The 227,193-nt window shown below is 71.7% G+C and carries 217 protein-coding genes and 4 pseudogenes (2 of these 221 cut by a window edge); 95 read left to right on the top strand and 126 right to left on the bottom strand.

The window, feature by feature from the left end; translation table 11 throughout:
* Positions 1–712 carry the 5' portion of a YafY family protein gene (locus O7631_RS16600; protein WP_278145034.1) on the bottom strand. It extends 287 nt beyond the left edge of the window, so only the first 712 of its 999 coding nucleotides appear in the window; the start codon lies at positions 710–712; the stop codon falls past the left edge of the window.
* Between the two features lie 79 nt (positions 713–791).
* Between O7631_RS16600 and O7631_RS16595 the strand changes: the two genes are divergently transcribed.
* Positions 792–1,520 (top strand): alpha/beta hydrolase, encoded by a 729-nt coding sequence (locus tag O7631_RS16595; protein ID WP_278145033.1) that lies wholly within the window; start codon positions 792–794, stop codon positions 1,518–1,520.
* A gap of 137 nt (positions 1,521–1,657) precedes the next feature.
* Here the strand turns inward: O7631_RS16595 and O7631_RS16590 are convergent, their stop codons facing one another.
* From O7631_RS16590 to O7631_RS16525, 14 genes are all read right to left on the bottom strand, one after another.
* Positions 1,658–2,161 (bottom strand): shikimate kinase, encoded by a 504-nt coding sequence (locus tag O7631_RS16590; RefSeq protein WP_278145032.1) that lies wholly within the window; start codon positions 2,159–2,161, stop codon positions 1,658–1,660.
* Complete coding sequence (gene aroC / locus O7631_RS16585) at positions 2,161–3,339, bottom strand: chorismate synthase (RefSeq protein WP_278145031.1); 1,179 nt, start codon at positions 3,337–3,339, stop codon at positions 2,161–2,163. Before aroC ends, O7631_RS16590 begins: the two co-directional genes overlap by 1 nt.
* Positions 3,340–3,437: 98 nt before the next feature.
* Entirely contained in the window at positions 3,438–4,361 is a 924-nt protein-coding gene (locus O7631_RS16580; RefSeq protein WP_278145030.1) for a glycosyltransferase family 2 protein, read from the bottom strand.
* The gene (locus tag O7631_RS16575; protein WP_278145029.1) at positions 4,358–5,035 is read right to left on the bottom strand and encodes a glycosyltransferase; all 678 of its coding nucleotides are present in this window, start codon (positions 5,033–5,035) and stop codon (positions 4,358–4,360) included. The genes O7631_RS16580 and O7631_RS16575 overlap by 4 nt, the downstream gene beginning before the upstream one ends.
* Entirely contained in the window at positions 5,032–5,511 is a 480-nt protein-coding gene (locus O7631_RS16570) for a UDP-N-acetylglucosamine--LPS N-acetylglucosamine transferase (RefSeq protein ID WP_088990327.1), read from the bottom strand. The genes O7631_RS16575 and O7631_RS16570 overlap by 4 nt, the downstream gene beginning before the upstream one ends.
* A gap of 214 nt (positions 5,512–5,725) precedes the next feature.
* Positions 5,726–6,988 carry a hypothetical protein gene (locus O7631_RS16565; protein ID WP_278145028.1) on the bottom strand — a complete coding sequence of 421 codons (1,263 nt, stop codon included), beginning with the start codon at positions 6,986–6,988 and terminating at the stop codon, positions 5,726–5,728.
* Entirely contained in the window at positions 6,985–7,887 is a 903-nt protein-coding gene (locus O7631_RS16560; RefSeq protein ID WP_278147959.1) for a sulfotransferase domain-containing protein, read from the bottom strand. Before O7631_RS16560 ends, O7631_RS16565 begins: the two co-directional genes overlap by 4 nt.
* Before the next feature lie 8 nt (positions 7,888–7,895).
* Positions 7,896–9,488, bottom strand: a complete 1,593-nt coding sequence (locus O7631_RS16555; RefSeq protein WP_278145026.1) for a polysaccharide biosynthesis C-terminal domain-containing protein — start codon at positions 9,486–9,488, stop codon at positions 7,896–7,898.
* Positions 9,485–10,777 (bottom strand): O-antigen ligase family protein, encoded by a 1,293-nt coding sequence (locus O7631_RS16550; protein ID WP_278147958.1) that lies wholly within the window; start codon positions 10,775–10,777, stop codon positions 9,485–9,487. Before O7631_RS16550 ends, O7631_RS16555 begins: the two co-directional genes overlap by 4 nt.
* 68 nt (positions 10,778–10,845) lie before the next feature.
* The gene (locus O7631_RS16545; protein ID WP_278145025.1) at positions 10,846–12,444 is read right to left on the bottom strand and encodes a lipopolysaccharide biosynthesis protein; all 1,599 of its coding nucleotides are present in this window, start codon (positions 12,442–12,444) and stop codon (positions 10,846–10,848) included.
* On the bottom strand, positions 12,437–13,003 hold the full coding sequence (locus O7631_RS16540) for a DapH/DapD/GlmU-related protein (RefSeq protein ID WP_269679889.1): 567 nt from the start codon (positions 13,001–13,003) through the stop codon (positions 12,437–12,439). The genes O7631_RS16545 and O7631_RS16540 overlap by 8 nt, the downstream gene beginning before the upstream one ends.
* Positions 13,004–13,084: 81 nt before the next feature.
* Positions 13,085–15,022, bottom strand: coding sequence for a hypothetical protein (locus O7631_RS16535; protein ID WP_278147957.1), 1,938 nt, complete (start codon positions 15,020–15,022; stop codon positions 13,085–13,087).
* A gap of 222 nt (positions 15,023–15,244) precedes the next feature.
* Positions 15,245–16,948 (bottom strand): glycoside hydrolase, encoded by a 1,704-nt coding sequence (locus tag O7631_RS16530; protein WP_278145023.1) that lies wholly within the window; start codon positions 16,946–16,948, stop codon positions 15,245–15,247.
* A gap of 97 nt (positions 16,949–17,045) precedes the next feature.
* Complete coding sequence (locus tag O7631_RS16525) at positions 17,046–17,885, bottom strand: shikimate dehydrogenase (protein ID WP_278147956.1); 840 nt, start codon at positions 17,883–17,885, stop codon at positions 17,046–17,048.
* 410 nt (positions 17,886–18,295) lie between these two features.
* On the opposite strand from O7631_RS16525, the gene O7631_RS16520 reads away from it, so the two are divergent.
* Positions 18,296–18,433: a hypothetical protein gene (locus O7631_RS16520; RefSeq protein ID WP_278145022.1), complete on the top strand. Its 138-nt coding sequence runs from the start codon at positions 18,296–18,298 to the stop codon at positions 18,431–18,433.
* A 110-nt stretch (positions 18,434–18,543) separates the two neighbouring features.
* Here the strand turns inward: O7631_RS16520 and mltG are convergent, their stop codons facing one another.
* The 8 genes from mltG to O7631_RS16480 form a co-directional block, all read right to left on the bottom strand.
* Positions 18,544–19,737, bottom strand: coding sequence for an endolytic transglycosylase MltG (gene mltG / locus O7631_RS16515; RefSeq protein ID WP_278145021.1), 1,194 nt, complete (start codon positions 19,735–19,737; stop codon positions 18,544–18,546).
* On the bottom strand, positions 19,737–20,195 hold the full coding sequence (gene ruvX, locus O7631_RS16510) for a Holliday junction resolvase RuvX (protein ID WP_278145020.1): 459 nt from the start codon (positions 20,193–20,195) through the stop codon (positions 19,737–19,739). The genes mltG and ruvX overlap by 1 nt, the downstream gene beginning before the upstream one ends.
* A gap of 72 nt (positions 20,196–20,267) precedes the next feature.
* A complete protein-coding gene (gene alaS, locus O7631_RS16505; RefSeq protein ID WP_278145019.1) occupies positions 20,268–22,946 on the bottom strand; it encodes an alanine--tRNA ligase in 2,679 nt (892 codons plus the stop codon).
* Positions 22,943–23,248 carry a hypothetical protein gene (locus tag O7631_RS16500; protein ID WP_278145018.1) on the bottom strand — a complete coding sequence of 102 codons (306 nt, stop codon included), beginning with the start codon at positions 23,246–23,248 and terminating at the stop codon, positions 22,943–22,945. Before O7631_RS16500 ends, alaS begins: the two co-directional genes overlap by 4 nt.
* Before the next feature lie 30 nt (positions 23,249–23,278).
* Positions 23,279–23,743, bottom strand: coding sequence for a DUF948 domain-containing protein (locus tag O7631_RS16495; protein ID WP_088990339.1), 465 nt, complete (start codon positions 23,741–23,743; stop codon positions 23,279–23,281).
* A 150-nt stretch (positions 23,744–23,893) separates the two neighbouring features.
* Positions 23,894–24,496, bottom strand: coding sequence for a hypothetical protein (locus O7631_RS16490; protein ID WP_278147955.1), 603 nt, complete (start codon positions 24,494–24,496; stop codon positions 23,894–23,896).
* A 2,531-nt stretch (positions 24,497–27,027) separates the two neighbouring features.
* Complete coding sequence (locus O7631_RS16485; RefSeq protein ID WP_278145017.1) at positions 27,028–28,566, bottom strand: replication-associated recombination protein A; 1,539 nt, start codon at positions 28,564–28,566, stop codon at positions 27,028–27,030.
* Positions 28,567–28,640: 74 nt separating this feature from the next.
* On the bottom strand, positions 28,641–28,853 hold the full coding sequence (locus tag O7631_RS16480) for a hypothetical protein (RefSeq protein ID WP_030488373.1): 213 nt from the start codon (positions 28,851–28,853) through the stop codon (positions 28,641–28,643).
* A 129-nt stretch (positions 28,854–28,982) separates the two neighbouring features.
* On the opposite strand from O7631_RS16480, the gene O7631_RS16475 reads away from it, so the two are divergent.
* The gene (locus O7631_RS16475; RefSeq protein WP_278145016.1) at positions 28,983–29,723 is read left to right on the top strand and encodes a GNAT family N-acetyltransferase; all 741 of its coding nucleotides are present in this window, start codon (positions 28,983–28,985) and stop codon (positions 29,721–29,723) included.
* Between the two features lie 18 nt (positions 29,724–29,741).
* On the opposite strand, the gene O7631_RS16470 is transcribed toward O7631_RS16475, so the two are convergent.
* The 4 genes from O7631_RS16470 to aspS all read right to left on the bottom strand — a co-directional run bounded on the left by O7631_RS16470 (position 29,742) and on the right by aspS (position 34,596).
* Entirely contained in the window at positions 29,742–31,025 is a 1,284-nt protein-coding gene (locus tag O7631_RS16470; RefSeq protein ID WP_278145015.1) for an MFS transporter, read from the bottom strand.
* A 175-nt stretch (positions 31,026–31,200) separates the two neighbouring features.
* Positions 31,201–31,809, bottom strand: coding sequence for a helix-turn-helix domain-containing protein (locus O7631_RS16465; RefSeq protein ID WP_278145014.1), 609 nt, complete (start codon positions 31,807–31,809; stop codon positions 31,201–31,203).
* Positions 31,810–31,876: 67 nt separating this feature from the next.
* Complete coding sequence (locus tag O7631_RS16460) at positions 31,877–32,689, bottom strand: sugar nucleotide-binding protein (protein WP_278145013.1); 813 nt, start codon at positions 32,687–32,689, stop codon at positions 31,877–31,879.
* A 101-nt stretch (positions 32,690–32,790) separates the two neighbouring features.
* Positions 32,791–34,596 carry an aspartate--tRNA ligase gene (gene aspS / locus O7631_RS16455; RefSeq protein WP_278145012.1) on the bottom strand — a complete coding sequence of 602 codons (1,806 nt, stop codon included), beginning with the start codon at positions 34,594–34,596 and terminating at the stop codon, positions 32,791–32,793.
* Between the two features lie 155 nt (positions 34,597–34,751).
* Between aspS and O7631_RS16450 the strand changes: the two genes are divergently transcribed.
* Positions 34,752–35,480, top strand: a complete 729-nt coding sequence (locus tag O7631_RS16450) for a DUF998 domain-containing protein (protein ID WP_278145011.1) — start codon at positions 34,752–34,754, stop codon at positions 35,478–35,480.
* A 107-nt stretch (positions 35,481–35,587) separates the two neighbouring features.
* Entirely contained in the window at positions 35,588–36,319 is a 732-nt protein-coding gene (locus O7631_RS16445; RefSeq protein ID WP_278145010.1) for a DUF998 domain-containing protein, read from the top strand.
* Here the strand turns inward: O7631_RS16445 and O7631_RS16440 are convergent.
* Together O7631_RS16440 and O7631_RS16435 are read right to left on the bottom strand one after the other, a co-directional pair.
* Entirely contained in the window at positions 36,298–37,344 is a 1,047-nt protein-coding gene (locus tag O7631_RS16440; protein WP_278145009.1) for a S1 family peptidase, read from the bottom strand. The two genes, O7631_RS16445 and O7631_RS16440, sit on opposite strands and share 22 nt — an antisense overlap.
* 281 nt (positions 37,345–37,625) lie before the next feature.
* The gene (locus tag O7631_RS16435; RefSeq protein WP_278145008.1) at positions 37,626–38,102 is read right to left on the bottom strand and encodes a helix-turn-helix domain-containing protein; all 477 of its coding nucleotides are present in this window, start codon (positions 38,100–38,102) and stop codon (positions 37,626–37,628) included.
* A 54-nt stretch (positions 38,103–38,156) separates the two neighbouring features.
* On the opposite strand from O7631_RS16435, the gene O7631_RS16430 reads away from it, so the two are divergent.
* On the top strand, positions 38,157–38,663 hold the full coding sequence (locus tag O7631_RS16430; RefSeq protein WP_278145007.1) for a PaaI family thioesterase: 507 nt from the start codon (positions 38,157–38,159) through the stop codon (positions 38,661–38,663).
* Positions 38,664–38,810: 147 nt separating this feature from the next.
* Here O7631_RS16430 and O7631_RS16425 read toward each other — a convergent pair whose 3' ends face one another.
* From O7631_RS16425 to O7631_RS16415, 3 genes are all read right to left on the bottom strand, one after another.
* A complete protein-coding gene (locus O7631_RS16425) occupies positions 38,811–39,752 on the bottom strand; it encodes an acyl-ACP desaturase (protein ID WP_278145006.1) in 942 nt (313 codons plus the stop codon).
* 71 nt (positions 39,753–39,823) lie between these two features.
* Positions 39,824–41,152 (bottom strand): histidine--tRNA ligase, encoded by a 1,329-nt coding sequence (hisS, locus tag O7631_RS16420; protein WP_278145005.1) that lies wholly within the window; start codon positions 41,150–41,152, stop codon positions 39,824–39,826.
* A 71-nt stretch (positions 41,153–41,223) separates the two neighbouring features.
* Positions 41,224–41,943 (bottom strand): MBL fold metallo-hydrolase, encoded by a 720-nt coding sequence (locus tag O7631_RS16415; RefSeq protein WP_278145004.1) that lies wholly within the window; start codon positions 41,941–41,943, stop codon positions 41,224–41,226.
* 270 nt (positions 41,944–42,213) lie between these two features.
* On the opposite strand from O7631_RS16415, the gene O7631_RS16410 reads away from it, so the two are divergent.
* The gene (locus O7631_RS16410) at positions 42,214–43,092 is read left to right on the top strand and encodes a peptidylprolyl isomerase (protein ID WP_278145003.1); all 879 of its coding nucleotides are present in this window, start codon (positions 42,214–42,216) and stop codon (positions 43,090–43,092) included.
* Between the two features lie 59 nt (positions 43,093–43,151).
* A complete protein-coding gene (locus O7631_RS16405) occupies positions 43,152–43,991 on the top strand; it encodes a peptidylprolyl isomerase (RefSeq protein WP_278145002.1) in 840 nt (279 codons plus the stop codon).
* 60 nt (positions 43,992–44,051) lie between these two features.
* Here O7631_RS16405 and O7631_RS16400 read toward each other — a convergent pair whose 3' ends face one another.
* The 8 genes from O7631_RS16400 to ruvC all read right to left on the bottom strand — a co-directional run bounded on the left by O7631_RS16400 (position 44,052) and on the right by ruvC (position 53,475).
* Positions 44,052–46,574 carry a bifunctional (p)ppGpp synthetase/guanosine-3',5'-bis(diphosphate) 3'-pyrophosphohydrolase gene (locus O7631_RS16400; protein WP_278145001.1) on the bottom strand — a complete coding sequence of 841 codons (2,523 nt, stop codon included), beginning with the start codon at positions 46,572–46,574 and terminating at the stop codon, positions 44,052–44,054.
* A 199-nt stretch (positions 46,575–46,773) separates the two neighbouring features.
* On the bottom strand, positions 46,774–47,340 hold the full coding sequence (locus tag O7631_RS16395; RefSeq protein WP_278145000.1) for an adenine phosphoribosyltransferase: 567 nt from the start codon (positions 47,338–47,340) through the stop codon (positions 46,774–46,776).
* A gap of 91 nt (positions 47,341–47,431) precedes the next feature.
* On the bottom strand, positions 47,432–48,625 hold the full coding sequence (gene secF, locus O7631_RS16390) for a protein translocase subunit SecF (RefSeq protein WP_278144999.1): 1,194 nt from the start codon (positions 48,623–48,625) through the stop codon (positions 47,432–47,434).
* 1 nt (position 48,626) lies between these two features.
* Entirely contained in the window at positions 48,627–50,534 is a 1,908-nt protein-coding gene (gene secD, locus O7631_RS16385; RefSeq protein ID WP_278144998.1) for a protein translocase subunit SecD, read from the bottom strand.
* Positions 50,535–50,805: 271 nt separating this feature from the next.
* Positions 50,806–51,162 carry a preprotein translocase subunit YajC gene (gene yajC / locus O7631_RS16380; RefSeq protein WP_269679915.1) on the bottom strand — a complete coding sequence of 119 codons (357 nt, stop codon included), beginning with the start codon at positions 51,160–51,162 and terminating at the stop codon, positions 50,806–50,808.
* Between the two features lie 122 nt (positions 51,163–51,284).
* Positions 51,285–52,352, bottom strand: coding sequence for a Holliday junction branch migration DNA helicase RuvB (gene ruvB / locus O7631_RS16375; RefSeq protein WP_269679916.1), 1,068 nt, complete (start codon positions 52,350–52,352; stop codon positions 51,285–51,287).
* Positions 52,349–52,951 (bottom strand): Holliday junction branch migration protein RuvA, encoded by a 603-nt coding sequence (gene ruvA / locus O7631_RS16370; RefSeq protein WP_278144997.1) that lies wholly within the window; start codon positions 52,949–52,951, stop codon positions 52,349–52,351. Before ruvA ends, ruvB begins: the two co-directional genes overlap by 4 nt.
* On the bottom strand, positions 52,948–53,475 hold the full coding sequence (ruvC, locus tag O7631_RS16365; protein ID WP_278144996.1) for a crossover junction endodeoxyribonuclease RuvC: 528 nt from the start codon (positions 53,473–53,475) through the stop codon (positions 52,948–52,950). Before ruvC ends, ruvA begins: the two co-directional genes overlap by 4 nt.
* Before the next feature lie 820 nt (positions 53,476–54,295).
* Between ruvC and O7631_RS16360 the strand changes: the two genes are divergently transcribed.
* Both O7631_RS16360 and O7631_RS16355 read left to right on the top strand, forming a co-directional pair.
* Positions 54,296–55,078 (top strand): 3-hydroxybutyrate dehydrogenase, encoded by a 783-nt coding sequence (locus tag O7631_RS16360; protein ID WP_278144995.1) that lies wholly within the window; start codon positions 54,296–54,298, stop codon positions 55,076–55,078.
* 14 nt (positions 55,079–55,092) lie between these two features.
* Complete coding sequence (locus O7631_RS16355; RefSeq protein ID WP_278144994.1) at positions 55,093–57,012, top strand: helix-turn-helix domain-containing protein; 1,920 nt, start codon at positions 55,093–55,095, stop codon at positions 57,010–57,012.
* 93 nt (positions 57,013–57,105) lie between these two features.
* Here the strand turns inward: O7631_RS16355 and O7631_RS16350 are convergent, their stop codons facing one another.
* The 8 genes from O7631_RS16350 to O7631_RS16315 form a co-directional block, all read right to left on the bottom strand.
* Positions 57,106–57,714, bottom strand: a complete 609-nt coding sequence (locus O7631_RS16350) for a TetR/AcrR family transcriptional regulator (protein WP_278144993.1) — start codon at positions 57,712–57,714, stop codon at positions 57,106–57,108.
* Positions 57,715–57,725: 11 nt separating this feature from the next.
* Positions 57,726–59,294 (bottom strand): MFS transporter, encoded by a 1,569-nt coding sequence (locus tag O7631_RS16345; RefSeq protein WP_278144992.1) that lies wholly within the window; start codon positions 59,292–59,294, stop codon positions 57,726–57,728.
* An 81-nt stretch (positions 59,295–59,375) separates the two neighbouring features.
* Entirely contained in the window at positions 59,376–60,077 is a 702-nt protein-coding gene (locus O7631_RS16340) for a transcriptional regulator (protein ID WP_278144991.1), read from the bottom strand.
* Between the two features lie 47 nt (positions 60,078–60,124).
* On the bottom strand, positions 60,125–61,138 hold the full coding sequence (locus O7631_RS16335; RefSeq protein ID WP_278144990.1) for a branched-chain amino acid ABC transporter permease: 1,014 nt from the start codon (positions 61,136–61,138) through the stop codon (positions 60,125–60,127).
* Entirely contained in the window at positions 61,135–62,016 is an 882-nt protein-coding gene (locus tag O7631_RS16330; protein WP_278144989.1) for a branched-chain amino acid ABC transporter permease, read from the bottom strand. Before O7631_RS16330 ends, O7631_RS16335 begins: the two co-directional genes overlap by 4 nt.
* The gene (locus O7631_RS16325; protein ID WP_278144988.1) at positions 62,013–63,263 is read right to left on the bottom strand and encodes an ABC transporter substrate-binding protein; all 1,251 of its coding nucleotides are present in this window, start codon (positions 63,261–63,263) and stop codon (positions 62,013–62,015) included. Before O7631_RS16325 ends, O7631_RS16330 begins: the two co-directional genes overlap by 4 nt.
* 51 nt (positions 63,264–63,314) lie before the next feature.
* Positions 63,315–64,007 (bottom strand): ABC transporter ATP-binding protein, encoded by a 693-nt coding sequence (locus O7631_RS16320; RefSeq protein WP_278144987.1) that lies wholly within the window; start codon positions 64,005–64,007, stop codon positions 63,315–63,317.
* Positions 63,994–64,755 carry an ABC transporter ATP-binding protein gene (locus O7631_RS16315; protein ID WP_278144986.1) on the bottom strand — a complete coding sequence of 254 codons (762 nt, stop codon included), beginning with the start codon at positions 64,753–64,755 and terminating at the stop codon, positions 63,994–63,996. The genes O7631_RS16320 and O7631_RS16315 overlap by 14 nt, the downstream gene beginning before the upstream one ends.
* Before the next feature lie 223 nt (positions 64,756–64,978).
* Here O7631_RS16315 and O7631_RS16310 point away from each other — a divergent pair, with 223 nt between their 5' ends.
* Together O7631_RS16310 and O7631_RS16305 are read left to right on the top strand one after the other, a co-directional pair.
* Complete coding sequence (locus O7631_RS16310; RefSeq protein ID WP_278144985.1) at positions 64,979–65,836, top strand: SPFH domain-containing protein; 858 nt, start codon at positions 64,979–64,981, stop codon at positions 65,834–65,836.
* A 23-nt stretch (positions 65,837–65,859) separates the two neighbouring features.
* Positions 65,860–66,336, top strand: coding sequence for a VOC family protein (locus O7631_RS16305; RefSeq protein WP_278144984.1), 477 nt, complete (start codon positions 65,860–65,862; stop codon positions 66,334–66,336).
* A gap of 40 nt (positions 66,337–66,376) precedes the next feature.
* On the opposite strand, the gene O7631_RS16300 is transcribed toward O7631_RS16305, so the two are convergent.
* The 4 genes from O7631_RS16300 to O7631_RS16285 all read right to left on the bottom strand — a co-directional run bounded on the left by O7631_RS16300 (position 66,377) and on the right by O7631_RS16285 (position 70,289).
* Positions 66,377–66,916: a GNAT family protein gene (locus tag O7631_RS16300; RefSeq protein WP_278144983.1), complete on the bottom strand. Its 540-nt coding sequence runs from the start codon at positions 66,914–66,916 to the stop codon at positions 66,377–66,379.
* A 9-nt stretch (positions 66,917–66,925) separates the two neighbouring features.
* The gene (locus tag O7631_RS16295) at positions 66,926–68,083 is read right to left on the bottom strand and encodes a zinc-binding dehydrogenase (RefSeq protein ID WP_278144982.1); all 1,158 of its coding nucleotides are present in this window, start codon (positions 68,081–68,083) and stop codon (positions 66,926–66,928) included.
* Entirely contained in the window at positions 68,080–69,534 is a 1,455-nt protein-coding gene (locus tag O7631_RS16290) for an aldehyde dehydrogenase family protein (protein ID WP_278144981.1), read from the bottom strand. The genes O7631_RS16295 and O7631_RS16290 overlap by 4 nt, the downstream gene beginning before the upstream one ends.
* Positions 69,535–69,614: 80 nt before the next feature.
* Positions 69,615–70,289 (bottom strand): TetR/AcrR family transcriptional regulator C-terminal domain-containing protein, encoded by a 675-nt coding sequence (locus O7631_RS16285; protein WP_278144980.1) that lies wholly within the window; start codon positions 70,287–70,289, stop codon positions 69,615–69,617.
* A 98-nt stretch (positions 70,290–70,387) separates the two neighbouring features.
* Here O7631_RS16285 and O7631_RS16280 point away from each other — a divergent pair, with 98 nt between their 5' ends.
* Both O7631_RS16280 and O7631_RS16275 read left to right on the top strand, forming a co-directional pair.
* Positions 70,388–71,560 carry an acyl-CoA dehydrogenase family protein gene (locus O7631_RS16280; RefSeq protein ID WP_088990369.1) on the top strand — a complete coding sequence of 391 codons (1,173 nt, stop codon included), beginning with the start codon at positions 70,388–70,390 and terminating at the stop codon, positions 71,558–71,560.
* A gap of 276 nt (positions 71,561–71,836) precedes the next feature.
* On the top strand, positions 71,837–72,358 hold the full coding sequence (locus tag O7631_RS16275; protein ID WP_278144979.1) for a peptidoglycan-binding domain-containing protein: 522 nt from the start codon (positions 71,837–71,839) through the stop codon (positions 72,356–72,358).
* Between the two features lie 135 nt (positions 72,359–72,493).
* Here the strand turns inward: O7631_RS16275 and O7631_RS16270 are convergent, their stop codons facing one another.
* The 5 genes and pseudogenes from O7631_RS16270 to O7631_RS16250 all read right to left on the bottom strand — a co-directional run.
* Entirely contained in the window at positions 72,494–73,531 is a 1,038-nt protein-coding gene (locus O7631_RS16270; RefSeq protein ID WP_278144978.1) for an aminotransferase class V-fold PLP-dependent enzyme, read from the bottom strand.
* A gap of 103 nt (positions 73,532–73,634) precedes the next feature.
* Positions 73,635–75,812 (bottom strand): FUSC family protein, encoded by a 2,178-nt coding sequence (locus O7631_RS16265; RefSeq protein WP_278144977.1) that lies wholly within the window; start codon positions 75,810–75,812, stop codon positions 73,635–73,637.
* Between the two features lie 113 nt (positions 75,813–75,925).
* On the bottom strand, positions 75,926–76,279 hold the full coding sequence (locus O7631_RS16260; protein ID WP_278144976.1) for a hypothetical protein: 354 nt from the start codon (positions 76,277–76,279) through the stop codon (positions 75,926–75,928).
* Positions 76,280–76,503: 224 nt separating this feature from the next.
* Entirely contained in the window at positions 76,504–77,055 is a 552-nt protein-coding gene (locus O7631_RS16255; protein ID WP_278147954.1) for an RICIN domain-containing protein, read from the bottom strand.
* Positions 77,041–78,780, bottom strand: a pseudogene (locus O7631_RS16250) (serine/threonine-protein kinase); the annotation flags it as partial. The pseudogene O7631_RS16250 and the gene O7631_RS16255, both read right to left, overlap by 15 nt.
* A gap of 780 nt (positions 78,781–79,560) precedes the next feature.
* Here O7631_RS16250 and O7631_RS16245 point away from each other — a divergent pair.
* On the top strand, positions 79,561–80,547 hold the full coding sequence (locus O7631_RS16245) for a helix-turn-helix domain-containing protein (protein WP_278144975.1): 987 nt from the start codon (positions 79,561–79,563) through the stop codon (positions 80,545–80,547).
* A 110-nt stretch (positions 80,548–80,657) separates the two neighbouring features.
* On the opposite strand, the gene O7631_RS16240 is transcribed toward O7631_RS16245, so the two are convergent.
* Positions 80,658–82,040: a cation:dicarboxylase symporter family transporter gene (locus O7631_RS16240; RefSeq protein ID WP_278144974.1), complete on the bottom strand. Its 1,383-nt coding sequence runs from the start codon at positions 82,038–82,040 to the stop codon at positions 80,658–80,660.
* 100 nt (positions 82,041–82,140) lie between these two features.
* On the opposite strand from O7631_RS16240, the gene O7631_RS16235 reads away from it, so the two are divergent.
* The 5 genes from O7631_RS16235 to abc-f all read left to right on the top strand — a co-directional run bounded on the left by O7631_RS16235 (position 82,141) and on the right by abc-f (position 87,004).
* Complete coding sequence (locus tag O7631_RS16235) at positions 82,141–83,721, top strand: sensor histidine kinase (protein WP_278144973.1); 1,581 nt, start codon at positions 82,141–82,143, stop codon at positions 83,719–83,721.
* A complete protein-coding gene (locus tag O7631_RS16230) occupies positions 83,718–84,413 on the top strand; it encodes a response regulator (RefSeq protein ID WP_278144972.1) in 696 nt (231 codons plus the stop codon). The genes O7631_RS16235 and O7631_RS16230 overlap by 4 nt, the downstream gene beginning before the upstream one ends.
* 94 nt (positions 84,414–84,507) lie before the next feature.
* The gene (locus O7631_RS16225) at positions 84,508–84,708 is read left to right on the top strand and encodes a hypothetical protein (protein ID WP_278144971.1); all 201 of its coding nucleotides are present in this window, start codon (positions 84,508–84,510) and stop codon (positions 84,706–84,708) included.
* On the top strand, positions 84,705–85,109 hold the full coding sequence (locus O7631_RS16220) for a type II toxin-antitoxin system VapC family toxin (RefSeq protein WP_278144970.1): 405 nt from the start codon (positions 84,705–84,707) through the stop codon (positions 85,107–85,109). Before O7631_RS16225 ends, O7631_RS16220 begins: the two co-directional genes overlap by 4 nt.
* 257 nt (positions 85,110–85,366) lie before the next feature.
* Positions 85,367–87,004: a ribosomal protection-like ABC-F family protein gene (abc-f, locus tag O7631_RS16215; protein ID WP_278144969.1), complete on the top strand. Its 1,638-nt coding sequence runs from the start codon at positions 85,367–85,369 to the stop codon at positions 87,002–87,004.
* A 56-nt stretch (positions 87,005–87,060) separates the two neighbouring features.
* Here the strand turns inward: abc-f and dnaE are convergent, their stop codons facing one another.
* Positions 87,061–90,591, bottom strand: coding sequence for a DNA polymerase III subunit alpha (dnaE, locus tag O7631_RS16210; protein ID WP_269679943.1), 3,531 nt, complete (start codon positions 90,589–90,591; stop codon positions 87,061–87,063).
* Positions 90,592–90,723: 132 nt separating this feature from the next.
* On the opposite strand from dnaE, the gene O7631_RS16205 reads away from it, so the two are divergent.
* The 8 genes from O7631_RS16205 to O7631_RS16170 all read left to right on the top strand — a co-directional run bounded on the left by O7631_RS16205 (position 90,724) and on the right by O7631_RS16170 (position 97,339).
* The gene (locus O7631_RS16205; protein WP_278144968.1) at positions 90,724–91,344 is read left to right on the top strand and encodes an L-threonylcarbamoyladenylate synthase; all 621 of its coding nucleotides are present in this window, start codon (positions 90,724–90,726) and stop codon (positions 91,342–91,344) included.
* Between the two features lie 7 nt (positions 91,345–91,351).
* Positions 91,352–91,582, top strand: a complete 231-nt coding sequence (locus O7631_RS16200) for a hypothetical protein (protein WP_278144967.1) — start codon at positions 91,352–91,354, stop codon at positions 91,580–91,582.
* Positions 91,583–91,875: 293 nt separating this feature from the next.
* Positions 91,876–92,217, top strand: a complete 342-nt coding sequence (locus O7631_RS16195; RefSeq protein WP_088990384.1) for a PadR family transcriptional regulator — start codon at positions 91,876–91,878, stop codon at positions 92,215–92,217.
* Entirely contained in the window at positions 92,214–93,161 is a 948-nt protein-coding gene (locus tag O7631_RS16190) for a permease prefix domain 1-containing protein (protein WP_278144966.1), read from the top strand. Before O7631_RS16195 ends, O7631_RS16190 begins: the two co-directional genes overlap by 4 nt.
* 122 nt (positions 93,162–93,283) lie before the next feature.
* Entirely contained in the window at positions 93,284–94,615 is a 1,332-nt protein-coding gene (locus tag O7631_RS16185; protein ID WP_278144965.1) for a sensor histidine kinase, read from the top strand.
* Positions 94,612–95,307 carry a response regulator transcription factor gene (locus O7631_RS16180; protein WP_278144964.1) on the top strand — a complete coding sequence of 232 codons (696 nt, stop codon included), beginning with the start codon at positions 94,612–94,614 and terminating at the stop codon, positions 95,305–95,307. The genes O7631_RS16185 and O7631_RS16180 overlap by 4 nt, the downstream gene beginning before the upstream one ends.
* An 80-nt stretch (positions 95,308–95,387) precedes the next feature.
* Positions 95,388–96,281 carry an ATP-binding cassette domain-containing protein gene (locus O7631_RS16175; protein WP_278144963.1) on the top strand — a complete coding sequence of 298 codons (894 nt, stop codon included), beginning with the start codon at positions 95,388–95,390 and terminating at the stop codon, positions 96,279–96,281.
* Complete coding sequence (locus tag O7631_RS16170) at positions 96,278–97,339, top strand: ABC transporter permease (RefSeq protein ID WP_278144962.1); 1,062 nt, start codon at positions 96,278–96,280, stop codon at positions 97,337–97,339. Before O7631_RS16175 ends, O7631_RS16170 begins: the two co-directional genes overlap by 4 nt.
* Positions 97,340–97,515: 176 nt before the next feature.
* Here O7631_RS16170 and O7631_RS16165 read toward each other — a convergent pair whose 3' ends face one another.
* Positions 97,516–98,598, bottom strand: a complete 1,083-nt coding sequence (locus O7631_RS16165) for a peptidoglycan-binding protein (protein WP_278144961.1) — start codon at positions 98,596–98,598, stop codon at positions 97,516–97,518.
* A 249-nt stretch (positions 98,599–98,847) separates the two neighbouring features.
* On the opposite strand from O7631_RS16165, the gene O7631_RS16160 reads away from it, so the two are divergent.
* Positions 98,848–99,924 carry a helix-turn-helix domain-containing protein gene (locus tag O7631_RS16160; RefSeq protein WP_278144960.1) on the top strand — a complete coding sequence of 359 codons (1,077 nt, stop codon included), beginning with the start codon at positions 98,848–98,850 and terminating at the stop codon, positions 99,922–99,924.
* Positions 99,925–99,936: 12 nt separating this feature from the next.
* On the opposite strand, the gene O7631_RS16155 is transcribed toward O7631_RS16160, so the two are convergent.
* The 3 genes from O7631_RS16155 to O7631_RS16145 all read right to left on the bottom strand — a co-directional run bounded on the left by O7631_RS16155 (position 99,937) and on the right by O7631_RS16145 (position 101,842).
* Positions 99,937–100,563 carry a DUF402 domain-containing protein gene (locus tag O7631_RS16155; protein ID WP_278144959.1) on the bottom strand — a complete coding sequence of 209 codons (627 nt, stop codon included), beginning with the start codon at positions 100,561–100,563 and terminating at the stop codon, positions 99,937–99,939.
* Between the two features lie 66 nt (positions 100,564–100,629).
* Positions 100,630–100,953 carry a nuclear transport factor 2 family protein gene (locus tag O7631_RS16150; RefSeq protein ID WP_278144958.1) on the bottom strand — a complete coding sequence of 108 codons (324 nt, stop codon included), beginning with the start codon at positions 100,951–100,953 and terminating at the stop codon, positions 100,630–100,632.
* Between the two features lie 58 nt (positions 100,954–101,011).
* Positions 101,012–101,842, bottom strand: a complete 831-nt coding sequence (locus tag O7631_RS16145; RefSeq protein ID WP_278144957.1) for an SDR family NAD(P)-dependent oxidoreductase — start codon at positions 101,840–101,842, stop codon at positions 101,012–101,014.
* A 57-nt stretch (positions 101,843–101,899) separates the two neighbouring features.
* Between O7631_RS16145 and O7631_RS16140 the strand changes: the two genes are divergently transcribed.
* Positions 101,900–102,556 (top strand): TetR/AcrR family transcriptional regulator, encoded by a 657-nt coding sequence (locus tag O7631_RS16140; RefSeq protein WP_278144956.1) that lies wholly within the window; start codon positions 101,900–101,902, stop codon positions 102,554–102,556.
* Between the two features lie 273 nt (positions 102,557–102,829).
* On the opposite strand, the gene O7631_RS16135 is transcribed toward O7631_RS16140, so the two are convergent.
* The 7 genes from O7631_RS16135 to pgsA all read right to left on the bottom strand — a co-directional run bounded on the left by O7631_RS16135 (position 102,830) and on the right by pgsA (position 108,917).
* Positions 102,830–103,582, bottom strand: a complete 753-nt coding sequence (locus O7631_RS16135; RefSeq protein ID WP_145783932.1) for a YebC/PmpR family DNA-binding transcriptional regulator — start codon at positions 103,580–103,582, stop codon at positions 102,830–102,832.
* Between the two features lie 259 nt (positions 103,583–103,841).
* Positions 103,842–104,444, bottom strand: coding sequence for a pyridoxal 5'-phosphate synthase glutaminase subunit PdxT (gene pdxT / locus O7631_RS16130; protein WP_278144955.1), 603 nt, complete (start codon positions 104,442–104,444; stop codon positions 103,842–103,844).
* Positions 104,445–104,451: 7 nt separating this feature from the next.
* Positions 104,452–105,369 (bottom strand): pyridoxal 5'-phosphate synthase lyase subunit PdxS, encoded by a 918-nt coding sequence (gene pdxS, locus O7631_RS16125; protein ID WP_145783934.1) that lies wholly within the window; start codon positions 105,367–105,369, stop codon positions 104,452–104,454.
* Positions 105,370–105,505: 136 nt separating this feature from the next.
* On the bottom strand, positions 105,506–106,009 hold the full coding sequence (locus O7631_RS16120) for a hypothetical protein (protein WP_145783937.1): 504 nt from the start codon (positions 106,007–106,009) through the stop codon (positions 105,506–105,508).
* An 81-nt stretch (positions 106,010–106,090) separates the two neighbouring features.
* Positions 106,091–107,251 carry a glycosyltransferase family 4 protein gene (locus O7631_RS16115; RefSeq protein ID WP_278144954.1) on the bottom strand — a complete coding sequence of 387 codons (1,161 nt, stop codon included), beginning with the start codon at positions 107,249–107,251 and terminating at the stop codon, positions 106,091–106,093.
* 60 nt (positions 107,252–107,311) lie between these two features.
* Positions 107,312–108,244, bottom strand: coding sequence for a phosphatidylinositol mannoside acyltransferase (locus O7631_RS16110; protein WP_278144953.1), 933 nt, complete (start codon positions 108,242–108,244; stop codon positions 107,312–107,314).
* Positions 108,245–108,287: 43 nt separating this feature from the next.
* Positions 108,288–108,917 (bottom strand): phosphatidylinositol phosphate synthase, encoded by a 630-nt coding sequence (gene pgsA / locus O7631_RS16105; RefSeq protein WP_145783942.1) that lies wholly within the window; start codon positions 108,915–108,917, stop codon positions 108,288–108,290.
* Between the two features lie 251 nt (positions 108,918–109,168).
* Here pgsA and O7631_RS16100 point away from each other — a divergent pair, with 251 nt between their 5' ends.
* A complete protein-coding gene (locus O7631_RS16100) occupies positions 109,169–111,325 on the top strand; it encodes an elongation factor G-like protein EF-G2 (RefSeq protein WP_278144952.1) in 2,157 nt (718 codons plus the stop codon).
* 560 nt (positions 111,326–111,885) lie between these two features.
* On the opposite strand, the gene O7631_RS16095 is transcribed toward O7631_RS16100, so the two are convergent.
* Positions 111,886–112,944 carry an aldo/keto reductase gene (locus tag O7631_RS16095; protein WP_278144951.1) on the bottom strand — a complete coding sequence of 353 codons (1,059 nt, stop codon included), beginning with the start codon at positions 112,942–112,944 and terminating at the stop codon, positions 111,886–111,888.
* A gap of 85 nt (positions 112,945–113,029) precedes the next feature.
* On the opposite strand from O7631_RS16095, the gene O7631_RS16090 reads away from it, so the two are divergent.
* Positions 113,030–113,524 carry a hypothetical protein gene (locus O7631_RS16090; protein ID WP_278144950.1) on the top strand — a complete coding sequence of 165 codons (495 nt, stop codon included), beginning with the start codon at positions 113,030–113,032 and terminating at the stop codon, positions 113,522–113,524.
* A gap of 34 nt (positions 113,525–113,558) precedes the next feature.
* Here the strand turns inward: O7631_RS16090 and O7631_RS16085 are convergent, their stop codons facing one another.
* Positions 113,559–114,071, bottom strand: coding sequence for an HIT domain-containing protein (locus O7631_RS16085; RefSeq protein ID WP_278147953.1), 513 nt, complete (start codon positions 114,069–114,071; stop codon positions 113,559–113,561).
* Between the two features lie 178 nt (positions 114,072–114,249).
* On the opposite strand from O7631_RS16085, the gene O7631_RS16080 reads away from it, so the two are divergent.
* Positions 114,250–114,978, top strand: a complete 729-nt coding sequence (locus O7631_RS16080; RefSeq protein WP_278144949.1) for a D-Ala-D-Ala carboxypeptidase family metallohydrolase — start codon at positions 114,250–114,252, stop codon at positions 114,976–114,978.
* A 44-nt stretch (positions 114,979–115,022) separates the two neighbouring features.
* On the opposite strand, the gene thrS is transcribed toward O7631_RS16080, so the two are convergent.
* On the bottom strand, positions 115,023–117,032 hold the full coding sequence (thrS, locus tag O7631_RS16075; RefSeq protein WP_278144948.1) for a threonine--tRNA ligase: 2,010 nt from the start codon (positions 117,030–117,032) through the stop codon (positions 115,023–115,025).
* Positions 117,033–117,220: 188 nt separating this feature from the next.
* Between thrS and O7631_RS16070 the strand changes: the two genes are divergently transcribed.
* From O7631_RS16070 to O7631_RS16060, 3 genes are all read left to right on the top strand, one after another.
* A complete protein-coding gene (locus tag O7631_RS16070) occupies positions 117,221–118,180 on the top strand; it encodes a DUF1775 domain-containing protein (RefSeq protein ID WP_278144946.1) in 960 nt (319 codons plus the stop codon).
* A 228-nt stretch (positions 118,181–118,408) separates the two neighbouring features.
* Positions 118,409–119,098, top strand: a complete 690-nt coding sequence (locus O7631_RS16065; RefSeq protein ID WP_088990407.1) for a response regulator transcription factor — start codon at positions 118,409–118,411, stop codon at positions 119,096–119,098.
* A gap of 29 nt (positions 119,099–119,127) precedes the next feature.
* The gene (locus tag O7631_RS16060; RefSeq protein WP_278144945.1) at positions 119,128–120,528 is read left to right on the top strand and encodes a HAMP domain-containing sensor histidine kinase; all 1,401 of its coding nucleotides are present in this window, start codon (positions 119,128–119,130) and stop codon (positions 120,526–120,528) included.
* Between the two features lie 235 nt (positions 120,529–120,763).
* On the opposite strand, the gene O7631_RS16055 is transcribed toward O7631_RS16060, so the two are convergent.
* Positions 120,764–121,786: an adenosine deaminase gene (locus tag O7631_RS16055; RefSeq protein ID WP_278144944.1), complete on the bottom strand. Its 1,023-nt coding sequence runs from the start codon at positions 121,784–121,786 to the stop codon at positions 120,764–120,766.
* Between the two features lie 104 nt (positions 121,787–121,890).
* A pseudogene (locus O7631_RS16050) lies at positions 121,891–122,658 on the bottom strand (trans-aconitate 2-methyltransferase); the annotation flags it as partial.
* Between the two features lie 83 nt (positions 122,659–122,741).
* Here O7631_RS16050 and O7631_RS16045 point away from each other — a divergent pair.
* Both O7631_RS16045 and O7631_RS16040 read left to right on the top strand, forming a co-directional pair.
* Complete coding sequence (locus O7631_RS16045; protein WP_278144943.1) at positions 122,742–123,725, top strand: aldo/keto reductase; 984 nt, start codon at positions 122,742–122,744, stop codon at positions 123,723–123,725.
* Between the two features lie 88 nt (positions 123,726–123,813).
* Positions 123,814–124,008, top strand: a complete 195-nt coding sequence (locus tag O7631_RS16040) for a hypothetical protein (RefSeq protein WP_278144942.1) — start codon at positions 123,814–123,816, stop codon at positions 124,006–124,008.
* Positions 124,009–124,101: 93 nt separating this feature from the next.
* On the opposite strand, the gene O7631_RS16035 is transcribed toward O7631_RS16040, so the two are convergent.
* The 7 genes from O7631_RS16035 to O7631_RS16005 form a co-directional block, all read right to left on the bottom strand.
* Positions 124,102–124,305, bottom strand: a complete 204-nt coding sequence (locus tag O7631_RS16035) for a cold-shock protein (RefSeq protein ID WP_030338233.1) — start codon at positions 124,303–124,305, stop codon at positions 124,102–124,104.
* 286 nt (positions 124,306–124,591) lie between these two features.
* Positions 124,592–124,864, bottom strand: a complete 273-nt coding sequence (locus O7631_RS16030; RefSeq protein WP_088990412.1) for a DUF4235 domain-containing protein — start codon at positions 124,862–124,864, stop codon at positions 124,592–124,594.
* On the bottom strand, positions 124,861–125,223 hold the full coding sequence (locus O7631_RS16025; RefSeq protein ID WP_278144941.1) for a DUF3618 domain-containing protein: 363 nt from the start codon (positions 125,221–125,223) through the stop codon (positions 124,861–124,863). Before O7631_RS16025 ends, O7631_RS16030 begins: the two co-directional genes overlap by 4 nt.
* Positions 125,220–125,654 (bottom strand): phage holin family protein, encoded by a 435-nt coding sequence (locus O7631_RS16020; protein WP_278144940.1) that lies wholly within the window; start codon positions 125,652–125,654, stop codon positions 125,220–125,222. The genes O7631_RS16025 and O7631_RS16020 overlap by 4 nt, the downstream gene beginning before the upstream one ends.
* A gap of 333 nt (positions 125,655–125,987) precedes the next feature.
* Positions 125,988–127,175, bottom strand: a complete 1,188-nt coding sequence (locus tag O7631_RS16015) for a mechanosensitive ion channel family protein (RefSeq protein WP_278144939.1) — start codon at positions 127,173–127,175, stop codon at positions 125,988–125,990.
* An 83-nt stretch (positions 127,176–127,258) separates the two neighbouring features.
* Positions 127,259–128,080 carry a DUF1206 domain-containing protein gene (locus O7631_RS16010; protein ID WP_278144938.1) on the bottom strand — a complete coding sequence of 274 codons (822 nt, stop codon included), beginning with the start codon at positions 128,078–128,080 and terminating at the stop codon, positions 127,259–127,261.
* 60 nt (positions 128,081–128,140) lie between these two features.
* The gene (locus O7631_RS16005; RefSeq protein ID WP_278147952.1) at positions 128,141–128,485 is read right to left on the bottom strand and encodes a hypothetical protein; all 345 of its coding nucleotides are present in this window, start codon (positions 128,483–128,485) and stop codon (positions 128,141–128,143) included.
* A gap of 97 nt (positions 128,486–128,582) precedes the next feature.
* On the opposite strand from O7631_RS16005, the gene O7631_RS16000 reads away from it, so the two are divergent.
* Together O7631_RS16000 and O7631_RS15995 are read left to right on the top strand one after the other, a co-directional pair.
* Positions 128,583–129,809, top strand: coding sequence for a cysteine desulfurase-like protein (locus O7631_RS16000; RefSeq protein WP_278144937.1), 1,227 nt, complete (start codon positions 128,583–128,585; stop codon positions 129,807–129,809).
* Positions 129,806–130,093 carry a GNAT family N-acetyltransferase gene (locus tag O7631_RS15995; protein ID WP_278144936.1) on the top strand — a complete coding sequence of 96 codons (288 nt, stop codon included), beginning with the start codon at positions 129,806–129,808 and terminating at the stop codon, positions 130,091–130,093. Before O7631_RS16000 ends, O7631_RS15995 begins: the two co-directional genes overlap by 4 nt.
* A 64-nt stretch (positions 130,094–130,157) precedes the next feature.
* On the opposite strand, the gene O7631_RS15990 is transcribed toward O7631_RS15995, so the two are convergent.
* The gene (locus O7631_RS15990; RefSeq protein ID WP_278144935.1) at positions 130,158–131,648 is read right to left on the bottom strand and encodes a glycoside hydrolase family 3 N-terminal domain-containing protein; all 1,491 of its coding nucleotides are present in this window, start codon (positions 131,646–131,648) and stop codon (positions 130,158–130,160) included.
* Positions 131,649–131,865: 217 nt separating this feature from the next.
* On the opposite strand from O7631_RS15990, the gene O7631_RS15985 reads away from it, so the two are divergent.
* From O7631_RS15985 to O7631_RS15970, 4 genes are all read left to right on the top strand, one after another.
* Entirely contained in the window at positions 131,866–131,991 is a 126-nt protein-coding gene (locus O7631_RS15985; protein ID WP_255421242.1) for a hypothetical protein, read from the top strand.
* A gap of 88 nt (positions 131,992–132,079) precedes the next feature.
* Positions 132,080–133,030, top strand: a complete 951-nt coding sequence (locus tag O7631_RS15980; RefSeq protein WP_269679983.1) for a TIGR03557 family F420-dependent LLM class oxidoreductase — start codon at positions 132,080–132,082, stop codon at positions 133,028–133,030.
* 109 nt (positions 133,031–133,139) lie between these two features.
* The gene (locus tag O7631_RS15975; protein ID WP_278144934.1) at positions 133,140–134,771 is read left to right on the top strand and encodes a RecQ family ATP-dependent DNA helicase; all 1,632 of its coding nucleotides are present in this window, start codon (positions 133,140–133,142) and stop codon (positions 134,769–134,771) included.
* 88 nt (positions 134,772–134,859) lie between these two features.
* On the top strand, positions 134,860–135,363 hold the full coding sequence (locus O7631_RS15970; RefSeq protein WP_269679985.1) for a hypothetical protein: 504 nt from the start codon (positions 134,860–134,862) through the stop codon (positions 135,361–135,363).
* Here O7631_RS15970 and O7631_RS15965 read toward each other — a convergent pair.
* Positions 135,353–136,942 (bottom strand): MFS transporter, encoded by a 1,590-nt coding sequence (locus O7631_RS15965; protein WP_278144933.1) that lies wholly within the window; start codon positions 136,940–136,942, stop codon positions 135,353–135,355. The two genes, O7631_RS15970 and O7631_RS15965, sit on opposite strands and share 11 nt — an antisense overlap.
* An 82-nt stretch (positions 136,943–137,024) precedes the next feature.
* Between O7631_RS15965 and O7631_RS15960 the strand changes: the two genes are divergently transcribed.
* Both O7631_RS15960 and O7631_RS15955 read left to right on the top strand, forming a co-directional pair.
* Positions 137,025–137,786, top strand: coding sequence for a TetR/AcrR family transcriptional regulator (locus O7631_RS15960; protein WP_278144932.1), 762 nt, complete (start codon positions 137,025–137,027; stop codon positions 137,784–137,786).
* A gap of 8 nt (positions 137,787–137,794) precedes the next feature.
* Positions 137,795–138,829, top strand: a complete 1,035-nt coding sequence (locus tag O7631_RS15955) for a helix-turn-helix domain-containing protein (RefSeq protein WP_278144931.1) — start codon at positions 137,795–137,797, stop codon at positions 138,827–138,829.
* Between the two features lie 152 nt (positions 138,830–138,981).
* On the opposite strand, the gene O7631_RS15950 is transcribed toward O7631_RS15955, so the two are convergent.
* Genes O7631_RS15950 through O7631_RS15915 form a run of 8 tightly spaced genes read right to left on the bottom strand, consistent with a single transcriptional unit; the run spans position 138,982 to position 147,537 of the window.
* Entirely contained in the window at positions 138,982–139,965 is a 984-nt protein-coding gene (locus O7631_RS15950) for a DNA topoisomerase IB (protein WP_278144930.1), read from the bottom strand.
* On the bottom strand, positions 139,949–140,902 hold the full coding sequence (locus O7631_RS15945; RefSeq protein WP_278144929.1) for a glycosyltransferase family 9 protein: 954 nt from the start codon (positions 140,900–140,902) through the stop codon (positions 139,949–139,951). Before O7631_RS15945 ends, O7631_RS15950 begins: the two co-directional genes overlap by 17 nt.
* Complete coding sequence (locus O7631_RS15940) at positions 140,899–141,600, bottom strand: SDR family oxidoreductase (protein ID WP_278144928.1); 702 nt, start codon at positions 141,598–141,600, stop codon at positions 140,899–140,901. The genes O7631_RS15945 and O7631_RS15940 overlap by 4 nt, the downstream gene beginning before the upstream one ends.
* Complete coding sequence (locus O7631_RS15935; protein WP_278144927.1) at positions 141,597–143,051, bottom strand: PfkB family carbohydrate kinase; 1,455 nt, start codon at positions 143,049–143,051, stop codon at positions 141,597–141,599. The genes O7631_RS15940 and O7631_RS15935 overlap by 4 nt, the downstream gene beginning before the upstream one ends.
* A 16-nt stretch (positions 143,052–143,067) precedes the next feature.
* Positions 143,068–143,760 carry an SIS domain-containing protein gene (locus O7631_RS15930; RefSeq protein ID WP_278147951.1) on the bottom strand — a complete coding sequence of 231 codons (693 nt, stop codon included), beginning with the start codon at positions 143,758–143,760 and terminating at the stop codon, positions 143,068–143,070.
* Positions 143,757–144,974: a glycosyltransferase gene (locus O7631_RS15925; RefSeq protein ID WP_088990430.1), complete on the bottom strand. Its 1,218-nt coding sequence runs from the start codon at positions 144,972–144,974 to the stop codon at positions 143,757–143,759. Before O7631_RS15925 ends, O7631_RS15930 begins: the two co-directional genes overlap by 4 nt.
* Positions 144,959–145,933: a glycosyltransferase gene (locus tag O7631_RS15920; protein WP_278144926.1), complete on the bottom strand. Its 975-nt coding sequence runs from the start codon at positions 145,931–145,933 to the stop codon at positions 144,959–144,961. Before O7631_RS15920 ends, O7631_RS15925 begins: the two co-directional genes overlap by 16 nt.
* Positions 145,930–147,537: an HAD-IIIA family hydrolase gene (locus tag O7631_RS15915; protein WP_278144925.1), complete on the bottom strand. Its 1,608-nt coding sequence runs from the start codon at positions 147,535–147,537 to the stop codon at positions 145,930–145,932. The genes O7631_RS15920 and O7631_RS15915 overlap by 4 nt, the downstream gene beginning before the upstream one ends.
* A 254-nt stretch (positions 147,538–147,791) precedes the next feature.
* On the opposite strand from O7631_RS15915, the gene O7631_RS15910 reads away from it, so the two are divergent.
* The 3 genes from O7631_RS15910 to O7631_RS15900 all read left to right on the top strand — a co-directional run bounded on the left by O7631_RS15910 (position 147,792) and on the right by O7631_RS15900 (position 150,154).
* Positions 147,792–148,214 (top strand): SRPBCC family protein, encoded by a 423-nt coding sequence (locus O7631_RS15910; protein ID WP_347403510.1) that lies wholly within the window; start codon positions 147,792–147,794, stop codon positions 148,212–148,214.
* A 2-nt stretch (positions 148,215–148,216) separates the two neighbouring features.
* Positions 148,217–149,218: an SDR family oxidoreductase gene (locus O7631_RS15905; RefSeq protein WP_278144923.1), complete on the top strand. Its 1,002-nt coding sequence runs from the start codon at positions 148,217–148,219 to the stop codon at positions 149,216–149,218.
* Positions 149,219–149,386: 168 nt separating this feature from the next.
* The gene (locus tag O7631_RS15900; RefSeq protein WP_278144922.1) at positions 149,387–150,154 is read left to right on the top strand and encodes a polyprenol monophosphomannose synthase; all 768 of its coding nucleotides are present in this window, start codon (positions 149,387–149,389) and stop codon (positions 150,152–150,154) included.
* A 99-nt stretch (positions 150,155–150,253) separates the two neighbouring features.
* Here O7631_RS15900 and O7631_RS15895 read toward each other — a convergent pair whose 3' ends face one another.
* Positions 150,254–151,861, bottom strand: coding sequence for an NAD(P)/FAD-dependent oxidoreductase (locus tag O7631_RS15895; protein ID WP_278144921.1), 1,608 nt, complete (start codon positions 151,859–151,861; stop codon positions 150,254–150,256).
* A gap of 72 nt (positions 151,862–151,933) precedes the next feature.
* On the opposite strand from O7631_RS15895, the gene O7631_RS15890 reads away from it, so the two are divergent.
* On the top strand, positions 151,934–153,367 hold the full coding sequence (locus O7631_RS15890; protein WP_278144920.1) for an aldehyde dehydrogenase family protein: 1,434 nt from the start codon (positions 151,934–151,936) through the stop codon (positions 153,365–153,367).
* A gap of 54 nt (positions 153,368–153,421) precedes the next feature.
* Here O7631_RS15890 and O7631_RS15885 read toward each other — a convergent pair whose 3' ends face one another.
* Positions 153,422–153,823 carry a ChaB family protein gene (locus tag O7631_RS15885; protein WP_269680000.1) on the bottom strand — a complete coding sequence of 134 codons (402 nt, stop codon included), beginning with the start codon at positions 153,821–153,823 and terminating at the stop codon, positions 153,422–153,424.
* 167 nt (positions 153,824–153,990) lie between these two features.
* On the opposite strand from O7631_RS15885, the pseudogene O7631_RS15880 reads away from it, so the two are divergent.
* The 5 genes and pseudogenes from O7631_RS15880 to O7631_RS15860 all read left to right on the top strand — a co-directional run.
* A pseudogene (locus O7631_RS15880) lies at positions 153,991–154,371 on the top strand (YhjD/YihY/BrkB family envelope integrity protein); the annotation flags it as partial.
* Positions 154,372–154,441: 70 nt separating this feature from the next.
* Positions 154,442–154,978 (top strand): YihY/virulence factor BrkB family protein, encoded by a 537-nt coding sequence (locus tag O7631_RS15875; protein WP_278144919.1) that lies wholly within the window; start codon positions 154,442–154,444, stop codon positions 154,976–154,978.
* A gap of 90 nt (positions 154,979–155,068) precedes the next feature.
* Positions 155,069–155,485 (top strand): DUF2795 domain-containing protein, encoded by a 417-nt coding sequence (locus O7631_RS15870; RefSeq protein WP_088947320.1) that lies wholly within the window; start codon positions 155,069–155,071, stop codon positions 155,483–155,485.
* A 51-nt stretch (positions 155,486–155,536) separates the two neighbouring features.
* Positions 155,537–155,998, top strand: coding sequence for an SRPBCC family protein (locus O7631_RS15865; RefSeq protein WP_088990440.1), 462 nt, complete (start codon positions 155,537–155,539; stop codon positions 155,996–155,998).
* Between the two features lie 108 nt (positions 155,999–156,106).
* Positions 156,107–156,367, top strand: a complete 261-nt coding sequence (locus tag O7631_RS15860; protein ID WP_278144918.1) for a hypothetical protein — start codon at positions 156,107–156,109, stop codon at positions 156,365–156,367.
* Here the strand turns inward: O7631_RS15860 and O7631_RS15855 are convergent.
* Complete coding sequence (locus tag O7631_RS15855; RefSeq protein ID WP_278144917.1) at positions 156,325–157,632, bottom strand: MFS transporter; 1,308 nt, start codon at positions 157,630–157,632, stop codon at positions 156,325–156,327. The two genes, O7631_RS15860 and O7631_RS15855, sit on opposite strands and share 43 nt — an antisense overlap.
* A 158-nt stretch (positions 157,633–157,790) precedes the next feature.
* Here O7631_RS15855 and O7631_RS15850 point away from each other — a divergent pair, with 158 nt between their 5' ends.
* Complete coding sequence (locus O7631_RS15850; RefSeq protein ID WP_278144916.1) at positions 157,791–158,000, top strand: hypothetical protein; 210 nt, start codon at positions 157,791–157,793, stop codon at positions 157,998–158,000.
* Between the two features lie 161 nt (positions 158,001–158,161).
* Here O7631_RS15850 and O7631_RS15845 read toward each other — a convergent pair whose 3' ends face one another.
* Positions 158,162–158,611, bottom strand: coding sequence for a hypothetical protein (locus O7631_RS15845; protein ID WP_278144915.1), 450 nt, complete (start codon positions 158,609–158,611; stop codon positions 158,162–158,164).
* 163 nt (positions 158,612–158,774) lie between these two features.
* Between O7631_RS15845 and O7631_RS15840 the strand changes: the two genes are divergently transcribed.
* A complete protein-coding gene (locus tag O7631_RS15840; protein WP_278144914.1) occupies positions 158,775–159,128 on the top strand; it encodes a DUF6401 family natural product biosynthesis protein in 354 nt (117 codons plus the stop codon).
* Positions 159,129–159,215: 87 nt separating this feature from the next.
* On the opposite strand, the gene O7631_RS15835 is transcribed toward O7631_RS15840, so the two are convergent.
* Positions 159,216–160,025, bottom strand: a complete 810-nt coding sequence (locus tag O7631_RS15835) for a hypothetical protein (RefSeq protein WP_145784022.1) — start codon at positions 160,023–160,025, stop codon at positions 159,216–159,218.
* 199 nt (positions 160,026–160,224) lie between these two features.
* On the opposite strand from O7631_RS15835, the gene O7631_RS15830 reads away from it, so the two are divergent.
* The 3 genes from O7631_RS15830 (at position 160,225) to O7631_RS15820 (ending at position 164,475) form a co-directional block, all read left to right on the top strand.
* A complete protein-coding gene (locus O7631_RS15830) occupies positions 160,225–162,363 on the top strand; it encodes a SpoIIE family protein phosphatase (RefSeq protein ID WP_278144913.1) in 2,139 nt (712 codons plus the stop codon).
* A gap of 29 nt (positions 162,364–162,392) precedes the next feature.
* Entirely contained in the window at positions 162,393–163,073 is a 681-nt protein-coding gene (locus tag O7631_RS15825; RefSeq protein WP_278144912.1) for an HAD family hydrolase, read from the top strand.
* A 106-nt stretch (positions 163,074–163,179) separates the two neighbouring features.
* Positions 163,180–164,475, top strand: coding sequence for a cation:proton antiporter (locus tag O7631_RS15820; protein ID WP_278144911.1), 1,296 nt, complete (start codon positions 163,180–163,182; stop codon positions 164,473–164,475).
* An 8-nt stretch (positions 164,476–164,483) separates the two neighbouring features.
* Here the strand turns inward: O7631_RS15820 and O7631_RS15815 are convergent, their stop codons facing one another.
* The gene (locus tag O7631_RS15815) at positions 164,484–165,443 is read right to left on the bottom strand and encodes an FAD-dependent oxidoreductase (protein WP_278144910.1); all 960 of its coding nucleotides are present in this window, start codon (positions 165,441–165,443) and stop codon (positions 164,484–164,486) included.
* 255 nt (positions 165,444–165,698) lie between these two features.
* Between O7631_RS15815 and O7631_RS15810 the strand changes: the two genes are divergently transcribed.
* Positions 165,699–165,914 carry a DUF3072 domain-containing protein gene (locus O7631_RS15810; protein ID WP_278147950.1) on the top strand — a complete coding sequence of 72 codons (216 nt, stop codon included), beginning with the start codon at positions 165,699–165,701 and terminating at the stop codon, positions 165,912–165,914.
* A gap of 127 nt (positions 165,915–166,041) precedes the next feature.
* Here the strand turns inward: O7631_RS15810 and O7631_RS15805 are convergent, their stop codons facing one another.
* Positions 166,042–166,542 (bottom strand): YfcE family phosphodiesterase, encoded by a 501-nt coding sequence (locus O7631_RS15805; RefSeq protein WP_278144909.1) that lies wholly within the window; start codon positions 166,540–166,542, stop codon positions 166,042–166,044.
* Between the two features lie 61 nt (positions 166,543–166,603).
* The gene (locus tag O7631_RS15800) at positions 166,604–168,433 is read right to left on the bottom strand and encodes a glycoside hydrolase family 15 protein (RefSeq protein WP_278144908.1); all 1,830 of its coding nucleotides are present in this window, start codon (positions 168,431–168,433) and stop codon (positions 166,604–166,606) included.
* Positions 168,434–168,552: 119 nt separating this feature from the next.
* On the opposite strand from O7631_RS15800, the gene O7631_RS15795 reads away from it, so the two are divergent.
* Complete coding sequence (locus tag O7631_RS15795) at positions 168,553–169,134, top strand: general stress protein (RefSeq protein ID WP_278144907.1); 582 nt, start codon at positions 168,553–168,555, stop codon at positions 169,132–169,134.
* Between the two features lie 51 nt (positions 169,135–169,185).
* On the opposite strand, the gene O7631_RS15790 is transcribed toward O7631_RS15795, so the two are convergent.
* The gene (locus tag O7631_RS15790) at positions 169,186–169,773 is read right to left on the bottom strand and encodes a DUF1684 domain-containing protein (RefSeq protein ID WP_278144906.1); all 588 of its coding nucleotides are present in this window, start codon (positions 169,771–169,773) and stop codon (positions 169,186–169,188) included.
* 33 nt (positions 169,774–169,806) lie between these two features.
* Positions 169,807–170,376: a TetR/AcrR family transcriptional regulator gene (locus O7631_RS15785; protein ID WP_278144905.1), complete on the bottom strand. Its 570-nt coding sequence runs from the start codon at positions 170,374–170,376 to the stop codon at positions 169,807–169,809.
* A gap of 60 nt (positions 170,377–170,436) precedes the next feature.
* On the opposite strand from O7631_RS15785, the gene O7631_RS15780 reads away from it, so the two are divergent.
* A complete protein-coding gene (locus tag O7631_RS15780) occupies positions 170,437–170,925 on the top strand; it encodes an FBP domain-containing protein (RefSeq protein WP_278144904.1) in 489 nt (162 codons plus the stop codon).
* A 30-nt stretch (positions 170,926–170,955) separates the two neighbouring features.
* On the opposite strand, the gene O7631_RS15775 is transcribed toward O7631_RS15780, so the two are convergent.
* Complete coding sequence (locus tag O7631_RS15775; protein WP_278144903.1) at positions 170,956–171,489, bottom strand: GNAT family protein; 534 nt, start codon at positions 171,487–171,489, stop codon at positions 170,956–170,958.
* A 157-nt stretch (positions 171,490–171,646) separates the two neighbouring features.
* Between O7631_RS15775 and O7631_RS15770 the strand changes: the two genes are divergently transcribed.
* Positions 171,647–172,129, top strand: coding sequence for a MarR family transcriptional regulator (locus O7631_RS15770; protein ID WP_278144902.1), 483 nt, complete (start codon positions 171,647–171,649; stop codon positions 172,127–172,129).
* A 9-nt stretch (positions 172,130–172,138) separates the two neighbouring features.
* A complete protein-coding gene (locus O7631_RS15765; RefSeq protein WP_145784053.1) occupies positions 172,139–173,125 on the top strand; it encodes a pirin family protein in 987 nt (328 codons plus the stop codon).
* 100 nt (positions 173,126–173,225) lie between these two features.
* Here O7631_RS15765 and O7631_RS15760 read toward each other — a convergent pair whose 3' ends face one another.
* Positions 173,226–173,435, bottom strand: a complete 210-nt coding sequence (locus tag O7631_RS15760; RefSeq protein WP_278148100.1) for a hypothetical protein — start codon at positions 173,433–173,435, stop codon at positions 173,226–173,228.
* A 54-nt stretch (positions 173,436–173,489) separates the two neighbouring features.
* Here O7631_RS15760 and O7631_RS15755 point away from each other — a divergent pair, with 54 nt between their 5' ends.
* Positions 173,490–175,079 carry a phospholipase D-like domain-containing protein gene (locus O7631_RS15755; protein WP_278144901.1) on the top strand — a complete coding sequence of 530 codons (1,590 nt, stop codon included), beginning with the start codon at positions 173,490–173,492 and terminating at the stop codon, positions 175,077–175,079.
* Here the strand turns inward: O7631_RS15755 and O7631_RS15750 are convergent.
* Positions 175,028–175,747 carry a hypothetical protein gene (locus O7631_RS15750; RefSeq protein WP_278144900.1) on the bottom strand — a complete coding sequence of 240 codons (720 nt, stop codon included), beginning with the start codon at positions 175,745–175,747 and terminating at the stop codon, positions 175,028–175,030. The genes O7631_RS15755 and O7631_RS15750 overlap by 52 nt on opposite strands.
* Before the next feature lie 405 nt (positions 175,748–176,152).
* Between O7631_RS15750 and O7631_RS15745 the strand changes: the two genes are divergently transcribed.
* Entirely contained in the window at positions 176,153–176,977 is an 825-nt protein-coding gene (locus tag O7631_RS15745) for a SigB/SigF/SigG family RNA polymerase sigma factor (protein WP_278144899.1), read from the top strand.
* 96 nt (positions 176,978–177,073) lie between these two features.
* On the opposite strand, the gene O7631_RS15740 is transcribed toward O7631_RS15745, so the two are convergent.
* Genes O7631_RS15740 through O7631_RS15730 form a run of 3 tightly spaced genes read right to left on the bottom strand, consistent with a single transcriptional unit; the run spans position 177,074 to position 179,847 of the window.
* Entirely contained in the window at positions 177,074–177,664 is a 591-nt protein-coding gene (locus tag O7631_RS15740) for a GNAT family N-acetyltransferase (RefSeq protein WP_278144898.1), read from the bottom strand.
* On the bottom strand, positions 177,661–179,172 hold the full coding sequence (locus O7631_RS15735) for an APC family permease (protein ID WP_278144897.1): 1,512 nt from the start codon (positions 179,170–179,172) through the stop codon (positions 177,661–177,663). The genes O7631_RS15740 and O7631_RS15735 overlap by 4 nt, the downstream gene beginning before the upstream one ends.
* Positions 179,173–179,220: 48 nt before the next feature.
* Positions 179,221–179,847, bottom strand: a complete 627-nt coding sequence (locus O7631_RS15730) for a GPP34 family phosphoprotein (RefSeq protein ID WP_278144896.1) — start codon at positions 179,845–179,847, stop codon at positions 179,221–179,223.
* Positions 179,848–180,030: 183 nt separating this feature from the next.
* Between O7631_RS15730 and O7631_RS15725 the strand changes: the two genes are divergently transcribed.
* Genes O7631_RS15725 through hrpB form a run of 3 tightly spaced genes read left to right on the top strand, consistent with a single transcriptional unit; the run spans position 180,031 to position 183,669 of the window.
* Positions 180,031–180,855 carry a helix-turn-helix transcriptional regulator gene (locus tag O7631_RS15725; RefSeq protein ID WP_278147949.1) on the top strand — a complete coding sequence of 275 codons (825 nt, stop codon included), beginning with the start codon at positions 180,031–180,033 and terminating at the stop codon, positions 180,853–180,855.
* Positions 180,856–180,896: 41 nt separating this feature from the next.
* Positions 180,897–181,097, top strand: coding sequence for a DUF397 domain-containing protein (locus O7631_RS15720; protein WP_088990465.1), 201 nt, complete (start codon positions 180,897–180,899; stop codon positions 181,095–181,097).
* 28 nt (positions 181,098–181,125) lie between these two features.
* Complete coding sequence (hrpB, locus tag O7631_RS15715) at positions 181,126–183,669, top strand: ATP-dependent helicase HrpB (protein ID WP_278147948.1); 2,544 nt, start codon at positions 181,126–181,128, stop codon at positions 183,667–183,669.
* A gap of 9 nt (positions 183,670–183,678) precedes the next feature.
* On the opposite strand, the gene O7631_RS15710 is transcribed toward hrpB, so the two are convergent.
* Positions 183,679–184,404: a protein phosphatase 2C domain-containing protein gene (locus O7631_RS15710; protein WP_269680024.1), complete on the bottom strand. Its 726-nt coding sequence runs from the start codon at positions 184,402–184,404 to the stop codon at positions 183,679–183,681.
* A gap of 260 nt (positions 184,405–184,664) precedes the next feature.
* Here O7631_RS15710 and O7631_RS15705 point away from each other — a divergent pair, with 260 nt between their 5' ends.
* Positions 184,665–187,274: a glycoside hydrolase family 9 protein gene (locus O7631_RS15705; protein WP_278144895.1), complete on the top strand. Its 2,610-nt coding sequence runs from the start codon at positions 184,665–184,667 to the stop codon at positions 187,272–187,274.
* 46 nt (positions 187,275–187,320) lie between these two features.
* Here the strand turns inward: O7631_RS15705 and O7631_RS15700 are convergent, their stop codons facing one another.
* Positions 187,321–187,977: an HAD family hydrolase gene (locus O7631_RS15700; protein WP_278144894.1), complete on the bottom strand. Its 657-nt coding sequence runs from the start codon at positions 187,975–187,977 to the stop codon at positions 187,321–187,323.
* 236 nt (positions 187,978–188,213) lie between these two features.
* On the opposite strand from O7631_RS15700, the gene O7631_RS15695 reads away from it, so the two are divergent.
* The 4 genes from O7631_RS15695 to O7631_RS15680 all read left to right on the top strand — a co-directional run bounded on the left by O7631_RS15695 (position 188,214) and on the right by O7631_RS15680 (position 191,934).
* Positions 188,214–189,128 carry a hypothetical protein gene (locus O7631_RS15695; protein ID WP_278144893.1) on the top strand — a complete coding sequence of 305 codons (915 nt, stop codon included), beginning with the start codon at positions 188,214–188,216 and terminating at the stop codon, positions 189,126–189,128.
* 199 nt (positions 189,129–189,327) lie between these two features.
* Positions 189,328–190,578, top strand: coding sequence for an HNH endonuclease signature motif containing protein (locus O7631_RS15690; protein ID WP_278144892.1), 1,251 nt, complete (start codon positions 189,328–189,330; stop codon positions 190,576–190,578).
* 82 nt (positions 190,579–190,660) lie between these two features.
* Positions 190,661–191,428, top strand: coding sequence for an MFS transporter (locus tag O7631_RS15685; protein WP_278144891.1), 768 nt, complete (start codon positions 190,661–190,663; stop codon positions 191,426–191,428).
* Positions 191,395–191,934: a hypothetical protein gene (locus O7631_RS15680; RefSeq protein ID WP_278144890.1), complete on the top strand. Its 540-nt coding sequence runs from the start codon at positions 191,395–191,397 to the stop codon at positions 191,932–191,934. Before O7631_RS15685 ends, O7631_RS15680 begins: the two co-directional genes overlap by 34 nt.
* On the opposite strand, the gene O7631_RS15675 is transcribed toward O7631_RS15680, so the two are convergent.
* The 5 genes from O7631_RS15675 to O7631_RS15655 all read right to left on the bottom strand — a co-directional run bounded on the left by O7631_RS15675 (position 191,910) and on the right by O7631_RS15655 (position 196,661).
* Positions 191,910–192,167, bottom strand: coding sequence for a UBP-type zinc finger domain-containing protein (locus O7631_RS15675; protein ID WP_278144889.1), 258 nt, complete (start codon positions 192,165–192,167; stop codon positions 191,910–191,912). The two genes, O7631_RS15680 and O7631_RS15675, sit on opposite strands and share 25 nt — an antisense overlap.
* The gene (locus tag O7631_RS15670) at positions 192,164–193,735 is read right to left on the bottom strand and encodes a Na+/H+ antiporter (RefSeq protein WP_278144888.1); all 1,572 of its coding nucleotides are present in this window, start codon (positions 193,733–193,735) and stop codon (positions 192,164–192,166) included. The genes O7631_RS15675 and O7631_RS15670 overlap by 4 nt, the downstream gene beginning before the upstream one ends.
* A 204-nt stretch (positions 193,736–193,939) precedes the next feature.
* Complete coding sequence (locus O7631_RS15665; protein ID WP_278144887.1) at positions 193,940–194,905, bottom strand: TIGR03885 family FMN-dependent LLM class oxidoreductase; 966 nt, start codon at positions 194,903–194,905, stop codon at positions 193,940–193,942.
* Positions 194,906–194,969: 64 nt separating this feature from the next.
* A complete protein-coding gene (locus O7631_RS15660) occupies positions 194,970–196,385 on the bottom strand; it encodes an NADP-dependent succinic semialdehyde dehydrogenase (protein WP_278144886.1) in 1,416 nt (471 codons plus the stop codon).
* Positions 196,386–196,397: 12 nt separating this feature from the next.
* Positions 196,398–196,661 carry a DUF6343 family protein gene (locus O7631_RS15655; protein WP_088990477.1) on the bottom strand — a complete coding sequence of 88 codons (264 nt, stop codon included), beginning with the start codon at positions 196,659–196,661 and terminating at the stop codon, positions 196,398–196,400.
* Between the two features lie 122 nt (positions 196,662–196,783).
* Between O7631_RS15655 and O7631_RS15650 the strand changes: the two genes are divergently transcribed.
* Positions 196,784–197,377 (top strand): antibiotic biosynthesis monooxygenase, encoded by a 594-nt coding sequence (locus O7631_RS15650; RefSeq protein ID WP_278144885.1) that lies wholly within the window; start codon positions 196,784–196,786, stop codon positions 197,375–197,377.
* Between the two features lie 121 nt (positions 197,378–197,498).
* Entirely contained in the window at positions 197,499–198,350 is an 852-nt protein-coding gene (locus O7631_RS15645; protein ID WP_278144884.1) for a GDSL-type esterase/lipase family protein, read from the top strand.
* A gap of 16 nt (positions 198,351–198,366) precedes the next feature.
* Here the strand turns inward: O7631_RS15645 and O7631_RS15640 are convergent, their stop codons facing one another.
* The 3 genes from O7631_RS15640 to O7631_RS15630 form a co-directional block, all read right to left on the bottom strand.
* Positions 198,367–199,122 carry an EcsC family protein gene (locus O7631_RS15640; protein ID WP_278144883.1) on the bottom strand — a complete coding sequence of 252 codons (756 nt, stop codon included), beginning with the start codon at positions 199,120–199,122 and terminating at the stop codon, positions 198,367–198,369.
* A 49-nt stretch (positions 199,123–199,171) separates the two neighbouring features.
* Complete coding sequence (locus O7631_RS15635; RefSeq protein ID WP_165435705.1) at positions 199,172–199,318, bottom strand: hypothetical protein; 147 nt, start codon at positions 199,316–199,318, stop codon at positions 199,172–199,174.
* Positions 199,319–199,424: 106 nt separating this feature from the next.
* Positions 199,425–200,270: a peptidase M23 gene (locus O7631_RS15630; protein WP_278144882.1), complete on the bottom strand. Its 846-nt coding sequence runs from the start codon at positions 200,268–200,270 to the stop codon at positions 199,425–199,427.
* 420 nt (positions 200,271–200,690) lie between these two features.
* Between O7631_RS15630 and O7631_RS15625 the strand changes: the two genes are divergently transcribed.
* The 3 genes from O7631_RS15625 to O7631_RS15615 all read left to right on the top strand — a co-directional run bounded on the left by O7631_RS15625 (position 200,691) and on the right by O7631_RS15615 (position 202,865).
* The gene (locus tag O7631_RS15625) at positions 200,691–201,611 is read left to right on the top strand and encodes a PAC2 family protein (RefSeq protein ID WP_278144881.1); all 921 of its coding nucleotides are present in this window, start codon (positions 200,691–200,693) and stop codon (positions 201,609–201,611) included.
* Positions 201,612–201,648: 37 nt separating this feature from the next.
* Positions 201,649–202,446, top strand: coding sequence for an exodeoxyribonuclease III (locus tag O7631_RS15620; protein ID WP_278144880.1), 798 nt, complete (start codon positions 201,649–201,651; stop codon positions 202,444–202,446).
* Between the two features lie 65 nt (positions 202,447–202,511).
* Positions 202,512–202,865 carry an antibiotic biosynthesis monooxygenase gene (locus O7631_RS15615; protein ID WP_278144879.1) on the top strand — a complete coding sequence of 118 codons (354 nt, stop codon included), beginning with the start codon at positions 202,512–202,514 and terminating at the stop codon, positions 202,863–202,865.
* On the opposite strand, the gene O7631_RS15610 is transcribed toward O7631_RS15615, so the two are convergent.
* Positions 202,855–203,823, bottom strand: coding sequence for a zinc-binding dehydrogenase (locus tag O7631_RS15610; protein WP_278144878.1), 969 nt, complete (start codon positions 203,821–203,823; stop codon positions 202,855–202,857). The two genes, O7631_RS15615 and O7631_RS15610, sit on opposite strands and share 11 nt — an antisense overlap.
* A 317-nt stretch (positions 203,824–204,140) precedes the next feature.
* On the opposite strand from O7631_RS15610, the gene O7631_RS15605 reads away from it, so the two are divergent.
* Both O7631_RS15605 and O7631_RS15600 read left to right on the top strand, forming a co-directional pair.
* Positions 204,141–205,016, top strand: coding sequence for an alpha/beta hydrolase (locus O7631_RS15605; RefSeq protein WP_278144877.1), 876 nt, complete (start codon positions 204,141–204,143; stop codon positions 205,014–205,016).
* A 656-nt stretch (positions 205,017–205,672) separates the two neighbouring features.
* Positions 205,673–205,897: a GntR family transcriptional regulator gene (locus O7631_RS15600; protein WP_269680043.1), complete on the top strand. Its 225-nt coding sequence runs from the start codon at positions 205,673–205,675 to the stop codon at positions 205,895–205,897.
* A gap of 126 nt (positions 205,898–206,023) precedes the next feature.
* Here O7631_RS15600 and O7631_RS15595 read toward each other — a convergent pair whose 3' ends face one another.
* Positions 206,024–206,689 (bottom strand): class F sortase, encoded by a 666-nt coding sequence (locus tag O7631_RS15595; RefSeq protein ID WP_278147947.1) that lies wholly within the window; start codon positions 206,687–206,689, stop codon positions 206,024–206,026.
* A gap of 244 nt (positions 206,690–206,933) precedes the next feature.
* Complete coding sequence (locus O7631_RS15590) at positions 206,934–207,560, bottom strand: hypothetical protein (RefSeq protein ID WP_278147946.1); 627 nt, start codon at positions 207,558–207,560, stop codon at positions 206,934–206,936.
* Between the two features lie 208 nt (positions 207,561–207,768).
* Here O7631_RS15590 and trmB point away from each other — a divergent pair, with 208 nt between their 5' ends.
* Positions 207,769–208,398: a tRNA (guanosine(46)-N7)-methyltransferase TrmB gene (gene trmB / locus O7631_RS15585; protein ID WP_278147945.1), complete on the top strand. Its 630-nt coding sequence runs from the start codon at positions 207,769–207,771 to the stop codon at positions 208,396–208,398.
* Between the two features lie 104 nt (positions 208,399–208,502).
* The gene (locus tag O7631_RS15580; RefSeq protein WP_278144876.1) at positions 208,503–211,016 is read left to right on the top strand and encodes a DEAD/DEAH box helicase; all 2,514 of its coding nucleotides are present in this window, start codon (positions 208,503–208,505) and stop codon (positions 211,014–211,016) included.
* On the opposite strand, the gene O7631_RS15575 is transcribed toward O7631_RS15580, so the two are convergent.
* Together O7631_RS15575 and O7631_RS15570 are read right to left on the bottom strand one after the other, a co-directional pair.
* Positions 210,994–212,106 carry an acyltransferase family protein gene (locus O7631_RS15575; protein ID WP_278144875.1) on the bottom strand — a complete coding sequence of 371 codons (1,113 nt, stop codon included), beginning with the start codon at positions 212,104–212,106 and terminating at the stop codon, positions 210,994–210,996. The genes O7631_RS15580 and O7631_RS15575 overlap by 23 nt on opposite strands.
* 103 nt (positions 212,107–212,209) lie before the next feature.
* Positions 212,210–213,268: a LacI family DNA-binding transcriptional regulator gene (locus O7631_RS15570; protein WP_278144874.1), complete on the bottom strand. Its 1,059-nt coding sequence runs from the start codon at positions 213,266–213,268 to the stop codon at positions 212,210–212,212.
* 51 nt (positions 213,269–213,319) lie between these two features.
* Between O7631_RS15570 and O7631_RS15565 the strand changes: the two genes are divergently transcribed.
* The 11 genes from O7631_RS15565 to O7631_RS15515 all read left to right on the top strand — a co-directional run bounded on the left by O7631_RS15565 (position 213,320) and on the right by O7631_RS15515 (position 224,289).
* Positions 213,320–214,594: an MFS transporter gene (locus O7631_RS15565; protein WP_278144873.1), complete on the top strand. Its 1,275-nt coding sequence runs from the start codon at positions 213,320–213,322 to the stop codon at positions 214,592–214,594.
* 52 nt (positions 214,595–214,646) lie between these two features.
* Entirely contained in the window at positions 214,647–215,627 is a 981-nt protein-coding gene (locus O7631_RS15560) for an aldo/keto reductase (protein ID WP_278144872.1), read from the top strand.
* A gap of 611 nt (positions 215,628–216,238) precedes the next feature.
* Positions 216,239–217,108 (top strand): transketolase, encoded by an 870-nt coding sequence (locus tag O7631_RS15555; RefSeq protein WP_278144871.1) that lies wholly within the window; start codon positions 216,239–216,241, stop codon positions 217,106–217,108.
* Positions 217,105–218,052 carry a transketolase C-terminal domain-containing protein gene (locus O7631_RS15550; RefSeq protein WP_278144870.1) on the top strand — a complete coding sequence of 316 codons (948 nt, stop codon included), beginning with the start codon at positions 217,105–217,107 and terminating at the stop codon, positions 218,050–218,052. Before O7631_RS15555 ends, O7631_RS15550 begins: the two co-directional genes overlap by 4 nt.
* Positions 218,049–218,834 (top strand): hypothetical protein, encoded by a 786-nt coding sequence (locus O7631_RS15545; RefSeq protein WP_278144869.1) that lies wholly within the window; start codon positions 218,049–218,051, stop codon positions 218,832–218,834. The genes O7631_RS15550 and O7631_RS15545 overlap by 4 nt, the downstream gene beginning before the upstream one ends.
* Complete coding sequence (locus tag O7631_RS15540; RefSeq protein WP_145784150.1) at positions 218,831–219,487, top strand: SIS domain-containing protein; 657 nt, start codon at positions 218,831–218,833, stop codon at positions 219,485–219,487. The genes O7631_RS15545 and O7631_RS15540 overlap by 4 nt, the downstream gene beginning before the upstream one ends.
* An 18-nt stretch (positions 219,488–219,505) precedes the next feature.
* Positions 219,506–220,927, top strand: coding sequence for a glycosyltransferase (locus O7631_RS15535; RefSeq protein WP_278144868.1), 1,422 nt, complete (start codon positions 219,506–219,508; stop codon positions 220,925–220,927).
* Positions 220,924–221,742 carry a phytanoyl-CoA dioxygenase family protein gene (locus O7631_RS15530; RefSeq protein WP_278144867.1) on the top strand — a complete coding sequence of 273 codons (819 nt, stop codon included), beginning with the start codon at positions 220,924–220,926 and terminating at the stop codon, positions 221,740–221,742. Before O7631_RS15535 ends, O7631_RS15530 begins: the two co-directional genes overlap by 4 nt.
* A gap of 21 nt (positions 221,743–221,763) precedes the next feature.
* The gene (locus tag O7631_RS15525) at positions 221,764–222,432 is read left to right on the top strand and encodes an HAD-IA family hydrolase (RefSeq protein WP_278144866.1); all 669 of its coding nucleotides are present in this window, start codon (positions 221,764–221,766) and stop codon (positions 222,430–222,432) included.
* A gap of 104 nt (positions 222,433–222,536) precedes the next feature.
* Positions 222,537–223,181, top strand: coding sequence for a hypothetical protein (locus tag O7631_RS15520; protein ID WP_278144865.1), 645 nt, complete (start codon positions 222,537–222,539; stop codon positions 223,179–223,181).
* Between the two features lie 214 nt (positions 223,182–223,395).
* Positions 223,396–224,289, top strand: a complete 894-nt coding sequence (locus tag O7631_RS15515; RefSeq protein WP_278144864.1) for a hypothetical protein — start codon at positions 223,396–223,398, stop codon at positions 224,287–224,289.
* A gap of 176 nt (positions 224,290–224,465) precedes the next feature.
* Here the strand turns inward: O7631_RS15515 and O7631_RS15510 are convergent, their stop codons facing one another.
* The 3 genes and pseudogenes from O7631_RS15510 to O7631_RS15500 form a co-directional block, all read right to left on the bottom strand.
* Positions 224,466–225,413 carry an iron-siderophore ABC transporter substrate-binding protein gene (locus O7631_RS15510; RefSeq protein ID WP_278144863.1) on the bottom strand — a complete coding sequence of 316 codons (948 nt, stop codon included), beginning with the start codon at positions 225,411–225,413 and terminating at the stop codon, positions 224,466–224,468.
* Positions 225,414–225,652: 239 nt separating this feature from the next.
* A pseudogene (locus O7631_RS15505) lies at positions 225,653–226,417 on the bottom strand (ABC transporter ATP-binding protein); the annotation flags it as partial.
* Positions 226,418–226,436: 19 nt separating this feature from the next.
* Positions 226,437–227,193, bottom strand: the 3' portion of a protein-coding gene (locus O7631_RS15500; protein WP_278144862.1) for an iron ABC transporter permease. 353 nt of this gene lie beyond the right edge of the window; the window shows 757 of its 1,110 coding nt (coding positions 354–1,110); its start codon lies beyond the right edge, outside the window; its stop codon occupies positions 226,437–226,439.

Genomic DNA, 227,193 nt, shown 5'->3' with positions numbered 1-227,193 from the left:
GGTACGGCACACCGGCGAGGGACCGCGTCACCCAGGCGACCGCCTCGAAGCCGTCCGGCACGGTGAATGTGGCCTCACCTGGCGTGACGGCGCCGATGCGGTCCAGCCGGAACGTGCGGACCTCCCCGCGCCGGTGGTCGTGGCCGGTGACATACCAACGGCCGGCGTGGAAGACCAGCCCGTACGGGTCGAGTTCCCGGTGCGAACGCTCACCCCGCCAGGAGCGGTAGTCCAGCGCCACCCGTTGGCGGTGTCGGGCCGCCGAGGCGAGCGTGAGCAGGGTGCCCGACGCCGGTCCGCGCTCCTGCTCCGGTCGACGCAGGGTGAAGCCCAGGTGTTCCTGCACGGCGGCCAGCCGGTCGGCGAGCGCCGCCGGCAGCACCCGGCGGATCTTCGCCAGGGCGGTGGCGGTGGCCGGCTGCTCGGTGGCGAGCCCGACCCGTTCGGCGACGACCAGGCCGAGCAGCACGGCCACCGCCTCGTCGTCGGTGAGCATGAGCGGCGGCAGCTTGTATCCGGAGTGCAGCCGGTAGCCGCCGTAGCGGCCCCGGTCGGCGGTGACGGGGATGCCCAGCTCGACCAGGGTGGCCGCGTACCGGCGCACGGTCCGCTCGTCGACGCCGAGCTGGCCGGCCAGCTCGGCGGCGGTGGCGCGGTGCCGGGTCTGCAGGACCTCGAGGAGAGCCAGCACCCGACCGGCGGGATGTGACACGGGCCACTCCTTCAAACCGGGCGGTTTCTGTCCGCATTCGATCGTACGGTCTGTCGGTAACCGAGAGAAGGAGCGACAGATGGCGACGTTCGTGCTGGTTCCGGGGTTCTGGTTGGGTGCCTGGGCGTGGCGGGAGGTGACCGCGACGTTGCGGGCGCAGGGGCACGAGGTGTACCCGATGACCCTGACCGGGTTGGCCGAGCGGGACCACCTCGCCGGGCCGGAGGTCGGCCTGGAGACGCACACCGCGGACATCGTCCGGCTGATCGAGGTCGAGGATCTGCGCGACGTGCTGCTGGTCGGGCACTCCGGTGGCGGCATGCCGGTCGCGCAGGCGGCCGACCGCATCCCGGACCGGATCGCCCGGGTGGTCTACGTGGAGAGCGGACCACTGCCGGACGGCACCGCACAGTTCGACACGGTGCCGCCCGAGGAGCAGGAACGGCTCCGGGCCGCGATCGGCGACGGTGACCTGCTGCCGCCTCCGGCCTGGGATCCGACCGCCGACCCGACCAACCTGGCCGGCCTGGACGAGCCCACACTGGCTCTGCTGCGCGCCCGGGCCACCCCGCAGCCGCTGCGCGCGGCCACCGACCCGGTCCGCCGCACCGGTGGTCGTCCGGTGCCGACCGCGCTGGTCGCCAGCACCTTCCCGCTCGCCATGGTCCGGCAGATGATCGACGAGGGGCACCCGTTCTTCACCGGCCTGGCCGACGGTCAGCTACACGAGCTGCCCACCGGGCACTGGCCGATGCTCAGCGAGCCGAAGGCCCTGGCCGACGTCCTCGACCTGATCACCCGCAGCTGAGGAAGCCCACCCGCCCGCCCGCCCGCGTCGATCATGGACTTGTGGTGCCGGGTTTGCGGGTCGACGGGCAGTTCGTCCCCACCACAACTCCATGATCGACGGGGTTGGGGCGGGGCGGGGCGGGGACGGGGCGGGGGTCAGCGGGGCAGCAGTGCGGCTACCTCGGCGACCACCGCTGCCGGGGTGCGGCCGTCGGTCACCACCGTGTCGGTGGCCACCTCGGCGTAGAGCGGCCGACGCTGGTCCAGAAGGTGCTTGAGGGTCGCCCGCGGGTTGATCGCCAGCAGCGGGCGGCCCGCGCCGAGCCCGACCCGCTTCACCGCGTCGGGCAACTCGACCGAGAGGTGCACCACCCGGTGCCCGACCAGGGCGGCCCGGGTCTCCTCGGCCAACACCGCGCCGCCGCCGAGGGCGAGCACGCCCGTGCCGCCGGCCAGCGCCGCGGCGACCGCGGCCCGCTCCAGCTTGCGGAAATGCTCCTCGCCCTCGTCGATGAAGATCTCCGGGATCGGCTTGCCGGCCATCTGCTCGATGTCGATGTCGGTGTCGCGGAACTCCACGCCGAGGGTGTCGGCCAGCGCCCGACCGACGGTGGTCTTGCCGCAGCCGGGCGCGCCGACCAGCACGACAACCGGCGCCATCAGCGGATGACCAGCGCGTCGAGGTAGCCGGCCAGGTTGCGGCGGATCTCGGCGATCGAGTCGCCGCCGAACTTCTCGGTGGCCGCCTCGGCGAGCACCAGCGCCACCATCGCCTCGGCGACGACCGCCGCGGCCGGCACCGCACAGACGTCGGAACGCTGGTTGATCGCGGTGGCCGGCTCACCGGTGGTGACGTCCACGGTGGAGAGGGCCCGGTTCAGCGAGGAGATCGGCTTCATGGCCGCGCGGACCCGCAGCGGCTCGCCGGTGGTGATGCCACCCTCCAGGCCACCCGCCCGATCGGTGACCCGACGGACGCCGGTGGCGGACGGAATGATCTCGTCGTGCGCCTCCGAGCCACGGGACCGGGCCTGCTGCCAGCCGTCGCCGATCTCCACACCCTTGATCGCCTGGATCGACATCAGCGCGGTGGCCAGTCGGGCGTCGAGCTTGCGGTCCCACTGCACGTGGCTGCCCAACCCCGGCGGCACCCCGTACGCCAACACCTCGACCACGCCGCCGAGAGTGTCGGCGGCCTTCTTCGCGGCGTCGACCTCGGCGACCATCAGGGCACTGGCCTCCGGGTCGAGGCAGCGCAGCGGGTCGGCGTCGATGCGGGCGGCGTCGGACGGGACCGGACGCAGACCGGGCTTCGCGGCCACCGGGCCCAACTCGACGACGTGCGAGACGATCTCGATGCCGAGCGCCTGCCGGATCAGCGCCTTGGCGACCGCGCCGACGGCGACCCGGGCGGCGGTCTCCCGGGCGCTGGCGCGCTCCAGGATCGGCCGAGCGTCGGTGTGGCCGTACTTCTGCATGCCGGCGAGGTCCGCGTGGCCCGGCCGGGGCCGGGTCAGCGGGGCGTTGCGGGCCTGCCGGGCCAGCTCGTTGGGGTCGACCGGGTCGGCCGCCATCACGGTCTGCCACTTCGGCCACTCGGAGTTGCCGACCCGGATGGCCACCGGGCTGCCCAGCGTGACGCCGTGCCGCAGGCCGCCGAGCAGCTCGACCTCGTCCCGCTCGAACGACATCCGGGCGCCGCGGCCATAGCCCAGCCGGCGGCGGGCCAGCTCGTCGGCGATCACGGAGGTGGTCACCTCGATGCCGGCCGGCACCCCCTCCAGCATCGCGACGAGGGCGGGACCGTGCGATTCACCTGCAGTCAGCCAACGCAACACGGTGCTCAGTCTGTCACGCCCGGTCGCCGCCCCGCCGTGCCGCCCGGCGCGTCCCGCCCAGCGGACGCCGCCGCCCGGTCGGGCCGAGCGGCGGCAGCTCAGATCCCCCGGCCGCGCTTGTGCAAAGTGCGCACTACCGCGTCGGCCCGGACCACCCGGCCGGCGACGGCGAGAGCCAGGTAGGCGCGCGGTTCACGAGGATTGCTCCGCAGGGTGCGCCGCGCCCAGCGCAACGCGCCCCTCCGGTCACCGGAGGCGGCCTGGGCGAACGCGATCTGCCCGGCGACGCGGGCCGCACCGGCCGGTTGGGTGGCGAACTCCGGGTAGCGCCGCAGCAGCCACTGCAGGGCCTCGGAGATGGTGTCCCAGCGCTGCGCGAAGTACGACCGCTTGTGCCAGCGGACCAGCACCGACGGCGTCCGCAGGTTGATCAACGGCGCGCTGCGCGCGGCCCGGAGCAGGAACTCGTAGTCCTCCGCGTAGCTGCCCGGGATCTCCTCGTCGACCAGACCGAACCCGTCGCGCAGCGCGGTGGCGCGGATCAGGAAGGTCGACGGGTGCAGCTCCGTCATCCGGTCGCGCAGCAGGTCGTCCAGGGTGATCCGTTCCTTGTCGAGCACCCGGTCGACGGTGCTGCCGTCGTAGCTGACCCGGATGCCGCAGCAGACGAACTCGGCCTCCGGGTCGGCGGCCAGGGCGTCGACCTGGGCAGCCAGTTTGCCGGGCAGCCACTCGTCGTCGTCGTCGCAGAACGCGACAAGCTCGCCCTGCGCCGCGAGGGTGCCGCTGTTGCGCGCACCGGCCAACCCCTGGGTACGGACGTTGCGGATCACCCGCACCGCCCGATCCGGGCCGCTTCCCAGCCCGGTCAGCGACTCGTCCGGCGCGGACTGGTCGAACACGACCACGACCTCGACCTGGCCCGGGTAATCCTGACCCAGGATCGCGCGCACCGCCGCCCGCAGCAGCTCGGGACGGTCCCGGGTGGGCACCACGACGCTGACACTCGGCTGCGGGGTCATCGGGAGGTCTCCTTAGTGCCCGGACGCGGGCGGGTCCGGACCCGCCACCGGGACCGGCGCGGGGTCGAGCCGGCAACCAGGTCGTCGACGATCCGCCCCACCCGGGCCACCGCCGCCCGTCGCGCCTCGTGCGCCTCCGGGTCGGTGGCCACCGCGAAACGGGTCGGGTCGGCCAGCCCGGCGTTCAACGCGTCGTGCAGCGCCTCCCGGGTCTCACAGAGCGCCACCAGCCCGGCCGCGCCGAGACGGCGGGCGAACAGGAGCTGGTGGTCGTCGACGTGCTCACCGCGCGCCGGGTTGCGGGGCACCACGATGGGCAGGTGGCCGTGCCGGCGGGCCTCCAGGATGGTCGCCGGCCCACCGTGGCAGACCACCAGGTCGGCGTCGGCCATCGCCTGCTGCAGCGCGTCGTGACCGAGGAACGGCACCGTGCCGGGCAGCGGCGGCACCGCGGTGTGCCCGTGCTGCACGGTCAACCCGACCGGGTCGGTGACCTGCGCGTGCCACTGCGCCAGCCAGTCGACGAGCCGGTCGAAGGGGTGCTTGTCGGTGCCGACCGCGACCAACACCCGGACCTGGGAGGTCGACGTGCTGTCCCGCTGGCGCGGCAGGCGGGCCGCGTCGACGGTCGGCTGCGACTGCGGACGCCGGGCGGTGCCCGTCTCGCCGGTCACAGCAGTGTCCCCACGACTGTCGCCTCGGGATACTGCCGGCGCTGCTCGTCCCACTGCACGAGCATCGCGGACAGGAACGGGCGGCAGAGGCGGGCGGTCAGGGTCGGGGTGTCGATCCGGTCGTACACCTCGATGTAGACGGTCGGGATGCGCCACAACCGGGCCAGCACCACGAACGGGACCGCCACCCCGGCGCCGGTGGTGACCACCGCGGCGACCCGCCGCGCCCGCAGCACCCGCCAGGCCAGCAGCGCGTTGCGCAGCAGGTTCGGCACGTTACGGGTGGTCGGGTGGTGCGCCGGCACCAGGTCCTCACCGTCGAGCAGGGACAGCGCCTCCGGGGTGTCGAAGGTGACCCAGCAGCGCCGCCACTGTTCGTACCAGGGCCGCAGGGCGAGTAGTTGGGCCAGGTGGCCGCCGCTGGATCCGACCAGCAGCAGCACCGGCGCCGTACCGTCATCGTTCTTCGTGTCCACGCGACTCCCCACAAGTTCGCTTGGAATTTCAGTTCACGCCACGCAGAAGCAGATCACACGTTCTCCGGTCCTTGAATAGCGCGACCGGACGAGATGTCGATCTCCACTTCGGGCCTCCGGGCGCACCGATCGTCCGAAGTCCATCGATCGTCATCACCACCTGCGAGTTTGTCGTCACTCTGCGACGCACCCCCGACGCCGCGATTTCCCCGGATCAGCCGCTATGTCGTTTCTCGATGACATCCAAGAGTGCGGGATGCAGCGCGGCGTTCCAGCCCGCTCCCGCGTCGGCCAGGCGCCAGGTGCGCAACCACATCTCCACCAGGTACGCGTCGGCAACCAGCCGCCGCTGCGCGACGTCGAGGCCGAGCCGCTCGCCGTGTCGGCCCAGGTGCCCGTCGACGGCCGACGCCGCCGCGTCGGCCGACTCCCCCCGCAGCACCAACGCCCGCTGGAACGCGTCGTGCGCCAGGTCGAAGCCGACCGGCACGTCCGGGGCGCTGTGTTCCCAGTCCCAGGCGACCAACCGGCCGGCGTGCCAACCCAGATTCCACGGCACCCAGTCACCATGCCAGTGGCCGAACTCCACACTGGTGTCGCCATGCCGGCGGGCCAGCGCGGAGACCGCGGCGACCGCCCGCGCACCGGCCGGTTCGACAGCGGCGGCCCGAGCGGCCAACCCGGTCAACCGGGCAAGGAACGTCGACCCGGCCAACGGGCGGGGCGTACCCGCCGGACCGCCACGCCGGGCGACCGCGAGCAGCGCCGCGATCCGCGGCGGGTCGTCCACCGGCACACCGCGTACCGCCGGTGGCAACGGCTCGATCACCGCGACCACCTGGCCCGCCCACGCCGTCTCGCTGAGCAGCCTCGGCGGCGTCGGGTGGTCCGCGACGTCGGCGACACCGCCCAGCGCCCGCAGAGCCGCCGCCTCCGCGCTGACCAGCGCCCGGGTCGCGTCGTTCCAGCCGATCTTCGCGTAACCGCGCGGACGACCGTCGGCGGTGAACAGTTGCAGGGTCGGCTTGCCGTTCGGGTCGGGCGGCCGGACCCCGCACGCGGCCAACAGCGGCCGGCCACCCAGGTCGGCGGCGAGCCGCTCGGTCAGCAGCACCTCCGCCGCCGACACCCCGGCGGGCACCGAGACCGTCAGCGTCGGAAACGGCGCGAGCCCCACCCCGCCGAACCGGGCCAGCCCACCCAGCACCGCCCGCACCGCGCGCACCTTCGGCGGCCGCAGCGCGTTGTACGCCAACAGCGACGCCGCCCCGGCCCGGGGCGCGCCCAACGGCACGAGGAACCGGGCCCGGGCCACCGACGGCACCACCGCGTACCGGGCCACCTCCTGGTGGCCGGCCGGCGGCGCACCGCCCACGGTCAGGCCGACCCGGTCGTCCGGGAACACCGCGCGGCTCACCCAGCCCAGACCGTCCACGCGGGAGCGCGGGTCGGCGTCCGGGCCCACCCGCGTCGTCACGCCGCCCGGTCCGCCCAGTCGAGGTCCAGCCCGAGCCGCTCCCGCAACGCGTCGTTGTACGGCCGGTAGTAGTCGGTCAACTCGGCACGCACCGTCGGCTCCAACGGCGCCGAACGCCTGTCGTTGTAGACCTTGAAGTTGGGCAGGTCGTACGCCGGCAGCCCGAGGAAGTCGAGGGTGCGCCGGTAGGTCGCGCGGGAGTCGCGGTAGAGGTCCTCGCTGGGCAGGAAGAGGATCTGATCGGAGTCGAAGCGTTCCAACCACGGCTCCAGGTGCTCCAGGTAGCGCCCCCGGGCCCGGTACGTGTACCAGTCGAACGCCTCGCTGAACGACTCCGGCTCCGCGATCAACCGCTCCCGCTCCCCCGCCGTACGCTCCGGCTCGGCGGCCAGCGCGGCGGCGAAGTCCAGCGGCTCGATGCCGTGGGTGCGACGTTCCTTCCAGTGCGAGTACGCCCGCTCCACCGGGTCCCGCAGCAGCACGATCAACTTCACAGTCGGCATCAGCGCGGAGACCCGCTGCGCGGCGAGCGGATGGAACATGTACAACGGGGCGGCCTCACCTACCCGGACCGGCCCGCCGTGCCGCTTGGCCAGGGCGTCCCGCTGCCGCTCCGTCGGGAAGTGCGAGCGGTACCACGCCTCGCCGCGACCCCAGTGCTCCTCGAAGTAGTGCGCCGACTTGGTGTTCCACGCGGGGAACAGGCGGGGCACCAACGGGTGCTGGATGAGGTAGTTCCACAGGGAGGTGGTGCCACCCCGCTTGGTGCCGATGATCAGGAAATCCGGCAGCGGCCGGCGATCACTGGTGCGTACCCCGTAGTCGACAAGCGACTCCTTCACCCGGGTGGTCACCTGGGTCGGCACCAGTTGCTTCACCCGGTCACGGATGGACGCCACGACGGACCTCACCTGCCTCTCGTCGATGCCGGGGTGGACTCGGCGGCCGCAGCCGCCTGGCCCCCTCCACGGATCTGCCTCATGGTCCCCCGGATGCCGGCGCGCACCCGGGGCAACGTCAACATGCCGACGCAGCCGGCCAGCAGCACCGCCAGCGCCACCGCCAGGCCGGGCAGGCCACGCCCGCCCGCCACCACACCGACGGCGGCGGCCAGCCCCACACCGGCGACAGTGGCCGCGGCGGCCCGCACCATCGCGGCGTCGAACAGCGGCTCCCGGACCACCGACCGGGCGAAGCCGGCCGCGGTGAGGTTCTCGGTGGCGATGCCGGCGGCCCAGGCCACCGCCGCGCCCGTGGCCCCGTAGCGGGGAATCAGCCACAGGCCCAGCGAGACGGTCACCGTCAACCCGGCCACCGTCGCCACCAGGTGCAGCCCGCTGCGCCCGCCCATCAACAGCAGGCTCTGCACGTTGCCCACCCCGGTGTTGACGAGCATCGCCAACGCGAGCACCGTCATCGCCGGAACGCCTGCGGTGAACTCCGGCCCGAACAGGTGCAGGAAGGCCGACGCGAACACCGCGAGCAGCAGGTACACCGGCCAGGACAGCACCAGCCCCCAGCTGGTCAACTGCCGGTGCACGGCCGCCGCCGCCGCCCGTTCACCGCGACCGAGCAGCCGGGACAGCTGCGGCGACACCGCCACCCGCAGCCCCTGCATGGCCAGTTGGCCGGCCAGCACGTACCGGCCGACCGCACCGAACACGCCGGCGTCTGCCGGCCCCGCCAGCACCGAGGTGAGCAGCACACCCACCCACATGCTGCCCGCGTCGATGGCCGCCGACGCGGCCCGGGGCAGCGCGAAGCGCCAGAACGTCGACCAGTCGGACCGGGTCGGCGTCAGCGCCGCGCCCCGGCCCAGCCCGAGCGGGCCGGCGACCAGGGTGAGGCAGACCAGCAGCGCCAACGCCGCCGGCACCAACCAGCCGGTCATGCCGGCGAGCAGGCCACCGCCGGCCAGCGCGGCGGCCCCGACCAGCACCGGGCGGGCGATCGGCAGCAGGAGGAACTGCACCCCGACGTACGCCCGGATGGGCCGTACGCAGCGCAGCGCGGCGAGCAACAGGGTCATCGCGACCACCACCGGCACCGCCGCGAACGTGACGGTGAGCAGCGCGTCGCCGCTCGCGCCCGAGCCGCGCAGCAGCCGGGGCGCAAGCGCGTCGGCGACCAGCACACCGGCGCCGGCGACCAGGAACCCGGCCAGCAACGGCGGGACCAGCGCCACCGGGAGCATCCGGGCCGCGTCCCCGCGCGCGCCGGCGGTGCGGCGGGGCAGCGCCCACATCAGACCCGTCTCCGCACCGAGCGTGCAGACCGCGGTGGCCACGGTGACCACCCCGATCGCGGCGAAGAACGCGCCCGCGCCGGTCGTGCCGTACCCCCGGGTGATGACCACGGCCAGCACGAACCCGAACAGCCCGCTGGTGGCCGCGCCGAGCAGCCCGGCCACACCGCTGCGCGCGCTGCGGCGGGTCTCCGCCGAACCCGCGTCGGCGACCGGCTCGTCCGGGACGGCCGGGGGCCGGGTGGCGGCGGTCACGCGGGCACCGCCGCGTCCAGCCGGGCCGGTGGTCGCGGCTCGGCCATCCGGGTCAGCCGTTCCCGTTCGCTGAGCGCCATCGCGAAGGCGACCGCGAAGAACGCGACAGCGAGGTTCTGGTTCGCCATGCCGTAGAACGGGATCTGCACCAGGCAGACCACCGGCACCACCGCCAACCACTGCCCGGCCGCCGAGGTCGCCCGCGCGCAGATCACCGCCGCGGCGACGAACCAGGCCAGGAAACAGACGAGCGCGGGTACGCCGTGACTGAACAACACCATCCACAGCTGACCCTGGGTGCCGATCGGCGCTGCCGCCGACACCGTGTCGACGTTCACCGGCGCGCCGTAGCCCAACCACGGCGACTCCTGCACGCGGCGGATCACCTCGGTGTACAGCGAGAGCCGGTCGGTGTTGGTGTCACTGGAGTCGACCCGCTGGCTGATCAGGTCGGTGATCGGGATGAACAGCGTCGCCAACGCGCCGATCACCACGACACCGACGATGGACGCGGCGACCCGGACGTTGCCGCGCAGGCTGGCCCGCACCCCGAGCACCGCCAACCCGGCGCCGAGGCTGAGGAACATCGCCCGGTTGAGGGTGAGGAACGCCGGCGCGAGCGACAGCGGCAGCGACGCCAGCAACGCCCAGCGCAGCACCCCCTGCCGGCGCAGCATCGCGTACGCCACCACGCAGGGCAGGGTCATGGCGTACGCGCTGCCGTAGTTGTTGGTGTACGCGAACGGCGCGGCCGGCCGGTAGATCGGGTTCAGCGATCGGGCGCTGTATTCGGCGGTGGTCAGGTGCACCATGTCCTGGATGAACGGGGTGCCGGCCACCCCGCCGGGTAGCAGCACCTCCATCGGGGTGGTCATCGCCAGTCGGGGCACCAGCACCCCGAGCCACCCCAGCGCCACCAACCCGAACCAGAAGGCACAGAGCGGGGTGAGCACCGCCACCAGGCCGGCCCGTTCCCGGGCGGCGGCGTAGACGTACACGCCGACCACCAGAGCGGTCAGGTAGAAGGCCAGGCGCAGGGCGAACGTCAGCAGCGACGCGGGCGACGCGAGTTGGGTGGCGCTGACCAGCACGATGGCGAGGAAGAGCAGCCAGATGCCCACCGCCGGGGGCAGCGGCACCCGCCCACGGGTGAGCAGCAACGCCAGCAGCAACGCGCCCAGCAGGGGCCACCCGAGGTAGAACGCTCCGAGCAACCACCAGAGCGGCACCAGGCCGAACATCAGCGACAGTGGCCAGAGCGGCAGCCGGGGCGGGGCGGGCCGGGGCACCGGCGCGACGGCGGCCGGATCGCCTCCGGGCGGCGGCTCGGTCGCCGGGGCGCGGGTGACCGACACGCTCAGGCCCGGCCGTTGCGGGTGAGCACGAAGCCCAGCGGTGTGACGCCCGCGGCCCGCAACCGCTCCACCAGGCGACGCAGGTCGCTCTGCCGGGTGCGGTCGCGTTCCACGACCACCACGGCGCTGCCCTGCCGGGCGACCGCGACGCCGCGCTCGTCGGATTCCGCCGGTGGGGCGTTGAACAGCACCAGGCCGTGGTCCGCGCCCTGCCGCCAGGTGCCGAACCGGACGCTGCCCACGCCCACCGCCACCTCGTCCGGGTCGGTGACCCGACCGTTCTCCGGGCGGGCCGACGCCACCCGGGGCAGCGTCAGGGTGGCGTCCGGGTCGGTGGACGGGCGGGCGCCGGGCGGGTGCGGGGAGGGCCGGCGGGTGGCCGTGCCGTCGGTGCCGCCAGCGGCGGCCGAGGTGCTGCCGGCCGGACGGGGCTTGGGCACCAGCGGTCGCGACGGGTCGACGGGCAGCCGCCCCCGGTCGGCGAGCACTGTGGCGCGCAGCCGCTCGACGCGCCCGTTGTCGTCGGCGACGAAGACCTCCCGACCGTCGGCGGCGAGCGCCACCGCGAGCCCGGCGGTCAGCGCGGTGGCGTCCTCCCGGGCGGTCACCAACGCCACCCGGGCCGGTTGGCGGACCCGCTCGGCGACCGCCATCGCCACGTACCGGATGTCGGCGTCGACAGCCCGTGGGCTGCCGCGCAGCGGCGGTCGGCGCACCGTGCCGAGCAGCGGCAGGCCGGTGGCGTCGCGGCCGTCCGCGACCGAGCGGACCCGCCGGTCGGTGGACTCCCAGGCGTACGCGAGCACGATGCCGATCAGCGCGCCACCGAGCAGGCCGGCGACCAGGTAGAGCGGTCGGTGCCCGGCGGAGGTGACCAGCGCCTTCTCCGCGGTCTGGGTGACCCAACCGGGGTTGACGTCGACAGCGGCGATCTCGGTGCGGGCGGCGTTGAGTTGGGTGAGCTGGTTGTTGATCCCGGCCAGCTCGGCCACCAGCGCGTCGGCGGCGGCGGTGTCCTTGGTGGTGCCCGCCCGCTTCTGGAGCGCGGCCTGCTGGGCGACGACCTTGGTGATGCTGGCGTCGTAGGACGCCAGCATCTCGGCGCGCTGCTTCTCGTACATGGTGCGCCGCACGTCCAGGTAGGCCTGGGCGGCCATGTTGGCGCTCTGCACCGCCCGCTGCGCGTCACCGGCCTGGTAGGTGAAGCGGAGGATCTGCCCGCCGGTGGGCACCTCGACCTCCAGCGCGTTGCGGATGTCGCGCGGGTCACCGCCGGCGGAGGTGGCGAGCCGCTGCACCACCTCGGTGCCGGTGGCGATGCCGCTCTCCACGTTCATGTTGACCGCACGGTCGGCACCCGCGCCGCTGGGGGTGAACGCGTCGGTCACCACCGGCCGGACCGCCACCACGGCGCTCGCGCTCATCGCCGCCGGCACGAGCAGCACGTAGCCGAGCGCGGCGAGCAGACCGACCATCGCCACCGCCGCCACCAGCCGTAACCGGTGCAGCGGCACCCGCAGCAGGTCGGTCAGTGTCACGGTGCCCGGGGTCGCGGAGGACGGGCTGTCCGTGGACCAGGGGCCGGGCGTCGCATCAGTCATGGAACTTCTTCACCGTCTGTTGAGGATTGCCGACGACCACGACACCGGGTGGCACGTCCGTGCGGACCACGGTGGCCGCGCCCACGACGCTGTCCCGACCGACCCGCACGCCCTTCATCACCAGTGCGTGCGCGCCGACCCACACGTTGTCCTCCAGGACGATCGGCGCACGGGTGGCCGGGCCGGGCGGCTCGTGCCGCTGGGCGGGCGGCAGGTTGTGGAAGTCGTTGTCGAGCAGCTCGCAGTCGGACAGGAGGCAGCGGTCGCCCACTGTCACCGACGTCCAGGTGCCGATCCAGGTCGCGTTGAGCAGGCAGTCGGCCCCGACGCGTACCTCGCCGGGGCCCGCGAAGCGGACGAGCTTGTTCAGTCGGGTGCGGTCACCGATGGTCACCCGCACACCGCGGCGCAGCCGGATCCGACCACGGATCTCCACGTCCCGGCCGAGCGTCAACCGGCGATAGCGGAGCCGGTACCAGCCGCGTTTGACCGCGAAGATCAGACGCACCGCGCGTCTCTTACGGATGCCAGCGGCGCCGAGCAACGACCCTCCCCACATCGCGGGGCCGGCGGCGGTGGGATACCCGCCACCGGCCCAACGTGAACAATCTACCGATGCTTGATTACGAACGGTTGACCGTTACTGTACGGAGAAGAATGTCGATGGGGTAGACCAGGACAACTCGGGCGTCGCCGTGGTGATGACAGTCGCCGCCGCACCGTTGACCGCCGCCGTCGGCGCGGCCGTCGGGTCGAACGGCACGCTCCGCAGGGCGCCGTCAGTGGCACCGTAGACGATCTGGCCGCCCACCCACGCCATGCCACGCACCGTCGACCAGGTCACTCCCGTCGTCGGCAGGGTGAACTCGGTGGCACCGAGGTAGTTGCCGTCGATCTCGAAGTAGCGGTAGTAGAGGTTGTTGGCCCCGGTCCGGGTGTAGTAGAGCCGGCCGTCGAGGAAGAACGCGCCGGTCAGCAACGCCGGGTTGTACCAGTCGTTGTAGCCGGACGCCTCCCACGGCGAGCCGATCGCCCCGCCGTTGAACAGGGACACGTCGATCCGGCTGCCGGTCGGGGTGCCGGCCACCGTGTGCGACCAGTAGATCCGGTCGTCCACCCGCCAGGTCGCGCCGGCCGACGTGTACGCCGGCTGGCTGACCGTGACCGGCGCGCCCAGCGCGGCACCGTCGAACGGCACCTTCGCGAGGGTGCCCGGAGCGGTGTTCAGGTAGAGGTTGCCGGTGGTGGCGGCGGGCGGGTTCTTCGGGGTGAAGGTACGGCCGCCGGCGAGCGGGAACATGCCGAGGCGGCCGTGGTACTCCTCGCCCATGCCGTCGGAGTTGTGCCCGAAGTAGAGGCCGTCCGACCCACGCCAGAGCACCGGCACCGAAGAGCCCCAACTGCTGGTGCCCGAGGGCATCGAGGCGCTGCCGCTGCGCCGCGGGTTCCAGTTCACCGGCATGCCGGTCGCGGGGGTGACGGCGGCGATGCCGAGCCGGTCGATCGCGCCCGCGCCCGCGTTGTCGCTGGCGTTCGGGTTGTTGAGCCACCGGAAGTGCCCACCCAGGTAGATCACGTTGTCCGCGACCTCGACCGAGGTGATGGTGTCGTTGCCGGTGAAATCGACCCAGGTGGCGATCTGACCGCTGCCCCGCGCGGCGGTCTCGAAGCGCACCAGGGCGTCGCAGTACGCGGACGGCCAGCCGCCGCCGCCGTTCGTGCCGACGACGAACCACGTGCCGTCGCCGCCGAACTTCACGTCCTGCACGTAGTGCACGAAGGTCGTCGGCGACGCGCACGGCGCGACGAACTTCTCGCTGCTCCAGTCGATCAGCGTGGGCGTCGCGGAGACGTCCACCAGGGCGATCTGGTTCCGGGCCAGGCCGTTGACGAGGGTGAAGTTGCCGCCGACGACAAGCGTGTTGCCGTCCGGCGTGACGTCGATGGTCCAGACGTACGACGTGGTGCCGTGCCGCCCGACGGTCGCGTCGATGACGAAGCTCGGGTCGATCGCGCCGGTGGTCGCGTTGAGCCGGCCGAGACCGACGTGCGCGGTGCCGTTGAGCCAGTTGAACGCCCCGGCCACGTACAACCAGTTGCCGTGCAGGGTCACGTCGCGGATCGTGCCGCCGTCGGAGCGCCCGACCCAGCTGTCGATGATCGCGCCGGTCGACGGGTCGAGCGCCACCAGGTTCTTTCGGGAGACGCCGTTGACGTTCTTGAAGGCGCCGCCGACGATCAGTGTGCCGCCGGGACCGGCGACGAGCGTGTTGACCGCACCGTCGAGCACCGGCAGGAAGGTGGTGGACATCGTCCCGGTGGTCCGGTCGTACGCGAAGAGGTAGCGCTGGGTGACCCACGGGGAGGCTGCGGTCTGCCGGAGCTGGGTGAAGCTCCCACCGACGAAGACCGTGTTGCCCACCTGCGCGAAGGCACGGGTTTCACCGTCGCGGGCATGCGGAGTCGCGTCGGCGGGGTTCGCCGACACCAGGGTCGCCGTCTCCGGGACCGGTACGACCGCAGCCGACGAGGTGGTGGGGACGCCCAGGACCGCGGCGACGATCGCCAACGCGACCACCCCCGCCCGAGCACGACGTCGTCCTGCGAAACGCCACAAGTGCGAGAGTTTGGGCACGCTGCGCCTCCAGATTGGATGAGAACCCGAGGTAGCGTGCCTCGCCCAGCCTGGTTAACAAAATCCGCCGATTGGGCGGTGCATGAATCCGCTAGCCGACAGAACGCCGGGGGGTTCGGGTGACCGACCCCCGGCGAACGGCGTCCCGTCAGCGCGTCATGGTGGTCAGCGGCTCCCCCCGGTCGGCTGCCGCAGGTACGGGTCCTGGCCGGCCTTCGCGAAGCCGGCCACCGCCGCGGCGTTGTGGTTCATCGTCATGTCGCAGGTCGACGTCCGGCTGGTCATGCCGGCCGAGTTGAAGTAGATGGCTGCCTTGATCTTGGGGTGTTCCTTCAGCGCGGCCGGGAACTCCTGGAACCAACGCTGCTTGGCGCCCGGGTCGGCGGCGTCGAAGTTCGTGCCGAACTCGGCGAGCATCCGAGGCTTGCCGGCGCCGATGCCGTTGTCGTCCAGCCAGCGGTAGAAACCGCCCACCGTCGTGCTCGGGCTCTTCCACACCGTGCTGCCGTTGCAGACGTGGAAGTTGTACGGGTCGTAGGCCACCCAGTCGACGTACTGGTCACCGGGGTACAGGCCGGCGTAGCGCGAGTAGTGGCCGGACCAGCCCATCATCGTCCAGACCCAGACCGCGTTGCTCGCGCCTGCCCTGGCGAACCGTTCGTGCACGTAGCGCCAGGCGCGGACGAAGTCGGCGTCACTGCCCTTGTTCGGCTCGTCCTCGGGCTCGTGGTCGAAGCCCATGAAGACCGGCACGCCGGCGGCGCGGATGCGGCCCGCGACCGCGTCGATGGTCTCGTCCTGTCGTCCACTGTAGACATCGGACCACTTCAGGGTGGTGCCGGTGGAGAAGTTGCGGGACTCCCAGGCGAAGAACATCAGCCGGCCCTCGCGCATCTGCTGCTGCTCGTAGACGTCGGGGAAGGCGCCGTTGCTGCCGGTGTTGGAGAAGTCGTGGTAACGGTGCACGATGTCGAACTTGCGGCCGACCTGCGCCTCCACGTCGCTGACGGCCTTGCCGTGGTCCCAGCCGCCGGCCGAACCGGCGGGCGAGTACATGCCCCACCAGGCGCCGCAGGAGGGGACGAGCTTGTCCGACACGGACCCGCACTTGCCCGGAAGGGCGCCGCTCGCGCTCGGGCTCGGCGTGCGGGTCGGGGAGACCGTGGGCGAGGGCTTCGGCGAGGCACTGGTCGGCGAGGCGCTCGGCGCGGGCGGCGGCGCGGGCCGGGTGGTCGACGGCGCCGACGGCCGGGACCCGAGGTCGTAGCTGATCACCAGGCTCGGGCGGAGGTCCGGGCTGCGGTTCTCGACCGACGCCCAGTAGATCCGGCTCTCCAGGCCGGCCTGGACCAGCGAGACCGTCCAGACCCCGTTGCCGGTGACCAGCTTGGAGACGTCCCACTCGTTGAAGCCCTTGGACACACCGTCCACGCTGTCCAGCGCGTCACCGGCCGCGCCGAGGGTCGGCCGCGCCTCGCGGGCGCTCAGCGGCGACGCGTGCGCCGTCACGGTCGCGGCGAATTTCTGCCAGGCGTGCATCCGCAGCGTCGCCCGGACGTTGACCGCGGCGGCCGGCACCGTGGTCACCTCGAATTCGACGACCGCCTGGCGACCACCGCGCGGGTTCCCGTCGCAGCGTGTCGCGCAGGTGGCCAGCGTCGTCTTGGCGGAGTTGTCGCCGTCCTGCGACACCGCGGTCGCGGTGGTGTCCGCCACCGCCCGGATCGACAGATCGTCGTTGGCTAGCAGAGGCATCATGGTCGCCACGATGCCGGCCACCACCGATCCGCCGACCACGCCGATGGCGATCGCCTTGCGCCGGGGCCCGGAGCGGAGCCGGGTGATGCGGTGCAATCCGTGCCTGGTCAAGGAAACTCCCTGTGTCTGCGTCCGTAACGGTGAGCAGCGTATCGATGACCAGGGCAGGTCGCCGGAAGGACAGTTTTCCGTAAGCGCGTCTTAACCGTCAGCTAAGAAAATCGGCCGAGGTCGCCTCCGCCAGCGCCCCGCGCATCGCCTCGACCGGGGCGCTCACGCCGGTGAACTGCTCGAACTGGCCGATCGCCTGCGCCAGCAGAAGGTCCAATCCGGACACCAGTCGCAGACCGGCCGCAGCGGCGGAGGCGGCCAACGGCGTGGGCCACGGGTCGTAGATAGCGTCGAAGAGCACCGTCCCCGACCGCCACGTCACCGCGTCGGCCAACGGGTCGGCGACCCCCTTCGGCACCGTGGAGACCGCCAGGTCGGCGGCGGAGAGGTGGCGCTGCGCGTCGGCCCAACCGGCGGCGGTCAGCACGACACCCAGAGCGTCGGCCACCGGCCGCAGCTCGTCGATCGCCTCGGGTCGGCGGGCGACCACCGTCACCGCGGGACAGCCCAGCCGCACGGCGGCGGCCAGCGCGGCACGGGCCGTCCCGCCCGCGCCGAGCACCGTCACCGCGGCACCCGCGCCCACCCCGGCCGCGGTCAGCACCCGCACCATGCCGGCGACGTCGGTGTTGTCGGCGTACCAGGAACCGTCCGGGCGGCGTACCAACGTGTTGGCCGCGCCGACGGCGGCGGCGACCGGCGAGGTCTGCGCGGCCACGGCGAGCGCCGCCTCCTTGCCCGGCATCGTCACCGACAACCCGGCCCACTCCGGGCCCAGGCCGGCGACCAGATCCGGCAGCTCCGCCGCCGCGCACTCGATCCGGGTGTACGACCACCCGGTCAGCCCGGCGGCGGCGTAACCGGCGGTGTGGATCACCGGTGAGAGGGAGTGCGCGATCGGCTTGCCCAGCACCGCCGCCCTACGGGTCACCTCGATCACCCCGCACCACCCAGGGCTCCTGCTGCCGTGTTCCGCATCACTCTGCGCCCTCCCGGAAGACTCGGATCGACAGTACCCAGCACGCAGGCCAGGCCACCAGAGAACCACGGCTGCGGACGACGCCCGCGGGCCGGACCATTGCTTGACGGTCATCGATGGGAGTGAAGGCATTCCCGCGACGGTACGAGCGATCTGAAAATGGGGGAATCTTGAACAAACGAATTCTGCGCGCCTTATCGCAATTGCTGCGGTCCTCAGCCTTTCGCTGATGATCGGCGCGCCCGCCAAGGCGGACCCGGCGGCGGGCAGCTGGGCCGACGACCTGAGCGGCAGCGTCGGGCACCAGCTTCATCGACAGGGAGTTCGGCTCCAACACCGCCGCCAAGACCCGGACCTGGCAGGACGTCATGAACATCGGCATCGACGGTTCGGCCGGCCCGCAGGCCGGCTACAACCGCACGTTCGGCCTGCGTAAGCAGAACAGCAATGGCGTGTGGACGTTCCTGAATCCGCGCACCGGCTCCTGGACGGGCACGAGTCACTGACAGTGGCGTCGTAAGAGCGTCGCCGCGCACACGTCAAAAGGCTCCCTTCCCGACACGACCACAATTCTGGTCAGCGGGAAGGGAGCCTTTTGACGTGTCGACCGGGCCGGTCAGATGATGCCGGCCTCCCGGGCCTTCGCCTCGTTACGCTGATGCTGCTCGTACGTCTCGGCGAACTCGGAGTGGCCCTCCTTGTCGATCGCCACGAAGTAGAGCCACTTACCCGTCGGCGTGGCCATCGCCCCTTCCAGGGCCTGCTTCCCCGGGTTGTTGATCGGGGTGGGGATCATGCCTGGCAACTTGCGGTTGTACGGGTTCTTCGGGTCGTCCAGCTCGGCCGCCGTCATCTGCTTGGACGACTTGGTCGGCTTGCCGATCGACTCCAGGTAGTAGTTGACGGTGACGTCCATCTCCAGGCAGTTGCACGGGAACTCGCCGTACGCCCGGTTGTAGGCCACCCGGGCGACCTTGCCGAGGTCGTCCTTGTTGCCCGCCTCGGCCTGCGCCAGCGACGCCACGATCAGCGCCTCGTAGGGGCTGACCTTGCGTTCCTTCTGCACTCGGTCGGCGAACTTCATCTCACCGGTCACCGAGAGGAAGTTGTCCACCATCAGCTTGAGGATGCTCTCCGCGGTGGCCTTCGGCGGGATCTCGTACGTGTCCGGGTAGAGGAACCCCTCGACGGACTTGACGATCTTCTTGCCGTCGTCACGCTTGAACCACCAGTCCGGGACGCCGAGCGCCTCCGGGTCCTTCGCGGCGGCCTCGAACTCCTTGACCGGGATCTTGGTCTTGTCGGAGAGCAGCTTGTAGATGTTCTTGGCGGTACGGCCCTCGGGGATGGTGAGGCCGTTCACGATCTTGTTCTTCAGGTCGAGCATCGCGGTCACGGCGTTCGCGCCGCTCATCTGCTTACGCAGCTTGTACGTGCCCGGCTGGATGTTCTTGCTGCGCGAGTTGGCCTCGGCCGCCTCGATGAACGCCTTCTGGCTCTTCACCACGTCGGCCGCGACGAGGGCGTCGGCCATGTCGGCGAGCAGCGCCCCGTTCTTGATCTCGACGGTGATCTCACCCGCCCCGGCGCCGTCGTAGTCGGGGGTGACGAAGTAGTTCTGGATCCGGTCGAAGCCGTAGAACGCGACACCGCCGATGCCGCCCAACAGGACCAGAGCCATCAACAACGCCAGGAATGTCTTGCCCCGGCCGCCACCGGACTTGCCGTTGCGCTTGCGGAAGCCACGCCGGTGTCGGCCCTTCTCCCCCCGCTCCGGCTCGTCGAACCCAAGGTCCAGATCGTCGATCATTACGTCCGCCTCCGCTGCGCGTCCAGCCAGCTCTGCAGAATCTCCACCGCGGCCGCCTGGTCGACAACCGCACGTTGACGCTTACCTCGGACGCCACGCTCGGCAAGCCTACGAGAAGCGACCACCGTCGACATCCTCTCGTCAGTGAGCGCTACCGGGACGGGCGCTATCACATCGACCAGTCGGTCAGCGTACGCCTTCACGTGGACAGCCGCCGGGCCGTGTTTACCCGCGAGATTGACCGGAAGGCCGACGACAACCGCGACGGCCTCATGTTCGGCCACCAACGCGGCCAACTCGGCGAGGTCGCTCGGGACCGCGTCCGGCGCCGCAGTGAGGTCACGAGCGAGCGTGACCAGCGGCGTTGCCAGGATCCCGTCCGGATCCGAGCGGGAGACGCCCACCCGCACCTGACCGACGTCGACACCCAGTCGCACACCGCGCGTCAATTCAGCCACCGACGGTCACCGCCGGGTGGGTACGAACCAGGGCGGGCCGAATGGCCCGCCCTGACGGAGAGTGATCGTCCATCACGCCTCGGTGATCGCCTTCTCGACGGTGAGCAGCAGGTTCGGCGCCTCGCCCGCCGGCAGACCGCCGCCCTGGGCGAGGTCGGGGCTGCCGCCACCGCGCCCGGAGAACGCCGCCTTCACCAGATCCGACGCCGCGAGGCCCCGACCACGGGCGGCGGCGTTGACCGCCACCACCAGGGACGCCTTGCCGTTCGACCGGGCCGCCACCGCGACCACCGCCGGCCGCGCTGGGTCGATCTTGCCGCGGATCTCCTGGGCCAGGGTTCGCACGTCGTTGCCGGCCGCACCCTCGGGCGCCTCGGTGCCCACGTACGCGACCCCGCGCACGTCCTTGGCCTGCGCCGCGAGCGCCGCCGCCCCGCCCAGCACCAACTGGGCGCGCAGCTTCTCCAACTCCTTCTCCGCGTCCCGCAGCTGCGTGACGGTCTGCTCCACGCGGTCGGCGACCTGGTCGTTGGGCACCCGGTACAGCTCGGCGAGCCGGGACACCAGCAGGTGCTCCTTGGCCAGGAAGCCGAAGGCGTCCATGCCGACCAGCGCCTCGACCCGGCGGACACCGGAACCGATCGACGACTCGGAGAGGATCTTCACGAGGCCGAGCTGGGCCGAACGGGCCACGTGCGTGCCGCCGCACAGCTCCCGGGCGTAGTCACCCACCTCGACGACCCGGACCTCCTCGCCGTACTTCTCGCCGAAGAGCGCCATCGCGCCGATCCGCCGCGCCTCCTCCAGCGAGGTGATGAAGGCGTGCACCTCCAGGTCGGCCAGCAGCACCTCGTTGACCTGCTGCTCCACATCGCGCAGGACGCTCGGCGACACACCGGTCGGGGTGTTGAAGTCGAACCGGAGCCGGCCGGGCGCGTTCAGCGACCCCGCCTGCGTGGCCGACTCGCCGAGGAAGTTCCGCATGGTCTGGTGCACCAGGTGGGTGGCGGTGTGCGACCGGGAGATCGCCCGACGCCGCGTCGTGTCGATCTCGGCGAAACCGGCCTCGCCGGCGCGCACCTCACCCCGGATCACCCGGGCGCGGTGCACGATCAGGCCGGGCACAGGCTGCTGGACGTCGAGCACCTCGACCTGCCCGCCGCCAACGGTGATCATGCCCTGGTCGGGCTGCTGTCCACCGCCCTCGGCGTAGAACGGGGTCGTGTCGAGGACCAGCTCGATGGTGTCGCCCTCGGTGGCTGCCTGACGCGGGCCGTCGGTGCCGAGCAGCGCCCGCACCGTCGACTCGCGGGACACCTCGCTGTAGCCGGTGAACGTCACCGGGCCACCCGCGTCGAGCACCGACCGGTACGCCGACAGGTCGACGTGGCCGGTCTTGCGGGCCTGCGCGTCGGCCTTCGCCCGGGTGCGCTGGTCCGCCATCAGCCGACGGAAACCCTCGTCGTCGACGGTGAGGCCCTGCTCCGCGGCGATCTCCAGGGTCAGGTCGATCGGGAAGCCGTACGTGTCGTGCAACTGGAACGCCTTCGCCCCGGACAACGCCGAGCCGCCCGCCGTGCGGGTCTCCGCGATCGCGGTGTCCAGGATCGTCGTGCCCGCCCGCAGGGTGGACAGGAACGCCTCCTCCTCCGCGTACGCGTAGTCCGCGATCCGGTCGAAGTCGGTCGCCAGCTCCGGGTACGACGGGGCCATGCAGTCGCGCGCCACCGGCAGTAACTCGGGCAGCGCCCGGTCCTGCCAGCCGAGCAACCGGATCGACCGGATCGCCCGGCGCATGATCCGCCGCAGCACGTACCCACGGCCCTCGTTCGACGGGGTCACCCCGTCGCCGATCAGCATCAACGCCGTCCGCACGTGGTCCGCGATCACCCGCAACCGCACGTCGTCCGGGTGCGACTCACTCGCCACGTGACCCGAGTGCGCGCCGTACCGCTTACCGGTCAGCTCCGCCGCCCGAGCCAGGATCGGGCGAACCTCGTCGATCTCGTACAGGTTGTCGACACCCTGCAGGATCGACGCCATCCGCTCCAGGCCCATGCCCGTGTCGATGTTCTTCGCCGGCAGGTCACCCAGGATCGGGTAGTCCTCCTTGGTCGTACCCGGACCCCGCTCGAACTGCATGAACACGAGGTTCCAGTACTCCATGTACCGGTCCTCGTCGACCGCCGGGCCACCCTCACGGCCGTACTCCGGACCCCGGTCGTAGAACAGCTCCGACGACGGACCGCACGGCCCGGGAATGCCCATGGACCAGAAGTTGTCCGCCTTGCCCCGACGCACGATCCGCTCCGCCGGAACTCCCACCGACCGCCAGATCTCGTACGCCTCGTCGTCGTCCAGGTAGATCGTCGGCCAGATCCGCTCCGGATCCAGCCCGTAACCGCCCTCGGAGATCGGCTTCGTGGACAACTCCCACGCCAGCGGAATCGCCCCGGCCTTGAAGTAGTCACCGAAGGAGAAGTTGCCGTTCATCTGGAAGAACGTGCCGTGCCGACTGGTCTTGCCGACCTCGTCGATGTCCGGGGTCCGAATGCACTTCTGCACGCTGACCGCCCGCTGGTAGGCGGGCGTCTGCTGACCCAGGAAATACGGCACGAACTGCACCATGCCGGCGTTGACGAACAGCAGATTCGGGTCGCTGATGGCGGGCAGCGGAGCGGACGGCACCACAGCGTGGCCATTCGCCTCGAAATGCGCGAGGTACCGCCGCTTGATCTCCGCCGTCTTCATCGCTGGTGTTCCTCCGGAAAGATTTCTCGATCGCCGATCCGCGGGTCTTCCCGCAGGTCGGCGAACTTGTCGTCGAACGCCTCGCCGTGGGCGAACGCGTCGTGGATCTCCTGCTCGCGTTCGGCCATCCCGACCCGGACGTCCTCCACGAAGTTACGCAGCGACTCGACCAGGCCGCCAGCGGATTCCGTCAGGGAGCTGGCAATTCCGGCCGGTGTGTACGCCTGCGCGGTCCGGGTCGCCTTGCGAACCACGATCACACCGACGGCCACCCCGATGCCGAGCCAGAACAAGCGCCTCATGTCCCGCTACCTCCTGGTGCGCCGGGCCGGTCAGCTGTTGCCGCGTCGCGCGGCCCGTCGCTGCTGCTTGATGGTGTCGCGTACCTCGCGCTCGGTCTCGGCATGCCGGCGACCGGCGGCGGCCTTCCGCACGCCGTAACCGAACGCGGCCACCTTGACCAGAGGGTTGGCGGCCGCAGCGGAGACGACGGTCGCCAGGTTGGCGACGTTGGCGGTGACGTTCTGCGCGTGGCTGGTCATCGTGTCGACCTTCGCCAGCTGGAGGTTCACGCCGTCGAGCGAGGTCTGCACCTGCTCCAGCGCCGTGTTGACGTTCTTCACCGTCGTGTTCACGTCGCCGAGCAGCGGCGCGGTCCGATCGTTGAGGTCGTTGATCATCCGGGTGGTGGCGTCAACCGTGTGCCGCAGCCGCAGGATGGGCAGCGTCAGGATGAGCACCAGCACCGCGAACGCGGATGCCGCGATCAGCGCCGCGATCGCTCCAAGTTCGCTCACGCCTGTCCTCCTCAAGCAGAAGTTCCGCAGGACCCGACGTCCCAGGAACGCACAACGATGGCACCCGTACCGGCCGCCACGCCGTCGGCGGTCACCGGTGGCGGGCGTGCCCGCCAGCCCCAGACCCTACCGTCCGTGATGGAGCGCGGCTCACGACGGTGAGGGTGTCAGCTCACCCAGCGGATCGCCGCTGACCGTCGGATACGGATCCTCTCCGGTCAGTGACGGGTCGGTGGTCGGCTGCGGCCTGGTTCGCTCGTCGTCGATCGCGTTACGGACCTTCACCGACACCAACGAGCCGGTGCACTCGGTCGCAGCGGCCGACGGGTCGGCGGACGGCACGGCCGGCTCGCCGTCGACCGGCGGCGGCACACAGGTCGGCTCGCGCACCCACAGGTCGAGCGTCAACTCGTCGCGCCGCCAGCAGGTGTAGCTGCCCTTCGTCTCCTGCTCCGGGCAGCGGCTCACCTTCCACGGCTGCCAACCGTCCTGACGCAGCGCCTTCTCGTAGGCCTGCGCCGTCTCCTCCGGTGCCTTCTCGGAGGTGACCGTGCGTTCCCGCAGCCGGCAGTCGAGCAGACACCAGCGGCTGCCGCTGACGTCGTCGACGGTCTTCGCCGCCGCCCAACCCGGCACGTCCAGCTGGTCGAGGTTGTCGAAGACCGGATCACGGCTCAACGTCCGGAGGCCGAAGAAGAGCGGCACCGCGCCGAGCAGTACGACGCTGACCAGCACCAGCACCGCCGCACGCAGACGCCGCCGTTCACGCGACTCCCGATGCGCCTCGGACCGGGCACCCGCCGGGTCGGCGTCTCCGGGCGAATCGGCGGGACGAAGGGCGGGACCGCCGGGCTGCTCCGGTACGGGCCGTTCCGCCGGCTCGGACGGGGTCGGCACCACGGCGGCGGCCCGCGCCACCCCGACGGGATCGCCGGGACGGCCGGGCGGCGGTACCGGGGCGACGCCGCTCGGTTCGGCGCGGCCAGGCTCCCGGTTCGGCGGCAGGGCACGTCCGGCGGCACGGTCGGAGGGCGCGGGCCGGGCGATCGGCGGACCGCCCGCTCGTTCGTCGACGAGGGGTGGCTGCGCGGCGCCCGGTGGGCGGACGGCGGCCCGGGCCGGGCCCTCCGGACGCGCACGTGGCGGGCCGTCCACACCCGGGGGCACCGCGACACGGGCGGTCCCGTCGGGACGCGCACCAGCTGGGCCGTCCACACCGGGAGGCACCGCGGCACGAGCCGGACCCTCCGGACGGGCAGCGCCGCGAGCCTCCGCGCCGGGGCGGGGTGGGCCGTCGATGCCGCCCCGGCCGACGCCCGGCGCAGGGGCGTCCCCCGGGACGGGCCGGACCCGTCCGGGTGGGGCGGAGCGGGCAGCGCCACGAGCCGGCGCGGCAGGACCGCCACCGGGCGCGGGGCGTCCCGCGACGTACGGTTCGTCGCCGCGGGGCCCCGGTCGGCCCGGACCAGCCGAGCCGTCGGGGCCGGATTCCGCCGACTGACGACGTCGCCGACCGGTCGGATCGGCAGCGGGCGTCCCGTCCGGACCGGGCCCGGCCGCCGCACGACCACGTCGACCGGTCGGGTCCGGTGGGGGTGCCGCAGCGCCTCGACCTCGGCCGGGTCGGTCACCGGGAGACGGCGGATAGGGCAGAGCCTGGTCGCCGGTGGAACCTGACGCGTCCGGTCGGACGGCACGACGACCTGTCGTCGTCTCCGCTCCCGGGTCGGCCGGCGGGCCGGCGGGCCGGCGGGCGGCGCGACGATCTGTCGTCGCCTCCGCTCCCGGGTCGGCCGGCGGGCCGGCGGGCCGGCGGGCGGCAGGGCGCTCCGCGGCCGGGTCCGGTACGCCGAGTCGACCGGCCGCCCGGTCGACGATGTCTCCCGTGTTGGCAGGTGGCGCGGCGCGCCGACCCGGCGGTGGCGGGGTGGCCCCTCGGCGGTTGACGACGGGCAGACCCGGATCGGTGTGCGGCAGGCGACCGGCCTGGCGCAGCCAGTCGGCGGGCCGCTCCGGGCGGTCCACCCGGGGTTCGCCGCCGGCTGGCGTACGCCGCTCCGGTTCGTCGGGGACGGCCCGGCGGCGACCGGCGCCGTCAGCCGGGACGATGGTGGGCGTCGCGCCGCTGTGGCCGCCGGACGCCGCGGGCACCGGTGGGGCGTTACCCGAGCGGGGCACCACCGGCTCGTCGGGTTCGGCGGCACGGCGACGGCCGCCGCCTGCGGGGCGGGCGGGCTCGGCGGCACGGCGGCCGGTGGGCTCCGGTGCCCCGGGGTCGACCGGGCCGGGCCGGCGCCGGGCGGTGCGTGGGTCGTGTTCGATGGCGGGGTCGGGGCGCGGGCCGTCGGCGGCCTGGGGTACGGCGCCCGCGGGCGCGCCGTCGAACCGAGCCACGCCGGCGGCGGACGGCCCGGCCGCCCGTGCCGGATCGGGCGCGGGTCCGGCGGGCCGGCGACCGGCGGGCGTGCCGTCGGCCGGCGGCCGGGAGCGGCCGGGCTCGACGGGCTCCGGGCCCGGCCGACGGCCCGGCGGGACGGCGTCCGGACGGCGCAGCGGAGGCACGGCGTCCGCCTGTCCACCGGAGGCGTTGGGATCCGGGCGACGACCGGTCGGTACGGCGGCTTCGGGGCGACGCCCGGTCGGGGCGCCGGAGCTCGGAGGGCCCACGGGTGGCCCGGGGGGAGCCGCTGCGGAGCGGGCACGGACGGGACCGCCGGGCGTGTCAGTGCCCGGGTGGGGGCCCGGCGGGCCGGCCGGGTCGCCGCCGACCGGACGGGCCGTGGGTGGTGACGGCGGCGCGGCGGCGCGGGCGCCGGGGACCGGTTGCACACCGCGACGCGCCGGCTGGCCAGGAGCACCGGGGCCGGCTGCGGGGGGCCGCTCGTCCGGGCGGCGGGCCGCCGGCGGTGCCTCCCCCGGCCAGGGGCCGTCGGTCGGCCGACGAGGGCCGGGGCCGTCCGGATCGCTCTGCCGCTGCGCGGGCGGCCCCGGGGCCTCCGGCGGCGCCGGTACGCCTGCGCGCGCACCACCCGGCGCACCCCGCTGCGGCCCGGCCGGCGCACCCCCGGCGGGGCGGGTCGGCTCTGCCGGGGCACCGTCCGGGCCCAGTTCGGTGCGTTGCTGCTTGGCCGAGCGCAGGTCGTCGATCCAACCGAACTCCTCGCCGGCGACCGGCTCCTCCGGCTCGGGCTCCGCCGCCCGACCCCGACCCCAGCGACGCGCCTTGGCGCGGGGATCGCGCCGCTCGTCCGCGCCCTCGTCCGGGCGGTCCCCACCACGCGATCTCACTGTTGACCCTCTCCTGCGGCGTCGGTGCCGCTGTCCTGCATAGTGCCGGTGGCGCCCGTGCCCGTCGCCGGGCGACCACTCTCGCCAGGAAGCGCCGACGCGGTCTGCGCCGTTACGGGTGGCTCGACTGCCGGGGTGTCCGGGCGGCCGGCCGGGGCCGGCAGTCCACGCACGATGCGGCGCAGCACGGGTAGCCGGCTGGCCACCGCCCGTTCCGCCCCGTGCGGACTGGGCTGGTAGTAGTCGGTGCCCACCAGGTCGTCCGGGACGTACTGCTGGGTGACCACGCCGCGCTGGTCGTCGTGCGGGTAGCGGTAGCCGGTCCCGTGACCCAACCCCCGGGCTCCGGCGTAGTGCGCGTCGCGCAACCCCCGTGGCACGGATCCGCCCCGACCGGCCCGGACGTCGGCGATCGCGGCCCCGATGGCGGTGGTGGCCGAGTTCGACTTGGGGGCGGTGGCCAGGTGGATCACCGCCTGGGCCAGGTTGAGCTGCGCTTCGGGAAGCCCGACGTACTCGACCGCGTGCGCGGCAGCGGTGGCGACGCTCAGGGCCCCGGGGTCGGCCATACCCACGTCCTCGCTGGCGAAGATGACCAGGCGGCGGGCGATGAACCGGGCGTCCTCACCGGCGACCAGCATGCGCGCCAACCAGTGCACGGCGGCGTCCACGTCCGATCCGCGCATGCTCTTGATGAAGGCGCTGACGACGTCGTAGTGGGCGTCGCCGTCGCGGTCGTAACGCACCGCGGCCACGTCGACCGCCTGCTCGGCGGTGGCCAGGTCGATCCGGCCGGTGCCGAGCGCCGTGGCGGAGGCCGCCGCCGCCTCCAGCGCGGTGAGTGCCTTGCGGACGTCACCGGAGGCGAGCCGGACCAGGTGGTCCTCGGCCTCGGTGGTCAGTGTGAGCGCCGCGTCGAGACCGCGCTTGTCGACGACCGCACGTCGCAGCAGGCCCCGCACCGCCTCGTCGTCCAACGGTTGCAGGGTGAGCAGTACGCACCGCGACAACAGCGGTGAGATGACCGAGAAGTACGGGTTTTCGGTGGTGGCCGCCAGCAACGTGACAGTACGGTCCTCGACGGCGGCGAGCAGCGAATCCTGTTGGGTCTTGCTGAACCGGTGCACCTCGTCGATGAAGAGCACGGTCTGCGGGCCGCCTGAGCGGCGCTGGCGGCGGGCCGTCTCGATTACCGCCCGCACGTCCTTCACGCCGGCGGAGAGCGCCGACATCGCGACGAAGCGGCGGTCGGTCGCTCCGGCCACCAGATGCGCGATGGTGGTCTTGCCGCTGCCGGGCGGCCCCCAGAGGATCACCGACATCGGGGCACCGCCGGAGACCAACTGCCGTAGCGGGGCTCCCGGGGCGAGTAGGTGGTCCTGCCCGATCAGCTCGTCGAGGCTCGTGGGGCGCATGCGGACGGGCAGCGGTGAGTCGTCGGCCACCGCGGTGAAGCCGTCGACACCGGCGGGACCGTCGGGCGCGCTGCGCGACCCGGCGGGTTCACCGAGGGAGAAGAGGGCGTCGGACTCCATCACGAAGACAGTACCGGGCCGGGCCCACGACGCCGGAATCGCGCCGGGGGCCCGCCACCGGTGATCGGTTCCGGTCAGCCACGACCGGGGCGCCGGCCCCGGTACCAGCGGCCGCCGCCACCGCCGCGCGGGCCGCTGCCGACACCGCCGAGGTAGAGCGAGAGCAGGAGGAGCCCGATGAGCACGAGCGTGTTCCAGTTGAACAGGTCCGGTGCTCCGAAGTCTGTGTTGAGCAGGTCGAGCAGCAGGGCGAAGCCAAAGACGATGGCCGCGAGAATGGCGAGCATGTCGGTCCTCCGGTGGGGGTTCCCAGTAGGTCGGCGCGTGATGTACCCAATCGGTCGGCTCGCCAATCTCCATGGTGGAACGGGGCAACCCGGCGCAGGCACGCCGCCCTCGACTCCTAGGCTGGGTCCATGATCAACGACGACCAGGTGCTGACGAACCGGGACGCCGTCCTGGGCGCTGTCGGCCACCACCCGTTCGCCCGGCACGCGCTCGGGCGGGCCACGCCGACGGCCGCGTACCAGCGCGACGGCGCCGTGCTGTGGATGGTTCCGCCCGAGCACGGGCCGGCCGGCTGCGCGATCGGCCCGGCCGAACCAGCGCTGGAGATCTGTGTCGCGCTCGCCGCCGACGGGATGCTGCGCCCGGGACAGCGGCTGCACCTGCCCCGGCACGATCGCGGTCTGCTGACCGGACGGCTCGCGGTGGCCGACCACAGTGACTGGGACTTCCACTGGACGACCACGGCACCGGCGGTCCAGCCCAACGAGCAGCCGGTGGTACGCCTCACCGACGCCGACGTTCCCGCACTCACGGCACTGGTCGACGAGGCGTTCCCCAGCAGCACCTCCCGCCCTGGCGACCCGAGGGTGGTCGACTGGTACGGCATCCGCGCCGGCGACCGCCTGGTGGCGTGCGGCGCCGACCGCAGCCAGGGCGACATCGGCTTCGTCGCCGGCCTGACCGTCGCCCCCGACCAACGAGGACGCGGGCTGGGCGCGTCCCTCACCGCGGGCATGACCCGGGCGCTGCTGGCACGCCACGACACCGTCGGGCTCGGCGTCTACACGCACAACGTCGCTGCGGCCCGGCTCTACCGTCGACTCGGCTACACCTCCACCCTCCCGCTCAGCTCGATCCGCCTCGCCTGAGGTGCCGGCGACGTCCCGTCATCTCTCGGCGGGCACGGGGACCACGGCCGGTTCCACGGCTGGGGCGGCCCGACGGCCGGCCAGCCAGGCGGGCAGGTAGAGCGGCGCGGCGACGGCCAACACCACAGCGCCGACCACCATCGCGGTGCTGACACCCGCGGCGGCGGCGACAGCGGTCAGGACCACCCCGCCGAGCGCGCCGGCCGGCTGCGCCATCATCGAGTTCAGCGAGAGCACGCTGGTCCGGTACGGGCCGTCGACCTGCCGGTGCAGCAGCCCACTGTGCAGCGGATTGGACGCGCCGTGCACGGCGTAGCAGGCCAGGTAGGCCACGAGCACCCCGACCGGCCCGGCGAACAGACCCATCCCGACCACCGTCACGCCCTGGAGGATGCGCAGCAGAGCGGCCCCCGGAGCGGCGCCAAACCAGCGCAACAGCAGCGGAGTCAGCGCCGCGCCCGCCGCCGAGGCGAGCCAGGCGGCCGAGTTCGCCGGTCCGAGCAGAGCGGCGGCACGTTCCGGATCACCGATCACCTCGGCGAGCCGGACCGGCAGCAACGACTCGAAGGTGACCATGCCGAAGCCCCAGAACAGCTCCACCGCCACCAGGGCCAGCAGCACCCGGGAGCGGCGCAGCAGCCCGACCGCCTCGCCGATCATCCGGGGCGCCTGCACCACCGAGGACCGCAGCGCCGCGAGCCCGGTGGCCGGCCGCTCCTCGACCAGCAGCACCACCAACGCGACCAGAGCGATCACCTGCGCCAGGATGGCGGCGAGCACGGGCACCGTCAGCGCGGTGACCGGCCCGATCGGACCCAGCGCGATCAGACCGCCGCTGATCAGCGCGCCCCCGGCGATGGCCCCGCCGATGACGGTGCCGGCGTATCCCAGACCGCGCTCGTACTCCGCGTCCGGGTCGGCGGCCAACGTGGCATCGACGTACCAGGACTCCAGTGGGCCGCTGTCCAACGCCCGGTAGACGCCCTGCAGGGCCCAGACGACGAAGAACAGCACGAACGAGTCGGCCACCGCGAACAACGCCAGCGACGCCAGGTTGAGCACCCCGGCGGCGAGCAGCACCGGTCGGCGACCGAGCGCGTCGGCGAGCCCGCCGGTGGGCAACTCCAGCGCCAGCACCAACAACCCCTGCGCGGTGCCGACCAGGCCGATCTGCGGCAACGACAGGCCGCGCTCCTGCATCAGCAGGATCATCACCGGGATCATCAGACCCGTGGGCAACCACCGCAGGCCGTAGAGCGTGAGGTAACGACCCCGAACCTGGCGTACGGTCAGCGCGCTCACGGCGTCTCCTCAATTCGCGACTGCGGGGCTCGCAAACCCGACTCACTCCTCGCGCTCACCGAACCACCGTCCGTTCGCGACTGCGGGGCTCGCAAACCCGACTCACTCCTCGCGCTCACCGAACCACCGTCCGTTCGCGACTGCGGGGCTCGCAAACCCGACTCACTCCTCGCGCTCACCGAAGGCGCTCGGGTAGCGGGTAGCTGGCCAGAAAGACCTGCACCGGGCGGGCATCAGGGTCTACGGGGGCGGCGCTGTCGGCCTCGCGGTGATACCGCTCCAACACCTTCCACACCTCCTCCTGAAGCTCCTCCAGCCGGGCCGCGGGGATGGTCATGAAGATGTCGCTCATGCCGAAGGCGTCCCGCCACGCCGGCGGCCACTCGTGCCGGGTGGCGAACCAGCGGTCGGCGGTCTCGGCGAGCAGCCGCACCTGGTCCCCCTGGATCCACTCGATCGCGGCCCGGGCGTCGGGGTCGTCGTCGAAGTCGGTCGCGTCCCAGTTGGTGACGTCGTGTGCCGCTTGCCACCAGCGCTGCCGGCCGCTGCCCCGGTCGGGATCCTCGACGACCAGCCCGACATCGGCGAGCTGGCGCAGGTGGTAACTGGTCGCGCCGGTGTTCGTGTCGAGCAGTTCCGCCAGGGTGGTGGCGGTGGCGGGCCCCTTCACGCGCAGGGCCCCGACCAGCCGCATCCGCAGCGGATGGGCCAGCACCCGGACCTGCCGTTTGTCGATCCGCACCTCACGCGGTGCCGGCCGCGCTGTCGCTTCATCGTGCGCCATGAGCTGCACACTATCTCTGCACACTTTCCGTGCACAACTAGTATGCAGAGAAAGTGTGCACCCGGTTTCACGGTTCCAGGAGTTCGCGTACCCCGCGCAGGCGCGTTCGCAGCAGGCCGGTGGCTCGGGCGGAGTCCAGGCGTACGTCGAGGGGCCGGGACAGGCCCAGGGCGGCCCCGGTGGTGGTCTTCAGCCCGGCCGGGTCCAGGCCGTACCGCTCGGCGACCAGCAGACCCAACTCCGCCCGGCTCACCGCGTCCGGGCCGGCCACGTTGAGCAGCCCGGCGTACGACGAGGTGACCAGTTCCAGCACGGCGTCGGCCAGGTCGGTGACGTCGATCGGGCACCGCAGCTCGTCGGAGAACAGGACCGCCCGGCCGGCGAGCGCGTCCCGGCAGAGCTGGATCTGTTTGCTGCCCTCACCCAGGATCAGCGAGGTACGCACCAGCGCCGCGCCGGGGTCGATCGCCCGCACGGCGGTCTCGGCCGCGGCCTTCGCGGCGCCGTACGCGTGCACCGGCGTCGGTGGTTCGTCGTCGGCGTACGGCGTGGGTCGGCCGGCGTGCAGGGCGTCGCTGGACACGTGCACCAGCCGGGCACCGGCCTCGGCGGCGGCGAGCGCCACGTGCGCAGCCCCGTCGGCGGTGACCGCCCAGTCCCCGTACCGGTAGGGGGTGCCGACCACGGCGTCCGGCCGCACATCGGCGACCAGCGCGCGCACGGCGGACCGGTCGGTCACGTCCAGCCGCCGTGCGTCAACCCCCGGCACGCCGATCTCACCGGAGTGAAACGTCCCCACAACCGACAGACCGGCGCTGATCCCCCGGGAACACACCGCACGCCCCAGAAGCCCACTGCCCCCGACAACAAGCACTCGCACCGGAGCCCACTCCCCCGCTAACGATCAAGAGGTTTGCGTCATCTCGCCGGGCGATGATGACGCAAACCTCTTGATCAACCAAGCAGGGGCCGGGGGTGGGGTCAGACCGGGTCGGCTACCGGGGCTGCTCCGCCTGCGGTGCCCGTGTGGGCGGTGGCGGGCGGCTTGGGCTTCGCGTCGATGCCGGCCTCGGTGCGCTGCTGGGCGGTGATCGGCGTGGGAGCGCTGGTCAGCGGGTCGAACCCACCACGGGTCTTCGGGAAGGCGATGACCTCACGGATGGAGTCGGCCCCGGCGAGCAGCATGCACACCCGGTCCCAGCCAAAGGCGATGCCACCGTGCGGCGGGGCGCCGTACTTGAACGCCTCCAACAGGAACCCGAACTTGTCCTGCGCCTCCTCGGGCGTGATGCCGAGCAGGTCGAAGACCCGCTTCTGCACGTCACCCCGGTGGATACGGATCGACCCGCCGCCGATCTCGTTGCCGTTGCAAACGATGTCGTACGCGTACGCCAGGGCCCGGTCCGGAGCCTCCTCGAACCGGTCCACCCACTCCGCGTTCGGCGAGGTGAACGGGTGGTGCACGGCCGTCCAGCCGCCCTCGTCAATGCGCTCGAACATCGGAGCGTCGACCACCCAGCAGAACGCCCACGCGCTCTCGTCGATCAGGCCGGACCGCTTGGCGATCTCGACCCGGGCCGCACCGAGCAGCTCCTGCGCCTCGCGGGTGTTCGTGCTCGCCGCGAAGAAGACCGCGTCGCCCGGCTTGGCGCCGACCGCGTCGGCGAGCCCGCCCAGGTGCTCGGCGGAGAGGTTCTTCGCCACCGGGCCGCGCGCCTCGCCGGTCTCGGCGTCCAGCACCACGTACGCCAGCCCGCGCGCGCCACGCGCCTTCGCCCAGTCCTGCCAGCCGTCCAGCTCCTTGCGGCTCTGCGCCGCGCCGCCCGGCATGACCACCGCGCCGACGTAGCCGCCCGCATCGATCGCCCCGGCGAACACCCGGAACTCGGTGCCGCGCAGGTACTCGGTCAGCTCGGTCAGCTCCACGCCGTAGCGCAGGTCCGGCTTGTCCGAGCCGTACCGGGCCATCGCGTCGTGCCAGGTGATCCGCGGGATCGGCTGGCTGATCTCGTGCCCGGCCAGGTCCTTCCAGAGCGCCGAGACGATCGCCTCGCCGAGGTCGATCACGTCGTCCTCGGTGACGAACGACATCTCGATGTCGAGCTGGGTGAACTCGGGCTGCCGGTCGGCCCGGAAGTCCTCGTCGCGGTAGCAGCGGGCGATCTGGTAGTACCGCTCCATGCCGCCGACCATCAGCAGCTGCTTGAACAGCTGCGGCGACTGCGGCAGCGCGTACCAGCTGCCCGGCTGGAGACGCACCGGAACCAGGAAGTCGCGGGCGCCCTCGGGGGTCGAGCGGGTCAGCGTCGGCGTCTCGATCTCCAGGAAGTCCCGCTCGTGCAGGACGCCCCGGGCGAGGTGGCTGGCGCGCGAGCGCAGCCGCAGCGCGTTCGCCGGGCCGCTGCGGCGCAGGTCCAGGTAGCGGTACCGGAGCCGGATGTCGTCGCCGGCCTCGATCTGGTCGTCCACCGGCAGCGGCAGCGGGGCCGCCTCGGAGAGCACCTCCAACTCGGCGGCGGTCACCTCGACCTCGCCGGTGGGCAGCTCCGGGTTCTCGTTGCCGTCCGGTCGGCGGGTAACCTCGCCGACGACCTTCACGCAGAACTCGTTGCGCAGCGCGTGCGCGTCCTCCTCGCGGAACACCACCTGGACGACGCCGGAACCGTCGCGCAGGTCGACGAAGATGACCCCGCCGTGGTCGCGCCGGCGGGCCACCCACCCGGCGAGCGTCACCGTCGAGCCGGCGTCCGCGGCGCGCAGGCTTCCGGCATTGTGGGTACGGATCACGGCTGGCAACTCCTCATCGTGGAACAGTCCTCACCGGCATTCTGTCAGGGGTGGCCGTCCCACCTCCGGGGCACCCGCCAGGCCGGCGTGATTCGCAGGTGGGGCGGACCGGCGAACCCGGCTCGGCCGACGGCCCTGCCGGTTAACGTGGCGAAATGCGCGCCGTACCGAACTGGGCCGTCGCCACGGCGGCCGCCGCACCCCTGTTGCTGGTGACCGGCTGGACGGTCGCGGAGGCGCGGCAGCCCGTCGGGTACGACCCGGTCCGGGACACCATCAGCGAGCTGGCCGGACAGGACGCCACCGATGCCTGGATCATGGTGGTGGCCCTGGTGCTGCTCGGCTGTTGTTACTTGTCGGTCGCCGCCGTCCTACACGCGGCCGGGCTGCCGAGCCGCTTCCTGCTGGCGATCGGTGGGGTGGCCACCATCGCGCTCGTCGCCTTCCCCCGGCCGCCGGTCGGCGGCTCGGTCAGCCACGGCGTCGCGGCGACGGTGGCTGTCCTCGCCCTCGTGCTCTGGCCGGCTGGCTCGGCGCTGCGGCTGCCCCGCGGTCACGACAGCGAGCACCCCACCCGACCGGAGCCGCCGTGGGCGTTTCGCCGGGCGGTGGGACTGAGCGCCACGCTCGTGCTGCTCGCGCTGTTTGGCTGGTGCGCGTTCGAGGTGACGAGTGGATCCCGTACCGGACTGGCCGAGCGGGTCACTGCGGTGGCGGTCTCCCTCTGGCCCCTGCTGGCGGTGCTCTCCGCCCGGCGGGCGCACCTCGCCTGGGCGACCGGCGGCACCGTCCGCGTCGGCCCGGACCTGCCGACCATCGGCGTCGTACCCCCGGATCCGCTCGGACCTTCGAGCGGGCCTGCTTCCGGCGACCGGCTGCCGTGAGACCTCACCCGGTCTGATCCAGCCGTCGGGCGCCCACCCGAACCCGGCCTGGGCGGCCCGAACGCGGTCTGGGAACCGCGTTGGTGTCGCATCGCTACGATCGCCCGATGTCTGCCGTTCCCCGCTGGGCTCTGCTGTCGGCCGGTGGCGCACCAGTGTTCCTCGTCGGTGGCTGGACCCTGGCGCAGGCCGCCCAGTCCGACGGGTTCGACCCGGTGCGGCAGACCATCAGCGCGCTGGCCGCCACTGGCGCGGATCACCGTTGGATCATGACGTTGGGGCTGGCCGGGCTGGGCATCTGTCACCTGGTGACCGCGCTCGGTCTGGTAAGCGCCGCGCCGGCGGGTCGGGCGCTGCTCGCGCTGGGTGGGCTGGCGACCCTGATCCTTGTCGCGTTCCCGCAGCGTCCGGCCGGTGGCTCGACGACCCATGCCGTGGCCGCCGGTGTGGCGTTCGGAGCGTTGGCTGTCTGGCCGGCCCTGGCGTTGCCCCGTCGGGCGAGTCCGTCCCTCGACGGGGAACACCGCCATGCTCCGGCTTCCGTACGCCGGCTGGGGCTCGCGACGGCGGTGGTCCTCCTCGCGCTGGTCGGCTGGTTCGCCGTCGAGCTCTTCACCGACGGGGCATGGATCGGGCTGACCGAGCGGCTGGTGGCGGCCGCCGAGGCGGGCGTACCCCTTGCCGTCGTGCTTGTCTGCCGACAGCGATCGGGACCGTCCGGTCCCGGCTTCGCGTCGTCGTGTTCGGAGGGGTCCGGTGGCTGTCAACGCGGCGCGGGCCGCCGGAAACCTCCGGCGGCCCGCGGTCGGTGGTGCGATCAGAAGACGCTGACGCCGTAGCGGCTGAGCGCCTCGGTGACCGGCTGGAAGAAGGTCGTGCCGCCGGTGCGGCAGTTGCCGCTACCACCGGAGGTCAGGCCCAGGGCGGTGGTGTTGGCGAACAGCGAGCCGCCGCTGTCGCCCGGCTCGGCGCAGACGTTGGTGCGGATCAGACCGGAGACCGAACCCTCGGCGTAGTTCACCGTGGCGTTGGTCGCGGTCACCGAGCCGCTGCGCAGGCCGGTGGTGCTGCCGGAGCGCTGCACCGCCTGGCCGACGGACGCGTTGCCGGCGCCGGTGATGTCGCGGAAGCTGCCGTTGTAGAGCGAGACGTTGCCGGCCGCGTTGGCCGAGTTGTTGTGCCGCACGATGCCGTAGTCGTTACCCGGGAAGCTGGTGCCGGTACGGCTGCCGAGCAGCGCGGTCTGGGCGGAGTTCGAGTACCAGCTGGCCGAGATGTTGGTGCAGTGCCCGGCCGTCAGGAACGAGTAGGTGCTGCCACTGCGCACGTTGAAGCCGAGCGAGCAGCGCCCGCCCCCGCCGGCGTAGATGGCCTGACCGCCGGAGATCCGGGTGCTCAGCACGCCGGCCTCGGCTTCGACCCGGACCGCGCCGTTGGCCCGCGCGGCGGCGGCCTTGACCCGCTCCAGCTTCGCCCCGGTGACGGTGCTGTCCACGGAGACGACGACCTGGTTGGTGACCGGGTCGCTCCACCAGGCGGTGCCTGGGATCTTGGCCGAGCGCTCCAGCTCGGCGGTGGCCCGGTTGAGCTCGGCGGCGCCGCGGGTGACGTAGCGGACGACGGCGCCGGCCTTGCTCGCCTTGCTGGCGGCGGCGGCGTCGGTCACCGTGACGACGGACTTGCCGCTGGCGTCGATGTACGAGCCGGCCGAGCGGTCGCCGAGAGCCGCGGAGAGCGCGGCGGCGGCGTCCGGCGAGGCTGCGGGAGCGGCCTGGGCGGGTGCGCCGATGAGCGCGCCGACGACCAGGGATCCGGACACGGCGACTGTCGCCGCGACGCGGAACGAGGACCTCGTGGGTCGCATGTAACAAACCTCCTGGGCGGGGGAGCGGGTCTCGCCGTGGGGGACGACTGACCCGAGGACAACCCGGCCGATCTGCGAAAACCGGCCGGGTGAACTGAAGTATTCACATACTTAAGATCATTGACAAGGCTTGGATTCGCCCGAATCTGCCGATCTTGGTCGGCCATCTCGGCGCAACACCACTGACTCGCTGGTGAACAACCACCGTCACACCGATGTCGATTTTCGTGCGCACGATCATCGATGCCTGCCGGATGCGTGGGCAACCTCGGCGGATCGCTTCAGGACGTACGGCGACGGGCCCCGGGGCCCGGGCGCGGCACGACGTCACGGGTCCGCTCCACGTCGTGCCCATCGGCACACCGCAACTCGACACGTACCGGCGCGCCACAGTCACGGTGCGCGACGGTGAGCGGCGGTCCCTCCGGGTCGGCGAGGTACCGGTCGCCCCACCCGAGCACGGCGACCAGCACCGGCCAGAGGTCCAGGCCCTTCTCCGTCAGCCGGTACTCGTGGCGCACGCGACTGCCCGGCTCCTGGTACGGCTCACGGCTCAGCACGCCCTGCGCGACGAGGTTGGCCAGCCGGTTGGTCAGCACCTGACGCGGAATGCCGGTACGCACCCGCATGTCGTCGAAGCGGCGTACGCCGGTGAACACCTCCCGGAGCACCACGAGGGTCCACCGCTCGCCGAGGATCTCCATCGCGCGGGCGATGGTGCAGTTGTCCACCGACCAGTCCAGTGCCGCGGGTCGCATTCGCCCAGGCTAGGTCTCGTTGACAGACTCAGCAACCGCTGCCAGGCTGCGTCCATGACGCAGACGCAGGAACCGGGGCGCAGCCGCACCTTCAGCTGGGCGGACCCGGCGGCGAACGCCGCGCAGGTCGGTCGACGCAGCGGCATCGACATGCTCCGCGCGATGATCGCCGGCGAACTGGCCGCGCCGCCGGTGATGCACCTTCTCGACATGACCCGGATGCAGGCCGACGAGGGGCGGGTCAGCGTCGAGCTGACCCCGCAGGAGTTCCACTACAACCCCCTCGGCACCGTCCACGGTGGCGTGCTCTCGACCCTGCTGGACACCGCCGCCGGGTGTGCCGTGCACACCACCCTGCCGGCCGGCGTCGGCTACACGTCGCTGGACCTCAACGTGAAGTTCCTCCGCGCGGTCACCGTCGACAGCGGCACCCTGCGCTGCGAGGGCACGGTGCTGCAACGCGGCCGTCGCACAGCCCTGGCCGAGGCCCGCATCACCGACGCGAACGACCGCCTGATAGCCCACGCCACCAGCACCTGCCTCCTCCTCCCCCAGCCCTGACCCCCTCCCACCCACCCCCTCCCGCCCACCCCTCCCCCACCCACCTCGGGGTGATCATGAGGTTGACAGGCGGTTCGGAGATCCAACGACCCGCCAACGCCATGATCAACGGGGGCGGAGGGGGCCTGGGGGGGTGGGGGGTGGGGGTTAGCGGGCGGCTAGGCGGGCGGCTCGGGCGTCGCGCTTCTCCTCGAAGCGGCTCGCGGCGCGGTCGAGGTCCTGCAGGTGGGCGGCCAGCTGCTCCTGGGCGGCCGCGCCGTCGGCGTCGAGGCCGGACACGTTGAAGACGTCCCACTGACGCAACACCGGCTGCAACACCTCGTCGCGGTGCTGGCGCAGGTCGTAGATGCCGGCCAGCGCGATCGCCACGGACTTACGGGCGAAACCCTCGATGCCGTTACCCGGCATCTGGAAGTCGGCCACCACGTCGGCGACCGCCCGCATGGCCTGGCTCGGGGCCAGCTCGAACGCGGCGGCGAGCAGGTTGCGGTAGAAGACCATGTGCAGGTTCTCGTCGGCGGCCACCCGGGCCAACAGCGCCTCGCAGGCGGGGTCGCCGGTGGCCTTGCCGGTGTTGCGGTGCGAGATCCGGGTGGCCAGCTCCTGGAACGAGACGTACGCGAGCGAGTGCAGCACCTCGTCGCCGTGGGCGTTGGTGTAGCCCTCCGACATGTGCGTCATCCGGGCCCGCTCCAACGCCACCGGGTCGACGGCGCGGGTGACGGTCAGGTAGTCGCGGATCGCGACGCCGTGCCGGCCCTCCTCCGCGGTCCACCGGTGCACCCAGGTGCCCCACGCGCCGTCGCGGCCGAACAGGGTGGCGATCTCGTGGTGGTACGAGGGCAGGTTGTCCTCGGTCAGCAGGTTCACGATCAGCGCGGTACGGGCCACGTCCGGGATCGTCGAGTCGGTCGGCGACCACGCCTCGCCGCCGAGCGGCCCGTCGAAGGTGCGCCCCTCGCTCCACGGCACGTACTCGTGCGGGAACCACTCCTTGGCCAGAGTGAGGTGCCGGTCCAGGTTGCGGGCAACCACCGGCTCCAACTCGACGAGCAGTGCGGTCTGACTCAGTGTGGTGCTGACGGTCACGAGAAGCTCCCTACGGTGGCGTAACTTACGCTACCGTAGGTCCCTGCGGCCGTCAGCGCCAGTGGAGACACTCACCCGACCGTCGGCTTCAGGTCCTCCACCGGCGGCATCCACTCCTGAGCGACCGCCGTGACCTGCTCACCCGAGCGGATGTCCTTCACCTCGTCCGGTGCTCCGTCGACGCCCGGGAACCAGACGTACGGGATCCCCCGCCGCTCGGCGTAGCGGATCTGCTTACCGAACTTCGCCGCGCTCGGCGAAACCTCCGTGGGCACGCCACTGCGGCGCAGGGCCTCGGCCACCCGGTTGCTGGCCGTCCGCCGCTCCTCGTTCGTGACCGCGACGAGCACGGCGGTCGGCACCTCCCGGGAGACCGACAACGCCCCCGCGCCGAAGAGCAGCCCGAGCAGCCGGGTCACCCCGATCGAGATCCCCACCCCGGGGTACGAGACCGTGCCCGCGCTGGCCAGGTTGTCGTACCGGCCGCCGGAGCAGATCGAGCCGAACCGCTCGTAGCCGCGCAGCTGGGTCTCGTAAACCGTGCCCGTGTAGTAGTCCAGACCGCGGGCGATGCGCAGGTCCGCCACGCAGAGGCCGGGCGAGTGCTCGGCGGCGGTCTCCACCACCCGGACCAACTCGTCGACGCCCTCGTCGAGCAGCGGGTCGCTCACCCCGAGCGCGCGGACGGCGTCCGCGAACGAGGCGTCCGGCGCGGAGATCTCGGCCAGCGCCAGACAGGCCTTGGCCTGCGCCTCGCTCGCACCGGCGGTCTGGGCCAGCAGGTCGGCCACCCTGGCGGGGCCGATCTTGTCGAGCTTGTCGACAGCGCGCAGCGCCGCCTCCGGGTCGGTCAGCCCGATGCCCCGGTAGAAGCCCTCGCAGATCTTGCGGTTGTTGACCTGGATGGTCACCGGCGGAATCGGCAACGAGCGCAGGGCGTCCCCGATCACCAGGGGCATCTCCGCCTCGTGGTGCGGGGCCAGGGTGTCCCGGTCGACGATGTCGATGTCGGCCTGGACGAACTCCCGGTAACGGCCCTCCTGCGGCCGCTCACCCCGCCACACCTTCTGGATCTGGTAGCGGCGGAACGGGAAGGCCAACTTGCCGGCGTTCTCCAACACGTACCGGGCGAACGGCACGGTCAGGTCGAAGTGCAGGCCCAACTGGTCGTCGCCGCCCGCGCCCTCCGCGTCGGCGTGCAGCCGCCGGATCACGTAGACCTCCTTCGAGGTCTCGCCCTTGCGCAGCAACTGGTCCAGCGGCTCCACCGCGCGGGTCTCCAGCGGCGCGAAGCCGTACAGCTCGAAGGTGGCCCGGATCCGGTCGAGCACGAACTGCTCGACCATCCGCTGACCGGGGGTCCACTCCGGGAAACCGGAGATGGGCGTGGGCTTGCTCATCGGCGTACTCCTTGCGGTTCCGCGCCCGCGGCGCGGTGGTGTCGTGGGTCCGCGCGCGGCGCGGAGAAGGTCTAGAGGCCCCGGGTGGGCGCCGCCGGTCGGCCGCCGCCGACCTGCGCCACCTCGACGAGGTACGGGTTGCTGACGCGCTCGCGACCGATGGTGGTGGCCGGCCCATGGCCGGGCAGCACGACAGTGTCGTCGGCCAACGGAAGGATCTTGTCGCGCAGGCTGGTGAGCATGGCCGGCATGCTTCCGCCCGGCAGGTCGGTGCGACCGATCGACCCGGCGAAGAGGACGTCACCGGAGAGGCACAGCTCGTCGGCCTCCCAGCCCGACCCCGCGCCCGGCAGCCGGAACAGCACCGACCCGCCGGTATGGCCCGGCGCGTGGTCGACGGCGATCTCCAGACCCGCGAGGGTGACCGTGGCGCCGTCGGTCAGCTCCGCCACGTCCTCCGGCTCGGTGTAGGTCAACCGCCCCCCGAACAGCGACGTCAGGTCGCTGGAAAGGCCCTTGGACGGGTCGGCCAGCATCTCCCGGTCACCGGGGTGCACGTAGGCGGTGATGCCGCGCGCGCCGCAGACCGGCGCGACCGAGAAGGTGTGGTCGAGGTGGCCGTGGGTGAGCAGCACGGCGGCCGGATGCAGGCGGTGCTCGGCGAGCAGCGCGTCGAGCTGGCCGAGCACCCCGATGCCGGGGTCGACCACCACGCACTGCTCCCCCGGCGCGGTGGCGACCACGTAGCAGTTGGTGCCGAAGGCGTCCGCGGGAAAGCCGGCCACGAGCACGGGCGCTGTCCTCTCCGTCGAGCAGTCGTCGTCCTGCCAGCAGCCTAACGGGCATGCCCACCGACTTTGCCGCGTCCGCCTCAGGCACCCCGTGAGGCACAGTGACAACTCCCGATAAGCGCTGCTCGGGACGGGGTGGAACCTCGTACACCACATTCCCAGTCGCTAGCCGTACACTCTGGCGGGCGTGTGGCGCGACACACGTGACGCCCGGACGGGCCGGGACGCCCGGCCGCCGGCGACGACCAGGTGAAGGAAAGGGGAGCACGGGTGGCTTCCAGCAGGGACCGGCAGCGCAAACTGGCGCGGGCCAAGCTCGACCGGCAGATGGCTCGCCGGGCCGCCAACCTGCGGCGCCGTCGGCAGATCCAGGCCGGAGTCGGGGCCGCTCTGATCCTCGTGTTGGTAGTGGCCGGCTCGGCCTGGGCGCTCGGGGCGTTCGACTCCGACCCGAAGCAGAACACGGACGCGGCGGAGACCTGCATCTGGACTCCGCAGGACGCGACCGCCAACACCAACCTCAAGGACGTCGGCACGCCGGCGACCAAGGACCTGCCCACCGACGGCACCCGGACGATGACGGTGACCACCAACCAGGGTGCGCCGATCACCGCCGAGCTGAACCTGACCAACTCCCCGTGCGCGGCGGCGAGCATCGCCCACCTGGCGAGCCGGTCGTTCTACGACAACACCAAGTGCCACGAGATCACCGCGGACGGCGCGCTGCGCTGCGGCGACCCCAGCGGCACCGGCCTCGGTGGGCCCACCTACTCGTTCTACGACGAGGAACTGCCGACCGTGCCGTCGGCGTCCCCGTCGGCCAGCCCGGCCCCCGGCCAACCGCCGACGTACCCCAAGGGCACCGTCGCGATGATCTCCAACCCGCCGGGCAGCAACGGCAGCCAGTTCCTGCTCTTCTTCAAGGACTTCACCACCACCGACCCGAAGTTCCCGGTGATCGGCCGGGTGACCGGCGGGCTCGACGTGGTGGAGAAGATCGGCGCCCTCCCGACCGTGGACAATGGGACCGGAGCCAAGGTCAAGCCCAACACCGACGTGACGATCCAGAGCCTCACAGTCGGTGAGCCGGTCACCGGTGCGGCGCCGTCGGCCACCGGCGCTCCGGTCAGTAGCCCGAGCGCCGGCTGACCGGCCGCCACCACCCACCCAGTCGGCACTCAGCAGCAGACAGCCAGGAGGATCCAGGCGTGACGTCCACCAGAGAGCGGCAGCGCGCGGCGGCACGCGCCCGGCTCGAGAAGGAGATGGCCGAGCGCTCGGCCAAGGCCCGCAAGCGCCGGCAGACGCAGGCGATCGTCAGCGCGGGTGTCGCGCTGGTGCTCGTGGTCGCCGGCACCGTCTGGTTGGCGGTGAGCCTGGGCGGCGACGACGACAAGCCCGACACCACCGCCGCGGCGCCCGGGGCGTCCGAGTGCGCGTTCAACGCGCTGCCCACCGATCAGCGGCCCCCGCAGATCAAGGACGTCGGGCTGCCCAGCAACGAGCAGTCCGGCACCGGCGTGCAGACCATGACGATCGACACCAACCTCGGCCCGATCACCGCCAAGGTCGACCGTTCGCTGGTGCCGTGCACCGCCGGCAGCTTCACCTACCTCGCGGAGAAGAACTTCTTCGACAACACCAAGTGCCACCGCCTGGTGACCGAGGGCATCAAGGTGTTGCAGTGCGGTGACCCCAGCGCCACCGGCAACGGCTGGCGGGACACCGACGGCCAGGGCGGCCCGAGCTACCGCATGGCCGAGGAGAACCTGCCCACCGACAAGCGCCCGCCGTACCCGGAGGGTGTCATCGCGATGGCCAACTCCGGCCAGCCGGGCAGCACCGGCAGCCAGTTCTTCATCGTCTACGGCGACTCGCCGCTGGACCCGGCGTACACGGTGCTCGGCACCATCACCGGTGGTCTGGACATCGTCAAGGACGTGGCCAAGGCCGGTGACGACGGGGCGTTCGCCCAGCAGGCCGGTGGTGGCCACCCGAAGAAGGAGGTCGTCATCAAGGACCTCGTCATGAGCAACCCGCAGGGCTGACTCCCGAGCAACGACGAAGCGCCCGCCGGCTGAGCCGGCGGGCGCTTTCGTGTGTACGGGTCAGGCGCCGGAGGTCACCCGGTACGCGTCGAAGACGCCGTCGACCTTGCGGACCGTGGCCAGCAGGTGGCCCAGGTGCTTCGGGTCGGCCATCTCGAAGCTGAACCGGCTCACCGCCACCCGGTCACGGGTGGTGGTGACGGTGGCGGAGAGGATATTGACCCGCTCGTCGGAGAGCACCCGGGTGACGTCGGCCAGCAGCTTGTGCCGGTCCAGTGCCTCCACCTGGATGGCGACCAGGAACGTCGAGGCGGAGGTGAGCTTCCAACTGACCTCGACCACCCGCTCGCTCTGCGCCCGCAGGTCTTCCGCGTTGGCGCAGTCGTCGCGGTGCACGCTCACCCCGCCGGAGCGGGTGACGAAGCCGAACACCGAGTCCGGTGGGACCGGTGTGCAGCAGCGGGCCAGCTTGATCCAGACGTCGCTGACGCCCCGGACCACCACGCCCGGATCGCTGCTGCTCTGCCGACTGCGCGGCGGCCGGGTGGCGACGGCGGTCTCGGCGATGTCCTCCGCCGCGCCCTCCTCGCCGCCGTACGCGGCCATCAGCTTCTGCACCACCGACTGCGCCGAGACCTGACTGTCGCCGACCGCCGCGTAGAGCGACGCCACGTCGGCCAGGTGCAGGTCCCGTGCGATCGACATGAGCGCGTCGGAGGTGAGCATCCGCTGCAGGGGCATGCCCTGCTTGCGCATCGCCTTGACGATCGCGTCCTTGCCGGCCTCGATCGCCTCCTCGCGCCGCTCCTTGTTGAAGTACTGGCGGATCTTCGTGCGCGCCCGAGGGCTCTTGACGAAGCCCAGCCAGTCCTGCGTCGGGCCGGCGGTCTCGGACTTCGAGGTGAAGATCTCGATCACGTCGCCGTTGGACAGCGTCGACTCCAGCGGCACCAGCTTGCCGTTGACCCGCGCGCCGATGCACTTGTGCCCCACCTCGGTGTGCACCGCGTACGCGAAGTCCACCGGCGTCGAGCCGGTCGGCAGCGGGATGACGTCACCCTTCGGGGTGAAGACGTACACCTCCTGGCTGGACAGGTCGAAGCGCAGCGCGTCCAGGAACTCGCTCGGGTCGGCCGCCTCACGCTGCCAGTCGAGCAACTGCCGCAGCCAGGTCATCTCGTCGATGTGCGCTGGCGGGCCGACGATCTGGGTGCCCTTGTGCTCCTTGTACTTCCAGTGCGCGGCGATGCCGAACTCCGCGGTGCGGTGCATCGCGTACGTGCGGATCTGCATCTCCACCGGCTTGCCGGTGGGCCCGATGACAGTCGTGTGCAACGACTGGTACATGTTGAACTTGGGCATGGCGATGTAGTCCTTGAACCGCCCCGGCACCGGCTGCCAGTTGGCGTGGATCACACCCAGCGCCGCGTAGCAGTCCCGAACCGTGTCGACCAGGATCCGCACACCCACCAGGTCGTAGATGTCGTTGAAGTCCCGACCCCGCACGATCATCTTCTGGTAGATCGAGTAGAGGTGCTTCGGCCGACCGGTCGTCTCCGCCTTGATCTTGGCGGCCTTCAGGTCGGTCTGCACCTTCTGCGTCACCTGCCGCAGCAGCGCCTCACGCTGCGGCTGGTGCTCCCCGATCAGCCGGTTGATCTCCTCGTAGCGCTTCGGGAACAACGTGCCGAAGGACAGATCCTCCAGCTCCCACTTGATCGTGTTCATACCGAGCCGGTGCGCCAGCGGCGCCAGGATCTCCAGCGTCTCCTTGGCCTTCTGCTCCTGCTTGGGGCGGGGCAGGAAGGTCAGGGTGCGCATGTTGTGCAACCGGTCGGCCAGCTTGATCACCAGCACCCGCGGGTCCTTGGCCATCGCCACGACCATCTTGCGGATCGTCTCGGCCTTGGCCGCGTCACCCAGCTTGACCTTGTCGAGCTTCGTGACACCGTCGACCAGCAGGGCGACCTCGCCGCCGAAGTCGGCCCGCATCTGGTCGAGCGTGTATTCGGTGTCCTCGATGGTGTCGTGCAGCAGCGCGGCCACCAACGTGGTGGTGTCCATCCCGAGGTTGCCGAGGATCGTCGCCACGGCGAGCGGGTGGGTGATGTACGGGTCACCGGACTTGCGGTACTGCCCGGAGTGCCACCGCGCCGCCGTGTCGAAGGCGCGCTGGAGCAGCCGGGCGTCGGCCTTGGGGTGGTTGTCCCGGTGGCTCGCGATCAGCGGCTCCAGCACCTCGCTGACCTGGGAGGTCTGCCAGGGCGCGTTGAACCGGGCCAACCGGGCCCGGACCCGCCGGCCGGTGGGCGCGTTGGACAGCGCGAAGCCACCGCTGGGCGACGGGTCGATGCCCGCGTCCGTCGGGAACGGCACCACCACCCCGTCGGCGCCGGGTGACGCCTCGGCACTCGGCGGGGCGCTGGTCGGGGAGGCCGCGCTCTCGCTCGCAGCCCTGCTGGAGCCGTTGCCGGTGCCCGTCACCCGGGCCGGCACGTCGCCTGTCCGGTCGGTCACCGAGCCGTCAGCGTCGCCTGTCGGGTGCACCGTGCCCTCCGCCGGAGGGACGACATCGTGGGACACCGGCCTCCTCACCGCTCGCCGGAAACACACCGACCGAACATCGGTCGGCCTGGTCTCGCCTCGCCGGACGTGTGCCGCCGGCTTCGGCAAAGGGCAATGCTACCCGCACGGACGGCCCCCTGCCGCTCCGCCGGACGGTCGGCACCGGCTTCACCTCGACCGATCCGCCACCAAACGGTCGCGGGCCCGTCGAGAGGGCCTAAACGGTCAGCAGGGCGTGAACGGGACGCTGCGCCAACCGCTCCCGCCCACCCAGGAACCCGAGCTCCAGCAGCACCGTGAAGCCGGTGACGGTCCCGCCGGCCCGCTCGACCAGATCCAGCGTCGCCTCGGCGGTGCCGCCGGTGGCCAGCACGTCGTCCACCACCAGCACCCGGTGCCCGGCCGTGAAGGCGTCCTCGTGCACCTCCAGGGTGGCCTCGCCGTACTCCAGGGCGTAGGAGACCGAGTGCGCCGGGCGGGGAAGCTTGCCCGCCTTGCGCACCGGCACCACTCCCACCCCGGCGGCGTACGCGACGGCAGCGGCGACGACGAAGCCGCGCGCCTCGATGCCGACCACCACGTCGAAGGCGTCCCGCCCGTGGTACGCGACGATCCCGTCGACCACCTCGCGGAAGACCTTCCCGTCGGCGAACAGCGGCATCAGGTCCTTGAACAGGACGCCGGGCTTCGGGAAGTCGGGCACGTCCAGCACCCGGCTGGCGACCAGTCGGGCGGTCTCCGGACCACTGTCCCCGCGCGCCTCGGTGCTGTGGGTCTCCGTCACGGCTGTCTCGTTTCCCTTCGACGACGAACGGCGTCCGGCAACAGCATGCCGGACGCCGTTCGGGTGTTCCCGTTCGGGTGTTTCGGTCAGGTCAGCGCCGCTTCGCGCCACCCGGCCGGTTACCGCCGCCACCCGGGCGACCGCCCCGGGCGCCGGTCGGCCGCTTGCCCGCCGGCCGGGCGCCCACCTTCGGGGCGGCGCCAGCCAGCGCCGCGGCGTCCGGGTCGAGCGGCTCGACGGTCGCGTCGGCCTGAGCCGGGCTCGCCGCACCCTTGCCGGTGACCTCGCCCCGGGCGATCGCGCCACGACGGGTCAGGACGCGCTTGTTGTGCGCCTGGATCCGCGGGTCGTAGTTCTTCAGCAGCGCCAGCAGCGGCGTGGCCACCAGGATGGAGGTCAGGAACGCCACCGCCATACCGACGAACAGCACCAGACCGAGGTCCTTCAGCGTGCCGGCGCCGAGCAGGCCGGCACCGATGAAGAGCAGACCACCGACCGGCAGCAGCGCGACCACCGAGGTGTTCAACGACCGCATCAGGCTCTGGTTGATGGCCAGGTTGGCCGCCTCGCCGTACGTCTGGTTGTTGTTGGCGGTGATGCCCCGGGTGTTCTCCTGGACCTTGTCGAAGACCACCACCACGTCGTAGAGCGCGAAGCCCAGGATGGTGAGGAAGCCGATGATCGTCGACGGGGTGACCTCGAAGCCGACCAGCGAGTAGATACCGGCGGTGAGGATCAAATTCATGATCAGCGAGGCGACCGCCGCGACGGCCATCCGCCACTCGAAGCGCAGGATCAGGTAGACCATCACCAGCGCGATGAAGATGACCAGACCGAGCACGGCGCGCTCGGTGACCTGGCTGCCCCACGCCTCGCTGACCTGGTTGTTGCTGATCTGGTCCTCGTTGATGCCGAGGTCCTCGGCGATCTGGGCCTTGACCGCGGTGGCCTGCTCGGCACTGAGTTGCCCGGTGCGCAGTTCGTAGGAGTCGCCACCGGGGCCTCCGACCTTCTGCGCGGTGACCACCTCGATGCCGGTGTTCTCCGCGGCGAGCGCCGAGTTGACCTCGCGCTCGGCGTCGTCCAGGGTGCCGACGCTGGCCGGCACCTGGAACGAGTTACCACCGGCGAACTCGATGCCCAGGCTGAAGCCGCGAATCGAGAAGCTGAGGATCGCGATCAGGACCAGGACCCCGGCCACACCGAACCAGAGCTTGCGTCGGCCGACGATGTTGAGACCGGCCTCGCCGTTGTAGAGGCGGCTCGCCAGACCGTTTTGAGCCATCTCAGGCCTCCTTGGCGCGCGGGTTGCGGGGCTGCTGAGTCGGCTGGTTGCGAGCCGGGAGCGCCCGACCCAGACCGCTGACCCGCGGGGACAGGAACGCCCGGGTCCGGGCGAACATCGTCATGATCGGGTGGCGGAAGAGGAACACCACGACCAGGTCCAGCACGGTGGCCAGACCGAGCGCGAAGGCGAAGCCCTTGACCGTGCCGACCGACACCACGTAGAGCACCACAGCGGAGAGCAGGGTGATCGCGTTGGCCGAGATGATCGTCCGGCGGGCCCGGATCCAGGCGCGGGGCACCGCACTACGCGGACTGCGCCCCTCGCGGATCTCGTCCTTCAACCGTTCGAAGTAGATGACGAAGGAGTCCGCCGCCACACCGAGCGAGACGATCATGCCGGCGATGCCGGCGAGGGTGAGCGTGAAGCCGATCTGCCGGCCGAGCACCACGAGCGCGCCGAAGACCAGCAGCGCGGAGAGGATGAGGCTCAGGAAGATGACCGAGCCGAGCAGCCGGTAGTAGAAGAACGAGTAGATGATGACCAGCAGCATGCCGATGCCGGCCGCGAGCAGACCGGCGCGCAGGTGGCTGGCACCCAGCGTGGCGGTGACGTTCTGCTGCTCCTGCGGCTCGAAGGTCACCGGCAGCGCGCCGTAGCGGAGCTGGCCGGCGAGCGCGCTGGCGTCCTTCTGGTTGAAGTTGCCGGTGATCTGCGAGTTGCCGGTCAGCACGCCCTGGATCTCCGGCGAGGAGACGATCTCGTTGTCCAGCACGACGGCGACCCGGCACTTGCCGTCCTGGCCGAGCGCGGTCGCGTCGCAGGCCTGGCCCTCGTTGTTGAACGACTCGCGGGTCAGCGCGGTCCACTTGCTCTGACCGTCGCCGGTGAAGTCCAGGCTGACGACCCAGGAGTTGGTCTGGTCGAGCACCGCGTCGGCGTCGTCCACGTCGGTGCCGAGCACCTTGGCCTGGTCAAGCAGGTACTTCGACGCGCCACCCTCACAGGCGACGACCTGCTGCTTCGGGTCCGAGATCGACGCCGGCGGGCGCTTGTCGAGCTGCGTCGGGCAGCCGATCGTCGGCACGTTGAACTGCATCTGCGCCGGCAGCACCGCCACCTCCTGGGGCGACAGCGTGCCGAACGGCTTGAGCTTGTCGCCGAGGGACGGGTCGGCGGTCAGGTCGGCCGGGGCCTGCAGCCCGTTGGCGGCCTGCCAGGCGGCGGCGCCGACCTTCTGCTCGACGGCCTTGCGCTGCTCCTCGATGCTGGCCGGCACCGGCTCGGCGCTGGCGCTCGGGGTCGGCGTCGCGGCGCTCGCCGAGGCGGAGGGCGTCGGGGTGGCGCTGGGCGACGCGGGGGCCATGCCACCCTGACCGCCACTGGGCGACGACGTCGCCTTCGGCGCACCGCTGCCCGACGGGGTCGGCGTCGCGCCGCCGGACGGGGTCGGGACGGCGCTGCCCGACGGGGTCGGCGTGGCGGCCGGCGGCGCGGCGATCGTCCCACTGCCGTCCGCCGCCTTCAGCACCTTGCGGAAGCGCAGCTCGGCCGCGCTGCCCACCTCGTCGAGGTTCCGGTTCTCACCGGGCAGGGAGATGACGATGTTCCGGTTGCCCTCGGTGACCACCTCGGCCTCGGCGACGCCGAGCCCGTTGACCCGGTTCTCGATGATCTGCCGGGCCTCCTCGAGGTTCTCCGCCGTCGGCGGCTTGCCGTCGACGGAGTTGGTCGCCTCCAGCGTCATCCGGGTGCCGCCGATAAGGTCCAGGCCGAGCTTTGGCTCGAGCCGGTCCTTGAAGCTGCCGTTGGCGCCGGCGAAGAACACCAAAAGATAGAGGACCACGAAGATGAACCCGAGCACGGCGAGCTGCCGCCCGGGGCGCATCTGTCCCTGAGGTGGTGCCACGGCTGTCCTGTCTCCCTGTACGGTCGCGCCGCTCTGCGCAGCGACGGCGGTGTCGGGCCGGTGATCCGCCCGACGGGTCTGCCTTGAGTCGACGAGAGGCCGGCACGAGGACCGGGCGGCGTGCTGCGCGAACGGTCAGTGGAACGTGCCGACGCCCGGCGTCGACCCAACTATCCAGTTTTCACGTCTCGTCCGCTGCCCCGTCGGGCGCGGCGACCCGGGAGATCATGATCCGGCCGTACGCCGAACCCACCACCCCGGGTGGAGGCGGTCAGTCCTTGGCGGTGTCCGCGTCCTCGGTGACCGGCTCGCTCGGCAGCTCCGCGCGGGTGACGACCCGGGCGATGGCCGGACGGGCGTAGCGGGTCTGCACGCCAGGTGCGACCTCGATCAGGACGGTGTCGTCCTCGATGCCGGTGACCGTGCCGTAGAGCCCACCGATGGTCACGACCTCGTCGCCGGGGCCGAGGTTGGACTGCATCGCCTCTGCCTCTTTGCGGCGCTTCTGCTGGGGCCGGATCATCATGAAATACATGACACCGAAGAGCAGGGCGATCATCAGGATCGGCGTGAAACCGCCGGCCCCGCCACCCGCTGCTGCGTAATGCACGGTTACTGACCTTCCCATTGGCCGCCTTCCCGGCACCGGGGGTGCCGGAGCGGAGGCGGATTCTCACGTCCTGTACAGACCGCGGCGAAGTCTAAACCCTGCACCTGAGAACACCGAATGCGGCACAGATCACGTTCACATCACGGCTGATCGGTATCCAAGGAGAACAGATCGGGCACCGGCGGACTATCCGCACCAAATGTACCATTCGGCGGAGTTCGCCCCAGATGTCGCCAAGCCGCCTCCGTGGCCACCCGCCCCCGTGGCGTACGGGCCAACAGACCGGCCCGGACCAGGAACGGCTCGCAGACCTCCTCGACCGTGTCCGGCTGCTCCCCCACCGCCACCGCAAGTGTGGACAGGCCCACCGGACCTCCCCGGAACGAGTCGACCAACGCTGTCAACACCGCGCGGTCCAGCCGGTCCAGACCGAGCGCGTCCACGTCGTACACCGTCAACGCGGCACGGGCCGTCGCCAGATTGACCACCCCGTCGGCCCGCACCTCCGCGTAGTCCCGCACCCGGCGCAACAACCGGTTGGCGATCCGGGGCGTGCCCCGGGACCGTCCGGCGACCTCGGCGGCACCCTCGGCGGTGATCGGCACACCGAGGATCCGCGCCGAACGGTGCAGCAACGTCTCCAGATCCGCCGGAGCGTAGAAGTCGAGGTGCGCCACGAAACCGAACCGGTCCCGCATCGGCCCGGTCAACAGACCCGAACGGGTCGTCGCACCGACCAGGGTGAACGGCTCGACATCCAACGGGATCGCCGTCGCCCCCGGACCCTTGCCGACCACCACGTCGACCCGGAAGTCCTCCATCGCGCTGTAGAGCAGCTCCTCGGCCGGCCGCGCGATGCGGTGGATCTCGTCGATGAAGAGCACGTCACCCTCGGCGAGGCTGGTCAGGATGGCCGCCAGATCACCGGACCGCTCGATGGCGGGGCCGCTGGTCACCCGGATGCCCGCACCCAACTCCGCGGCGACGATGTTGGCCAGACTCGTCTTGCCCAACCCCGGAGGGCCGGAGAGCAGGATGTGGTCCGGCGGCGAACCCCGGCGCATCGCGCCCTGCAACAACAGGTCGAGCTGGTCGCGTACCCGGTCCTGGGCGATGAACTCGGCCAACCGCTTCGGCCGGACCGTCGCCTCCGCGTCCCTGTCGGCGTCGCTGACGTACGCCGAGACGAGCCCGTCGGTCTCGCTCATCGGGTACGGCCCAGCAGGCGGATGGCCTGCTTGAGCAGGACCGGTACCGGCGGCGTCGGACCGTCGATCGTCTCCGCCACGGCGGCCACCGCCTGGTCGGCCTGACCGGCCGTCCAGCCCAGCCCGACGAGTGCCTGCCGGACCTGGTCCGGCCAGGCGCCGCCGGTCACGCCGGCCGCACCGTCGGGGCCGATCGGCACCGGACCGATCCGGTCGCGCAGCTCCAGCACCAGACGCTCGGCACCCTTCTTACCGATGCCGGGCACCCGGGTCAGCGCTGCCGTGTCGGCGTTGGCGATCGCCTTGCGTACCGCGTCCGGGGTGTGCACGGCCAGCACCGCCTGGGCCAGGCGCGGGCCCACCCCGCTCGCGGTCTGGAGCAGCTCGAACAGCGACTTGGCGTCGTCGTCGGCGAAACCGTAGAGGGTCAGCGAGTCTTCCCGCACGATGAGGCTGGTCGCGAGCCTTGCCACCTGGCCGACCCGCAGGTCAGCGAGCGTCCCCGGGGCGCAGTGCACGGCCAGACCGACACCGCCGACCTCGATCACCGCCTGGTCCGGACCCGTCGCGGTCACCGTGCCGCGCACGCTGGCGATCATCGTGCTCCTCCTCGTCGTGCCCGATCGGCCGCCGCCGCCAACTTCGAACGGGTCCCGCCGCGCCAGATGTGACAGATCGCCAACGCCAGCGCGTCGGCGGCATCGGCCGGCTTCGGCGGCTCGGCCAGCCGCAGCAACCGGGTCACCATCGCTGTCATCTGCGCCTTGTCGGCCTGACCGGACCCGGTCACGGCCGCCTTCACCTCACTGGGGGTGTACGTCTGCACGGGCAACCCGGCGCGCGCCCCGGCCAACACGGCGATGCCGCTGGCCTGCGCGGTACCCATCACCGTGCGCACGTTGTGCTGGCTGAACACCCGCTCCACGGCGACGCTCTCCGGCTGGTGCTCCGCGACCAGCTTGGTCAACGACCGGTCCAGGTGCAGCAGGCGCAGCGGCAGCTCGTCGGCCGGGTCGGTGTAGACCACGTAGTACGCGACCAGAGTGCAGGGCCGTCCCGGCACACCCTCGACCACGCCCACACCACACCGGGTCAACCCCGGGTCGACACCGAGCACGCGCACGCCGCCTCCTCCCCCAGCCGTCAGCAGTACGTGTGTTCGACACCCTAACCGTCGCCCTTCCCGCCAGCCCCACGGGACACGCCCTCCACACCTTGACGCACCCCACACCCCGACCTCGCCCCCCGCACCCGCACCCCACCCACGCCCCCGCGCCCCACCCACGCCCCCGCGCCGCGCCCCACACCCGCGGCCTTACGCCCCCGCATCCCACGCCCCGCACCTCGCGCGCCCCGCGCCCCGCACCCCCCGCGCCCCGCGCCCCGCGCCCCGCGCCCCGCGCCCAAGATCCGCGCAACATCCCGGATGTTGCTGCCTCCGGGTCGCGGGAGGCAGCACTATCACCGTTGTTGCGCGGATCTTGAGGACGGACGCCTTCGCCGGCCGACCGGGAGTGGGGTCGGAACGCCCGCAGCCGTCAAGGTCACGCTCGATCCAGGATGTAGTGGCCACGGAGCGCCGGGATGCCACTACATCCTGGATGTTGCGCGATCTTGCGGCGCATGGGGCGATCGAACCGCGCATGGGGCGATCGCACCGCGCATGGGGCGATCGCACCGCGCATGGGGCGATCGCACCGCGCATGGGGCGATCGCACCGCGCATGGGGCGATCGCACCGCGCATGGGGCGGCACACGGCACACGGCACACGGCACACGGCGCGATCGTGCGGCGCACGGCGGGGCGGCGGGCGGCGAGGGCGGGCGGGCAGCGAGCGGCTGGAGCACGGATGGCGAGGGCAGGCGGGCCACACAGCTTCGTCCTGGAGTATGTGTCGCCGACCCATGTGCCGGGGAGGGCACAGCTCGTAACTTCTTGCGCCATGACGGCAGAACCCGTGGCGGTCCCCCACGTCGTACAGGTCGACCTCGCTGGCCGGACCGCCCTGGTCACCGGGGGTGGCAGTGGCATCGGGCGGGCGTGCGCCCTGCGGCTGGGTGCGGCCGGCGCGAAGGTGCTCGTGGTGGACCGCAACCTGGAGGCGGCGAAGGCGGTGGCCGCCGAGGCCGGCGGCCGGGCCGAGGGTGTGGACCTGTCCGACGCGGCGGCGGTGGACCGCCTCGACGTGGACGTGGACATCGTCGTGAACAACGCCGGCCTTCAGCACGTCGCGCCGCTTCAGGACTTTCCGGTCGAGCGCTTCGAGTACATCCAGCGAGTGATGGTGGAGGCGCCGTTCCTGCTGATCCGCCGGGCTCTGCCCCACATGTACGCCCGGGGCTGGGGTCGCGTCGTCAACATCTCCTCGGTGCACGGGTTGCGTGCCTCGCCGTACAAGGCGGCGTACGTCTCGGCCAAGCACGCCCTGGAAGGGCTGTCGAAGGTGGTCGCCTTGGAGGGCGCCGCGCACGGGGTGACGGCCAACTGCATCAACCCGGCGTACGTGCGCACGGCACTCGTGGAGAGCCAGATCGCCGACCAGGCGGTCAGCCACGGCATCGACGAGACCGAGGTGATCGAAAAGATCATGCTGGCCCGGGCCGCGATCAAGCGACTGATCGAGCCGGAGGAGGTGGCCGAGCTGCTGGCGTACCTCTGCTCGCCGCCGGCGGCGTTCATCACCGGCGCGTCGATCGCCCTCGACGGGGGCTGGACGGCCAACTAGTGGGCCCGAGCACAATGTCGACCATGTCATCGCCGGTGGAGTTCCTGGAACTGCTCGCGCGGGAGGCCGCGGCGGTCGAGTTCGAGGGGCCGTTGGTGGCCGCCCGCGCCGCCGGGTTGCCGCCCGACCGGCTGGCCGAGCTGGAGCAGGCCAGGTCGGTGGCGTTGCGGGTCCGCGCGTTGTTGGAGCGCCGCCGCCGCCGCGAGACGGAGCTGTCCGGCCTGTACGACACGGTCAGCGACCTGGCCGGGCTCCGTGACCTGGACGACGTGCTGCGGGCGATCGTGCACCGGGCCCGCAATCTGCTCGGCGCGGACGTGGCCTACATGACGTTGAACGACGACGAGCGCGGCGACACCTACATGCGGGTGACCGACGGGTCGGTCTCGGCCCGGTTCCAGCGGCTTCGGTTGCCGATGGGCGCCGGCCTCGGTGGCCTGGTGGCCCAGTCCGGGGCTCCGTACGTCACCGCGAACTACGGCGAGGACGCGCGCTTCCACCACACCGGCGAGATCGACGCCGGGGTCGGGGAGGAGGGCCTCGTCGCGATCCTCGGGGTGCCGCTGCGGCTCGGCTCCACCTCGATCGGCGTGCTCTACGCGGCGAACCGGTCGGCGCGGCCGTTCGTCCGCGAGGAGGTGGCGCTGCTGGTCTCCCTCGCCGCGCACGCCGCGGTGGCGATCGACACCGCCCGGCTGCTGACCGAGACCCGCTCGGCGTTGGCCGAGTTGTCGGCGGCGAACACCACCATCCGGGCGCACAGCAGCTCGGTGGAGCGGGCGGCGGCGGCACACGACCGGATGACGGCGCTGGTGCTGCGCGGCGGTGGTGTGGAGGACGTGGCCGCCGCGGTGACCGAGGTGCTGGGCGGCGCGCTGCTGGCGCTGGACGCCGAGGGCCGTCTGCTGGCCCGGGTGGGCGAGATCGAGGAGCCGGACCGGGCGGACATCGTCGAGGCGGTCGCGGCGTCGCGTACCGAGGGGCGCAGCGTGCGCCGCAGCCCACTCTGGTACGCGGCGGTGGTGGCGGGCACGGAGAACCTGGGCGCCCTGGTGCTGCGCCCGGACGACGAGTTGGTCGACGCCGATCAGCGGATCCTGGAGCGGGCCGCGCTGGTGACCGCGCTGTTGCTGTTGTTCCGTCGTACCGTCGCGGAGGCGGAGGGTCGGGTCCGTGGCGAGCTGCTGGACGACCTGATCGCCCGCCCGCTGCGGGACACCGACGCGTTGCGTAGCCGGGCCCGCCGGCTCGGGGTGGACTTGGACGCGCCGCACGTGCTGGTGGCGGTGGGCGACGACGCGATCGCCGCGACCGGCTCGGCTCGGCAGCGGGTGCTGTCCTGGGCCACCACGTACGCCTCGGCGCGCGGCGGACTGGCGGCGGCACGCGACGGCCGGGTGGTGCTGATGCTGCCCGGGCAGGACGCGGGTGGCAGCGCTCGCGCGGTGGCGCGGGACCTGTCCCGGGTGACCGGCCGTCCGGTGACCGCCGGGGCGAGTGGCCCGTCGAACGGGCCGGGGGCGCTGGCCGCCACGTTCCAGGAGGCGGACCGCTGCCTTACCGCGCTGGGCGCTCTGGGCCGCTCCGGTCAGGGTGCGAGCACCGTGGAGCTGGGGTTCGTCGGGTTGCTGCTGGGGACGGTGGGTGACCGGGGCGAGAAGGACGTGACCGAGTTCCTCAGCGCCACCGTCGGGCCGGTGGTCGACTACGACGCCCGACGCGGAACGGCTCTGGTGAAGACGCTGGAGGCGTACTTCGGGGTGGGTGGCAGCCTGGCCCGGGCCGCCGAGCAACTGCACGTGCACGTCAACACGGTGACCCAGCGGCTGGAGCGGGTGGGGCAGTTGCTCGGCGCCGACTGGCAACGGCCTGACCGGGCGTTGGAGGTGCAGCTGGCGCTGCGCCTGCACCGGCTGCGCGCACCGGCCGGCTGACCGCCCCACCAGCGCGACCGCGGGCCCGGCGGGAAGAGCCACGCCCGACCCCGGGCCCGGCGTGAGGAGCCACGCCCGGCCCGGTACGCCGGGTCAGCGGGCGCGGATGCCCTCCAGAACGGCGTCGACGACCCGCTCGGGTAGGGTCTGCTCGTCCAGGTCCGGGTTCCACTGCAGCACCCGCTGGATCAGCATGGGCCCGGTGAGCAGCGCCATCGTCACCTCCACGTCGATGTCGGCGCGGAGCACACCCTCGTCGATGCCGCGTCGCAGCACCTCGCGCATCAGCTGCCGGCGGGGCGAGATGATGTTCTGGTAGAGCTGGAACTGGTCCGCGCTGCGGTTCACAGCGGGCACCAGGCAGGGCATGATCTTCGCCGCCCGTGGATCGACGTTCTTGCCGATCGCGCCGACCAGCAGCACCAGGTCCTCGCGGACGGAGTGACCGGCCGGCTTCGCCAGGACGCCCTTGAGTCGCCGCAGCGCGTCGAGCAGCAGGGCGTCCTTACCGGCCCAGCGGCGGTAGATGGTGGCCTTGCCGACCCCGGCCCGGGCGGCGATGGCCTCGATCGAGAGCGCCTCGATGGTGCTGCCCTCGGCGAGCAGGTCGAGGGTGGCTTCGATGATCGCCTCGTCGGCGCGGATGCTCCGCGGCCGCCCGGGCGACCGCGGAGCATCGGCAGTGGACGTCATGTCCGACATTCTCCCCGGACCTATGCCGTGCCGGCCAACTCGGGCTCGGCGACCGGGGCCGCCGGGGCGAGGCTGGTGTCCTCACGACCGGGCATCCAGCGCAGCACCACGATGACTCCGAGGGCGGCGATGATCCCGGAGAGCCCGGCCGCCCAGTGCATGGCGGTGACGAAGGCGTCGTTGGCGGCCGAGATCAGCGCCGGCGCCGCCGGGCCGAGCTGGCCCGCCGCCGCGTACGCCCCGGAGATCGACTCGTTGGCCGCGTCGCGGGCACCGGTGGGCAGCCCGGTCAGTGCGTCACCGATGTCGCTGCGGTAGACCGCGGAGAGCACCGAGCCGAGGACCGCGACACCGAGCGCGCCGGCCACCTGACGGATGGTGTTGCTGACCGCGGAGCCGACACCGGCCTTCTCGCGCGGCAACGCCGACATGATCGACTCGGTGGCCGGCGGCATGATGTTGGCCATCCCGGCGCCCTGGATGAGGAAGACGAGCAGCACGATCCAGATCGGGGTGGAGGCGCCGATGAAGACGAACGCGGCGAGCGAGATCACGGTCAGCGCCAGCCCCACGGTGGCGACGGCCTTACCGCCGTAGCGGCGGACCATCGCGGCGCTGCGGGGCGCGAAGATCAGCTGGGCGCCGGCGAAGGGCAGGAAGAGCAGGCCGGTCTGCAGCGGGCTGTAGCCCCGCACCAGCTGCAGGTAGAACGAGCCGAAGAACATCGAGCCCATCGCGGCGAAGAACACCAGGCCGACGATGGCGACCGGGGCGGCGAAGCGGGGCACCTTGAACAGTCGGACGTCCAGTGACGGGTGGTCGCTGCGCCGCTCGTGCTGGACGAACCAGGCCAGCACGGCGATGCCGACGAGGATCGAGCCCCAGGCCATCGGGCGGTCGAAGCCGTGCTCGCCGCCGTCGATGATGCCGTAGGACAGGGCGACCAGACCGACCACGGAGAGCAGGACGCCGAGCACGTCGACGCGGCCCGGGCGTGGGTCACGCGACTCGGGGACCAGCAGGGCCACCAGGACCACGCCGGCGACGACCACCGGCACGTTGATCAGGAAGACCGAGCCCCACCAGAAGTGCTCCAGCAGCGCGCCGCCGAGGATCGGGCCGATGGCCACGGCGAGACCGACAGCGCCGGCCCAGACACCGATGGCCCGGCCACGCTCACGCGGGTCGAAGACGTTGGAGATGATCGACAGGGTCACCGGCATGATGGCCGCGCCGCCGACGCCCATGAGGGCGCGGGCCGCGATGAGCTGGCCAGGGCTCTGGGCGTACGCGGAGAGCAGCGACGCCAGGCCGAACAGCGCCAGACCGACCATCAGGAAGCGCTTGCGGCCGGCGCGGTCGCCGAGAACTCCGAAGGTGAACAACAGCCCGGCGAAGACCAGCGTGTAGGAGTTGATGGCCCACTCCAGCTGACCCTGGCTGGCGCCGAGGCCGTGCACCGGGTCGGCCAGGGTGCGCAGGGCCACGTTGAGGATCGTGTTGTCGAGGACGACCACGAGGAGGCTGATCACCAGCACCCCCAGGATCGCCCACCTCCTCGGGTGGCCCGTGTTGTTGTGCAGCTCCATGCCTGGTTTCCCCCCACGCTTCACCCGCGGCGCAATACGATACGGGTCAGACTCGTAACGCGGGTCAGCCTACGACTCCCATTAACGATACGGCACCGATCCGTATCGTATGTGGTGGGCATCACGCCCGGCAGGCACGTCCAGACAGGCGGCGACCGCGTCCGGCAGCGAGCCGAGGTACGCCGCCGGCCGGGTGAGCGGCTCGATCCAGCCCGGCCCGGCGCCGTACACCCGCAGGCTTGGGAAATCCCGGGCGAAGCGCACCAGCCGGTACGCGCGACCGGTGACCGGGGTCTGCGACCAGAGCACGACGGTGTGCGGGCGGGCGCGCTGCACCGCGCTGGTCAGCGCCGGCCAGGGCAACGTCGGGCCGAGGTTCAGGCAGCCGCGACCCTGCTCACGCAGCGCGGCCGCCAGCGCCTGCAAACCGAGGCTGTGTGCCTCCCTCTCGACGCCGGCCAGCAGCACCCCGCCGGACGGCAGTGGGCGGCCCGGTTCCCGTCGGTACACGTCGAACGCGACCCGGACACCCTCGCTGAGGGCGTGCTCGACGACGAGTTCCGCGGCGGTCCGCCCCGGCAGCCGAGCCAACAACGGGCGGCAGACCTGCTCCCAGAGCGCCGGCACTCCCCACGCCTCTGCCAATTCCAGCACCAGCGTCGCGACGCCGTGACCGTCCAGGTCCTCGGCCGCCAACAGGACCTGCTTGTGCGCGATCTCCACAGCCTCGGCCGGCATCGGATCGGTCAGCACCAGACGTACCCCCGGGTAGATGGTCTCCACCCGGGGATTCGCCGAAACGACGCGCGGCGGATGCGCCGTCGCGGAATTTACCGGCGGCGGACCGCCAGCCGCTGGACCACCGCGGCGACGCTGCCCCAGATGCCCCGCCGGAACAGCACCACCACGAGGACGAAGATGCCGCCGGTCACCAGCCCGATCGCCTCGAAGCCGGAGAACGACAGCCAGTCCTCCAACCGGACCACGATGCCGGCGCCGAGTACCCCACCCCAGAGGGTGCCGATCCCGCCGAGCACCACCACGATGACGGCCTTGCCGGAGGTGGTCCAGTGCAGCACGTCCAGCGAGACGAACCGGTGGCCGACCGCGAACAGCCCACCGCCGAGGCCGGCGATGAACCCGGAGAGCACGAACGCGGTGAGCTTGTAACGGTGCACCGGGTAGCCCAGCGCCCGTGCCCGGGCCGGGTTGTCCCGGATACCGACAAGCACCCGGCCGAACGGGGAGTGCACGATCCGCCAGGCGGCGGCCAACCCGAGCAGCACGATCGGCAGGATCGCGTAGTAGAAGAAGTAGTCGTCGGTCAGGTCCAGGCCGAAGAACGAACGGGGGACCCCCTGGAGCCCGTTCTCGCCCTGGGTGACCGAGCGCCACTCGTTGGCCACGTAGTAGACCATCTGCGCGAAGGCCAGGGTCACCATGGCGAAGTAGATCCCGGTCCGCTTGACCGCCAGGTAGCCGATCGGTACGGCCAGCGCCGCCGCGGTGAGCGCCCCGGCCAGCACGGCGAGGGGAAACGGCAGGCCCGCGTGGATGGCCACCAACCCGGTGACGTACGCCGAGGTGCCCCAGAACGCGGCGTGACCGAAGGACATCAGCCCGGTGAAGCCGAGCAGCAGGTCCACCGCCACGGCGAACAACGCCCAGCAGAGGATGTCCACCGCGACCGCCGGGTAGAGGCCGTTGGGCAGCCACAGGGCGACGACCAGCCCGACGGCGAGCAGCGCGTACCGCGCCCAACCGGGGGCCCGCGCCACGGCGATCAGCCCGGATGGCGGACTCGGGCGGGACGCGTCGGCGGGAGTGTCCACGGTGCTGGTCATGCGGGAGCCTCCTCACGACCGAACAGGCCGGCCGGACGCCAGAGCAGCACGCCGGCCATCACGACGAAGACGACGGTCTGGGAGACGATGGGGAAGGCGGACAAATACGCCTCACCCCACGCCTGCACCAGGCCGATGCCGAAGCCTGCGGCCACCGAACCGAAGATCGAGCCCAGTCCACCGATCACGACCACCGCGAACACCACGATGATCAGGTCGGCGCCCATCAGCGGGTTGACCGCGCGCATCGGCGCGGCCAGCACGCCGGCGAGGCCGGCCAGCCCGATGCCGAAGCCGAAGACCGGCGTCACCCAGCGCCCGACGTCGATGCCGAAGGCGCGGGTCAGGTCGGGTCGCTCGGTGGACGCGCGGACCACCATGCCGATCCGGGTACGGGTCAGCACCCACCACACCGCGACGCAGAGCAGCACCGCGAAGCCGAGGATGAACACCCGGTACGTCGGGAAGTCGAAGAGCCCGAAGTCGACCGACCCGCTCAACAGCGCCGGGGTCTGGTACGGGCTGGACTGCACGCCGTAGCGCAACTTCACCAGGTCCTGAAGGATCAGTGTCAAACCGAAGGTGAGCAGGAAGTTGTAGAGCGGATCCAGCTTGGTCAGCCGGTGGATCACCGCGCGTTCCAGTGCCATGCCGAGCAGTCCCAGCCCCACCGGCATGATCACCAGGGCCGCCCAGAACGGCACCCCCGCCTCGGTGAGCAGCACGTACGCCCCGAACGCGCCGAGCATGTAGAACGCCCCGTGGGCGAAGTTGACCACGCGCAGCATGCCGAAGATGACCGCGAGCCCGAGGGCGAGCAGGGCGTAGAACGCCCCGCTCACCAACCCGTTGAACGTGTTCTGCGCGAATCCGCTCATAGCTTGCAGTCCGCGGAGGGCGCGCGGAACGCCTCCGCGGCGGGGATCGTCTTGAGCACCTTGACGTAGTCCCACGGCTCGGTGACCTCGGACTGCGGCTTCACCTGGGCCAGGTACGCGTCGTGCACCACCCGGTGGTCCTCGGCGCGGATCTTGCCGTTGCGCAGGAAGACGTCCTCGACCGTCTTGCCCTCCAGACCCTTCACCACCGCGTCCGCGTCGTCGGTGCCGGCGGCCTGCACCGCCTCCAGATACTGCAACGCCGCCGAGTAGTTGGCCGCGTGCGCGAACGTCGGACGGGTGCCGGCCTTCTGCTGGAACCGGTCGGCGAACTCCCGGTTCTTCGCGTCGAAGTTCCAGTACCAGGCGTCGGTGTACGTGGTGCCGGCCAGCGCGGCCGGGGTGAGCGAGTGGATGTCGGTGAGGAACATCAGGCCCACCGCGAGGCCCACGCCCTTGTCGCGCAGCTTGAACTCGTTGTACTGCTTCACCACGTTGACCAACTCCGCGCCGGCCTGCATGGTGCCCAGCACGTCCGGCTTCGGGTTCAGATTCGGCGCCTTGAGCAGGAAGGTGGAGAAGTCACCGCTGGTGTTCGGGAACGGGGCGCCGTCCTTGCCCACCACCGTCCCGCCGGCCGCCGTGATCGCTGTGGAGAAGCTCTTCTCCATGTCCTGACCGAAGGCGTAGTTCGGGTACAGGATGTACCAGTTCTTGCCGATCTGCTCGGTGGTGGTCTTCCCGGTGCCGTTGGCCAGCATGTACGTGTCGTACGCGTAGTGGAAGGTGTACTTGTTGCAGCTCTTGCCGGTCAGGTCGGTGGTCGCCGCGCCGATGTTGAAGTAGAGCTTCTTCTTCTCCTTCGCCACGTCGGCGACCTTCAGTGCCGCCGACGACGTGGGCACGTCCAGGATCAGGTCGACGCCCTTACGGTCGTACATCTCCTGGGCCTTGGAGTTGGCCACGTCCGGCTTGTTCTGGTGGTCGGCGCTCTCCACGGTGATGTCAGTGGTCACCGCCTTGTCGCCGTACTTCGCGGTGAAGTCGGCAATGGCCAACTCGACCGCCGCCACCGAGTTCTTCCCGGACAACTCCGAGTACGCACCGGACTGGTCGTTGAGCACGCCCAGCACGATCTTGTCGCCGGTCAGCTTCTGGTCGCCACCCGACTGGGGGCCACCGCCGCCGCAACCGGCGACCAGCACCACCGTGACCGAAGCCACGGCCACACCCACCGTCCCGCGCATGCCCACTCCATCCATCCCACGCGTCGTCGCGCGGGTCGTCGTTGAGAACATTCAGATCCCGAGGTACGCGAGCAGTTCGCGTTCACGCGAGCGCACCTCGGAGTTGTCCATCGCCTCGGCGACACGCCCCTCGGCCAGCAGGTAGTGCCGGTCGGCGACACCCGTGGCGAAGTGCAGGTTCTGTTCCACCAGCAGCACGGTCACCCCGTGCTGCTTGGCCTCGCGCAGCAGGTCACCGACCTGCTGCACCAGCAGCGGCGACAAACCCTCGGTGGGCTCGTCGCAGAGCAGCAGCCGAGCGCCCATCCGCAGCACCCGGGCCAGCGCGAGCATCTGCTGCTCGCCGCCGGAGAGCATGGTGGCCGCCGAGTCCCGTCGGCTGTACAGGGCCGGGAACGCCTCGTACACCCGCTCCAGCGACCAGGGGTCGGGGCCGACAGTGGGTGGCAGGGTGAGGTTCTCGGTGACGGTCAGAGTCGCGTAGCTGCCCCGGTCGTCCGGCACCCAGCCCAGCCCCAGACGGGCGCGCTTGTGCGCGGGGAGCCGGGTGATGTCGCGACCGTCCAGCTCGATCGTCCCTCGCTGACCGGGATGCAACCCCATAGCGCAGCGCAGCAGGGTGGACTTGCCGGCACCGTTGCGCCCGACCAGCGTGACCACCTCACCGGCGGAGACCTGGAGGCTGACGTCCCGCAGTACCTGCGCCTCCCCGTAGAACGCGGAGAGATTCTCAATGCGCAGCATCGGCGGCTCCCAGGTAGGCGGTGATCACACGCTCGTCGGCGCGGACCTGCTCGTACGGACCCTCGACGAGGACCTTGCCGGCCTGGAGCACGGTGACGGTGTCGGCGAGACGGCCGACCACGCTCATGTTGTGCTCCACCATCACCACGGTCCGGCCCTGGCGGACCCGGCCGATCAGTTCGACGGTGCGGTCGACGTCCTCCAGGCCCATCCCGGCGGTCGGCTCGTCGAGCAGCAGCACCTTCGGGTCCAAGGCCAGGGCGATGGCCAACTCCAGGGCCCGCTTCCGGCCGTACGCCAGCGCCGCCGACGGAGCCTGCGCCAGATCGGCGAGCCCCACCATGGCCAGCAACTCGTCGGCCCGCTCGGTGTAGCGGCCCATCAGCGACGCTGAGCGCCAGAACCGCCAGCCCAGGCCGCTGGGCGACTGGAGAGCCAGCGCGACGTGCTCCCGGGCCGACAGCTGCGGGAAGAGGCTGGTGATCTGGAACGAGCGGGCGACGCCGAGCCGGGCCACCCGCTCCGGGGGCAGCCCGGTGACGTCCCGCCCGGCCAGCTCGATCCGGCCACCGCTGGGGCGAAGGAAGCCGGTGAGCAGGTTGAACAGGGTGGTCTTGCCCGCGCCGTTCGGACCGACGAGCGCGTGCACGCTCTCCGACTCGACGTCGAGGTCGACGTCGTCGACGGCCCGGAAGCCACGAAAGTCGCGGGTCAACCCTCGGGCCGACAGGAGCGCTTGGCCAGCCATCGCCTCATCCTCCGCACGGTCGCGGCGACGGTCGGCGTGGTGACCGTGGTCACAGGCCCGTCGCGTGGACGAAACCTACGGGGGGCCACTCGCGTCGAACGATGTCGATGAGCCCCACATTCGGCGGGCGGGGGACGTGCGCGAGCGCCACTCCCGCACTCCACCGGCTTGACCCGGTCTCCTAGGTTGATGATCCACACAGCCCAGCGGAAGGTTCCACCCCATGCCCGTCGGCTTCACCATGGCGATCGTCTTCGCCGTCGCCCTGGCGGTCAGCGCCGTCCTGGCCCTGGTCGCCCCCGCGCGGCCGTTGAAGCGGATGGCCGCCCTCGCGGCGCTCGTCTTCCTCGCCCTCACCCTGCTGGTCGGCGTCACCGCCAGCGCCCACTCGGTGCCCATCCGCTCGGTCGGCATCGTCACCAGCTTCGGCAAGCCCACCGGCGAGGTGACCGGCTCGGGGCTGAAGTGGGTGGCGCCGTGGCAGAAGGTCGGCGAGTGGGACGCCGGCCGGCAGAAGTACGACCACATCGGCGGCAACAACTGCGTACGGGTCCGCACCGGCACGCTCGCCGACGCGTGCGTCGAGGTGCTCGTCGAGTGGCAGGTCAAGCCGGAGAACGCGCCGAAGCAGTTCATGGACTACAAGGGAGACTTCGGCAGCTTCCGGGGCCAACGGGTGGGTGTGCAGCTCGACAGCGCGGTCAACGACGCGTTCGCCGCGTACAACCCGCTCGAGAAGATCGACGCCCAGACCGGTGACCTCAACGTCGACCTGAAGCCCTTCGCCGCGAACATCAAGACCAGCGCGGAGACCCGCCTCGCCACGGACGTGGACATCCTCTCGGTGACCATCACCCGGGTGAACCACGACGACAAGACCGAGGGCAACATCAAGGCGTTCCAGGACAAGCTGGCCCAGACCCGCAACCTGGAGCAGGATCGCAAGAACGCCGAGATCTCCAAGCAGATCACCGAGACCAATGCCAAGGTCGACAAGGTGACCCGCTGTCTGGAGATCGCGGAGAAGAACGGCGCCAACCCGGGCCTCTGCATCAACCCGGGCATCGTCACCGGCAAGTGACGGCCGTCCGAGAGGAGAGCATCATGACCGACGCCAGCGTGCGAGGACCGCAGCCCCGGCGAGGGACGGTCCGACGGATGGACAACGTCGCCATCGTCGTCGACGACCTCGCCGCCGCCGTGGCGTTCTTCGTCGAACTCGGACTTGAGCTGGAAGGCGAGGCGACAGTCGAGGGCAGCGCGGTGGATCGCCTCGTCGGCCTGGAGGGAGTGCGCTCGGACATCGCGATGATGCGCACCCCGGACGGTAACGGACGGGTCGAGCTGACCAAGTATCAGACGCCGCCCAGCCGAGAGGGTGACCCGGCCGCGCCGACGAACACGCTGGGCGCCCACCGCGTCATGTTCGCCGTCGACGACATGAACGACATCCTCGACCGTCTGCGCCCGCACGGAGCCGAACTCATCGGCGAGCTGGTGCAGTACGAGAACAGCTACCGGCTCTGCTACCTGCGCGGCCCCGCCGGCATCGCCATCGCACTGGCCGAGCAGACCGGGTAACGCCCTTCGGGACCGCGACCGGACGCCGCAGCCGGGCAGGCTACGGCGTCCAGTCGCGCCGGAGCAGCCCGTAGATCACCATGTCCGCGAAGCCGTCGCCGTCGTACTCGCGCTCCCGCAGAGTGCCTTCGTGCGTGAAGCCGCACGCCTCCGCGGTGCGCCGCATGGCCGTGTTGCTGCCCAGCGTCTCCAACTCCAGACGGCGCAGGTTGCGGTTGCGGAAGCCGTACCGGCAGAGCAGCCGGATCACCTCGGCCCCGTAACCCTGGCCACGTGCCTCGGGCAGCAGTGAGATGCCGAGGTGGGCGAACTGGTTGAACGCGTTGATCCCCCACAGCGCGCTGCCACCGAGGAACGTGCCGTCGGCCACGGTTTCGGCCACCAGCGGCACGGTGGCCTGGCTGTCGGGCGGGTCGGTGACCTTCTTCTCCAGCCGGGCCCGGATCTGACCGACGTGCGGCGGCAGGAACGGCTCGCCGTCGGTGAGCAGGTGCAACTCGGGGTCCCCGTACAGACGGAACATGTTCGGCGCGTCGTCGGGAGTGGGCGGACGCAGTCGGACCCGCTCGGTGGCGAACATGCCGCGACGCTAACAGCCACCACGCAGGCCCACGACCCCGTTCCGGCCGGACGCTGAGTCCAGTGTGACCACCCAGCGAGCCCCCTCGCCCCGCGCCAGCCGATCGAACGCCGTGGGTGCCTCGTCCAGCCCGACCGTGCCGCTGACCAGCACGCCCAGATCCAGCGCGCCGTCGGCGAGGGCGGCAGCCAGCACCGGCACCTCCCGGTCCGGGTCCGACGAGCCGTAGACCGAGGAGCGCAGGGTACGGGCGGAGTGGAAGATGTCCAGCGCGCCGAGGCTGACCATGTCGTCCTTGGCGCCCATGCCGACCACCGTCACCGCTCCGCCGCGCCGGGTGAGCCGCCAGGCGGCACGGATGGTGGCGGCCCGGCCGACACACTCGAACGCGTGGTCGACGCCCCGCCCTTCGGTGCGGGCGCGGATCTCCTTCGAAAGTCGGTCGTCGGAGAGCAGGAAGTCGGTCGCCCCGGCGGCGAGCGCGAGATCGCGCTTGGCCTCGGCGACGTCGACGGCGAGGATCGTCGTGGCACCGGCCCGGCGGGCGGCGGCCAGGACGGCGAGGCCGACCCCACCGAGCCCGACCACAGCCACGCTCTCACCAGGTGCGACCCGGGCCGTGTTGCCGACCGCGCCGACGCCCGTGAGCACCGCACAGCCGAGCAGGGCGGCCTGCTCGGGCGGCAGCCCGGCCGGGATCGGGATGACGGCGCGTTCGGGCACCACCACCGCCTCGGCGAGCGCGCCGAGGCCGAGGGTCAGGTGCAGCGGTACGCCGTCGTCGGTCTCGCCGCGGGGCACGGTCGGAGCGGTGGTGGCGGCGCAGAGCCACGGCTCGCCACGTCGGCACCACCAGCAGGCCCGGCAGGCCGGCGCCCAGTTGAGTACCACCGGGGTGCCGACGGCCAGCTCCACGCCCGGCCCGGTCGCGGCTACCACGCCGGTCGCCTCATGCCCGAGCACCAGCGGGAACCTCGCGGCGAGGGTGCCGTTGGCCATCGACAGGTCGGAGTGGCAGACCCCGGCGGCGGTGATCGTCACCCGGACCTCGCCGGGGCCGGGAGCGGGCAGGCGTACCCGCTCGATCCGCAGCTCGGCGCCGGAACCCCGCGCGACCAGCGCGCGAACGGTGACCGACGCGGCCGGGGTCGTCTCCGGGCCGCTCATCGCTGGATCGCCTTCAGCTCGCAGAACTCGGCGAGCCCGTGCACGCCCAACTCCCGGCCGAGCCCGGACTGCTTGTAGCCACCGAACGGGGCGAGCGGGTTGAACGGGGCGCCGTTGATGTCCACCGCTCCGGTGCGAAGCCGACGGGCCACCGCGAGCGCCGCGTCGGTGTCGGCGGACCAGACCGCGCCGGCCAGCCCGTATCTGGAGTTGTTGGCGATGGCGACCGCCTCGTCGGTGTCGGTGAACGGGATGACGGCGAGCACCGGGCCGAAGACCTCCTCCTGGGCGAGCGCGCTGTCGGGGTGTACGTCGGCGAAGACGGTCGGCGCGACGAAGTGCCCCTGCGGCGGCACCGGGGCGTCCGGGCCACCGACGACCAGCCGCGCCCCGTCGGCCAGGGCCCGATCGATGTGGCCACGCACCCGGTCCGCCTGGGCGGCGGAGACCAGCGGGCCGAGGCGGGTGGCCGGGTCGAACGGGTCACCGAGCCGGTAGCCGGCGACCGCTGTGGCGACCAGGTCGAGCGCCTCGTCGTACCGGTCGCGGTGCACCAGCATCCGGGTCCACGCGGTGCAGGTCTGGCCGGAGTTGAGCAGGGCGTTGCCGACGCCCACCTTGACCGCGGTGCCCAGGTCGGCGTCGGGAAGGATCACGTTGGCGGACTTGCCGCCCAACTCCAGCGCGACCCGGGCGATCCGGTCGGCGGCGAGGCGCATGATCCGGGCGCCGGTGGCGGTTGATCCGGTGAACGACACCAGGTCGACGTCGGGATGCCCGGTCAGCGCCTCACCGACCACCGGCCCGGTGCCGGTCACCAGGTTGAGCACCCCCGGCGGCAGCCCGGCCTCGGTGACCGCGTCGAAGAGCAGGTACGCGGTCAGCGGGGTCAACTCGCTGGGCTTCAGCACCACGGTGCAGCCGGCGGCCAGGGCGGGGGCCAGTTTCGCCATCACCTGGTGCAGGGGGTAGTTCCACGGGGTGATCGCGCCGACCACGCCGATCGGCTCGCGGACGACGAGGGAGTTGCCGATGCTCTCCTCGACCGCCGCGCGGGCGGCGAGCGCGACGTGGTCGCGCAGGACGGTCAGCGGCAGCCCGACCTGCACCCGGGTGGCGAGCTTGAGCGGTGCGCCCAGCTCCACGGCGATGGTGCGGGCCAGGTCGTCGGCACGCGAGGCGAGCGCGGTGTGCAGCCGGTCGAGGTGGGCGGAGCGCTCGGCGGGGGCGGTGGCCGACCAACCGGGGAACGCGCCGCGGGCGGCGGCCACGGCCGCGTCCACGTCGGCCGGGGTGCCGGCCGGCACCTGACCGACCAGCTCACCGGTGCTCGGGTTTTCCACGTCGATCAGCTCGACGTCGGCGGGGGACGTCCAGTCGCCGCCGAGGTGCAGGTGGCGCCGGAGGCGCAGGGCGTCGAGCAGCGGCGACGGCGGGGCGGCGAGGTCCATGTCGTCCCTTCGGGGGTGGGCGACCGGCGATGGCGACGGGGTCGCGGCGGGCGATGAAACTAGCGCTGGGAGTTTGGACGCTACCCGTTGGGCCCGGTGGACTCCACCGCGCCGGCGGTACGGACGGGATCCACCGTCCGGGCGTACTCGGCGGCCAGCCCGTGCAGCAGGGCGTCCAGGCCGAGGGCGAAGGCGCCCTCGTCCACGCTCTGCTGGTGCTCGGCGAGCCGGTGCGCGTCGCGCAGGTGCGGGTAGTGCGCGGCGTACAGCTCCGGGTCCTCGACGAAGCCGCGGGCGAACGAGCCGAGCGCCGACCCGGCCACGAAGTACCGCAACGCGGCGCCGATGTGGGTGGCCCGGGCGGGTGGCCAGCCGGCACGGACGAGGCCGCCGTAGACCGCGTCGGCCATCGCGAGGGCGGCCGGTCGCCGGCCGGGCCCCTGCGCCAGGTACGGCACGATGTTCGGGTGGGCGGTGAGCGCCCGCCGGTACGACCAGGCCCAGTCGTGCAGCGCGGCGACCCAGTTCCGGCCGGTGAAACCTCCGGTGTCGACGGCGCCGGTCACCGTGTCGGCGACCGCGTCGAGGATCTCGTCCTTCGTGGCGAAGTGGTTGTAGAGCGAGGGCCCGCGAACGCCCAGCTCGGCGGCGAGCCGGCGGGTGGAGAACGCGGGCAGGCCCTCGGCGTCGATGAGCGCGGTGGCGGTCTCGACGATCAGCTGCCGGGTGAGCCGGGGCTGGCGGGGTCGGGGCACTGCGCTCCTCGAGGTCTCGGTCGTCACGTCTGGACGCGGCAAAACTTGCACCGCTAGTTTAAGGGGTGACCGGCTGCGCCGACGCCAGGAGGACCACCGTGGACTTTTCGCTCACCGACGAGGAGCGGGCGGTACGGGACACCGTCCGATCGTTCATCCGCCGCGAGGTGATGCCGCTGGAGGCGGAGGTGCTCCGCCGGGAGCGGGCACACCAGCCGGGCCTCGACCACTCCGAGGTGCGTGAGCTGCAACTCAAGGCGCGCAAGTTCGGCTTCTGGGGCCTGGCCACCCCGGAAGAGTACGGCGGAATGAACCTGCCGGCGGTGCTCCAGTCGCTGATCTGGACGGAACTGGGCCACACGTTCGTGCCGTTCCGCTTCGGCGGCGAGGCGGACAACATCCTGTTCCACGCCACGGAGGAGCAGAAGCAGGAGTTCCTCATCCCGACCATCGAGGGCGAGCGGCGATCCTGTTTCGCGATCACCGAGCCCGGCGCCGGCTCGGACGCCGCCAACATCCGACTGTCCGCCCGCCGGGACGGCGACGACTGGATCCTCGACGGCGAGAAGACCTTCATCACCGGTGGACACGACGCCGACTTCGCCATCGTGGTCGCGGTGACCGACCGGGAGAAGGGCGCCCGCAACGGCGGCGCGACAGCGTTCCTGGTGGACCGGTCGATGGGTTGGCGGTCGGAGTTCATCCAGACGATGGGCGAGGGCGGGCCGGCGTCGCTCATCTTCGACGGCGTACGCGTGCCGCACCGCAACATCCTCGGCGAGATCGGGCAGGGCTTCACGCTGGGCATGGAGTGGATCGGCAAGGGCCGCTACACCATCCCGTCGCACGCCATCGGCATCGCCGAGCGGGTGCTGCAGATGGCGATCGACTACGCCAACACCCGGGAGACCTTCGGCACCAAGATCGGCGCCAACCAGGCCATCCAGTGGATGATCGCCGACTCGGAGACGGAGCTGGAGGCGGCCCGCTGGCTGGTGCTGCGTTCCGCGTGGACGGTCGACCAGGGCCTCGACCCCCGGCACGCATCGTCGATGGGCAAGCTCTACGGCGCCGGCATGGTCAACCGGGTGGTCGACCGGGTGCTCCAGATCCACGGCGGCATGGGCTACACGCGTGAGCTGCCCATCGAGCGCTGGTACCGGCAGGTCCGGCTCTACCGGATCTTCGAGGGCACCGACGAGATGCAGCGGCTGATCATCTCCCGGGACCTGCTGCGCGGCTACACGAAGATCGGCGGTCACCTGGCCTAAGGACCCCACCGCCACCGCCACCGCCACACCCACACCCACACCCCCGCCCACTCCCACGCCCACGCCCACGCCCACGCCGAGATCCGCGCAACTTCCGGGATGTTGCTGTCTCCGACACGCGGGAGACAGCAACATCCCTGATGTTGCGCGGATCTTGGCGGGTTTCGACGCGGAGCACGCGGAGCACACGGAGCAGCCGGCTGCTCGTGAACCACGTGTGTCGGTCGGCCATCTACCCCAATGAACACCCACCAAGGGATCAGAGGGGGAACGCTCATGCACCGACTCATCAGGGCCGCCGCGCTGGCGGTGGCCGTCGCCACGTTCGGCGCCGTCGTCACCGTGGCCGCGCCGGCGTCCGCGAGTGTCAGCCAGGGCTACGTCGCCGGGTCCGGCACCTGGACCGACGACTGGAACGACGAGGGTCCCATCTCCGCGTCGACCCGCTCGTACAGCAATGTGGTCGCCATGTGGCAGATGATCCTGTGGGCGGACGGTTACCTCGCCTACTCGGACGTCGACTGCCGGTTCGGGCCGGTGACGACGGCCGCCACGAAGAAGTGGCAGACCGCACGAGGTCTGGTCGCCGACGGCGTCGTCGGTCCGAAGACCCTGGCCAAGGCGGCCACCCGGCTCGGCGTGTACGAGGGCGAGGGGTGGTACTACTACGACGGCGCCGGCAGCGAGATCGTCCACTTCGGTCGCCTCGCCGACGGCCGGTGGGACATGAGCATCGGTATCGACCTGGAGTGGCAGCCGCTCTCCTACGCCGCCGCGACCTTCGACCGCTGCTCCTGACGCACCACTGCGCCTGACGCACCACTGTTCCGGACGCACCACTGCGCCTGACGCACCACTGCTCCGGACGCACCACTGCTCCGGACGGGACCGGGGGACGGCCGACCGTGGAGTCGGCCGTCCCCCGCACCGTGATCAGCCGGTCAACGCCGCCAGGGCCGCGTCCACATCGGCCTCGGTGGAGTAGATGTGGAACGAGGCCCGGACCCGCCCGGCGCGCACCGCCGCCCGGATGCCGGCCTTTGCCAGACGCCGCTCCGCCTCCGGCACGTCCACGGTGACGATGGCGCTCTCCCCCGGCGGCTGGCCGAGCCCGGTCCGGAACCGGTTGGCCAACGCCACGTCGTGCGCCTGGATCGCCGGCACGCCGATCTCGGCCACCAACTCCAGGGCGGGTGCCGCCCCCACCCAGCTGAACCAGGCCGGTGAGATGTCGAACCGGCGGGCGTCGTCGGCCAGCCGCAACGGCGGGCCGTAGTAGGAGGCGTGCGGGTCGCGGCCCGCGTACCAGCCGGCGGCGTCGGGGCGCAGTCGTTCGCGCAGCGCCGGAGCCAGGTAGGTGAACGCGGTCCCACGCGGGTTCATCAGCCACTTGTAGCCGCCCACCGTCACCACGTCGGCCCGGCTCCCGTCGAAGGGCAGCCAGCCGCACGCCTGGGTCGCGTCCACCACCACCAACGCGTCGTGCGCGCGGGCGGCGGCCACGATGTCGTCGTACGCGGCGACCGCACCGTCAGCCGACTGCACCAGGCTGAACGCGACCAGGTCAGTGTCCGCGTCGATGGCGTCGACGAGCGACTCCAACGGCACCACCCGGACCGAGACGCCACGCTCCTCCTGAACGAGCCAGGGGAACAGGTTGGAGGTGAACTCGACGTCCGGGACCACCACCGTCGTGCCGGCGGGCAACGCCGCCGCGACCGGCGCGAGCATCTGCGAGACGGAGGCGCCGACCGCCACGTCGCCCTCCGGCACGCCGATCAGGCCGGCGAACGCGGTACGGGAGCGCTGCACCGAGTCGCCCCAGCCCTCCCACGAGCTGCTGCCGACCCGCCACTGGGCGAGCGCCTCCTGCAACGCCGTCCAGGCCGGCTCGGGCGGCAACCCGTAGGAGGCGGTGTTCAACCAACCGGGCTCCGGCTTCCACAACTGCTGCGCCTGCTCGATCTCCATGACCTCGACGGTAGGCGGACCGGTGTACGACGGGCACGGCCAATCGGCGATCGGCGGCCTGCCGCGGTGAGTCGTCGGCGGCCTGCTGCGGTGAGTCGGCAGGTCAGGGCTTCCCGGCCGCCTCGCCCGCAGTCTCCCGTCGGATCCGGGCGAGGGCGAGGGTGTCGGCGAGTCCGGCGAGCCACCTGTCGACCTCTACCAGGTGCCGGACCGCCTGCGGGTCGACCGAGCCGAGCAGTGGCCGGACCCGCTCCAGCTCGTCGACACAGGTGATCGGTGCGGGGCTCGGGCCCGACGACCGGCCATGGGTCACCTCCTCGGCCACCTCGTCGTACGCCGAGCGCAGGCGTGCGACGGCGTCGCGCAGCAACGCCGCAGCCGCGGGCCAGCCGGCGAGACAGCCGGGCGGGTTACGCCGCAGCAGTGACCCGACGCCGGGCACCACGTGGTGCCCGGCGCTCAGGACGGCGTCCCAGTTGACCTGCCGCCGGTGCGGGTCGTGCCGCTCCGAGTGGTACTGGCAGTACGACGAGTCGATCAGAACCATCCGACGACGTACCCGGTCGACAGCACCCTGCGGTGACGGAGCGTCGCCGAGCACCGCCTCGACGGTCTGCTCGACCGCGTCCGCGCTGGCCGCTAGGTAACGGACGGCGTTGTGCCGCAGGTCGTGGCTCGCCCCACGGGGCCACATGGCCACACCGGCGAGCACGCCGATCACCGCGCCGAGCAGCACGTCGACGAGCCGCGCCTCGGCGATCCGCCACCCCTGCGGGTCGAGCTGGGCGAAGACGACGGTCAGCAGCACCGTGAACAGCGCCTGCTGCCAGATCGGGCCGAGCAGGCGACCGACCCCGAAGGCCAGGATCAGGGTGACCGGCAGGACGACGGCGTAGACGATCGGCAGGTCGACGACGAGCATCACGGCGCCGCTGACGAGTGCGCCGGCGATCGTGCCCAGCACCGACGGCCGCAGCGCGGAGCGGGTGTCCGCGGCCGAGGTGCGCAGGACAGTGAGCGTCGCCAACAGCACCCAGAAGCCGTGCGTGAGCTGCAGCAACCCGGCGGCCACCCGGGCGACGGCCAACGCGACGGCCAGCCTCAACGAGCTGTGCAGGTGGGCCGAGCGGGGCGCCAGATGGGAGCGGAACTGCCACCAGTACAGCGTCCACTCGTTGTGCCGCGCGTAGTCGAACAGGCCCGGCGGGGTGTCCACGCCGTCGAGTCGCGACCCGGTGGCCAGTCGGGCACCGACGGCGAAGACCCGTACCTGGTCGGCGAGGGCCAGCGCCGTCGCGTCCCGGCACAACCGGGGCACGTCCGGCGGCTGGTCGTCCCTCTCGGCCACCGCCGCCTCGGCCCACCCGACCACGGCGTCCAGACCGCCGAGGTCCACCGGCGCAGCGCTCGGTGTCAGGCTACGACCGGCCGCCCGGGTCGTGTCCGCGCCGACGCGTAGCAGTCGCGCCGCTGCCAGGTCCGGGATCGGTTCCGGTGGGACGTCCGCCGCCAACCGGTCCGCCTTGGCCAGCACCTCCCGCAGCGCCGCCGCGCAGATCCGCAACGCACGGTCCTGAGCGCCCGCCGCGGTGGGCGCCCACGCCGGAGGGTTACGGCCCAGATCCAGCGGGCCGACGACGTCGTACGCCCGTTGGCGTCGCGCGTCCCGGCCGGCGTGGTCCGCGTTTGGCTCGGTCAGCGCGTGGGCGGTGGTGTCGAGGAACGCCGCGACGCCGTCGGCCGCCTCAGCGAGTCGCTGCCGGTAGGAGACCGGCACCGGGTCGGGCCAGATGAGCACCTCGGCCGCGGCGAGCAGCACGATGGCGAGCGTGACGCCGCCGAGACGTTGCGGCAGGGTGTCCGGCTGGTACGGCGGGAAGGACGCCAGGATGTAGAAGAGCTGGAACGCGCTGGCCCAGCCCACCAGGCGCGGGTTGCCGACCCCGCCGAACGCCACGACGAACCCGATGACCAGCATTCCGCCGGCCGCCGCCCACGTGCTCCAGGCCAACAGGGACCCCGCCGCGATCAGCGCCCAGACCGCCGGCAGCGAGATGACCAGGATCCGCGCCCGTTGCGGCGCGGGACCGGGCAGCTGCGCGAACGCCCCGGCGGCGATCGTGCCGAACAGACCGTAGGTGGCGAGCACCGAACTGCCGGCGCCGTAACGGGAGCCGTAGAAGACGACGGACGCCACGAGCGTCAGCCGGGCGGCACGTCGCAGGACGGCGTACCCGGGGTCACGGTGCCGCAGGCGGCCGAGGAGGCTGGTTGCGGGCACGCCTGCTCCCCCGGGCTCGTCGCGACACCCCTCCCCGGCAACCCATTCTCCCCGGAGCCGGTCGGGAACGGCGGGTTTCGGGGCGAATCAGCACCGAGAGCCGACGGTCAGCGTCAAGCGCCTCGGAGCAGGCTGAGCCGGAGCGCGCGGAGCAGGGTGCCGGGGCGGCTCAGGGTCGCCGGGTGGTCGAGCATGGTGGTGACCCGGCCCAGCCGGGCGTTGAGCACCGGATCGGTCAGCGACGTCCGGAAGAGCAGGTCACCGAACCACTTGGTGACCCGGTACCCCGGCGGGTACGGCCCGTCGACGTGCGGGAGCTCGATGTCGGCGGTGGTGGAGATCTGCCAGGCGGCGTCGACGACCACCCGGACCTGGTCGAAGTACGCCCGCGCCGGCTCGTCGTGCGGCTTCGGACCGGACCGCAGGTACGCCGACAGGCAGGACGCGTGCAGCATCGCGGAGGTCATGCCCTGGCCGTACATCGCTCAACACGCGCGCCGCCATCAGCCCGGCCATGCTGCCGCCGAGCACCACAGCACGTCGCATGACCACATGTGTCTCAGCCGGTCGTTCGGCGGTCGCTATCTGCGAGAACAGCCGGGACGGAGAGGGAGACATGCGATCACTCCTCGGACGGTCGGGGAACCACGACATCCACGACCGTAACCATCAGAGCGTCCGCCGTCAGCGCTCAGTTGGCCCGCCACTTCTGGTTGGCGTTGCCGGTGCATTGCCAGATCTGCAACCGGGCGCCGTTGTCCGGGTTTCCGTCGAGCACGTCGACGCACCTGTCCGCCCTGGTGTTCACCAGGTCGTAGGCCTTGTTGAGGGTGAACCTCTGCGACGAGGCGCCGGAGCAGTCCGCCAGCACAACGGCAGCACCATCCGCTGTGGAGTGGCCGGCGACATCCAGGCACTTGCCCATCGAACGGACCGTGCCGTCCGCGGGAAAGGTCCAGAGCTGCTTGGCGGTACGACGACAGTCCCAGATCTGCAACCGGACACCAGCTGTGGCGTTGCCGTCGGGGATGTCGATGCACCGGTCGCTGGCGAAGCTGGAGATCTGCTTGCCAGCGGGCGTGCTGGCCTGTGTGGGCGAGGCCGGCGGCGGAGCCGACGGCTGCTGTGCCGAGGTTCCCGGAGCTGTCGTCGTACCGCTGCCCGCCCCTGGCGACGGCGGCCCCGCGCTCGCCGGGGGTGGCGGGCCGGCGGATCCGGACGGTGGACCGGCGGCGACCGGCAAGCCCTGGAAACCATCGGCGATCAGCGCGAAGACGGCCGCACTCGCGGCCCATTCGGCGGCGGACGTGGTCCAGTCGATCGAGTACGCGTGCCCGTTGTGACCGACGAACGCCCGGCTGACCATCTGTGTGGGCGTCCCGTCCTCGTCGGTGTACGTCCACTCCCACTCGGCGGCCCGCACCTGGTAGGGCAGTGCGGCGAGCCGGACCCGGCGGTAGTCGGCGTACTGCCGGCGTTGCGCTGCCTCCCGCGCCCGCAGCTCGGCGACCAGATCCGTGGGAACGGACCGGAGTTCGCCGACGACGAGGACCCGACTGCCGTCCGGCTCGCGGAACTCGGCCCGCTCACCGTCGCGCCGCGCCTGCCAGCCGTCCGGCACCGGCACAAGGAAGCGGGGATCGTCGCGGTAGTAGCGCCAGCCCGCCGGTGGCGGTGGCAGTACCCGGGACACCGGCGTCTCGGCGATCGCGGACGGGTTCCCGGTCGGCGCCGCCGCCGCGCCGTCACCAGTACCGCGGGACGGGCCGTGGTTCAACAGGGACGCGGTGACCAGCAGGACGAGCAGCACCGCGACGGCTGTCACCGAGCCGATCAGCCGAATCCGACGCCTACCGACCGGCTTCCACAGCGTCGGACCGGCGACGGCCGGCGGCACGGCTGGGACCAGCTCGGCCGGCGGCACGGATGAGCCCGGCGCGACCGTCGGCGGTGCGGGTGCGACCGGTTCGGCGGGCGGGCCGGCCTGAGTCGGTGGCGCTGGTGGGGCCGCATCGGCGGGTGGCGCGGGTGCGACGGGCGCGGTGCTGACGAACTCGGGCACGATCCTGGGACGGGGTCCACCGCCAGTGGTGTTCACCAAGGCGGCCGGTCCGGTGCCGGTGGCGCCCACGCGGGCGGTTGCCCCGTCCGGCTCGGCGGCCTGGCGCAGCAGCCGCTCCGCCTGATCCGCGGTGATCCGCTGATCCGGCTCCCGGCGCAGCAGTTCTTCCAGGAGCGGGGTCAGCCGACCGGCGCGCTGGGCCGGCGGTGGTGCTTCGGTGGCCAGGGCTGCCAGCGTGGCGATCGGTGACGAGCGCTGGTACGGGGTACGCCCCTCGACCGCCGCGTAGAGGGTGGCGCCGAGCGACCACAGGTCGGCTGCCGGCCCGACGTCGCCATCGGTGGCCCGTTCCGGCGCGAGGAACGCCGGCGAGCCGAGCACCATTCCGGTCTGGGTCATCCGAGGGTCCCCGGGGAGGGTGGCCAGCCCGAAGTCGGTGAGCACCACCCGACCGTCGTCGCCGAGCAGCACGTTGGCGGGTTTGACGTCCCGGTGCAGCACACCGGCCTGGTGTGCGGCCCGCAACGCGCTCAGCACACCCAGCCCGATCCGCGCGGCGCGGTCCGCCGGCATCGGCCCCTCGGCTTCGAGCACCTGGTGCAGGGACCGGGACGGGACGAGCTCCATCACGATCCAGGGGTCGTCGTCCGAGTGCAGCACGTCGAAGACGCGCACCACGTTGAGGTGGCCCAGGCGGGCGACGGCCCGCGCCTCGCGCATGGACCGCTCCCGCAGCTCCCGGCGTTCGTCGTCGCGCAGGCCCGGGGGCGCCACCAGTTCCTTGATGGCCACGTCCCGTTGCAGCATCTCGTCACGGGCCTGCCACACGCGACCCATTCCACCCTGGCCGAGCGGGCGGACCAGCCGATAACGGTCGGCAATCAACTGTCGAGGAGCGTCGGGCACGACAGGAAGGTACCCGGCAATGGTTACGTGCCCAATTTTGACGGCGGCCGGAAAAGCGACAGTTGGATATGTCACAAGTGCCGTCGACAGGCAACCATCGGCCCTTCCGGAGCAATTGCGTCAGCACCACGACAACTGTAGCCCACCGCGATGTTACCAACACGTATGTCGACCAGTCGTTATTGATATCGAATGAAGTCGAACTCGCCGGGGAAAGCCCGTACCCCTCGTCGGGGTGCCGGGCGGCCGGGTGGCCCTCATCGGCGGTCGCCACCTGAGACGCGACGACATTGCTCCTGGGGTCGGCGCTCGCCGCAGGCGTCTTCGTAGCACCCTCGATCGTCGAGGTATTTCTATTCGCCAGCCCTTGCGGGGAAGAGCCCTATCGGAGTGAGCCAAGTCCCGGACGTGGCGGTTGGCAATAATTGGGCATCCTTCACCGCGAGACGACTCGGAATGCGTCGGGGAATTCGCCGGCCATCTCCTGGGTCAGGCCAACGACCTGCCAGCCGCCGGGCTGGCGGTCCTCGCCGTGACGGCCCAGCAGACCGCGGAAAGAATGCGGACACCGCGTGCCGCACCAGACCAGGGGGAGGCCATTCCTTCCGGGTCATGGGTGCCCGAACGCCTGGCGGTCGTGAACCACCTCAGGAGCTGGGGCTGGACCGGGCTCGTCTCAACTGATCCCGTCGGACCTGGGACCGCACTCGTTGATCTTGTAGGCTCATGCGGTAGCGCCATCCTGGCCCGTCGATGCACCGACAAGGATCGAGGCAGCCCGTGCTCACCGTAGGCTCGGCGGACACCGCCGTGGTGCCCCCGGCTGAGCGGTTCGGGTACTGGCACGACCTGGTGGCACGCGAGTCGGTGCCGATGCGCATCCACAGTGCCCACGCAGCGGACTTCCGGGCCCGGGCAGAGGTCATCAGCCTGGGCGAGGTCGTGCTGTCGACCTGGCGGTACCCCTCCCTGGACATGCAGCGGACCGGCACCTTCATCCGCCGCAGCGACCCGGAGATGTACCAGTTCGCACTCCCGTTGTCCGGGCAGGGCGGGGTGGAGCAGGAACGGCGGGCGAACCACTTCACGCCGGGCAGCTTCGCCATCGTCGACACGTCCCGACCGCATCAGTCGACACACCAGGGCCGGTCACAGCACGAGGGCATCCTGACCACCCGGACGATCCTCGTCCCGCACGGCCTCCTGCCGGTGCATCCCAACAAGATCTCGCAGCTGCTCGGCACGAGCATCTCCGCCACCGAGGGGATCGGCGTGCTGCTCGACCAGTTCGTCGACCAGGTGATGACCCATCCCGAGCAGTACCACGAGCGCGACATCCCGCTCCTGGGCACCGTCGTGCGGGACCTCATCTCCGCGATGGTCGCCCAGCGGTTGGACCTCACCGACACCCTGCCGACCGAGGTGCGCGGCCACAACCTGCGCATGATGGTCAAGGCGTTCATCGACGAGCACCTCGCCGACCCGGACCTGTCGCCGAGCGCCGTCGCCGCCGCTCATCACATCTCGCTCCGCAGCCTGCACCGGGTGTTCGAGACCGAGGACCAGACGGTCGCCGAGATCATCCGCAGGCAGCGCCTGGATCGGTGCGCCCGCGACCTCCGCGATCCCCTGCTCCGGGGGCGGCCCATCCACAGCATCGCCGCCCGCTGGGGTTTCCGCTCCCAGGCCCACTTCAGCAGGGTCTTCACGGCCACGTTCGGGATGTCCCCCCAGGCCTTCCGCAACGACCCACTCGCCCGCCCCTAGGAGTGCGAGCGACGACCCTGACGGTGCACGGATCCCGGCGACGAGCATTCAGCGCGGCCAGGGTCGCGCCCGCCCCCGGCCGGCGCGACCCCTGACCCGTCGGGCCGACGTCAGGCCGGGACGCCGGCCTCCTCGGTGGACCGTCGTGCCGGCGTCTCGTCCTCGTCCGAGGCGTCGTGGTCGTCGAGCATCGTGGCCTCGTCGAACGGGTCGTCACCGCGCAGCACCTCGGCTGCCCGGTCCCGGTCGAACTCCCCGGTCCACGTCCCCACCAGCACTGTCGCCACGGCGTTGCCCGCGAAGTTCGTCAACGCCCGCGCCTCGGACATGAACCGGTCGATGCCGACGATCAGGCCGACCCCGTCGACGAGGTCCGGCCGGTGCGACTGAAGACCGCCGGCCAGCGTCGCCAGCCCGGCGCCGGTGACCCCGGCGGCGCCCTTCGAGGCAATGATCATGAACAGGAGCAGCGAGACCTGCTCGCCGATCGAGAGCGGCTTGCCCAGCGCGTCAGCGATGAACAGCGACGCCATCGTCAGGTAGATCGCCGTGCCGTCCAGGTTGAAGGAGTAACCGGTCGGCACGGTGATGCCGACGACCGGCTTGCTGACCCCGAAGTGCTCCATCTTCGCGATCAGCCGCGGCAACGCCGACTCCGACGACGAGGTCGACAGGATCAGCAGGAACTCCCGGCCCAGGTAACGCAGCAGCGAGAAGATCGAGATCCGGGCCACGAACCAGAGCAGCGCGCCGAGGACCACCAGCACGAAGATCAGGCAGGTCGCGTAGAAGCCGAGCATGATCTGGGCGAGGCTCTTGAGCGCGTCCACGCCGGTCGCCCCGACCACGGCGGCCATGGCCCCGAACGCGCCGACCGGCGCCAGCCACATGATCATGGCGAGCACCTTGAACACGACCCGCTGGATGACGGCGATCGCGCCGAGCACCGGCTCACCGCGTCGACCCATGGCCTGCACGGCGAAGCCGACCAGCAGGGCCACCAGCAGCGTCTGGAGCACCTCGCCCTCGGTGAGCGCGGAGAGCAGCGTGGTCGGGATGATCCCGAGCAGGAAGTCCGCCGTTCCGCCGGCCTCGTCGCCGGCGGCGGCCTTGCCCGCGCCCGCAAGGTCCTGGCCGAGGTCCAGACCGGAGCCGGGGTGGATGAGGTTGCCGACCACCAGGCCGATGGCGAGCGCGACCGTCGACATGGTGAGGAAGTAGCCGAGGGCGAGACCGCCGACCTTGCCGACCTTCGCGGCCTGCCGCACGGAGCCGACGCCGAGCACGATGGTGCAGAAGATGACCGGGCTGATCATCATCTTGATCAGGTTGACGAAGCCGGTGCCGATCGGCTTGAGTTCCTTGCCGAAATCGGGGGCGACCAGGCCGACGACGATGCCGGCGACCACGGCCACGATGACGGCCAGGTAGAGGTAACGGGTACGGTCCCGGCGGACCGGAGGCGCCGCTGAGGTGGTGGATTCGGTGTCCATGTCAACAATGTGAAGTGCCTCTCACCAGTTGACAGCCTTGCGGTCATTCTGTTCACCGCGACCGCAGCAGCAGCGGCGGCGCACGAAAAGGGGGTGGAGGGTGGCCCGACGCCAGTGGAGCATCGCGGGGCAGCTCTTCGCCCTCCAGGCGGTGGTGGTGACGCTGCTCGTGCTGGCCGGCGCGGCGGGCGCCGTCTGGCTGGCCCGCAGCGACTCCCGCCAGGCCGCGCAGGAGGAGGTGCTCGCGGTTGCGCAGACGGTGGCCGGCTCCCCCGACGTCCGGGCGGCCCTCACGACCGCGGACCCGGCGCGCGTCCTTGCGCCGTACGCCGAATCGACCCGCAAGGCCACGGGCACCGACTTCGTGGTGGTGATGGCCCCCGACCGCACCCGGTTCTCGCACCCCACCCCGGAGCGGATCGGCGAACCGTTCGTCGGCGAGATCGGACCTGCCCTGGCGGGCCACCCGTTCACCACCACCAACGTCGGCACGCTCGGCGAGTCGGTGCGCGCGGTGGTCCCGGTGTACGACGAGCAGCGGCGCATCGTCGGTCTGGTCTCGGTGGGCATCACCACCCGGGCGATCGACCGTAAGCTGCTGCGCCAGTTGCCGGTGCTGTTCGGTGTGGCCGCACCGGCTCTGGCTCTCGCCGCGACCGGTTCGTGGCTGCTCAGTCGCCGGCTTCGTCGCCAGACCCACGGTCTGGGCCCGGCGCAGATGACCCGGATGTACGAGTACTACGACGCCGTTCTGCACTCCGTCCGCGAGGGTCTCGTGGTGCTGACCACCGACCGACGGGTGGCGCTGGTCAACGACGAGGGGCGCCGGCTGCTGGGGCTGGACGCGGACGCACCGGTGACCGACCAGCCGGTCGCCGGGGTCGACCTGCCACCGGCCGTGGCCGAGTTGCTCGGCTCCGGGCGCGACGCCCGCGACGAGCCGATCCTCGCCGGTGACCGGGTCCTCGTCGCCAACCAGCTGACCACCCGCTTCGAGGGCGCGGTGCTCGGCACCGTGTTGACCCTGCGGGACCAGACCGAGCTGCGCACCCTGGCCAGTGAGCTGGACTCGGTACGCGCGTTGACCGAGGCGTTGCAGGCGCAGACCCACGAGTCGGCCAACCGGCTGCACACCGTGCTGACCCTGGTGGAGTTGGGTCGCGCCGACGAGGCCGTCCGGCTCGGCACCCGGGACCTGGCCCTCGCCCAGCAACTGACCGACCGGGTGGTCGGCGCGGTGACCGAACCGGCGCTGGCCGCGCTGCTGCTGGGCAAGTCCGCGCAGGCCGGCGAACGCGGGGTGGACCTGGTCGTCGAGCCGGACTGCCGCCTCGACGACAGCCCACTGCCGACCGGCGACCTGCTCACCGTGGTCGGCAACCTGGTCGACAACGCCCTGGAGGCGGTGGCCGGCACACCCGCGCCTCGACGCGTACGGGTGTTCATCGGTGCTGTCGACGACGAACTGGTCATCCGGGTCGCCGACAGCGGGCCGGGGCTGGCCCCGGAACGGGTGGCGGACGCGTTCCGGCGAGGTTGGTCCACCAAGAGCACCGGACGGGGCCTCGGTCTGGCCCTGGTCGGGCAGGTGGTCCGCCGACACGGCGGTAGCGCCGAGGTGACCCGCTCGGACGACGGCGGCAGCCTGTTCACCGTTCGACTGCCGGGCAGGCGGCCATGACCGACATCCGGGTGCTGGTCGTCGAGGACGAGCCGCTGCTGGCCGAGGCGCACAGTGCGTACACCGAACGGGTTCCCGGTTTCGTGGTCGTCGGTGTGGCGCACACCGCGCGGGCGGCCATGGCGGCGCTTCGGGCGGGCGGCGGCGACGACGTGGACCTCGTACTCCTGGATTTTCGCCTGCCCGACCTGCACGGCCTGGACGTCTGCCGGGCGCTGCGCGCGGCCGGCAGCAGCGTCGACGTGCTCGCGGTGACCTCCGCGCGGGACCTGGCTGTGGTGCGGACCGCGGTGTCCCTCGGGGTGACGCACTACCTGCTCAAACCGTTCACGTTCGCCGCGTTCCGCGACAAGCTGGAGCGGTACGCGGACTACCGCGCCCAGGCGCTCGCCGACGGTGAGGTGGCCGCCCAGCACGACGTGGACCGGATGTTCGCCACCCTGCGCGGCACCGCCGGGCACAGCCTGCCCAAGGGGCTCGACGCGCAGACCCTCAATCGGGTACGCGCCGCGCTGGCCGACGGGACCGGCGCCCAGGTGGGGCTGTCGGCGACCGAGGTGAGCGCGGCGACCGGCATCTCCCGGGTGACCGCCCGCCGCTACCTGGAATACCTGGTGACCATCGACAGGGCAGTCCGAACCCCCCGCTACGGCACCCCCGGCCGCCCCGAGGTCGAGTACCGGTCCCGGTGAGCAGGACGAAACGTCGACCCGACACCGCCGCGAGAGGCGCTCAGTAGGCGGAGAGAGTGGGACAATCGACCAGACGACAACCAGGAGGTGAGCCGTGACGTCGAGTAACGCGGAGCGGATACCCGAGTGGCCGACGGCCGAGCATGTCCCAGCCGAGGAGTTGGCTCGCCGCCAGGGCGTTCGACCTGTCGCCTCCGTGGACGACCTGGCGCGCCCTTATCTGTTCGAGTCAGACGACGAGTTGGACGAATTCCTCGCCGACCTGTACGCCTCCCGTCGGGCCGGCGCAGCGTGAGCCTCGTCGTTCTCGACACCGACGTGGCGTCGGCAATCCTTCGCGGGCGGCTGTCGGACCCTCTCCGAGCCCGTTTGGCCGGGAAGACCCTCTGCGTGACCTTCGTGACGCTCGGCGAACTGACCAAGTGGACGGCACTGCGCAGTTGGGGGCCGCGCAAGTTGGCTGATCTCGCGCATTGGCGGTCGGGGACCGTCCTGCTGCCCTTCGACGAGGCCGTGGCGGTGACCTGGGGGCATCTTCAGGCGCGAGCGCAGCACCGTGGGCGGCCCCGGCCGACCAACGACTCGTGGATCGCGGCGTGCTGCCTTGTCGACCGGCTACCGCTCGCGACGTTCAACGGCAAGGATTTCGCCGACTTCGCCGAGTACGACGGGCTGCGCCTCTTCGACGTCTCCTAGCCTCCCATGCCGGGGCAGCCCGGGAACCCGGTGGCACGAGAAAGATCCGTTGGTAGAGTGGGCCCGTTGGGTCAGCGGTACGACCAGGGAGACCAGACATGGCGGGTGACGACGACATCTCCGGGTGAGACCGGATGTGTGCGGCCATCGGTTCGGCGCGTTCCGCGTAGCCACGGTGGCCATGACGTCGTTCCACCGGTCCCGTTTGTCGTCGGGCGTGCTCGAACGCGCCCAGCCCACCCTTTGAGGTCACTCGCATGTCTGATGCGTTCATCGTCTGCTCGAACCTGTCCTTCTCCTGGCCGGACGACACCCCGGTCTTCTCGGAGCTGTCCTTCACCGTTCCCGGCGGTCGCACCGGCCTTGTCGCGCCCAACGGCGCCGGCAAGAGCACCCTGCTGCGGCTGATCGCCGGGGAGCTGCGGCCCGGCGGCGGCAGCGTCACCGTCGACGGCCTGCTCGGCTACCTCCCGCAGACTCTCCCCCTGGCCGGCGACTTGGCCGTGGCGCAGGTGCTCGGCGTCGCCGAGCGGATCGCGGCACTGCACGCCATCGAGGCCGGCGACGCCAGCGAGGAGCACTTCGCCACCATCGGCGACGACTGGGACATCGAGGAGCGCACCCGCGGTGAACTGGATCGCCTCGGCCTGGGCGACCTGTCGCTCGACCGGCCGCTGCACACGCTCAGCGGCGGCCAGGTGGTCTCCCTCGGGCTGGCGGCGCAACTGCTCCGACGCCCGGACGTGCTGCTGCTCGACGAGCCGACCAACAACCTCGACCTGGAAGCCCGGCACAAGCTCTACGACGTGCTCACCGACTGGTCCGGGTGCCTGCTGCTGGTCAGTCACGACCGGGAGCTGCTGGATCGGATGGACCGGATCGCCGAGCTGGAGCGCGGCGAGATCCGCTGGTTCGGGGGCAACTTCACCGCGTACACCGAGGCGGTGCAGGCGGCGCGGGAGGTGGCCGAGAGCAACCTGCGCAACGCCGAGCAGGAGGTGAAGCGGGAGAAGCGGGAGATGCAGCAGGCCCGCGAGCGGGCCGACCGGAGGGCCAGCAACGCCTCGAAGAACCTGAAGAACGCCGGGCTGGCCCGGATCGTCGCCGGCGGGCTCAAGCGCAGCGCCCAGGAGTCGGCGGGCAAGGCCCAGGAAACGCACTCCAGCCGGCTCGGGCAGGCCAAGGCCCGACTGGACGAGGCCGGCCGGGCGGTCCGCGAGGAGGACCGGATCGTCGTGGACCTGCCGGACACGACCGTCCCGGCCGGACGGACGGTCTTCACCGGTACGGGGATGCGGGCCCGCTTCGACGACCGGGACCTGTTCGGCGGCGACGGTGCCGACCTGGTGATCCGAGGTCCGGAACGGATCGCGCTCACCGGGGCGAACGGCGTCGGCAAGTCGACCCTGCTGCGGCTCGTCAACGGCGACCTCGAACCGGCCGGCGGCGACATCAAGCGGGCCGAGGGGCGGATCGCGTACCTGTCGCAGCGGCTGGACCTGCTGGACCTCGACCGGACGGTGGCGGAGAACTTCGCCGCGTACGCGCCGAGCCTGCCGGACGCCAGGCGGATGAACCTGCTCGCCCGGTTCCTGTTCCGGGGCGCCCGGGTCAACCTGCCCGTCGGGGTGCTCTCCGGCGGTGAGCGGCTGCGCGCGACCCTCGCCTGTGTGCTGTGCGCCGAGCCGGCACCGCAACTGCTGCTGCTCGACGAGCCGACCAACAACCTGGACCTGGTCAGCGTCGGTCAACTGGAGAGCGCGCTGACCGCGTACCAGGGCGCTTTCGTCGTGGTCAGCCACGACGAACGGTTCCTCGCCGAGATCGGCGTGCAGCGCTGGCTGCGACTGGCCGACGGCCAGCTGCGCGAGATCGCCGCCCCCGACCGGGGCTGAGCCCGGCGACCGTCCGCGGCCTGGCCGGCGATGACGCCGGCTGGGCCGCGGACCGGTCAGCTCACGTTGGCCGGGCCGAGGACGCTCTTCAGGTCACCCATCAGCGCGGTCGTCGCCGCCACCCGGAACGGGCCCAGCCGCAGGGTGGTGGTGCGCCCGCCGTTGAGGAGTTTGACGTGCACCTCGGTGTCACCGGGGTGCAGCACAAGGGTTTCCTTGAGCTTCTCCATCAGTGGCGGCGTGCAGCGGTGCACCGGGATGGTGAGGGTGACCGGCTTGTTGGTGGCGCTGGTGCTGACGTCCGGCATGGACATGTCCATCGCCATGATCCGTGGGGTGTCGTCGCGGCGGTCCACCCGCCCCTTGACCACCACGATGGCGTCCTCGGCGATGTACTGCCCGATCACCTCGTAGGTGTTGGGGAAGAACAACGCCTCCACCCCACCGGCGAGGTCCTCCAACGTGGCCGACGCCCAGGCGCGGCCCTGCTTGGTGACCCGGCGCTGCACCCCGGAGAGGATGCCGGCGAGGGTGACCACCGCCCCGTCGGGCACCGCGCCGTCCTCGGCCAGGGACGCGATGGTGGTGTCGGCCGCGGCGCCGAGGATGTGCTCCAGACCGAACAGCGGGTGGTCGGAGACGTACAGGCCGAGCATCTCCCGCTCGAAGGCCAACTTGTCGCGCTTGTCCCACTCACTGTCACCGATCACCGGCATCACCGTCGTGCTGCCGGTGTCGGCGTCCCCGAAGCCCGCGCCGAAGAGGTCGTACTGGCCGACCGCCTCCTTGCGCTTGACGTCGGCGTACGCGTCGATGGCGTCGGCGTGGACCGCGAGCAGACCCTTGCGGGGGTGGTCCAGGGAGTCGAACGCACCCGCCTTGATCAGCGATTCGATGGTCTTCTTGTTGCAGACCACCGCGTCCACCTTGGACAGGAAGTCGTAGAAGTCGGCGTACTCGCCCTTCTCCTCGCGGCAGCGCATGATCGAGGCGACCACGTTCGCGCCGACGTTGCGGACCGCCGCCAGGCCGAAGCGGATGTCCTTGCCGACCGGGGTGAACGGCCCGGCCGAGGTGTTCACGTCCGGCGGCAGCACCTGGATGCGCATCCGGCGACACTCCGACAGGTAGAGCGCCATCTTGTCCTTGTCGTCACCGACGGACGTCAGCAGCCCGGCCATGTACTCGGCCGGGTAGTGCGCCTTCAGGTACGCCGTCCAGTAGGAGACCAGGCCGTACGCGGCGGAGTGCGCCTTGTTGAACGCGTACCCGGCGAACGGCACCAGGACGTCCCACACCGCCTGGATCGCCTCGTCGGAGTAGCCGCGCTCGCGGCAGCCGTCCCGGAACGGGATGAACTCCTTGTCGAGGATCTCCTTCTTCTTCTTACCCATGGCCCGGCGCAGCAGGTCCGCCTGACCGAGGCTGTAACCGGCGAGGATCTGCGCGGCGCGCTGCACCTGCTCCTGGTAGACGATCAGGCCGTGGGTGGGTGCCAGGATCTCCCGCAGCGGCTCCTCCAGCTCCGGGTGGATCGGCGTGATCTCCTGGAGGCCGTTCTTGCGCAACGCGTAGTTGGTGTGCGAGTCGACGCCCATCGGGCCGGGCCGGTACAGGGCCAGGACGGCGGAGATGTCCTCGAAGTTGTCCGGCTTCATCAACCGCAGCAGCGACCGCATCGGCCCACCGTCGAGCTGGAACACGCCCAGCGTGTCGCCCCGGGCCAGCAGCTCGTACGCGGCCGGGTCGTCCAGCGGCAAGGCCAGCAGGTCGAGCTTGAGGCCGTGGTTCAGCTCGATGTTCTTGACCGCGTCGTCGATGATCGTCAGGTTGCGCAGGCCGAGGAAGTCCATCTTCAGCAGCCCGAGCGACTCGCAGGTCGGGTAGTCGAACTGCGTGATGATCGCCCCGTCGGCGTCGCGGCGCATCAACGGGATGTGCTCGATGATCGGCTCGGCGGACATGATGACGCCGGCGGCGTGCACACCGGTCTGCCGGATCAGCCCCTCGATGCCCTTCGCGGTGTCGATCACCTTGCGGACGTCGGGGTCGGAGTCGTACAGGCCACGGATCTCGCCGGCCTCGGCGTACCGGGGGTGCTTGGTGTCGAAGATGCCGGTGAGCGGGATGTCCTTGCCCATCACCGCCGGCGGCATCGCCTTGGTGATCCGGTCGCCGACCGCGTACGGGTAGCCGAGGACCCGGGCGGAGTCCTTGATCGCGGCCTTCGCCTTGATCGTGCCGAACGTGGCGATCTGGGCGACCTTGTCCTCACCCCACTTGTCGGTGACGTACTTGATCACCTCACCGCGCCGACGCTCGTCGAAGTCGATGTCGACATCCGGCATGGAGACCCGCTCCGGGTTCAGGAACCGCTCGAAGATCAGGCCGTGCTGGATCGGGTCCAGGTCGGTGATGCCCAGCGCGTACGCGACGAGGGAGCCGGCCGCCGAACCACGACCCGGACCCACCGAGATGCCCTGGCTCTTGGCCCACTGGATGAAGTCGGCGACCACGAGGAAGTACGACGGGAAGCCCATCTGGTTGATGACGCCCAGCTCGTACTCCGCCTGGACGACGTGCCCCTCGGGGATGCCGTTCGGGTAGCGGCGGCCCAGGCCGGCGAAGGTCTCCTTGCGGAACCAGGACTCCTCGGTCTCCCCCTCGGGCACCGGGAAGCGCGGCATCAGGTTGTGGAACTCGAACATGCCCTTCGGGTCGACCTTCTCGGCGACCAGCAGGGTGTTGCGGCAGCCCTCCTGCCACAGCTCCGACGAGTCCACGGCGCGCATCTGGTCGGCGCTCTTGATGAAGTAGCCGCCACCCTCGAACCGGAACCGGTTCGGGTCGTCGATGTTGCTGCCGGTCTGCACGCAGAGCAGCACGTCGTGCGCGGTGGCCTGCGCCTCGTGCGTGTAGTGCGAGTCGTTGGTGACGACCGGCGGGATGTCCAGCTTGCGGGCGATCTCGGTGAGCCCTTCACGGACCCGGCTCTCGATGGAGAGGCCGTGATCCATGATCTCCAGGAAGTAGTTGTCCTTGCCGAAGATGTCCTGGTAGCTCGCGGCGACCTTGAGCGCCTCGTCGAACTGGCCCAGGCGCAGGCGGGTCTGCACCGCGCCGGACGGGCAGCCGGTGGTGGCCATGATCCCCTCGGCGTGCTCGGCGATCAGCTCCATGTCCATCCGGGGCCACTTGACGTAGTGCCCCTCCATGGACGCGCGCGAGTTGAGGGTGAACAGGTTCTTCAGACCCTGCGCGTTCTTCGCCCACATCGTCTTGTGGGTGATCGCGCCGTTACCGGAGATGTCGTCGCTCTTCTGCTCCGGCCGACCCCACTTGACCCGCGCCTTGTGATAGCGCGACTCCGGCGCCACGTACGCCTCGACGCCCAGGATCGGCGTGATCCCGGCGGCCATCGCCTGGTTGTAGAAGTCGTTCGCGCCGTGCATGTTGCCGTGGTCGGTGATCGCCACGGCGGACATGCCGAGCCGGTTGGCCTCGGCGAACAGGTCCTTCAGGCGGGCCGCTCCGTCGAGCATCGAGTATTCCGTGTGCACGTGCAGATGCGCGAACGAATCAGCCATGCGTGGCGCCCCCCGGCGGTGTGGATCTTGGTGGTCGGAGCCGACCGGGACCTACCCTACCGAGGTGATCTCGGCGGCTCCACCGTCCGCGCCGAGGGTGGCCCGCGTCTCCCCCACGACTAGTCTCGGAGCATGGCGAGGTACTACGACGTACACCCGGAGAACCCCCAGCCCCGGATCATCGGCCAGGTCGCCGACCTGATCCGCGGCGGCGGGCTGGTCGCCTACCCGACGGACTCCTGCTACGCGCTCGGCATCCAACTGGGCAACCAGGACGGGTTGGACCGGATCCGCCAGATCCGCCACCTCGACGAGCGGCACCACTTCACGCTCATCTGCCGGGACTTCGCGCAGCTCGGCCAGTTCGTCCAGATCAGCAACTCGGTCTTCCGCCTGGTGAAGGCGTCCACCCCGGGCAGCTACACGTTCATCCTGCCGGCCACCCGTGAGGTGCCGCGCCGGATGTTGCACCCGAAGAAGCGCACCGTCGGCGTGCGCGTACCCCGGCACACCGTCACCCAGGCGTTGCTGGCCGAACTGGGCGAGCCGCTGGTGTCGAGCACCCTGGTCCTGCCCGGCGACGACGAGCCGATGACCCAGGGCTGGGAGATCAAGGAACGGCTCGACCACCAGGTCGACGCGGTGCTCGACGCCGGCGACTGCGGCATGGAGCCGACGACGGTGATCGACCTGTCCGGGCCGGAGCCGGAGATCCTGCGCCGGGGCGCCGGAGACGTGTCCCGCTTCGAATAGCCGTCGGGTGCCGGACCGTACGGGGGCGCTGCGGCTGCGCGCCGTGCGCTCGGGGATCGGCACCGGCGAGCATTGGACACCCGGCATGCCCGACGCGGACGCCGAGGCGCACCTGGTGCGGGCCGGCTCGCGGGTGGAGCTGTTCACCGGGCACCCGATCCGGCCGGTCGTCGGCTACTTCCAGGTCGGGCCGGCCAGCTTCGTCGAGCGCAACTTCCGGCAGGGCACGGCCTGTTGACCAGGGCTTTCTGCGGGGCGTCCGGTGCGGGCCGGGCGCCCCGTGCGCCTCCTTTGCTTTGCTGCCCTTGAGGCACCACCCTGCTGCCCTTGAGCCCGCCCTGCGGCACCAACCTGCGGCACCCGCCCTGGCGCATCCGCCCTGGCGCATCCGCAGCAGCAGAGCAAAGGGGGTGAACAACAGGTCCGGTCCGGCGAGAAACGCGGGGGCAGGCGGGGGTCGCACGACATTCCCAGCAGACGCGACGTTATCGCCGTAGACAACACTGTGTGCCACACAGTATGGTGTGACACATGGTTAGCGAGGACGTTCTACGGACGCACCTACAGGAGTTGCGTCGAGGCACCGTCGTGGTGGCCAGCCTGGTCGCGCTACGCCGACCTGACTACGGCTACGCACTGCTGCAACGGCTCACCGAACACGGCTTCCCGGTGGACGCCAACACCCTCTATCCGCTGCTGCGCCGGCTGGAGGACCAGGGGCTGCTGACCAGCGAGTGGAACACCGAGGAGAGCCGGCCGCGCAAGTTCTACCGGACCAGCGACGAGGGCGAGTCGATGCTGAGCCGGCTGCTCGACGACCTCGCCGCCGTGCAGACCTCCGTCACCGGGCTGATCCAAGGAGTGGACCGATGAACACCCTGACCGACCGCTACCTCGCCGCCACCCTGCGCTCGGTGCCCGCCCCGCGCCGCGACGAGATCGCCAGCGAGCTGCGCGCCTCCATCGACGACATGATCGAGGGGCGGACCGATGGCGGCCAGGACGCCACCACCGCCGAGCGGGAGGTGCTCACCGAGCTGGGCGACCCCGACAGGCTGGCCGCCCGGTACGCCGACCGTCGGTTGCAGCTGATCGGCCCGACCTACTACCTGCTCTGGCTGCGACTGCTGAAACTGCTGCTCAGCTTCATCCCCGCGCTCGTCGGCACTGTCGTCACCGTCGTCAAGGCCGCCGAGGGATCGGGTTTCGGCGCCATCGGGCCGGGCCTCGTCGTGGCCATGCAGGTCGCCATTCAGATCACCTTCTGGCTCACACTGACCTTCGCCATCATCGAGCGCACCCAGGCGGCGGTCGACCTACCGGAGTGGACAGTCGACCAACTGCCCGTCGTCCCGGTGCGCCGGGGCATCCCCCTCGCCGACACCATCGCATCCGTGATCATGCTGGTGCTGACCATCGGCTACCTGCCGTTCCAGCACTACCAGTCCTGGGTCCGGGGCACCGACGGCGAGAACATCCCGCTCCTTGACCCGGCCCTGTGGTCGTTCTGGCTGCCAGCGCTGATCGTGGTGCTGGTCCTCAGCGTCATCTTCGAGGTCGTGAAGTACCGGATCGGCCGGTGGACCTGGGGCCTGTTCGGCGTCAAGGCGCTGCTCAACCTGGCGTTCTCGGTGCCGCTGGCATGGCTGGCGCTCACCGACCGGCTGCTCAACCCGGCCCTGGGTGAGCGACTGAGCTGGGTCGCGGAGGCGGACAACCGGGAGGCCATCGGACTGGCCATCGCGGTGGGAACCGCGGCGGTCCTGGTCTGGGACCTGGTCGACACCGCCCGCAAGACGCGCCAGCAGACGGCGTGAGCGACACCCGAGGCGGCGGCCCGGCGCGTACCCCGCGTCGGGCCGCCGCCCGTCGGCGTGACCGTCACGGCAGACGCCCGCCCGGTCGGCGGGCGGGCAGACCGCCGTGGCATCGTTCCCGGATGACCGAGGCACCACGCGAGGAATGGCGCCGCCCGGGCCCGACGGCCGAACAGCGTCGCAACGACCTGTGGATCGGGCTGGCGGTGACAGCGCTGGCGCTGGTCAGCCTCACGCTGGCCCGCAGCGCCGGGATGTTCCTGCTCGGCCCTCCACCGTCCGGACTGGAACAGCTCTTCTGGACCGTCGCGGTGACCCTGCCGCTGGTGTGGCGTCGGCGCTGGCCAGCAGCGATCCTGCTGGTCATCTCGGTGGCATTCATCGCCGCGCAGGCACGGTCCGCCCCGGAGACCCAACTCTCCTCGGGGGCCCTGTTCAGCGCCCTCTACTCCGTTGGCGCCTGGAGCAGCAACCGTCGTCTCGCCCGCCGACTACGGATCGGCGTGATCGTCACGATGTTCGCCTGGCTGGGCATCTCCTACACGCTGGTGGCCCAGAACATTCCGCCCGGCGCCTTCTCCGACGGGGTTGGGCCGGTGCCCCCGGTGCTCGCCGCGATGGTCAGCGGCGTGCTGGTCAACGGGTTGTTCTTCGGTTTCGCGTACTTCTTCGGCGAGACGTCCTGGGTGGCCGCGCGGCGGGAGCACGAGCTGCGCGAACAGGCCGAGGAACTACGCCGGTCCCAGGCCGAGGCCCGGGAACGGGCCGTGCTCGGCGAACGGGTCCGGATCGCCCGGGAACTGCACGACGTGGTCGCCCACCACGTGTCGGTGATGGGCGTGCAGGCGTCCGCCTGCCGCCGGGTGTTCGACCGCGACCAGGACAAGGCCCGCACCGCACTCACCGCCATCGAGCAGAGCGCGCGTACCGCCGTCGACGAACTGCGTCGCATGCTCGGCGTGCTGCGGACGTCCACCTCCACCGGCGTCGACGCCGCCCCACCGGCCGCCGGCGGTGTCGAGCGGATCGGCGAGCTGGTCGAGCGGGCCCGCGTCGCCGGCCTGACGGCAACCCTCGGGGTGTACGGCGACGCTGTCGCGTTGCCCGAGTCGGTCTCGCAGGCCGCCTACCGGGTGACGCAGGAGGCGGTCACCAACACCCTGAAACACGCCGGGGCGGGTCTGTTGGACGTACGGGTCCGGTACCTGGCCCGGGAGGTGGAGGTCGACGTGACCGACGACGGACGGGCCGGCGGCCGGACCAACACCCAGGGTCTGGGGCTGATCGGGATGCGCGAACGGGTCACCGCCCACGACGGCGACCTGGAGGTCGGGCCGCGCTCCGGCGGTGGTTGGCGGGTACGCGCCCGCTTCCCCCTGGCCTCGTCGGCGGGCACGCGGCACCAGCCGGGCGACGAGCGACTCCTGGTCGCCGACGGGGAGGGCAGGGCATGAGCACCGCCGGTCAGACGGTTCGGGTTCTTCTCGCCGACGACCAGCACCTCGTCCGCACCGGGTTCCGGGTCATCCTGGAGGTGGAGGACGACATCGAGGTGGTCGGCGAGGCCGCCGACGGCGAACGAGCCGTCAGCATGACCCGGGCCACCAGCCCCGACGTCGTACTCATGGACGTCGAGATGCCCGGGATGGACGGCCTGGAGGCCACCCGGCAGATCACCGCCGACGGGCCCGGTGCGCCCGCGGTGCTGATCCTCACGACGTTCGACCGTGACGACTACCTGTTCGCCGCGCTGCGGGCCGGGGCCAGTGGTTTCCTGCTCAAGAACGGCACGCCCGAGGAACTGGTCGAGGCGATCCGCGTGCTGGCCCGAGGCGACGGCCTGCTCGCCCCGGAGATCACCCGGCGGGTGATCTCCACGTTCGCCCGCCCCGGCGACCCGGCGGGCACCGCCCACCGGGGCCAGGACGCCGACGCCGCGCTGGCCGAGCTGACGCCCCGGGAACGTGAGGTGCTGGTCCTGCTCGCGGCCGGATCGAGCAACGCGGAGATCGCCGCGACCATCCACCTGGGCGAGGCGACGGTGAAGACGCACGTGAGCCGGGTCCTGGCCAAACTCGGCCTGCGCGACCGGGTGCAGGCGGTGGTGTTCGCCTACGAGAACGGGGTGGTCCGGCCCGGCGGCTGACCGCCGTCCGTCGCGAGGCGGACCGCCCGTTCAGCCGCCGGACGGACGGCGGGAAGGCGTGTTCGATCTAGCGTGGATCCGTGACCAGAACGCTCCGCCTCGACGGTGTCGACCGCAGTTTCGGCGACCGCCAGGTGCTCAACAACGTGTCCTTCGAGGTGGCCGCCGGGCGGATGACCGGCTTCGTGGGCGCCAACGGCGCCGGCAAGACCACCACCATGCGGATCATCCTGGGTGTGCTCTCCCCCGACGCCGGCAAGGTGAGCTGGGGCGGTACGACGCTGACCCGGCAGGACCGTCGACGCTTCGGCTACATGCCGGAGGAGCGGGGCCTCTACCCCAAGATGACCACCCGCGAGCAGGTGAGCTACCTGGGGCGACTGCACGGCTTGGACGCCGCAGCGGCGCGGCGTTCCACCGACGAACTGTTGGAACGGGTCGGGCTCGGTGAACGCGGCGACGACCTGTTGGAGACGCTGTCGCTGGGCAACCAGCAACGCGCCCAGATCGCCGCCGCGCTGGTGCACGACCCCGAGGTGCTGGTGCTCGACGAACCGTTCTCCGGCCTCGACCCCCTCGCGGTCGACACCGTCGTCACGGTGCTGCGGGAACGGGCCTCGGCCGGAGCGCCGGTGCTCTTCTCCAGCCACCAACTCGACGTCGTGGAGCGCCTCTGCGACGACCTGGTGATCATCGGAACCGGGGTGATCCGGGCCGCCGGCAGCCGACAGCAGCTACGCGACTCGTACACGATGCCGCGCTTCGAGCTGGTGGTGGCGAGCGACGCCGGATGGGTCCGCGACCACCCCGGGGTGACAGTGGTCGAGTTGGACGGCCAGCGGGTGGTCTTCGACCTGCCCGCCGGCGCCGACGAACAACAGGTGTTGCAGGCGGCCCTCGCCCGCGGCCCGGTCCGCGCCTTCCGCCCGGTCAGCCCCTCGCTCACCGAGATCTTCCGAGAGGTCACCCAGTGAACGTCACCCAGGCCACCCGGCTGGTCGCCGAACGCGAGATCCGGGTCAAGCTCCGCGACCGCACGTTCCTGTTCGGCACGCTGTTCTTCCTGCTGATCGCCGCGGCCGGCACCATCCTGCCGCCGCTGCTCTCCGGCGGGCCGGACAGCGTGGCCGTCACCCAGGAGGCCGCCGGCCCGCTACGCGACGCCGGACTCGACGTCCGGGTGGTGGCCGACGACCGGGCCGCCGAGCAGGCCGTCCGCGACGGTGACGTGGACGCGGCTGTGGTCTCCGGTCCGAAGGTGCTCGCCATGGACGAGCCCCCCACCGACGTGGTCCAGGCGCTGAGCAGCTCGCCGCCCGTGCAGCTGCTCGACCCGGACGCGGTCGACCCCGTGGTGGCGTTCCTGGTGCCGTTCGTCTTCGCGTTCGTCTTCTTCATCACCTCGCAGACCTTCGGCCTGCAGATCGCGCAGAGCGTCACCGAGGAGAAGCAGACCCGGATCGTGGAGATCCTGGTCGCCGCCGTGCCGGTCCGGGCCCTGCTGGCCGGAAAAGTGGTGGCCGGCGCCATCCTGGCGTTCGCGCAGATCGCGCTCATCGCCGTGGTGGCCGTGATCGGCATGCAGATGGGCGACAGCGGCGACCTGCTCAGCCTGCTCGCCCCGGCGATCGGCTGGTTCGTGCCGTTCTTCGTGATCGGATTCGTGCTGCTCGCGGCGATGTGGGCGGCGGCCGGCGCACTGGCCAACCGGCAGGAGGACATCGCCGCGGTGTCGACGCCGGTGCAGCTCGCCGTCATGCTGCCGTTCTTCGCGGTGATCTTCCTGAACGACAACGACACCGCGATGCGGGTGCTGTCCTACCTGCCGTTCTCGTCGCCCACCGCCATGCCGCTGCGGCTGTTCACCGGCGACGCGGCCGGTTGGGAACCCTTGGTCTCGCTGCTCGTCCTGGTCCTCGCCGCCGGCGCGTTCCTGGTCGCCGGTGCCCGGGTGTACGAGGGGTCGCTCCTGCGCACCAACGGCCGGACCTCCCTACGCACCGCGTGGCGGGACCGGGAGACGATCGGCTGAGCCGACGGTTCGCGCGCGGGCGCCGGTGTCCTGGTCGGACACCGGCGCCCGCTGCCGTACGGGACCGGTCCGACCCTTGTTCGGTGGCTGCGAACAAATGCGAACGCTCATAGGGTGGGTGCCATCGCCGCGACCGGAGGGTTCTTCATGGCTCGCAAGACGATCCACCCGCTGCGTCACGGCAACGGGGCGCAGTCCCAGTGCGCGAAGCTGTTGGTACGCGACCACACGTCCCGTGCGGCCCGGACGTTCCACACCGGGTCCAGCGCGGTCCGACGGTCGACGCCGAGGCGGGACAACTCCACGTCGCTGAACTGGAACACCCCCCAGCGCCGTGACCCGTCCGCGGCGATCTCCACCCGGTACGGGTCGAGCCCGGACAGGCACCGCGCCACCTGCTCCGCTGCCATCGGATCCTCCGGGAACGCCTTCCGCACGTACCGTCCGACCCGCTCCTCCGGCCACCTGGCCGCCACGAGATCGCCCGACAGTTCGTCGAGCATCCTGCCGTCGGCGGTGCCGCTGACCGGCAGGCCACCCAGTGCCTGGAAGGCGATCAGCCGGCTGGTGGTGTCCGGGCCGAACCAGCCGTCCACCGGCACGAACAGTCCACCCGCCACCAGCCTTTCCTGGAGGCTCTGCACGCACGGGCCGTACATGCCCTGGCGCAGGACCACCGGGCAGTCGTCGGTCGGCGCGTCGTCCGTCGTGGGGTCGGCGCGCGGCAGCAGCGTCCCGGCCGCGCCGACCGTCAGCACGGCGAGCACCGCGACCGCCGCCAGCCGGAGGCGTCGACGCGCAGGCCGGGGCGCCTCGGGTGACACCAACTCCGGTGCGACCGGCCCGGCGGGCGGGGCCGGGTCCGCCGGCGGAGCCGGGTCGGCGGGCGGGGCTGGGTCTGCCGCCAGGGCTGGGTCGGCGGCCAGGGCCGTGGTGGTCTCCATGTCGTGAACCGCCACGTGGTCCCGCTCGCTGAGGTGGGCCTCGATGTCACGCCGCACCGTCAACCACCGCTCGACCTCGCCGGCCGTCGTACCGCAGGCCGCCAGCAACGCCACGACGGTACGTTCCCGGGGCAGGGTGCTCCGCCCCAGCATCGTGGCCAGCGTGCTCGCCGGAAGCCAGTGTCCGGCGGCCGAGGCGCGGCGGGAGACCTCCCGGTAGGTCAGACCGGAGCGCCGACGGACGTCTCGGAGCAACGCGACGTACTCCCCCGCCGTGGTCGCCTGCGGCGCGAGATCCAGGGCAGCGTCATCCATCGAATCCCCCAATTCGTTGGTGTCGTCGGGTCCAGGCCGGTGCCGGTCCGAACCCGTGGGCCGTGCGCCGTCAGCGGCGCAGCCATCGAGCAAGACGCTAGAGAAGGCCGTCGGCCGGAACAATGGCCTGGCCGCCGCAGTGGAATGTCCGCGCAGCTCAAGACCAGCTGTCCGGGTTTTGTCCGACCATCTCGGACAGTCGTTGGGACCGGCTTGCCCCCGTGGCAGCACGGTCAGGAGAATCGGGCAATGTCCACGGGGGAACTACGACCGGACGAGGCGGCCGACCCGGCCGAGTTCGTCGACCTGCTACGCCAACTCAAGGACCGGTCGCGGCTCACGTACCGCCAGTTGGAGCAACGCGCGGCGGCGGTCGGTGACGTGCTGGCCCGCAGCACCGCGGCGGACGTCGTCCGTCGGAACACGCTGCCGCGGCCCGAGGTGGTGGCCGCGTTCGTCCGGGCCTGCGGTGCCGGCGACGAGGTCGAGGTGTGGCTGCGGGCGCGGCACCGCCTCGCGGTGGGCGCCTACGCACCGGAGTCGCCCACGCCCGACCCACCGTCCACGGACCACACCGCGCCCGACCAGCCGTCGACCGAGGCCACCGTGCCCGGTGTGGTGGACGGCAGCGCGACCCGTTCGCGGTGGTTCACGCGGCCCCTGCCACTGGCGCTGTCTCTCGTCGGCATCCTGCTGGTCGCGCTCGGCGTCGGTGTCTGGATCCAGCGGCCCGACGACAGGCAGCCAACGAAGCCGCTCGGCGAACCGACCACCTCGGCGAGTGCCGGCCCGACGTCCACACCGGACGGCAGCACCGGTCAGCCGGCCACACCGGACGGCGATGCCGGCCCGACGCTCGCGCCGAGCGCACGGCTGAGCCAGATCCGGCCCGCCCGAAGCCCACAGCTCTGTGTCACCGAGGGGCGGGATCGCACCGGCCAGTACCGGCACGAGGTGGCTGTGCAGCGTCCCTGCGCGGAGGCCACCCCACCGGACACCTACCTGGAGCCGGTGTCGGACGGGGTGTACTTCATCAAGTGGAACCACCCGGAGCACGGGGTGGGGTGCCTCAGCGTCCGGGACGAGGATCCCGGGCGGAACATGCTCGAACCCGTCAACGACTGCTCCGCCAGCAAATCGTCGCGGCTGTTCCGGTTCGAGTCGACCGGATCGGCGCCGACCTCGTACCAGATCCGGCCGGCCGACAGCGACCTGTGCGTCGGCCTGCGCGACGACGACACCGAGGCCTCGGCCGAGGCGCTGGCCGAGCCGTGCACCAACGGCGCGGACCAGGTGTTCCTGGTCGACACACTGCCGGGCCGCTGAGTCGAGGGCCGCTCAGCGGGCCGGGGGCACCCGGTCCCAGCCGACCGGCAGCGGCGGCGCGGACCAGGCCGGGTCGGGCTGCCATGTCGCCCACGCCGGGTCCCACCACCGCTCACCGGCGTCGAGCAGCGCGGCGATCCGGTCGCCCTCCGCCTGGATCGCATCACCCATGCCCGGGTAGCGCCCCTCCACGAGGCGCTGGGCGAACAACTCCACGTCCTTCCAGACGTACCGGTCGGCGTCCGCACCCCACCACAGGTCCAGCTCGTGGTCCAAAGTGTCCACCCCGATCGGGGTACGCCGCACCGGGTCCTGAAGGTTGAAGTACCAGCCGGCGAAGTCGCGACCCGGCCCCGTCCAGAACACGTCGATCGAGTGCGCCTCGCCGGGGCGTTGCAGCATCAACTTGCCGTGGCCCGACCAGGAGCGGTGCCCGGCGGTCTCCCACGGGTGCCTTCCGCACGGGAAGGCACCGGCCGTCGGGAAGCCGAACTCGGCACCCGGCGGGAGGTAGAGCGCGAGCAGGTCGGGCGAGTCCTCGACGCAGATCGTCGGGCAGGCGAACCACACCTCGCCGCGCAGCACCTCACGCCGCACCACGGTGTCGCCGGGCGCGAACCGGTCCGCCACCACTGTCACCTCCGCACTCTCCGCACCGAGGGCTCAGGCCGGAGCAGCCCTGGGGCAGCTCCGGCCGGTCACGAGTCAGACAGGCTCGATCGTGAGGTCGGTGACCTGGTCGTCCTTGATATCAAACACGAGGGCGAAGGACAGAGGTCCGCCGGGGAAGTCACCGTCCCCGGAGGCGACCAGCCGGTCGTCCGCGAACGAGGTCGGCGTGAGCACGACCTTCGGGTCGATCAGGTGCCCCTGGATCCACTCGCGGATCTCGGCAGCGCCGACCCAGGTCTTCCCGTCATCGCGTACGGTGGCCCCGTCGCCGAAGACCGCGGCCAGCGCGTTCGCGTCGTGCGCGTTCGTGGCCGTGATGAAGGTGTCGACGGCCGTGGGCAGAGTGATGTCGCTCATTGCTGTTCTCCAGTTTCTCGATTGCCAGGACGCGGACGCGTACTGGTCTAGGCCTGCGTCAGAAGTCCGCTCCGCGGGAGAGCTTCTCGTTGGCGCGCAGCTCCGCGAGTGCGTTCTCGTGCATCGCGACGACGACGTCGTAGCCGGCGTTGCCGAGCACGATTCGCTTCGGCGGAACGGGTGCGTTCATCGCGCTGATCACGGCCCGCACTCCGCGGACGGGATCACCTGCCTGCTTGCCGTCGTGGTCCACGAACGCCGCCTTGACGCTCTCGACCATCGGCACGTAGGCGTCGACCACCTCGTTGACGTCCTCGTTCTGGAAGTAGGCGAAGGCCTTGGTGCGGAATGCTCCCGGCTCCACGACGAGCACGCGCACACCGAACGGCTCAACTTCCTGGCGCAGTGTCTCCGACAGTCCTTCGACAGCGAACTTCGCCGCCGCGTAGTAGCCGAACCCCAGTGCGCCGACGAGGCCTGCCACCGACGACATGTTCACGATCCAGCCGTTGCCGCGTGCCCGCATACCGGGCAGGACCGCGCGCACCATCTCGACCACGGCGAACAGGTTGAGGTCGAACGTACGGCGGATCGTCTCGTCAGGGGCACCCTCGATCGAGCCGTACCAGCCACGACCCGCGCTGTTGACGAGCACATCGATCCCGCCGAACCGTTCCTCGGCCGCCTTGACCGCCGTACGCACCTGGTCGGCATCGGTGACGTCGAGCTGGAGCACCAGCACCCGGTCGCCGTGCGATTCAGCCCACTCTCGCAGTTCGGCGGGCCGACGCGAGGTCACCACCACCTGATCGCCCTGCTCCAGGGCAGCCTCCGCGTAGACCAGACCGAACCCTCCGGGCGTCCCACCCGTGATGAACCACGTTCTCATGGACTTCTCCTCTCGCTATAGCAGCCAATGTAGCGCTATATGAGCTACCATATCAACATGCAGAACGCACGGGATCGACTCCTGCTCGCCGCGGCGGAGTTGTTGCAGGCCGGCGGCACGGTGTCCACGCGGGCGGTGTGCGAACGCGCCGGAGTGCAGGCCCCCACGCTGTACCACCACTTCGGCAGCAAGCAGGGCCTGATCGACGCCGTGGTCAACCACGGCTTCACCCAGTACACAGCGGTCGAGAGCTCTGGAGACCCGCTGAACGACCTGCGCGAGGGCTGGGACAGACACGTGCGGTTCGGGCTGGAGCACCCGTCGTTCTACGGGCTGCTCTACGGCCGCGTCGAGCCGGGGAAGCCCTGCGCGGTCACCGCTCCCGCGCACGCCGCGTTACGCGAGCGGTTCACCGGCGCCGCCGCCCAGGGCCTGCTCACGGTGCCCGCGGACGACGCCGCCGAACAGGTGCTCGCCGCCAACGTCGGCATCACGCTCACCCTGATCAGCCAGCCGGAGCCGGATTTCGGGCTGTCCGTGCGCGTCCGGGAGGCCGCGCTGGCCGGAGTCCTGCACACGCCCTCCACCGACGCCCCCGCGACCCGCGCGAGCGCCGCGCTGACGTTGCGTGCGCTGGTCGGCAACGACCCGGGCGACCTCACCCCTGGCGAACAGGCGCTGCTCGGCGAACTGCTGGAACGCCTCGCCCGGTAGTGGCTGTGGCGAAGTCGGTCATAGCCACTGGTTGATCGCGGCGAGGCGCACGGAAGCCCTGACACTCATGGATGTCAGGGCTTCTCGGTGATCAGCGTGCGGGGTTGATCGACTCGGTTTCGCCGACGGTGGGGTATCCCCGGGCTCGGATACCGCGATGTCGCCGACCTGGTGTGGATCATGGCGGGTGGTTGGTCGTACCAAAGCGGAGGGGGCCGTCAGCGGCCCCCTCCGTTGCGGTTTGGCGCCCGCCACGTTTGCGGGCTGTCGCCCTCAGGCGTCGACGGCCGCCATCACGTCGTCGCTGACGTCGAAGTTCGCGTAGACGTTCTGCACGTCGTCGCAGTCTTCGAGCACGTCGATCAGCTTGAAGACCTTGCGCGCGCCCTCCTCGTCCAGCGGAATGTTCATGCTGGGGATGAGGGAGGACTCGGCCGACTCGTACTCGATGCCGGCGTCCTGCAGGGCGGTGCGGACCGCGATCAGGTCGGTCGGCTCGGACACCACCTCGTACGCCTCACCGAGGTCGTTGACCTCCTCGGCGCCGGCGTCGAGGACGGCCATCATCACGTCGTCCTCGCTGGTGCCCTCCTTGGGCACGATCACCACGCCCTTGCGGGAGAACATGTACGACACCGAGCCGGCGTCGGCCAGCGAGCCGCCGTTGCGGGTCAGCGCGGTGCGCACCTCGGTGGCCGCCCGGTTGCGGTTGTCGGTGAGGCACTCGATCAGCATCGCGACGCCGTTCGGGCCGTACCCCTCGTACATGATCGTCTGCCAGTCCGCGCCGCCGGCCTCCAGGCCGGAGCCGCGCTTGACGGCGCGGTCGATGTTGTCGTTCGGCACCGAGCTCTTCTTCGCCTTCTGGATCGCGTCGAAGAGAGTCGGGTTACCAGAGGGGTCGCCGCCACCCGTGCGCGCGGCCACCTCGACGTTCTTGATCAGCTTGGCGAACATCTTGCCGCGCTTGGCGTCGATGACGGCCTTCTTGTGCTTGGTCGTCGCCCACTTTGAGTGGCCGGACATCTTCTACCTCCGTCTGTCATTCCACGCCTGCATCGACTGCCGCACCGACGACGCGCCGCATCGGGCGGTCCGGCGGCCGGTCGGCTCCGCGGGAATGCCGCGCCGGGCGACGGCCCTGCCGAACCGCGGCAATCTTACCGAGGTCACACCCGGGCGTGTCACATCCGGCACCCGCCGGGGTGCCGCCGGTGACCCTCTGGACAACCAGCCGGGGCCGCAGAACATGCCCCGCCGGTCCGAGGGCGACCCGCCCGACCGCTCAGGCGGCCCGCACCAAATCCACGAAGTACGCGTGCACCCGCAGGTCACCTGTCAACTCCGGATGGAACGAGGTGGCCAACAGGTTGCCCTGCCGGACCGCCACGATCCGGTCGGCGGCCGGTCCACCGGTCACCGTGCCGATCACCTCGACACCGGCACCGACCCGCTCGACCCAGGGCGCCCGGATGAAGACCGCGTGGAACGGCTCCCCCGGCACCCCGGTGATCTCCACCGGGGCCTCGAACGAGTCGACCTGCCGACCGAACGCGTTGCGCCGCACTGTCATGTCGATGCCGGCGAAGCCCCGCTGGTCGGGTCGGCCGTCCAGCACCGCCGCGGCCAGCATGATCATGCCGGCGCAGGAACCGTAGACCGGCATGCCGTCGGCGATCCGCTTGTCGATCGGCTCGCGCATCTCGAAGATGTCGGTGAGCTTGCTGATGGTGGTGGACTCGCCCCCGGGAACCACCAGGCCGTCGACCGCGTCCAGCTCCGCCGGACGGCGCACCGGGCGGGCGTCCGCGCCCGCCGCGGCCAGCGCCGCGACGTGCTCGCGGACGTCCCCCTGGAGAGCGAGAACACCGATCACGGGTACGGTCATCCGCCGGTCACCAGCCCCGCTCGGCCAGGCGGTGCGGCTGCGGGATCTCGTCGACGTTGATGCCGACCATGGCCTCGCCGAGACCACGGGAGACCTTCGCCAGCACGTCCGGGTCGTCGTGGAAGGTGGTGGCCTTGACGATCGCGGCGGCCCGCTGGGCCGGGTTGCCGGCCTTGAAGATGCCCGAGCCGACGAACACACCCTCCGCACCGAGCTGCATCATCATCGCGGCGTCGGCCGGAGTGGCGATCCCACCGGCGGTGAACAGCACCACCGGCAGCTTGCCGCTCTCGGCGACCTCCTTGACCAGCTCGTACGGGGCCTGCAGCTCCTTGGCCGCGACGTACAGCTCGTCGGCCGGCAGCGAGGACAGCCGACGGATCTCCTGGCGGATCTTCCGCATGTGGGTGGTGGCGTTGGAGACGTCGCCGGTGCCGGCCTCGCCCTTGGAGCGGATCATGGCCGCGCCCTCGGTGATCCGGCGCAGCGCCTCGCCCAGGTTGGTCGCGCCACAGACGAAGGGCACCGTGAAGGCCCACTTGTCGATGTGGTTCGCGTAGTCGGCCGGGGTCAGCACCTCGGACTCGTCGACGTAGTCCACGCCGAGCGACTGGAGGATCTGCGCCTCCACGAAGTGGCCGATGCGGGCCTTGGCCATCACCGGGATGGAGACCGCCTCGATGATCCCGTCGATCATGTCGGGGTCACTCATCCGGGACACCCCGCCCTGCGCGCGGATGTCGGCGGGCACCCGCTCCAGTGCCATCACCGCGACGGCGCCGGCGTCCTCAGCGATCTTGGCCTGCTCGGCGTTGACCACATCCATGATCACGCCGCCCTTCAGCATCTCGGCCATGCCACGCTTCACGCGGGCCGAGCCGACGACGGGGGCGGTACCGGTGTTCGAGGCGGTGTTTTCGGGCACGGGTCATCGCTCCTTGGACGGACTCTGGGGGTGGCAGCAAAAATGCTACGTGCGGTGCAACGCCGCACCGACAGCCAATCAGACCCCCGGTGGCCTGCCCTGTGGCCCTGATCACCGGCCGTGCGCGACCTCCCGGTCAGGTGGCGGGGACGTCCGCGGGCACTGTCAGGGTCGGGTCGTCGATGTCGAAGTAGCGCGGCCACTCCCGGCCCCGCCCCATCCGCAACAACCGCACCAGTGGCCGGCTGCGCGCCGAGCGGGCGTCCCGGACCAGATCCGTGTGCACCTGCCGGGACAGCGCCAGGCGGCGACTGGCCGCGATGACCGCCCCGCAGTCCGGATCGTCCGGATCCAACTGGACGGCACGCAACTGCCGGGTCAGGTCGTTCTCCGCCGCCTCACGCTCGTCCGGGCCGGCGTCCAGGGCGATCCGGGCCGCCGCGTACAGCTCGACGCCGAAACGCCGCTCAGCCAGCACCGCGGCCGCGGCCGCCCGGCGCAGCAGGTGGGCGTCGAGGGCCCGGGCCGCCAGCTCCGCGCGGCCCTGCAACCTGTCGACCCGACCGGCCGTCCAGATGAGGTACGCCGCGACCAGCCCCACGACCACGCTCGCGGCCACCACCCACCACATGTGCGGCATCGTAGTGCTGCTCCGTTTCAGCTCCGATTGGGTGCGGTCAGGCCTGTCGACCGGTTACCGCGACACCGTCAGTCCCAGCGGTCAGCCCAGCCCCACCCATTCCTGGTCGATCACCCGGCCGTCGGTTGCTTCGATCGCCGCTGCGTATACCTCCAGAACACGGCGGGCAACCACCGGCCAGTCGAAATTCGCCACGACCTGATCCCCGCAGGCGGTCAACGTCGTCCGCGCGGAGGGGTCGTCCAACAGCTCGGTCAGCGCGTCGCGCAGCCCCACCGGGTCGCCGGTGGGAAAGAGCCGACCGGCGCGCCCACCGTCGAGCACCCGCCGGAACGCGTCGAGGTCGCTGGCGACAACTGTCGTACCCGCGGCCAGTGCCTCGGTGAGGATCATGCCGAACGACTCGCCACCGGTGTTGGGCGCCACGTAGAGGTGGACGCTCCGCAGCATGCGCGCCTTGTCCGGTTCGGTGACCAGGCCGAGGAACGTGACGCGCTCACGCAGATCGGCCGGGAACTGGTCGTACAGGTCGTCGGGGTCGCCGGGGCCGGCGACGAGCAACCGCAACCCGGGCCGGGTGGCGGCCAGCGCCACGAACGCGTCACGCAGCACCGGGAAGCCCTTGCGCGCCTCGGTGAACCGGCCCAGGAACCCCAGCGTGCCGCCCGTGCCCGGGCCGCACTCCCCCGGCCAGCCCGGCAACGGCTCGGCGTCGGCGAACTTGGCCACCGCCACCCCGTTGGGGATCTCCACGGCGCCGCCGTCCATGTGCTCCACCTGCACCTTGCGGGCCAACGCGCTGACCGCGATCCGGGCGGTGATCCGTTCCAACACGATCTGGAGGACACCCTGCGCCGCCGCCAACACCCGGGAACGGGTCATCGCGGTGTGGAACGTGGCCACCACAGGGCCCCGCGCGGACAGCACGGCCAGCAGCGACAGGCTCAGGGTGAGCGGCTCGTGCACGTGCAGCACGTCGAAGTCGCCGTTGGTGATCCAGCGCCGGACCCGGGCGGTCGAGACCGGGCCGAACGCGATCCGGGCCACCGAACCGTTGTACGGCAGCGGCACGGCACGGCCGGCGGACACCACGTACGGCGGCAGCGGCGAATCCTCGTCGGCCGGGGCGAGCACGCTGACCTCGTGACCGAGGGCGATCAACGCCTCGGCGAGGTCCATCACGTGGTTCTGCACACCGCCGGGGACGTCGAAGGAGTACGGGCACACGATGCCGATCCGCATGCGTCAGCGCCCCCTGTCCGTGGTCGTGGGACACCATCCCACCGTGCCCACCTCCACCCCCTACGCCGGACCGGAGGCTGACGAGGGCGGCGCCGCGCCGTCCCCCGCCGTCCGCTGGTCCAGCCACATCCGCTGCAACATGTGCCAGTCTTCCGGATGCCGGGCGATACCCGCCGCCAGACGGTCGGCGATCAGCTGGGTCAGCGACCGGACCCGCGCGTCCAGAGGCCCCACCTCGGGCCCCGGCACCGGCAGTGGGCCGGCGAGCGAAGCGCAGGCCGCGTCGGGTTCGTACCACATCGAGGCCACGTAGAGCGGCGCTCCGGTGTGCAGGGCGAGCAGCGCGGGCCCGGCGGGCATCCGGGTCTTCCCGCCGAAGAAGTCCACCTCCACACCACGGGCGGACAGGTCCCGGTCGGCCAGCAGCGGCACCACCGCACCGGCGCGTAACCGGTCCAGCAGCACGTCGAACGCCGGACGCGGCCCGCCGTGGGTCGGCAGGATCTCCATCCCCAGGCTCTCCCGGAAGGCGATGAAGCGCTTGTAGACGCCCTCCGGCTTGAGTCGCTCCATGACCGTGGTGATCGGCCAACCGGTGGCCGCCACCCAGGCGCCCGCGGCGTCCCAGTTGCCGGCGTGCGGCAACGCCACCACGGCGCCCCGGCCCGCGGCCACGTCGGCGGCGAGCAGCTCGGCACCGTCGAGCCGGAAGCCGGAGAGGATCTGCGTCCGGCTCAACGACGGCAGCCGGAACGCCTCCATCCAGTACCGGGCGTAGGAGCGCAGCCCTCGCTTGACGAGATCGTCCAGCTCGGCGTCGGGCAGCTCCGGGCCGACCACCCGGCGCAGGTTCGCGCGCAGTCGGTCCGTACCCCCGCCGCCGCGTCGGTGGGCGCGGTCCGCGCCCGCCCGGAACGCCGTGGCGACCAGCGGCCGGGGTAGCGCACGGACCACCCGCCAGCCGGCGACGTAGCCCAGCTCGGTGAGGTTCACGCGGCCCGGCCGCCGGTCGTCCGGCGCCGCGTCACCGCGCCGCTCACGCCTGGCCGTCCGGCTGGAGCTGCTGGGCCTGGCGGTAGACGTGCGCCATCCGCTGCCCCACCGTGAAGATCGACACGGCGGCGAGCAGCCAGAGCGCGATCTCCAGCGCCGGATCGACACCGACGCCGGTGAGGATTCCGCCGACGCCAACGATCAGCAGCCGCTCGGTGCGCTCGGCGATGCCCACGTTGCAGGTCATGCCGAGACCCTCGGCGCGGGCCTTGACGTAGGAGACCAGGCTCCCGGCGGCCAGGCAGACCAGCGCGGCGGCCACCCCGGAGTAGTTGTCCTGGGTGGCCAGCCAGTACGCGACCGCGCCGAAGACGGCGCTGTCGGCGACCCGGTCCATGCTCGAATCGAGGAACGCGCCGAACCTGGTGGAGCCACCGCTCATCCGGGCCATCGTCCCGTCGAGCAGGTCGGTGAGCGCGAACAGGGTGACGATCAACGCGCCCGCGACCAGATGGCCGCGGGCACCGAAGCCGAGCGCGCCGACGAGCACACCAACGGTGCCCGCGACGGTGACGGCATTGGGGGTGACGCCCGCGCGCAGGAGGGCACGGGCAATCGGCTCGACGACGCGGGTCATCCCCGCGCGGGCCGACACTTGGAAGATCTTCGCCATGGCGGTCCCCACGATAACGGTCCGCCCAGCTCCGCCGATACGGCCGGTCCCGCCGACGCGCCTGCGAGAGGCTTGTGCCTACCCGGCAACGGGTGTGAGATCGAGCCAGGGGGTGAGCCAGCTCACCCATCCACCCGTCCCGTTCCCGCTGTGCAGCAGACCACCGGAGGATATCGCCGCGCTCTCGCCCCGGGCCGCTTCCACCTCGCGCGGCGGTCGCCACCCACCACCGGCTGAGGGAGGTGCGCCCGATGGCGCAGAAAAACCAGGAGAAGGGCTCTACCGGCGGCACGCCGGTCATGACCGAGCCCGAGCGGGTCCGCAACGTGGTGCTCGTCGGGCACTCCGGAGCGGGCAAGACGACACTTGTCGAGGCCCTGCTCGCGGCGACGGGCACGATCGGCCGGGCCGGCTCCGTGGTCGACGGCACCACGGTCGGCGACCACGACCCCGCGGCCGTGCGCCAACAACGCTCGGTCAGCCTGTCCTGCGCACCCCTGCTGCACGACGGCATCAAGGTCAACCTCCTGGACACCCCCGGCTACGCCGACTTCGTGGGCGAGCTGCGGGCCGGGCTACGGGCCGCCGACGCCGCGCTCTTCGTCGTCTCGGCGGCGGGCGGCATGGACGCCGCCACCGTCGCCCTGTGGGAGGAGTGCGCCGCCGTCGACATGCCCCGCGCGGTCGCGGTGGCCCGACTGGACCAGCCCCGCGCCGACGTCGACGAGACCGTCGCGCTCTGCCAGCGCCTCTTCGGCGACAACGTGATGCCGCTCTACCTGCCGATGCTCGGCGACGACGGCGTGTCCACCGAGGGTCTGCTCGGCCTGATCACCCGTCGGGTCTTCGACTACAGCGCCGGGTTGCCCGCCGACGTCCGCGATCCCGACCCGGAGCACCAGCGGGCCATCGACGAGTCCCGCGACGAGCTGATCGAGGGGATCATCGCCGAGAGCGAGGACGAGACCCTGATGGACCGCTACCTCGACGGCGAGGACATCAGCGACGAGGTGCTCATCGACGACCTGGAGAAGGCCGTCGCCCGGGGTCACTTCTACCCGGTGGTGCCGGTCTGCGCGCAGACCGGCGTCGGGCTGGACGTGCTGCTGGAGGTGTTGACCGCCGCGTTCCCGTCGCCGCTGGAGCACGAGCTGCCGGCGGTGACCGGCGTGGACGGCTCGCCCCGGCTGCCGTTGACCTGCGACCCGGCCGGGCCGCTCGTGGCCGAGGTCGTCAAGACCACCGTCGACCGCCACGTCGGCCGGGTCTCGCTGGTCCGGGTCTTCTCCGGCACCCTGCGCCCCGACCAGACGGTGCACGTCTCCGGTCACGGCATGGCCGAACGCGGGCACCCCGACCACGACGCCGACGAGCGGGTCGGGCACATCTACACCCCGCTGGGCGCGACCCTCCGCGAGGTGCCGCTCTGTGTGGCCGGCGACCTCTGCGCGATCACCAAGTCGGGCAGCGCGGAGACCGGCGACACCATCTCGGCCAAGACCGACCCGCTGCTGATCGCCCCCTGGGAGATGCCGGAACCGCTGCTGCCGGTGGCGATCGTCGCCCACAGCCGCGCCGACGAGGACGCCCTGGCCCGTAACCTCGCCCGCCTCGTCGCGGGCGACCCCACGCTGCGCCTGGAACGCAACCCGGAGACCCACCAGCTGGTCCTCTGGTGCATGGGCGAGGCGCACGCCGACGTGGTGCTCGACCGGCTGCGCTCCGGCGGCGTCGAACTGGACACCGAGCCGGTCAAGGTGTCGCTGCGCGAGACCCTGACGGTGCCGGCGAAGGGGCACGGTCGGCACGTCAAGCAGTCCGGTGGCCACGGCCAGTACGCGGTCTGCGACATCGAGGTCGAACCCCTGCCCCCGGGCAGCGGTTTCGAGTTCGTCGACCGGGTCGTCGGCGGCGCGGTGCCGCACAACTACATCCCCTCGGTGGAGAAGGGCGTCCGCGCCCAGCTCGAACGTGGCCTGGTCGCCGGGCACCCGGTGGTGGACCTGCGGGTGACCCTGGTCGACGGCAAGGCGCACAGCGTCGACTCCTCCGACGCGGCCTTCCAGACCGCCGGCGCGCTGGCCCTGCGCGACGCCGCCGACCGTGGCCAGCCGGCACTGCTGGAGCCGATCGACGAGGTCACCATCCGGGTGCCCGACGGTTCGGTGGGCACGGTGATGGGCGACCTGTCCGGCCGACGGGGCCGTGTGCTCGGCACCGAGCCCGACCCCGACACCGACGGCCGCACGATCGTGCGCGCCGAGGTGCCGGCCACCGAGTTGCTGCGGTACGCCGTCGAGCTGCGCTCGATGACGGCCGGCACCGGCACCTTCCGCCGTCACTTCGTCCGCCACGACCCGATGCCAGCCCACCTGGCCGACCAGATCCGTAAAGAACACATCACCTGACCCAACCCGCCCGCCCGGCTCGCGCCTGCCCGGCTCGCGCCTGCCCGCCCGGCTCGTCTCGCATGATCGACAAGGTCACCGGGGCGGGAGGCGGGCGGGGCCGGGCGGATGGGTCCGCCATGGTCGCGTCCTGTAGAGCTGCCCCAGATGTGGGGCGCAGCTACCTCCCGCTGCGTGCCGACCAAGGCGCCGCCGCCAACGCGCCCTCAGCGCGGCGACAACGCACCCTCAGCGCGGGCGACAACGCACCCTCAGCGCGCGGCGACAACCCACACTCAGCGCGCGGCGACAACCCACCCTCAGCGCGGCGACAACGCACCCTCAGCGCGGCGACAACGCACCCGACGCCCGAGTGCGCAGCGGCCGCCCCAGAAATGGGGCAGCTCTACAGGGGTCGGCACCGACATCGGTCTACAGGGGCCGGCACCGACATCGGGGGTGGCACGAACCCCGACCCGCGACGCCATCCGCGCCTCGGGTTCGGAACGTGGGCAGGCCTGACCCGCCGGGAGCGTGGCCCCGCCCCGCGGGACGGACCCGACCGGGTCAGAAACGCTGCGTCAGGGGTGCACGGTGGGGTGGGTGGGCGGGGGCCAGTGGGGGCGGTCGGCGTCGCGTAGCGCCGCCGTGCGCAGCGCCGCCAACTGGCGCTCGACCTCGACGAACTGGTCCGGCGGCAGCGGGCCCCGGTGCAGGGCGGCGGCGTTCTCCTCGACCTGGGCGACCGTACGGCAGCCGGGGATCGGGATGGTGCGGCCGCTGCGGGCCCAGATCCAGCCCAACGCGCCCTGGGCGAGGGTGCGCCCGTCGGCGGTGAGCGCCGCACGAACCGCACCCACCCGACGGAGCCACTCCGGCGCGGGCCGGCCACCGCGGAACCACTCCAACCAACCGGGGGTCAACCCGCGTACGTCGTCGTGGGGCAGGATCGACCCGGCCGAGTACTTGCCGGTGAGCAGCCCCATGCCCAGTGGACCCCGGTTGACGCTGGCCAGGTCGTACTTGTCGCAGACGGCGAGCAGCTCCGGGGCGTCCCGCAGAACGGACAGGGTGTGCTGCACAGCGGTGGCCCCGGCGGCGGCGTGCCCGAACGCGGTGGCCCGGTCGGGACGGTCGGTGCTCCATCCGTACGCGCGGATCAGGCCCTCGGCGACCAGGTCCTCACAGCCGCCGATCAGCGCCTGCGCGCGCGGCACCGACAGGTCGGCGAGGTGCAGCTGGTAGAGGTCGATCCGATCGGTGCCGAGCCGGCGCAGCGAGTCGGTCACGGCGGTGCGCAGGTACGCGGGCGACGCGTCCTCACCGGTGGCCTGTCGGCTCGCCTCGTCGAAGGTGTAACCCCACTTGGTGGCGATCACGGCCTCGTCCCGGCGGCCGGCGAGCGCCCGGCCGAGCACCCGCTCACTGTGCCCGGCGCCGTACGTGTCGGCGGTGTCGAAGAGAGTGACACCCAGGTCGAGGGCGCGACGGACCGTCCGCACCGACTCGTCGTCGTCGACGGCGCCCCAGCCCAGCGGTTGGGTGCCCTCAGCCCACGGGCCACCGATCGCCCAGCACCCCATACCGAGGGCGCTGACCTCGATACCGCTGCGTCCCAACGTCCGTGTCGTGACTGCCATCGGCCGATCGTGCCACCTCCACGGGTCGGGGCGTAGCAGATCCGGCGGCCGGAATCGTGGGTGCGAGCCGACCGACCGTTGCGGCATGATCACCCGCATGCGGAGGCTGGGTGTGGACATCGGCGGCGTGATCATCGAGCCGGCCGACGGGGACGCCGACACCTCCTTCTTCGGCGCGCACTACCTGCGTACACCTGTGGTCCACGGGGCGTTCGACGCGCTCGCGGCGCTCGGCCCGGCGTTCGACGAGGTGCACCTGGTGTCCAAGTGCGGGGAGGCCACCGAGCGCCGCACCCGGGAGTGGCTGGCCCACCACGACTTCGCGGCGCGCACCGGGATCCCGGTCGAGCGGCTGCACTTCTGCCGTACCCGTCCAGACAAGGCGCCGATCGCCGAGCGCCTCGGGCTGACCCACTTCGTGGACGACAAGCTGGAGGTGCTCGGCTACCTGACGTCGGTGCCGCACCGCTTCCTGTTCCGGCCCCGCCCGGCGGAGGTCGCCGCTCGCGCGGCGCTGCTGCCGCTCGTACACCGGGTGGAGAGCTGGCCGGAGCTGACCTCGCTGCTGCGCGCCGACTAGCCCGACCGGCGCCGGCCTGGCGTGGCGCCGACGGTCAGGACGGCCAGGCGCGGGCGAGCAGGTCGCGGGTGTCGTGCAGCAGTTGCGGCAGGACCTTGGTGCGGCCGATCACCGGCATGAAGTTCGCGTCGCCGCCCCAGCGGGGCACCACGTGCTGGTGCAGGTGCGCGGCGATGCCCGCGCCGGCCACCCCGCCCTGGTTCATGCCCAGGTTGAAGCCGTGCGCGTTGCTCACCTTGCGGATGACCCGCATGGCGGTCTGGGTGTACGACGCCAGCTCGGTGGTCTCCGGCACGTCCAGGTCGGTGTAGTCGGCGACGTGCCGGTAGGGGCAGACCAGCAGGTGCCCTGGGTTGTACGGATAGAGGTTGAGCACCACGAAGACGTGCTCGCCACGGGCCACCACCAGGCTCTCCTCCGGCGGCAACCGGGGGGCCCGGCAGAACGGACAACCGGTCGGCTTCTCGTAGCCCTCGGCCGGGCGGTCCTCGCCGGAGATGTAGGTCATCCGGTGCGGCGTCCAGAGCCGCTCCAGGCCGTCCGCCATGCCGCCGATGTCCGTGTGCCGTTCCGCCCCTGTCACGAGTCGATCCTACGGAGCCCCGCAGGCGTGCCGCGACACCTGCACGACGGGAAAACGTCACCCTGCAAGTTCTTGACGGATCAACAGCAAAACATGAAGATTCCATGCATCCAGAAACTTCCATGCATTGATGGAGGGTTACATGATTCGACGGCTCGGCCGGCTCCTCGCGGCACTCGCCCTGACCGCCGCCACCACAGTGGCCGGCGTCACCCTCACCACCGGCGCCGCCCAGGCGGACGGCTGCTACACCTGGGGTCGCACCCTGTCCCAGGGGGCGTCCGGTGAGGACGTCCGGCAACTCCAGATCCGCGTCGCCGGCTACCCCGGTTACGGCGCGGTGCTCGGCCTCGACGGCGCGTTCGGCCCGGCCACCCGGTCGGCGGTGATCCGCTTCCAGCAGGCGTACGGACTGCCCGCGGACGGAATCGCCGGCCCGCAGACCTTCAACCGGCTCTACGCCCTCCAGGACGACGACTGCACACCGGCCAACTTCAGCTACCCCGAGCTGAACAAGTGCAACAGCGACTGGTCCGGCGGTGCGGTCTCGGCGAGCACCGCCCGCGCCAACGCGCTCGTCTCGATGTGGAAGCTCCAGGCCATGCGGCACGCCCTCGGTGACGTGTCGATCTCGATCAGCAGCAGCTTCCGCAGCTACGCCTGCAACAGCGCGGTCGGCGGCGCGTCGAACAGTCGACACCTCTACGGCGACGGGGTCGACCTGGTCGGGTCGCCGTCGTTCTGTCGGCTGGCCCAGCAGGCCCGCTACCACGGCTTCGGGCAGATCCTCGGCCCCGGCTACCCGGACCACAACGACCACACCCACGTCGCGGCCGTCGGCGGCTGGTCAGCCCCAAGCTGCGGCATCTGACGACGGTGCGTGCCCGGCCGGTCGGCCGGGCACGCACCGGGGCGTCATTCTGCGGCGGCCGAGGGGCCGATGTTGGTGCGGGAGCTGACCACGTCCAGGACGTGAGTCACCGCCTCGGCGACCGGCACACCGTTGCGCTGGGAGCCGTCGCGGTAGCGGAAGGAGACCGTCCCGGCCGCCACGTCGTCGTCACCGGCGATCACCATGAACGGAATCTTCTGCTGCTGCGCCGTACGGATCTTCTTCTGCATCCGGTCGTCACCCGCGTCCACCTGGGCGCGGATCCCCTCGGCACGCAGCGCCGCGACGAAGCCGTGCAGGTAGTCGGTGTGGTCCTCACGGATCGGGATGCCCACCACCTGCACCGGCGCCAGCCAGGCCGGGAACGCCCCCGCGTAGTGCTCGGTGAGCACCCCGAAGAACCGCTCGATCGACCCGAACAACGCCCGGTGGATCATGACGGGCCGCTGGCGGCTGCCGTCGGCGGCCTGGTACTCCAACCCGAAGCGCTCCGGCTGGTTGAAGTCGACCTGGATGGTGGACATCTGCCAGGTCCGGCCGATCGCGTCCCGCGCCTGCACGGAGATCTTCGGCCCGTAGAACGCCGCGCCGCCCGGGTCGGGCACCAGGTCCAGGCCGGAGGTCGCGGCGGCGGTCCGCAGCGCCTCGGTGGCCTCCTCCCAGTCCTCGTCCGCGCCGATGAACTTGGGCGAGTCGTCCCGGGTCGACAGCTCCAGGTAGAAGTCGTCCAGCCCGTAGTCACGCAGCAGGTCCAGCACGAAGCTGAGCAGCGTGGACAGCTCACCGGCCATCTGCTCGCGGGTGCAGTAGATGTGCGAGTCGTCCTGGGTCAGGCCCCGGACCCGGGTCAGGCCGTGCACGACACCGGACTTCTCGTACCGGTAGACGGTGCCGAACTCGAACATCCGCAGCGGCAGCTCCCGGTACGACCGCCCGCGCCCCCTGAAGATCAGGTTGTGCATCGGGCAGTTCATCGCCTTGAGGTAGTAGTCCGCGCCCTCCAGCTGCATGGGCGGGAACATGGTGTCCGCGTAGTACGGCAGGTGACCGGAGGTCTGGAACAGCTGCGCCTTGGTGATGTGCGGAGTGTTGACGAACTCGTACCCCGCCTGCTCGTGCCGCTGCCGCGAGTAGTGCTCCATCTCCCGGCGGATGATGCCGCCCTTCGGGTGGAAGACCGCCAGGCCGGAGCCGATCTCGTCGGGGAAGCTGAACAGGTCGAGGTCCGCGCCGAGCTTGCGGTGGTCGCGCCGGGCGGCCTCCTCCAGCAACTTGAGGTACGCCTTGAGCTCGTCCCGGGTCGGCCACGCGGTGCCGTACACCCGCTGCAGTTGGGGGTTCCTCTCCGACCCGCGCCAGTAGGCGGCGGCGGAACGCATCAACTTGAACGCGCCGATCAGGCGGGTGGTCGGCAGGTGCGGGCCCCGGCACAGGTCCGACCAGCAGACCTTGTCCTCCTTGGCGTCGAGGTTGTCGTAGATGGTCAGCTCGCCGCCGCCCACCTCCATGACCTCGTCGGTGTCCAGGCCCTCGCCCTTGACCTCGATCAACTCCAGCTTGAACGGCTCGTCGGCCAGCTCGGCGCGCGCCTCGTCCAGGCTGCCGAAGCGGCGACGGCGGAACCGCTGCCCGGACTTGATGATCTCCTGCATGCGCTTCTCGAGCTTGCTGAGGTCATCGGGCTGGAACGGCTTGTCGACGTCGAAGTCGTAGTAGAAGCCGTTCTCGATGGGCGGGCCGATGCCCAGCTTGGCCTCGGGGAAGACGTCCTGCACGGCCTGGGCGAGGACGTGCGCGGTGGAGTGGCGCAGCACGTTGAGCCCGTCCGGCGAGTCAAGGCTGACCGGCTCGACGACGGTCTCCTCGGCCGGCGACCAGTCCAGGTCACGCAGCTGACCCTGCGGGTCGCGGACCACGACGATCGCCTTGGGGCCGTTCGCGGGCAGTCCGGCCGCGGCCACCGCGTCGGCCGCCGTCGTCCCGGCGGCGACGACGACGGGGTCGGCCACGGCGGGGGTACGGGGTGCGGACACGGTGACTCCTCCAAGCGGTACGAAACGGTGCCGATCCTCGGCTCCTGCCGATGCTATCGGTCCACCCTCCCGGGGTCCGGAAGGGCACCTTCCTGCCGGCCACGTTGAACCTTTCGCCCTCCGCGGCCGAACTACCAGGTGTGGCCGGAAACCGGTGCCGGCCGCACGAACACGGATGGGGGCACGAGATGGCGAGCACGCACGGCGGCGAGCGCCGACGGCGGATCGCGGCGGTGACCGCGCTGACCGCCGCCGGGCTGCTGTTCTGGCCCAGCGCGGCGTCCGCGGCGGACGTGACGACCACCCCGACCGAGGCTCGGCAGGGCGACGCCGTACGCCTCGAATTCACCGTGCCGGAGGATCGAGCCGGCACGAAGACGAACCAGATCGAGGTCCGGTTGCCGGCCGACGCGCCGATCGCCGAGGTCTACCCGATGTCGGTGGACGGGTGGGCGCCCCGGCTCAGCTCCCGCACCCTGGACAAGCCGCTGGCCGGAATCCACTCCTCCGGGGTGAGCACTGTGACCACGGCGGTGACCTGGGTCCGGGTCGGCGAGAGCGGGTCCGGGCCGGCCCGGCTGGCGCTGTCCATGGGCCCGATGCCGCAGGCGGAGCGGCTCACCTTCGAGGTCGTCCAGACGTACGCCGACGGCACCGTGGTCCGGTGGGCGGACGCGACGGGCGCGCACCGCGCCCCGGTGCTGACCCTGCTGCCGGCGGCCCCGGGCGCTGCCGGACCGGCCGCACACGGCGGCGGCCACGGCGTACCGGCCCCCGGCGCGCCGGCCGGCCCGGGCAACGGTGCCGACGACGACCCGGCCGCTCGTGCCGGCGGTGCCGGCGAGGAGTCGGGCAGCGCCGACGGGATGCTGGCCGCCGGCCTGCTCGCCGGGCTCGGTGGCGGTGCGGCGATCGGCTGGCTCGTCAGCCGGTGGCGCCGACGCGGCCCGGCCGAGCCCCTGACGCTCGCCGAGGCGACCGGGAAGGCGGACCAACCCCCGACCCTCGCCGAAGTGACCGGTCGCCGCACCGACGAACCCGCGACGCCGGCCGAACCCGCAGCCCCGACCGAAGCCGCAGCGCCGGCCGAACCCGCAGCCCCGACCGAAGGCGCGACGCCGGCCGAGCCGGTGCCCGCTTCTCGTTGATCGACTCGGGTTTCCGGAAACCGCGGCATCCCGGTCGCGAGGACGGCCCGACTTCCGGAGACCCGAGGCGATCACGCCCAGGACAGACCCTGGGCGGCCGGGCGGGCGCGGCGTCACAGCGTCAGTCGGGCATCGACGAACAGCGTGAACGACATCGTCGTACCAGCTGGCTCGCCCCTCGGGTACGCCGCAACGCGATCAACTTGCCAGGCCAAGTACGGTCTTGTCGTGGCCTCCGTGCTCCTGGTCGAAGACGATCACGTCGTACGCGGCGCGATGCTGCGGTCCCTCACCGATCGTGGGCATGCCGTGCACGCCGTGGGTACGGCGTTGGACGCGCTGCGTCGGGTCGCCGCGGAGACACCCGACCTGGTGGTACTGGACCTGGGCCTGCCCGACCTGGACGGCTCGGACGCGCTGCGGATGCTGCGGGGCATCACCGACGTTCCGATCATCATCGCCACCGCCCGCGACGACGAGCAGTCCGTGGTGAAGCTGCTCCGCGCGGGCGCGGACGACTACATGGTCAAGCCGTTCACGGGGGCGCACCTGGACGCGCGGATCACCACAGTGCTGCGCCGGGCCGGGCGGGCCAGCCGGACGGTGCAGCCGGCGGTGCACAGCGTCGGTGGGCTCCGGGTGGACGTGGGCGAGCGCAGTGCCCTGCTCGACGGGGAGCCACTGGCGCTGACCCGTAAGGAATTCGACCTGCTGGCGTATCTCGCCGCGCGACCTGGGCGGGTAGTGTCCCGCCGGGAACTCTTGGAGGAGGTATGGCGGCAGCCATCGGTCGGCGAGGACCAGACAATCGACGTGCACCTGTACTGGCTTCGCAGAAAGATGGGCGAGTCCGCGGCGAAGCCGCGCTACCTGCGCACCGTGCGGGGGGTCGGATTCCGGTTGGTGGCACCGGACTGAGGACGGCGCTGGCCCTGCTCACGGCCGGCATGTGCAGTCTCGTCGCGCTCGCCTTCCTGATCCCGCTCGGGCTCAGCCTGCGCGAGCAGAGCCGGGACGAGGCGATCGCCGACGCGGCCCGGCGCAGTGCGCTGGTGACCGGCGCGCTGGCGGTGAGCACGGACCCGGCGGCCGTCGAGCGTGCCGTGGTGGCCAGCGCCGAGGGGTCCGACTTCCCGCCGGTGGTGCACGGGTTGGGGTTGGACGAGTCCGCTGGTCGGGCCGGCGGCAGCGACCTGGACCAGGCGCGAGCCGACCGACGGTCGTCGGTCGTCGACGTCGACGGTGGTGTGGTGCGACTCGACCCGGTGGTCCTCGGTGACCGGACGGCGGTGGTCGAGGTGTTCCTCCCGGACTCGTCGTTGGGCGAGGGCGGCGGCACCTGGATGCTGCTGTTCGCGGTCGGCGCGGCGATGGCCGGGGCAGCGGTGCTGGTGGTCGACCGGGTCGCCGCCCGCGCGGTGGACTCGACCCGGGGTCTGGTCAAGGCCGCGCTGTCCATCGGCGACGGCGACCTGGGGGTACGGGTCGAGCCGACCGGTCCCCGTGAACTGGCCGAGGCCGGGTACGCCTTCAACCGGATGGCCGACCGGCTCGACGCGGCCCGCACCGACGAGCGGGAGCTGGTGGCCGATCTGTCGCATCGTCTGCGTACCCCGTTGACGGTGCTGCGGTTGGACGCGGAGGCGTTGGAGTCCGACGACACCAGCGTGGGTTCGTTCAGCCCGGCGGAGTTGGACCGGCTCCGTGGCATCCGACGGATCCGGCAGGCGATCGTCACCCTGGAGGGTGAGATCGACGTGCTGATCAAGACCACCCGCAAGGCGGTGGCGCACGAGGCCGGGCCGGCGATGTGCGACGTCAGCGAGGTGGTCCGGGACCGGATGGTGTTCTGGGCGGCGCTGGCCGGTGACCAGAACCGGCCGCACCGGGTGAACGGCGCGCAGTTGCGCATCCCCGCCCCGGTGCCACGGGCCGAACTGGCCGCCGCGCTGGACGCGGTGATCGGCAACGTCTTCCGTTACACACCGCAGGGCACCGCGTTCGAGGTGGCCGTGTCGCGGCGGGACGGTTACGTGGCGATCCGGGTCGACGACGCCGGACCCGGCATCGCCAACCCGGACCGGGCGCTGCGCCGGGGGGCCAGCGACCAGGGTTCGACCGGGCTCGGTCTGGACATCGCGAAGCGGGTGGCGTTGCAGGCCAACGGCTCGGTGAGCATCGACCGCGCCCGGCTGGGCGGGGCCAGCGTGGTGATGCTGCTGGCCGACCCGGAGGCGACGCCCCGTCAGGTCAGTCGGTTCGGTCTGGTGGGTCGGATGGCGCGTGACGCCCGGGACACGAAGGCCACCGGCCGGCGCTGGCCGCGCCAGCGCCCGACCGACGAGTGACAGTGCCGACCCGGGTTGTGCCCCGGTGCAAGTCTTCCTTAGATCGCGGTTAACGACCGAGCCGCAACGGTTGTGGGCTGACAGGATCAGTGCAGGAACCCAACAGTTTCACCGGTCGAGCGCACCACGCACCCACGGCCGGTGAAGCCGCGCGCGCGGCGGGAGTCTCAGGTCCCCCCACACCCACGCTCCCGCCGCGCGCCCTGCTCTCCCCCTCGACCCCGGCCGCGTCGGCTCAGGCGGCGCCGGTGACGTACGCGTCGATCTCGGCGGCGATCCGCTGCTTGCCGGCGGCGTCGAGGAAGGACGCGGTCACCGCGTTGCGGGCCAGCCCGGCCACGCCCTCGCGATCGGCCCCGAGGAGGCGGGCCGCCACCGCGTACTCGTCGTTGAGGGTGGTGCCGAACATCGGCGGGTCGTCGGAGTTGATGGTGACCAGCAGCCCGGCGTCGACGAGTTGACGCAGCGGGTGCTCGTCGAGGTTGGCCACCGCCCGGGTCCGTACGTTGGACGTCGGGCAGACCTCCATCCCGATCTGCCGTTCGGCCAGGTAGGTCAGCAGCTGCGGGTCCTGGGCGGCGGAGATGCCGTGCCCGATCCGCTCGGCGCCCAGCTCGTTCAGCGCGTCCCAGATCGTCTGCGGCCCGGTGGTCTCCCCGGCGTGCGGCACCGAGCGCAGACCGGCCGCGCGGGCCTGGTCGAAGTAGGGCCGGAACTGCGGCCGGGGTACGCCGATCTCGGGGCCACCCAGCCCGAAGCTGACCAGCCCGGCGGGCCGCTCGTCCAGGGCGATGCGCAGGGTCTCCTCGGCGGCGGGCAGGCCGGCCTCGCCGGGGATGTCGAAGCACCAGCGCAGCTCCAGGCCGAAGTCGGCCAGGGCGCGCCGGCGGGCGTCCTCGATGGCCTCGCAGAACGCCGGCGCGGGGATGCCCCGACGCACGTGCGAGTACGGGGTGATGGTCAACTCCGCGTACCGGACCTGTTGGCGGGCCAACTCCCGGGCCACCTCGTGGGTGAGGATCCAGACGTCCTCCGGGTCGCGGATGAGGTCCACCACGCTCAGGTACACCTCGACGAAGTGCGCGAAGTCGCGGAACTCGAAGTAGGAGGCGAGCGCCTCGGGGTCGGCCGGGACAGGGCTGCGTCCCTCGTGGCGGGCGGCCAGTTCCGCGACGATCCGGGGCGAGGCGGAACCGACGTGGTGCACGTGCAGCTCCACCTTGGGCAGGCCGGCGATGAAGGTGGTCAGATCGGTCACTGGTTCTCCTGTGCATGGTCGCCGGTGCCGGCGACGGGGGCATGGTCGCCGGTGCCGGCGACGAGGGCATGGTCGCCGGTGCCGGCGACGTGGGCATGGTCGCCGGTGTGGGCGACGACGAAGACGCGGCGGAACGGGAAGTACACCTGACCCTGCCGCACCGGGTACGCGGCGGTGAGCCGTACCCCCAGCTCGGTGCGGAACGCCGACCAGCCGGCGGCGTCCAGCGCGGCCCGGACCGGGCGCAGCGCGGTGCCCTCCATCCAGGTCAGGACCGGGTGCTCGGCGGCGGGCCGAGCCGGCAGCAGGTGCACGTAGGTAGTCTCCCAGGCGTCCACCGCGCAGCCGGCGGTGGTGAGCAACGCCGCGTAGTCGGCCGGGTCGTCGACGGGGTCTGCGCGCAGCAGGGGGGCGACAACACCGCGCCAGGTCGGCTGATCGGCGACCTCGCGCAGGGCGCGGTGCGACGGAGCGTCGAAGTTGCCGGGGACCTGCATGGCGAGCCACGCGCCGGCGGGCAGCTCGACGGCCCAGCGGCGCAGCAGCTCCTGGTGGCCGGGCACCCACTGGAGCGCGGCGTTGCTGACCACCACGTCCTCGTCGCCGGTCGGACGCCAGTCGCGCAGGTCGGCGAGCGCGAAGTCGACGGGAGCGCCCAGGGCGGCGGCCCGGTCGATCATCTCAGCTGAGGAGTCCAGGCCGAGGACCCGGCTCGTCGGCCACCGCTCGGCGAGGGTGGCGGTGAGCTGGCCGGGGCCGCATCCGAGGTCGACCACGGCGCGGGGTCGCCCGGCGGGGATCCGTGCGACGAGGTCGTGGAAGGGTCGGGATCGCTCGTCGCCATAGCGCAGGTAGGCCGTCGGATCCCACATCTCGCCTCCCAAACCGTACGTCCGTTTTGTTTTACGGTACGGCTCACGTGGCATGGCGGCAACCCGATCACTAGGCTCGGGGCATGGAACAGCGCAGCTTCACCCGGCTCGGCCGGACCGTCGGCGCGGTCGGCCTGGGCGCCTGGCAACTCGGCGCCGACTGGGGCACCGTCAGCGAGGCCGACGCGATGGCGGTGCTCAGCGCCGCCGTGGACTCCGGAGTCACCTTCCTCGACACCGCCGACGTGTACGGCGACGGCCGCAGTGAGCAACTGATCGGCCGCTTCCTGCGCTCCCGGCCCGACGCCGGGCTCACCGTCGCCACCAAGATGGGCCGCCGCGTCGAGCAGCGACCGGAGGCGTACACCCTGGCCAACTTCCGGCAGTGGACCGACCGCTCCCGGGCCAACCTGGGCATGGACACGCTGGACCTGGTCCAGCTGCACTGCCCACCCACCGCCGTGTTCTCCTCCGACGAGGTCTTCGACGGCCTGGACACCCTGGTCGCCGAGAAGGCCATCGCCGGGTACGGGGTCAGCGTCGAGACCTGCGACCAGGCCCTCACCGCCATCGCCCGGCCGGGTGTGGCGAGCGTCCAGATCATCCTGAACGCGGTCCGCCACAAGCCGTTGGAGCAGGTCCTGCCCGCCGCCGCGGCCGCCGGTGTGGGCATCATCGCCCGGGTGCCGCTGGCCAGTGGCCTGCTCTCCGGCCGCTACGACGAGCACACCCAGTTCCCCGCCGACGACCACCGCAACTACAACCGGCAGGGTGCCGCGTTCGACGTCGGCGAGACGTTCTCCGGTGTCGACTTCGAGCAGGGGCTCGCCGCCGTCCGCCGGCTCGCGCCGCTGGTCGACGCGGACCGCACGATGGCGCAGTTCGCGCTGCGCTGGGTGCTGGACCAGGCGGGCGTCACAGTGGTCATCCCCGGTGCCCGCGACGCCGACCAGGCCCGGCGCAACGCCGCGACGGCGGCCCTGTCGCCGCTGACCGACGAGCAACTGGCAGCCGTACGCGAGATCTACGACGAGCTGATCCGCCCGCAGGTGCACGACCGGTGGTGACCCGCGCTCGCGGGGTGCTCGCGCCGCGCCGCGCGGCCGGCCATGCTGGAGGGCGGCGTGCTGCCTCCGCCGGCGGAGAGGGGACGTGATGAGGGGCTGGCTTTCGCTCACCCTCGGCCTGTTGGCCGTCGTGATCGGTGCGGTGTGGACGGTGCAGGGCCTCGGCTACGTCACCGGCAGCCTGATGACCGACGAGCGGATCTGGGCGGTGCTCGGGCCGCTCGTGTCACTGGGCGGGCTGGTGGTGCTCTGGTTCGGTCTGCGCTCACGCCGCCGAACCTGAACGTGGAAAAGCCCTGCACCCCGGGAGGGGTGCAGGGCTTTTAACGACCCTGGCCGGGTCGTCCCACTGGCCGGTGGGGGCCGGCCGTCTCACTCAGATGGGACGAACCTGCTCGGCCTGCGGGCCCTTCTGACCCTGAGCGATCTCGAACTCCACCCGCTGGTTCTCCTCCAGCGAGCGGTAGCCGCTGGTCTGGATGGCCGAGAAGTGGACGAACACGTCAGCACCCCCACCATCGACGGTGATGAAGCCGAAGCCCTTGTCAGCGTTGAACCACTTCACGGTTCCCTGAGCCATGTGTATCTCCCTCTAAAAACTGGTGGCCGTGCACGCCGTCCGGCCGATTGGCCGTTTTCGAGCAGCGGCGCCTGAGGTGGCCCCACGAAGGAGACTTCTCTCAACCCACGCCATCTCTCAACAGCGTGGACCAGCAAATCACGTACGCAAAAAGTCTGTCACGACCTCTCCGACGAATTTCTCCGACATGTGACCTGACGGATGCCCGAGATCCGCTGGGCGGCGTACGAACCCATGCGAAAGCCCCCTTCCCATCGATGCGGGAAGGGGGCCGACGTCGCTGTGGTCAGTCCGGCCAGGAGCCGGTCATCCGGCGGACGCCGACCGCGCCGCCCCGATCCACGGCGGCCCGGACGACCGCGAAGATCGCTCCCTGCAACGCCGCGGCGGCCAGGATCTCGCCCCAGCCGCGATCCTCGTCCGTCGCGTTCGGCGCCTCACCGTCGCCCGCGGTGACCTTCCAGACCTGCCGGAAGATCGCCCCGGCCACCGTGCCCGCGGCGATACCCAACAACACGCCGACCGGCCGGTACGCGACCCGGCTGATGCTCTTGCTCACCTACGCCTCCCCCGCACGATCATCAACACCACCACGGTGGCCACCGCACCGGCGGCGATGGCCGCCCACGGCACCGGGTTGCGGCGTACCAACTCGCCCTTGTCACGCACCAGCTCACCCTTGTGGTGGGCCTGCGCCCGCGCCATCCCGGCGCCACGTACGGCCTGCCCGCGGACCCGGGCGACGGTCTGCGCCGCCTGCTCGCGCATCCGCTCCTTCGCCTGCCCCGCGGACTCCTTCAGGCGCGCCTTGACGTCGGCCTTGGCGGCCAACGCCTCCATCGTCTCGCCCAGCTCGACCCGGGTGCGACGGATCTCCTCGCGGAGCGCCTCCGTGTCGCCGGTCCCGTTGCCCGTCATTGCCGCCCCCTGTCCTTCACCGCGGCGGTGACAGTGTCCACGTCGGCCCGGAGGCTGCGGACCGTCGCCGCCGGCACGGGCGGGACGGCACGGCTGACCTGCTTCTTGCCCACCAGGGCGAGGATGCCGGCCACCAGGAAACAGGCCACCGCCACGATCAGCGCGGCGGCCCAGGCGGGCAACACCAGGTCGAGCAGCAGGATCGCCGTGGCGACCAACGCGCCCAGGCCGAAGAACGCCAGCGCACCGCCGCCGCCGAAGAGGCCGATCCCGATGCCGGCGTGCTTGCCCTTCTCGGTCAACTCCGCTCGGGCCAGCGCCAGTTCGTCCCGCACCAGACGGGAGACCTGCTCGGTGGCCCGTTGCACCAACTCGGCGGTGGAGGGCTCGCTCCCGTTGTGGGATGTGCGGGCGTTCGCCACGTCAGCCATGCTGTCCTCCTTTCCTCATCACCGCGCTGTATGCCCGGAGTCGCCGCCCGTCAATCCTAAAGCGCGCCGAGCAGCCGACCGTCCGCGTTGTCCGCACGCCGCGCCGCGAACACGCCGGCCGATGCCGCGATCGTGGCAGAGACGTCCGGCAGCACATCCCCCACCCAAGCCCGACCAAACCTCCCACCCCACCCCCTTCCGGCCGCAGTGATCATGAGGTTGACGTGGACGAACCGGGCGGACCAGCCCGGCAAGTCCATGATCGTCACGGTCCAGGGGGGCGGGGGCGGGTTGGGGTGGGCCGGGGGGGTGGGGTGGGGTGGGGTGGGCGGGTTAGGGGCGGGTTTCTTCAGGGCCCACGAAGGCTTCGCTGCGGGCGTCGCCGTCGTCGCTGCCGCCGAAGACGCGGGCGTCGTCGGGCGCCTCGGTGTCGGACCGGCGGCGTACCGGCCGCCGCGGCTGCACCCACTGCCAGGGCAGGTTGCTGGTGGAGTCACCCAGTTCGGTGCGCACCCGGGGCATCGCGGTCGGGCGGTTGTCCCGGATCCAGGTCACCAGGTGCTCCCGCACCAGGCAGCGCAGGTCCCACAGACTGCCCGCGTCGGCGGCGCTGACCAGCGCGCGGATGCGGACCATCCCGCCGGTGGCGTCGGTGACCTGCAGGACGCACACCCGTCCGTCCCACAGCTCGGTGCCCTCGACCAGGCGGCGCAGCTCCTCGCGCATGGTCTGCACCGGCACCGCCCAGTCCACGTCGAACTCGGCGGTGCCGAGCACCGCCGACTCGGTCCGTGTCCAGTTCTGGAACGGCTTGGTGGTGAAGTACGAGGTGGGCAGGATCAGCCGCCGGTCGTCCCAGATCTGCACGACCACGTAGCTAAGGGTCAGCTCCTCGATCCGACCCCACTCCCCCTCGACGACCACCACGTCGTCGAGCCGGACGGCGTCGCTGAAGGCGAGCTGGAGGCCGGCGAAGACGTTGCCGAGCAGGCTCTGCGCGGCGAGTGCGGCCACCACACCGACCACACCGGCCGACGTCAGCACACCCGCGCCGATGCCCCGCACGCTGGGGAACGTCATCAGCATCACGCCGACGGTCAGGATGACGATCACCGCGATGGTCAGGCGACGCAGCATCACCACCTGGGTCCGGACCCGCCGGGCGTGCCGGTTGTCCGGTACGTCGACCCGGAACCGGGCCAGCGCGGTGTCCTCCACGACGACCAGCAGCGCGGCCACCAACCAGGCCACCGTGGCGATGACGGCGAGGACGAGCAGGTGCAGCAAGAGGCGGCGCCAGCTGTCGCCGACCGCGTACCCGGTGCTGAAGCGGACGGCGAACTGCACGGCGAGGACCGTCCCGGCGACCTGGAACGGACGGTGGGCGTGATCGGTCAGCTCGGTCAGCAGCTGCGACCGACGGCCGAACCGCCGGGTCAGCCGGTGGACGACCTCGACCAGGAAGAGAGCGACCGCCGCCGCGACGAGCGCGGCGACGGCCGTTTCGAGATAGTTCTGCACAGCTCCGTTGCTTCCCTTCGACCAGACGTCGGGCACTCCGGGCAAAAGCCCAAGAGTGCCCGATGTCCGCGGTATCGACCAGCTCAGACCTTGCGGTACCGGGACTGGAGGAAGCAGTAGACGCCGAAGGCGGCGATGCCCAGGGCGACAAGGGTCAGCAGGAACATGCCGTACGACTGCTCGCGCAGCGTGTGCAGCGCGGCGTCCAGACCACGGGCCTTCTCCGGGTCGTAGTTGACCGCCGCCACGATGATCAGCAGACCGGAGATGCCGTACGCGACGCCCTTGGCGATGTATCCGGCCATGCCGAGTCGGCGGGCCAACTGACGGGTCTTCGGGCTCATCTCACCGGTCTTCAGGTGCTTCTCGAACTTCTTGCGGGCCCCGTAGATGACCAGGCCGATGCCGATCGCGGCGAGCACCAGACCGGCCAGGCCGACCAGCCAACGGCCGCCGCTGGAGGTCATCAGCTTGCCGGTCAGCGCCTCCTGCTGGTCGGCGCTGTTCGACCCGGCGTCCTTGAAGACCTTGAACGCGGTCCAGGCGAAGTAGAGGTAGACGATGGTCCGGCCCGCCGAGGCGACCCGTTCCATGACCCGCTCCTTGCCCCGCTCGGCGCGGTGCCCGCTGGCGGCCTCCAACGCCTGCCAGATCGCCATCGCGAGCAGGCCGACGGCGACGGCGATGACCAGGAACTTACCCAGGGGCTGTTCGGAGAGGGTACGCAGCGCGCCGGACTGGTCGCCGTCGTCGGACGACGTGCCGAACGCGATCTGCAACGCCAACCAGGCGAAGAGAAGGTGGACGATGCCGTAGCCGATGAAGCCGGCCCGGGCGAGAAGTTCCAGCCACCGGCTGTCCGCCGTTCGGGAGGCGGTGGCTTGCGCGCTACGGGTGAGTGACATGGCGTCACAATCTCCGATTCCGACGATTTCCAAACGTCGGCCACCGCCTCCCGGCGTGGATCAGTTACCCGGGTTGCGGGAAACGCGGATCTTGACCTGCTGGTCGGTGACGCTGTCCAGGGTGACCGCGAAACCGCCGGCCTCGGCGGCCTGCTGGCCCATGGTGAGGCTGAGCTGCTCACCGGCGACCTCGACGGTCACCTGGTCGCCGTCGGCGCCGACCAGTTTGGCCTCGACGCCCAGGATGGTGGTGCTCGCTTCGACACCTCGCTCGAAGGTGACGGTGCAGGCGTCCAGTCCGCAGTCGGTGGAGGCGCCCTGGGAGCTGCAACCGGCGAGCATGGCGAGGCCGAGCGCCAGACCGGCGAAGAGACCGGCGACGCGGCGGGCGGGGGGCATGGGCATGGTGGCGGGTCGGTTCGTCACCCCGCCAAGGGTACGAGACGCCCGCGACGCCGAGGCAGCGGCGAGCGCGGGAACCGCCCCGGCTAGGGTCCGGGACATGCCGTTCGACATCGCCCGCACCCGGGCCGCGTACCCCGCCCTGACCGAGGGTTTCGTCCACTTCGACGGTGCCGGCGGCACCCAGACCGCGGCGGGTGTGATCGACGCGGTCACCGACGCCATGCGGTCGGCGGTCGGCAACCGCAGCGCCGCCTTCGTGCCGGGTCGACGGTCGTTGGAGCTGGTGGCCGAGGCCCGCTCGGCGGTCGCCGACCTGCTCGGCGCCGACCCGTCCGGCGTGGTGCTCGGCCCGAGCGCCACCGCACTGACGTACACCCTGGCCCGCACGCTCGGCGCGACCTGGCGTCCGGGTGACGAGGTGGTGGTGTCCCGGCTCGACCACGACGCGAACATCCGACCGTGGGTGCAGGCCGCCGAGGCGGCCGGCGCGACGGTGCGCTGGGCCGAGGTCGACAGGGGCACCGGTGAACTGCCCGCCGCCCAATACGCCGACCTGGTCGGTGAGCGGACCCGACTGGTCGCGGTGACCGCCGGCAGCAACGCCATCGGCACCATGCCGGACGTGCCGACGATCGCCAAGATCGCGCACGCGGTCGGCGCGCTGGTCCACGTCGACGGGGTGCACTCGGTTCCGCACGGCCCGACCGACCTGGCGTCGCTCGGCGCGGACGTGGTGGTGACCAGCGCGTACAAGTGGTCCGGCCCGCACCTGGCGGCGATGGTGGCCGACCCGGCCCGGTGGGCGGCGCTGCGCCCGGCGAAGCTGGTGCCGTCCTCGGACGCGGTGCCGGACCGGTTCGAGTACGGCACGCCGAGCTTCCCGCTGCTCGCGGGTGTGACGGCGGCGGTGGATCACCTGGCGGGGTTGGACCCGGACGCGGTCGGGGACCGGCGGGCGCGGCTGCGGGCCGGGCTGGCCGCCGCGCAGGCGCACGAGGAGGCACTGCTCGACCGGCTGCTCGCCGGGCTGGCGCAGCGGCCGGCCGTCACGGTCTACGGTTCGCCGGCACGTCGCTGCCCGACGGTCTCGTTCCGGGTCGCCGGGATGTCGCCGGGGGCCACCCAGGAGGCGTTGGGCGCCGCCGGGTTCTGTCTCTCCGTCGGCGACTACTACGCCTACGAGTACTTCCAGATGATGGGCCTGCGCGACAGCGGTGGCGCGGTGCGGGCCAGCATCTACCACTACAACACCGCCGACGAGGTGGACCGGTTGCTCGCCGAACTCGACGCGCTGGCCGACGGCGCGGGGACAATGGCCGGATGAGCACCCTGGTCGAGGACAACCCGGCGAAGCGCCGCTTCGAGATCCTGGTCGACGACGCGCTGGCCGGCTTCACCGCGTACCTGATGCGCGGGGAGGTCCTGGTCTTCACCCACACCGAGGTGGACCGGGGCTTCCAGGGCAAGGGCGTGGGCGGCGCGCTGATCCGGGGCACCCTCGACGAGGTCCGCACCCGGGGGGCCACCGTGGTGCCGCAGTGCCCCTTCATGGCGGCGTTCATCGACAAGCACCCCGAGTACGCCGACCTGGTGGCCGACCTGCCCTGACGCGGGCCGGTCAGCGGGCGCGGGCCGGTCAGCGGGCGCGGGCCCGCCAACCGGCGCGGACCGGTCAGCGGGCGCCGGTCAGCACCTCAGCGGCCGCCCAGCCGCTGGCCCGGGTGGCGCCGTGGGTGGCCAGGTGCACCGACCCGGTCACCAGCTCCGGCACGCCCAGCTCGACCACCACGGCGTCCGGCCGGACGGCCAACGCGCGGTGCACAGCGGAGCGCATCCAGTCGTGCCGGTGCAGGTCGCGGACCACCAGGACCAGTGGGCGGGTGCCCGCCCCGGCACCGGGGTCGGCCGGCACGTCGGGCTCGGCGTAGCGGACCGTGCTGGTGCCGGGCAGCAACTCACCCAGGGGGGCGCCGATCCCCCACGGGGTCTCCGCGCCGATGGCGATGTTGCGAAGCGGCTCGAACTCGACGACGTACGCCGCGCGGGTCAGCGGCAACGCGTCCGTCGCGCTCCCGGAGGCGGTGACCCGGACGGCGCGGCGGGCGGCGACCAGCCCGACGTCGGCGGCGTCGCGCCGCCCGGCCGACCCCGCGGTGCGGGCGGCCATCGTCCAGGCGGCGAGTTGCCCGACCCGCTTGGCGGCCTCGGCGAGTCGCTCCTCGGGCAGGTCACCGGAGACGACAGCGGCGACGATGGCGTCGCGCAGCTCGCGCGCCGCCTCCTCGTCGGACCGCTCGCCGCCGATGCAGATCGCGTCGGCGCCCGCCGCCAGGGCGCGGACGGTCGCCCCGGCGAAGCCGTACCGGTCGGCGACGGCGCGCATCTCGATCGCGTCGGTCACCACCACACCGGAGAAGCCCATCTCGTCGCGGAGCAGCCCGCCCAGGATGCGTTGACTCAGTGTGGCCGGCAGCTCCGGGTCGAGCGCCGGTACCAGCAGGTGGCCGGTCATCACCGCCTGCGCGCCGGCGGCCACGGCGGCCCGGAACGGGGCCAGCTCGCAGGCGTCCAACCGGTCCCGGTCGGCGGTGATCCGCGGCAGGTCGTGGTGGGAGTCGACGCGGGTGTCGCCGTGGCCCGGGAAGTGCTTGGCGCAGGCGGCCACGCCGCCGGCCTGGAGCCCGCGTACCCAGGCGGCGGTGTGCCGCGCGACCAGCGCCGGGTCGGCGCCGAAGGAGCGCACGCCGATCACCGGGTTGTCCGGGTTGGAGTTGACGTCGGCGTCCGGGGCGTAGTTGAGGGTCACCCCGGCCGCGGCCAGCTCGACGCCGAGGTCCCGGGCGACCGCCTCGGTCAGCTCCGGGTCGTCGACCGCGCCGAGGGCGAAGTTGCCGGGCCGGGTGCTGCCGTGCACCGATTCGAGTCGAGTGACGTCGCCGGCCTCCTCGTCGATCGCGACGATGACATCCGGCCGTTCCGCGCGCAGCGTCGCGGTGAGCGCCGCCACCTGTGCGGGGTCGACGACGTTGCGGGCGAAGAGCACCACAGCGCCGAGGCCCTCACCGAGCCAGCGGCACACCCACGGTGGCGGGGTGGTGCCGACGAACCCGGGTTGCAGGACGGCGGCGGCGAGCGCCGGGAGGTGGCCGGCGGGAGTGGTCACACCGCCCCCTCAGGACGACCGGTCTCGATGGCCGGCGTCGGTGCGCCCCCGTCGACCCGCTGGTTGCGCTCGCTCATGCGGCCCCCGTACCCCATCTCTCGCGCGCCATCGGCGCACCGCCACCGGCAGGCGGTCATGCCATGGTCACACCGGGCGATTCAATAGTCAATAAACCTTACAGTTGCCTCAGGGCCCGGTCCCCGGGGAGAGTGCGGGGATGGACCCCGCCCTGCTGGCCGACGCGACGAGCCCGGCCGACATCCCCGGCGTACGCCTGCTCGGCCTGGTGGTCGGCGCCCTGCTGCTGCTCGCCGCGATCCGCGCGATGTTCGGCCGACGCTGAACGAACGAGCCCCGGCCGTCCGGTGTGGCCGACCACGCCCGGGGTACGGCTTCCCCCAACAGCGGGATCGCACGCCGAAGGGGAGACCATGAAGATCGGATACTTTCTGTCCAGTGAGGAGTTCACGCCAGCCGAGTTGCTGGAGCAGGCGCAGGGTGCCGAACGGGCCGGCTTCGAGGCGCTGTGGATCTCCGACCACTACCACCCCTGGGTCGACGCCCAGGGCCAGAGCCCTTTCGTCTGGTCGATGATCGGCGCGCTCAGCCAGGTCTGCTCACTGCCGGTGACCACCGCGGTGACCTGCCCGACCGTCCGGATCCACCCGGCCGTGATCGCGCAGGCGGCGGCGACCAGCGCGGTGTTGCACGGCGGACGGTTCGTGCTCGGCGTCGGCACCGGCGAGGCGCTCAACGAGCACATCTTCGGTGACGCCTGGCCGCAGGCCGACGTCCGCCTGGAGATGCTGGAGGAGGCCGTCGCGGTGATGCGCGAGCTGTGGGACGGCGGATTCGTCAACCACCACGGCAAGCACTACACGGTCGAACACGCGCGGATCTACACGCTGCCCGACACTCCCCCGCCGATCTACGTCTCCGGTTTCGGCCCGAAGGCGATCGACCTCGCCGCGCGCATCGGTGACGGCTACGTGAGCACCATGCCCGACGGCGAGATGGTCCGGCGTTTCCGCGAGAACGGTGGCGGCGACAAGCCGTGCCAGGCCGGCTTCAAGGCGGCGTACGCGGACAGCGAGGACGAGGGGATGCGCATCGCGTACGAGCGGTGGCCGAACGCGGGGGTGCCCGGCGAGCTGTCCCAGGTGCTGCCCTCACCACGACACTTCGAGCAGGCCTCCGAACTGGTCAAGCCGGAGATGCTGAAGGAGGCGTTCGTCTGCGGCAACAGCGTGGACGCGCACCTGGAGATGATCGACAAGTACGCCAAGGCCGGTTTCGACGAGGTCTACGTGGCCAACACCGGCCCGCACTACCAGGGCCTGTTCGACCTGTACCAGCGCGAGGTCCTGCCCCGGCTGCGCTGACCCGGCCGAGGGCTGGAGCCGGCCACCGCGGGGCCCGGCCGGGGCCCGACAGCCCATGATCGCCGGGATGCGTTTCGGCGGTCATGGGCTCGGGTACCTCCGGCCCTCGATGAAACTGTCCACGCATTCGATGACGTTGCGCCGCGCGGCCCGGAGCCTCTTCGGCTGGAAGGCGCTGCGGCCCAACCAGTTGGCCGCCATGCGCGCGGTGATGAAGCGACGTGACGCCCTGGTGGTGTTGCCCACCGGCGCCGGCAAGTCGGCCATCTACCAGATCCCGGCCAGCCTGATCCCCGGCCCCACCGTGGTGATCTCCCCGCTGCTGGCGCTCCAACAGGACCAGATCGCCGCCCTCAACGAACGGCAGCGCCCGGAGCTGCGGGCGGTGCGGATCAGCTCGAACGAGTCGGCCGCCCAGCAGGCCGAGGCGATCACCGAGGTCCGCGAGGGCCGGGCCGAGTTCCTCTTCATCACCCCGGAGCAGCTCAGCAACCCCGACCGGATGGCCGAGGTCGCCTCGCTGAAGCCGGCGCTGGTGGCGATCGACGAGGCGCACTGCATCTCCGCGTGGGGGCACGACTTCCGCCCCGACTACCTGGCGCTCGGGCACCTCATCGAGGGCCTCGGTCGGCCGCCGGTGGTCGCGCTCACCGCCACCGCCTCCCCACCGGTCCGCGACGACATCATCGCCCGCCTGCGCCTGCGCGATCCGGACGTGGTCATCTCCGGGCTGGACCGGCCCAACCTCTTCCTGGAGGTGGCGCACTGCCCGGACGAGGACTACCGGTGGCGGCGTCTGATGACGCTGCTGCGCGACGAGGGGCGGCCGGGGATCATCTACGTGCCGACCCGCCGTTCCTCCGAGGAGTTGGCCGCCCGGCTGACCGACGCCGGCTTCCCGGCGCTGTCGTACCACGGCGGGATGCCGGTCGGCGCGCGCGCGGAGCTGCACGAGGCGTTCCTCGCCGACGAGGTCCCCATCATGGTGGCGACCTCGGCGTTCGGGATGGGCATCGACAAGCCGAACATCGCCTGGGTGGTGCACATGGCGCTGCCCGACTCGCCAGACAGCTACTTCCAGGAGATCGGCCGGGCCGGTCGCGACGGGCAACCGGCCCGGGTGCTGCTGCTGTGGCGGGCCGAGGACGTGGGTCTGCAACGGTTCTTCAGTGGCGGCCTGCCCGACGTCGACGAGTTGCGCGACCTGGCCGCGTTGCTGCGTCGCAAACCGGCCACCAAGACCGAGCTGCGCGAGGCCACCGGCCTCGGGCCGCGCAAGCTGGGCCAGTATCTCGCCCTGCTGGAGCAGGTCGGTGCCGCCGAGCCGCGCGCCCGCCAGCGCATCGGCGCCCCGCGCTACTCCCCCAAGCCGGTGGACGCCGCCACGGCGGCGCTGGCCGAGGCGGAGCGTCAGCAGACCGTCACCCGATCCCGCACCGACATGATGCGAGCCTTCGCCGAGACCAACGCCTGTCGGGGGCAGACCCTGCTGGCCTACTTCGGCGAGCAGATGACCGACGTCTGCGGCCACTGCGACAACTGCCACAACGGCACCAGCATCGCCGACCAGGGTGCTGTCGGCCCGTTCCCGGTGCACAGCCGGGTGCGTCATCCCGAGTGGGGCCAGGGCCTGGTGCTCTCCTACGAGGACGACAAGATGACGGTTCTCTTCGACGAGGTCGGGTACAAGACGTTGTCGGTGCGCGTGGTGTCCGAACAGGGCCTGCTGACCCTGGACTAGCCTGACCCGGGCGCCCGTGTCGGGCCCGGTGGATCGACCGATCAGAGCACCGTTTGACCAAGCAGAGCAGGGCGGAAGGGGCATTGCCGTGATCGAGCAGCCGGCGTACACCGGTTTCGGTTTCTCCGACGGGGAGTGGGGGTTGCTGGTCGGCCTGCCGCAGTCGGTGCTGACCGCGGCGAGCGCCGCCGAGTCCGACGGCACCCGCCGGACCATGGCGGAGACCGCAGCCGGCCTGGAGACCATCTCTGCCGGCCGCGAGTCGGCCAGCCCGTTGGTCGCCGCCGTGGCCGGTGAGATCGTGACCCGGGTGGGCGACCCGGAGGCCGGGGCGGAGCTGCCGGTCATCGCGCCCGACGACCCGCGCGCGCTGATCGACGACGTGCTGCTGCGGGCCGGCGAGGCCGCCGCGCTGCTGGCCGCCCGTGTCGACGAGGGCGAGGCCGGTGCGTACAAGCACTGGCTCGTGCAGATCGCCGAGCAGGTGGTGGGCGCCGCGTCCAGCGGTGGGCTGCTGGGCATCGGTGGCGAATCCGTCAGCGACTCCGAGCGGCGCTTCCGCGACCGGCTCGCGCACGTGCTCAACGACTGACCGACGACAGCGAAGGGTCGGCCGGACCGGTCGGCTCGGCGGCCAGTGCCGTGGAGTCGGCCGGTCGGACATCGCGCAGGGCGACCAGCGCGGTGACCGCGCCCAGCAGCATCACCGCCATGGCGGCGTACGCGGCCAGGTGCAGCCCGTCGGTGAACGCGACCGTGGCCGCGTGGCGCACCACGTCGGCCAGTTCCGCCAGCAGCCCCTGGGCGACGGCGAGCGCACCGGCCAGCGTCTCCCGGGCCGCGACGCCGGCGTCGGCGGGCAGCCCGGCCGGCAGGCCGTCGACGATCTCGCGGCGATAGACAGCCGCGCCCACGCTGCCCAGGATCGCCATTCCCAGCGCACCACCCAGCTCGCTGCTGGACTCGGTCAGCGCCGACGCGACGCCGGCCTGCTCGGGGGGCGCCGCGCCGAGGACCAGCTCGGTGACGAGGGACATCACCATCACCAGGCCACCCGCGTAGACACTGGCGCCGACGAGGAGCAGCCACAGCGGCGTATCCGGCGTGACCTGGGTCAAGACCACGAAGCCGACCACGGCGATCCCGAATCCCGCACCGATCAGGTACGCCCGCTCGACGCGTTGGGCGAGGGCGGCGGCGGCCGGTGCGACTCCGCCCACGGCGAGCGACGGCACGAGGCTCCACAGTGCCGCCCGCAGCGGGCTCAGGCCGAGCACCAGCTGGAGGTGCTGGGTGGTGAAGATGGCGAAGCCGACGATGGCGAACATCGCCAGCAGGTTGACCGCGAGCGCCCCACCGAAGCCGCGACGGCGGAACAACCTGAGGTCGACCATCGGGTACGCCCGGGTCCGCTGGCGGTGCAGGAAGAGCGCGCCCACCAGCAGGCCGCCGACGATGGCGAGGACCCGCACCGGGCTGAGGCCGTCGCGGGCCATCTCCTTGATGCCGTAGATCACCGGCAGCAGCGCCCCGAGCGACAGCGCCGCGCTGACCAGGTCGAACCGCCCGGTCGCCGGGTTGCGGAACTCGGGCACCAGGAGCGGGGCGAGCAGGAGCAGCATCAGCATGGCGGGAATGTTGATCAAGAAGATCGAGCCCCACCAGAAGTGCTCCAGCAGGACGCCGCTGAGCACGGGGCCGACCGCGATGCCGCCGGTGAGGGTGGCGGTCCAGACGGCGATGGCGGTGCCGCGCTGCTTGGCGTCGTGGAACATGTTGCGCACCAGGGCGAGCGTCGAGGGCATCAGGGTGGCACCGCCGACGCCGAGCAGGGCGCGTGCGGCGATCAACGTCGCGGTGCTGTCGGCGTACGCGGCCAGCAGCGACGCCGCCCCGAAGGCCGTGGCGCCGATCAGCAGGAGTCGACGTCGGCCGATCCGGTCGCCGAGAGCGCCCATGGTGATGAGCAGCCCGGCCAGCACGAAGCCGTAGATGTCGAAGATCCAGAGCTGCTCGGTGGCGGTGGGGCGCAACTCCGCGCTGATGAACGGGACGGCGAAGTAGAGCACCGACACGTCCATCGAGACCAGCAGCAGGGGCAGCATCAGCACCGTGAGGCCGGTCCACTCCCGCCGGCCGGCTCGCGGTGCCGGTGTGGTGGTGGTCGTCATGATCATTTCTCCTTCTGCGTATGACGTACGCTGTAATGCGTAGACCATACGCAGAACTAGGATGGCGAGGCAAGGAGGAAAAGTGGCGGCACAGACAGACGACAGCGGGCCAACGCTCCCGCCGGCCATCGAGAGCGCCTGGGGTCTGCGGGAACGACCACCCAAGGGCCCTCGGCCGGGCATGAGCGTGTCCACCATCGTGGACGCCGCCGTACGCGTGGCCGACGCCGACGGGCTGGCGGCCGTCTCGATGAGCCGGGTGGCCAAGGAGTTGGGCGCCGCCACGATGGCCCTCTACCGGTACTTCGGCTCGAAGGACGAGCTGCTGCTGCTCATGGTGGACACCGGCTACGGCCCCTCGCCCGGCCCGCCCGCGCCGGAGGATGGTTGGCGCGCCGGTCTGACCCGGTGGGCCTGGGCCGAGCACGAGGTGCTGCGACGCCGGTCCTGGCTGCTGCACGTGCCGATCAGCGGCCCGCCGATCACCCCGCAGCAACTCGGCTGGCTGGAGGACGGGCTGCGCTGCCTCGACGGCACCACCCTCGCCGAGGGCGAGAAGATGTCGACGCTGCTCCTGATCACCGGGTACGTCCGCAACGAGGCCACGCTCACGTCGCAGATGGCCGAGGGCGCCCAGGCATCCGGCGTCGCGCCGGGCGAGATGATGCCCGCCTACAGCCGGATGCTGGCCCGGCTCATCGACCCGGCCCGCTTCCCGGCGCTGCACCGGGTGCTGAGCGCCGGTGTGATCAACCAGGACGACGACCCGGACGACGAGTTCGTCTTCGGCCTGGACCGGATCCTCGACGGCGTCGAGGCACTCATCGACCGTCGAGCGGGCTGAGGCACCTGATGCTACCGAGAGACACCGTCGACACCACCGTCCTGCCCCCGGGCGAGCGGTTCGGGATGTGGCTGGACCTGGTCGCACGCACCTCGGCGCCACTGCGCATCCAGTCCGCGCACGCCGACGACTTCGCCGCCCGCGCCGACTTCATCTCGCTCGGTCCGATCCAACTCGTGGAATACCGGTACCCGTCACTGGACGCCACCCGCACCCAGAAGCTGGTCCGCCAGTCCGACCCGGAGCTGTACATCCTCGCCTACACCACCGGCGGCATCGGCACGTCCAGCCAGGACGGTCGCCGCAGCGAGATCCTGGCCGGCGAGTTCACCTTCTACGACGGGTCCCGACCACACGACGTCTGCCACCACGCGACGGAACCGGAACGGGACCAGGCGTCCTCGATCATCACGTTGATCCCCCACGCCGCGCTGCCGCTGTCGCCGCAGCGGATGGCCACGCTCTACGGCGGACGGATGTCCGGCAGCGAGGGCATCGGGGCGCTGCTCGCGCAGTTTCTGTTGCAGGTGACCAGGCACCCCGAGCAGTACCATGCCGCCGACGCGAGCCGACTCGGCGCGGTCGGGCTCGACCTGGCCACCACCATGCTCGGCCGGCACCTGGTCGCCGAGGACGCCGTACCCACCGAGGTACGCCGCCGGGCATTGCTCGCCCAGGTGCAGGCGTACGTCCACCGGCACCTGGGTGACGCGACGCTCAGCCCCGGGGTCGTCGCCGACGCCCACCACATCTCGGTGCGGTCCCTGCATCGGCTGTTCGAGGCCGAGGAGACCACAGTGGCTTCGTACATCCGCGATCTGCGGCTGACCCGGTGCCGACGCGACCTGTCCGACCCGGCGCTGCGCAACCAACCGGTGCAGACCATCGCGGCACGGTGGGGGTTCCCCGACAAAGCCCACTTCAGCCGGGCGTTCCGGGCAGCCTACGGGGTGAGCCCGCAGGAACATCGCGACGCCGCCTCGCATCCGGCGCGGATCGTCAACAGCACGGCGTCCGTGGTCAACTCGAGGCGGGCAGACTGACACCACGTGGCCGGCCGCTCGCGGCGGGCCGCCAACGGGGGCCGTGGCGAGGCGCCCGCCGCCTGAGCGCGGCGGGCGGCCGCCCGGTGGCCCCCGATCGCGCCCGAGTCTCCGGCCCCGCCACTTCCCCCCAGGATCGTAGGCGGGGCCGGTCAGGCCTTCTCCAACAGTTCCAGGACGACCCGCTCGGCCTCCTCGCGGGACGCCTTCGGATCCACCGACGCCACCACCCCGTCGTGGTAGAGGTCGACAACCCGAGGATCCACGTACGACGCACGAGCCACCGTCGGAGTGTTGCCCAGCAGCTCGGCCACCGCGCGCATCATGGCGACCACCGCCCTGCGCCGGGCGGTCACCGACCGGGCCGGAGCGGCGGTCGCCAGCTCGGTGGCGGCGAGCACCGTCGCGTGCCAGGTGCGGAAGTCCTTGGCGGTCATCTCCCCACCACTGGCGTCGCGCAGGTAGCCGTTCACCTCGTCGCTGCGCACATCCCGCCAGTCCCGCCCATCCCAGTAGCCGAACAGCCGGTCCGCCCGCCGACGCCGACGGCGCAGATTGACCAGCACCTGACACAACTCCGGGTCCTCGATCCGGCGTACCTGCTCGATGCCGCCCTTCGCCGGGAACACCAGGACCACGCAGCCGCCACGGGACCGGGCGTGCTCGGGGCGCAGGGTCGACACCCCGTACGTCGGGTCGTCGCCAGCCGCGTACTGGTCGCTGCCGACGCGGAACATCCCCATGTCCAGCAGGCGGGCCACCGTGGCGAGCACCCGGTCCCGGTTCAACCCCCGGCCGTCCAGGTCACGCCCCACCCGCTCCCGCAGCGCCGGAAGCCGACGGGCCACCTCCAGCATGTGGTCGAACTTCGCCTCGTCCTGCTTCTCCCGCCACCGCGGGTGGTAGACGTACTGCTTGCGCCCGGCCGCGTCGATACCGATCGCCTGGATGTGGCCGTTCGGGTACGGCGAGATCCAGACGTCCTGCCAGGCCGGAGGAATGACCAACTCCCGCAGCCGGGCCAGGACTTCAGCGTCCCGGACCGGAGCGCCGGTCGGGTCGACGAAGTGCCAGCCCCGACCGCGCCGACGCCGCCCGTACCCCGGTCGACCCGGGTCACTACGCCGCAACCGCACCGGAGACCCGCACCACCCTCTCCACCTCAGCCACGGCGGCCAACACCTCGTCGAGACGCAGGGCCGCCATCGTCGGGTGGCTTCCTACCCCGTCCCACCTGGGCCAATCCCCCTCGCCGGCCCAGAGCACCCGGTGCCGGGGCCGGTCCGGCGGCGGTCCCCAGTGCGCCGGCGGCACCGGCCCGAAGAGGACCACCGACGCGGTGCCGTACCCGGTGGCCAGATGGGCCACGCCGGTGTCCCCGCTGACCACCAGTCGGGCGTCGGCCACCAGCGCGGCGAGCGTGCCGAGGTCGGTCCGGCCGGCCAGCACCGCGTCCGACCCCAGGCCGGCCGCCTCGGCCACCCGGGCTGCCAGCGCACGCTCGTCGGCCGACCCGGTGAGCAGCACCCGGTGTCCCTGGTCGGTCAACGCCCTGGCCAGCGCGGCGAACCGCTCGGCCGGCCACCGCTTGGCCGGTACCTTGCTGCCGGGATGCAGCACCGTCACACCGGTGGGCAGCCCGGCCGGCGCGGGCCGGCGCAGGCCGAGGTCGGCCCGGTCGGCCGGGATGCCGTACCAGGACAGCAGTCGGCACCACCGGTCCACCTCGTGCTCGTCGTCGGACCACTGCGGACCGTCGGCGTGGTCGCCGTCCGGGTCGGCGAAGGCGAGCAGCCGTCCGGGCCGGGTAGCCGTGAGCAACCGGTGCGACTGCGGGCCGCGCCCGTGCAGGTTGACGGCGACCTGCGGGGCCGACCCGACCCGGACGGGCCGGTCCAGCCCGCGGGTGTCCACCAGCCGGTCCACACCACCGACCAGGTCGACGAGCGGAGCCAGCCCGGCGGGCGCGGCGAGCACCAGCTCCCGAGAGGGGTACGCGGCGCGCAGCGCCCGCACGGCGGGCACCGCTGTCACCAGGTCGCCGACGCCGAGGGCGCGCAGCACGAGGATCACGGGTACGACGTCTCCTGCTCGGCGCAGACCACCAGCTCCCGCACCGCGCAGCCGGGCGGTTGATTCAACGCGAACATGATCGCGGCAGCGGTGTCGACGGGGTCGTTGAGGATCGCGTCCGGGCCGGGCTTGTACTGCGGGTCGCGCTCGTCGAAGAAGGCGGTGCGCATCCCGCCCGGAATGAGCAGGGTGACACCGACCTGACCGGCGAGTTCGGCGGCGAGGGCACGGGTGAAGCCCACCACCCCGAACTTCGCCGCGCAGTACGCGGTGGCGTCACTGACCGCCTTGACTCCCAGGGTGGAGGCGACCGTGACGATGCGGCCCCGGGACGTCAGCAGGAACGGCAACGCGGCCCGGATCACCGCCGCCGTGGCCAGCAGGTCGACGGCGACGATCCGGTCCCAGGTCTCGCCCGGCACGTCGAGGAGTCGACCGGGCACGTCCATGCCGGCGGCGGTGACCACCGCGTCCAGACCGCCGGCCTGCTCGGCGAGATGCTGGGTGGCCACCTCCGCGGCCCGTGTGTCGGCCAGGTCGCACTCGGTCCAGGACACCCCGTCGGCCGGTGGCTGCCGGTCCAGCACGACCGGCCGGCCACCGGACGCGGCCACCGCCGCGACCACCGCCGCGCCGAGCCCGCTCGCGCCCCCGGTGACCAGGACCGTCGGCCCCGCCCCCGACCGCGTGGCGGTCATCGGGTCTGCTCCGCGAGCGTACGAACGATCATGTCGGTGGTGGACCGACCGTCCAGGTAGGGCACCACCACTGTGTTCCCGCCCCACCGGCGCAGGACCTCCGCCTCCGGCAGCGCGGTGGCGTCGTCCCCGCCGCCGGTGGCGTAGTCGCCGCCCTTCACCCAGATGTCCGGGCGTACCCAGGACAGCGTCGCCGCCGGGGTCGGCTCGTCGAAGACGAGCACCGCGTCGACGCAGCTCAGTGCGCTCAGCACCCGACTGCGGTCACCCTCGGACATCACCGGCCGATCCGGGCCCTTCAACCCGGCCACGCTGGCGTCGGAGTTCAGGCAGACGATCAGGCAGTCACCGAGCTGTCGGGCGGCCTGCAGGGTGGCCACGTGCCCGGCGTGCAGGAGGTCGAAGCAGCCGCCGGTCGCCACCACGGTGCCGCCCGCGGCGCGTACCTCCCGCAGGAGCGTGGCGACCGCGGCGACGCCCACCGGCTCGCCCGCCACGCCGCCCCTCGGCAGCGACCGGAACACTGCCCGACCGGGCGCGCTCCTCGCCGGTGCCAGATCCGACGGCAACGCCGCGGCCACTCCCCCACCGGCCACGAACCTGGACGCCTCGGCGACCGCCACCTGCACCGCCTCGGAGACCAACGCGCCCTCGGCCAACGCGAGGCTGGCGGCGGCCGCGAACCGGTCGCCGGCCCCGCAGGTGTCCCCCTCGGCGCTGCCCGGGGTCGGCACCACGAGCGGCGTCGACCCGGCATGGCAGAGCAACGCGCCGTCACCGCCCAACGTCACCGCCACCGCACCGGCCCGCCAGCGCCGCCGCAGCCCCTGCGCCCCTCGGGACGCGGTGGCCAACCGGGACGCGCCGGGCATCGCCGGGACCAGCTCCCGTACCTCCGACTCGTTCGGGGTGGCCAGGTGCACACCGGGCACCGCCTCCGGGCCACGCGGGTGCGGGTCCCACACCACCGGCGCGCGGGTCGCGGCCAACGCGTCGCGCAGCGCGGGCTGCCGGGCCACCCCCCGGCCGTAGTCACTGACCAGCACCGCCGACGCCGAACCGATCACCCGAAGGACCTCGTCGGACGGCTCACCCGGCTCCCCGGACGCACCGCCGCGGTCGTGGCGCAGCAACACCCTGCCCCGAGCCCGGAGACGGATCTTCTCCGGTGTCGCACCGGGCAGGGCCAGCGGGTACACCTGCACGCCGGCGGCGGCGAGCAGCGCGCTCAGTCGGGCGCCGCCGGCGTCGTCGGCGAGCGCTGTCACCAGCACCACCTCGGCGCCCTGCGCGGCGGCGAACACCGCGGCCAGACCGGCGCCACCGGGCCGGTCGACGGCCGAGGTCTCGTCGAGCACCGGCACCGGGGAGTCCGGGCAGAGACGGTTCACCACCCCCTCCACGTCCCGGTCGAGCAGGGTGTCGCCGAGCACCACCACGGGTCCCCTCACGCTTGCCTCCTCATCCTCACGCGTCGACCTGCTGTGCGGCCCCACCGTCGAGCACCACGTCGACCCCGGCGCGCACCGACCCGGCCTCCCCCGGCACGTGGCGGACGATCGCCGCCGCGTCGGCCGCGGCCAACGCGGCGGGCAACTCCTGTTCCAGGTACTCGCAGAGAAGGTGACTGGTCACGAGGTGCAGCTCCTGCACGACCTGGGTGTCACCGGACACGACCGCCAGCACGTCGTCACAGGCGTCGGCCAGGGGGTTGGGGACGGCCCCGGTGAGCGCCCAACTGGTCACGCCGACGGCGCGGGCGGCCTGCGCGGCGCGGACCAGGTTGGGGCTGGCCCCGCTGGTGCTGAGCAGCAACAGGACGTCGCCGGGGCGGCCGTGGGCCCGCACCTGCCGGGCGTAGACGTCGTCGTAGCCGTAGTCGTTGGCGATGGCGGTGAGCGCGCTCGTCTCCGCGTGCAACGCGATCGCCGACAGCGGCTGGCGGTCGTCGTGGAGCTTGCCGACCAGCTCGGCGGTGAGGTGCTGGGCCTCGGCGGCACTGCCGCCGTTGCCGGCGACCAGCAGACGCCCCCCGGTGGCCAGCCGGTGGGCCAGGTCGGCACCCCAGCGCGCCAACTGCGACTCACACCGCCGGTACGGCACCAGCGCCGCCGCGAGGTTCGTCAGGTGGGTGTCGAGCAGGCTGCCCGCCGGCATCAGGCCACCACCCTGGTCGGCCGACGGACGGCGGCCACCTCGCTGTAGACCTCCACCAGGCGCTCGGCGGTCGCCGCCCACGAGTACCGGGTCCGCGCCCGCTCGCGGGCCGCCGTGGCGTACGCGAAGCGCCTGATCCGGTCGTCGAGCAACCCCTGGATCGCGCCGGCCAGCGCGTGCGGGTCCCGCGCCGGTACGAGGTCACCTGTCGTTCCGTCGACCACGGTGTCCCGGATACCGCCGACGGCGGTGCCGACGACCGGCACCCCGCAGGCCATCGCCTCCAGCGGGGTCAACCCGAACGGCTCGTACCAGGGTGCGGCGACCAGCAGGTCCGCCGAGCGGTACCACCGGCCCATCTCCTCCCGGGGCACCGCGCCGACCAGGTGCACCCGGTCGGCCACCCCGCACGACTCGGCGAGGGCCCGCAGCCGCCGCGCGTACGGGTCCGTTTCGAGCAGCCCTTCGGGCGGGCCGCCGACGACCACGCACTCGGCGTCGGCGACCAGCGCCATCGCGCGGATCACGGTCTGGAAGCCCTTGCGTTCGACCAGCCGACCCACGGTCAGGATCCGGGCCCGACCCGGCTCCCGGTCGGCGGCCGGCCCGAGCGGGGCGAACGTGGCGAGGTTGACCCCGGAGGGCACGACTGTCATCCGGGACCGGGGCACACCCATCCGCACGAGTTCGCCCACCTCGTCGCGGCACTGCGCGACGATCCGGTCCACCGAACGGCCCAACTCGCGTTCGTAGGACACCCGCCGGGCCGGGCTGGTGTCCTGCACACCCTGGTAGCGGCGCTTCACAGTGCCCAGCGCGTGGTACGTCTGCACCACCGGCACCCCGGTCTGCCGCCCGGCGGTCAGCGCCGCCAGGCCACTCATCCAGAAGTGCGCGTGGATCACCTCGGGCACCCATTCCCCGCCCCGCCAGCGCTCGGTCAACCAGCGGCTGAACTCCCGCATGTGCGGCAGCAGCGCGTCCTTGGCGACCGGCTCGGCCGGGCCGGCGGGCACGTGGACCACGTCGTACCCGTCCGGGCTGCGGACGGTCACCGGCAGGTCGGGCGCGTCCCGGCGCGTGTACACCCGCACCTCGTGCCCGGCGGCGGCGAGAGCGGCGGACAGCTCCGCGACGTGCGTGTTCTGGCCGCCGGCGTCCTCCCCTCCGAGGACGGCGAGCGGGCTGGCGTGCTCCGAGATCATCGCGATCCGCATACTTCCTCCTCCAGCAGCCGGTCCCAGTCAGCGAGGAAACGGTCCAGGCCGTATCTGTCGCGCGCGGCGGTCCGCGCCGCCGCTCCGGCCTGACGTGCGGTCGCCGGTTCGTCGATGAACCGACGGGCGGCGTCGAGCAGGGTGTCGGTCCGGGTGGCGAGAGCTCCGGCCTCCGGGGGCACCGCCATCACCGCCTCGGTGGTGGCGAGCGCGACGACCGGCATGCCGATCGCCATCGCCTCGATGAGGCTGAGCCCGAGCGACGTCCACCGGCACAGGTGCAGGTACGCGCGCCGCCGGCCCAGCTCAGCGTGCATCCGGTGCTGGGGCACGTCGTCGTGGCTGGTGAGTCGGTCAGCGGGCAGGCCGAGGTGGTCGGCCAGACCGGCGACGCCCATCCCGAAGACGTCCAGCGGGGCGATCTCGGCGAACCGGGGCAGCAGGTCGGTGCCGGTGACCCGGCCACGCCGGACCGGTTCGTTGATCACCACGGCGAGCCGGTCGAGTTCCCCCGTGTAGGAGACGGTGGGGGCGACGATGCCATGGTCGACCACAGTGGTGCGGGTGGCGCCGGTGTCCCAGAAGATCTGGTTGAACCCGGTCACGTGGGCGATGAGCAGGTCGTCGCGGTCGGCCATCGGGTGCCGCGTGTTGGGTACGTCGCCCTTGGGGGTGTTGTGTTCGACGTAGATGGCGGGGACGTCACGTCCGGGGCGGCGACGCAGCCATTCCTGCGCCCGGTCGATCTCCTCCGGTCGTTGCAGGATGACCAGGTCGACGTCGGCACCGGGCAGATCCTCCGGGGTGACCTCGACAGCGCTGTCCGGCCAGGGGTAGGTGCGGGCCCGGCCGAGGCCGTAGGGGCCGCGGTCGGGGGTGGTGGGGATCAGATAGCGGTGGCCGCCGTGCACGAACGATGTGGTCCAGGACCCGTGCACGTGCCAGAGCAGGATGTTCATCGGCCGCCACCACCACCGACGGTGAGCATCCGCAGCGCGTCGACCACAGCGTCCGGGTCGACGTCGCTCAGGCAGGGGTGGCCGGGGACCGGGCAGCTGGCGGCCCGGGTGTCCCGGCACGGCGCGGTCGCGTCGCCGAGCCGGACGGTGGGCACCCGGTAGGGGCCCCACTGACCGAACGGGACGGTCGGCGCGAAGAGACTCACCACCGGCACACCGGCGGCGGCGGCCAGGTGCGCCGGCCCGGTGTTGCCGACGACGACGGCGCTGGCGTCCGCCACGATCCCGGCCAGGCCGGCCAGGTCGGTTCGTCCACCCAGGTCGGTGCCACCGGCCGCCGCGACCCGGGCGGTGACCTCACGTTCGTCGGGGCCGCCGGTGACCAGCACCCGGTGCCCGGCGGCGCTCAGTGCCCCGGCGATCCTCGTCGCGACCTCGGGCGGGCAGGCCCGGCTCGACGCGGCCGAGCCGGGGTGCAGCACCACGTACCCCGGGTCGCCGAGATCGGACGGGCGCTCCGCCACGACGTCGTGGCGGAGCCGGAGCACCGGTTCGTCGCCGTCGGGCAGCCGGTGGCCGGCGGCGGCGGCGAGAGAGAGGGCGCGTTCGGGTTCGGGGACGCCCACCGGCACCCGGTGCCGGACGTCCAGCAGCGAGCCCGGATAGTCGTCGCTGATCGCCGCGATCCGGCCGATCCCCGCCATCCGCAGCAGCAGTGCCAGCGGCAGTGCGGACTGGTGGAACGAGGTGAAGACCACCGCCTGGTCGGCGCCGACCGCGCCGAGGCGGGCGATCAGGCTCCGCATGTCCTTCGGGTCGACAGGTGCCGGCGCGCTGTCGATCCAGGGCAGCGGGTGCTCGACGATCTCGTCGACGCCGGGCAGCAGGTCGGCGGCGGCACGCCCCCGCGGCCCGCAGAGCAGCACCACCCGCTGCGCCCCGGCCGCGACGGCGCGGATCGCCGGCCCGGTCACCAGGACGTCCCCCGCCGAGTCCGACCGGACCACCAACGCGGTCCGCACCGGTTCGCCGGGCGGGGTGGTCGGCAGCACGGCCTGTTGCCGGCGCAGGATCTCGTCCACCGCCGCCGGCAGGTCGGCGGCTGTCCATCCGGCGGCGGCGATCTCCTCCGGCCTTGTCACCGGAGTGGGCACCAGGACGCCCGTCGCCCCGGCGGCCAGCGCGGCCGCGACGTCCCGGCCGATGTCGCCCACCATCACGCACCGGGATGCGGTGGTGCCCAGTTGCCGGGCAGCGGCGTGCACCAAGCCCGGTGCCGGCTTACGGCAGTCGCACCGGTCCTCGTCGTCATGCGGGCAGACCAGCCAGGCGTCGAACCGGCCCAACAACTCCTCGACGCGGGCGTGCACCGCTCGCATCTGCTCCCCGGTGAAGTAGCCCCGGGCCAGACCCGACTGGTTCGTGACCACCGCCAGCCGCAGCCCGGCCGCCCGCAACCGGTCCAGCGCGGCCCGCGCTCCCGGCACCGGCCGCACCTTCTCCGGGTCGCCGTTGTACGGAACGTCCTCGATCAGCGTGCCGTCGCGGTCCAGCAGCACCGCGTCGTACAGGACGGGTCGGAGGCTTCCGGCGGGACCACGCAACCCGGCGGAACCGGCGCGGTCAGCAGCGGCGTAAACCGGGGCTGACCTGCGCTGATACCGCTCCTCCTGGTCCTGTCGCACAGCCGGCGGGTTCCCTGCGCCCCGAGGAGTAAACGTCGTCGCCGAGGGGGTGGGCCAGCGCCTCCAGCGGCGCCCCGCGTCGGCCTTACCCGCCGTGCCGGAGAAGCTAACCCGGCCGGTCGTTAGTGCCGCCCAGGCGCGGGTATGAAAATCCAGTGGCGATTGTGGAGAAAGTGATCGAAGCTCCCCCGCAGCAGGTGTTCGACGTGCTGGCCGACGGGTGGACGTACAGCGACTGGGTGGTCGGCACGGCACACATGCGCGATGTCGACGACACCTGGCCCCGGGTGGGCAGTCAACTGCACCACCGGGCCGGGCCATGGCCGTTCTCACTGCAGGACGCGTCGACGGTGCTGGTCTGCGAACCGCCGCACCGACTCGTCCTCAAGGCCGGGCTCTGGCCGGCGGGTGAGGCGATAGTGGCCTTCACGCTGGAACCGGTCGGCGAGGACGCCACCCGGGTGCGCATCGGGGAGGACTTCGCCGCCGGCCCGCTGCGGTGGCTCCACACCAAGCTCAACGACCTGGTGCTGCACCTGCGTAACCGGGAGACGCTGGACCGGCTGTCCGACATCGCCACCCGACAGAAGGGGTGACAGTGGCGCAGACCGTGGTGGTGACCGGCGCGAGCGCCGGCGTCGGTCGGGCCATCGCGCACGCGTACGCGGCTCGAGGCGCCCGGGTGGCGCTGCTGGCACGGGGTGAGGCCGGTCTCGTCGCCGCCGAGCGGGAGTGCCGACTGCGCGGCGCGACCGACGTACGCACCTACCGGGTCGACGTCGCCGACGCGGGAGCGGTGCAGCAGGCCGCCGACGACGTGGTGCACCGGTGGGGCGGCATCGACCTGTGGATCAACAACGCCATGGCCTCGGTGTTCGCGCCCGCCTGGGAGATCCCGGCGCGCGAGTTCCATCGGGTCACCGAGGTCACCTACCTGGGCACTGTGCACGGCACCCTGGCGGCGCTGCGCCACATGCGGGCGCACGGGCGGGGCACGATCGTGCAGGTGGGCTCCGCGTTGGCCTACCGGGGGATCCCCCTGCAGTCGGCGTACTGCGCGAGCAAGCACGCGGTGCAGGGCTTCAACGACTCGCTGCGCGCCGAACTGCTGCACGACTGCCCGGCGGTGAAGCTGTCGATGGTGCAGCTGCCGGCCGTCAACACGCCGCAGTTCTCCTGGGTCCGTACCCGGCTGCCCCGGCATCCGCAGCCCGTACCGCCGATCTTCACGCCGGAGTTGGCCGCGCGGGCCGTCGTCTGGGCCGCCGAGCGCGGCACCCGTGAACTGAACGTGGGCGGCCCGACGTGGCAGGCCCGGCTGGCCGACATCCTGTTCCCCGGGCTGCTCGACCGGAAGCTGGCCCGCGACGGCTACGACAGTCAGCAGACCGGCGAGGAGATCGACCCGGCCACCTGGCGGGACAATCTCGACCATCCGGGCGACCAGGAGACGGACCGGGGCGCAGCCGGCATCTTCTCCGACCGGGCCCGCGACCGTTCGGCCGCGCTGTGGGTCGGCACCCACAAGCCGGCGCTGACCGGGATCGCACTCACCGTCGCGGCTCTGACCCTCGCCGCCGTCACACGACGCAGGCGCTGACGGTCTTCACGGCGTTGCCCTGGCAACCCCGCGACCAGTAGAGGATCGATAATCGGACACCAAGCCACCGGCAGCCGCAACGCCCGGAAGGGGTGCCCTCTTCAACCCGAATGTGACAACTGGATACCCTTTCCATGAGCCCCCTGTCCGCAAACCGAGGATGTCCGCATGATCGAGCCTGTGCAGCTGCCGTCGCCGTGGCGGGACGTACGCCTGACGGTCGTCGTGCCCACCTACAACGAAGCGGGAAACCTGCCCACACTTGTGGAGCGGCTCCTCGCACTGCCGCTGCCCGGCCTGCGCATCCTCGTCGCCGACGACAACTCCCCGGACGGCACCGGTGAGGTGGCCGACAAGCTGGCCATCGAGCACCCGGAGCGCATCGAGGTCGTCCACCGCGCCGGCAAGGAGGGCCTCGGCCGGGCGTACGTCGACGGGATGGGACGGGCGCTCGACGGCGGCGCCGAGTACGTGGCGCAGATGGACGCGGACCTGTCGCACCCGCCGGAGGCGCTGCCGGGCATGCTGGGCGCGCTGCTCTCCACCCAGGCCAGCGTGGTGATCGGTTCCCGTTACGTGCCGGGCGGCGAGCTGGACGAGAACTGGCCGCTGTACCGCCGGGCCCTCAGCGGCTGGGCGAACCTGTACGTGCACACCCTGCTGCGGGTGCGCATCCGCGACCTCACGGCCGGCTTCAAGATCTGGCAGGCCGACGCGCTGCGGAACATCGACCTGAACCGGGTGCAGTCCAACGGCTACAGCTTCCAGGTGGAGATGCACTACCTGGCGACCAAGCTGGGGCACACCATCCTGGAGGTGCCGATCCGTTTCGAGGAGCGCAAGGAGGGCGCGTCAAAGATGACCACCGCGACCAAGGTGGAGAGTGCCCTGATGCCCTTCCGCCTGCGCAGCAAGCACCGCAACATCACCAGCTGAACCCCGTCTGCCCTCTCGCGATCAAGAGGTTCGCGTCACCGGCACCCCGGAATCTGACGCAAACCTCTTGATCACCGCAGTAGAGGACGGCCGGGTGGGTCAGTCGGGGTAGACAGCGCGGTGGGCCGTTGCGATGGCTGCGGCGTACGCCCGGCCGGTCAGGGCACGGTCACGGGCCAGCGCCGCACGGGCCGCGTTCGCGCCGGGAGCGCCGTGCACCCCACCGCCGGGATGCGCCGACGCACTGGCCAGGAAGAGCCGGTCCACCGGCGTGTCCGCCCGGCCCAGGCCGGGGACCGGGCGCAGGAACAGCTGTTGGTACGCGGCGGCGGTGCCACCACCGAGGGTGCCGCCGACCAGGCTCGGGTTGCCCTTCTCCAGGTCGGCCGGGCCCGCCACGTGCCGGCCGACGACGAGCTGCCGGAAACCCGGTGCCGCCGCCTCCAACACGTCCTCCATCCGCTGCACGTGACCGGCGACGTCCTCGGCCCGCCAGTCCCGCCGAAACGGCAGGTGGGTGTACGACCAGAGCGACTCGGTGCCCGGCGGGGAGTGACTCGGGTCGGCGACGGACATCTGCCCGAGCAGCAGGAACGGGTCACGGGGCAGTTCGCCTCGGGCCAGCTCGCTCGCGTACCGGGTCAACCCGTTCAGGTCCGCGCCCAGGTGCACGGTGCCGGCGCCGGCCACCTCCCGGTTGATCCAGGGCATCGGTGCGGACAGCGCCCAGTCCACCTTCAGCGTCGAACCGTCCCAGCGGAAGTGCGCCAGGTCCTCCACCAGCCGTGACGGCAGCGCCGCAGCACCGACCAGGTCGAGGTAGAGCGCCGGCGCGGGCACGTCGGCGAGGACGGCCCGTCGGGCCCGCCACAGCGCGCCGCCGACGGTGCGGACCCCCATCGCCCGGCCCCGCGCGGTGAGCACCCGGTCGACGTGGGCGCCGTAGAGGATCACCCCGCCGCGCTCCTGCAACCGAGCCACCAGCGCGTTGGTGATCTGCTGGGCCCCGCCCTCGGGCACCGGCCAACCGATCTGCTGGCCGAGCATGGCCAGCAACCAGCCGTACACCCCGGAGCCGGCCTCCTCCGGGGACAGGTCGGTGTGCAGGGCGCAGCCGGCCAGCAGGGCCGGCCCGCCGGCACCGTCGAAGAGTTCGTCACCGAGCTTGCGCACCGGCACCACCAGGCGCCGGGCCAGTCGCAGCGCGCCGGCGACCCGCAGCCGACGCAGCAGACCCAACCCGCCACGGACCGGCGGGAACGGCGAGGTGATCGCGTCCAGCATCGGCTCGGCCACGTCGAGCCAGTCGGTGTACGCGTTGAGCCAGCGCTTGCCGTCACCAGGGGCGAACTGCTCCAGCGAGGCCGCCGTGACGTCCAGGTCCCGGTTGATCACCGCGGCCCGTCCGTCCGGCAGCAGGTGCGCCAGCACGTCCGGCGCATGCCGCCAGGACAGCCCGTGCCGACCCAGGTCGAGGTCGGCCAGCACCGGTGACGCGTACCCCAGGGGGTAGAACGAGCTGTAGAGGTCGCTCAGGTAGCCGGGCGCGGTGACCTCGGCGGAGCGGACCGCGCCACCGGGCGCGGACGTGGCTTCCAGCACCACCACCTCCCAGCCGGCGTCGGCCAGCAGGTTGGCCGCCACCAGGCCGTTGTGGCCGGCTCCGACGATGACGGCGTCCGCGCTCTGTACGGCGGTGGTGGTCATCCGATCCGCCTACCCGGCGTGCAACAGGGCGAAACGCGTTTGTCTCGCCGAGGCCCGGGCATCCAGCGCCGCATGTACACGGTTGCGCAGCTGGTGGGTGGGGTGTGGGGCGCGGGCGGCGACGGCGGTGAACTGGTGGTGTGTGATCCGGCGGACGGAACGCCCGTCAGCACGGTGCCGGTGGCCACTGCCGACGAGGTGGGCAAGGCGGCCCAGGCGGCACGGAACGCGGCAGCGCAGTGGGCGGCGACCGCGCCGGCCGAGCGGGCGGCGGCGCTGCACCGGGCCGCGGACGCGGTGGAGGCGGCCACCGAGGAGCTGGCTGAGGCAGTCACGGCGGAAATGGGCAAGCCGTTGGCGGACGCCCGCGGTGGCGTCGAGGCGGGCATCGGCACCCTGCGACAGTACGCGGAGCTCGCCCCGCTGCGCGGCGGGCGGACCCTCAACGGTGGAGCCGACGCGCTGGACTTCCTGACCCCGCAGCCGCGTGGTGTGGTCGCCGCGATCACCCCGTGGAACGACCCGGTGGCGGTGTCCTGCGGTCTGCTCGGCGCGGCCCTGGTGACCGGCAACGTGGTGCTCTACAAGCCGAGCGAACGTGCGCCGGCGACGGGTTGGCTGCTGGCCCGGGCGCTGGACCAGGCGATGCCGACCGGTGTCCTGTCCCTGCTCACGGGCGGCCCGGAGGTCGGTGCGGCGCTGGCCGCGCAGGACGTCGACGTGGTGGCGCACGTGGGGTCGACGGCGACCGGTCGGGCGATCGCCGCCGCCGCGGCCCGCACCGGCGCGAAGGTGCTCCTGGAGAACGGGGGCAGTGATCCGTTGGTCGTCGACGCGGGCGTCGACCCGGAGTGGGCGGCCGGTCAGGCCGCGCTCGGCGCGTTCGCCAACGCCGGGCAGATCTGTGTGGCGGTGGAGCGGATCTACGTGCACCGGGAGGTGGCCGAGGACTTCGTGGCCGCTCTGACGCGGCACGCCGAGGCGCTGCGGGTCGGGCCGGGCCGGGACCCGGGCACCGAGCTGGGCCCGCTGGTCGACCGGCGGCACCGCGACCACGTGCACGGGCAGGTGACGGCGGCGGTGGCGGGCGGCGCACGGGTGCGGGTCGGAGGCGAGGTGCCGGACGGGCCGGGGGCGTTCTACCCGGCCACCGTGGTCACGGACTGCCGGCACGACATGCCGCTGGTGCGGGAGGAGACGTTCGGGCCGGTCGCTCCCGTGGTGGTCGTCGACTCGTTCGACGAGGCGCTGCGCTGCGCCGCGGACTCCCCGTACGGGCTGGCCGCCACCGTGTTGACCGCGTCGATGAGCCACGCGCAGCGGGCCTGGCGGGAACTGCCGGTAGGCACCGTCAAGGTCAACGCGGTGTTCGGGGGAGCTCCGGGCGGCGCCGCGCATCCGCGTCGCGCCAGCGGGCAGGGCTTCGGGTACGGCCCGGAGCTGCTGGACGAGTTCACCGCCACCAAGGCGGTGCACATCGAGGCTCCGGGCGGCGGTGAATGGTGAACGGCACGGCCGGACGCAGGGGTGGTGCGTCCGCCCGCGCCGTCGTCTGGCAGGTCAGTCGCCGCGAGCCTTGCGGGTGGCCCGGTCGTTGGCCTTCTGGATCGCCTTGACCAGGTCCGGCTTGTTCATGCTGGACCGTCCGGGTACGTCCAGCTCGCGGGCCACCGACATCAGGTGGTCCTTGGTCGCGTTGGCGTCCACCCCACCGGCGGTGGGTGCACGCCGCTCCGGTCCGCCACCGGCGGCCTGCTGGTCGCTCGGGCCCTTACGGCCCTTCGGCTCCCAGTGGTCGCCCACCTTCTCGAACTGGTGCTTCACCGCGGCGAACGCGGTCCGGTGCGACCGCTCCCCCTCGCCGTAGGTCTCGACCGCCGAGTCGTGCGTCTTCTCCCAGGTGCGCTGCGCCTTGTCCGAGGAGCGTCGCAGCGTGCTGGGCAGGTCTTCGCGCCCGGGCATCTCGTCCTCCTCCGCGTCGTTCGGATCCCCCTCAGGTTCCCCCGGTGTCCGGGCCTAAACGGGCGGCGCGCGGCGGTCGGGTTTGTCGATTTCCCGGTGCGGGTACCGGCGGGCCAGGCCTGACCGGACGACCGGTCATCCGGTGGCCGGTGCGGCAGGGAGCGGGCATGACGACCATGGAGCCCGGTACGACGCTCGAGGGTGCACGGCACCCCCGGGTTCCTCGACGGATGCGGCAGTTGAGCTGGCGGACCTGGCGTGGGGTGCTGGTCCGCAGCGTGCAGAACTTCGTCAACGACAACTGCTCGGACTGGGCCGCCGCGCTGACCTACTACGGGGTCCTCGCGCTCTTCCCGTCCGCCATCGTGGTGGTGGCCCTGGTCGGCCTGGTCTCCTCCGGCGAGCAGACCGTCGACACGGTGGTCGACCTGGCCAATCAGGTCGGCGCCGGTTCGGTGCTGGCCGACAAGGAGGGCAGCGTGGTCGGGGTGATCCGGTCGGTGGTGGTCGACCAGAGCAACCCCAAGCTGTTGCTGAGTTTCGGCCTGCTGGGTGCGTTGTGGTCCGCGTCGGGCTTCATCGGGCGCCTTCACCCGGGCCTCCAACGCCGTGTACGGGGTGGACGAGGGTCGCCCGGTCTGGAAGTTGCGCCCGTTGCAGATCGGGCTCGCCGCGATCACCCTGGTGCTGCTCGCCGTGGTCGCCCTCGCGTTGATCGTCAGTGGCCCGGTCACCGACGCGGTCGGCGACCTGATCAACGCCGGCGGTCTGGCCCGCACGGTGTGGAGCGTGGCCAAGTGGCCGGTGCTCGCCATGATCATGATGGTGTTGCTGTCCCTGCTGTTCTGGATCGCGCCGAACGTCCGCCAGCCCCGGTTCCGCTGGCTCACACCGGGCGGCGCGGTGGCCCTGGTCTCCTGGGTGGCGGTCTCCTTCGGCTTCGGCCTCTACGTGGCCAACTTCGGCTCGTACGACACCACCTACGGCAGCCTGGGCGCGGCCATCGCCTTCCTGGTCTGGCTCTACCTCAGCAACTCCGCGTTGATGCTGGGTGTGCAGATCAACGCCGAGGTGCAGCGCGGACGGCGGTTGCAGGCCGGCGACCAGGACCCGGACGACCCGGTGCTGCCACCGCGTAGGCCGGCCGACGACTGAGCCTCCGTTTCCGGCCCGGATGTCCGGCCCCCGGCCGGACCGTGGGCCGGTGCCGGTTTATCGGCCCGGGTGCCGGGTAGCGCAGAAGGCATGGAGCGTGGCAACAGCAAGCACGGACCGAGGATCGACGAACAGATGAGCCAGGAGGTCAGCGGCCTCGTGCAGGGGCCGGGGACCGGCGGCTCTCGGGTCGACGAGTCGCGGGTGCCGGAACCGGCTGGCGAGGACCAGCCGGAGACGACCACCGCCCCGGCCGGCGACCTGCGCACCGGCACCCCACAGGGAATGAGTTCCACGGACGTCGAGCAGCGCAGCCGGCTCGGCCGGTTCATCTCGATGAGCGCGCTGCCGGGTGACCGCCTGGTGCTCATCGCCAGCGCCCGCGAGAACGAGGCGCCGGACGACATCGTGGCGGCACTGGAACGACTGCCCGAGGGCACCGTCTACCAGACCGTTTCCGAGGTGTGGGCCGCGCTCGGCAACAAGAACGAGACAACTCGCTGGTGACCGGGTCGCCCCCCGATCCGACGACCATCAGCGACTGAAGGAGGTTCCCTGATGAGTGGCGTAACCGAACACGTCGACGTTTCCGTGCCCGTACGCACCGCGTACGACCAGTGGACGCAGTTCGAGGAGTTTCCCGAGTTCATGGAGGGTGTGCAGGAGGTCCGGCAGCTCTCCGACACGATGACCCACTGGAAGGTGGACATCGCCGGGGTGAAGCGCGAGTTCGACGCCGAGATCACCGAACAGCTCCCGGACGAGCGCGTCGCGTGGCGTTCCACCGACGGCACCCAGCAGGCCGGCGTGGTGACCTTCCACCGGCTCGACGCGGACAAGACCCGGGTGACCCTGCAGCTCGAGTTCGAGCCGCACGGGGTGGTCGAGCAGGCCGGCGACAAGCTCGGCATCGTCGACCGACGCGCCAAGGGCGACCTGGAGCGCTTCAAGACGTACATCGAGCGGCGCGGTCAGGAGACCGGCGCCTGGCGCGGGTCGGTGGACCGTCCGCAGCCGTGACGCTGGACAGCTTCGCCGATGGCCGCCGGACTCCGGCGGCCATCGCCGTGTCGGAGCCCGCTCACGCGACACCGTTTGCGATCATCGCGCCCGGGTACGGCTGAGAGCATGACCGACGACAACATCAGGGTGTGGCGCGACGAGGAACGACTTCCGTTGGAAGAGCTGGAACGGGCAGTGTCCGGCTCCAGCCTCGACGGGCAGGCCGACGACGTGACAGGTAACGACGCGGGCGAGGAGGCCGCGTTCGGGCACGGACCGGCCGCGTCGGACCGCGAGGGGCAGGCCCGGGGCAACACCCGGGAGGCCACCGACCCGCAGCGCGCCTACCGCCCGTCCACCACCGGGCGGACCGGCCCGGACGTCTGATCCTTCCCGTCGGGCTGGGCGGGCAGCACCACCGGGGCGGGCGGCCCTGCGGACGGTCGACGCGCACCCCACTCGTAGAGCGCGATCAGCCCCAGCGCGAGCACCAGCAGGGCCGATCCCAGCACCTCCACGGACGCGTTGCCGATCAGCACGCCCAGCCCGGCGGGGACGAGCGCCGCGCCGATGCCGGACGCGCCGATCTGCAGTCCGATGGCCCGGTCCGTGTGCGCCGGGCCGACCCGGTCGGCGGTGGTGAGCGTGAGCAGCGGAAACACCGGCGCGGCGGCGAAACCGACAACGACCAGACCGAGCACCGCCAGCGCCGCCGGCCCGGGGATCGCGATCAGCGCGGCCCCCACTGCCATACCGGCCAGGCTGGCCCGCAGCACCAGGATGGAACCCAGCCGCTCGGCCACCACACCCTGCACGATCCGACCGACGAAGAGGCTGCCCCAGTACGCGGAGACACACCCGCCGGCCACCGCAGCGCTCAGCCCGCGCCCCTCCGTCAGCAGGAGGAACGCCCAGAGACCGGTGGACACCTCGATGGCCACGTACAGCGCGAAGGCGAGCGTCCCGGACCAGACCGCCGGCAGCCGCAGCGTCTCCCGGACCGGTACCGGGACGACCGCCGACGCGGTGGGCGCGGTTCCGGCGGCTTCCGTGGCGGTGGCGTCGACCGCGGTGGCGGTCGGGACGCCGCGTTGCCAGGCCCGCACGGTGAGCGCGAACGCGACGGCGAGGACGAGCTGGGCGGCGGCCACGATGCCGTACCCCCAGCGCCAGGCCAGCCCGGCGCTGAGCACACCGGTCATGATCAGCGGGCCGATCGCCACCCCCAGGCCGAAGAAGGCGTGCAGCCAGTTCATGTGCCGCGGCCCGAACGCTCCGGCCGCGTACGCGTTGAGCCCGGAGTCGACAGCGCCCGATCCGAGCCCGAGCAGCAGCGCACAGCCCACCAGCACGGCCAGCACGGGGCTCAGTGAATAGCCGGTCAGCGCCAGGCTGGCCAGCAGGGTGCTCCCGGCGAGCAGGGCACCCACGCCCACCCGGGCCAGCGTGAACCCGGCCAGCACGCTGGAGGTGAGATAACCGACAGTGCCGGCGGTGAGCACCCAACCGACCGCCTCGGTCGGTACGCGGAAGTCGCCCCGGATGGAGGGCCAGCCCACGCCGAGCAGGCCGTCCGGTAGACCGAGGCTGACGAACCCGAGGTAGGCCAGCAGGAGCAGCGAAGCGCGGGGGCGTGGTGGTGTGGTGGACACGAGGCACCATCCTGCCGCAGAGGCACCCTAGCGCGGTCGGCGCCGGGGTGCCCGCCACGGAAAGAAGTCGTGTCCGGACGGTCGAGAAAACGGACAGCTCATCCAGAATCGGCCGATCGGAGGACGGCAATCCGGCGCGTTCGCGTAAGAATTCCGGGATGCATCAAGGCTCCGGAGTCCTCTCCCCGCGTCAGCGCCGGCTCGCCTGGCTCGGCTTCCTGCTCGCCGCGCTGCAGGCACCCGTGTCCGCCTGGCTCGTCGCCGACGACTCGTGGCTGTTCAGCCTCTGTGTCGCACTGATGGTGGCCGTCGTGATCATCGCCGACGACGCGGCACGGCGTCGGCCGGCCGACGCGACAGGCGACTAGGGCCTGTTTCATAAGAACTGGCCGGCCTGCGGCGGGCCCAGACGACGCCCGGCGGCGTTGCGGTTTCATCCGGATACAACACCGGTATCCGGACGAAACCGCGCCTTGCCGGATCGCCGCCCGGACTCCGCCTCGGCTCGACCGCCCTTATGAAACAGGCCCTAACCCTCTCCGCCCGGCCGGGCTTCGTGCCCCGGCCGACCCGGGCTGCGGCGGCGCTCCTTCATCTCCGCCTCGTAGAGGTGCCGTCGCCCGCCCACCAACTCGTTCCGGGCCTGCTGGTCCAACTCCCGGAACAGCGCGTGGTAGCCGTCGTCGAAGTCCTCGACGATCTGGAACGTCCACCGCCCGGCGATGACGTTGCGGCCCCGCAACTCGGTGCCGATCCGCTCGGCGAGCCGCGGATGCCCGGCGGCGCGGAACTGCTCCACCGCGTCGTCGAGCATCAGGTCGGCGTGCCCGATCAACTGGTGCATCGAGTACAGATGCCCCCGGGCCCGCTCCACGCACTCCAGCGCCTCGCTGAGCTTGCCGAGCGCCGCGACCGTTGCGTCGCTCACGCCGGCTGGCCGCCGGTGCCGCTCGTCAGGTCCGTCCGCGTGCTGTTCCATCGGTGCCTCCGTGCCGTATGCCGCCGTTCGCGGGTGCTGTTCCTGCTGCCCCGTCTGTGCCGGATCAACCCCCACGGCCAGCGTCGATTCGCCCAGTGGCGCTGCCGACATCCGCCGAGCGGCCGAGGTCGAGGCGGTCACCGGTCGGTTAGCCTCGGTCACCATGCGTGTGCCGTTCACCCGGGTCGCCTCCCGTACCGCCGTCGACTCGGCGCGGTCCACCCTGGCCGCCCTCACCGTCTCCCTCGGCACCGTCGGGCTGGCCGCCGCCGCCGCGCGACCGGGGCTGCTTGCCCTCGTCGACCAGCACGCGGCAGCCGTACGGGACAGCCTCGACGGGGACCGCCAACCGCTGAGCCCGGCGATGCTCGCCGGCTACGCCGAGGGGGTCCGCGCGGCTGCCCTGGAGCACGGGTGGACACCACCGGACGGGCCGGTGGACTGGAGTCACCCGGAGTGGCTGCTCACCCGACTGCTCGCGGTCTGCGCGCTGGCCCGCTCGCTCGACCGCGCCTGATCCGCAGGGCAGCCCGGGCACGGCGCGAGGAGGACGTCCCGCATCGTCCGCGGAACGCCCTCCCCACCAGCCGTGCCGTTGCGCCCGCTACGAGCGGTACTGCTGGGCTTCGTCCACCCGAGGCATGGCCTGGGTGCGGTCCCCGCCGCGGTCGGCCATCTGCCGCTCCACGTCGCTGCGCCCGGCAGTGCTCGCCTGACGCTGCTGCTGCACCGCCCGGGCCTCCTCGGCCGCCCGACGCAGCCAACCGTCCCAACGGTTCTGCATCGGCTTGACCAGACCACCGCCGACACCGACGATCAGGATGCCGGCCACCGTGGCGAGCACCGCGATCAGCACCGGGGTCGTCACCGTGGTGGCGATACCGACCTGGTTCAGCGCGGCGATCACACCGAGAGCGATGATGAAGATCGCCGTCAGGTCGGCCAGCACCTTGCCGTACGAGAGCCCTCCCAGCGCGCCGGTGACCAGATCCCGGACGGCGTTGGCGATCGCGGCCGCCACCACCACGATGACGATCGCGATGAACGCACGCGGCAACCAGGCCACCACGCCGCTGATCAGGTCACTGATCGCGTTGGGTCCCCAGACTCCGAAGGCGAACTGGAGCGTGAACAGCAGTACGGCGTAGTACGCAAGTCTGGCCAGGATGTCGCTGGCGTCGTACTTCGTTCTCTCCAGGGCCCGTTTGATACCACCGCGTTCGACCGCTTGGTCGAAGCGCACCCGTTCCAGCACCGTATCCACGATCTTGAGGACGGCTCTGGCGATGAGCCAGCCGACCACGAGGATGACGATGAAGGCCACTGCCTTCGGGATGAAGAGCAGCACTGACCTCCAGGTGTCGGCGATGGCATCGCCGATGTCGGCCTGCCGGACCGCGAGGGTTTTCAGCATGATGTCCCTCCTGTCGCATGGACTGCGCCGGGCGCATACCCGGCAACCGGTGCGGCAGTCCGCGCAGAGCGCCGACATTTTTGCGACAAGCGACCCGACAGGGGCCCTGAACTGCCCGAACGTCCCCCGCCACCGGGGACTGCGACGGCTCGCGGCCATGATCGGATGCCTTTTCCCACCGGCCGACTAGGCTGCGGACATGCCAGGAACGGTCGGGCGAGTCCCCACGCCAGCAACTCCCGGCCCGGGCGCGTCCACCGGGTCCGGTGCGGTCGCTGCCGTGCTCGCCCACGACTGGGCCGGCACCCCGCTGGGCCCGCCGGAAGGCTGGGACGTGGCGGTCCGGGCCGTGGTGGAGCTGATCGCCGCCTCACCGATGCCGATGGCGCTGGCGTACGGCGACGACCTCGTGCTGCTCTACAACGCCGGCTACGGCGAGTTGCTGGGCACCAAGCACCCGAACGCCCTCGGTCGCCCGGCCGCCGAGGTTTTCGCGGAGATCTGGGCGCTCCCGGGCGTCGGTGCGGTCATCGAGCGCTGTTACCGGCAGGGCGTGCCGTTCCTGGAGAAGGAGTCCACGCTGCCCCTGGTCCGCGGGCACTCCGCGACCGTGGAGCAGGCGGTCTTCACCAGGGGATACTCGCCGGTACGGGACAGCCTCGGGCGGATCGTCGGCGTGTTGACGGTCGCGGCCGAGACCACACACGTCACCGAGCAGTTGCAGAGTCTCAGCGAGGTGGCCGCGGCGCTCGCCGGCACGCTCACCCTCGACGACGTGGCCCGGGTGGCGCTGCGGTACGCGATCACCACGTTCGACCCCGACCAGGCCTCGTTCGTCGTCGACGAGGGCGGCGGTGGTTGGCGCATGGTGCGCCGGGTGCGCGGCGAGTTGCTGGACGAGGCCGACGAGCGTCTCCCCCCGCTCTGGCGGCGCGCGCCGGCGGACTGGTCGTCGCCAGTGGTGCAGGCGGCGCGCTCCGGTGGCCCGTCGTTCGTCCGGGACGGGCAACCGCTGCGGGACACCGCTGTGGACCGCCACGACCAGAAGATCCGCTCGGTGGCGGCCCTGCCGCTGGGCACCTCGGTGGTGCGCGGCGGGCTGGCGGTCGGCTACCAGATCCCGCACACCTGGTCGCCGGCCGAGCGGGCGCTGCTGGCCGCCTCGGCCGAGCTGATCGGTCAGGCCGCCGAGCGGGCCCGCCGCTTCGAGACCCAGCACGGCACCGCCCAGTTGTTGCAGCGCAGCATGCTGCCGGAGCATCTGCCGGACCTGCCCCGGCTGCGGATCGCGGCCCGTTACGACCCGGGGGTCGACGGCAACGCCGCCGGTGGCGACTTCTACGACGCCTTCCTGCTGCCCAACGGCGCGCTCGGCGTGGTGCTGGGCGACGTCGCCGGCCACGACGTGCAGGCCGCCGCGCGGATGGGACAGGTCCGGGCCGCGCTGCGCGCGCTGGCTCTGGCCGACTCCGCGCCGGACGCGGTGCTGGCCGGGCTGGACCGGCTGGTGAGCAGCCTGGGCGTGGAGGCCGGCACACACGAACTCTTCGTCACAGTGGTGTTCGGGGTGATCGACGCGGAACGGCGGGAGCTGACCCTGGCCAGTTGCGGGCACCCCGCCCCGCTGATCCGTCGCGGCGACCCGGACGGCCGCTCACACGCCGAGTACCTCGACGTTCCCGCCGGACCTCCGCTGGGTCTGGGCGGCCGGCCGGGCACCGTGACGGTCCCGTTCCGCCCCGGTGACACCCTGTTGCTGTTCAGCGACGGGGTGGTGGAACGCCGGCGGCACAGCCTCACCGCCGGGCTGACCACCCTCGGCGACGCCGTCGCGAAGGCCGGCAGCGGTGACCCACGCGCCCTCTGCGCGGTGGCGACCGCCGCGGTGCCGGGCGGCACCGAGGACGACGTGGCCGTACTGGCGGTCGAACACGCCCTCAAGCCGAGCCGGTCGGCGAGCATGGAGATGCCCGCGGAGCCGACCGCGCCCAGCCGGGTCCGACACTGGATGACCGGTCAGCTCACCGACTGGCAGGTGGCCGAGTCGGTGATCGGGGCGGCGGTGCTGTGCACCAGCGAACTGACGACCAACGCGTTGCTGCACGCCGGCACGGCCGCCCGGGTGGAGATCGACCTCAGCCCCGAACGGCTGCTCGTCTCGGTCGCCGACTCCGGCACCCGGGGCACCGTGACCCGGGCCCGCACCGACACGTTGAGCAGTCGTGGGCGCGGTCTGGGCCTGATCGAGGAGCTCAGCGACGCCTGGGGCACCGACCCGTCGGTCCGCGGCTCCACGGTCTGGTTCGAGATCCGCATCCGAAACGCCGACGCCGCCTGAAGACCGCCCGACCGGGTAGGAGGACGCCCATGCGTACCGACACACCCGCCGGAATCCTCTTCGACGTCGACGGCACTCTGGTCGACACCACCTACCTGCACACGGTGAGCTGGTGGGAGGCGTTGCGCCAGACCGACCAGCCGGTGCCGATGGCCACGGTGCACCGCTCGATCGGGATGGGTTCGGACAAGCTCCTGGACCACCTGCTCGGCCCGGAGCGGGACCGCGACGCCGACTCCAGGCTGCGCGACGCGCACGACACCCTGTACGCCGAGTACTGGGAGCGGCTCACACCACTGCCCCGGGCCGCCGACCTGCTGCGCGCCTGCGCGGAGCGAGGGATGCGGATCGTGCTCGCCACCTCCGCGTCGGAACCGGAGGTCGGCGCCTTGCGCCGGGCGCTGGCCGCCGACGACGTGATCGACACGATCACCTCCTCGGCGGACGCGGAGCAGAGCAAGCCGGCTCCGGACATCCTGGTCGCGGCGTTGGAGCAGTCCGGGTTGGCGGCCGAGCGGGTGGTCTTCGTCGGTGACTCGGTGTGGGACGTCGTCGCGGCCGGCAAGCTGGACATCCCGTGCGTCGGGCTGACCTGTGGCGGCACCAGCCGGGGCGAACTGGCCGGCGCCGGCGCGGTGGCGGTGTACGACGACCCGGCCGCGTTGCTGGGCGAGTTGGCGGAGTCACCGCTCTCCCGGCCCCGGGGATGAGTGTCACTCCGGTTCGCCCGCCGGTCCACGCATAGCGGGAGGACTTGCGGGGCAAGGTCTGTCACCACCTGCCCGCGCCTCGCGGGTGCGGCCGAAAGGTGGTGCCGTGGAGCCGGTAGATGTGGCGTTCGCGCTGGTCGGTGTGGGCGCTCTGCTCGCGGGCATCCTCCCGCGGATCCTGGAGCAGCGTCCGCTGTCCATGCCGATCGCCTTCCTCGCCCTCGGCATGCTGGTGTTCCTGCTGCCGGTGGGACTACCGACGCCCGACCCGCTGGCCCACCCGGAGCTGGCGACCCACCTCACCGAGATCGGGGTGATCGTCGCGCTGATGGGTGCCGGGCTCAAGATCGACCGACCGTTGAGTTGGCGGCGGTGGTCGTCCACCTGGCGGCTGTTGGCGATCGCGATGCCACTGTGTATCGCGGCGGTCGCCCTGCTCGGGTGGTGGTGGGCGGGGCTGGTACCGGCCGCCGCCCTGTTGTTGGGTGCCGCGCTGGCCCCGACCGACCCGGTGCTCGCCGCCGACGTTCAGGTCGGCGAGCCGACCGATGTGGAGGATTCCGAGGACGAGGTCCGCTTCGCGCTGACCTCCGAGGCCGGGCTCAACGACGGGCTGGCGTTCCCGTTCGTCTACGCCGCCATCGCGATCGCCTCGACCAGCCTCGCCCCCCGCGAGTGGTTCGTCGAGTGGTTGACGGTGGACGTGCTGTGGAAGGTGGGCGTCGGGGTCGGCGGCGGTCTCCTCATCGGCTGGCTGCTGGGCAAGTTGTTCTTCCGTGCGCCCAGCAAGCTGCGGCTGGCCCGGCACGCCGAAGGCTTCCTGGCGCTGGCCGCCACGTTCCTCGCGTACGGGCTGGTGGAGGTGGTCGGCGGGTACGGCTTCCTGGCGGTGTTCGTGGCCGCCCGGGCGATCCGGGCCGCCGAGCGGACCCACGAGTTCCACTCGGTGCTGCACGATTTCGCCGAGCAGGTCGAACGGCTGCTCACCCTGGTGTTGTTGCTGCTGCTCGGCGGCGCGATCGTGGGTGGCCTGCTCGTCCCACTGACCTGGTCGGCGGCCGCCGTCGGGTTGGCGCTGGTGTTCCTGATCCGGCCGCTGTTCGGTTGGTTGTCGCTTCGCGGGGCGCCGGGAAGGCCGGCCGAGCACTGGGTCATCTCGTCGTTCGGCATCCGAGGCGTCGGCTCGTTCTACTACCTCGCGTACGCCACCACGAAGGCCGACTTCCCGCAGGCCGAGCTGCTCTGGGCGACCGTCGGCCTGGTGGTGCTCATGTCCGTGGTGGTGCACGGCATCACCGCGACACCCGTCATGCAACTGCTCGACCGGGAGGGCGAACGGACGTCCGACCCGGCCGAGCGGGACAGCGACGCCCGGCCCGTCGCGGCGGCCGGGCACTCCTGACGACCTGTTCAGGTCAGGCGGGCGACCAGGGCACGGCCGAGGTCCCGGCCGGAGCGCCAGGCGGTCTGGACCTGCGGCTTACCGAACGCGTCGCCGGCCAGGCCGATCCCGTCGGCGTCGAGGTGGTGGGTGGCACCGGAGGCGTCGGCGACCGGCTTCGCGTACGTCCAGCGGTGCACGTGCACGTTGACGGCCTGCTCGGGGAGGCTCAGGAGGTCGCGGACGGCCTGCTCGACGGCCGGTCCAGCTCCGGTGGGCTGGGCCAGGTGACCGGCGGCGAACTCCGCGACGGTGTGCGCGACGAGCACCGGAGCGCCGTCACCACGCCGGTCACCGTCGTCGCAGACGAGGCTGAGCACCGGATGGTCGTTGACGAACGCGCCCCGGAAGTCCGGCCACCGCCGGCTCGGGAAACGCAGCACCGCAGCCATCGTCGGCGACCAGCCCTGCGCCTGCACGACCCGCGTGGCGTCGGCCAGGGCGGGGTCGAGCAGCAGAGCGGCCTGCGGGCCGGGCATGGCCAGGGCGACCGCCGCGCACGGCTGGCCGTCCACTGTCGGCCCGGGCTCGACGGTGAGCACCAACCGGTCGACGGTCACCGGCACCTCGCCGGCCAGGTGTTCGACAAGCGACCGTAGCCCGCGTGGCGCGGCGAAGCGCATCGGTCCCGGCACGTCCCGACGTCCGTCGCGGTCGTACGACTGGAAGGTGTCGGTCCATTCGCGGACCAGGCCGGCGGCGCGCCACTGCTCGACCACGGCGGTGAAGTCCGGGTCGTCGGCGGTGAAGTACGCGGCGCCGATGTCGGCGGGGCGGCCGTCGAAACGTTTACTGGCCATCCGGCCCCCGCAGACGTGCCCCCGCTCCCGGACCTGCACCGGCACCCCGGCGCGCACCAGTTCCACAGCGCAGGCCATCCCGGCGATGCCCGCTCCGACCACCACCACACCCGACCGGTCCACCGTCATCCGATGATCGTAGGCGGCGAACGACGCCCAGGATTACGACCCACGACCCACGACCCACGACCCACGACCCACGACCAAGATCCGAACACTATCCCGGATGTTGCTGTCTCAGACTCGCCGGAGACAGCAACATCCCTGATGTTGCGCGGATCTTGGCGACAGGCGGGCGGGACGGCGCCGAAGGGCGGGGCCGGGGCGCATGAACCGCCGATGATCGGGGTACTGGCACACCTGTTCGAAGGAAAGGTGATGACGATGACGGACCGCGACAACCAGCAGGTCGACCAGAACGCCGCGATCAAGGACCCGGACGAGTGGGTCACCGGCGACGAGCCGCCCACCGCGGCTCAGGAGTCCTACCTGGGCACCCTGGCCCGGGAGGCGAACGCGGAGATTCCGGCCGACCTGACCAAGGCCGAGGCCTCCAAGCAGATCGACGAACTCCAGGTCCAAACCGGCCGAGGACAGTAGGACCCCGTCGATCATGGAGTTGTGGTGACCGACTTGAGGCGGATGCACGCACTTCGTCACCCACCACAACTTCATGATCGACGGCGCGGGATGGAACACCAGGGACGGGACGGCGCGGGTCGGGCGGTCAGTCGCGGGTGACCCGGTGCAGCGTCACCTCGGTCAGGCGGCCGGCGCTGATCGTGGCGCTGAGGTAGGTGGCGTGCGGTTGGGAACGCCGGTCGGTGGGTGACCCCGGGTTGAGCAGGCGCAGCCCCCCGGGCGCCTCGGTGTCCCACGGAATGTGCGAGTGACCGAAGACCAGCAGGTCGACGTCGGGGTAGAGAGCGGCACACCGCTTCTCGCGACCGGTTCGTTGGCCGGTCTCGTGCACCACGGCGACCCGTAGTCCGTCGAGGTCGACCCGGGCCACCTCCGGCAGCCGGGCGCGCAGCGCCGGCCCGTCGTTGTTGCCGTACACCCCGACGAGTCGGCGCGAACGCGCCGTCATGGCGTCGAGCAGCGCCTCGTCCACCCAGTCTCCGGCGTGGATGACCACGTCGGCCGCCTCGATCGCGGCCCAGAGTGGGCCGGGCAGGTCCCGGGCCCGCTTGGGTACGTGGGTGTCCGCCGTGAGCACCAAACGCATGCCGGCATTCTCCCCCGCGCCCCGGCCGTCGGCCTGGAGACGCGCGTCGGCAGCCGGCGGTTCAGGAGCGCGCCGGACTGAAGTGCTCCGGGGGCATGCCGAGACCACGCAACGCGGGGTCCCGCTCGACGTCGGTCAGCACACCGGCGGCATTGATCAGGCCGATGTGGGAGAACGCCTGGGGAAAGTTGCCCAACTGCTCGCCGGTCAGCGGGTCGATCTGCTCGGCGAACAGGCCCAGGTCGTTGACCCGCCCCGCCAACTCCTTGAACAGTGTGTGCGCCCGGTCCCGTTCACCGGCCAACGCCAGGCAGCTCACCAGCCAGAACGAGCAGATGACGAAACCGGCCGGGTCGCCGTCCCAGCGCCGCAACAGACCGTCGTGCGACAGCCGGTCCTCCACCGCGTGGATCGTCGAGCGCATCCGTGGGTCGTCGGCCCGGAGGAACCCCACCAGCGGCATCACCAGCACCGAGGCGTCCAGTTCGTCGGATTCGAAACTTCCGGTGTACGCCTGCATCCGCTCGTTCCACCCGCGATCGAGCACCTCCGCGCGGACCTTGTCGCGGGCGGCCGCCCAACGGGCAACGTCCTGCGGATCGCCGAGCCGGTCACCGAAGCGGACCGCCCGATCCAGCGCGACCCAGCACTGCACCTTCGACGACACGTGGTGGTGTTCGACGCCGCGTTCCTCCCACATCCCCGCGTCGGGCAGATTCCAGTCCCCCGCGGCCTGGTCGGCGAGCACCCGTAGGACGTGGCGTACCTCCTGATCCAGCGGCACCAGCCTGTCGCGCATCAACCAGGCGGCGTCCATCGTCTCGCCGAAGATGTCGGTCTGCCGCTGCTGCCAGGCGTCGTTGCCGATCACCACCGGCGGGCTGTCCCGGTACCCGCCGAGCTGCTCCAGTCGGTGCTCGGTGAGGTCCCGCTCCCCCAGCACCCCATACATGATGGGCACCGGTTTGTCGTCGACCCGGCCCATCGCCCGGCCCAGCCAGGCGAACTGCCGCTGCACCTCGCCAACGCACGTGGAGCGCCACAGCGCCCGCAGGGTGAGACTGAAGTCGCGCACCCAGACGTAGCGGTAGTCGTAGTTGCGGTCCCCGCCGAGCTTTTCCGGCAGTGAGGTGGTCACCGAGGCCACCACCGCGCCGCTGGGCCCGTACGTCATGCCCTGCACCACCAGGCGGCTGCGCCGCACCTCTTCGGCGTAGAGGCCCTGGTAGTCGTGCTCGTCGGCCCAGGACCGCCAGCCGGCCACGGTGTCGGCGATGGTCTGGTCGGCGTCCGGCACCTCGGGCAACGGCGCGTCGTAGGTCGGGGCGTACCCGAGGGTGAAGTTGTGTGTCGCGCCGGCGCGGACGGTGAACGTCGCGGTGGCCTCGCCGTCGCTGGGGGTGAATCCCACCGAGCACCGCAGGGTGAGCCGGGCGGCGCCGGCGATGGCCTCCAGCATGTCGTTCCGCTCGACCAGGTACGCGATGGTGCGGCCGTACTCGAAGCGCGGCCGGTAGGACGACCGCATCGGCACCTCACCGGACAGTCCTTCGACCGAGCGGACCAGCACCTGCGGCGAGTTCACGCCGATGTCGTGACCACGAGCGCCGGGCTCGAAGGCGAGCGCGTCGGTGAGCGCCACCTCCCCGTGCGCGGTGCGGAAGACCGTCCGCAGCACCAGCGTGTCGTCGAGGTAGTGGCGTTCGACCGTGTAGTCGCCCTCCGGGCGGATCGACCAGTGCCCGGCGCCGTCGTCGAGCAGCCGCGCGAACACCGACGGGGCGTCGAACCGGCCCGGGCACCACCAGTTCACCGAACCGGTGTGGTCCACCAGAGCCGCGCTGCGCCCGTCGGCGAGGAAGCCGTAGTCGCTGATCTGTCCGCTCTGCACCCGCGTGCCTACCCGGGCTGGTGGGACCCATGCCCTGGTGCGCGGCGGCCGAAGCACACCTTCCGGCGTTACCGCTGGCCGTGGGCGGGAACCCCGGAAGCTGACGAGGGAGGATGCTCATGACGTCAACTTCGGGGCCGACCGCCGCGTGGCGGCCCGGCACACAGGGTGGCGACCTGCTTCCGTCCGGGCCGGCCGGCCGCCTGTCGACGCCGGCCGGTGACGGCCACGGGCCGGAGGCCGGTCCGCCGACCGTGACGATCGGCTCGTACCCGGACTATCCGGCCGCGCAGCGGGTCGTCGACTACCTGGCCGACAACCGTTTCCCGGTGGAACACAGCGCCATCGTCGGCACGAACCTCACGCTGGTGGAGACGGTGCTCGGGCGGATGACCACCGGCCGCGCCGGCCTGCTCGGCGCGGGCACCGGCGCCTGGTTCGGGCTTTTCATCGGTCTGCTGTTCGGCATCTTCACCGTCGGCAACTGGTTGGCGGTGATCCTGGTCGGACTGGTCATCGGCGCGATCTGGGGTGCCGTGTTCGGCGCGGTCGCCCACGCCATGACCGGCGGACAGCGCGACTTCACCTCGGCCAGCTCGCTGCGCGCCGGCCAGTACGCGGTGATCGTCGACGCGCAGCTCGCCGACCAGGCCCGTCAGCTGTTGGCCCGGATGCAGGTGCCGGGCGCGAACGCCCGCTGAGCCACGACCTGACGACCGCCCGTCCCGGCAGCGCTCGGGGCGGGCGGCCGTTCAGTCGTGGTACGCCAGCTCCCCGGCGCGGATGTCGACGGCGACCCGGTTCTCCGGCGGTGCGAGCGGGCAGGCCCAGCGGTCGTCATAGGCGCAGCTCGGGTTGTAGAGGTAGTTGCCGTCCAGCCGGACCCGGTCGCCGGGCAGCAGCTCGACGCCCCGGCCGAAGGTGCCCTTCACGGTGTCGGTGAGGTACCGCCCGCCCCCGTAGGTGTCCTGCCCGCAGGTGCCGTCGCGCACCGGGACGAACAGTCCACCCCCGTACGCGTCGATCCACCACAGGGTCAGCGGTCCCCACGGCGTCTCGGCCACCGCCACCCGCCGGTACGCGACCACCCCGTCCGGGCCGCCGGTGTCGATCCGCAGCTCGCCGTCGGCCGGCCGCAGTGGCGCCTCCACCACGGCGTCCGGATTGGCGGGGAAGTAGCGGACCCCGGTGAAGTCGGCGCGCTCCGCGGGCGGGATGGGACTCTGCGGGTGGGTGGCGAACAGTTCGTCGCGCTGCGCCCGGAACCCGGTCAGGTCGACGTCGGACAGGTACAGCCGGGCCACCCGCTCCCGCCAGTCGGCCAGCTCAAGATGATCCACGCCGTCGAGCCTATGTCGTGGCGGCGGGGCCGCTCACCGGGACGGCCAGTTGCTCAGCACGGCGTCGAGGGCGTCCAACGTGCGGGTCCACGAGTCGTCGGTCGGACGGGGGGTGTGCCGGAAGCCGCCGGTCTTCTCCAGGCTGACGAACCCGTGGAACGTGCTGTGCATCATCCGCACCGCGTCGGTCTGGTCGGGCTCGGCGAGGCGGTAGCCGCGCAGGATGGCCCGGGTCATCTCCGCGTGCCGGGGGCCGGCGCTCGCCATGGCGGTCTCCGGGTCGAGGTCGATCTGCATCGCGGCGTACCGGCCGGGGTGCTGCCTCGCGTAGTCCCGGTACGCGTTGGCGAAGGCCACCAGCGCGTCCTTGCCGGCGCGTCCGGCGAGGGCGGTGGCGACCCGGTCGGCCAGTTCCACCAGGGCCAGGAGGGCGATCCGGACGCGCAGGTCCCGCGCGTTCTTGATGTGGAAGTACAGGCTCGCGTCCTTGACGCCGAAGTGGCGTGCGAGTGCGGCGACCGTCACGTTCTCCACGCCCACCTCGTCGGCCAGCTCGGCGGCGGCCAGCGTGAGGCGCTCGGCGGTAACCCCGGCACGTGCCATGCGGCACACTCCCAACCTATCCCTAATAATCACTTGCCTAGGGGGGCTAGGCTACTACCTATGTTGGTCCTGACCGAATCCGTCATCCGCTCATCCTTCGTCAACTGCAGTCGGGGCGAGGCGAAGCGGCTGGCCGTACCCAATGATCTTGATATGCGTCCGTGGGACGACCTCGACTTTCTCGGCTGGCGGGACCCGTCCGCGCCACAGCGGGCCTACCTGGTGGCCGAGACCGACGACGGGCTGGCCGGGGTGGTGCTGCGGGCTGCCACGCACCAGACGGGGCGCGTGCGGCACAGCATGTGCTCGTTCTGCCTGACCACCCACCTGGGCGGAGGCGTCTCGTTGATGACCGCCCCCAAGGCCGGCCCGAGCGGGCGGCAGGGTGATTCCGTCGGCACCTACCTGTGCTCCGACCTGGCCTGCTCGCTCTACCTGCGGGGCAAGAAGCACGCCGGGCCCCCCGCGCCCGAGCCTCTGCCCCTGCCGGAGCGGATCGACCGCGTGCGGAGCGCCCTCGCGACATTCCTCTCCAAGGTCACCGACTGACGGGTCGAGGCGAGCGGCGCGGGCCGCGCCCTAGCGGTCGGTGGCCAGGCGGGCGTGCAGGTGCTCGTCGTAGCGGCGGCCGTCGCCGTAGCGGTACGACTCGCGCAGCGTGCCCTCGGCCCGGTAGCCGGCCCGGTCGGCCACCCGGCAGGAGGCCGGGTTGGCCACCGCGTGACACAACTCCACGCGGTGCAGCCCGAGGTCGGCGAACGCCCAGTCGGTGAGCCGCAGGACGGCGCGGCCCGCCACCTGACGCCCTCGGGCGGCGGGCACCGTCCAGTAGCCGATGGACGCGTCGCCGTCGTGGATGCGGTGCAGCGACACCGACCCGAGCAGGCCGCCGTCGACTGCCGAGGTCACCGCCATCGAGGCGTGGTCCCCGGCCGACCAGTCGGCGCGACGGCGCACCCAGGACAGCGCGACCTCATCGTCGATCGGGCCGCCGCCCTGCGGGTTCCACTGGGCGATCGCCGGGTCGCGCAGGGCGTCGCGCACCGCCGGGGCGTCCTCGTCCCGCCAGGGACGAAGCAACAGGTCGTCGGTGGTGAGGTGTACGTGTTCCACGAGGCCGGAGTCTGACACATCGCGTACCGGCCGCGCCGCCGCATTGTCGGCCACTTACTTCAAAGCTGCACTAAACACCTGCCGTACGCCGCAAAGGTGACCCAGGCAACGCGGGAGAACACTAGTTAAATTTTGAACTAGTGCTATCGTCGACCGCATGACCGAGAGCCTGGACAGCACCCGAGAGGCCGCCTGGCGGGCCTACATCGAGGCCAGCCAGCGTCTCTACACCCAGCTGGAAGAAGACCTGCGCGCCGAGAGCGACCTCAGCTTCGCCGACTACCACGTGCTGGTCCTGCTCTCCGAGGCACCGGGGCAGCGACTGCGGATGGGTGAGCTGGCCAATCGACTCATCTTCTCGCCGAGCCGACTGACCTACCAGATCTCCTCGATGCAGCGCCGCGGCATGGTCAGCAAGGAGCCCTGCCCGGACGACCGACGCGGCAGCGAGGCGGTCCTCACCGCCGCCGGGCTGCTCGCACTTCGGGACGCCGCACCGCACCACCTGGCGTCGGTGCGCACCCACCTGATGGACGACCTCGACGACGCCGAGGTCGCCTGCCTCACCCGGGTCTTCGGCCGGATCGGTGACCGCCTGCGGGCGTCCCGGTCCGGTTCGACCACCCATGCCACGAGCTAGGAGCATTCGATGCCCGCGATCACCGTCGACAACGTTCTCGTCCTCCCCCGCCTGCCCCAGCTGGAGGAGTCCACCACCTTCCGTCCGGTCCGCACGGTGACCACCGCGCCCAGCGGCTTCGAGGGCGAGGGCTTCCCGGTCCGTCGCGCCTTCGCCGGGGTGTCGACCACCGACCTGGACCCGTTCATCCACCTCGACCAGATGGGCGAGGTCGACTACGCGCCGGGTGAGCCGAAAGGAACACCGTGGCACCCGCACCGGGGCTTCGAGACGGTCACCTACATCATCGACGGCGTCTTCGACCACCAGGACTCGCACGGCGGTGGCGGCACCATCACCGACGGCGACACCCAGTGGATGACGGCGGGCAGTGGTCTGCTGCACATCGAGGCGCCGCCGGAGCACCTGGTGATGAGCGGCGGCCTCTTCCACGGCACCCAGCTCTGGGTCAACCTGCCCCGCTCGGCCAAGATGAACCCGCCCCGCTACCAGGACATCCGGGGCGGCGAGTCGGCGCTGCTCACCACGCCCGACGGTGGCGCACTGATCCGGGTCATCGCCGGTGAGATCGCCGGGCACCGCGGCCCGGGTTCGACCTTCACCCCGATCACCATCACGCACGTCACCGTGCAGCCGGGGGCTCAGGTCGACCTGCCCTGGCAGCCCGAGTTCAACGCCCTGGTGTACGTGCTCGGCGGGCGCGGCACGGTCGGCACCGACCGGCGGCCGGTGCGTACCGGGCAGCTCGCGGTGCACGGTCCGGGTGACGCGCTGCGATTCAGCGCCGACGTCGCACAGGACAGCAACACCCCGGCCCTCGACCTCTACATCATGGGAGGTCAGCCGATCCGGGAGCCGGTGGCACAGTACGGCCCGTTCGTGATGAACACCCGGGACGAGCTGATCCAGGCCTTCGAGGACTTCCAGGCCGGCCGTCTCGGCGTGATCCCCAGCGAGCGGCTGCCGCACACCGGGGGCCAGGGCACCCGGCCCTGACGAGGGGCCCGTGCCACTGTCGTCAGGGCCGCCCTGACGGCAGGTCACCACTGCGATCGGCGCCGACGCTCCGCATCACCGGCGGGGCGTCGGCGCCGCCTCAGGAGACCGCGAATATCCCGGCGACGCCCAGAATCACCATCAGCAACACCGCTACCAGCGCACCCCGTTCGCTCTCCACCGCCGGCTCGCGGTCCTCGGTCACGGGATTCGTCGTGTCGCGGGGCATGGTGTGGCCTCCTCGGCTGTCGTCGCGTCGCTCTTCGATGGCGTTGACCAGGTCACTGGTCAGTCGGCCTGGCGTGCGCACCGGGGTCGCTCGTCCTACCGTGAGGACGTAGCCGACCTCCAGGGGGGCTGGACGGTGCCGTTGCAGGACTGGTTTCTCACCGCTGAGGAACGCGCCAACCCGGTGTCTGGGTTACCCGTCTGGACCACGGGAAACCTCGCTGAGCCGTTGATTCACGGTGCCGCGTACTTCGACCGGCTGGTCGACGAGGTGCAGGCCCTGGGCCCCGGTGACCACCTGTTCTTCACGGACTGGCGGGGTGACCCGGACCAGCGGCTGCGCCCGGACGGCCCGACCGTGGCCCAACTCTTCGCCCAGGCCGCCCAGCGCGGCGTGGTGGTCAAGGGGCTGATCTGGCGCTCACATCTCGACGTGCTGGCCTACAGCGAGGCGGAGAACCGCGACCTCAGCGAGACGATCTCGGCAGCCGGCGGCGAGGTGCTGCTCGACCAGCGGGTCCGGCGCGGCGGTTCGCATCACCAGAAGCTCGTGGTGTTGCGGCACCCGGACGCACCGGAACGGGACATCGCGTTCGCCGGCGGGATCGACCTGTGCCACAGCCGCCGCGACGACGCCGATCACCACGGCGACCCGCAACCGGTGCAGATGTCCCCCCGCTACGGGCCGACCCCGCCCTGGCACGACATCCAGCTCGCGGTACGCGGTCCGGTGGTCGGCGCGTTGGACACGCTGTTCCGGGAACGCTGGACCGACCCGATGCCGCTGGACTCGGAGAACCCGATGGCCTACCTACGGGACCGGCTGCGCGGCTCGGACCTGCGCCCGGACCCGCTGCCCGAGCAACCGGCCGATCCACCGCCCTGCGGGCCGCACAAGATCCAGGTGCTGCGCACCTACCCCGCCGTCCGCCCTCGCTACTCGTTCGCGCCCGACGGCGAGCGGACCGTGGCCCGGGGTTACACCAAGGCGGTACGCCGCGCCCGTCGACTCATCTACCTGGAGGACCAGTACCTCTGGTCCGCCGAGGTCGCCGACCTGTTCGCGCACGCGCTGCGGGACAACCCGGATCTGCACCTGGTCGCCGTGGTGCCGCGATACCCGGACGTGGACGGCCGGTTGGCGCTGCCACCGAACATGGTCGGGAGGGAGCAGGCGCTGTCGCTGTGCGAGCGGGCCGCACCGGACCGGGTGCACGTCTTCGACGTGGAGAACCGCTCCGGTGACCCGGTCTACGTGCACGCCAAGGTGTGTGTCGTCGACGACGTGTGGGCCAGCGTGGGCAGCGACAACTTCAACCGCCGGTCCTGGACGCACGACAGCGAGTTGTCCTGCGCCGTGCTCGACGAGACCCGCGACCAGCGGGAGCCCACCGATCCCGCGGGTCAGGGAGACGGCGCTCGGGTCTTCGCCCGGGACGTGCGGCTACGGCTCTGGCGCGAGCACCTGGATCGTGACCCGGACGGCGCGGACGACGCCGACCTGCTCGACCCGGCGGACGCCGTCGCGGCCGTCACCGCCGCCGCCGACGCGCTCCAGCAGTGGTACGACGGCGGTCAGGTGGGCGAACGACCGCCCGGACGGCTGCGCCCGCACCGCCCCGAGCGGCTGCCGTGGTTCACCAGGGCCTGGGCGTTGCCGGTGTACCGGCTGGTCTACGACCCGGACGGCAGGCCACTGCGGGCGAGGCTGGCCGGCACCTGGTGAACGGGTCGGGCCGGCTCCGGCGCGGCGACCGGGTGCACTGTCAACCCGCCGGGGTAGGCGAACGAGGAACGCGGCGAGTAGTAGCCGAAGCCGATGGTCAGCGGGTTGGCCGGGCGGAGCGCGTACATCGGGTGCCCCGGTTGGAGGAACTCCACCGACTCGATCTCGAACGGGGCGACCGGCTCGGCGACGAACGGGTACGCCGAGCTGAGGAGCTGGCCGTCGCGCCGGGTGAAGTAGCGGTGGTGCCCACTGCTGATCACGTGACCGGTCTCGCCCACCCGGCAGCGCGCCCGGATCAAGGGGGTCCCGTCGATCTCCGTCTCGGAGAGCAGGTCCTCGCCGCTGACCTCGATCCTGGTTCGCCCGGAGAGCACCGGGGCGCCACGGGCGGCAGCGTACTCACGGACCCGCCGACTGGAGGCCACGTAGTGGCTCCACCAGCCTCCCGGGTTGAGGCCACCGGGGGCGTCCACGCCCACCAGTGAGACCCCGAGGTAGGTCAGCGAGTACGCGCCGAAGCCGGAGGTCTGTGTCTCGTCATCCACGACGTACTGGTTGAGGAACACCTGACGGTCGGGGCGAGGGCACAGCCCCGGCGGAACCAGTGCGGCGACCGCGTCCGGGTCCGCCGGCAGCCAGCTGAAGTAGAGCGTTCGACTGTTCACGACGAGCTGGGGAGCGGCTGGATCGAGCACGGTGCCTCCGAACCGGGTGTGTAAGGCGACGCTACGGCCGGTCCCGCCAGCGGGACAACGACGGATAGGCGACACTCCTGCCCTGATGTCGGATTTCGTGTTGACCGGTTGGCGCGGGACGACGGCCGGTCGGTCAGGCCGGACGGATGACCGGGTGGCGAAGCACAGCCGCAGAACGGGTAAGGATCCTCACAGCCAGACCGCATAATGCCGGATTTATGCCTTTTGTTACTCGACACACCTTAAGTACATCAGCCTTTCGGCTAGATTTCTGCGAGACGATCAGGTTAAGGTGACTCCCGAACGGCCCATCGAAAGCTAAACCAAAGAGTCACACCTTTTTTGTCCGCGGACGAGGTGCAGGGAGGACCACCCATGACCGCGCCAACGATCACTGAGCAGCCGAGCTCCGCCGTCAAGGCACCCGCGAAGCTTGACCCGCGCGCTCTCACCGACAGCGCCGCCGACCTGCTCAACGCCATGGCAGCGCTGCCCGCCAACCACCCGTCGCGCGCCGCCCTGCGGGACCGCGCGATCGAGGCCTGGCTGCCGCTGGCGAACCACCTGGCCCACCGCTACAGCGGGCGCGGCGAGCCGACCGACGACCTGGCCCAGACCGCCGCGGTCGGCCTGATCAAGGCCATCGACAAGTTCGACCCCTCGCGTGGTGTCGACTTCGCCGGCTACGCGATCCCCACCATCATCGGCGAGCTCAAGCGGCACTTCCGGGACCGCACCTGGGACATCCGCGTGCCGCGTCGGCTCCAGGAGCTGCGGCTGGCCATCTCCGACGCCAACAGCTCGCTCCTGCAGACCCTCGGCCGCTCGCCGACGGTCGCCGACATCGCCGCCCACCTCAAGCTCACCGAGGAAGAGGTCCTGGAGGGCCTGGAGGGCGCCCGCGCGTACAACGCGGTGTCGCTGTCCACCCCGACCGGCGACGGCGAGCGGGCCACCGAGCTGGGCGATATGCTCGGCGGCGAGGACAACGAGTTCGAGCTGGCCGAGCTGCGGGTCGCCCTCGGCCCGGCGTTGGCCACCCTCGACGAGCGCGAGCAGAAGATCCTCACGCTGCGCTTCTACGGCAACCTGACGCAGTCGCAGATCGCCGACCAGATCGGTGTCTCGCAGATGCACGTCTCCCGCCTGCTGACCCGTGCGCTGACCAAGCTGCGCGGCCAGCTGGACGGCACCTACTGAGCACCTGACGACGGAGAGGGCCGGGTCCGTGGACCCGGCCCTCTCCTTCTGTTCGTACTGTCACGTGAGCGTGACAGTACGTACGGGACGGTGCGGTCAGTTTCCCGCCGGCTCCCGCCACATCGGCCAGAACGGCGTACCGTCGGGCACCCGGAACGGCTCCCCGGCCAGGTAGCCGTGCTTCGCGTACAGGTCCCGGCTGCGCGGGCTGCTCGCCTCCAGGTACGCGGGCATCCCGTTGGCGTCCAGCCAGGCGTGGTGGTGCCGCATCAGGGCGCTCCCCAACCCCTGCCCCTGCCGGTCCGGCCGGGTCGCCAGGAAGGCCAGGTGGTGGTGGTCCGGGTGCGGGTGGTGCGCCGCGAACAGCTCGTCGAGGTGCTGGAACCGGTCGGTCCACTCACCGCAGGCGGCGGCCAGTCGGGCGTCGTAGTCCGCGGGCGGCGGCGCCGGCTCACCGACCGACGGGAACCAGACCGCGACCGACGCCCGGTCCTCGGTGGCGTGCACCATGCCGTGCCGCATGGCGTGGCCGACCAGGATCTCGAAGTCCCCGGCCAGCACGGCCTCCCGCTTGCTCGCGTCGGGCACCAGCCAGTACGTCACCTCCAGCACGGTGAACGCCTCGGCGATCCGACCCGCCACGAGAGCGGTCTCCTCCGGCCCGAGCCGCTCGATGACCACGCTCATCGGGTCGCCTCCGCGGTGGGTTGCGCCGACGGCGCGACGACGGCGGCGCTGCTCGCCGCGCCCAGGCCGATGCGGGCGTACGTGTCGGGACGGTTGCCGCGCAGCACCAGCCCCCAGCCGATGCCCAGGAGGGCGGCCACCGGGTACACGGCCGGCAACGCCCACCGCAGGGTGGAGTCCGGCGCGACGCCGAGCAGGTTGGCGAAGTTCGACACCGCCAGCCAGATGATCACAACGAGCGCCACGGTGGCCAGGCCGGGCGCGACGACCCGCCGCCAGACGTTCTCGCCACCGGCGGATCGGGCGAAGTAGGCGATCACGGCAACCGAGGTGGTGGCGATCAGCAGCAGTACGCCGAACCCGCCGGTGGTGCCTCCCCAGAAGAACAGCTGGACCACCGGGTCCCAGCCGTTGATCGCGTACACCAGGATGACCACCAGGCCGAGGGCGCTCTGCGCCAGCGAGGCCGCCCGGGGCGCCCCGGAGCGGGCCGAGGTCTGCCCGAACACGGTGGGCAGCACCCGCTCCCGGCCGAGCGCGAACGTGTAGCGGGCCGTGGTGTTGTGGAACGAGATCATCGCGGCGAGCACGGAGGTCAGGAAGAGCACCTGCCCGATGGTGACCACGGTGTCGCCGAGATGTGCGGCAGCCAGGTTGAAGATCAGCCCCACGCTCTGCTCTCCGGCCTCGGCGACGATCCTGTCCGGCCCCACGGCGACCGTCATGGTCCAGGACGACAGCGCGTACAGCCCGGCGATGATCGCCACCGAGAGGTACGTCGCGAGCGGCACGGTCCGCTTGGGGTCCTTGCTCTCCTCGCTGAAGACCACGGCGGACTCGAAGCCGACGAAGCCCAGGATCGCCAGCACCAGCACCGCGCCGACTCCCGGCACGAAGAGGTTGTCCGGCGAGAAGCCCGCGAAGCTGACCTGGTCGTTGGCGGGGTTGCCGATCTGCCCCAGGTCGAACACGAGGATCACCACGATCTCGGCGACCAGCAGCGCGGCCAGGACCAGACCGTTGATGTCCACCCGGAGCAGACCGAGCAGGCCGACCAACGCCCACGCCACCAGGGCCACGACCGCCCAGTGCGGGTGCCCACCGAAGATCCGGTCCAGCACCGGCTCGGCTGCCGCGCCGATGGTGCCGTACAGCCCGACCTGTAGCGCGTTGTACGCGATCAACGCGACCCAGGCGGCGCCCACGCCCGCCGGGCGGCCGAGACCTCGGGAGATGTAGGCGTAGAAGGCGCCGGCGTTCTCCACCCGCCGCGACATCGCCACGTAGCCCACCGAGAACAGGGCGAGCACGGCGGCGACCAGCAGGAAGGCCAGCGGGATGCCGGTCACCCCGATGACGCCGTAGCCGGTGGTGACGACACCGGCCACCACGGTCAGCGGCGCGGCCGCGGAGAGCACGAAGAAGATCACCGTGGGGATGCCGAGGCGGCCTCGGGCCAGGGCATCGGAGACGTTGCTGGGTCGGTCGACTGTCGATGTCGGGGGCATACGACTACTCCGGTCGTCGAGGGGGAGGGTAGGGGGTTACCGGGGAAATCAGGGGATGCCGCGCAGCACGGCGGCGCCGACGGCGGCCTCGGTGTGCCCGACCAGTTCCTTCAGCGGCGCCGGCAGCGCGGGGATGAGGACGTTCAACCGGTGGTGGGCGCGCGGGCCGGCGCTCCACAGCACCTCGCGGGTCAGCCCGGCGGCCGCCACGAGGCCGAGCAGCAACGCGTCCGGCACGTTCGGCGGGTCGGGCCGGTCCAGCAGTGCGCGAAGCCGGGTTGCCGGCCAGGCCACCGCGTTGAGGTCGATCGGCAGGTAGGTGACCGAGGTGCGCAGCAACCGGCGGCTCTCCTGGCGGCGCAGCACGCCGGCACGGGCCAGCCGCTCCCCCACCGAGGTCGTCGCGGTCTGCGCCAGGAAGCTGAGCCAGGTCCGCAGTTCCTGGTGCTGGGGCTCGCCGATCAGTTGGTCGAGCACCGTGTGCGCCAGCGCGTCCGCCGGCGGGCGTCGGTCGATGACGGTGACCTGCCCGGCCGACACGGTGATGTGTCCGTAGAGGAGCAACTCGCCGAGCAGCCCGCTGGCCAACCCAAGCCCGGTCGCCGCCGGGTGCAGCTTGGCCTTGCCACGACTGTCGTTGTGTGCGATCAGGAAGAACTCGTCGGCGATGAGCAACGGCCCTCCCGCACAGGTGTGTCCACAGTGATCGCGACCGGGAAAGGATGCACCGAGAGCTATTGCAACGCAACTCCCAGATTTGAAAGTTGCACTCCGTGCAGGCGCGACCTGCGGATCTTGGTCTGTCAGACTCGGACAGTGACCGCCACCCCCACCAACCGACCCGCCGCCAGCCCGACCGTGCGCCGCAGACGCATCGCCCGGGAGCTTCGCCAGCTCCGGGAACGCGCGGGCATGACCCTCGACGTGGCCGCCCGCCAGCTCGACATGTCGAAGAGCAACCTCTCCCGGATCGAGACCGCGCAGATCGGGATCAAACCGCGCGACGTCCGGGCCGCCCTCGCCCTCTACGAGGTGACCGGCTCGGACGCGGAGGCCCTGATCGAGATCGCCCGAGGGGCACAGCAACGCGGCTGGTGGCAGAACTACAGCGACGTGCTGCCCGAGTGGTTCGAGTTCTACGTGGGGCTGGAGGCCGAGGCGGCGGCGCTGCGCACGTACGAGGCCGAGTCGGTGCCGGGGCTGCTGCAGACCGAGGCGTACGCCCGGGAGATCTTCCGCCGCACTGCCGGCGAGGACGGCCTGGAGCGCAAGGTCGCGGCCCGGCTGCACCGGCAGGAGGTCCTGCGCCGCGAGAACCCGGTCCAGCTCTCGGTGGTGCTCAACGAGGCGGTGCTGCTGCGCCCGGTCGGCGGCCCCGCGGTGATGGCCGAACAGTTGGTCCACATGAGCCGGATCGCGCAGTTACCGAACGTAATAATTCAGGTACTTCCTTTCGCGGCCGGCGGCCACCCCGCGATGAGCACCCCGTACGTGATCCTCAACTTCGCCGACGCCGGCGACGCGTCCGTGGTTTACCTGGATAACCTCACGATGGGACTGGCTCTGGAGGAGGCCGACCAGGTGCTCGGGTATAGCCTTCTGCACGAGGAGCTGTGCCGGATGGCGCTCGATCCGACGGCGTCCTTGACCCGTCTTGAGCATGCTTCTCGTAACTTTGCGTGACCGCTTCGGTGGCACGCCGACGCAGACGAGAGGTACCCCGGATGACGGCGCACGACCTGACCCGAGCGGCTTGGCGCACCAGCACGCGCAGCAGTGGCAACGGCAACTGCGTGGAGGTCGCGACAGCCGACGGTCAGATCGCCGTACGCGACAGCAAGGACCGTTCCGGTCCGGTGCTCGCCTTCGGCCCGGCCGCCTGGCGGGCCTTCGTGTCCGGCGTGAGCGAGGTCCGTCGCCGCTGAGGCGTCTGCGCCGGTGCGAGACTGGGCCGTGCTCTCCGACGTAACAGTGGACCTGCCGGTACGCCCCGTGCTGCCGGCGCTGGTCGCGGCACTCGAAACGGCCGGCACCGGCGTGCTGGTGGCACCGCCGGGCACCGGCAAGACCACCCTCGCGCCGCTGGCCGTCGCCGACCGGGTCACCGGTCGGGTGGTGATCGCCCAACCCCGCCGGGTGGCGGCCCGCGCCGCCGCCCGACGGATGGCCGAGCTGCTCGGCGAGCGGGTGGGCGAACGCGTCGGCTACGCGGTCCGCGGCGAACGCCGGGTCGGGCCGGACACCCGGGTGGAGGTGGTCACCACCGGCCTCCTGCTGCGGCGGCTGCACCACGACCCGGAGCTGCCCGGCACGGGCGCCGTGCTGCTCGACGAGTGCCACGAACGACAACTCGACGCCGACCTCGCGTTGGCCTTCACCGTGGAGGCGCGGGCCACCCTCCGGCCGGACCTGTGGTTGCTGGCGATGTCCGCCACCCCGGACACCGACCGGTTCGCCGCGCTGCTCGGCGGGCCCACACCGGCCCCGGTCGTACGGGCCGACTCGGCTCTGCACCCGGTCACGCGGATCTGGTCGCCGCCGGCGCGCCCGATCGCCCCACCCGGGGCCGGGCCGGTGGACCGGGCGCTGCTGGACCACGTGGCCGCCACCATCCGGCGCGCGCTGCGCGAGCGCGACGGAGACGTGTTGGTCTTCCTGCCCGGGGCCGGCGAGATCGCCGCGGTCACCGGCCGGCTGGCCGACCTGCGCGACGCTGTCGCGCTGCTGCCGTTGCACGGTCGGCAGCGCGGCGCCGAGCAGGACGCCGCCCTGCGTCCGGCTGATCGACGCCGGGTGGTGCTGGCCACCGCCCTGGCCGAGACCAGCCTGACCGTCCCGGGCGTGCGGGTCGTGGTGGATGCGGGTCTGTCCCGGGTGCCCCGCATCGACCTGGCCCGAGGGTTGGGCGCGCTGGTCACAGTGCCGGTCTCCCGGGCCGCCGCCACCCAACGGGCGGGCCGGGCCGGCCGGGAGGCTCCCGGGTACGTCTACCGGTGCTGGTCGGCGGCGACCCACGAGCGACTGCCGGCACGGCCCGAGCCGGAGATCGCCACCGCCGACCTCAGTGGCTTCGCGCTGGAGCTGGCCGCCTGGGGGCGGCCGGACGGTGTCGGGCTGGCGCTGCCCGACCCGCCACCGGCCGCCGCGATGGCGGTGGCCCGGGACACGCTGCGCACCCTGGGCGCTGTCGACGCCGAGGGGAGGATCACCGCCCGGGGACGCGCGATCGCCGCTGCCGGAGCGCATCCCCGGCTGGCCCGGGCGCTGCTCGACGGCGCCGGTCGGGTCGGCGCCGACCGGGCGGCCGAGGTGGTCGCCCTGCTCGCCGAGGAGAGCACGGCCGGCCCCGGCGACGACCTGGGGGCCGGCTGGCGTCGGCTGCGCGCCGGTGTCGACGCGGGCGCGACCGCCCGCTGGCGCACCGAGGTACGACGGCTACGCGCCGCGCTGCCCACCGAGGGCACCGCGGGTGACAGCCGATCCGGAGCCGGTGCCGCGAGCCGGGGCACCGCGCTGAGCGACGATCTCGCCGCCGGGCTGCTCGTCGGTCTGGCGTACCCGGAACGGTTGGCCCGGGTGCGGCGGCCGGGCGGGTCGGCGTACCTGATGACCGGCGGGACCGCCGCGGACCTGGCGGCCGGCTCGGGGCTGGCCGGTGCCGACTGGCTGGCGGTGGCCGTCGCGGACCGCACGCCCGGCGCGTCGGCGGCGCGGATCCGCCGGGCCGCGCCGGTGGACGAGGCGACGGCCCGGGAGGCGGCCGGCCCGCTGCTGCGCACCGATCGGGAGGTGGGCTGGTCCGACGGGGACGTGGTGGCGCGGGAGGTGACCCGCCTGGGCGCGATCGAGCTGGTCCAGCGGAGGCTGGAGCGGCCGGACCGGGCCGAGGTGGCCGCGGCGTTGCTGACCGGCTTCCGTCAGGAGGGCCTGGGGCTGCTGACCTGGACGCCGGCGGCGCGGGCGCTGCGCGAGCGGTTGGCGTTCCTCCGGCACCACCTGGGCGACCCGTGGCCGGACGTCGGCGACGCGGCGCTGGTCGACGCGGCACCCACCTGGTTGGGGCCGGAGTTGGCGGCCGCCCGGCGTCGCGCCGATCTGGCGCGGGCGGACGTGACGTCGGCGCTACGCCGACTGCTGCCCTGGGCGCAGGCGGCCCGACTGGACGAGGTGGCCCCGGAGCGGATCGAGGTGCCCAGCGGTTCACGGATCCGGGTGGACTACACCGACCCGGCCGCGCCGGTGCTCGCTGTGAAACTCCAGGAGACGTTCGGCTGGTCGGTGGCGCCACGCGTCGGCGACGGGCGGGTGCCGGTGCTGCTGCACCTGCTCTCCCCCGCCGGCCGTCCGGTGGCGGTCACCGCCGATCTGCCCTCGTTCTGGCGCACCGGCTATCCGCAGGTCCGTTCCGAGTTGCGCGGACGCTATCCACGGCACCCGTGGCCGGAGGACCCGGGCACGGCGACGCCCACGCGGCACGCCACCCCGCGCCGGCGCTGACCGTCGCCCCTACTCCTCCGACACGTCGGCCACCGCCACCGTGACGTTGTCCGGTGCGCCGGCGTGCAGTGCCAGGTCGATGAGCTTGCCGACGCACTCCGAACGGTCCGGGTAACCGCTGAGCACCTCGGTGAGGGTGTCCGGGCGGACGACGTTGGAGAGACCGTCGCTGCACAGCAACCACCGGTCGCCGGCCCGGGGCACCATCGTCGCGTACGACGGGGAGACCTCGTCGCCCTGCAACGCCTGGGTGACCACGGCGCGTCGCGGGTGGCTGCTGGCCTGGTCCGGGGTGATCACGCCCTGGTCGACCAGCATCTGGACGAACGTGTCGTCCCGGGTGACCTGCTTGAGCACACCGTCGCGGAACAGGTAGGCCCGGGAGTCACCGACGTGGGCGAGGGCCAGGCAGCTGCCGGTACGGGCGAAGAGCAGGGCGGTCAGTGTGGTGCCCATGCCCTGACGCTCGGGGTCCTCGGCGACCGCCTGCCGGATGCGGGAGGTGGCCAGGGCGATGGCGCCTTCGAGCGCGGCGACCAGGGCGTCCTCGGGTGTCTCCACGTCCAGCGGGGCGACGGCGTCGATGGTGAGGGCGCTGGCCAGGTCGCCGGCGGCCATTCCGCCCATGCCGTCGGCGACGGCGACGAGCCAGGTGCCGGCGTGCAGGGCGTCCTGGTTTCCGCTGCGGATCAGCCCACGGTCGCTCGTTCCCACGGAACGCAGCTTCAGGGTCATGGGAGGCAGCCTGCCAGGCGAAGGGCGCAGTTGTCTCTAGGAGATCAGGACGACGGCGCGTGGCGCGGCCAATCTCACGTCTTGGTGACGCGGCGTGCGGGTGCGCCGCCGCGCCCGACCGCCCATGTCGGATGCCACAACCCATCCAACCGGATCAATTGACATCGTCTACCGACGCTGGAAACATCGAGCCGATATTGGGAGCGCTCCCAGCTTCTTGTCGCCACCACCGTCCCGTTTCCGTCCCGGAAGGACTCCCCGTGACGTCATCCCGACGCCGCCTCCTGTTGGCAGCGGCGACCACTCTGGCCCTCACCGGCGCGGGCGCCGGCGCGGCCCACGCCGACCCACCACCGGACGCCCCCGAGCAGATCGACAACGGCGACTTCAGCGAAGGGGTGAGCCCCTGGTTCTCCTTCGGCACCGGCGCGCTCGCGGTCACCGACGGGCAGCTCTGCACCACCGTCGCAGGCGGCCTGGCCAACCCGTGGGACGCCGGCATCGGCCAGGACGGCGTGCCGCTGATCGCCGGCGCCGAATACACCCTCGGCTTCTCCGTATCCGCCACACCCGGCGCCGCCGTCAAGGCGGTGCTGCAGCTCGGTAGCGCCCCCTACACCACGTACGCGGCCGTCGACGCCGCCGCGACCGGCACCCTCCAGCGGGTCGAGCAGACCTTCACCGTGCCGGACGACAACCCCAACGCCCAACTGATCTTCCAGGTCGGTGGTGCCGCCCAGGCGCAGACCATCTGCCTGGACGACGTCTCGCTGCGCGGCGGCGAGCCGCCCGAGCCGTACGTGCCGGACACCGGGCCACGGGTCCGCGTCAACCAGGTCGGCTACCTGCCCGGCGGTCCGAAGAACGCCACTGTCGTCACCGAGGCCACCACGGCGCTGCCCTGGCAGTTGCGCTCCGCCGCCGGTGCCGTCGTGGCCAGCGGCACCACTACCGCCCGCGGTGTCGACGCCGCTTCCGGGCAGAACGTGCACACCGTCGACTTCTCCAGCTACCGCACCCCGGCCAGTGGGCTCACGCTCACCGTGGACGGCGAGACCAGCCACCCGTTCGACATCTCCGGCACGCTCTACGACCAGCTGCGTTCCGACTCGTTGCAGTTCTTCTACGCCCAGCGCAGCGGCATCGCCATCGACGGTGACCTGATCGGCGACGAGTACGCGCGCCCCGCCGGTCACCTCGGCGTGGCACCCAACCAGGGCGACACCAGCGTGCCCTGCCAGCCGGGCGTCTGCGACTACTCGCTGGACGTGCGCGGCGGCTGGTACGACGCCGGCGACCACGGCAAGTACGTGGTCAACGGCGGCATCGCCACCTACCAGCTGCTGAGCACCTTCGAGCGGACCAAGACGGCCGCCACCGCCGACGGCGGCGCGGCGCTGGGCGACAGCACCCTGCGGGTGCCCGAGCGCGGCAACGGCGTACCGGACATCCTCGACGAGGCCCGCTGGGAGCTGGAGTTCCTGCTGCGCATGCAGGTGCCGGCCGGCAAGCCGCTCGCCGGGATGGTCCACCACAAGATCCACGACCAGAACTGGACCGGGCTGCCGCTCGCCCCGCAGGACGACCCGCAGCCGCGCGAGCTGCACCCGCCGTCGACAGCCGCCACCCTCAACATGGCCGCCACCGCCGCCCAGTGCGCGCGCCTGTTCGCCCCCTACGACGCGGCGTTCGCGAACCGTTGCGCCACCGCGGCGAAGACCGCCTACAGCGCGGCCAAGGCCAACCCCGCGGTGTACGCCAGCCCGACCGACGGCACCGGCGGTGGCGCCTACGACGACAGCAACGTCACCGACGAGTTCTACTGGGCGGCGGCCGAGCTGTACCTGACCACCGGGGCGCAGATCTACCTGGCCGACCTGACCGCATCTCCGCACCACACCGGCAACGTGTTCGAGCCGCGCGGCTTCAGCTGGCAGAGCGTCGCCGCGTTGGGCCGTCTCGACCTGGCCACCGTGCCGAACGGGCTGCCCGCCGCCGACCTGGCCCGGGTTCGCGCCTCGGTCACCACGGCCGCCGACGCGTACCTCGCCGAGCTGCGGCGGCAGGCGTACGGGCTGCCGATGCCCGGTGACGCCGACAGCTACTTCTGGGGTGGCAACGGCAACGTCATCAACAACGCCGTCGTGCTGGCCACCGCGTTCGACCTGACCCGCAACCCCGTCTACCGCGACGGTGCCGTGCAGGCGATGGACTACATCCTCGGTCGCAACGCGCTGAACATCTCCTACGTCACCGGTTGGGGCGAGCACGCCGCGCAGAACCAGCACAGTCGCATCTTCGGCCACCAGCTCGACCCGAGCATGCCCCGGCCGCCGGCCGGCTCCCTCGCCGGTGGTCCGAACGCGGCCCTCCAGGACCCGTTCGTGGCGAAGCTGCTGGCCGGCTGCGAGCCGATGTTCTGCTACGTCGACGACATCAACTCGTACTCGACGAACGAGGTCGCGATCAACTGGAACTCGGCGCTGACCTGGATCGCCTCGTTCCTGGCCGACCAGGGTGACTCCGGCGCGGTGCCGGCCACCACCTGCTCGGTGGCCTACACCAACTACGGCGCCTGGCAGGGCGGCACCGGGTTCACCGCCCAGCTGACCATCCGCAACACCGGCGCCACGGCCGTCAACGGGTGGAGCGTGCGGTTCGCGTTCACCGGCGACCAGCGGGTACGCGAGGCGTGGCTGGCGAAGGTCACCCAGTCCGGCGCGACGGTGACCGCACGAAACGAGTCGCACAACGCCAAGATCGCGCCGGGTGGTTCGGTGATGTTCGGCTTCAACGCGACGACCACCGGGGGCGCCAACCCGAGCCCCGGCCTGGTGACCGTCAACGGCGCGGCCTGCTCGCTGAGCTGACGTCTTCCTGGGTGGCCGCCTTCCCCCGGGGCGGCCACCCAGGGCCCTAGACGTGTACCGCGTTGTATGCGGCGACCAGACCCGGCAGGTCGTCGAGCGAGTCGATGCGGAACAGGCACTGCTCAGCCACGGCCGGGAGGTCCAGGATGTGCCCCCACGGCGAGCGCCGGATCAGGCAGGCCTTCATCCCGGCCGCCAGGGCCGGACGTGCGTCGTTGTCCGGCCGGTCGCCGACGTACAGGATCGACGACGCGTCGCCGCCGCCCTCGATGACGACCCGCTCGAAGAAGGCGGCCGACGGTTTCGCCACACCCCAACCGTGCGACGTGCCGATCACGTCCACGGAGAGGTCGAGAGCGCGCAGGGTCGCCTCGGCGTGGGCCGGCTGGTTACCGGCCAGGCCCACCAACAGACCCTGGTCCCGCAACGCGGTCAGGCACCCGCGCGCGTCCGGGTAGAGGTCCTCCGCACCGAACGTCTCCGGCTGACCGGCGTTCGCCCGACGATCGAGCTCGGCCGCGAGATCGAAGTCGGGGCGGAAGGTTCGGAACGTCTCCTGGTAGTCCTGCCCTCGGGCGATCACCGCACCGAAGACCGCCGAGAACGTGTGTCGGGGAACGCCGAGCCAGTCCGCCCATGCCGCGAACTCGCGGGACTCGTCCAGAATCGTTCCGCCGACATCGAAGAAGACCGCATTGATCATCCTTGACCCCCGTCATGACGCAGTGCCGGGCGGAGCATAAATGGCCATCGACTCCCGCGCTGCCCGCTCCCCGCTGCGGGCTGCGGGCTGCGGGCTGCGGGCTGCGGGCTGCGGGCTGCGGGCTGCTCATGCAGTTCTTGTGTCGGGTGCTTTCGAGCTGATGTCGTAGACGATTCACCAACCGCGCGCGCCAAACCCGGTGGAACCGTCGCTCCGGGTGGGCCATGGTGGGGGCCATGGACGACGGTGATCTGACCGCGGCGGAACGTCGTGTGTGGGCGGCGATGCCTGCGGGATCGCGGGCCGCACTGGCCGGGCTGTCCGGCGCGGATCTGCGCAGCCTGCTGTTGGGCGTGGCCCGCGACCGGTCGGCGATGGTGCGTCCGTCCGAGCTGGTACGCCGTTGGCACGAGGACCGGTTCGTCCGCCCGGCCGGCGCGGATCCGCGCCTACTCGTTCGGGTGGAGGCCCGGATGTGGCAACTGCTGCCCTCCGACGTCGCCGGGGTGGAGTTGTCGCCGGTCGTGCCGGTGGGCGCCTGCTCGGCGGTCGCGCCGGGCAGCCAGAACAGGATCGTCACCACGATGCGGGCCAGCGAGGTGCTGAGCGACCCCACCAACGCCCTCGCGATCGAGGCCGCCGTGCGTCGCCGTCGACAGGACGAGGTGCACCTGGCCGCCGCCCATCGTGTGCTGCGGGCACAGGATTTCGGCAGCGGCACGTCGTCGCACTTCCGGCTCTTCGCCCTGGTGTCCAGCGCCCGGGACACCGGTTCGGGCAGCACCCAGGCCCGCCTGCTGATCCGGCATCTCACCTACTGGCAGACGGTCCTCGCCGAGCTGGTGCCGGCGGCCACGCCGCGGCTGCACGTCACGACCCTCGACGACGATGCCGTCCGGGAACGGCTCGCGGACACCGTCCGACCGGTGCTCGACGAGGGCGCCGTGCCGCTCGTGGACGAGCCGGAGCGCACGCGCGGTCGCGGCTACTACACCGGTTGCGCCATACGGATCAGCCTCCTCGACGGTGACCTGGAGATCGGCGACGGCGGCCTCACCGACTGGACCGCCCGATTGAGCGGCGACGCCAAGGAGCGCTGCCTCATCTCCTGCCTCGCGACCGAACGCCTCGCCGGCCAGGTGGCCCAGTGAGGCCGAGATCGTACGGTGCCCGCGCTCGGATCTCAGTGCCCGCTGCGCCTTCCCCTACTGACCGTCCTCGGGACCGGGAGCGATCCCCACACCCCCCATGACCATGGGTGGAAAGAGCGTCCAGAGGCCCTTCGAATCGCTGCGCGGCAGTGTCCGCGCAGGCCGCGAAAGTGTCGTACACCTGTTCTATTCTCAGTCCATGTTGGAGGGGTTGGCGCAGGCGGAGGCCGCAGTGGCCGACTGCCTCGACGCTTCGGTGTGGGCTCTTCCAGAGCACGACCTTGTCGCAGCACTCGACGCCGCGCACCGGCTCGAGCAGCGCCTGGCGGCCGTGCAACTGGCCCTGGTGCGCGAGGTGGACGGCCGTGGCACGGCCCTGACGCAGGGCGCGTCGTCGACGGCGGTGTGGTTGCGGGACCGGTTGCGTCTCAGCGTCTCCGCCGCTCGCCGGCTGGTCGATCTCGCCGCTGCGCTCGACACTGGAGCGCCCGGGGTAAGCGCCGCGTTGGCCAGCGGAGACATCAGCGTGGAGCAGGCCCGGGTCATCAGCGACACGGTGAGCACCGTGCACACGGCAGCCGGCGCCGAGGCGGCCGAGAAAGCGGTTGGTGTCCTGGTCGAGTGGGCCGGGCAGTTCGAGCCGGCGCTGCTGCGCAAGGTGGGCACCCGGGTCCTCGACCACGTCGCCCCGGAGGTCGCCGAAGCCGCGACGCGGGCGGCGTTGGAGGCCGAGGCGCGTCGAGCCGGCCAGGATCGTCACCTCACACTGTCTGAGCGGCGCGACGGGCGGCTGCGCCTGTCCGGCAATCTGGATGCCGAAACGGCCGGTCTGCTGCGTGCCGCGCTCGACCCCCTGACGGCTCCGTCCGGTCCGGACGATCCGCGTTGTGCCGGGCAACGCCGCCATGACGCGCTCGCCGACCTCTGCCGGCTCGCCCTGCGCACCGACGAGCTACCCGAGCACGGCGGCGAGGCCGCCCAGGTCGTCGTCACCACGAGCTTCGACGTGTTGACCCGGCAGCTCGCCGCCGGCACCCTCGACACCGGGCCACGGATCACCCCGGAGACGGTACGTCGTCTCGCCTGCGACGCGGCGATTCTGCCGGCCGTCCTCGGCGGCAGCGGCCAGACACTCGACGTGGGCAGGCAACGCAGACTGGTCACTGGCCCTCTGCGACGCGCCCTGGTCCTGCGAGACCGCGGCTGCGCCTTCCCGGGCTGTGACCGCCCGCCGCGTTGGTGCGACGCCCACCACATCCGCCACTGGGTCGACGGTGGCGGCACCAGCCTGGCCAACTCCGTGTTGCTCTGCTCCCACCATCACCGACACGTCCACCGTGGTGAGTGGGCGGTCCGGCTCGGCGGCGACGGCCACCCGGAGTTCGTCCCGCCGGCCTGGCTCGACCCCGATCAGCTCCCCCGCCGCAACCAATACCACCGACGGACGTGACCAGACGACCCGGCCACGGGCTGTGACGGGGGCCGCACTGTGCGGGGCGTCGGTGTGCGGGCAGCGGCTCTAGGGTCGGTGGATGGGCACCCGGGCAGGCTTCCGCGGTCGTTGGCGGTCGTTGTCGCCGCTGCCGCCGCCCGGTCGGCTGCGCACGCTGTCGCTGGCCACCCTGGCCAACACTGTCGGCACGGGGTTGTGGGTGACCGCTGCGGCGCTCTACCTGACCCGTTTCGTGGGGCTGACGCCGACGGAGGTGGGGCTGGGTCTCACCGTCGCCGGCCTGGTCGGGCTCACCGCGGGTGTGCCGTTCGGTGGGCTCGCCGACCGGCGTGATCCCCGGGCGCTGCGCGCGGTCCTCCAACTGGCGCAGGCCGCCGTCGCCGCCGCGTACCTGGTGGTCGGCTCGTTTCCGATTTTCCTGCTGGTGGCCACTCTGGACGCACTGCTGGTCTCCGGCAACCTGGCGGTCCGTGCCGCGCTGGTCGCCGCGGTCGGCGGGCCGGAGGGCCGGGTGCACGCCTTCGCCACCTTGCGCGCGGTGGCGAACCTGGGCGTGACGCTCGGCGCGGGGGTGGCCGCGTTCGCGCTGGTGGCGGACACCGGGTGGGCGTACCGCCTGCTGGTGCTCGGCAACGTCGCGACCTACCTGGTCTCGGCGGCGCTGATCATGCGACTGCCGTCGTATCCGCCGGTCCGGCGGCCGTTCCCGCCGCGACCGGGTCGCGCGTTGCGCGACGGGCGCTTCCTCGCGGTCGCCGGCGCTTCGGCGGTGCTCTCCCTGCACTGGGTCGCGCTGACGCTGATCCTGCCGCTGTGGGTGGTGACCCGCACGACGCGCCCCCGGTGACGGTCGCGGCCGTGCTCCTGGTCAACACGCTGCTCACCGTGCTCTTCGCGGTACGGCTCAGCGGGAGCGCCCGACATGCGTTGCCGGCGGCGGCGACGATGCGGCGCGCCGGCCTGGTGCTCGCGGCCGGGATGCTGCTCTGGGCCGCGACCGCCGTCGTGCCCACCTCGGTGGCGGTCGGCCTGCTACTGATCGCGACGGTGGTGTACACCGTGGGCGACCTGTGGCACAGCGGTGCCGGGGCGGCGTTGGCCTACGACCTCGCCGCCCCGGACGCCATCGGCGCGTACCAGGGGGTCGACGCACTGCTCGCCGGGCTGGCCCGTGCGGCCGGGCCGGCCTTGCTGACCTGGCTGATCCTCGACGGAGGCCCGATCGGATGGCTGGCCCTGGCCGGGCTGCTCGCGGTCACCGGTCTGGCGGTGCCCCCGCTGACCCGACGGGCCCTGACGCACCGCGCCGAGCCGCTGCCGACCAGCGGTCAGCCGATCTCCTCGTCGACGTAGCACCAGCGCCACGCCTCGCCGGGCTGCGCCGAGCGGATCACCGGGTGCCCGGTGGACGCGTAGTGCTTGCTCGCGTGCTGGTTCGGCGACGAGTCGCAGCAGCCGACCTGCCCACAGCTCAGGCAGGTACGCAGGTGCACCCAGTACGTGTCGCCGGCGGCGACGCAGTCCGCGCACTCGTCGGGGGTGCGCGCCTCGACGGCACCCGCCTCGGTCAGGTGCTCACAACTCACTTCTCGACCTCCCGCAGCAACGACTCTTCCAGGTCCAGGTCACGATAGGCCCGCACCAGCACCTCCTCAGGAATCTGACCGGAGTCCCGGGCAGCCCGGAACACATCCCGCTCGGCGTCGATCATCTCCTGCCGCAGCCGACCGTACGCCTGCGACGGGGTCTCCCGGTCGGTGCCGCCGAGCCGTTCCCACGCCATGTTGGTGCGGTCCTCCACCGCTCGACGCAGCCGGTCCACCACCGCTTCCGGTGCGCTGTCGGCCAACTCGTCGAGGCGGTCCTGGGCGGCCCGGCTGGCCTGCTGCTGGACACCGGCGGCGGACAACGCGTCCTGCACCGGGTCGTCCGGTGGCAGCCGCAACCGACGCGCGACCAACGGTAGCGTGGCGCCCTGGCCGACGAGTGTGAAGACGATCACCGCGAAGGCCAACCAGATGAACAACGCCCGGGGGTACGGCTCGTCGTCGGCAAGGGTCAGCGGCAACGCGAGAGCGGCGGCCAGGGTCACCACGCCGCGCATCCCGGCCCAGCCGATGATGATCGGGAACTTTGGCGACGGCCTGGGGTCGCGGCGACGGACCCGGGGCACCAACCGGGCCAGGTAGGTGGCCGGGAAGAGCCAGACGAACCGGGTGAGGAAGACGGCGGCGAGCACCGCGAACGTGATGAGGACGAGCGAGCCGATCGGCTCGTCGAGGTCGTGCAGCACCTCCCGCAGTTGGAGTCCTACCAGCAGGAAGACCAGGCCCTCCAGCAGGAAACGGACCAGCCGCCAGAACGCGCCGGTCTGCAACCGGGACGCCGCCGACAGCAACTGGGGCAGCTTGTGGCCGAGCACGAGGCCGGTGACGACCACCGCGACCACTCCGGAGGCGTGCAGGTGCTCGGCGGTGAACACCACAGCGAACGGGATGATCAGCGACAGCGCGTTGTCCAGCAACGGGTCGGTGATCCGCCGGTGCAGGAACCCGAAGACCACCGCCCCGAGCGCCCCGATCAGGATGCCGCCACCGGTGGCCCGCAGCACCTCGATGGCGACGTCGGCGGTGCCGACCGCCGAGCCGACCGTGGCCATCGTCGCGACCCGCAGCAGCACCAGCGCGGTGGCGTCGTTGACCAGGCTCTCCCCCTCCAGGATGGTGACGACCCGGCGGGGCAGGCCGACCCGCCGGGCCACCGCCGTGGCGGCCACCGCGTCCGGCGGGGCGACCACCGCGCCGAGGGCCAGGCAGATCGCGAACGGCAACTGCGGCAGCAGCAGGTGCAGCACCAACCCGACCACGAACGCGGTGAACAGCACCAGGCCGACCGCGAGCAGCAGGATCGGCCGGATGTTGTTCTTGAACGCCGGTACCGAGGTCTCCAGCGCTGCCACGTAGAGCAGCGGAGGCAGGATGCCGATCAGCACCAACTCGGGTTCGAGGTGCACCTGCGGGAAGCCCGGCACGAACGAGAGCGCCAGACCAAGCACGACCAGCACGATCGGCGCGAGCAAGCCGAGCCGGCGGGCCAGCGCGGCGCCCAGGGTGGCGATCGCCAGGAAGACGACGACCGGAAACAGGCTTTCCATGGGGTACGAGCCTAGGGCCTGTTTCATAAGGGCGGTCGAGCCGAGGCGGAGTCCGGGCGGCGATCCGGCAAGGCGCGGTTTCGTCCGGATACCGGTGTTGTATCCGGACGAAACCGCAACGCCGCCGGGCGTCGTCTGGGCCCGCCGCAGGCCGACCAGTTCTTATGAAACAGGCCCTAGGGGTCCGGCGGACCCGAGCCCCGATCAGCCAGTCGGGCGCAGCTTCGGCAGCACTTCGCTGCCGAACGCGTCGATGAACCCGCGCTGCTCCTGCCCGACGTGGTGCAGGGCGATCTGGTCGAAGCCGAGTTCCAGGTACTCCTCCAACCAGCCGACGTGCCGGCCCAGGTCGGCCGACACGTTGACCACCTCGGCGACCCGCTGCGCCGGCACGTCGGCGGAGACCACGTCGAAGTGCTCGGCGGTCTCCAGGTCCCAGCAGACCGGCGGGGCGAAGACGTTGCTGCGCCACTGGTCGTACGCGATGGCCTCGGCCTGCGCCTGGTCGGGCGCCCAGGAGACGTGCACCTGGAGGTGCAGCGGCCCGCGCCCACCGGCGTCCCGGTAGGCGTCGATCATCTCGCGCAGGTGCGCCACCGGCGCGTTCACGGTGATCAGCCCGTCCGCCCACTCGGCGCACCAGCGGGCGGTGGCCACGCTGACGGCGGCGCCGACCAGCGCGGGCGGCTGCTCCGGGCGGGTCCACAGCCGGGCCCGGTCCACCCGGACCAGGCCGTCGTGGCTGACCTCCTCGCCGGCCAGGAGCGCGCGGATCACGTCCACGCACTCGCGCAGCCGGGCGGCGCGGATGTCCTTGCGTGGCCACGGGTCGCCGGTGATGTGCTCGTTGCTGGCCTCGCCGGTGCCGAGCGCCGCCCAGAAGCGGCCCGGGTACATCGCGCCGAGGGTGCCGATGGCCTGCGCGATGATCGCCGGGTGGTACCGCTGGCCGGGTGCGTTGACGACCCCGAACGGCAGACCGGTGGCCTGCAACGCGGAGCCCAGCCAGGACCAGGCGAAGCCGGATTCGCCCTGCCGGGCGCTCCACGGGGAGAAGTGGTCGGAGCACATGGCGGCGTCGAAGCCGGCCCGCTCGGCGTGCATCACCGCCTCCAGGAGGGCACGCGGGCCGATCTGCTCATGCGAGGCGTGAAATCCGAACGTCGTCATGGGCGCACTTCCTACCCACGTCGGCGTCGGCTGATGCGTGCGCTATTCCGCGTGCGCCCCCGCGCTATTCCGCGTGCGCCCCCGCACCGGCCGAGGCAGCGCCCTCGCCCACCCAGACCGTCTTGGTGTTGCAGAACTCCCGCATTCCGAGCGCTGACAACTCCCGCCCGTAACCGGAGTTCTTCACTCCTCCGAACGGCAACTCCGGGTAGGACGTGGTCATGCCGTTGACGAAGACGTTGCCCGCGTCCAGGTCGGTGGCGAAGCGCTCCTGTTCGTCCGGGTCCCGGGTCCAGGCGTTCGAGCCGAGCCCGAAGCTGGTGCCGTTGGCGACCTCGATCGCCTCCTCGTACGACGAGACCCGGAACAGGCCGGCGACCGGGCCGAACACCTCCTCGGACCACATCCGCATCTGCGGGGTGAGGTCGGTGACCACCGTCGGCGGGTAGAACCACCCGTCACCGCCCGGCAGCTCGCCGCCGCAGAGCACCGTGGCGCCGTTGTCGACAGCGTCGCGGACCTGGGCGTGCACCTCGTCGCGGCCCCGCTCGCTGGCCAGCGGACCCACGTCGGTGTTCGCGTCCATCGGGTCACCGACCCGCAGCGCGGCCATGTTCGCGGCGAACTTCTCCGCGAAGGCGTCGAACACGTCGGTGTGCACGATGAACCGTTTCGCGGCGATGCAGGACTGACCGTTGTTCTGGCAGCGGGCGGTGGTGGCCACCTCGGCGGCGCGGTCCACGTCGGCGGAGGGCATCACCACGAAGGGGTCGCTGCCGCCGAGTTCCAGGACGGTCTTCTTCAGCTCTCGTCCGGCGATCTGCGCGATGGACCGACCGGCCGGCTCGCTGCCGGTGAGCGTGGCCGCGCGCACCCGGGGGTCGCTGAGGATCCGGTCCACGGCGTCGGAGCCGACCAGCACCGTGGTGAAGGCCCCCTCGGGGAAGCCGGCCCGGCGGAACACGTCCTCCAGCAGCAGGGCGGTCTGCGGCACGTTCGAGGCGTGCTTGAGCAGACCGGTGTTGCCGGCCATCAGCGCCGGCGCCGCGAAACGCATCACCTGCCAGAGCGGGAAGTTCCACGGCATCACCGCGAGCACCACACCGATCGGCTGGTAGCGGATGAACGCCCGGGTCGCCTTCACGGCGGCGGAGTCGGCCGGCTCGTCGGCGAGGAACGCGGGGGCCCGGTCGGCGTAGAAGCGGGCGGCCGTGGCGCACTTGGTCACCTCGGCCTGCGCGGAGGCGTAGGTCTTGCCCATCTCGGTGGTCATGATCCGGGCGATCTCGTCGCGCTCGGCGTCGAGCAGATCGGCGGCGGCGTTCATCCACCCGGCGCGCTGGTCGACCATCGTCGCCCGCAACTGCTGGTACGCGAGGTGGGTGCGTTCGATGGCACCGTCGAGCTGCTCGGTGGACATCGCCTCGTAGGTCTTGAGCACCTGTCCGGTGGCGGGGTTGGTGGTGGCGATGTGGGGCATCTCGTCCTCCTGTCACTCGAACAACGAGTGGCGTACGCCCGGCTCCTCGCGGCGGCGGGCGGCGCGGCGGCGCTGGATCACGACCAGGTCGACCACGGCGACCACAGCGAAGATCGCACAGACCACGCCGAGCCAGGCGATGCCGGCCCAGAACGCCAACACCGCGAAGACCACCATGATCACCAGCCCGAAGCCGGCGAGGGTGAGCCGGAGGTTCAGCGCGCTGTACGCGTGGCCGACAGTGCCACGAGCGCGCCGGGGCTGCGATCTCGTCATACCCCCGCACCTACCCCCGATCGGCCGGGTTAACCGGCGGCGCGCGCTCCCACCCCGGCGGTGCTGGTGTGCTCGATTACATCCGTTCGCGCCCGGGGCCCCGCCGACCGCAGGATGGGCGCATGTCAATGACCCTCGCCGTGCCGGTGACCGTCGCCATCGCCCGCCGTGTCGACCCGGCCCGGTCCAGCGAGATGGTGGCCTGGATGCGGGCCGGCACCGCACTGGCCGAGGCGTTTCCCGGGTTCCTCGGCGCCGGTTGGGTGCAGAGCGGCCCGGGTTCGCCGGAGTGGCACATGCTCTACCGCTTCGCCGACGCCGAGACGCTGCGCCGGTGGGAGGAGTCCCCGCAGCGGCACTGGTGGCTGAGCTCGGCGCAGGGCATCGTCGAGCACACCCGGGTCGAGCGGCGTACCGGCATCGAGGGGTGGTTCGACCCTCCGTCGGAGCACTCCGTGGACCTGGTCGCGCCGGTCGCTCCGGCGTCGCCGCCCAGGTGGAAGCAGGCGGTGACCATCTGGCTGGCGTTCTTCCCACTGAGCCTCAGCGCCACACTGCTGACGAGTCACTTCCTCGGCGCGGTGCCGTTGGCGGCGCGGGTGCTGTTGATGACGCTCTGCCTGACCCCGCTGATGACGTACCTGGTGCTGCCCTGGATCACCCGGACGTTGCACTGGTGGCTGCACGGCCAGCGGGCACCCTGGCGGGGCTTATAGCACCCCGACAGCGTCCGCGTCGGCGCTCTGCCGCATAGCCGACAGCAACTTCGCGACAAACCCCGTCCTGCGCATAGAGTTACCGCGCTGTCGCTCTGTGCTGCGGGAAACGGGAGACGTCATGCCTCGACGCTGGGTCGCCGCCCTGGCCTGTACCGCGGCGCTGGTGGCGCTGGCCTGCGAGGGCGGCACCTCCGCGACACCTCGCCCCACCAAGAGCGCCCCGCCGTCGAGCGGGCCGGGTGGCATCGCCGCGCTCGGCGACTCGATCACCACCGGCTTCGCGTCCTGCCTGGTGTTGACGTCGTGCGAACGCAACTCCTGGGCGACAGGGGACGGCCTGCGGGTGCAGAGCCACTACCGGCGGCTGCTGGAGCAGAATTCGGCGATCCGCGACCGGACGTACAACCACGCCCGTCCGGGTGCCCGCGCGGACGCGCTGGAAGGCCAGGCCCAGGCGGCGGTACGCGACCGGCCCGACTACGTCACGGTGCTGATCGGCGCCAACGACGTCTGCCGGGGCGGGGTGGACGCGATGACGCCGGTCGCCGAGTTCCGTGCCAACGTCGACCGGGGCCTACGGGTGCTGAAGACCGGCCGCCCGAAGGCCCGGGTGCTGGTGGTGAGCATTCCCGACCTGTACCGGCTCTGGGAGGTCGGGCACGGCGACTCCCGGGCGGTTCGCGCGTGGCGACGGGGCATCTGCCCGTCCCTGTTGGCCGAGGCGACCTCGACGGCCCCGGCCGACCGGGCTCGCCGGGCCGCCGTGCGGGAGCGGATCCAGGCGTACAACACCGAGTTGGTGGCGGCCTGCCGGGCGTACGGCTCACGCTGCCGGCACGACGGCGGCGCGGTGCACAAGGTCCGGTTCACTCTGGACCTGCTCAACCCACTGGACTGGTTCCACCCCAACGCCACCGGCCAGGGTCGCATCGCCGAGGTCACCTGGCGCGCCTCCGGCCTGGCGAACTGACCGGACCGGCCGACCCTCAGCGCTGGCGGGGCTCCGGGACGCCACCGCCCCGGGACCGGTAGAGGGCCCGGGACCGCTTCGCGAGGTCCTTCGTGGCCGACGAGTTGGCCCAGGTGCCGAGCACGATGGCGGCGCCGGGGATGACCTTGGCGACCATCCGCTTGGCGGCCCGGACACCGGCCATCTGGGCCAGCCGGACGCCGAGTTGCAGCATGACCCGACCGAGCGGGCGTTGGCCGCCCAGGCCGAAGAGCGCGTCGGCGCGCTCCCGGCCGGCGGCCACGCCGAGAGCCAGCCGGGCGCTCTCGGCGACCTTGTGCACGCGCTGGAGCACCAGCAGGTCGGTGGCCCGGTCGCCGTGCAGCGGGTCGACGTCGTAGGCGGCGGCGATGTGCAGCACCATCCGCGCCTGGGTCCAGGCCAGCACGCCCACGTCGATCACCGCCCCGGGCAGCCCGGCCACTCCGGAGACCGCGCCCGACAGCCGGGCCAGGTTGACGAACTTGCGGGCCGCCTGGTCGGCGAGGACGTCGGCCGATACGCCGGGCTGCTCGGCCCGGGCCCGGGCGGCCCACTGCACGGCCTCCGGCCCGAGCCGGCGTACGGCCTCCAGGGCGAGGTGTTCCGGCGCGTACTGCGGGTCGTCGCGCATCCGGTCCCAGAGACGGGCCGGTGGACCCTCGGGGGCGTCCACCGGCTCGGCCGGCAGGCCGGCGGACGGCTGCGGAGTGGGGGCGGCGGGCTGGCCGCCGAAGGGTGGGGTGTCGGTCACCTGGTCTCCCCAGGGGTGGAGATGGCGGACAGGGCGGCCGATGGAGCGGTCAGCGGCGGCGGTTGGACAGCCGGGCCGCCAGCCCCTTGAGCTTCTGCTGGTTGGCCGGCTTGGCCATCTCCCGACGGCCTCGCTCCACCAACTGCTGCCCCTTCGGCGATCTGAGGAACGTGGTGATTCGCTGCATCAGTGACATGGCGTCCTCCTGTCGATGATCCCTGCGTCATGTGTACCCGTAACCCGCAACACATGTACCCGGGATGCGACAGCCTCAACCCTCACCGTCCACAGTGGTCGGTAGGTTACCGCCCCGCCGGCACGATGGCGTCGACGACCCGGGTGGCCCGCCATTCGTGCTGCTGGTAGTGCTCGGGGTACGCGGACACCTGCACCGCCTGAGCGGCGTCGGTCAGCCGCATCCCCTGCCAGCCGGGCACCTGCTCCAGTGCGGCGAGGAACTGCCGGGCGGCGAACTCCGGGTCCATCAGCCGACCCACCGGGCCCCAACCGCTGCTCGACCGCTGCTGGAACAACCCGACCGAGTCGTGGTCCCAGCCGACGCCCTGGTGCGGGTAGTCCTGCGACTCGGGCAGCACGCCGCTGGCCACGTTGTAGAGGTTGCTCTCCTGCATGGCGGTGGCCACCGCGATCACCAGCCCGCGGCGGGGCACCCCCATCGTGCGGCCGGTCCGGACGATGGCCTCGGCGTTGTCCATCTGGGCCCGGTCCAGGCCGGCGACGGGCGCCGGGCGGGTCGGGCGGGTCGGCTTGGCCTTGCGCGCCGGAGCGGTGGTGTCCGGGTCGGCCGGGGTCGCCGTGGCGGATGCGCTCGGGGCAGCCGTCCTCTCGAGGCCACGCGAGGCGGTCTGCTGTTCGGCGCGCTGGGCCAGTTCGGAGGTGGACGGCGACGCGCCCCGCGTCGCCGCGTCCGCGCTGTCGTCCCGGACCTGCGCGACGGCGGCGAGGCCGAGGCAGCACACCACCCCGGTGGCGAGCGCCACCTGCGCCCGGCGTCGACCGGTCAGGTCGCGGGCGTACGCCCGGAGCCGGCTCGCGGCGGTTGTCCGTTCGGCTGAGGTGCCATCCTCCGTATCGGCAGTGGGCGTACTCGGGGCGTACGGGTCGTCGAGGGTGCCGTCGTCACGCATCAACCGAGGCTAGGCAGGTGGAAACGCCGATCACGCACGGTGATCACGTGGTGATCGCCACACACCCGGTCCCCTCCGGTGGACGACAGGGTCGGGTCGACCCGCCCGAGGAGCAGACCTCGCGTACCGGATGAAGCCGGCATTCCCCTCAGCGCGGCCCGGCCGGGGACAGGCGGACACATCGGACCCTCGGACCCGACATGATCGACAAACTCGGCCTTTGGGCTGAACTGGACCTCCACCGATCAGTCCACCGGGCCCGCCTCGCGACGAAAACAGCTGATTGGTCCGGTCACGCCCATCCGCCGGGCGGCGGACCGCCCGGAGCAGGAATGCGCCAGGATGGCGGGTACGTTGCCCGAACGGGTGCCCTCCGTCGCGACGGCACCCCGCAGGCACATTTCAGGGAGGTCCGCACCGGTGCTCGACCCACACGAGCTCTACCAGCTCACCGACGATCTGCCCGACCTCGGGCAACCGGTCCTGATCCAGGCCCTCACCGGGTTCGTGGACGCCGGCAACGCCAGCCGGCTGGCGCGCGAGCAACTGCTCACCTCGCTGGAGGGTCGGCCGATCGCCACCTTCGACGTCGACCAGCTCTTCGACTACCGATCGCGACGACCGGTGATGACCTTCGTCGAGGACCACTGGGAGAGCATCGACGCCCCCGCGCTCGAACTCCACCTGCTGCACGACGACGACGAGACACCGTTCCTGCTGCTCACCGGCCCCGAGCCGGACCTGCAGTGGGAACGGTTCGTGGCCGCCGTCGCCGGGCTCGCCGCCCGGCTGGACGTCCGGCTCACCGTGGGGCTCAACTCCATCCCGATGGCGGTGCCGCACACCCGCCCGACCGGGGTGACCGCGCACGCCACCCGCCCGGAACTGATCTCCGGCTACGAGCCCTGGCTGCAACGCGTCCAGGTGCCCGGAAGCGTCGGTCACCTGCTGGAGTTCCGCCTCGGCCAGCAGGGTCGCGACGCGCTGGGCTTCGCCGCCCACGTGCCGCACTACGTGGCGCAGACCGAGTACCCGGCAGCCGCCGAGGTGCTGCTCACGTCGGTGTCCCGCAGCACCGGCCTGCTGCTGCCCGGTGACGGGCTGCGCTCGGCCGCCGAGGTGGTTCGAGTGGAGATCGACAGGCAGGTCGCCCAGACCGACGACGCGGCCGCCCTGGTCCAGGCCCTGGAGGAGCAGTACGACGCGTTCGCCCGAGGTCGGGGCGAGAAGAGCCTGCTCGCCCCTGACGCCGGACCACTGCCGACGGCCGACGAACTCGGCGCGGAACTGGAACGGTTCCTGGCCGAACAGACCCGTCCCGGCGACACCCCGGCCGGCTGACCCGGCGTAGCGGCGGCGGATGCGGCAGGCTGGAGGTATGCGCCTGGCGACCTGGAACGTCAACTCGGTGAAGGCCCGCCTACCCCGACTGTTGGAGTGGCTGGCCGACACCGGGTCGGACGTCGTCTGCCTGCAGGAGACCAAGTGCCCCGACGGCGCCTTCCCGGTCGCCGAGGTGGGCGAACTGGGCTACACCGTGGCCAGCCACAGCGACGGCCGGTGGAACGGGGTCGCCATCCTGTCCCGGGTCGGGCTGGACGACGTCCGCGTCGGGTTCGCCGGCGAGCCCGGCTTCCCCGCCCCGGAGGCCCGGGCCATCTCGGCGACCTGCGACGGGGTCCGGGTCTGGTCGGTGTACGTGCCCAACGGCCGAACGCCGGACGACCCGCACTACGCGTACAAGTTGGCCTGGTTCGCCGCGCTGCGCGACGCGCTGGAGACAGAGTTGGCCGGCGGGCTCCCGCTGGCGGTCAGCGGTGACTTCAACGTCGCCCCGACCGACGCCGACGTCTGGGACCCGGCCGTCTTCACCCACTCCACGCACGTCACCCCGGCCGAGCGGGCCGCCCTCGCCGCGCTGCGCGACCTGGGCCTCAGTGACGTCGTGCCCACCCCGATGAAGGGGCCACACCCCTTCACGTACTGGGACTACCGGGCCGGGATGTTCCACCAGAACAAGGGCATGAGAATCGACCTGGTGTACGCGTCCGCGCCGTTCGCCCGGGCGGTCCGCTCGGCGTACGTGGACCGGGAGGCCCGCAAGGGCAAGGGCCCCTCAGACCACGCGCCGATCGTCGTCGACGCTGATCTGGTGCCCGCGGTCGAGACGTTCTGACCTCGCGCCGCGCTTCTGCCGCCGGCGGCGGTGGGCTGGCTGCCCGAGGTGGCTAGGGTGGGCAGATGGCAGTCGTGAAGATCAACGCTATCGACGTCCCGCCCGGTGGCGGCGCGGAGCTGGAGAAGCGGTTCGCCGCACGGGCCGGAGCTGTGGAGCACTCCCCCGGCTTCCTCGGCTTCGAACTCCTCCGCCCAGTGGCCGGCGAGACCCGCTACTTCGTCTACACGAAGTGGGAAAGCGAAGAGGCGTTCCAGGCATGGGCCGCCGGGCCGTCGCGCGCCGCCCACGCCGCCGCCCCTGGCGACAAGCCTCGTCCCCCGGTCTCCACCGGTGCCAGCCTGTTGGAGTTCGAGGTGGCGCTGCACGTCCCCGAGCCGACGTCATCGCAGCGGCCCGTCACCGGCCTCACGGAATAAGGAGGGCCTTACCCGGGATCGAGCGCGCCTCCATCGCGCGGTGAGCCTCGGCCGCGGAACGCAGTGGATACTCGCGTGCGATCACCGGGCGAATCCGCCCACGCACCGCCTCGGTCAGGGCCCTGCCCGCAAGCCGCACCATCTCCGGCGCCTGGAACTGAACGTCCGCGATGCCGTACAGGTCGATGCCGCGGGCCCGCGCAGTCGGTAGATCCGTCGTGGCGAACTCGCCACTCGCCGCCCCATGGGCCGAGACCCGCCCGCCGTCGGCCACCAGCTGAAAGGCGTCGGTGCCGAGTTTCCCCCCGACCCCGTCCAGCAGCACGTCGACCGACCGACCGCCGAGGGCTTCGCGTACCGCGTCGATCCATCCGTCACCGGCGTAATCGACGACAGCGTCGGCGCCGAGCCGTCGTACCAGTGTCAGCTTGTCCGCCCCACGGGCCGCCCCCACGACCTGCGCACCGAGACGGTGTGCAAGCTGGACAAGCAGCGTTCCCATGCCGCCCGCGGCTCCCAGGATCAGGACCCGGTCGCCCGGCTTGACGCCGACACCGTCGATGATGCCCATGGCGGTCACGCCGTCGTGTGCGAGACCAGCCGCTTCCCGCAGGCTCAGTCCGTCGGGGACCGGCACCAGCCGGTCGACGCCGGTCCGAACCAGTTCAGCGTACGAACCCCGCGTCCCGGCACCCGCCACGACCTGGCGGCCAAGCCAGGACGCAGAGACACCAGGACCCGCGGAAATCACAATTCCCGCCGCCGCGCCGCCCGGTACGTACGGCGGGGTGACACCGAACATTCCACCCCAGCCACCGCGGATCTGAGTCTCGACGTAGATCGTGTCCACGGCCTCGGCGCGAACGACGACCTCCCCCTCCCTGGCCTGCGGATCGGGCAGGTCCACCAGGATCAGAACCTCTGGACCCCCGTACTCAGAAACCTGGATCGCCCGCACGCATGTCTCCGATCAGCCGCGGTCCAGTTTTTTCGGACCCACTTCCCAAACCTCGTGTCAGCGACGCTAGGACCTCAATCGTGGTTGAGGTCAAGCGGGAAGTCGGGCGATCGATGGCAGAGTTCACGAGGACGTCGCAGTCGCGCCACCACACCCCACAGATGGACCCGAGCCAGCACCGCAGCCGAATCGCGCCGGACCGGCTGTCGCCGTTGATAGCGTCGAGGCAGACCGAGCGGTAGTCGGCCACCAGTCGCCCTGCCAGCCATTCCACGCCGTTCGTTCGGGGCGCATCCCAAGGCGCGGGGGGCCTGGTCATGTTCGACGGGTTCGAAGAGTTCGACATCGACACGCGCGGCGCGAGGATCCATGGACGCCGAGGCGGAAGCGGCCCGCCCGTCCTGCTGCTGCACGGCATTCCCGAGACGCACCTCATGTGGCACCAGGTCGCGCCACGGCTCGCCGAGACGTACACGGTCGTCGCCACCGACCTGCGGGGCTGGGGCGGCAGCGGCAAACCGCCGAGCACCGCCGACCACGAGCCGTACAGCATGCGCGCCATCGCCCGTGACCAGATCGAGGTGATGCGGCGCCTGGGCCACGAGCGGTTCCGGCTCGTCGGCCACGACCGCGGGGCCCGCTGCGCGTACCGTCTGGCGCTGGACGAACCGGACGTCGTCACCCGGCTGGCCGTCATGGACGTCGTCCCCATCGGGGATGTCTACAACCGCGCCGACAAGGCGTTCAGCCTCTCCTACTGGGTCTGGTCCTTCCTGGCGGCACCGGCGCCGGTGCCCGAGCGGTTCATCGACGCGGCGCCCGCGGTGCTCGTCGACTTCATGCTCGACACCTGGCCCGACGTCAAGGACGCCTTCCCGCCCGAGGTACGGGCGGCGTACGTCGAGCAGTTCCGCGACCCCGCGACGGTGCACGCGATCTGCGAGGAGTTCCGCGCCGCCGCGACGCTCGACTACCAGCAGGACGAGGCGGACCGGGGAAACCGGAAGATCACCTGCCCGGTGCTGTTCCTCTGGAGCCGGCACGGCCAGGTCGCGAAGCTCTACGACGACCCGCTCGCCATCTGGCGGGAGTGGGCCGACGACGTGCGCGGCGAGCCGGTGCCGGTCGGGCACTTCATCCCGGAAGAAGCCCCCGACGAGACCACCCGCCAACTCCTCGACTTCCTGAACTGACGCCCGGCGCATACCAGTCCACCATCCCCCCGAGGGCCGCCACCCGGCGCTTTGATCCACTCGGGTTCGCCGAACTGGGGGCGTCCGAGCCGCTGGGATACCCCGACTTCGGCGAAGTCGAGTGGATCAAGCGGTTGAGCCGGCCTCAGGACCTGTGGGAGGACTGGAGAGGGCAAAGGCGTTAAGGGCCTCCGGCAGACCGCGGGGCCGAGTGATCGCTGTTTCTGGAACATGACGGCTGCGACGTCCGCCAGGAGCTCCAGCGACCAATCGAGCTGCCGACAGTCACCGCGACCTCGGCACTCTCGGCAGCCACCTGCCTGCCAGGGCCGATCGACCGCCCGGGTCCAATGCGCGTCGAGCACGCGTTTCGCCACGAACAACTCCGTCGCCCTGGACACCGGCTCGTCGATGGGCATGTGCGGTACCTCCACGCGTCCCGAAGTAGCTGCCCCGGGGGCAGAGCGTGACGTCATGCTCCCCGGGGGGCCGGATACCTCGGAGTGCTGAGGTCCAGAACTACCCGACTGTCTCACTGTATCTACTGTCTCAGTGTAGTCAAGTTCTCACTGTATCCACTTTGCTGGATTGTCGCCTTGTCCTGTTCGGGCCCGGGCTGGAAACATGATCTCCGCTGAAGTCCAGGAGAGTCGATCATGCCAACCAGACCACCGCACTACCGCCGTGTTGCGGACGACATCGAGCAGAAGATCCGCTCCGGTGAATACCGACCTGGGCACCAGTTGCCGTCAGTCTCGGAGATCGGCGAGATCTACAACGTCGCACGGTCAACCGCGTACCGCGCAGTCAAAGAGCTGCATGACCGCAACCTCGTCTACGGACAGCAAGGCCAAGGCGTGTTCGTCGCCGAGGCCGAGTAGCGCGCTGCGCCCCACAGGCCGCCCCAGGGCTTGATCCACTCGAGTTCGCCGAACTGGGGGTGTCCGGGCGAAGGGGATACCCCAACTTCGGCGATCCGGAGTGGATCAAGCGCCGAGTGGGCGGCCTCAGGACTTGCGGGAGGACTGAAAGGTCGCGAAGGCGATGACGTTGTCGGCGTAACCGGTGCGTCCGCCGATGAACTGCCCGCCGCAGGTGATCAACCGCAGGCCGGGGGGCCCGTCGTGGCCGTAGATCCGTTCGGCGGGCAACTGGTCCTTCGGGAAGTGCTCCACGGTGTCGACCCGGAACACCACCACCGACTCGTCCGCGCGGGCCACCTCGATCAGGTCACCGGGCTTCAGCTTGCCCAGGTCGTAGAAGACCGACGGGCCGGTCTTGGTGTCCACGTGCCCGACGATCACCGCCGGGCCGGGCTCGCCGGGCGTCGGCCCACGGTCGTACCAGCCGGTCTCGTTGTGCCGTTCCAACGGCGGTACGGCGATCGAGCCGTCGCGTGCCTGCCCGACGGGTTCCACCGGTGCCGCCACCTTGATCGACGGGACGCTGAGGCGCACCGGACGACTGGCCGACAACCCGACGGACTCGCTGCGGGGCGGCCGGTCGCCGGCGGCCGGGGCGAAGTCGAACGGCCCTACCGAACGGCCCAGTCCCGCCCCGGTGGCGAAGACACCGGCCAGCACCAGCACCACGGCCAGCGGCACGGACCACGGGCTACGGCCAGAGGGCCGGCTGCGCCGAGGCGCGACGGCGGTCGGCGGCCGAGCAGCCACAGTCGGACGCTCGGGGACGAACGGGCTGTCGTCCAGCGGCAGGGGGCGGTCGTCGAAGCGGTCGTCCCCCGGCCAACGGTCGTCCCGCGGGAGCCGGTCGCCGAAGCGGTCGTCGGTCGGCGAGCGGTCGTCGCGGGTCGGGTGCGGGCCAGGGGACGGGCGGGGACCCGACGACGTGCGGGGACCGGGGGACGGGCGGGGACCGGGCGGTGGCGACGCGGGTCGGAAGATCTCCATGGCCGGCTCAGCGCCCAGCGCCACGGACCAGACGCGGCCGGCGCAGCGCCACCACGGCGAGGATCAACCCGGTGATGGTCAGCGCCGCGCCAACGGGCAACAGCAGCTTGCCGGTGACTCCACCGGCGCCACCACCGAAGCCGGTGGCCGGACCCCGACTCGGCTGGGACGGCACCTTCTTGACCACCTGGAGCATGGTCGAGGCGGTCTCGCCGTCCCGGCACTCCAGTTTGACCCGGTAGTTGCCGGGGCGGGTGCGCTCGCGCACCATCGGCGCGGCGGTGAGCACCCCGCGCTGCGGCTGCACACCGATCGCGCCGAACGCGTCCGAGACGACGGTGGCACCCACTGAGTTGTCCCGGCAACTGGCCCGGATGCCGACCAGGTAGCCGGGCTGCACCGTGCTCGGGCTCACCTCGACGAAGATGTCCACCGGCGCCGGCTGAGGCGCGCCACCAGGCGGTCCTCCAGGTTGCGGCGCGGGCGCGGCCGCAGGAGCGGCAAGCACCGCTGAGACAGGCTTGGGCACCACGAGCACGGGAGAGGCAGCCAGCGCCGGAGGCGCAGCGAGCAGAGGGCCGGCGAGCAGGGTCAGCACGGAAAGGATCACGCCGCCACGGGTCACTGTCACGATGCCCCCTCTCGACGCCGTGCGGCAGTGTCGGGCAGCGGAGCACCCGACCTGCCGTACCAGTTGGATCCTCTCATTTCCGGTCGCACATCACATCCGATCCGGCGACGGCGTCGCGTACGCTCGGGTCGCTGTGACCACCACCGACCATGACCCCGCCGTCCCGCCCGCGAGCCGGACGATCCGCACGTTCCACCCCCGTCGGGGACGGATGAGCGACCGGCAGACCGACGCGTTGGGCCGACTCTGGCCCGTGTACGGCCTGGATGTGCCGGACGGACCGGTCGTGCCCGTGGAGCTGCCCGACCTGTTCGGCCGCCGGGCCCCGGTCGTGCTGGAGATCGGCTCGGGCATGGGTGACAGCACCGCCGCGATGGCTGCCGCCGACCCGGACCGAGATTATCTGGCGGTCGAAGTGCACACGCCGGGAATCGCCAACCTGCTCGACCTGGTGGAGCGTGGCGGCCTGCGCAACGTACGGGTGGCGGAGGGCGACGCGTTGTCCCTGGTCAGAGGCTTGCCCGAGGGTGTGCTGGACGCGGTGCACGTCTTCTTCCCGGACCCGTGGCCCAAGACGCGCCACCACAAGCGGCGGATCATCCAGCCGGCGCACGTGGCGTTGCTGCGGTCCCGGCTGCGTTCCGGCGGCACGCTGCACTGTGCGACCGACTGGGCCGAGTACGCCGAGGCGATGCGGGAGACCCTGGATGCGGATCCGGAGCTGGTGGACGCGTACGGCGGTTTCGCGCCACGTCCGGCGCACCGCCCGGTGACGAAGTTCGAGCGGCGGGCGATCACGGCCGGCCGACCGGTCGCGGACCTGATCTACCGCCGGCGCTGACCGGCGGCGGCGCCGCACCGGGACGGGCTAAGACCACCCCGTGGAGGGGTCGGCGGGGCCCGGGTTGGCGTACCGGGGCATGATCCAGGCACCATGGACAGGCTATGACGCTCACCGCCGCGCTACCGAGAAGCGCCGACCCCGACACCCTCTTCGACGCGTTCGCCGGCTGGGCGAAGGAGCGCGGCCTCGACCTCTACCCCCATCAGGAGGAGGCGGTCATCGAGATCGTCTCCGGCGCCAACCTGATCATGAACACTCCCACCGGCTCGGGTAAGAGCCTGGTGGCGATCGCGGCGCACTTCGCGGCTCTCGCCGACAACCGGACGACGTTCTACACCGCGCCGATCAAGGCCTTGGTGTCGGAGAAGTTCTTCGCGCTCTGCGAGGTCTTCGGCGCCGAGAACGTCGGCATGCTGACCGGTGACGCCAGCGTCAACGCCGACGCCCCGATCATCTGCTGCACGGCGGAGATCCTGGCGAACCTGGCGCTGCGGGAGGGCGTGAAGGCCGACGTCGGCCAGGTGATCATGGACGAGTTCCACTTCTACGCCGAGCCCGACCGGGGTTGGGCGTGGCAGGTGCCGATCATCGAGCTGCCGCAGGCCCAGTTCATCCTGATGTCCGCCACCCTGGGGGACACCACCCGGTTCGTCGACGACCTGACCCGGCGCACCGGGCGGCCGACCGCCGTCGTGCGTTCGGCGGAGCGGCCGGTCCCGCTCATCTTCTCGTACGCGATGACGCCGCTGCACGAGACGCTCGAGGAGCTGCTGGAGACCAAGCAGGCCCCGGTGTACGTGGTGCACTTCACCCAGGCCGCAGCTTTGGAGCGCGCTCAGGCGCTGACCAGCGTCAACGTCGCCACCCGCGCCGAGAAGGACATGATCGCCGAGGCGATCGGCAACTTCCGGTTCACCGCGGGCTTCGGCAAGACGCTCTCCCGGCTGGTCCGGCACGGCATCGGCGTACACCACGCCGGCATGCTGCCCAAGTACCGCAGGCTGGTGGAGACCCTCGCCCAGGCCGGCCTGCTCAAGGTCATCTGCGGCACCGACACCCTCGGCGTCGGCATCAACGTGCCGATCCGCACCGTGCTGTTCACCGGCCTGTCAAAGTACGACGGCGTCCGTACCCGGCTGCTCAAGAACCGGGAGTTCCACCAGATCGCCGGGCGGGCCGGTCGGGCTGGCTACGACACCATCGGCCGGGTCGTGGTGCAGGCCCCCGAGCACGTCATCGACAACGAGAAGGCCCTCGCCAAGGCCGGGGACGACCCGAAGAAGCGGCGCAAGGTGGTCCGCAAGAAGCCGCCGGAGGGTTCGATCGGTTGGGGTCAGCCCACCTTCGACCGGCTCGTCGACGCCGAACCGGAGCCGCTGACCTCCAGCTTCCAGGTCAGCCACTCGATGCTGCTCAACGTCATCGGCCGGCCCGGGGACGCGTTCAGCGCGATGCGTCACCTGCTCACCGACAACCACGAGGACGCCGCCGCGCAGCGTCGGCACATCCGCCGGGCGATCGCCATCTACCGGGCGTTGCGGGCGGGCGGCGTCGTCGAGGAGTTGCCCGAGCCGGACGAGACGGGCCGGCGGATCCGCCTCACCGTCGACCTCCAGCTCGACTTCGCGCTCAACCAGCCGCTGTCCCCGCTCGCGCTCGCGGCCATCGAATTGCTCGACGCCGAGTCCCCGTCGTACGCCCTCGACGTGCTGAGCGTCATCGAGTCGATCCTCGACGACCCCCGGCAGATCCTGTCCGCGCAGCAGTTCAAGGCGCGCGGCGAGGCGGTCGCCGCGATGAAGGCCGAAGGCATCGAGTACGAGGCCCGCCTCGAACTGCTCGAGGACGTGACCCACCCGAAGCCCCTCGACGAGCTGCTGAACGCCGCGTACGAGATGTACCGGCAGGGCCACCCCTGGGTCGCCGATCACCAGCTCTCCCCCAAGGCCGTCGTCCGCGACATGTTCGAGCGGGCCATGACCTTCACCGAGTACGTGCAGTTCTACGGGTTGACCCGCTCGGAGGGCCTCGTCCTGCGCTACCTGGCCGACGCGTACAAGACGCTGCGCCAGACGGTGCCCGAGGACGCCAAGACCGAGGAGCTGATCGACCTCATCGAGTGGTTGGGCGAGTTGGTCCGCCAGGTCGACTCCAGCCTGATCGACGAGTGGGAGCGGCTGCGCAACCCGTCCGACGTCGCCGAGGTCGCCCAGGCGCACGCGGCGCTGACCGACCGGCCCCCGGCGGTGACCCGCAACGCGCGGGCGTTCCGGGTGCTGGTGCGCAACGCGTTGTTCCGCCGGGTGGAGCTGGCCGCGCTGCGCCGCTGGGACCTGCTGGCCGAGTTGGACGCCGAGGACGGCTGGGACTACGACGCGTGGTCCGACGCGCTGGGGCCGTACTTCGAGGCGTACGACTCGATCGGGGTCGGGCCGAACGCCCGCGGGCCGGCGCTGCTGATGATCGAGCAGGGCCGGGAGCGGTGGACCGTACGGCAGATCTTCGACGACCCGGACGGCGACCACGACTGGGGCATCAGCGCCGAGGTCGACCTGGCCGCCTCGGACGAGGTCGGCGCGGCGGTCGTCCGGATCACCGACGTCGGCCAACTCTGAGGTGTCCGCCCCCGACGGACCGTCGGGGGTGGCCCGGCCCGGGAAGAAGCGCCGGGGTACGCCGGGCGGCGACGTCCTCGATCCAGCCGAGCAGCAGCACCGCGCCACCGGTCAGGAGGCACACCCCGGTCAGCCGCAGTGCGATCGAAAAGGCCGAGGTGTACGCGAGCACCGGTGCGAGCAGCAGGAACATCCCGAGGCTGGCCGGGATGTGCCAGAGGTAGATGGTGACCGCCCGCGCGTTGACCACCTGTAGGGTCCGGCCGAGCGGCGACGTGCCGACGAGCCGGGGCCGGATCTTCAGCAGCGCGGCCACGACGGCCATCGACCACAATGTGGTGCCACCCGCGATGTGGCTGAGGTCGCCGGCCCGACCGGTCACCATGGCCCCGACGACCCACGCTCCGCCGACCCCGCCCAGGCCGGCGACCAGACAGCCGTACCAGCGCCACGGGACCTGGCGCAGGAGGCCGTCGCGGTGCGCGAAGCCCAGTAGCCAGCAGGACAGGTAGGCGGCGACGAAGTAGCCGGTGCGGACCCCGGCGAGGTGCATGCCGACCGGGAGAGCGGTGGCGACGCCGATGCTGGGCCAGGGGCAGCGGCGGAACGCCCACAGCAGGACCGGCGACAGCAGCACCAACCACAGGTAGGTGACGACGTACCAGAGCCCGACATGGAACGCCCAGGCCCAGGTCGGTCCGCCCACCGGGGGGACCCGCAGGGGCAGCACCCACCAGAGGAGTTCGGCCCAGCCGGCCACGCCGCTCGGCAGTGGCCGCCACCCGGGGGACAACACGACCAGGGTGATCGCGCCGAAGGCCCAGAATGGCAGAAGCAGCCGGCGCAGCCGCCGGACGACGGCCGACGGGCCGTGCCGGTCCAGCGACGCCGCCATCAACGAACCGGCGATGCCGAACATCAGACCCATCGCCGGCACCAGCAGGCTCAGCCAGATCCAGCCGGTGACGTGGTAGAGCACGACACGTCCCAACGCGACCGTTCGCAGCAGGTCCAGGTAGCGATCCCGGTCGACCGCAGGCTCGGCCGACCGGACGGATCGCGCCCCGGCACGACGCCCGGGATCGATCACCCTGGGCGCCCAGATAATGGTCACAGGGCACACTAGCTCCCGAAGTAGGACATTTCAGCCACGTTTTCGGAGAAGTGTCCGCCGGTCCCTCGTGAAAGGCGCCCTACGTCCGGGGAGGCGCCGTCGAGGCGCGGACGACGACCTCGGTCGGCAGGATCAGGGCCTGACGGGCGGACGCCGGCCGCAGGAGCATGCGTACCGCCTCCTCGCCCTTACGGTCGTGCGGTTGCCGCACCGTGGTCAGAGCCGGACTGGCCACGGCCGCCGCCGGAACGTCGTCGAAGCCGACGACGGAGAGGTCACCGGGCACGTCGATGCCACGACGGGTGGCTTCGGCGACGACGCCGAGCGCCAACCGGTCACTCATCGCCAGGATCGCCGTGGGCGGCTCGGGGCGATCGAGCAGGGGCACCGCAGCGGCGGCCCCGTCGGCCTCCTCGACCCCACGCGCCGCCACGACGACGATCCCGCCGCCGCCCAGGGCGGGGCCGAGCGCGTCCCGGTAGCCGTCCAGTCGGGCCCGGTTGGCGACGTACCCGGTGGGAGCGTCGAGCCCGGCGGGCACCACAGTCGTCTCCGAGTGGCGGGCAAGCGCGAAGCTGATCACGCCGATCCGGCGATGGCCGAGGGCGACCAGGTGGGCCGCCGCCGCTCGGGCCGCCGCCCGGTCGTCGATGCCGACGTACGGCTCCCCCGGCGCAACGGGGGCGTCCAGCCCGACGACCGGCAGCCGTCGGGCGCGCAGCAGCTCCCGTCGCTCGGGCTCCAGCGGGTCGCAGAAGGCGACGAACCCGTCCACGAGCGCGGTGGGGACGACGTCCGGCAGGCCTGGCTCGGCACGGGGTACCAGCACCAGTGACGAGCCGTGCTCGCCGCAGACCCGGGCGACGCCGGCCATGGTCAGGCGGGCGGCCGGGTCCTCGAAGAGGTACTGGAGGGGCTCGTGGATGATCAGCCCGATCGCGCCGGTCCGACCTCGACGGAACGTGTTGGCGATCGGGTCGGGGCCGGGGTAGCCGAGGTCCCGTGCCGCGGTCAGGATCCGGTCGCGCAGCTCCCGGCTGAGCTGGTCGGGCCGGTTGAAGGCGTTGCTCACCGTGGCCTGACTGACACCGAGCGCTCGCGCGACGTCTCGCATCCGTGGGGGTGGGTCGCTGGGCACTGGAGAACCTCCTGCGTTGTGCCGGCCCTCTGATACGTATAAGTTAGCCGCATGAGCGTCGATGTCGCGGACGGCCTCGACGGGCGCACCAGCAGCGACTGGCGCGTGCCGGCGGTCGCCTTCGCGGTCAACGGCGCACTTTACGGCAGCCTGCTCACCCGCTTTCCCGAGATCGCGGACCGGGTGTCCGCCAGCGAGACCCAGTTCGGTGTGGTGCTCTTCGCGGCGGCGATCGGTGGGCTGCTCGGTTCGCTGGTCGCCCCCCTCCTCGCCCGCGCCGTCGGCGAACGGTCGGCCACGCTGCTCGCCGGGGCGGGTTACGCGCTGCTGGCCGTCGGCGTGGCGTGGGCACCGCAGTTGATCCTGTTGGGCGGTGCGCTGCTGCTGCTGGGCATCCTCGACGGCGCGCACGACGTGGTGATGAACGCCTTCGCGGTCCGGGTGCAGCAGCACCGCGCCACGACCCTGATGGGCCGCATGCACGCCACCTGGTCGCTCTCACTGGCCGGCGCAGGCGTGCTCGGCACGGTCGCCGCCGGACTCCGGGTGCCGGTGGCCCTGCACGTCGGCATCGCCGCCACGGTGGCGCTGGTTGCCCAGCTCGCGATCGCCCTCGGCCGCAAGGGGATGGTGGCCGAGGGCCCGGCCGGGCCGACCCCGCCAGCCGACGGCCGGTCCGAGCCGGCCTCCACGGGCGACAGCCCGTCCACGCCTGCCCTGACGGGCGACAGCCCGGCGCGACCGGCGGTGCGTTCCCTTGGTCGGCTGCGGTACGTGCTGCCGGTGCTGGGGCTCGCGGCCGTGGCCGCCAGCTATGTGGAAAGCCCGGGGCAGGAGTGGACCGGTCTCCTGTTGAGCCGCGGGTTCGACGCGACACCGCAGGTGGCAGCCGCGGCGCCGGTGCTCTTCGGCGCCGGCCTGCTGGCCTCCCGCCTGCTGTTGGACGCGGCGGTGTCCCGGGTCGGCCAGGCGAGGGTCGCGGCGATCAGCGGCGCCACCATGACGACGGCCGTGGGCGTCGGCCTGGTGTGCACACTCGTCGGCGCGCCGGTGTGGTGGGCGCTGGCGGCGGTCGCCATGACGGGCTTCGGGGCGGGGCCGGCCTTCCCCCTGCTCTTCGGCTCGGCCGACCAGCTCAGCGTGCGGCACGGCATTCCCCCGGCTCGAACGGCGTCCATGGTCTCGGCGCTGTCCCGGGTCGGCGCCATCTCGGCGCCGATCGTGGTGGGGCCACTGACCGACGCGCTCGGAATGGTGATGGTCTTCGCGATCATGGCGGTCGGCGCCGCGCTGGTGCTGGGCGCGCTGCCACGGGCGGTCCGGTGACCCGGCCGGCCGCACGACGCGGTCCCCGTGCACGGTGACAGGAGGTTCGGCGATGCGGTACGCGCGGCTCGGCTCGACGGGGCTCACCATCTCCCAGCTCTGCCTTGGTGGGATGAGCTTCGGCGAACCACACCGTGGGGCCGACTCGTGGACGCTGCCCGAGTCGGAGAGCCGGCAGGTGATCCGCCACGCGCTCGACGCCGGCATCACCTTCTTCGACACCGCCAACGTCTACTCCGACGGCTCCAGCGAGGAGATCCTCGGCCGCGCCCTCGGCGAGTACGCGCGACGCGACGACGTGGTCATCGCCACGAAGGTCTTCGGCCCGATGGGGCCGGGACCCAACCAGCGAGGGCTGTCGCGCAAGGCGATACTCGCCGAACTGGACAACAGCCTGCGCCGGCTCCGCACCGACTATGTGGACCTGTACCAGATTCACCGCTGGGATCCGTCCACTCCGATCGAGGAGACGTTGGAGACCCTGCACGACGTCGTACGGGCCGGCAAGGTTCGCTATCTCGGCGCGTCCTCGATGTACGCGTGGCAGTTCGCCACCGCGTTGCAGGTCGCCGAGCAGCACGGCTGGTCCCGGTTCGTCAGCATGCAGAACTACCACAACCTGATCTACCGCGAGGAGGAGCGGGAGATGCTCCCCCTCTGCCGGGCCCGGGGAATCGGCACTCTGCCGTGGAGTCCGTTGGCCCGCGGCAAGCTGGCCCGTGACTGGACCACGAGCACCCGGCGTACGGCCGATGACGCCTTCGGGCACAGCCTGTACGCCCGGACCGAGGATGCGGACCGGGCGGTCGCGGCCCGACTCGGTGATGTCGCCCAGGGCCGAGGGACACCTCGGGCGCAGATCGCGCTGGCCTGGCTACTGCGGCAGCCCGTGGTGAGCGCCCCGATCATCGGCGTGACGGACGTGCGGCAGCTCGACGAGGCGTTGGGCGCCCTCGACGTCGAGCTGTCGGCGGACGAGGTCGACCAGCTCGAGGCGTGCTACGCACCGCACGCCGTGGTGGCGCTGGACTGATCACCAAGGGCCGCCGCTGAGTATGTCGGCGGCGTACGCGAACAGGACTCCGGTCAGGCCGCGGCAAGGCGGCTGACACCATTCTTGGCGCTTGCCGAACATCCTCGGCATAGCCGCGTGAAGTGATCTCTATAGCGTTGCCCATGTTTCCAGGAAATGACGTCGTTGTATCCCTCGAAAGTCACCTCAAAGATCCGTGGGAATTGCGCAAACGACGGTGTGACGCGGATCACTGTTTAAAGACAAAATAGCCGATCGGACGATGTTTCTGTGACCGAGCGCTTGACGCCTATGGCGCTCTGTGGAAATCTCGTGACAGGAAGATACTCAACAATGTCTATACCGGGGGTGTCATTAAGTTTCGCACTACGAGGCGCTGACTCGCCTCCCTCCAACGTCCGGGCGGGCGCCACGACCGCCTGAAAAATCGCACAGAAAAGATGCGACCAACAGAGCTGCGCGCCATTCGCGCAGCCAGTTCGGCACGCATTCTGGCGACACTTTTCTAGCAACAGAAAAGCGCGTTGAATGCTGCCCAGAATCAGACATCGGGGAGGTCCGACGACCTTTCCTCACTTCGTTTCGAAGGGCGGAATCTGTTGACTGCCAGCATGACGTATCTCGACGCACTACCACCGGACCGGCACCCGAATTTGGTGGACGACGAATTCGAACTGCCGTATCGACTCTCTCGTCTCGCGCAGTTGTCCAACGACGTGCGGGCACATCTGCTCAAGATGATCCACCTCGCCGGCTCCGGCCACGTGGGATCGTCACTCTCCTGCGCGGACCTGGTCAGCGTGCTGAAGTTCGACCAGATGGACACCGCCGGCAACGACGTCTTCATCCTCTCCAAGGGCCACGCCGCACCGACCTGGTACGCCGCCCTGATGGTCGCCGGCGACCTGGACACCGCCGAGATCGGCACGCTGCGCCGGATCGACAGCCGACTCCAGGGACACCCCGACCGGACCCGGCTGGATCTCGTGGCGGTGAGCACCGGCGCGCTCGGCCAGGGCCTGTCGGTCGGCATCGGACGCGCCCAGGCGCGACGCCTGCGGGGCGACAGCTCCAACGTGTACTGCCTCGTCGGTGACGGCGAGTTGCAGGAGGGACAGATGTGGGAGGCCATCATGTACGCCGGGGCCCGGGGCCTGGGCAACGTGGTGCTACTCGTCGACTACAACCGCAGCCAGAACGACGGCACGCTCGAAGAGATCATGCCGCTGCACCCCCTTCCGGAGAAGCTGCGGTCGTTCCACTGGCACGTCCAGGAGGTCAACGGCCACTCCCATCTGGCGATCCGGGACGCCGTCGCCAACGCGCGGGACAACTGGATGCAGCCGTCCGTGATCATCGCGCACACCCGCAAGGGCTACCTCGGCCCCGGACAGATCCTGCTCAACGGCTCACACAGCGGCACCATGACCCCGGAGGTGTACGAGGACGCCATCGGCTACCTGGGGCGGGTGAGCGTGTGAAGGCGACGCGCGACTGGTTCGGGGACGCGTTGGTCGACGTGGCCGCGGACCACGAGAACGTCCTGGTCGTCAACTGCGACCTCGCCTCGGCGACCAAGACCACCCAGTTCAAGAAGACCTTCCCCGACCGGTTCTTCGAGATCGGCATTGCCGAGGCCAACGGCATCGGCGTCGCGGCGGGCCTGGCCCAGGAGGGGTACCGACCCTTCGTCGCCAGCTTCGGTCACTTCCTGACCGGCAAGTTCCTGGAGATCTTTCAGTCGGTGGGTCTGAACAACGCCGGTGTCGTCCTGGTGGGGACGCACGCGGGGCTCGCCATCGGCAAGGACGGCCCCACCCAGATGGGGCTGCGCGACCTGGCCCTGATGCGCAGCCTCCCGAACGTGGAGGTGCTGCAACCGGCCGACGGCGTGGAGACGCGCGCCATGGTGGCCTACGCGGTGACCCATGACCGGCCCATCTACCTCCGGCTGTGCCGGCAGCCCCAACGCGAGGTGCACGACCAGGACTACCGGTTCCGCTCCGGTTACCCGGACGTCGTCAGCCACGGTGCGGACGTCGCCGTCGTGACGATGGGCGGCATGGTGCCGGTGGTGCTCGACGCCGTCGAACTGCTCGCCCCGACCGGTCTCCGACCCACAGTGGTGAACGCCTCGTCCCTCCCGCTGGACGTGTCCGCCACCACCGACCTGCTGAGACAGCACCGGCACGTCCTCGTCTTCGAGGACCACTTCATCCGCGGCGGCCTCATCGACGAGGTCGGACGGATCGTGCTGGGCCTCGACCGGCACGTCCGGTTCGACGCCTGGGGAGTCGACGACTACGGGCAGGCCGGTTCCCCGGAGGAACTCTACGAACGCTACGAACTCGACGCCCCCGGTGTGGCCAGCCGGATCCGAGCCGCGACCACCAACTCCCCCAAGATCGGAGACAGCCAGCGATGACGCGAATCGATCCACCGAAGAATCTCGCCCACGACCTCCCGCAGGCCCCCTACCTGTTCGTCGAACACGAACTGGTCCTCGGTGCCAGCTCCCCGTACCGGTGCCACCCCGGGGACCACCGCAGCTTCATCGTGATCGGCGGCCGGGTCCGCGTCGAGTCACGGCACGCCGACGGCAGCGGTCACCGCGAGTACGGCTACCTGCGGGGCTGGCACGCGGAGCCGGGCGCGACCTACCGCTTCGCCCAGGTCGGCGTGGAGCCGGCCGTGGTGGTGGAGGCCGGATCCACCACCGGTCCCGTGCACGAGTCCTGGGACGTCCCGGTCTCCCCGACCACAGCTGCCCACTGCCGCGACGTCGACTCCTACCGCGTCGACAAGCCGTGGGGGCACGAGGTCTGGTACACCAACAACCTCGGCGACATCCCGTACGCCCTCAAGCAGATCCACATGACCGCCGGGCACCAGTCGTCGTTGCAGTCGCACCAGCAGAAGGTGGAGACCAACTACGTCGTCGACGGGCAGGCGACAGTCCTCAACGGCACGCTGGCACCCGGGGACACCGACGCCGTCATCGACACCGACGCCCTGCCACGCGCGGTGCACGCCCGCAGGTCGGGTTGGTCCTCGGCCGCGAACGTGCTGCACCGGGTCATCGCCGAGTCGGACTACACGTCCGTCGAGGTCTCCACCCCGGAACTGGACGACGTGATCCGTTGGGCGGACGACACCAACCGCGGCAACGGCCGCATCGAGGTCGAGCACGTGGGGGCGCGGGTATGAGCACCGTCGACGACATCCAGCTCTACCTGGCGGAGAAGCGCGCCATCATCGACCAGTTCCCGGTCGACGCCGTGGTGGCCGCCGCGGAGATGCTGTTCCGCACCTACGACGAGGGCGGCACGGTGTACGCGATGGGCAACGGCGGCAACGCCGGCACCCTCGACCACGCCTACTGCGACTTCAAGCACCACCCGTTCGTCTCCGAGGACAAGAGCCGGCCGGTGTCGGCCTCGGTGCGACGACTCACCTTCGTCAACCTGTGCGGGTCCTCGGCGGAGCTCAGTGGACTGGTCAACGACCTCGGCCCGGACAACATGTTCTCCGCCTCGCTCGAACCGTTCGCCACCGAGCGCGACTTGGTCATGGCGTACAGCGGAAGTGGCAACTCCCCCAACGTGGTGCGGGCCCTGCAGGCCGCGACGAAGGCCGGCGCGCGCACCTTCGCGATGACCAAGGGCGACGGCGGTCGCTGCCGGGAACTGGCCGACGTGTGCCTCGTCGTGCCCGGCACCTCCCGGTTCCCCGGCCAGACCGGGCGCAACGACAACAACTTCCACTTCGAGGACCTGATGCTCTCGGTCAACCACATGCTGGTCGGCCTGCTCAAGCAACGCGTCGGGCAGGCGGCCCAAGCGGTCCAGCTGACCGCGTAGCCGAAAGGAGGTGGCCCGATGTTGACGATCAACCCAGTCCGGTCGAGGCCGGTGCTCGCCTCACTCGAACGGCTCATCGGCGCGCAGCGGGCCGACCGGCTCCGGCGAGCCGCCGCGGAGATCCAGGACCGGCTCCACGGCGGCACGCTCTGGCACGTCAACTCCACCCCGACCGGCGGTGGCGTGGCGGAGATGCTGCGGACGTTGCTGCCGCTCTACGACGAGTTGGGTGTGCAAGCCCGGTGGGCGGTGGTCAGCGGAGACGACGCGTTCTTCCGGATCACCAAACGGCTCGGTGTGGCCCTCTACGGCAGCGACGGCGACGGAGGTCCGCTCGGTCCGGCCGAGCGTGAGGCGTACCTGCGTGCCCTCAAGCCCGCCGCCGACCGCCTCGTCCAGAAGGTCGACAGTCGCGACGTGGTGATCCTGCACGACCACCAGACCGCCGGCCTGGTCCCGTCACTGGTGGGCCGGGTCGCGTCGGTGCACTGGCGCTGCCACGTCGGCGTGGACGAGCCCACCGACGCCTCCGAGCGCGGGTGGGACTTCCTGACCGAACTGCTGGACGAGGTCGACTCGCTGATCTTCTCGGTCGCCGACCACGTCCCCGCCCGGCTGCGCGACCGGACCGTACTGATCCAACCGCCGTTCATCTCTCCATTCGACGCCAAGAACGTCGACCTGCCGGCCGACACCGTCCGCGCCTGCCTGGCGCAGTGCGGTCTCGACCCAGCCGGCGCACCGGCGAGGTCGCCGCTGCTGCTGGAGACCGCGGCGGGAGACGTCCGACTCCAGTCCACGCCGAGCGTGATCTCCGACGGCGGCCGTCAGCTCGGCGAACCGCTGATGACCCAGGTGTCCCGGTGGGACCGGCTGAAGGACATGGCCGGTGTCCTCACCGCGGTCACCGACCACGTACCGGTCGGGCATCTCGCCCTGGTCGGCCCGGATCCCGCGGCGATCGCCGACGACGTCGAGCAGGGTTTCTGGTACGCGGACTGCCTCGACCACTGGCGGAGGCTGTCACCGGCACAGCGGCGACGGGTGAGTCTGATCTGCCTGCCCATGGCCGACCCGACGGAGAACGCGCTGCTGGTCAACGCGGTTCAGCGGGCGTCCGACGTGGTCGTACAGAAGAGCCTCGCCGAGGGCTTCGGCCTCACCGTGTCGGAGGCCATGTGGAAGTCGCGGGTAGTGGTGGGCAGCGCCGTGGGCGGCATCCGAGCGCAGATCACCGACGGGGTCGACGGCTTCCTGCTGACCGATCCGGCGGACCTGCGGGGCCTGGGCCAGATCGTCGCCGCCGCCCTGAGTGACGCGACGGATCGCCAGGAGATCGGGGAACGGGCGCACCGACGGGTGCGCGACGACTTCCTCCCAGACCGGGAGGTGACGACGACGGCGTCGATGCTGGCGTCAGAGAGGATGGCAACGCGATGAGCACCAGCAAGCGAGGGCTCGACCCGGAACAGGTGGCGGCGTACCGCACCGACGGATACGTCATCGGCGACGGACTGCTCAAGCCGGACACCTTTCTCGGCCTCAAGAACCACTTCGAACGCAAGCTCGCCGCCCTGCCCGAGGGAGAGCGGCCCGAGGACATGGACGTTCCACACTTCACCGACCCGGAACTGTTCCGGTGGTTGCTCGACTCGGACGTGCTCGACGTGGTCGAGAGCGTGGTGGGGCCGGACATCGCCCTGTTCACGTCGCACTTCTTCTGCAAGCCGGCGGGCGACGGCAAGAGCGTCCCGTGGCACACCGACGGCTACTTCTGGCGGGAGATGATCGAACCGGCCGGCCAGGCCATGACGATCTGGTTGGCGATCGACCCGTCCACGCTGGAAAACGGCTGCATGAAGGTCATCCCCGGCAGCCACGTCGACGGCACGGACAGCTACCGGCGCGTCACGGACGACACCAGCGTCTTCGACGAGGAGTTGGACCAGAGTCGCGTCGACGCCACCCGGGCCGTCCCGGTGCAGCTACGGCCCAACCAGTTCAGCATCCACTCCGGGGCCCTCGTCCACAGCAGCGAGGTCAACCGCAGCGCACTGCGGCGGTGTGGGTTCACCATGCGCTACATCAGCACGAGCGTCCGGTTCAACCACGAGGGGGTGGGGCACAAGCACCAGATCTTCCTGGCCCGGGGCAAGGACCGCGCCGGCAACACGTACGGCGACCCGAGCCGGGCGTACCCCGAACTGGTGCAGACCCGGGGAATGGGTCAACGGTTCGTCGGCGCCGAGCGCTGACCGCCGGATCGGTACGACGCGATGCAGCTCACGATCACTACGGCCGGCCGGACGGTGACCATCGCCTGCGGCGCCCTGTTGCTGGACATGGACGGCACCCTTGTCGACTCCCAGGTCTGCGTGGAGCGCAAGTGGCGCGACTGGTGCCGCCGGCACGGCCTGGACGTCGACGAGCTGCTGCGCGTCTCCCACGGCCTCCAGTTGGCCGACACCGTCCGGTTGATGGCTCCCCACCTCGACCTGGCGGCGGAGGTGGCGGACCTGGTCCGGCGCGAGGAGCAGGACACCGACGGCCTCCGGCCGGTCGCCGGGGCAGCGCGGCTGTTGGCCGCGCTGCCCCCGCACCGGTGGGCGGTGGTGACCTCGGCGTGGCACCGACTGGCCGAGATCCGGCTCCGCCACCTGGGACTGCCGGTCCCCCGGGTGCTGGTCACCGCCGACGACACGGCCCACGGTAAGCCGGCCCCGGACGGCTACCTGATGGCGGCGGCGCGACTGGGCTGCCCGCCGGCCGACTGCGTCGTGGTCGAGGACAGCCCTGCGGGCATCGAGTCGGGTCGCGCGGCGGGCATGCGGGTCATCGCGGTGGCCACCACCTTCGCCCCGGACGCACTGGACGCCCTCGACGCCGACTGGGTCGTCGACGACCTCACGGGCGTCGCCGTGCTCGATCCGGCCGCCGCCCGCTGACCCCCTTCGAGAGACAACTTCCGGTGCCCAGATTCGCTGGGCGATGTCAGGGGTGTCGATTAGAATGTATGTACTAATCGGGTTCCTGACCTGGGAGGACGCCCATGACCGCGCCCGCCTCCACCCCCCTCACCCCCTACGCCACCCTGCTCGGCTTCACCCGCTACGTCGACCGCACCGGCCCCACCAAGGCGACCTTCGTCGGAGGGCTGCGCAAGCAGCGCGCGAGCCGGTCCGGCTTCAACCCGCACGGCCAGTTCGTCAAGGCGCTCAAGGCCGACATCGCCTTCCACACCGGCGGCACCCACCTGACCGGGGTGGTCGACGTGGTCAAGCCACGCTGGCGCCCGCTCTACCAGGCGCTCGTTCCCGGCGCCACGGCCTGGCTGCACTCCCTCGGCGAGCCGGCCGCCATCGACCTCGCACAGACCCGCGACGCCCTGGCCATGCTGGGCGACCTACCCGTCAAGATCAACCCCCATTTCGGGGTACGCCACTCCGACGGTCGCGCCGAGGCCATCCGCCTGCACTTCGACGAGACTCCCCCGAGCGAGGAGTCGGTGCTCGCCACCCTGCACCTGATGGCCCGCCACATGGACGCGGTGCTCCCGCACGCCGAGCCGGTCCTGGTCGACGTTCGTCGTGGCCAGGCCCACCACATGCCCGCCGACGCCAAGCCCGACCAGATCGAGCGATGGCTGTCCGGCGAAGCAGCCGCCTTCCGCGCCATCTGGTCCACCGCCGCCTAACCACCCACCCACCCACCCGCACTGACCCGCCCCGCACGCCGCGCTCACCCACCCCTCCACCGTCCATGATCCGCGCAACTTCGGTGATGCTGCTGCCTCCCGTCGCGAAGAGACAGCAAGAACACCGAAGGTGCGCGGATCATGGCGTTCGGACACCTATCGGGGTTATCCACAGGGACTGCACGCGAGCGCCTCCGTCGGTCAAGGTTCCGTCATGCCTGTTCCCCCTCGACGTCCAGCGAGTCTGCAGGGACGTGTGTTTCGCGGCTCCGACGTCGTCACCGAAGGCCTGCTCACTCGCACGGAGCTGCGTAGCGCGGCGTGGCGCCCCCTGTTCCGCGACGTCTATGCCGATGCCCGGCTTGCGGTCACCCATCGCGTTCGCTGCGCCGCTGCGGCGCAGTGGGTTCTGCCAGCAGGTGTGGTGATCGCGGGTCGCAGTGCTGCGGCACTCTACGACGCGATGTCGGTCGTCAGTCACGAGCCACTTGACGTGCTCGTGCCCACCGAACAGCGGTTCGGTCCGGTCAAGGGGCTCATCGTGCACCGCAGCGAGTTGACCGCGACTGACATCGCGCTACGTCATGGCATTCCGCTGACCACGCCAACCCGCACATGCCGGGATGTGGCCCAGTGGCTGCCAACCGAGGAAGCTGTCGCCATCGTGGATCGCCTCGCCCACCACCGACTGGTGGCGATCCCTGAGCTACGTGCGTCGATCAAGGCGCGGGTCGGCAGGCGGGGTTGGAAACGGATGACGCAGGTCGCCGAGTTGGCCGACGCGGGCGCGGAATCCGCCCCGGAGTCGCGGTTGCGGGTGCGAATCGTCCTCGCCGGAGTGCCGGTCCCCGTGACCCAGTTCGTCGTCGAACGCGACGGTAGGTTCGTGGCCCGACTCGATCTTGCGTGGCCACGCCTCAAGGTCGCCGTCGAGTACGACGGCTTGTGGCACGACGACCCCGAGCAGTTCCATCGGGACCGACGCCGCCTCAACCGCCTACTGGGTGAGGACTGGCTCGTCCTCCACGTCACCGCGAAGCGATTCCGTGAGGATTTCGACGGCTTCCTGGCCGAACTCCGTCAAGCCCTGAAATCCCGCGCCCACTGACCACCCCCGGACAAGCCAAGATCCGCGCAACTTCAGGGATCCTGCTGCCTCGTCAGCAGTTGAGGCAGCAGTTTCCCCGAACTTGCGCGGATCTTGAGCCCGCGGGAGGCGGGGGGGGGCGGGGGGGGCGGGGGGGCGGGGGCGGGTCGGGCGGGTCGGGAGCGCGCGGGCCTGGGTCAGGCGGCGGGGATGTACTTGGCCAGGTCGTCGAGGATCTTGTTGGCGGCGCCAACGCCGATGCCGGTCATCCAGACCTCGTCGGAGACGGGGTACGCCTTGCCGGCCTTGACGGCGTTCAGGCCCTTCCACAGGGTTCCGCCGGTCACCTTGCTCTGCTCGGCCGCGGCCTTGTCGCCGTACGCGGTCACGAAGATGACGTCGCCGTCGACCTCGTTGACGCGCTCGGGGCTGACCAGGTCGAAGCGCTTGTCCTCCTTGTTGGCGAGCAGCTGCCGGTCGGGGCGACCCAGGCCGGTGTCGCCGATGACGATGCCGGAGAACGAGTCCGGGCCGTACACCCGGATGTTGCCCGGGATGAACCGCACGATGGACACCTTGCGGGCGGCGGGGTCGCCGAGGGTCGCGCCGAAGTCCTTGGCCCGCTTCTCGTACGTGCTGAGCAGGTCCTTGGCCTGCTGCTCGCGTCCGAGTGCCTTGCCGTCCAGGAGGAGGTTCTCCTTCCAGGTGATGCCCACCTTGTCGGTGAACACCGTCGGCGCGATGGCGGCCAGCTCGTCGTAGAACTTCTCCTGGCGGAACTTGCTGCCGAGGATGAGGTCCGGCTTCAGTGCGTTGATCGCCTCCAGGTCGGGCTCGGTGAGCACCCCGACCTCCTTGATGCCGGCGAGCTTGTCCGCGCCGAAGTACGTGGGCCAGCTCTTGGCCTCGCCGGCCGTGGCGGCGCCGACCGGGGTGACGCCCAACGAGAGCGCCGTGTCGATCTTGTCGGTGTCGAGCACGACGACGCGCTTGGGCTCGGCCGGGACCTTGGTGGTGCCCATGGCGTGGGTGATCTCCCGGGTCTCCCCGGCGGTGGAGCCGGCGACCGGGTCGCTCTCACCGCAGGCGGTGAGTCCGACGCCGAGGGCGGCGGCCGCGGCGAGAGCGGCGACGAGACGACGCATCAGAGTCCTTTCGAGGGGTACGAGTCGGCGAGCGGGGTGGCCGCGTCACCGGTGGTGGGTCGGGCGTCCGGTACGGACGCCGTGGACGAATCACGGTCTGCCGCGCCGGCGGCAGCAGCCCCTGCGGCAGCAGCGCCGCCAGCGGCAGCGGCCCCGGCGGCAGCAGCGCCGCCAGCGGCAGCGGCCCCGGCGGCAGAGCCGCCAGCGGCAGGGGCGGGGAGGACGGGGCCGCCGGTGTACGCGGGCACCACCAGCGGCGCGCCGGTCACCGGGCAGGGAACGACCACGCAGGCCAACCCGAAGACGTCGCGGACCAGGTCGGCGGTGAGGATCTCCCGGGGCGGTCCGGCGGCCACCACGGCGCCGGCGCGCATCGCGACGAGGTGGTCGGCGTAGCGGGCGGCCTGGTTCAGGTCGTGCAGCACGGCGACGACGGTGCGGCCCCGCTCGACGCGCAGCCGGTGCAACAGATCCAGTACCTCCACCTGGTGGGCCAGGTCGAGGAAGGTGGTCGGCTCGTCCAGCAGCAGGGCGTCGGTGTCCTGGGCGAGCGTCATGGCGATCCAGACGCGTTGCCGCTGACCGCCGGAGAGGCTGTCCACCGGCCGGTCGGCCAGGTCGGTCACGTCGGCCAGGGCCATCGCCTGGTCGACCGCCGCGCCGTCCTCCGACGACCACTGCCGCCACCAGCGCTGGTAGGGCTGCCGGCCGCGCCCGACCAGGTCCGCCACCGTGACGCCCTCGGGCACCAGTGGGCTCTGCGGCAGGACGCCGAGGCGGCGGGCGACCTCCCGGGTCGGCAGGTCGCGGATCGCGGTGCCGTCCAGCAGCACCGTGCCCCGGCGCGGGTTGAGCAGCCGGGCCATCGTGCGCAGCAGGGTGGACTTGCCGCACGCGTTCGGACCGACGATCACGGTGAACGCGTCGGTCGGCAGGTCCAGGTCGAGCCCGTCGAGCACCGTCCGCTCGTCGTAGCCGGCGACCAGGTCGCGGGTGGAGAGCATCACACGACTCCTTGAGGCGTCACGACGACCGCCGCCGGCCGCGCAGCAACAGGAAGATCAGGTACGGGCCGCCGATCGCGGCGGTCAGCACACCGGCGGGCAGTTGGGTGGGCGCGAACAGGCGTCGGCCGGCCAGGTCGGCCAGCACCAGCAGCAACGCGCCGAGCAGGGCGGCGCAGACCAACGGTGGCCGTTCGGCGCGGACCAGCCGGCGGGCCACCTGGGGGGCGACCAGCGCCACGAAGTCGACGGCGCCGACCTGGGCGGTGACCATCGCGGCGACGAGGACGCCGGTGCCGGCCAGGCCGATCCGGCGGGCCACCGGGCGCAGCCCGACACCCCGGGCGGTGTCGTCGTCCAGGGCGGTGCTGTTCAACGCCCAGCCGGCCCAGGCGAGCACCGGCAGCAGCACCAGCATCGTGCCGGCGATCCAGGCCGCCTCGGTCCAGCCCTTGCCGGCCAGGGTGCCGATCAGCCAGATCTGCGCGCGGAGACCGTCGATCGGATCGGCGGTGAGCATGACGACTTCGGTGAGTGCCCGGAAGGCGAACGCGACCGCCACTCCGGCGAGCACGAACCGTTGCGCGGCCAGCCCGTGCCGGGCACCGAGGGCGAACAGCAGCACCGCCGCGAGCAGCCCGCCCACCAACGCGGTGGGTGCCACCAGCACCGCTGCCATTCCGCTGGTCAGGGCGACCGTCGCGGCGAGTCCGGCACCCTGGGTGATGCCGATGACGTCCGGGCTTGCCAAGGGGTTGCGGGCCACGCTCTGGATG

The organism is Micromonospora sp. WMMD967, from assembly GCF_029626165.1.
Lineage (GTDB): Bacteria > Actinomycetota > Actinomycetes > Mycobacteriales > Micromonosporaceae > Micromonospora > Micromonospora taraxaci.
This window is presented reverse-complemented; position numbering and strand designations above follow the sequence as displayed.

Coding starts and splice junctions, on each gene's coding strand:
- O7631_RS16480 (WP_030488373.1), bottom strand. CDS start 28,853: ATGCTCGCCATTCTCGCGGCCATCGTCTTTGGCTTCGCCCTGCTGCTC.
- O7631_RS16435 (WP_278145008.1), bottom strand. CDS start 38,102: ATGCGACCCGCGGCACTGGACTGGTCGGTGGACAACTGCACCATCGCC.
- O7631_RS16325 (WP_278144988.1), bottom strand. CDS start 63,263: ATGCGCGGGACGGTGGGTGTGGCCGTGGCTTCGGTCACGGTGGTGCTG.
- O7631_RS16060 (WP_278144945.1), top strand. CDS start 119,128: ATGTGCAGTCTCGTCGCGCTCGCCTTCCTGATCCCGCTCGGGCTCAGC.
- O7631_RS15870 (WP_088947320.1), top strand. CDS start 155,069: ATGGAGCGTGGCAACAGCAAGCACGGACCGAGGATCGACGAACAGATG.
- O7631_RS15645 (WP_278144884.1), top strand. CDS start 197,499: ATGCCTCGACGCTGGGTCGCCGCCCTGGCCTGTACCGCGGCGCTGGTG.
- alaS (WP_278145019.1), bottom strand. CDS start 22,946: ATGAAGACGGCGGAGATCAAGCGGCGGTACCTCGCGCATTTCGAGGCG.
- O7631_RS15860 (WP_278144918.1), top strand. CDS start 156,107: ATGACCGACGACAACATCAGGGTGTGGCGCGACGAGGAACGACTTCCG.
- O7631_RS15685 (WP_278144891.1), top strand. CDS start 190,661: ATGGGCACCCGGGCAGGCTTCCGCGGTCGTTGGCGGTCGTTGTCGCCG.
- O7631_RS16295 (WP_278144982.1), bottom strand. CDS start 68,083: ATGAGCGGCCCGGAGACGACCCCGGCCGCGTCGGTCACCGTTCGCGCG.
- yajC (WP_269679915.1), bottom strand. CDS start 51,162: ATGGGAAGGTCAGTAACCGTGCATTACGCAGCAGCGGGTGGCGGGGCC.
- O7631_RS16240 (WP_278144974.1), bottom strand. CDS start 82,040: ATGGACACCGAATCCACCACCTCAGCGGCGCCTCCGGTCCGCCGGGAC.
- O7631_RS15810 (WP_278147950.1), top strand. CDS start 165,699: ATGACGGACCGCGACAACCAGCAGGTCGACCAGAACGCCGCGATCAAG.
- O7631_RS16430 (WP_278145007.1), top strand. CDS start 38,157: ATGACGCAGACGCAGGAACCGGGGCGCAGCCGCACCTTCAGCTGGGCG.
- O7631_RS16355 (WP_278144994.1), top strand. CDS start 55,093: ATGTCGACCATGTCATCGCCGGTGGAGTTCCTGGAACTGCTCGCGCGG.
- O7631_RS15695 (WP_278144893.1), top strand. CDS start 188,214: ATGGACGACGGTGATCTGACCGCGGCGGAACGTCGTGTGTGGGCGGCG.
- O7631_RS15630 (WP_278144882.1), bottom strand. CDS start 200,270: ATGCGTGACGACGGCACCCTCGACGACCCGTACGCCCCGAGTACGCCC.
- O7631_RS15665 (WP_278144887.1), bottom strand. CDS start 194,905: ATGACGACGTTCGGATTTCACGCCTCGCATGAGCAGATCGGCCCGCGT.
- pgsA (WP_145783942.1), bottom strand. CDS start 108,917: ATGGCGAAGATCTTCCAAGTGTCGGCCCGCGCGGGGATGACCCGCGTC.
- O7631_RS16005 (WP_278147952.1), bottom strand. CDS start 128,485: ATGCCCATGCCCCCCGCCCGCCGCGTCGCCGGTCTCTTCGCCGGTCTG.
- O7631_RS15985 (WP_255421242.1), top strand. CDS start 131,866: ATGGACCCCGCCCTGCTGGCCGACGCGACGAGCCCGGCCGACATCCCC.
- O7631_RS15615 (WP_278144879.1), top strand. CDS start 202,512: ATGGCAGTCGTGAAGATCAACGCTATCGACGTCCCGCCCGGTGGCGGC.
- O7631_RS15805 (WP_278144909.1), bottom strand. CDS start 166,542: ATGCGTTTGGTGCTCACGGCGGACACCCACGTACCCAAGCGGGCCCGG.
- O7631_RS16310 (WP_278144985.1), top strand. CDS start 64,979: ATGCCCGTCGGCTTCACCATGGCGATCGTCTTCGCCGTCGCCCTGGCG.
- O7631_RS16520 (WP_278145022.1), top strand. CDS start 18,296: ATGAACATCGGCATCGACGGTTCGGCCGGCCCGCAGGCCGGCTACAAC.
- O7631_RS16190 (WP_278144966.1), top strand. CDS start 92,214: ATGAACACCCTGACCGACCGCTACCTCGCCGCCACCCTGCGCTCGGTG.
- O7631_RS16085 (WP_278147953.1), bottom strand. CDS start 114,071: ATGGCGGACGGCCTGGAGCGGCTCTGGACGCCGCACCGGATGACCTAC.
- O7631_RS16205 (WP_278144968.1), top strand. CDS start 90,724: ATGGCGAGGTACTACGACGTACACCCGGAGAACCCCCAGCCCCGGATC.
- O7631_RS15710 (WP_269680024.1), bottom strand. CDS start 184,404: ATGACCCTGAAGCTGCGTTCCGTGGGAACGAGCGACCGTGGGCTGATC.
- O7631_RS16345 (WP_278144992.1), bottom strand. CDS start 59,294: ATGGAGCTGCACAACAACACGGGCCACCCGAGGAGGTGGGCGATCCTG.
- O7631_RS15785 (WP_278144905.1), bottom strand. CDS start 170,376: ATGGCACGTGCCGGGGTTACCGCCGAGCGCCTCACGCTGGCCGCCGCC.
- O7631_RS16135 (WP_145783932.1), bottom strand. CDS start 103,582: ATGTCCGGCCACTCAAAGTGGGCGACGACCAAGCACAAGAAGGCCGTC.
- O7631_RS16140 (WP_278144956.1), top strand. CDS start 101,900: ATGCAGAACGCACGGGATCGACTCCTGCTCGCCGCGGCGGAGTTGTTG.
- O7631_RS15530 (WP_278144867.1), top strand. CDS start 220,924: ATGAGCACCAGCAAGCGAGGGCTCGACCCGGAACAGGTGGCGGCGTAC.
- O7631_RS15540 (WP_145784150.1), top strand. CDS start 218,831: ATGAGCACCGTCGACGACATCCAGCTCTACCTGGCGGAGAAGCGCGCC.
- O7631_RS16315 (WP_278144986.1), bottom strand. CDS start 64,755: ATGGCTGGCCAAGCGCTCCTGTCGGCCCGAGGGTTGACCCGCGACTTT.
- O7631_RS15515 (WP_278144864.1), top strand. CDS start 223,396: ATGCCTGTTCCCCCTCGACGTCCAGCGAGTCTGCAGGGACGTGTGTTT.
- secF (WP_278144999.1), bottom strand. CDS start 48,625: ATGGCTCAAAACGGTCTGGCGAGCCGCCTCTACAACGGCGAGGCCGGT.
- O7631_RS15955 (WP_278144931.1), top strand. CDS start 137,795: ATGCTACCGAGAGACACCGTCGACACCACCGTCCTGCCCCCGGGCGAG.
- O7631_RS16100 (WP_278144952.1), top strand. CDS start 109,169: ATGGCGCAGAAAAACCAGGAGAAGGGCTCTACCGGCGGCACGCCGGTC.
- O7631_RS16090 (WP_278144950.1), top strand. CDS start 113,030: ATGATCACCCGCATGCGGAGGCTGGGTGTGGACATCGGCGGCGTGATC.
- abc-f (WP_278144969.1), top strand. CDS start 85,367: ATGTCTGATGCGTTCATCGTCTGCTCGAACCTGTCCTTCTCCTGGCCG.
- O7631_RS15720 (WP_088990465.1), top strand. CDS start 180,897: ATGACGGCGCACGACCTGACCCGAGCGGCTTGGCGCACCAGCACGCGC.
- O7631_RS16445 (WP_278145010.1), top strand. CDS start 35,588: ATGTCTGCCGTTCCCCGCTGGGCTCTGCTGTCGGCCGGTGGCGCACCA.
- O7631_RS15965 (WP_278144933.1), bottom strand. CDS start 136,942: ATGACGACCACCACCACACCGGCACCGCGAGCCGGCCGGCGGGAGTGG.
- O7631_RS16180 (WP_278144964.1), top strand. CDS start 94,612: ATGAGCACCGCCGGTCAGACGGTTCGGGTTCTTCTCGCCGACGACCAG.
- O7631_RS15655 (WP_088990477.1), bottom strand. CDS start 196,661: ATGACGAGATCGCAGCCCCGGCGCGCTCGTGGCACTGTCGGCCACGCG.
- O7631_RS15670 (WP_278144888.1), bottom strand. CDS start 193,735: ATGGAAAGCCTGTTTCCGGTCGTCGTCTTCCTGGCGATCGCCACCCTG.
- O7631_RS16020 (WP_278144940.1), bottom strand. CDS start 125,654: ATGGCTGACGTGGCGAACGCCCGCACATCCCACAACGGGAGCGAGCCC.
- O7631_RS15560 (WP_278144872.1), top strand. CDS start 214,647: ATGCGGTACGCGCGGCTCGGCTCGACGGGGCTCACCATCTCCCAGCTC.
- O7631_RS16145 (WP_278144957.1), bottom strand. CDS start 101,842: ATGAGAACGTGGTTCATCACGGGTGGGACGCCCGGAGGGTTCGGTCTG.
- O7631_RS15940 (WP_278144928.1), bottom strand. CDS start 141,600: ATGACCGCCACGCGGTCGGGGGCGGGGCCGACGGTCCTGGTCACCGGG.
- trmB (WP_278147945.1), top strand. CDS start 207,769: ATGAGCGACCGGCAGACCGACGCGTTGGGCCGACTCTGGCCCGTGTAC.
- O7631_RS15900 (WP_278144922.1), top strand. CDS start 149,387: ATGATCGAGCCTGTGCAGCTGCCGTCGCCGTGGCGGGACGTACGCCTG.
- O7631_RS15580 (WP_278144876.1), top strand. CDS start 208,503: ATGACGCTCACCGCCGCGCTACCGAGAAGCGCCGACCCCGACACCCTC.
- O7631_RS16465 (WP_278145014.1), bottom strand. CDS start 31,809: ATGGCGCACGATGAAGCGACAGCGCGGCCGGCACCGCGTGAGGTGCGG.
- O7631_RS15815 (WP_278144910.1), bottom strand. CDS start 165,443: ATGACGGTGGACCGGTCGGGTGTGGTGGTGGTCGGAGCGGGCATCGCC.
- O7631_RS15740 (WP_278144898.1), bottom strand. CDS start 177,664: ATGAGCGTGGTCATCGAGCGGCTCGGGCCGGAGGAGACCGCTCTCGTG.
- O7631_RS15980 (WP_269679983.1), top strand. CDS start 132,080: ATGAAGATCGGATACTTTCTGTCCAGTGAGGAGTTCACGCCAGCCGAG.
- O7631_RS16305 (WP_278144984.1), top strand. CDS start 65,860: ATGACCGACGCCAGCGTGCGAGGACCGCAGCCCCGGCGAGGGACGGTC.
- O7631_RS15545 (WP_278144869.1), top strand. CDS start 218,049: ATGACGCGAATCGATCCACCGAAGAATCTCGCCCACGACCTCCCGCAG.
- O7631_RS16150 (WP_278144958.1), bottom strand. CDS start 100,953: ATGAGCGACATCACTCTGCCCACGGCCGTCGACACCTTCATCACGGCC.
- O7631_RS15780 (WP_278144904.1), top strand. CDS start 170,437: ATGTTGGTCCTGACCGAATCCGTCATCCGCTCATCCTTCGTCAACTGC.
- O7631_RS16260 (WP_278144976.1), bottom strand. CDS start 76,279: ATGACCTCCGCGATGCTGCACGCGTCCTGCCTGTCGGCGTACCTGCGG.
- O7631_RS16080 (WP_278144949.1), top strand. CDS start 114,250: ATGATTCGACGGCTCGGCCGGCTCCTCGCGGCACTCGCCCTGACCGCC.
- ruvA (WP_278144997.1), bottom strand. CDS start 52,951: ATGATCGCCAGCGTGCGCGGCACGGTGACCGCGACGGGTCCGGACCAG.
- O7631_RS16300 (WP_278144983.1), bottom strand. CDS start 66,916: ATGTTCGCCACCGAGCGGGTCCGACTGCGTCCGCCCACTCCCGACGAC.
- O7631_RS15700 (WP_278144894.1), bottom strand. CDS start 187,977: ATGATCAATGCGGTCTTCTTCGATGTCGGCGGAACGATTCTGGACGAG.
- O7631_RS15620 (WP_278144880.1), top strand. CDS start 201,649: ATGCGCCTGGCGACCTGGAACGTCAACTCGGTGAAGGCCCGCCTACCC.
- O7631_RS15650 (WP_278144885.1), top strand. CDS start 196,784: ATGTCAATGACCCTCGCCGTGCCGGTGACCGTCGCCATCGCCCGCCGT.
- O7631_RS16320 (WP_278144987.1), bottom strand. CDS start 64,007: ATGCTGCGCATTGAGAATCTCTCCGCGTTCTACGGGGAGGCGCAGGTA.
- O7631_RS16580 (WP_278145030.1), bottom strand. CDS start 4,361: ATGACCCCGCAGCCGAGTGTCAGCGTCGTGGTGCCCACCCGGGACCGT.
- O7631_RS15825 (WP_278144912.1), top strand. CDS start 162,393: ATGCGTACCGACACACCCGCCGGAATCCTCTTCGACGTCGACGGCACT.
- O7631_RS15890 (WP_278144920.1), top strand. CDS start 151,934: ATGTACACGGTTGCGCAGCTGGTGGGTGGGGTGTGGGGCGCGGGCGGC.
- O7631_RS16595 (WP_278145033.1), top strand. CDS start 792: ATGGCGACGTTCGTGCTGGTTCCGGGGTTCTGGTTGGGTGCCTGGGCG.
- O7631_RS16095 (WP_278144951.1), bottom strand. CDS start 112,944: ATGGCAGTCACGACACGGACGTTGGGACGCAGCGGTATCGAGGTCAGC.
- O7631_RS16275 (WP_278144979.1), top strand. CDS start 71,837: ATGCACCGACTCATCAGGGCCGCCGCGCTGGCGGTGGCCGTCGCCACG.
- O7631_RS16230 (WP_278144972.1), top strand. CDS start 83,718: ATGACCGACATCCGGGTGCTGGTCGTCGAGGACGAGCCGCTGCTGGCC.
- O7631_RS15865 (WP_088990440.1), top strand. CDS start 155,537: ATGAGTGGCGTAACCGAACACGTCGACGTTTCCGTGCCCGTACGCACC.
- O7631_RS16185 (WP_278144965.1), top strand. CDS start 93,284: ATGACCGAGGCACCACGCGAGGAATGGCGCCGCCCGGGCCCGACGGCC.
- O7631_RS15520 (WP_278144865.1), top strand. CDS start 222,537: ATGACCGCGCCCGCCTCCACCCCCCTCACCCCCTACGCCACCCTGCTC.
- O7631_RS15850 (WP_278144916.1), top strand. CDS start 157,791: ATGCATCAAGGCTCCGGAGTCCTCTCCCCGCGTCAGCGCCGGCTCGCC.
- O7631_RS15535 (WP_278144868.1), top strand. CDS start 219,506: ATGTTGACGATCAACCCAGTCCGGTCGAGGCCGGTGCTCGCCTCACTC.
- O7631_RS16025 (WP_278144941.1), bottom strand. CDS start 125,223: ATGACGGGCAACGGGACCGGCGACACGGAGGCGCTCCGCGAGGAGATC.
- pdxT (WP_278144955.1), bottom strand. CDS start 104,444: ATGACCGTACCCGTGATCGGTGTTCTCGCTCTCCAGGGGGACGTCCGC.
- O7631_RS16440 (WP_278145009.1), bottom strand. CDS start 37,344: ATGCGACCCACGAGGTCCTCGTTCCGCGTCGCGGCGACAGTCGCCGTG.
- O7631_RS16120 (WP_145783937.1), bottom strand. CDS start 106,009: ATGCCGCACATGTGGTGGGTGGTGGCCGCGAGCGTGGTCGTGGGGCTG.
- O7631_RS16035 (WP_030338233.1), bottom strand. CDS start 124,305: ATGGCTCAGGGAACCGTGAAGTGGTTCAACGCTGACAAGGGCTTCGGC.
- O7631_RS15660 (WP_278144886.1), bottom strand. CDS start 196,385: ATGCCCCACATCGCCACCACCAACCCCGCCACCGGACAGGTGCTCAAG.
- O7631_RS16485 (WP_278145017.1), bottom strand. CDS start 28,566: ATGGAGTCCGACGCCCTCTTCTCCCTCGGTGAACCCGCCGGGTCGCGC.
- O7631_RS15885 (WP_269680000.1), bottom strand. CDS start 153,823: ATGCCCGGGCGCGAAGACCTGCCCAGCACGCTGCGACGCTCCTCGGAC.
- O7631_RS15690 (WP_278144892.1), top strand. CDS start 189,328: ATGTTGGAGGGGTTGGCGCAGGCGGAGGCCGCAGTGGCCGACTGCCTC.
- O7631_RS15770 (WP_278144902.1), top strand. CDS start 171,647: ATGACCGAGAGCCTGGACAGCACCCGAGAGGCCGCCTGGCGGGCCTAC.
- O7631_RS16545 (WP_278145025.1), bottom strand. CDS start 12,444: ATGACTGATGCGACGCCCGGCCCCTGGTCCACGGACAGCCCGTCCTCC.
- O7631_RS15835 (WP_145784022.1), bottom strand. CDS start 160,025: ATGCTGAAAACCCTCGCGGTCCGGCAGGCCGACATCGGCGATGCCATC.
- O7631_RS15510 (WP_278144863.1), bottom strand. CDS start 225,413: ATGCGTCGTCTCGTCGCCGCTCTCGCCGCGGCCGCCGCCCTCGGCGTC.
- ruvB (WP_269679916.1), bottom strand. CDS start 52,352: ATGAGCGAGACCGACGGGCTCGTCTCGGCGTACGTCAGCGACGCCGAC.
- O7631_RS15840 (WP_278144914.1), top strand. CDS start 158,775: ATGCGTGTGCCGTTCACCCGGGTCGCCTCCCGTACCGCCGTCGACTCG.
- O7631_RS15635 (WP_165435705.1), bottom strand. CDS start 199,318: ATGTCACTGATGCAGCGAATCACCACGTTCCTCAGATCGCCGAAGGGG.
- O7631_RS16290 (WP_278144981.1), bottom strand. CDS start 69,534: ATGGACCTCGCCGCCCCGCCGTCGCCGCTGCTCGACGCCCTGCGCCTC.
- O7631_RS15895 (WP_278144921.1), bottom strand. CDS start 151,861: ATGACCACCACCGCCGTACAGAGCGCGGACGCCGTCATCGTCGGAGCC.
- O7631_RS15845 (WP_278144915.1), bottom strand. CDS start 158,611: ATGGAACAGCACGCGGACGGACCTGACGAGCGGCACCGGCGGCCAGCC.
- O7631_RS16010 (WP_278144938.1), bottom strand. CDS start 128,080: ATGTCACTCACCCGTAGCGCGCAAGCCACCGCCTCCCGAACGGCGGAC.
- dnaE (WP_269679943.1), bottom strand. CDS start 90,591: ATGGCTGATTCGTTCGCGCATCTGCACGTGCACACGGAATACTCGATG.
- O7631_RS15555 (WP_278144871.1), top strand. CDS start 216,239: ATGACGTATCTCGACGCACTACCACCGGACCGGCACCCGAATTTGGTG.
- O7631_RS15565 (WP_278144873.1), top strand. CDS start 213,320: ATGAGCGTCGATGTCGCGGACGGCCTCGACGGGCGCACCAGCAGCGAC.
- O7631_RS16335 (WP_278144990.1), bottom strand. CDS start 61,138: ATGACCAGCACCGTGGACACTCCCGCCGACGCGTCCCGCCCGAGTCCG.
- O7631_RS15995 (WP_278144936.1), top strand. CDS start 129,806: ATGAGCACCCTGGTCGAGGACAACCCGGCGAAGCGCCGCTTCGAGATC.
- O7631_RS15525 (WP_278144866.1), top strand. CDS start 221,764: ATGCAGCTCACGATCACTACGGCCGGCCGGACGGTGACCATCGCCTGC.
- O7631_RS16165 (WP_278144961.1), bottom strand. CDS start 98,598: ATGGATGACGCTGCCCTGGATCTCGCGCCGCAGGCGACCACGGCGGGG.
- O7631_RS15975 (WP_278144934.1), top strand. CDS start 133,140: ATGAAACTGTCCACGCATTCGATGACGTTGCGCCGCGCGGCCCGGAGC.
- O7631_RS15925 (WP_088990430.1), bottom strand. CDS start 144,974: ATGCGGATCGCGATGATCTCGGAGCACGCCAGCCCGCTCGCCGTCCTC.
- O7631_RS16450 (WP_278145011.1), top strand. CDS start 34,752: ATGCGCGCCGTACCGAACTGGGCCGTCGCCACGGCGGCCGCCGCACCC.
- O7631_RS15735 (WP_278144897.1), bottom strand. CDS start 179,172: ATGCCCCCGACATCGACAGTCGACCGACCCAGCAACGTCTCCGATGCC.
- O7631_RS16330 (WP_278144989.1), bottom strand. CDS start 62,016: ATGAGCGGATTCGCGCAGAACACGTTCAACGGGTTGGTGAGCGGGGCG.
- O7631_RS15830 (WP_278144913.1), top strand. CDS start 160,225: ATGCCAGGAACGGTCGGGCGAGTCCCCACGCCAGCAACTCCCGGCCCG.
- O7631_RS16160 (WP_278144960.1), top strand. CDS start 98,848: ATGTCCACGGGGGAACTACGACCGGACGAGGCGGCCGACCCGGCCGAG.
- O7631_RS16040 (WP_278144942.1), top strand. CDS start 123,814: ATGAGGGGCTGGCTTTCGCTCACCCTCGGCCTGTTGGCCGTCGTGATC.
- O7631_RS15745 (WP_278144899.1), top strand. CDS start 176,153: ATGACCGCGCCAACGATCACTGAGCAGCCGAGCTCCGCCGTCAAGGCA.
- O7631_RS15920 (WP_278144926.1), bottom strand. CDS start 145,933: ATGAACATCCTGCTCTGGCACGTGCACGGGTCCTGGACCACATCGTTC.
- O7631_RS15600 (WP_269680043.1), top strand. CDS start 205,673: ATGCCAACCAGACCACCGCACTACCGCCGTGTTGCGGACGACATCGAG.
- O7631_RS16045 (WP_278144943.1), top strand. CDS start 122,742: ATGGAACAGCGCAGCTTCACCCGGCTCGGCCGGACCGTCGGCGCGGTC.
- O7631_RS16195 (WP_088990384.1), top strand. CDS start 91,876: ATGGTTAGCGAGGACGTTCTACGGACGCACCTACAGGAGTTGCGTCGA.
- O7631_RS16540 (WP_269679889.1), bottom strand. CDS start 13,003: ATGTGGGGAGGGTCGTTGCTCGGCGCCGCTGGCATCCGTAAGAGACGC.
- O7631_RS15605 (WP_278144877.1), top strand. CDS start 204,141: ATGTTCGACGGGTTCGAAGAGTTCGACATCGACACGCGCGGCGCGAGG.
- O7631_RS16270 (WP_278144978.1), bottom strand. CDS start 73,531: ATGGAGATCGAGCAGGCGCAGCAGTTGTGGAAGCCGGAGCCCGGTTGG.
- O7631_RS16590 (WP_278145032.1), bottom strand. CDS start 2,161: ATGGCGCCGGTTGTCGTGCTGGTCGGCGCGCCCGGCTGCGGCAAGACC.
- O7631_RS16475 (WP_278145016.1), top strand. CDS start 28,983: ATGATCAACGACGACCAGGTGCTGACGAACCGGGACGCCGTCCTGGGC.
- O7631_RS16350 (WP_278144993.1), bottom strand. CDS start 57,714: ATGTCGGACATGACGTCCACTGCCGATGCTCCGCGGTCGCCCGGGCGG.
- O7631_RS16500 (WP_278145018.1), bottom strand. CDS start 23,248: ATGAGGCGCTTGTTCTGGCTCGGCATCGGGGTGGCCGTCGGTGTGATC.
- mltG (WP_278145021.1), bottom strand. CDS start 19,737: ATGATCGACGATCTGGACCTTGGGTTCGACGAGCCGGAGCGGGGGGAG.
- O7631_RS16070 (WP_278144946.1), top strand. CDS start 117,221: ATGGCGAGCACGCACGGCGGCGAGCGCCGACGGCGGATCGCGGCGGTG.
- O7631_RS15765 (WP_145784053.1), top strand. CDS start 172,139: ATGCCCGCGATCACCGTCGACAACGTTCTCGTCCTCCCCCGCCTGCCC.
- O7631_RS16000 (WP_278144937.1), top strand. CDS start 128,583: ATGCCGTTCGACATCGCCCGCACCCGGGCCGCGTACCCCGCCCTGACC.
- O7631_RS16115 (WP_278144954.1), bottom strand. CDS start 107,251: ATGCGGATCGGCATCGTGTGCCCGTACTCCTTCGACGTCCCCGGCGGT.
- O7631_RS15795 (WP_278144907.1), top strand. CDS start 168,553: ATGACGTCAACTTCGGGGCCGACCGCCGCGTGGCGGCCCGGCACACAG.
- O7631_RS16360 (WP_278144995.1), top strand. CDS start 54,296: ATGACGGCAGAACCCGTGGCGGTCCCCCACGTCGTACAGGTCGACCTC.
- hisS (WP_278145005.1), bottom strand. CDS start 41,152: ATGAGCAAGCCCACGCCCATCTCCGGTTTCCCGGAGTGGACCCCCGGT.